The organism is Anaerocolumna xylanovorans DSM 12503 (assembly GCF_900143645.1).
GTDB lineage: Bacteria > Bacillota > Clostridia > Lachnospirales > Lachnospiraceae > Anaerocolumna > Anaerocolumna xylanovorans.
In genome coordinates this window covers 288,358-503,283 of record NZ_FRFD01000004.1, presented here as the reverse complement: position 1 = coordinate 503,283, position 214,926 = coordinate 288,358, and the positions used below count along the sequence as shown (strand labels likewise).

Sequence of the window (214,926 nt, the reverse complement as noted above, 5' to 3'; positions counted from 1 at the left end):
AGTTCGGTCCCTATCCGGCGCGGGCGTAGGATATTTGAGAGGAGCTGACCTTAGTACGAGAGGACCGGGTTGGACTGACCTCTGGTGTACCGGTTGCACTGCCAAGTGCATGGCCGGGTAGCCAAGTCGGGAAGGGATAAACGCTGAAGGCATCTAAGCGTGAAGCCCCCCTCAAGATGAGATATCCCATAGCATAAGCTAGTAAGACCCCTGAAAGACGATCAGGTGGATAGGTTAGAGGTGGAAGTGCAGCAATGCATGCAGCTGACTAATACTAATAGGTCGAGGGCTTGACCTAGAATTAGATGAAATCAAGGAAATGTGTAGTTTTGAAAGTACAAGCAGGACTAAAGATAGAAATATAAAAGGCTTTAATTACCGAAATAAGGTAGTTAAAGCCTTTTATTATGACAATTATTTTGAATTGGATTTGCCATTACATTTGCTTATTCAGAAATGCCGCAGGCCTTAATAGAGAAGCTTCTTGAAATTTTCTATGTCTTCCTTGGTACAATCTGCTTTATTATATCTGGCTTTTTCGTAATAGTAGGCTAAAGCTTCTGTCTTTTTATCCGCTTCTATATCTGCAGAAGAATTATCTGAAAGAATATATCTGGATAATTCCCAAGGAGTGGCTGACACCTTAGGAGGCTTTCCCTTTTTGGAAAGAACCGCCTTGTAGAATGCTCTTCGGATTTTATCGCTATTCGTCTGATTCCAGAAACGAAAAAAGCTGTTTTTATTGACAATAGACTTATTCTTTATTGCTTTTTCTCTTCTATCGAAGGGGGAAATAAATTCGGTATTATCTTTAAAGAGGCTTCGTTTTTCCTTATAAAATGCCTGGTAAAGCTTATATATAGCATAGGAGATAAGTGCAATGGTACCTATGATTACTGCTGCAATTAAAAGGGTAGTTATGAGATTCTGAATAAATTCCCAAAGGGGAGAAGGAGTATTTTCGGGAACCTTAATATGTTTGGGAATGGGAACTTTTTTCGGAGCGTTCTCCTGTGTTTCCTCTATCTTGGAAGAAGCTTCCGGAAGGAGTGACAGCACCATTCTAATAAGCTTTAGCAACCCTTTTTGGATAGAGAGCAATAATTCCTTTAAAGGCAATTTGGTAAAGAAAAACATGTTGGCAAAAGACAAGCCTAAAAAGAAAATAATTATGGTATGGTTAACTGTTTTTATTTGTTTTAGGGGAACATTACTGGTTTCCTGCTGCAGGCTGAAATAATGCTCAAAGTTTATAAGGTAACTGTTAATGAAAAAAAGCAGTATAAATGTGACTGTCAGCCCAAAGAGAAGGTGAGTTAGCTCCGGGAATCGCAGCTGGTAGTTTATCACATACAAAAGGGCAAAAACCAGCAATAAGGATGGAGTTACATTTTTTCTTGCCATTTCTTCTTCCCTTAGTCTTTTTACCAGGCTGTAAATAGTAACAGCAAGCATAAAGAATGCGCATAGAAGTTTCCCTATAGTTGAAGGAACAAGAAAGATTAGTATAAGGATAAGAAGAAAATGAAAAAGTAAAAAGGCCCAAATATGCTTTGCATAGCGTTTAATATAATAAGAAAGCAGTGCACCTGAGAGAGAAAACAGAAAAAGAAGGAAGGGCGCAGCATTGCTTTTGGTTATCAGCAGTATGGTAAACATCATTGCATATATTGTGAGGAAACCGAGAATTAAATTAATAATGTCGATTGTTACCCGATAGATTCTATTATTCATATTTATACCCATTGTATATTGCAGGCAAGCCTGCGATACTGCCGCAAATAAAAAGGAGTGAAAAAATCATATTGTGGCAACCTTTCTTTTTCTAAATTTTCTTTCACTCTTGTACCCATTGCATACCGCAGGCCTGCCCGCAGACTAGTCTGCAGTATTGTAATCCCATCGCGGCATTCTTTCCATGCTTATATTTTTCTTTCAATCTTCACCTTATTTCTGCGCCGCTTTTGCGCATTTTAACGTGTCTAAGCTGTCATCCAGATAATAGTCTTTGATTTTAATTCCTCTTTGACGGTTACAATAACATCCTTGTTGATAGGAAGAATCCAGAAGAAATCTATTTTTCTTGACGTCATATCACATAAAAGCTTTTGAAAATCCTCTTTCTGATAGGTAGAAAGAAAAATAATGTATTCATTTTTTACTGTCATACATTCATCTCCAAGACAGGAGACAAAGGGCAGGGCTGAATTTGAAGTATCAAGCAGGCTTAATGATTTGTTAATGGAATCCAGATGATGGATACCGGAACCAGCCTGTATGACCTCATTGACCTCTCCGGAGATGTTCTTACAATTGGTCAGAAGTGATACCGGAATACCCTGTGCCAGGAATTTCTCGGATAAAGTGCTTGCCAGGCGTATGCTCTCTTCCTCTAGGTCTTCCTGTCTTAATGCGGTTTCCCGTTCAAGATTTAATAAAAGTTTTACCTGAAAAGAGGAGGTATAGTTATAGGCGTTTACTTTCAGTTCACCTGTTTTTGAGGAGGCTTTCCAGTTAACAGATTTTAGGGCATCATAGGGCTGGTATTCTCTTATACTTCTGAACTCAAAAGGGTCTTCATTTGTGAAACGCTTTGTAAGGACAGTACCAAGCATTGTTTTAAATACCTGTTCAAAGGGCAGTGCAGCAACGGTTTTAGGATATACATAAAGAGTCAGGTGTTGGGGATAGTCCATAACCATTTCTGATGAAAGAAAGAGGTTAGAACAGATAATGTCTGTTCTGTCGACAGTGAAATATCCCCTGTGTTTGCATTGAAAGGGAAGCTGTCTGGTAAACTTTTGATACATCATAAGGGATATAACATCGCTGCGGTAATAATTATCCGTAACGGTTGCATTTTCCATCCCTGGAAATTCAAGATATTTGGAAGTTCTAAATTTAACCTTCAATAAGGGAAGCGGCAGTAATTTACGATTTGTCACCGTTTCTACAAGTGTAAGAGAATTTCCTTCTACAGCTGTATCCTTATTGAAGGTTAACTCTATGGACAAGTTTTTAGCCCACCATTTTTGGTAAAGGTATTTTTGAAACAGGTATAGAAGAAAAGCGCCTAAAACAGCGGCAAGCAGACTCATGACAACTCCTTTCGTGAATATCGAACCGTTGATTTGATATTCCTGAATACGTAGTTGAAAAATGTATCACATTTTTCAAACTACTTCCCTGAAAAGTTTTCGGTAGGTACGGGGATATCCTCTAAAATACTTGAAAGAATATCTCTGGAAGCGTCAATTCTTTGGAAAGAGGTCTTTAGCATCAGGCGGTGAGAAAGAACGAAAGGAGCAATATAACGGATATGTTCCGGAATCACATATTGAAAGCCTTTTATAGCGCTGTAGGCTTGTGCAGTCCTTAAGAAGGAAAGACTTCCTCTGGGACTTACGCCCAGCGCGATGTCATTATGGTTTCTTGTTTTTTGCACAATTGATACCATATATTCCATTAAGGAGGGATGAACATAGATATCTTTAATATCCTCCTGCATTTTTAAGAGCTCTTCCCCGGTACAGACAGGCATAAGATTTTCAAGAGGGGAAGCTTTGATAAAACGGTTTAATAAAAATACCTCGTCTTCTAAGGTGGGGGATCCCATAGACAGCTGCATTAAGAATCTGTCCAGCTGAGCTTCCGGCAAAGGAAAAGTGCCGGCTGTTTCAATAGGATTCTGGGTAGCAATTACAAGGAAGGGCTTCTTTAATATATAGGTCTTTCCATCAATTGTAAGCTGCCTTTCCTCCATACATTCCAAAAGGCTTGACTGGGTTCTGGGTGTTGCCCTGTTGATTTCATCCGCTAATAGAATGTTTGTAAGCACCGGGCCTTCCCGGAAGATAAAATCTCCCTCTTTCTGATTATAGTAGTTAATCCCTGTGATGTCAGAAGGAAGGAGATCCGGTGTAAATTGAATACGTTTAAAGTCAGCCTTTAAAGATTTTGCCAGGGACTTTGCAAGCATTGTCTTTCCTGTACCGGGAACATCCTCAAGAAGTATATGGCCGTTTGCTAAGAGCGCCGTCACCACAAGGTCTATAATGTCTGATTTTCCTACAAGTACTTTTTCAATATTTTCTTTTATTGCATTTACCGTCTGTTGTAAATCCCGCATTTTTTTACTCCTTTTATATAGTTTTTTAACAAGCATTATTGATTACCGGCATAAAGCGGCATTTATTTTTGATACACCCTATTATTGATTGTAGCATAATGGAAATGAAATTCAATATTCAAGATTGTTCTTTTGTTTTCAATTATGCTATGCTATAATTGCAGGAAGGAATATTTTTGTTAAATTTGGAGCCGGTGTGTCAAAGAAGAGTGTTTTTTATCCGGCTGCCGGAAAAGGGCAGTTAATCTTGAGAGGAAGGTAAATGTTATGATATGTAAATCCTGCGGGAGAACGATAGAAAACGCAAATGCTAATTTTTGCGATTACTGCGGAGACTCTTTAAGAGAGCAAGGCTTCCAGAATATTCAGGCACTGAACGTACATCATGATGAGACGGAAGTGAAAGAAGGAGAAAAGCCGGTGACCTTTGGTAATTGGCTTGGCAGTATGCTGCTGTTCTTTATCCCCTTTATCGGTGCTGCCATATATATTACAATGCTGATATACTGGTCATTTTCAGAAAAGATTGCAAAAAGTAAACGGGATTGGGCAAGAGCAGCATTAGTTATTGTGTTTCTATTTATTTTTCTCGGGGCTATTTATCTTGATTTTGTAATACAGCAGCTTGGAGCCCGTGGAATTGATCTTAACAGCTATATTCGTCAGTTTTATGGAAACTATTAGACACAGGGCTGTGAGACCCTAAGTTTATAGCAATGAATCGCTGCCATGAAACTATATGGAAACCAGCCCTGTTGTTATAATAGTTAACCTTCTAGAATCTCATCAATCGTACGTAATTCATCTTCTGTAAAGGAAAGATTCTTAAGTGTTTCTACGTTTTCTGTAATCTGTGATGCCTTGCTTGCTCCAATTAAAGCAGAGGTGATTTTACCATTTCTTAATACCCATGCCAAAGCCATTTGAGCCATACTCTGTCCGCGTTCTTTTGCCAGTATATCTAATTTTTGGACCTTTCTTACGGCTTCCTCCGTGACGGAATCCGGACGAAGGAAAGGACTGTTTGGATCGGCTGCTCTGGAATCCTTTGGAATACCTCCCAGATATTTATTTGTCAAAAGTCCCTGGGCAAGGGGACAAAAGGCAATACTTCCGACACCGTATTTGTCCAGTACGGGTGTGAGCTCATTTTCTACCCAACGGTTAAACATATTGTAGTTTGGCTGATGGATCAGAAGGGGAGTTCCGAGCTCCTTTAATATCTTAATTGCTTTTTCTGCCTGCTCTCCGCTGTAGTTGGAGATTCCTGCATACAGCGCTTTACCGGAGCGGACAATCTGGTCAAGAGCCCCCATGGTTTCCTCTAAGGGAGTATCGGGATCTGGTCTATGGTGGTAGAATACATCTACGTAATCTACACCAAGACGCTTTAAGCTTTGGTCAAGGCTGGATACGAGGTACTTTTTGCTGCCCCATTCGCCGTAAGGGCCTGGCCACATATAATAACCTGCCTTGGAGGAGATGATAATCTCATCACGGTACGGCTTTAATTCGTTCTTTAGAATCTTTCCGAAGTTTTCTTCTGCAGAACCGGGAACCGGACCATAGTTATTTGCCAGGTCAAAGTGGGTAATTCCGTGGTCAAACGCGGTGGTGACCAGACTTACCATATTATCGTAAATATTTACGGAACCAAAATTGTGCCATAACCCGAGGGAAAGGGCAGAAAGCTTTAAGCCGCTGTTTCCGCAGCGGTTGTATATCATGGTTTCATAACGTTTCTCATTGGCTTGATACATATTCTTAGAACACCTCAATTCATTATAATTATTTAGAGGGAGTTTGTATTGTTTCTTAATGTCTGCATCTATATGATACATTTATTTTGTGCAAAGGGGATAAACTCCTCCTATTTTTTAATGATATAGTGTACAGGCAGTGAAAACAAGGTATTATATTATACTTTGCCTGTAATTTATTATGTTCATGGAGAACCGAAATGATGCATTTAAGAGGATTTTTGTCGGGATTCATATTGACAGAAAAAGTATCATGTTTTATATTTAACAGTACGATGTAACCTTTCATTGGATGCAAAAGCAGATGTATCCATAATTTACAAAAGGAAAGGTAAAGGAATCAGGTTGAAGAAACAAAAACTTTTTTTCAACTACCAATTATCAAATATCCAATCAAAAATTGGATATTCAGGAAAAAGGTTAGTGTGAAATAAAAAACATTTCACACACAACTTTGTGCCTGCGGCCCAAAGTTTGCAGGTACAGGAAAGGCATGGATATTAATATGAAAAAAGTAAGAACCAGATTTGCACCCAGCCCTACAGGAAGAATGCATGTAGGAAATTTAAGAACTGCTCTCTATGAGTATCTGATAGCAAAGCACGAAGGAGGGGATTTTCTTCTGCGTATTGAAGATACGGATCAGGAACGGTTTGTAGAAGGTGCTACGGAGATCATATATAACACCTTAAAGAAAACAGGGCTGGTTCATGACGAGGGACCGGATAAGGACGGAGGATATGGGCCTTATGTTCAAAGTGAGCGCCAGACAAGTGGAATTTATTCAAAATATGCCAAGGAGCTTATTGAGAAAGGGGAAGCTTATTATTGCTTTTGCACCAAGGAGCGCCTTGCTACCTTAAAGAGTGTGGTTTCCGAGGAAGAAGAGAAAGAAATTATTAAATATGATAAGCATTGCCTTCACCTTAGTAAGGAGGAAATCGAGGCTAACCTGGCAGCGGGAATTCCCTATGTTATCCGCCAGAACATCCCATTAGAGGGTACAACCACCTTTACGGATGCTATTTATGGGGAGATAACGGTAGAAAATGCGGAGCTTGATGATATGATTCTTATTAAGTCCGACGGCTATCCTACTTATAACTTTGCTAACGTAGTAGACGACCATTTGATGGATATTACACATGTAGTAAGAGGAAACGAATATCTGTCCTCTACTCCTAAATATACAAGGCTTTACCATGCCTTTGGATGGGAGGAGCCTGTTTATGTACACTGCCCGCTTATCACCAATGAGGAGCATAAGAAGCTTTCTAAAAGAAGCGGTCATTCTTCCTTTGAAGATTTACTGGAGCAGGGCTTTGTAACAGAAGCAATCGTGAATTTTATTGCCCTTCTTGGCTGGAGTTCCGGTACAAATGAAGAGCTCTTTACACTGGAAGAATTGATTAAGGAGTTTGATTATACCCATATCAATAAATCCCCGGCTGTATTTGATATGGCAAAATTAAGATGGATGAACGGTGAATACATCAAAAAGATGGATAATGACAAGTATTATGAGCTGGTGCTTCCCTATGTCAAGGAAGTTGTTCATAAGGATTATGACTTAAAGAAGATTGCAGATCTTGTAAAGAGCCGTATTGAAACCTTATTGGATGCAAAGGATATAATTGATTTCTTTGAGGAACTGCCGGAATATGACATCGCTATGTACACTCATAAGAAGATGAAGACCGATTCCGAAATCTCTTTACAGGTGTTAACGGAACAGCTTCCGCTCTTAGAAGCTCTTGAGGATTACTCTGTGGAGGGCATTGAAAAGACCGTGATGGGCTATATTGCAGACAAAGGCATTAAGAACGGTATGGGACTCTGGCCTCTTCGTACGGCGGTATCCGGAAAGCAGTCCACTCCGGGAGGAGCCTATGAGATTATGAATATTATTGGAAAGGCGGAGAGCCTTAGAAGAATACAGGTTGGCATTGAGAAATTAAGGCAGGGATAAGCCTATGGAAATAAATCAGCCGCAGCTTGCGGCAATCAGACATAACACCGGGCCCATGATGGTACTTGCCGGGCCCGGTTCCGGTAAGACGCTGGTAATTACCAGAAGGGTGCAGCACCTGATTGAAGAACATGGTGTTAACCCTTCTAATATACTGGTTATTACCTTTACGAAGGCAGCGGCGGAGGAGATGAAGGAAAGATTTTATAAACTCACCGGGCAGAAACACCCGGGAGTTTCCTTTGGAACCTTTCATTCGGTATTCTTTACCATATTAAAATTTGCCTATGGCTTTAATGCTTCTAATATTATCAGGGAAGAAAAACGCTATACCTTTATGAAGGAAATTATATATAAGCTTTCCTTAGAGGTAGAGGATGAAAAGGAATTCTCGGAGGAGGTTCTTTCGGAAATCAGCCTTGTAAAAGGGGAAAGACTGGATTTGGAGCACTATTATTCCGTTAACTGCGCGGATGATAACTTTAAGAAAATATACCGTGCTTATGAAAATAAGCTTGCGGAATCCCATCTCATAGACTTCGATGACATGCTGGTATTGTGCTTAGAGCTTTTAAGAGAAAGGCCGGACATTCTATCCCTGTGGCAGAACAAATTCAAGTATATCTTAATCGATGAATTCCAGGACATCAATAAAATTCAATATGATGTTATAAGGCTTTTAGCGAAACCACTGAATAATCTGTTTATTGTGGGGGATGACGACCAGGCCATATACCGGTTCAGAGGAGCAAAGCCTGAAATAATGCTGCATTTTACAGAGGATTACCCGGACAGCCAAAGGATTGAGCTTACCAACAACTACCGTTGTGCGGGGAAGATTATGCAATGCGCCTCGGCATTGATTAAGAATAATACCAGACGTTATGAGAAAGAGATAAAATCTGCCGTAAGGATAAGCGGAGAGGTTGCCATCCGTTCCTTTGAAAGCATGAAGGATCAGAATCTTTCCGTGGTTGGTGAGATATTAAAATACAACAGAGGGGGGATGGATTTTTCCCAGGTTGCTGTCTTATTCCGTACCAATATCCAGCCAAGGGCACTGGTGGAAAAGATGATGGAGTACAATATTCCCTTTCAGATGAAGGATCGAATCCCGAACCTGTATGAACATTGGATTGCCCAGGATATTATCGCCTATATCAGGCTTGCGGCAGGAGAGAGGGAGAGAAGATTCTTTTTGCAGGTTGCTAACAGGCCCAACCGCTATATTAACAGGGAAGCCATGAAGGACCCCTATATTGATTTTCTTACGTTAAGAAAATTCTACGGTGATAAGGACTGGATGCTTGACCGCATTGATAAGTTAGAGTATGACCTAAACCTTATTAAAAATATGAATCCTTACGGAGCGGTTACTTACATAAGAAGGGGTGTTGGCTACGAAGGTTTTATGGAAGAGTATGCAAGAATCCGGAACTTAAAAATAGAAGAACTGATAGAGGTTCTGGATGAACTATCGGAAAGTGCCAGGAATTATGAGACTTTTGCCGCATGGTTTTTACATATGGAGGAATACAAAGAGGAATTAAAGAGAAAGGCAAAGGAATCCAGGGAAAGGGGAGGAGACAGAGTGACCTTAGCCACTATGCACAGTTCTAAGGGATTAGAATACCAGGTGGTATTTATCATTGATGCCAATGAAGGAATTACCCCTTACCGAAAGGCAGTTCTGGATGCAGACATGGAAGAGGAGAGAAGACTTTTTTATGTTGCCGTAACCAGGGCAAAAGAATACCTGCATATATATTCTTCCAAGGAAAGATACAACAAAGAACTTCCTTTATCAAGATTTGTAGGTGAGATGCTCTTAGACCGGGATACCCTCTCTCCGGGGACTCTTGTAGAACATAAAACTTATGGAAGAGGACTGATTAAAACAAACCAGGACGGCAAGGTTACCATCTATTTTGAGGAGAAATCCGTATACAAGACTATGAATCTGGACTATTGCATCCAGAACAGACTGTTAACTATATGCCAATAGAGTGAAGATTAAAGAGCGAATTTCACTTAAAATTAAAAGAAGCCCTCTGGTTTTCACACAATAAGTGAAAACCAGGGAGCTTTTATGATCTACCTTATTTATGGGAAGAGATTTTATTCTTCGTCTTCGCCTTCGTCCTCATCTTCATCATCGAACATTTCGTCGAACTCTTCGCTGTCCATTAATTCATCAAATGCATCGGAAACAGCTTCGAATTCTTCGTCATTTTCAATGTTAAGCAGTTCGATTTCATCATTGTCATGCTCTATGAACTGATATAAGAAGATTTCGCCTTCTTCGTCTTCCTCGCTGTCAGCGGGTACGAGCGCGATATAATCCTTCTCTCCTACAGGGAATATGCAAAGAACTTCACATTCTAACTCACTGCCGTCATCCAGTGTTAAGGTTACATTCATATGCTCATGCTCATGTTCATGATCATGTCCGCAGCCGCAATCATGGCCGTGTACGTGTTCGCTCATTTAAATACCTCTCTTTCAGTATGCCTGTTGTTCTTTAAGGCATAAATATTTATACAGGGATTCACGAAAAAAAAAGCCTATCATAAACGCCCTTTATAGTACAATTTGACTTTACCAGATAACCTGTTAAAATGCAAGGCAAACTTGGTCAAAATACAGAGATATTTTTCATAAAACATATTGACAATAGATAAAATTTGAATAAAATAGACAATAGATTTGACTGGAATGGTAAAGCCCTCAAATCGGCTTATTATAGGCAGTTGCAGGACTTATGGCTATAGGGAGAGGAGAACATGGGTGTCTACAATTAATGCGAAGGATAGCAGCAGACCAACAGATAACCGCGGCTTAAACAGGTATAATCAGAATAGGACAGACACAGGCGGCAAATCAGATAAAACAGGTACCGGCAGACCTTATGTAGCAGGGAGTAATAAGAACAGGACCATGAATCAGACTGCATGGAGTAATAAAGAACAAAGAGATGTTAAGTTAAATGGTGTGAGAAATAATAAGAATACGAACTCTGTAAGTGGCGGCAACAGGGATAACAGAGGTACAAGGCCAAATGGCAATGGAAAGCCTTTTGGTTATGGCGGCGGATATGGGTTCCATAAGGATGATGATTATGAGGACGGTAACCGGAAAAATAAGTATTCTGCCGGCGGCCAGCGTAGTGAAGTAAAATCAAAGAGTGCCCCAGGCAAGGAGAAAGAGCCGCAGTCAGATAAGCTTGAAACTATCAAACGGCTGGAAAAGGAAAAAAAGGCACTGGAGCGTAGGAATCAGGAACTGGAGAAAGAAAAAGCAAAGCAGAATAAACCTCCTATGAAAAAGAAGAGAACCGGCAACATAGATTGGACAAAAGGCTATGCAAAAGGACTGTATGGAGATGACGATGAAGATGATTACACCGATTATTTTTAGAAAGAGGTCTTTTTAAATGCTTTTGCCACAAAGGAAATAAACAAAAGGAAAGCAAAAAGGAAAAGCATCTTTGGCGGAAAACAATAAAGATGCTTTTTCTTTTAGGATAAAGATGGCAGGAAGCCTGTGAAAAGAGGAATCAATGGGAGATACGGCAGAAATAATTAAAATATCGGTAAGAAATCTGGTAGAATTCATATTCCGCTCCGGTGACCTTGACAACAGGACGGGCGGAAGAAGAGAAGCAGAGGCTATGCAGGAGGGCAGCAGGATTCACAGAAAAATTCAAAAACAGATGGGCAGCAGTTATACCGCAGAGGTGCCCCTTAGCATCACTCTCCCCATATGCAAGGAAGAGATTGAATTCCTCTTAGTGGTAGAAGGCAGGGCGGATGGAATTATAAAGGAAGAAACGACGGTTACCATTGATGAAATCAAGGGAATGTACATGGATCTTGAATACCTTTTAGAGCCGGTGCCGGTGCACAGGGCACAGGCTATGTGTTATGCCTATATTTATGCATTGCAGAATGAACTTGAGAGAATCGGAATACAGATGACTTATTGTAATCTCGACACAGAGGAGAAAAAGTATTTTGAAGAAACGTTTGTTTTTTCGGATTTAAGCCGGTGGTTTGAAGACCTTACATCTGAATATGCCAAATGGGCACTCTGGCAGATAAAGTGGAGCCGGAAGCGAAATGAAAGCATAAAAGGGATGGAATTCCCTTTTTCCTACAGGGAAGGGCAGAAGAAGCTGGTATCGGATGTGTATCTTACGATTCTTCGGAATAAAAGGTTGTTTATTGAAGCACCGACCGGAGTGGGAAAGACCATATCTACGGTTTTTCCTGCAATTAAGGCTATGGGAGAGGGATTAGTACAAAAGCTGTTCTACCTGACAGCCAAGACCATCACAAGGACGGTAGCGGAAGAAACAAAGCAGCTTCTTACCGGGAAGGGTTTATTGCTTAAGTCAGTTACCATAACGGCGAAGGATAAAATCTGTATACTTGAAAAGGCCGACTGTAACCCGGATAGCTGCGAAAGGGCAAAGGGACATTATGACAGGGTAAATGAAGCTGTCTTTGATTTGCTGATATCAGAGGATGATATCTCCAGGGAGAAAATACTTATATTTGCTGATAAACACAAGGTATGTCCTTTTGAAATGTGTCTGGATACTGCCACCTGGGCTGATATGATAATCTGCGATTATAACTATGTATTTGACCCTAATGTTTATCTGAAACGCTTTTTTCAGAATGAGAAGAAGAACGACTATGTGATTTTAATAGATGAGGCTCATAACCTGGTGGACCGCGCCAGAGAGATGTACAGTGCGGTACTCGTAAAAGAAGAATTTTTGCAGGTGAAAAGACTGGTAAAGGGAAAGGATAAGACATTTGAGAAAGCCCTGGATACCGTAAACAGTGACCTGCTAAAGCTAAAAAGGGAATGTGATGAGACAAAAGAGCAGGAGAATATATCGGATTTCGTACTCCACCTTCTGCACCTTATGAGCAAATATGAGGATTTTCTTACAGAGCATAAGGATTTTGACGGGAAAGAAGAGGTTCTGCTAACCTATATGAATATCCGGCATTTCCTTGGAATTTATGATGTTTATAACGATAAATATATCACTTATACGGATTATACCGAACAGGGGGAATTCTTCCTAAAGCTTTTATGCATGGACCCTTCGGATAACTTAAAAAGCCGGCTGGATAAGGTAAGAAGCGCGGTATTCTTTTCAGCGACACTGCTGCCTATAAGGTATTACAAGGAACAGCTTGGCGGAAGGGAAGAGGATTATGCCGTCTATGCTCCCTCTCCTTTTGAGAAGGAAAACCGCTTTATTGCCGTTGGGAGGGATGTAAGTACCAGGTATGCAAAAAGAAGTGAAAAAGAATACAGAAAAATTATCGAATATATTAAGGTGTTCACAGAAAGCAGACAGGGGAACTATATGGTGTTTTTCCCTTCTTATCAGATGCTGAATCAGGTAGAGGAGCTTTCAAGAGGAATTCTTACAAATGTAATTGTACAGGGAAGTTCTATGACAGAGGAAGAAAAAGAAGGCTTTTTAAATGACTTTACTCTAAATCCGGACAGCACAAGAATTGCTTTTTGCGTTATGGGAGGGATTTTCAGTGAAGGAATTGATTTGAAATATGACCGCTTAATCGGAGCTGTTATAGTGGGAGCAGGGCTTCCTATGGTAAGCGGAGAGAAGGAACTGTTCCGGAAATATTACCAGGAGACTAAAAATAGCGGCTTTGAATATGCCTATTTGTACCAGGGGATGAATAAGGTACTGCAGTCTGCCGGAAGGGTAATAAGGACCACCGAGGATAAGGGGGCGATTCTCCTTTTGGAGGAAAGGTTTTTGGATAACCGCTATCAGGAGCTGTTTCCTATGGAATGGTTCCCTTATCAGGTGGTAAACAAAGAGGAACTTAAAGGTCTGATTGAACAATTCTGGCTATCTAAAAGTGAAGGGAACTTCTGTTAGAGTAAAAACGGCGTGAAGTTTCCAGAAAGTCCATTCCCTTAACATTTCGGAAAGTGCGGTTAAGAAGGTGATAGAGCAGAGCACCTATAAATCCGCCAAGCAAGCCATAGAGGATATCTTCAATATCACATCTGCCAAAGCTAAGCAAGGCCTGTAAGCCTTCTATTACAAGGGGGAATAAAAGGAGTAACAGAAAACGGACTAAGCGGGAACTTCTTTTCATAAGCAGAATAATAAAAAATCCATAGGGAAGATATACCAGTACCCTGTCTGCCAGATAGAAAAATATCTGGGACAGGGTTCTATTTTTATCCATAAAGTCTGTTATAAAGCCAGCCAGGGTGAAAAAGGGTACAAGATTAAGAGAGGAAAGCTCCTTGTTGTAGCTATAGTCGGTATTATGAAGGAACAGCCAAAGAACAAGAAAAACGGTGTAAAGCAGTAAAAATAAAATGGAACTGTTGCGGAAATACTTCTTAAAATTGGTATAACGGCTGCCTTCATCCCATAAATTTCTTAGGGTGCAGTATATAATACAGCATATCCAGTGAATCACAGGAAATAAAAAGAGTCTTGCGGAATAAGTGATAATATCCGAATCATTTCCTACATAAAGAAGAAAGAGAATAATACCCCACATCAGAAGGTGCAGGAGCTGGTAGCTAAAGCAGGCTTCAAAGTGCAGACCAAGCACCAGTACCGTATGACAGAAGAGCAGTGCCAGCAAGGCAGTAATGATAAAGGCTAATAGAGAAACCTTCAGGAAATAATATGCTGTAAACTCAAGAACAATGGTCAAAATACTAAACAGGATAACAGCTGTTGTGGTATAGGATGTACTTTTTTGCATAACAGGCACCTTCTTTCTTCATTTGTATGTATATTTGTATTTATTTTAAATTCACTGTAATAATTGCACTTTATTTTGGAGGCAGGTGAATGTGACCACAGAAAAATCTCCGGGACATTCGCCGTCCAAATGAATTACCTGGGGAGCCACAAGCTTTACCGTCAGTTCCTGGCAATCAAAAGTTTCTACTCCTTGAAAGCCGGTATGCTTTCCAATCAAAAGAAAAGGAAGTATTGCCAAAACCCGAAGCTTTGAAAGACCGTGCACAAAGCAGATGGAGAGCTTTCCGTCATTAGGGTCTGCGCCCGGAGCCATTTTCATACCGCCTCCTTCATATTTTTGTATCATGGAGGTAACTAAGAGAAGCTTTCGGTAACTCTTAAAAGTACTGCCGTCCGCAGAAATCATACCCTCCATAAAAGGTCTTGCAAAAAGCTGCTTTAAAGCAATCAGTATGTAGGTTAGCTTGCCCAGTTTTATGTGGTTTAAAAAAGTTTTTAAGGGAGTGCGTAAAGCTTCTTTGCATACGGAGGCATCATAGCCAAGTCCGCTGCTTACTAAAAAGCGGTTATACAGCTTCTTATCAGGGCTGGCAGCAAGACCCACATCCATCAAATGAATATGTGTACTGTTTAATATCCGGTTCAGGTTTTCAATCGGATCTTTTGACAGTCTAAGGCTTCTTCCCAAGTCATTGCTGGAACCTGCCGGTATATAACCTATGTGAATCCGTTCAACTTCAGGGATACCATTTACTACCTCATTAACAGTTCCGTCACCGCCTACAATAATAAGCTTTAAAATACCTTCATTTTCATAAAAAATATGCTTTGCAAGTTCGCTTCCATGACCTGCATGAGTAGTCAGATAGCTCTTGTACTCAACAGACCTCCTATCCAGCTCCTTTTGGACCTTATGCCAGATTTTAAGCCCTTTTCCGGTACAGGAGTGTGGATTTATAATAAAGTAATACATGCATTCCCCTATTCCTGCGCATACTTTGCGCATGTAACGTTAAATCTATGTAAATTTTATCGGATATTACAGGCAAAGTCAACACTGAACATATTACAGATGCCATGTAAAACATATGACAAATGTAACTTGAGTAAACAATGGAATTTCGGTATGATAAAAGCATAAAGCTAAGGAGGTAATTATTCATGAAATTAACACCATCTAATCTAATATGGGGGATTATTTTTATTATACTGGGAGTAGGGTTCGGAGGAGAAGCAATGGGATTGTGGGACTTTAACATTTTCTTTTCCGGCTGGTGGGCTTTAATTATTGTTATACTAAGTGTAGTGAGCATTATCCAGAACGGTCCGAAGACAGGAAATATCATCTGGCTTGCCATTGGCGGTATGCTATTTTTAGGGCAGCAGGATATCGTAGATTTTGATGTGATAGGCAAGCTTATTGTTCCCGTAATTTTTGTTTTAATCGGAATTAGCATTATATTCCGCAATTCCTTTCATTTAAAGAGAGACCAATTTAAAAATGTGAAGTTCCAGGGGGGCATGAACCAGCATTCAGCAATCTTTGCCGGAAATGAATATCATGTACACGGTGAGAAATTCATGGGTACAAATATGAATGCCATCTTTGGAGGAGTAGAGCTGGATTTAAGAGAAGCAATTATTGAAGAAGATATTGTTATTAACGCGACAGTTGCTTTTGGCGGTATTGACATTACAGTGCCTGGCAATGTAAATGTCAAGGTATCCAATATACCTATCTTTGGCGGGGTAAGTAATAAGGCCGGCAGAACCTATAATGAATCGCTGCCCACTATTTACGTTAACTCTACCTGTATGTTTGGGGGGATTGATATTAAATGAGTGAATTCCAAAGAATTATAAAATATGCAGCAATGGCCTTTGCTATCTTTTTAACGGTTGCGATTATTACAGGTATAGTCGGAGGAGTATTGGCTTTAACAGGAGCTATTTCCGCGGTATCGGATAAAAAGAATAAAACGGAAAGTACGGCAGGAAGTGATAGTGTGGATTTTGATAAGGAATTTGAGGGAATTGTGAATCTTCACATCATGAATGGAGTCGGTGAACTTACGATTGAGAAGGGGAGCAGCGATAAAGTAAGAGTAGAGGCATCCGATGTTACAAAGGATTTCCGTGCAACGGTTGTTTCCGGTGATGAATTAAAGATTAGTACCAAGAGCGATTTCTGGAATATATTCAGCTGGGGAATAAATGTACACAGAAAGCCGCGTATTACCGTGTACCTGCCCGAAGGCTTTGAAGGAAGAAACGTTGTAATTGATGCCGGTGCCGGAAATATAAAGTTAGAGGATTTAATTTGTGAAAAGCTTGATATCAATGCCGGTGTAGGAAATATTAATGGAAACAACATAAAGACCAGTACTCTTAACGTCGATGGCGGCGTAGGTGAAATAACACTGGATGAGGTAACGGCAGATGATTCTGATATCAATGCAGGAGTTGGAAATATCCATATCCAGGGAACGCTTAACGGAAAAAATACCGTAGATGCAGGAGTGGGAGATATCAGGCTGATTCTGAAGGGTTCAGCGGATGATTATAACATTAAAGTGGACCCGGGTGTAGGAAGTGTTTATGTAGATGGCAATAAATACGGAAAGATGTCGTGGAACAATAAAACAGCAGAAAACTCCATCGATATTGACGGTGGGGTAGGAAGTATACACATTGATTTCAAAAACAACTGATTGTAAGTTGTTGCAGAAATTAATAAAACACAAAAAGAAAAATGCATGAGAAACCGGATTATCAGCGGTTTTTCATGCATTTATTGTTTCATTCCGTATATGGAAGGGTACATATGGAAATAAATATAGGAAAAGGCAGATTCTTAATCTTTGCCCGTTCTAAAATTAGGTTATGCATGACATTGTTGATAAAATATGGTATACTATCCATTAGTTTCATAAGCAAAGATGTTATAAAATACGAGATAGCACGGGAAGAATGAGATTCCAATAAAATAAGATAGTAAGAGTGAAAGAAACTGCATAGAGGCTTCTTTCAGCAGATTTTGTGCCGCTATGAGCGGCGGAATTAGAAATTGGATTGAAAAATAGTTTTCAAATCAAAGATTTGATATTTACGAAAGGAGTTAATATGGCAAGAAACATAAAGAGCAGCAAAGAATTAGGTAGCTTTAATGATTACGAGCTTCTTTTCGAGGAGGAATTAAAAGACATAAACAGCGTTGGTATCTTGTTAAAGCACAAAAAAACAGGTGCCAGGATAGCAATTGTCTCCAATGATGATAACAATAAGGTATTTTCTGTCGGCTTTCGTACACCTCCCCTTGACAGCACCGGAGTAGCTCACATTATTGAGCATTCCGTATTGTGCGGTTCCAGGGAATTTCCGGCCAAAGATCCATTTATTGAGCTTGCCAAGGGTTCTTTAAATACCTTTCTAAATGCAATGACCTATCCGGATAAGACGATATATCCGATAGCCAGCTGCAATGAGCAGGATTTCCAGAATTTGATGCATGTATATATGGACGCGGTTTTCTATCCGAACATCTACCAAAAAGAGGAAATCTTTAAGCAGGAAGGCTGGCATTATGAGCTGGAGAACATGGAAAGTGAGCTGATCTATAACGGCGTAGTCTATAATGAGATGAAGGGGGCGTTTTCTTCACCGGAACAGTTCTTATTCCGTACAATTCAAAATGCTCTTTTTCCGGATACTGCTTATGGCGTGGAGTCTGGCGGAGATCCCGAGTTTATTCCGGATTTGACATACGAGGAGTTCCTGGATTTCCATAGGAGATATTATCATCCTTCCAACAGTTATATCTATCTGTACGGTGATATGGATGTAAATGAGAAGCTTACCTGGCTTCATGAAAAATATTTAAGCCAGTTTGAGTACCATTTTGTGGATTCTGAAATAAAATTCCAGGAGCCTTTTAAAGAAAGACGGGAACTGACTTGCTTTTATCCCTTAAGCGAACAGGACGATTTGGCTTCTAATACCTATCACAGTTATAATATGTCCATCGGCACCAGCCTTGACAGTGAATTATGCATGGCTTTTCAAGTGCTGGAATATGTTCTTTTGTCAGCACCGGGAGCCCCTCTTAAGCAGGCTTTATTGGATGCCGGTATTGGCAAGGATATTATCAGCAGTTTTGACGGGGATACCTACCAGCCCATATTCTCTGTGATTGCAAAGAATGCGGACATTAATCAAAAAGAAGATTTCTTAAAGGTTATAAAGGAAACACTGGAAAGAGTAGTAAGAGAGGGAGTGGATGAGAAATCTCTGCGTGCTGCTATTAATTACTATGAATTCAAATACAGAGAAGCAGATTTCGGACAGTTTCCCAAAGGGCTTATGTATGGGATCCAGATGTTAGGCAGTTGGCTGTATGACGATTCCAAGCCTTTTATCAAGCTGAATTCCAATGTTCTCTTCGAAAACCTTAAAGTTAAAATTCATACGGATTATTATGTAAGACTGATTGAAAATTATTTATTAAACAATCCCCATGTAGCCCTGGTAACTCTTGTGCCCAAGAAGGGACTCACTTCTGAAAAAGAGCAGAAGTTAAAAGAAAAATTGCAGGATTATAAGAATGACCTCTCGAAAGAAGAACTCGAAAAGCTGATTAAAGATACGGGCAGCTTGAAGGAATATCAGGATACTCCGTCTACCAAGGAGGAACTTGAAAGCATCCCGCTTCTTAGTGTGGAGGATATCGACAAGAAATCCCAGCCCTTTTACAACGAAGAAAAGGATGTGGATGGTATTACCATTGTACACCACAATGTCTTTACCAACGGAATTGCTTACATGCGGCTGATATTTGACCTGGAGGACATTCCGAAGGAATTAACTCCTTATATCGGGCTTCTTTCCTCTGTCCTGGGAGTGGTAGATACAGAGCATTACAGCTATCTGGAGCTGTCCAATGAAATCAACATTCATACCGGAGGTATCAACTGCGATTTGAGCTGTTACGGCAAAAAGAGCAGCCCAAATGAATACCTGCCCGCCCTGATACTGGACGTAAAAGCCCTGTATGAGGAAATGGATGATGCTTTTGATTTATTAAAGGAAATCATAAGCTTTACTAAGCTTGAGGATAAGAAGCGTCTGCTAGAAATTATATCCGAGACAAAATCAAGACTTCTTATGCATTTAACTTCAGCAGGACATTCGGCTGCCGTTGACAGGGCAATGTCATACTTTTCTGAAAGCTCCAGGTTCAGTGAAGAAGTTAAGGGCATCGCTTTTTATAAATTCATTGAAAAGCTGGAGGCAAACTTTAGTGAAGAAGCAGATGAGCTTATCAGTAAGTTAAAGCTTTTAATGGACTATATTTTCCGCAGAGAAAATCTTATTATCAGCTTTACTTCCGATGAAGAGGGGATTGATACCCTGAAAGGAAAACTGCTTCCCTTTGTGGAACAGTTGACGGAAGAGCCCGTTGAGAAGTCAGCTGAGCATTTTGAATTAAGAAAAGCTAACGAGGGCTTTAAGACCTCCGGACAGGTACAGTATGTAGCAAGAACAGGTAATTTCTTAAGAGCAGGATATGAGTACACCGGAGCTTTAGAGGTACTAAAGGTTATCTTAAGCTATGAATACCTTTGGACCAATATACGTGTAAAGGGCGGAGCTTATGGCTGCATGTGCGGCTTTTCCAGTATCAGCGGAAATGGCTATTTTACATCCTACCGTGATCCGAACTTAAAGGAAACCAATGAAATCTATGAGAAAACTGCTGATTATATAAGAAACTTTACGACAGACGACAGGGACATGACAAAGTATATCATTGGAACCATCAGCGGAATTGATACCCCCCGTACACCCCGTATGAAGGGAGATGTCTCCATGGGGGCTTATCTTACAGGTCTTACGGGAGAAGATGTACAAAAGCAAAGAGATGAAATCCTTCATGCAACCAAGGAGGATATCAGAAAACTTGCAGATATCGTAAAGGCTATTATGGACTGCAAAAATCTCTGTGTCATTGGCAGTGAGAGTAAGGTTGAGCAGGACAGGGATTTATTTATGGAAGTAAAGAACCTTTCCAATTAAATACAAAGACAAAAGAAAGTGTGAAGAATAATCAATGAAAAAACAAGAATTTAAATCGGGGTTTGTGACTTTAATCGGACGCCCCAATGTCGGAAAATCAACTTTAATGAACCATTTAATCGGGCAGAAAATAGCAATAACCTCCGATAAGCCCCAGACCACAAGAAACCGTATACAGACGGTGTATACAAAGGAAGACGGGCAGATAATCTTTCTGGATACCCCCGGAATCCATAAGGCGAAGAATAAGCTGGGAGAGTATATGGTATCTATCGCGGAACGGACCATGAAGGAAGTGGATGTAGTGCTGTGGCTGGTGGAGCCGACTACCTTTATCGGAGCCGGCGAGCGGCATATTGGCGAACAGCTCTTAAATGTGAAGACCCCGGTTATTCTTGTTATCAATAAGGTGGACACGGTAAAGAAAGAGGAAATCCTGAAATTCATTCAAGCCTATAAAGATCTTTATGCCTTTGCGGATATTGTACCGGTATCCGCATTAAAAGGGGAAAATACAGGGGAACTGTTAAACACTATTTTTAAATATCTGCCCCAGGGACCTATGTATTACGATGAGGATACCATTACGGACCAGCCGGAGAAGCAGATTGCGGCGGAGCTTATCAGGGAGAAAGCCCTAAGGCTTTTAAGCGATGAGATTCCTCACGGAATTGCAGTGGCAATTGACAGCATGAAAGAAAGAAAAGGCGGCAGCATGATGGATATTGATGCTACCATTGTATGCGAAAGAGACAGTCATAAAGGCATCATTATCGGAAAAAACGGCGAAAAGTTAAAGCAGATTGGCATACAGGCCAGAAGAGAAATCGAAAACCTACTGGACATGCAGGTGAATTTAAAGCTTTGGGTTAAGGTAAAAAAAGACTGGCGTGACAGTGATTTTCTAATAAAGAATTATGGTTACGACAGGAGAGAGATTTAATCTGTATAATCTGTTGTCTGGATAGTATTCCCGGTTTAAAACAGACTTAATGTGGGTATGCTTTTAGTGTAACCAAAAAGTATGTTTTAGAAGGGGGAAAACAAGATGAGAAACAATGAATACTGGGAAATATTTGCAAGGAGTGGAAACATATACGATTATTTAAGTTACATTGCTTGTACCGTAGAAAGAGGTATGGATAGCAGAAACGGTAACAAGAAAGAGGGTGGCAGCCATAATGACAGCATCGGCTGTGACGGGGATGGTTCTTTCAGCCATGCCCGTGGGTGAGTATGATAAAAGACTGGTCATACTTACAAAAGAAAAAGGAAAAATCACTGCATTTGCAAAAGGCGCTAGAAAACCCGGTAGTGCCTTTTTAGCATGCAGCAATCCTTTTTCCTTTGGAACCTTTGAACTGTTTGAGGGCAGAAATTCTTATACGGTTCTGTCCGTTAACATCACAAATTATTTCGAGGAATTAAGAATCAACGTAGAAGCAGCTTATTTTGGGATGTATTTTTGCGAGCTGGCAGATTATTATGGTCATGAATTCGAAGACGGAGGAGAGAGCCTTAAACTTCTTTACCAATCCTTAAAAGCTCTGACCCTTGAAAATATAGGGAAAACACTGGTAAGAAGAATATATGAGCTTCGCCTGTTTCAGATAAATGGTGTGGCACCCCAGGTATTTGCCTGTGTAAAATGCGGAAGAAAAGAGAATCTTTCCTCCTTTTCCGGAAATCTTTCCGGAGTTCTTTGCCAGACGTGTCATACGGATGATAAGTATTCCACGAAAATATCGGATGCAGCTCTTTATACCATGCAGTACATACTAAGCGCTTCATTAACAAAGCTCTATACTTTTACTGTATCGGAGGAAGTTCTAAAGGAGCTGGAAGACTGTGTGGACAATCATGCAAAGAGACAGATTGACAGAGAATTGAAATCCTTAAAAATCCTGAAAATGATTCTGCTGCCATAATTTTAGGTTGAAATTAACAGTTTTTAAGGTTACAATGATAAAGACTTTAACGATATCCAGATGGAGGAAAATTATGCGAAAAATATTTTTTAGTACGGCCCTCTTGCTGTGCCTTGTGATGCTTGTCGGCTGTAGTAAAAATAAAGAAATTGATACGAAAAATATCCAGAAAAATACCTTCCTTATAAAGAAGGACGGCAGTATCGAAGCCGGTACAGTGGAAAGCTTTGATAAGGCTTATTATAATCTTGAGGAACTTGAAAAATATGTCACTGATAAGATAGGCAAGTATAATGCCTCAAAAGGGGCAGAGACAATTGCCAAGAAGAACCTGGAGCTTAAGGATGCCAATGCAGTACTGGTTATTACCTATGAGACCATAGATGATTATAACGGGTTTAATCAAACTGATGATAAGCTTCTGACTACGGCTGAAGCTAAAAATGGAAATATAGAGCTTCCGGAGAGCTTTACGGCGGTAAAAAAACACAAGACGGTAACGCTTAATAAGGCTTTAGAGAATAAAAAATATAAGGTGTTAATCTTAAAAGAGAAGCTTGACGTATTGTTGCAGGGTACTATAAAATATTATTCTGGCGGAACACTGGTGGATAAGCATAACATAGAGACTGCTGAGAGCGGCAGTACCATTATCGTTTATAAGCCGTAATTCAATAAGGAATTAATACAGCCATAAGAGGTAGATTTGATATCCACGAAAGAAGATAGGTTGAAAAAACACAAGACTGTTTTTTCAACTACGTATTCAAGAATATCAAATCAAAGATTTGATATTCACGAAAGGAGATAAAATGGAAAAGACAATGGAGAAAATAGTAGCCTTGGCAAAGGCGAGAGGATTTGTATATCCGGGTTCTGAAATATACGGAGGGCTTGCAAATACCTGGGATTACGGAAATCTTGGAGTGGAACTGAAGAATAATGTGAAAAAAGCCTGGTGGTCAAAGTTCATACAGCAAAATCCTTATAACGTAGGTGTTGACTGTGCTATCTTAATGAATCCACAGACCTGGGTGGCTTCCGGACATTTAGGCGGCTTTTCTGATCCTTTGATGGACTGTAAGGAATGTCATGAGAGATTCCGTGCCGATAAGATTATAGAAGATTATGCAGCAGAACATGGAATTGCCTTTGAAAATGCGGTAGATGCCTGGTCACAGGAAGAGATGAAAGCATATATTGATGAACATAGTATAAATTGTCCCACATGCGGCAAACATAATTTCACTGACATCCGTCAGTTTAACCTGATGTTTAAGACTTTCCAGGGTGTAACAGAGGATGCTAAAAACGTTGTATACTTAAGACCTGAAACCGCACAGGGCATATTCGTAAATTTTAAAAACGTACAAAGAACTTCCAGAAAGAAGATACCCTTTGGTATCGGACAAGTCGGTAAATCCTTCCGTAATGAAATCACACCCGGAAACTTTACCTTCCGTACCAGAGAATTCGAACAGATGGAGCTGGAGTTTTTCTGTGAACCGGATACAGACCTTGAATGGTTTGCATATTGGAAGCAGTTCTGCATTGACTGGCTGTTGGCATTAGGCATGAAGAAAGAAGAAATGCGTATCAGAGACCATGAAGCAGCAGAACTTTCCTTCTATAGTAAAGCTACAACGGATATTGAATTCTTATTTCCTTTTGGCTGGGGGGAATTATGGGGCATTGCAGACAGAACAGACTATGACTTAACTCAGCATCAGAATGTATCGAAGGAAGATATGGGCTACTTTGACGATGAAAAGAAGATTAAGTATGTTCCTTATGTAATTGAGCCATCTCTTGGAGCAGACAGAGTTACCCTTGCTTTCCTTTGCGGAGCTTATGATGAAGAGGACTTGGGAGACGGGGATATCCGTACGGTGCTTCATTTCCATCCTGCATTGGCACCTGTTAAAATTGGCGTGTTTCCTCTTTCCAAGAAGCTTTCCGAAGGAGCAGAGAAAATCTTTACGGATTTAAGCAAGCTTTACAACTGTGAATTTGACGATAGAGGTAATATCGGTAAGAGATACAGAAGACAGGACGAAATCGGAACACCTTTCTGTATTACTTATGATTTTGAATCCGAAACAGACGGCTGCGTAACAGTCCGTGACAGAGACACCATGGAGCAGGAAAGAGTACGCATAGAAGAACTGAAAGTTTATTTTGAAAAAAAATTCGAATTCTAAGCTGTCTGGAATAAACTTCTTAAAAAGTATAATAAGTAAACCATATGGATAATATCGATGGTGGATTGTTGACAGACTATAGTTTTATTGATAATTCATGAAAATAATAAGAATAAATGATAATTTTAGCCTAATTTAAAGGAAAAAAAACTTTCCTTAAATAGCAAAGTTATGTTATAATGTTAAGTGGTGACTAGAAAGTCAAAATATTGAAATTTTATTAGGAGGTAATTACCAAAATGGCAAAATGGGTATATTTGTTCAAAGAAGGTAAAGCAGACATGAAAAACCTGCTTGGTGGTAAAGGTGCTAACTTAGCCGAAATGACTAATTTAGGGCTTCCCATTCCCCAGGGCTTTACTGTAACAACAGAAGCTTGTACCGACTATTATAACAGTGGAAAGAAAATTACTGATGAAATCAAAGGGCAAATCTTTGACGCACTCAAAATCTTAGAAGACCAACAAGGAAAGAAGTTTGGCGATACAGAGAATCCTTTATTAGTTTCAGTACGTTCCGGAGCCAGAGCTTCCATGCCTGGTATGATGGATACAATTCTTAACTTAGGCTTAACTGATGTTGCAGTAGAAGGTTTTGCAAAGAAAACCGGAAACCCAAGATTTGCATATGATTCCTACAGAAGATTTATCCAGATGTTCTCTGATGTAGTTATGGAAATCAGCAAAGCTAAATTCGAAAGAGTTTTAGATGAAATTAAAGCGAAGAAAGGTGTTAAATACGACACTGAACTTACTGCTGATGATTTAAAAGACGTTATTGTACAATTCAAAGCTTTATATAAGCAGGAAAAAGGCACCGATTTCCCTCAGGAGCCTACAGAACAGTTAATTGAAGCTGTTACTGCAGTATTCCGTTCATGGGACAACCCTCGTGCTATTTACTATAGAAGAATGAATGATATCCCTGGCGACTGGGGAACAGCTGTTAACGTACAGGCCATGGTATTTGGTAACATGGGTGATACTTCCGGTACTGGTGTTGCTTTCACACGTAATCCTTCCACTGGTGAAGCTAAGATTTACGGTGAGTATTTAATCAACGCTCAGGGCGAAGACGTAGTTGCCGGTATCAGAACTCCTCAGCCTATCAGCAAGCTTGAACAGGATATGCCGGAAGCTTATGAAGAATTCATGAGAATTGCTACTTTACTTGAGAATCACTACAAAGATATGCAGGATATGGAATTCACTATTGAAGATAAAAAACTTTTCTTCTTACAGACACGTAACGGTAAGAGAACAGCTCCTGCAGCTCTTCAGATTGCCTGCGATTTAGTAGACGAAGGAAAGATCACAAAGGAACAGGCTATCTCAAGAATTGAAGCTAAATCCTTAGATCAGTTATTACATCCTGGATTTGATGTAGCAGCCTTAAAGGCAGCAAAACCTGTTGGAAAAGCTCTTCCCGCTTCTCCTGGTGCAGCAGCTGGTAAAGTATACTTTACAGCAGAAGATGCTAAGAAGAATCACGAAAAAGGTGAAAGAGTAGTTCTTGTTCGTCTTGAGACATCACCTGAAGATATCGAAGGTATGCATGCAGCAGAAGGTATCTTAACTGTTCGCGGAGGTATGACCTCTCACGCAGCTGTTGTTGCCCGTGGTATGGGAACAGCTTGTGTATCCGGTTGCGGTGAAATTAATATTGATGAAGAAGCTAAGTTCTTTACAATCGCTGGACAGACTGTAAAAGAAGGAGATTATATCTCTCTTGACGGTTCTACAGGAAGTATTTACATTGGAGATATCCCTACTGTAGAAGCTGCTATCAGCGGTAATTTTGATAGAATTATGACATGGGCTGATGAAATCAGAACATTAAAGGTAAGAACAAATGCAGATACTCCTGCAGATGCAGCTAACGCTGTTAAGTTTGGAGCTGAAGGTATTGGCCTTTGCCGTACAGAGCATATGTTCTTTGACGCTGAAAGAATTCCTAAGATTAGAAAGATGATTCTTTCTAAGACTGTAGAAGCAAGAGAAGAAGCTCTTAACGAGTTAATTCCTTTCCAGAAAAGTGACTTCAAAGGCTTATACGAAGTTATGGAAGGAAGACCTGTTACTATCCGTTTCTTAGATCCTCCGTTACATGAATTCGTTCCTACAGAAGAGGAAGATATCGTTGCATTAGCAAAAGATATGGGTCTTTCCGTAGAAGAAGTAAAAGCAACCTGTGATTCTTTACACGAATTCAACCCTATGATGGGTCACAGAGGATGCCGTCTTGCCGTAACATATCCTGAAATCGCTAAGATGCAGACAAGAGCCGTTATGGAAGCTGCTATCGAAGTTAAGCAGGAAAAAGGCTTTGACATCATTCCTGAAATCATGATTCCTTTAGTAGGTGAGAAGAGAGAGTTAAAATTTGTTAAAGACATTGTAGTTGAAACAGCAGAAGCTGTTAAGAAGGAAAAAGGATCTGATATCGAATACCATATCGGTACTATGATCGAAATTCCTCGTGCTGCATTACTTGCAAACGAGATTGCTGAAGAAGCTGAATTCTTCTCCTTCGGTACAAACGACTTAACACAGATGACATTCGGTTTCTCCCGTGATGATGCTGGTAAGTTCTTAGACTCTTACTACACCAACAAGATTTATGAGTCTGATCCTTTCGCAAGACTTGATCAGGACGGTGTTGGCCAGTTAGTTAAGATGGCATCTGAAAAAGGACGTGCTACAAGACCTAACATCAAGCTTGGTATCTGCGGCGAGCACGGTGGAGATCCTTCAACCGTTGAATTCTGCCACAAGGTAGGATTAAACTATGTATCCTGCTCACCTTTCCGTGTGCCTATCGCAAGACTTGCAGCAGCACAAGCCGTACTCAATAATAAATAATTTCAATATACAGAAAAGCAGCCCTTTTAGGGCTGTTTTTCGTTATACGGCTTGTGCTGCAGAGCACCAGGCAGTCCTCTGTATTAAGTATTTAACGTTTCTCGAGGTCGGAATTAAGTTTGGCTATATTGAATAATGGCGAAAAATAATAGGGAGCTTTTGTTATTATAAGAGTAGTGTAGTAATGCCACCGAAAAAACAGATTAATAAGCAACAGATTATTGAAAAAGCATTTGAAATAGTTCAGAGTGAAGGTTATGAATCTCTTACAGCAAGAAAATTGGCAAAAGAGCTTAGCTATTCAACACAACCCATATATCAAACTTTTAGTGACATGAAGGAACTTAAAATTGAACTTATCAAAAAAGCACAGGAAAAAATGATAAGCTATATCATGGATACAAGTGATAGGACATTACCTTTAGTGTTGGCATCCATTCTTGCATATATACGATTCGCAGGAGATGAAAAGTATCTCTTTCAATTGATTTTTACATCCGGCGGTTTGAATTTAGATAAAATTAACGAACTTGGTACGGGAGATATTAAATTGGATATAAATATGATTGTATATGCAAATGGCATAATAATGATACTGGCATTCAATTCGTTGCAAATTTCAAATGAGAAGATAAAGGATATGCTTATACATGCATATAAAGTATTTGAGGGCGATAAGTAAATATGGGAGTGTTCTTTTATGGTGATATCAGATGAAGAAATATAATTAAAGTAGTTCTATTATGCTGCATATCTAGCGGTTTAGTTGTCCTTATAGGTATAATATTATGGATTTTGCTTCTTGTTGAAAATCACCAGGATAAGGTACTTAATGAACAAGCCATACAACAAAGGGGGAAAAATGGAGAAGACTAAAATTGACAAAGAAAGAACGTGGATATTTTCACCGGTCAATAATATAGTAATAAAAGTTGATATAAAAGGCAATATCTTAGAAGAACAGCTAAAAGAAGCTATTAAAGACGTTGTTTATCATTGTGATATGTTGCATCAAAAAATCGTAGTGGATAATGAAGGCAATGCTTATTATGGGAGAGGGGAGTTTTTTGAACCTGTTGTTAAACCTATGAAAATTGATTGGAAGGAGGTGGCTAAGGAGCAGGAAAAACTTCTTTTTGCAATTGATAAGGGTGAATTTATTCGTTTCTTTTATAGCAGGACGGAAACAGGAATAACTATTTTGATAATTGCACATCACATCGCAGGTGATGGCATTTCACTTACATATTTTGTACAGGATATTATGCGCTCCATATCTGGAGTGAAAATTGAACATAAGAAGTTAGAATTATTTAATATGGAGAATCTACCCAAGGAAGCGAGGTTACGAGCTCCTACAACATGGTTAATGAAATACATGAATAAAAAATGGGACAAAACTGGAAGGAAATTTGATTTTAATGACTATTATAATATGTATCATCAGTATTGGAATAACCGCGAAACGCTAATTGATACTTATTATCTGGAAGATGAAATTTATGACTCAATATGCAAGTATTCAAAAGAGAATAAAATAACAATAAATACTATGATAATGACAGCATTAATATGGGCAAGTGGCGAGTTATGTGATGTGGGAATGGCAGCAAGTATAAGGGAAAAGAGTTTTACCGGAATGGGAAATTATGCAACCGGAATTTCAGTGAAGTATCAGTATAATGAGAAGCGAAATTTTACCCAGAATGCAAGAAATGTACAAAAAATTATATATGATAAATTAAATGATGCATCGAAGAAATATTTTTTACTTCAATTTATGAGGAATATTAAACCGACACTCATTGATGCGGTTTACTTTAGTGCATGCAGTGGCTATAATAATAAAGTTGCAGTGACATTTAGTAAAATGTTTGGATATAATGGAAATCCTAAAGGAATTAGTGTAACCAACCTTACTAAATTACCCATAGAGACCAAATATGGAGCCTTAGAAATTAAAGATTTTGTTTTTGTACCACCGTTAGTATTGAATGCAAAGAGAATTATTGGTATAGCATCTATCGGAAAGAGAATGGTATTATCGCTACATTTAAATAATGATGCTGAAGCAGAAGAACATCGTAAATTCTTCTATAAGGGAATGGAATATTTAAAAAGTTTATAAGGTTTTGTGAAAATCATAAAATGCAAAAATAAGGCACTCTATCACGTGAAAATGATGGAGTGCTTCTTTTTTTCTTAAAATTGATAAAAGTGAAATGTTTAGTTTACATACCGCCTAATGTTTCTTGTATAATTTTAATACTACGTAGCAAAATATATTCTTCTGATTCGGTTAATGTTAGTTGTCCTCTTTGCCATTTTTGATATTGTAAATAAGAAGTTGCTATTATCATTGGCTTCATGAACTTACAGTAATCGCTGTTTTTCATGTAAATATTTCCGCTCTCAATATAATTTGAACCGCAACATGTTGGACATGCATCAGCTACTCTACATACACTGCATTCTTTACTTAACAAGTTTTTGGGTATTTCCTGTAAGAAAACTATTGTTTCCGCATCTCTTGCTTTTTCTTCACCTACAGCTAATGGTAAAAAGAATTGACATGGATAACATTTTCCATCAATATCATAAGTATGTATTCTTGTACCAACACCACACCATTTTTTTACGGTAGATTTATCTACATCATTAATTAGGTTAATTGGTAAAGATAACATACCACAAGGTTCAACATCTGGATTCTCTAAATAATAATTTACTAATATTAACAACTCTCTTTTAAGGACTTCTACCAAACTAGAATCTGACCAATCTATCCCAAATGCTAAATTGCAAGCAACACGAAATCCACTTGTGTGCAAGAATATTACCCCATCAGATAAGTTATTAAGTGACTTTTGTGATACTGTCATTTTTGCCTTTTGATTTTTCCAAGTCTGTGCAAAGAATTCTAAATCAATATCATCAAATGAGTTACACCGGTTATAATCATGCATTGACTTTGTACCATCTAAACTTATACCACAATTTATATTTTCTTTTCTATCATACAACCATTGTTTTATATCATCATGAACTAAGGTGCCGTTTGTAGATATGGAAATAGTAATGTTTTTCTTCCAATTGTTTCCGTAAATAAAATCATAAATTTTTCTGATTAAGTCAAAATTTAAAAATGCTTCACCGCCAAATAAATTTATAAATATATCATCAATCCCATCTTCAATTAAAAGTTCTTTTTCTAATATGTTTTTTGCTGTTAAAAAATCCATTGATTTTGCACTTTTATTATGTTCATAACAATAAATACAATTTAGATTGCATCTTTCTGTTATTATTAATGTAACAGAAGTAGCGATTTTCTTTGCCATAGTCTCTCCATCATTATCTATATTGCTTTTAATTTAGACAAAAAATAATCGTTTTCTAGTACTTAGCATTACATCCATCTTCACTTGTTCGCTCGCATGACCCTTCACAACTATTGTCGCAATCTGTTCCACACCATCCACAAGCAACTAATTCATCGTTTTGAGTGATTAAATACACATTCTTTTCAAGTTCTAAAATTCTCTTATTTAATTTTATAGACTCAGTATTATCTAGTAAAAAATTTTCCATGTATTTTTTCTCCTTTGTGTAGTTATAAAATAATAACATATTTATTAGTAATTATCAATGATGGATAGACAAAGCCTGTTTTTAGGAAGTTATTGTTGATTATTTTATAAGGCGGATTATAGTAACACAAAATCAAAGTTTTTTCGATTTGAGGAGTTTCTTATTAATTAAAAAAGTCAGTATTTTTCCGGTAGTAATTTACTGACTTTGGTTGGCAAATGCTAGCGGTTATGATAATCTTAAATATTATCAGGACAATGGATATAACGGATTAAACTTTGAGCGCCCCGCATATTTGCAGATGTGTGCGTTGCAATCATTCAACGCAACTGATAAATCAAGAATAATTCCGGTAATAAACAAAAATCCTGACAATCAGTGGTATGGTTCAAAAGGCGGAGCAGATACGAGGGACAGCATATTTTTATTAAGCGTTGAGGAAGTAGTGTGCCAACATTTTGGTGATAGCAGTTCAAAACTACAAAACCGAGGAAAAAATCAAAGATATTGGTTTGCAAGAAAAGATGAAAACAGCAGTAAGCGAATAGCAAGACTTGGGGCTAATAACCGAATTAAATTTAGTCTAAATTATAATTAAACTTTATTTGTACATAAAAAGTAAAGCAGTTGGGTAGCTAAACTGATACAATTACAATCGAAGGGGGAATATAATTGAACTGTTTTGAGGAAACGGAATTTATAATTGATTACATTGAGAACAGCATTTATGATGTTGATATATCTGATATTTCAAGACTAACAGGAATTCCGTGCGGATTGTATCAGAGAATATTCTCATATGTATGCGGTATTTCATTTACCGAGTATATTCGTAAACGCAGGCTTTCTATAGCAGGATTTGAGATATTAAATAACAGCGACTATGTAATTGATATAGCGATGAAATCCGGATATGATTCTCAGTCTTCATTTACCAGAGCATTCAAAGAGCATTTTGGTGTTCCGCCGACAAGGCTCACGAATGATATTTACCAAAGAAGAGCATACGGACGTTTCTCCTTTCACAGTAATGACGAAACTTATTATGTAATGAAAGGAAGAAGAATTATGGCTGATATCGTGAAAATTGAGTATTCAGAAATGGACGAAAGAATGCTTATCGGTATTTCAAAGACAGAAGCAGGAGTAAAAGCAGCACCTGAATTGTGGAAGGTGTATTTTGAAGGTGAATTTTCAGAGAAGCTTGGAAGGCTTGAGGAATATCAATGTGATGATATGACCGAAGATTATATAGGGATAGGATATGCTGCTGATTTTATAGATGATAAAAGTCTTGGCAGTGAGTATGTTGTTGGTAGATATTTTAAATGTGGAACCTTTGTCCCGGAAAATATGGTATGCAGGATAATACCGAAAGGTACTGTTGTAAAAGCGCAGATTAAAGGTAAAAACATAGATGATATTATCTATAATTCGTACGTTCTAATTAATGATATGGTTCAAAAAAATGGCTATAAACTTGATTATAATAATTTCTACTGGTCGGAGGTTTATACTTATGAAAGATACTGCAACCCTGCCAATAACGGCGCAGATGAGCTGATTCTTGACTGGTATATGCCATGTATAAAAGAGAGAAATCCAGATATAAAGGAAAAGGAGAAGAGGGATGTATTATGATAAATTGTTTAAGAACTTTCCAATAATTGAAGACGATGATATTTTAATGAAGCAGATCGAGAAACAGGACTTGAGTGATTATGTAGAAATAAATATGAATGAAGTACTTTATCGCTTTAAACCCGGCGAGCCTCGAAAAACCATTGCTGCTGTTGAAAATATTATAGGGCATCATGAAAGGGATTTTTATAAAAAGATAATTATCAATTTGGGGATATATTTAAAGAAAGATAATAATAAAATGGTAGGTGTTGCTGAACTTTTTGATTTTGATACAAAGGTCAGTGCTGCTACTATTGGATATACTTTGAACCAAAATTATTGGGGAAAAGGTATAGCAACGAAGACGACAGCATTGCTGCTCAATTATCTTTTTAATGAAATAGATGTAAATCGGGTTCAAGCTTTTGTAATGCCTCAAAATGAAAAGTCTAAGAAGGTACTTTTACGGAATGATTTTATAAAAGAAGGCACAATTAGGCAAGGCAACTATTGGAAAGGTAGAGGCATTGTAGATTTGGAATTATATTCAATATTAAAACCTGAATACTCTTATAAAAAGAGTTAAATAAAACAATACCAGTTAAATGAAAATATAAGCAGAATGATATTATTTCTGAAATAAAGAGAAAATACAATGGATTTTGATAGATAATGATTCTATACCTTTGCAGAACCACAGAAGTAGTATGCTGGAATTATCGGGCAAACACATCTGTGGTTTTTGCGCTAGTATACATAGAAAATGGAGGATTGAAATGGATTATAATCAAATTGTTAGATAATGGGAAGAAAACAGCAAGTGATAGAAATGCAGATTGGGAACGGTATATAACATGGAGTGGAAGAAGAGATTTGGCTAGACTAAAAAATAATCCGAGTCTGTGAAAGTTTTTCTGTAAATAAGGTTTTATAAGGTCTTCTATGGAAAATATTATATCATAGGAGGCCTTTTATTATGGCAAGAGAAAAGAAACCAGTACACAAGGTACAAATGACAGACGGAAAACGCAACATCATCCAACAGCTCCTACAGGAGTACGATATCCAGTCCGCAGAAGATATTCAAGACGCACTTAAGGATTTGCTAGGCGGCACCATCAAAGAAATGATGGAAACGGAAATGGATAACCATCTTGGCTATGAAAATAGAAGAAGTGAAAAATAAAGGAGAACATGCGTTAATAGTTCCACCATATTATTGGGGAATTAACCATTGTACCGGTGGATTTCCAGAAACTTTTTCTGTGAAGCAAATTATAGAATCATTAAAGGGTTGAGTATAGAACCTTTTTATAGTACTATAAAGTATAAGGTGACAATAGTTTACAGCATTGAATAAAGTTATTTATATTTAATTTACACTGGGGATAATAACTGATTAATGATGGTAAAAACATTATTACAAAATAGTACAAATAGCAATGATAAGCAATTATTTTTTGGCATAAAAAGCAATTTATATTTTGAACAACTTTATGTTAACTTATGTAAATAAAATTGGAGATAAAAAGTACAATAGTTGGATTAAAACAGTTAGAAGACGCCGAAAGAGACGGCGATAAAATATATGGTGTTATTAAGGGTATTGGTGCTTTTGGAAAACGCAGATATGCATGAGGTCGTACATACATGAAGAAGATATTACAATGCTTTTGGAAAGATAAAAAGGCTAATAGAGGAAGTCTTGCAGTCCTGATGATTACAGTCATCCTGTCAACCACCGCTGTATTTGGAGTGATTAACGCACTGCCGCTGCTTAAGATGGCCATAGGGAATGATATGAAGAATGCTTCCTACGGCAGAAGTGATTTCGTGGTAAATGGACTTGAGTATGAGCTTTTTTCATTGGGCAATATCAAAACAGAAGCAAAAGTTACCGGTATCCTGAATTGGTATGGTATTTTAAAGGATGGCGGAGAAAAAAAGTGTGAGATTGCCGCTGCCGATTATTCAGTATTGCCTGAAGTATTTGATATCAGGATGGCAGACGGAGAGTATCTGGAATCGGATACCAAGGGTGCAGTGATTACAAAATGGCTGGCGGATAAGTTGGCACTGAAACAGGGGGATGTACTTAAGATAAGCATCAATGACAAGCAATATTCTTTTACAGTTTCAGGTATTGCCTTAAACCGGGGATTATTTGCTGACAGCACATATCTTATACTGCTTCCAAAGAACAAATTGGACACTATCCTTGGAGTCGGTACAGATGATGTAAATATCGCTTATATTTATGACTGCGATGCTAAGACAGCATCATCTGATATTGGAGTACCCGATAATTTGCACCTGAAAAAGGTAGTGGATGAAGATATCATAAATTCCGAAATCAGTTTGTATGCCCTGCTTCTGGTATTTATCCTGATATTCGTTTTTCTGATTGCTTTTTATATCATATACAATGTGTACAATATCTTTGTTGTGGAGCGCGCAGGTTATATAGGTACTCTCCGCAGCTGTGGAGCCACAAGAAAATATATAAGAAAAGTTTTTATTACTGCCAATATCATAATCTCTGCTATATCGGGTATGATTGGTACTTTACTCGGAGGTACGGTCATATGCTTGTTTGCATGGAAGGTTATGTCAGTTAATTATTTGAAAGAAGAAGCGGGTTATATGCTGGTATCCTTTGCTGTTACGATGTTTTTCGCTATTGTGCTGGCAATGGTCTCTATTTCGATACCGCTTAATCATGTATTGAAATATTCAGAGCGTGCTCTTCTGAATAATGAAATTGAAAAGAATAAAACAAGAATTTCGGCTGTACCGGTCGTGGCTTTTGCCATTACCTTATTTCTATGGGGCCTGACATCCATTTGGAATACCGGGAATCTGCTTACGGAATGCATCATATTTATGCTTTTTATCGTAACATCTATTATTGGAATCAGATTTTTTGTATACTTTATGGATAGGATTGTTGGAAAGAGAATAGGAAAAGGACCGTTGCTGATTGCGGCCAAGAATGTGATTCATAATATATATGTCCAGAAGAATATTACACTAATTGCCGTCTTGTCCATTCTTCTGATACTGGTTGGAAGCCTGTCCTATAGTGTACTGAAAGGATTAACGAGTTTTTACAATAATTATAAATGCAATGCATATTTTGAGACTTACACTTATTTTGATAAAGATGATCTGCAAAAAATAAAGCAGATAGAGGGGCTTGACAGAAGTTACCCATGCATATCCAAAAGGATGATGATTCAAAAGAAGGAAAGTGTGTCTTGTTTCATTGAGGATAGTCCTGAAAAATTCAGTGATGAATTTTTAGAATTTAATATCAGATGGAAAGATTTTTCACAAGATGAATTTGCTAAGGGACGTTATTGTATTCTCTCGGATGTGTTATCGAAACGATATAATCTTAGCGCCGGTGATTATGTAGAAATCAGCAGAGAAAATATAGAGGAGAAATATCAGATAGCCGCGATATGCTATACCACAATAGAAAAAGGGAACTTCATTTTTCTGTCAACCTATGATATCCCGTTTGAGAACTGTACAAATCCCAATCTGATTCTTGCTGATTGTGACAATGTACCTGATTTCTTTGAAGGACTGGAGGCTGCATTTGCGGACAGGACGCTTTTTATGACCACAGTGGAGGATAAGATCAAGGAGGATGAAGAAAGCTCAAAGAGCCTGATTGCAATGTTTATGGCCTTTTCCTTATTTGTCGTTTTGATTGGTGTCCAGGGGATTTATAATAATTTTAAATTAAGTTACATAAACCGTAAAAAAGAATTTGCTGTGATGATATCAAACGGCTACAGAATGCAGAAGCTATTTCAGATTATATTCATTGAAACCATACTGTGCAGCCTGGCAGGCGGTATCATTGCACTTATATATATTCAGTTCTACCGGAATGCAATAGTGGATATTATGTTCCTGATGGACCTGGCATTACCTTTAATCAATAAAGCATGGATTATAGTGACGCCGGTTCTGCTCTGCATTGCAGCTTCGTTGGTCAGCATATTAGTTTCATGCCGGCAGATAAGCGGGATCAAAAAGAATATGATTAATATTCTGAAGATATAAGCATGATTTAATAACATGTATACGGGGAGGAAAAATGGATATCATCACTGCTGAAAATGTATATAAAGAATATGGTGTGGGACAGAATAAGGTGCCAATTATAAAAAACATCTCATTGTATATAAAAGAAGGCGAATTTGTTTCCGTTATCGGGCCTTCCGGATCAGGCAAGAGTACATTATTATATCTGCTAAGCGGGATGGAACCTATTACAGACGGGAATGTCAGAATATTGGGGCATGACTTAAGTAAGATAACGGACAAAGAAATAAGCAGAATGCGTCAGGAGAAAATTGGATTCATATTTCAGTTTTATAATTTGGTGGCTGAAATGACGGTAGATGACAATATCCTGCTTTCTAATTTGATCGGAAAGGCAGAGATTAATAAACAGAGGCTGGAAGAGCTTTTGGATTTAGTGGGTTTGAGGGAGCACAGAACAAAATTTCCTAATGAATTATCAGGAGGCCAGCAGCAGAGGGTTGCAATAGCACGGGCTGTTTATAATAATCCTGCAGTAATATTCGCAGATGAGCCGACGGGAAATCTGGATACTAAAAACAGTACGGAAGTCATGAAACTGCTGAAAAAGATTAATGAAAAATACAATACTACGATTATTCAGGTGACTCATGATGAACAGCAGGCGAAATATGCAAACAGGATTCTAAGAATAGAAGATGGTGAAATAGTATATGACAATACAGGCTTTTAGGATGGAGAATTAAGATATGCATCTTTATATAATGGAAATACAGGATTACAACTGGTGTGACCAGGATGAAAGATTCCTTCCATTTGTGTCTTGTGAAAGAAGAGATAGAATTAAAAGGTACATATTTGATATCGATAAAAAACTGTCCCTGTATGGAGCACTATTGATTCGGACAGGGATTATTAAAAAACTAAACTGTGAAAATAACAGTCTTAAATTTGCATTAGATGAATATGGGAAACCACATTTGTTAAACAACAGAGATTTATATTTTAATATGTCCCATACAAGAAATGCAGTGATATGCGGAGTAGCGGATGTTCCAATCGGTGTTGACATAGAAAGAATAGCAGAACCTTGTTATGATATTACCGAAAAATGCTTTCATAATGATGAAAGGGCATTGTTGGGAGCACAAGGCAATGAGCAAAAAGAACTGTTTTTTAAGTTATGGACACAAAAAGAAGCGTATACAAAATGCAGTGGAGTGGGAATCTGCCAGGATTTGACTAAAATCAATGTTCTGGATAAAGAAGTTCAAGAGAAAATTATTACAGGCTTTTATGCTGATTATGTATATTCTGTTTATTTGGAAAAGTCCATGGAAGAAGTGAATTTGGTAAAGATGACAGTCGATAGTTTAGCGGAGATTTTTATGCGGAAGCACATTGATGGCAGAAGCATTAAGAATGTTATGAGGTATTAGAATAAATATTAAGCCTGAATTATTCACCATAATTCAGGCTTAAATATTAATATAAGGTCAATTTATATGATTTACAGGAACGGTGAATGGAGGAGTATAGTTTGAGGCGGCATCTGCCTGGAGAACAGTTTAAAGATGAGCCTGTCTGGAAATGTAATGTAGTTGACAGAGAATCTGTCTTGTATTAATATATAGTTATCATATCTGTTTAATATGAATTGTGATGGAAATATTGTTTTGGGAACCTGAATTATCTATAATAAGGCATTTCACACTTTTCATTCCGGCAGTACTGCAGCTTGCGAGCAATCTGCTGGCAAGCTTGCGATATGCATGGGGATTAGGAGAAGGATATATGGTAAACGTATCACTTACATTTTCAAAGATTTGTGACAATATGGATGGTAAGATACTGGTGAAAAAGGTATGCAGGGAATGCCAGAAAATTGAACGGGTCAAGCTTTTTGACAGCAGTCAAACGCAATTTGAAAAAGATATTGTTTATATTGGGACCGTTGATGATTATACATTCATGAAAAATTCGGAGGTAAATGCCATCCTCTGCTCGGACCATGGTACCGTAACCGAAACAGAATATCAGCCAGGCTCGAATATTGTTATTATTGAAAGCAGTAACGTTGCAAAAACATTGAGTGATGCTTTGGATATTATTTTTAATTTCAATAAAGTTTTACCGGTTTATCAGGATCTTATGAAAACAATCCTTGAAAATGACCCCATTCAGACAGTAGTAAATAAATGCGAAAAAGTATTGCAAAATCCTATTGCAGTAATGGATTCCAGTTTTAAGCTCCTGGCCTGGACCAGGGATACGGAAGTGGAAGATGTTTATTGGAATGAAATTATCGAGAATGGATATCCGTCACTTACTACAATAACCTCGATCCAGAAAGCAAATGGCTACAAAAGCTTTATTCAGCCCAATATCATTGAACCTGTACAGGAAGCCGATGTACGGAAAATTTTGACGAGGCTTCAGGATGGAAAAAATAATTTGGGTTATTTTGCTGTTTTGGAAGTAAAGCACAAATTTAAAGACTTTGACTTGGAATTGGTGAATTTGATTTCGAAGATCATTGCAAAGATATTATCCTATCAAAATACAGAAAATAATAAGTGTGATAATGACAGGTATGAACAGATGATTATCGATATCCTGGATCACGGACAAATAAGTGAGAAACAGATAGAGAAACGGCTGCCCTATTTGAAATGGAATTTTTCAGACAGGTACTATTTGCTGACGATTGATATGACAGAACGGGATAATTTTGATACATTAAGCTGCTATTTCAAGAACGCTGTTAAGAAATTATATCCTTCCTGCAATTTGCTGATTTATAACCAGCAGATTTTAATCATTGATGGACTGGGACCGGTATTGTTAAAGCCGGAAGAAAGTTATCTTAAGCCCCTCAAAGACTTGCTGGTGAAATGCGGACTGCACTGCGGTATCAGTAATGGCTTTTATAATATCATACAGTTGGGGACATATTATAAACAATCCCTGTTGGCGATTGAGCTGGGAGAAGCGGTGGAAAAGCCCGGTACATCCATTTATTATTACAGCAATTATGCCCTGCTGTATATGATACGGGTTTGCAGCAGGCAGGAAGACTTAAGATACTTTTGCCATCCGGCGGTTATTCAGCTGCGTGAATATGATTTGTCAAAAGGGACACATTATATCGAAACGCTGGAGGCGTTTTTAAAATATAATAAAAATTCTTATCTGGCGGCGGACGCAATCTATATACATAGAAATACAATGGTCTATCGAATTAATAAAATTAAAGAAATTACCGGACTGAATCTGGAGGAACATGAGGTTCTGGACTTAATGGTATCCCTTGAGATATGTAAATATGAGAAACTATAATAAAACTTAAAGGGATGGGAAATAGAATAAAAAGAATATCAATAAAATCTCTGTGGGGTGTCACAGGGATTTTCTGCTAATACCGGATTGCCTTATACGAATATGGCTATAGGGTGATTTGTACTATTAGTACAAATAAGTAACGTAAAAACGTGAATAAGGTACATTGTATTATGAAGGGCATGCAGATACAATAGATAAAAGCTTATAAAACATATTTATCATATATGAATAAGAGGTATATGGAGGCGGGAGAAGTCATGATAATCCAGTTAAATAACAGTAATTTCAATGATTTTTTATGGAATTCCGAAGCGCTGCTGATGGTTATGTTTTATAAGGAAAACTGTATCCACTGTAATAAAATGAAAGCAGAATTGGAGGAGTTAGCAAAGGAAGCAGAGCACAAGGTCCTTTTTGGAAAAGTTGATGCGCAGGAGGAATATGAACTTTCAGACCGGTATGATATTAATTCCCTGCCCACGCTCCTGTATTTTTTTAAAGGTGAGAAAAAAGAATGCCTGGAAGGTTATTATTCCTCGCTGGTAATCCAGGCAAATATGAATAAATTGATACACTTACTGTCGTAAGAGAGCAGAAGGGAAAAGGAAGTCATATAAAGGAGAGAGTTTCGTATGGATATCAGATTAAAGAATATAAATAAAGTCTTTGGAAACTACAAAGCATTGGATGATGTGTCCTTTGAAATAGAAAAGGGAAAGCTGATTGGCTTGCTGGGACCCAGCGGCAGCGGGAAAACAACAATTTTAAGGATCCTGGCAGGACTGGAGTATCAGGATTCCGGCGACGTGTATCTGGATGGCGTGCTGGTAAATGAATTGTCTGCCAGCAGGAGGGGAATCGGTTTCGTATTTCAAAGTTATGGCTTATTTCCTTATATGACGGTTTACGACAACATAGCGTATGGCTTGAAGGTGCAGAAGAAAAGCAAGGACTATATTAAAAACAGAGTATCAGAACTGCTGGAGCTTGTTGAACTGCCGGGCCTTGAAAAACGGTACCCCTCCCAGCTTTCCGGAGGACAAATGCAGAGAATTGCATTTGCACGGGCACTGGCGCCGAATCCCCAGTTGCTGCTGTTAGATGAACCCTTTGCCGCAATTGATGCGAAAGTCCGTAAAGAACTAAGGAGCTGGCTGCGGGAAATGATAACAAAGATTGGAATTACAAGCATCTTTGTGACCCATGACCAGGATGAAGCGGTAGAAGTGGCCGATGAGATTATCATCACGAATAAAGGCAGAATTGAGCAGATCGGAACACCAATTGAACTATACAAAAATCCCAGAACCCCCTTTGTGGCCCAGTTTATCGGCCAATCCACGGTAATCGGGGAATACAGAAAATTAAAAGGCTTTGAAACACTGGAGGAAGGCTTTCGGGCAGTTATCCGTCCGGAGTTTATAAAAGTATATAAATACGGTGCCCAAAAGGAACATTTCAGTGTTTTGGAGGAGGGGATTGTAAGAAATGCTGTTTTTAGAGGGGATTGTACGGAGGTTACCATCGAAGTCAAGGGAAATTTACTGAAAACGATTCGTGCCCTGGATGATGAAGGAGTAGAGATTGGAGAAAAAGTACAATTACTCTTATCCAGATGCTATGTATTTGATGACGAAAAAGCATATTCGGTGACAAATAAGGGACTTGACGAGGCGGATACGTTTTACATATAAAGGGAGGACAGCATGAAGAGCAAAGAAAAACATACTGATGGGAATAAAAATGAACCCAAATTCTATTTGAAAGGAATACTGAAGTATTCTGCCAGAGGGGGATGGCTTTCCTGGCTGCTGATTCTTGTAATCTGGCAGTTGGTATCCCTTTCCTACTCGGATTATTTCCTTCCGGGACCAATATCGGTGGTCAGGAATTTTGGAGAGCTGATAAACAATGGTGTTCTATGGACGGATATTGTTTTCAGTGTGGAACGGGCAGGCAAAGGCTGGATTACCGGAATTGTCATGGCAGTGCCATTGGGGCTGTTAATCGGGAATTATGAGAAGGTAAGGTGGCTTGCCGAACCATTCCTGAACTTCTTCCGCTTTGTTCCGGTTCTGGCATTGACAAGTTTGTTTTTGATGTGGCTTGGAGTGGGAGAGGAATCAAAAATAGCACTGATTACATATGCAACCTTCTTTCCCATGCTGATTAATACAATTGCCGGGGTCGGGTCAACAAATAAAATTCTGGTAGAAGCGGCTCAGTGTATGGGGGCTTCAAAGTTAAGAGTGTTTTTGACCGTAGTGGTTCCGTCCTCCATTCCATTTGTTTTTACAGGGATACGCCTTGGTCTAAGCGGTTCCATCTTATGTGTAGTAGCGGCGGAGATGCTGGTAGCCAACAATGGTCTGGGTTACCTGATTTACAGCTCCCGTCTGTATTATAAAACAGAGTGGATGTTTGTAGGGATTCTGACGCTTGGGGTGCTGGGGTTTTCAGCAGACCGCCTCATTACATTTTTAGGGAGAAGATTTTTAAAGCAATACGGCGTAAAGTAAGAAAGCCAGCATCTGCTGTGGCATTTTGCAAACGCTTGGATAAAACTAAAAAAGAGAGGAAAAAGATATGATGAAAAATGGAAGAAAACGAATAGGCTTTATACTGACGGCATTCCTTGTTGCTTTTTCAGTCATCGGCTGCGGCAAGGCAGAAACCAAGACTACCAAAGATACGGACAGCAGTTCCGTACAGCAGACAGCTGCCGCTGATGGAAAGCTGCAGCCGCTGCGTGTGGCAGTAATGACAGGAATGTTCAACCACTACACGGCGCTGATTGGAAAAGAACAGGGAATATATAAAAAGCATGGCATTGATTTGCAGCTTACAGAATACCCGGCAGGTATCAATACAGTGGATGCCCTGGTAACCGGTCAGGCCGATCTTGGTTATGTGGCTGATTTTGCAATTGTAAACCGAATTGGCAATACGCTTGATTCAACGAATCTTGAGATTGTTTCAGAGGTTCAGGGCGGCCCTGTAAACGGAGGCTTATATGTGGATCCTAAGTATAAGGATAACCTGAAAGAGCTGGACGGAAAAGGTTTCATCAATACGGTCGGAACTGTTTCCGAATATTATAACAGTAAGATTTTTGAATATTTAGGTGTTGATGAGAGTAAGCAGAAGCTGCTAAACAGTGATAATCCCCAGACTTCCCTGGCTTTAGCACAACAGGGGGATGCCGCAGCGGTCTTCGCCTCAGGGGCCAACGCAAATCTTTATGAAGGCATCGGCTGGGTAAAGGGAGTTGACGCTTCTGAACTCAAGATTAATACCTATAGTTTTGATGTGGCAACGAAGGAATATAATAAAGATAATGCAGCGCTGATTGCACAGTATTTACAGGCAACACAGGAAAGCTATGAGTACATTGTCAGCCATTTGGATGAAGCGGCAGCCTATCTGGAAAAAACGCTGGGTGTGAAAGCTGATGTGGTGAAAGCAGACTGGTCTGTTGCAAAGTCCACCATTGGCTTTAGCGAGGAAGGAGCGCTTCAGCTGGAAACAATTGAGAAATGGGCATATCAGAAAGGTAAATTTAAACAGGATTATGCAATCCGGGACTATATTAATACAGACGCACTAAAAATTGCATTTCCTGATAAAATCACACTTGCCGGAAAATAATTTCGGAAGAAGAGGAAAAACAGAATAAAAGAAGGCGGGGGCAAGATGGTCTCACAAGTGACATATGAAAATTACAGAGATATCTTTTCAAAGAAGGAGAAGACACATGTAATAGAATTTTACCGAAAGACCTGCGGACATTGCAAAATGCTGGAACAGGAGCTGGAAGCTCTTTCGGGGGAAACGGATGCCGGTATTGAATTTGGCAGGGTGGATATTGAAGAACAGCCTTTTCTCTGGCAGCAGTTCGATATTATGTCCGTACCAACAGTAATGTTTTTTAGAAACGGAGAAATGAAGGAAAAGCTGATTGGGTACTGTCCTAAGAGCATAATTGCTGAAAATATCAAAAAAATAAGCAATCAAAATTAAAGGAGGATCTGTAATGGGATTACCGACAATATACCCTACCGGGGTTACATATTATGATAAAGATAAGACGTTTAACGGATATACGGTATATCCGTCATTAAAAGGAGCATTATTGATTGATATGAATGGAAATGAGGTTCAGTTATGGACCGGACTGGGAGGGTTTCCTAATAAAATTCTTCCGGGGGGCTATGTTTTTGGTACAACGGGAGAGCGCAATCCCAAATATGCCTACCAGGATCAGCTTGATTTAGTACAGGTTGACTGGGACGGCAAGATCGTCTGGAAGTTTGATCATACGGAACTGGTGGCAGATCCGGGCTCTGAACCCCGTTATGTGGCACGGCAGCATCATGATTTCCAGCGGGAAGGCTCCTCTACCGGATACTACGCTCCGGATTCGGCGCCCTATACCGATCATGGCAATACCTTAATCCTGACCCATGAAAACATCTATAATCATGCAATATCCGATAAGCGGCTGTTAGACGACAAGATTATTGAAGTGACCTGGGAGGGGGGAATTATCTGGACTTGGAGGGCCAACGAGCATTTTGATGAATTTGGCTTTGACGAAGCAGCTAAAAATGTCCTGTTCAGAGATCCGGGCGTAGCAAGGAATTTTGACGGTGACTGGCTGCATATCAACTCAATTTCTACCTTGGGGCCAAATAAATGGTACGATGCCGGTGATGAACGTTTTCATCCGGATAATATCATCTTTGATTCAAGAAATGCCAATATACTGGCGATCATTGAGAAGAAAACGGGAAAAATCGTCTGGAAACTTGGTCCTGATTTTAATGAGAATGAAGCAACAAAAAAGTTAGGCTGGATTATCGGGCAGCATCATTTTCATTTAATTCCCAAGGGCCTTCCGGGAGAGGGGGATTTTCTGGTATATGATAACGGCGGTGCAGGCGGTTACGGGGCACCCAACCCTTCCTCAAAATATGGCGTGAACAATGCTGTCCGTGATTATTCCCGTGTCTTGCAGTTTAATCCGCTGACCCTGGAGATTACCTGGCAGTATACACCTCTTGAAGCAGGGGCGATGCTATTTACGGATGCATCAAAGTTCTACAGCTCTTTTATCAGCTCTGCCCAGAGGCTTCCAAATGGGAATACCCTGATTACGGAAGGTTCGGACGGACGGATTTTTGAGGTAACGCCAGAGCATGAAATTGTATGGGAATACATCAATCCATATTTTAAGAAAATTCTTGGGAAATTCAACAGTAACATGGTATACCGTGCTTACCGCGTTCCCTATGAATGGATTCCGCAATTGGAGAAACCGGTTGAAACAGCCGTGGAGAAAATTGATATTTCTACCTTCCGTGTACCTGGGGCTTCTGCTTCCGAAGCCAGCGGAAAAGTTACTGTAACAGAAGGAATTGATTCCAATAAGAAAAGTCTGACCGGTATGGGTGATGAGGAAGAGGAACAGGTTAATTTCTGCGTTACAACAGTAACCAAGGATGATGCACTGTGAAACGGAAGATAGAGGTGAGGTAAATGGCAGTAGACTATGCCGCCCTGAAAAAGGGCGGTTTTATGAGGCAGATACAAAAAGGGTACTTTTCTTTGAGGCTTAAGGTGGTCGGAGGAAATCTGACCGGTGAGAATGTAAAGAAAATATATGAAGTGGCTGAAAAATACGGAGCAGGCTACATTCACCTGACCTCCAGACAGGGGGTTGAGATTCCCTTCGTTAAATTTGAGGATATCGAAGAAGTGAAAGAAGAGCTGCTTAAGGGAGGAGTCAAACCCGGGGTATGCGGACCGAGAGTCCGCACGGTAACTGCGTGCCAGGGCGTAAAAATCTGTCCCAGCGGATGTATTGATACCTATGACATTGCAGTAGAGATTGATAAACGATACTATGGAAAGGAACTCCCTCATAAATTTAAGTTCGGAGTTACCGGATGCCAGAATAACTGTCTGAAGGCAGAAGAAAATGATTTGGGAATCAAAGGCGGGCTTGATGTCAGCTGGGAGAAAGAAAGCTGTACCCTATGCGGAGTATGCGAAAAAGCCTGCCGTATCGGAGCAATTAAAATTGAGGGAGAAGAACTTCTTCTGGACAGAGAAAAGTGCAATAACTGCGGCCGGTGTGTGAAAGCCTGTCCCACAGACGCGTGGAAGGGAGAAGAAGGATATCTTGTATCCTTTGGAGGCCTTTTTGGAAACAGCATTCATAAAGGGGATCAATTTCTTCCGATTATAAAAGACAAAGAACAATTATACCGGATTACGGATGCGGCCATAGAATTTTTCAGGGAACATGGCAGACCGGGTGAGCGGTTTAAATATACGCTGGACCGTGTGGGTTTGGATGAATTCCGGGAGAGGATTGGGGAGGTGTATCATGGAACCATATCAGATTGATGAGACAGTGGATATTACGGACGTTGTCTGCCCTATTACTTTCGTAAAGGCAAAAGTTGCGCTGGAAGAGCTGGATGAAGGACAGATTATTTCCATTCGGATGAACGATGGTGAGCCGGTGCAGAACGTGCCCAGGAGTATAAAGGAAGAGGGGCATCAAATCTTAAAGCTGGTGAATAACAATGACGGGACATACAGTCTTATTGTGCGAAAGAGCGGGGAATAACTTATGGCTTTGCGGATCAGAGAAGAAAATTTTGATGAAGAAGTATTAAAATCAAAATTGCCTGTTATAGTAGATTTTTATTCGGACAGCTGTATGCCGTGCAGGCAATTGGGAGTAACTCTAAGCGAGCTGGAGGAAGATTACGGGGACAGAATTAAATTTGTAAAAGTCAATGTAAATTTTGATATTTCTCTGGCAGAAAGATATGGTGTCATGGCTTCGCCGACACTGCTATTTTTTAAAGAGGGAATAGAGCTCCACAGACTGAAAGGATTGACAAAAAAAGAGGTTTTAATAGAACATATCGAAAAAATAAAATAGCAGCCGGAGGGAAAAATTGAAATATGCTTATAACAATTTCAGGCGTAAGAAAAGAAGTAAAGGATGGAATCAGTGTCACAGAGCTGATTGTCAGCGAAAATGTGGAAAGCCCGGAGTATGTATCCGTTTCGGTAAATGATGATTTTGTGCTAAGAGAAGCTTTTGATACAACGGTTCTAAAAGAAGGCGATACCGTTGAGCTGCTATATTTCATGGGAGGGGGGAAGGGCTGTCAGTAGACAGCCTTATTGAGGTATGGCATTTACAAACGAGCAGTTGGAGCGTTATTCAAGGCATATTATATTAAAAGAAGTCGGAGCCAAGGGCCAGAAGAAGTTATTAAACAGTAAAGTTTTGATTATAGGTGCAGGTGGACTGGGAGCTCCCGCTGCCATGTATCTGGCGGCAGCAGGTATTGGTACAATCGGAATTGCGGATGCGGATGAAGTTGATTTATCGAATCTTCAAAGACAGATTATCCATGGAACGAAGGATGTCGGTAAAGCCAAGGTAAAGTCTGCAAAAGAAACTATGAATGAGATGAATCCGGATGTTACGGTGAATACCTACCGTACCTTTGTTACATCAGAAAATATTCTGGAATTAATAAAGGACTATGATTTTATTATTGATGGAACGGATAATTTTCCGGCAAAATTTTTGATTAATGATGCCTGTGTTATGGCGGGGAAACCATTTTCCCATGCCGGTATCATACGTTTTCAGGGGCAGCTGATGACCTATGTGCCGGGGAGAGGGCCCTGCTACCGCTGTGTATTCAAGAATCCTCCGCCAAAAGATGCAGTTCCCACCTGTAAACAGGCAGGAGTGATCGGAGCTATGGGAGGAGTGATCGGAAGCCTTCAGGCTATGGAAGCGATGAAGTATCTTTTAGGAATCGGTGATCTGCTGACAGGGTATTTGCTGACCTATGATGCCATTACGATGAACTTCCGTAAAATCAAGCTTCCGGCCGCAGATAAGAACTGCGGTATTTGTGGTGAACATCCGACGATAACAGAACTAATTGATTATGAACAGACAGTATGTGAAGGGTAGAGATTCCAGATTGCGATAGGCAGGGAAGAGGTTAGGATGCTTCGAATTTATAATAATGATTATCAAAAAATATTAAATCATGCTCTGAAGGAGCTTCCAAATGAAGCCTGCGGACTGATTGGAGGAACAATTGATCAGGAAGTTAAGGTGGTCAGGGAGGTTTATCTTCTTCGCAATGTGGATGAAAGCAGAGAGCATTTTTCCATGGATCCGCTGGAACAGCTTGCAGCGGTTAAAGACTTAAGAAAGAAGGGATATCAGCTCTTTGGCAATTTTCATTCCCATCCGGATACGCCGTCAAGGCCATCAGAGGAAGATAAGCGTCTGGCGTATGATTCCAATGCAAGTTACCTGATTTTGTCCCTCCAGGAGAGGGAAAGGCCGGTTCTGAAAGCCTTTTATATCGACGGTGAGATGGTAGGTGAAGAACCAATTGAATTCATATTACAAAAATAAGCTTGTTGACAATTGGCTGTAAGAATATAATAATCTAATAAGAGGAATGTTTTCTAACCAGTTAGGAAGCATATCTTCTTTTTCAAGGGGGATGGGGCTGCTGCAAGATTAGTCTAAAATGCAGCAGTTCCCTCTTTTGGTTTGTCAGGCAAGGTATATTTGATTAAACTGTTCAGAAAAGAGAATGAAAAATGTTTGTTATCAGTATAAGTCATAAAATAGCTCCCATCGAAATCAGGGAGATGTTTTCCTTTACAAAGGAGGAGCAGGAAGCATTTTTACATCAGGTTATGGAGCGGGGACACTTTGAGGAGTGTGTGCTGCTATCCACCTGCAACCGCTGTGAAGTGTATTTTACCGGAGTTCCGAAGGAACTCCAAGGTTCGAAGGAACTCCAAGGTTCGAAGGAACTCCAAGGTTCGAAGGAACTCCAAGGTTCGAAGGAACTCCAAGGTTCGAAGGAACTCCAGGCTGTTGCGGAGATGGAGAAGCTGCTGGTGGAGTTTAAAAAGACAAAGCTGGAGCTGTTGCTTAAGTACTTTTTGGTATATAATGGGGAAAAGGCGATGCAGCATCTGTTTTCTGTCACCTGTGGGATGGACTCAATGGTAATCGGAGAGGATGAGATACTGGGGCAGGTGAAAGAGGCGTATACCAATGCACTTAACCTGGGAGCTACAAAGTATCTGTTGAATACGTCATTTCAAGCAGCAATTACCTGTGCAAAAAGAATAAAAACAGATACCAGAATTTCAAAAACACCGGTGTCCATTGGAACCTTAGCGGCAAATGAAGTTTTTAATTTTGCGGGAAATAAAAAGTGTGTGCTCATTATCGGGCTAACCGGTAAAATGGGCACTATTATCATGAAGAACCTGTATGGAAGAGAGGATATACAAATCATAGGTACTTCCCGAAGCCACAATTCCATAGAGATAATAAACAGGGAATATCGGAATGTGAAAATGATTGATTTTAAAGCAAGATATGACTTCATGGATGAGGCTGATATTATTATCAGTGCGACAACCAGCCCTCATTATACGATCACCTTTCAGGAGCTTGCCGGGAATATCAGGACAGAGAAGGAACGTCTATTCATTGATCTGTCAGTACCTATGGATATTGACAAAGAAATTACCGGAGTAAGCGGCGTCACCATGCATGATATAGATTATTATAATCAGGTTTCCTTGCACAATACTCAGATTAAAGAGCAGGAAACAGTCAGGGCTGCGCAGATTATGGAGGAACACCTGGATATGGTAAAAAAGGAATTGACATTCCATTCCTTTCTGCCGGATATTCCTAAAATCAGCCAGGTGCTCGAAAAGCTGCCTTTAAAAAATGCTTTATATGAAATGAAGGACAGAGCAGACAGCCAGGAGCTGTCGGTCTTGGTGCAATTGCTTAGAAAGCTTATATAAATGGAGGTATGAATGGCTTATTTTCCTTTTTTTATAGATATAAAAAATAAAAAATGTATCATATACGGCGGTGGCAAGGTTGCCTACCGGAAAATCGAAGCTTTGCTTGATTTTGAAGCAGATATCACCGTGATTGCACCGGTTGTCAGTGAGGAAATCGCTGCTCTTGAAGGCAGGATTCATATAAACATCGGAGAATACGGGGAGAAGGAGCTGGAAGATGCTTTTTTCGTAATTGCTGCAACCAATAATTCAGCCATTAACGAGATGATAGCTAAGAATTGCAGGGACAGAAAAATACTGGTTAATGTGGTGGACGAACTTAGTAAATGTGATTTTCTGTTTCCGGCTTATATTAAAAAGGGAAGTATCTCTATCGGCGTTACTACTTCGGGACAGAGTCCTGTGATGGCAGGACATATCAGGAAAACAATAAGTGATAATTTGCCGGATACATATGAGGCTCTGGTTGAAACCCTTGGCGGTTACCGTGAATATGTCAAGAATAATGTTTCTTCTGAAAGTGAACGGGCTGATATCATGAAGGAGCTTGCCAGACTGGGTTTGAACAATAATGGGAAACTTAACGGCTTGGATGTCCAGAATGTTATCTCAAAATATATGAAGTAATCCAAAAGAATCAATTGCATAAAAAAGAAGCAGCAGAGAGCTGGAACGGAGTGATGTTTAGGTGAAAAATACGGTTCGGATTGGAACAAGGAAAAGTAAACTGGCAATGGTCCAGACGAATAGTATCATAAAGATGCTGGCACAGATTGCTCCAGAGCTTAATTTCGAAATTATCCCAATCAGTACGTTGGGGGATGAAATTCTGGATAAACCGCTAATTCAATTTGGCGGGAAAGGAGTGTTTGTGGATGCCTTTGAAGAGGCATTGCTAAGTGGTAAGATAGATCTTGCTGTTCATAGTGCTAAAGACATGACAATGCAGCTTCCTGAGGGACTTGGAATTATTGGGATACCAAAACGCGAAGACCCAAGGGACGTGCTGGTAACCTTTGATAAGGAACTCACTGACAGCATGAAAGCAGTGATTGGAACAAGCAGCCTTAGGAGGCAGTTCCAGATAGAACAGTATTATCAGGCGGAATGCAAAAACCTAAGGGGAAATGTCCCAACCAGACTGGAAAAGTTAAAAAACGGCGAATATGACGGAATTATTTTGGCAGCGGCAGGGTTAAAGCGGCTGGGTCTGATGGAGGAAAAACAATTGCATTACCGCATATTTTCCCCAGAGGAATTTGTTCCGGCTGCCGGTCAGGGAATACTTGCAGTGGAAGGACGCCTTCATGACGAATTGTCGGAAATTGTCGCAGGAATCAATGATAAAGAGACGGCAATCAGTCTGAAAGCAGAACGAAGAGTACTTGAAAGGCTGAATGCAGGATGCCATGAAGCAATTGGAGTCTATTCCGAAGTCAACAAGGATTTAATAAGAATTGATGCGGTTTATAAAAAAGGGGATAAAACTTTAAGGGTGAAGGAAGAGGCATTTACGGGAGATTATCTGAAAGCGGCTGACCGGACGGCAGATAAGCTGCTTGATTGTGTCTGCACTGCGCACACAGACTTAATATGCACAAAAAGCAGTGCAAAAATGAGGTGAAGTATGGAGAAAAGCGGTAAAGTATATCTTGTAGGCGCCGGACCGGGAGATCCAGCGCTGCTTACCCTTAAGGGACGAAGGCTTCTGCAGGCCTGCGATGCTGTAATCTATGATCGGTTGGTATCAGAAGAACTTCTGGACTATGCAAAGGAAGACTGCGAGCGAATTTTTGTCGGAAAAACGGTTGGGAATCATGCATTAAAGCAGGAAGAGATAAATCAAATTATAATTGAAAAAGCACTTACCCATCCGGTTGTTGTACGGTTAAAGGGGGGAGACCCCTTTGTATTTGGAAGGGGAGGAGAAGAAGTTCTTGCGTTAAAGGAACAGGGAATATCCTATGAGGTGGTTCCGGGTGTGACTTCTGCCATTGCTGCGGCAGCTTATGCAGGTATTCCGGTAACCCACAGGGGAAGCAGTCAGAGCTTTACGGTAATCACCGGACATACGGCAGAAGAGGAAGGTAATATCCCGGACAGTTTAACAAGTCTGGCCCAGACATCGGGCACTCTTATTATTTTAATGGGAATCAGTAATCTGGATAGAATCGCAGAGAAGCTGTTAGAAGGAGGAAAGCATCCGGATACGCCGGTTGCTGTCGTATCAAATGGTACAACCCCCTGGCAAAAGGAAGTACGGGGAAGCCTGGCAGACATATGTCAGAAAGTAAAGGAAGCTGGTATCAAAGCTCCTGCTGTTATCATAGTTGGCAGTGTGGCAGGTCTTGATATGAAAGCAACCATCAGATGTCCGTTATCGGGAGTTAACATAGGAATAACAGGAACAAGAGAAATAAGAGAAAAGCTGATACAGCAATTGCATGAACTTGGAGCAAACACTGTAACAGCCGGTTCTTTAGAGATAATAGATTATTCCGGGAAACCTGAATTTGACAGGGCATTAATGTCGCTGGAGCAATATCATTGGATTGTTTTTACAAGTTCCAATGCAGTTAACCTATTCTTTCAGAGGCTTGCTAAGCTTGGTATCGATCATAGAAAGCTTTCCCATATCCGGTTTGCGGTTGTTGGCAGCGGAACTTCGAAAATACTGATGCAATATGGCTATCATGCCGATTTGGTGCCGCAGCAGTATTCGGCCTTCCATCTGGCCCAGGAACTCTGCAACATAGTAACAGCAGAGGAAAAGCTTCTGATTCCAAGAGCAATGCAAGGATCAGAGGAGCTGATTACCGTATTAGATGATAATAATATTTCATATGAAGAGATAAAGATATATGATGTTGTAAGCAGTTATTATACGCCAGAGCCCGGGGAGAAGCAAATCGAGCGGTTGGATTACCTGGTTTTTGCCAGTTCTTCGGGAGTACATGGATTTTTCCAAGACAGCGACAGCAGTACAAGGGAATTGCTCGAGTGTACAAAGATAGTATGTATTGGTGAGGCTACCCAAAGAACATTATCAGAATATGGATATGCAAATACCCTGACTGCAAAAGAAGCAAGTGTTAAGGGAATTGTAGAATGTATCGTGGAAAACAACAGGAATGATGGAATAGAGTGAGGAAGAAACAGATGAAGCGCTTAAGAAGACTAAGAGTAAATGAAACAATGCGAAGTCTGGTCAGGGAGACGAAAATCCAGGTTTCAGAGCTGGTTTATCCGATATTTGTAATGGATGGAGAGAACATTAAAAACTTGATACCATCCATGCCGGGTATCCATCAATTCTCCATTGACCGTCTTAATGAGGAGCTGGAGAGAATTGTGCAAAGCGGTATATCGGGCATTTTAATATTTGGGATACCCCAGCATAAGGATGAGGAAGGAAGCGGTGCATACGACGATAACGGCATTACCCAGAGAGCTATCCGTTATATAAAGGAAAAGTATCCGAAGCTTCTTATAATAGCCGATGTCTGCCTCTGTGAGTATACCTCCCATGGGCACTGCGGTATCATAAAGAATGGCAGGGTCTTAAATGATGAAACACTGCCATTGCTGGCAAAAGCAGCGGTCAGTCTGGCGAAGGCAGGGGCTGATATCATTGCGCCTTCCGATATGATGGATGGACGGGTAAAAGCAATCAGGGAAGAATTAGATGGTAATGGATTCTTTGAAATAGCTATTATGGCATATAGTGCGAAATATTCTTCCGGTTATTACGCTCCTTTTCGGGAGGCAGCCCATTCGGCTCCCGGCTTCGGGGACCGGAAGACCTACCAGATGGATTATGCAAATGGCAGAGAAGCTATCCTTGAGGTAGAAGCGGATCTGGAGGAAGGTGCGGATATTGTAATGGTAAAACCTGCTCTGGCCTATCTGGATGTTATCAAAGGGGTAGCGGACAGCTTTGACTGCCCGGTGGCTGCTTATAATGTGAGCGGTGAATATTCCATGGTAAAAGCAGCTGCAGCCAACGGCTGGGTGGATGAGAAAAAAATTGTAATGGAAAATATTACGGCAATCAAAAGAGCCGGTGCCAGGATAATTATTACGTACCACGCTCTTGATATAGCCGGCTGGCTAAAGGAGGCATAGCGGTGAATACGGAAAAATCAGAGCTGCTCTATGAAAGAGCCATGGAATGTATACCGGGCGGTGTGAACAGTCCCGTAAGGGCATTCCGGTCAGTCGGAAGAACGCCATTATTCATTGATAGAGCCAAAGGCTCCAGAATCTATGATGCAGATGGAAACGAATTTATAGATTATGTGGGCTCCTGGGGACCGGCAATTCTTGGCCACGCGAGAGAAGAAGTGATAGAGGCAGTTACCAAGGCTTGTGAAAAGGGACTTACCTATGGAGCTCCCACAGAGAATGAAGTGATACTTGCAGAGCTAATCTCGGAGCTGATGCCGCCGATGGAAATGATTCGTCTTGTCAGTTCAGGGACAGAAGCGGTTATGAGTGCTATCAGAGTTGCCAGAGGCTATACCAAAAGGGATATGATTATCAAGTTCCGAGGTTGTTATCACGGACACAGTGACGGGCTTTTAGTGAAAGCCGGATCGGCTGCACTGACTACAGCTGTTCCGGATAGTGCGGGTGTTCCTGCCGCTTATACGCAGAACACGCTGGTGGCTGATTATAATGATACTGCTTCCGTAGAAAAACTATTTGAACAATATGGAAAGCAGATTGCAGCCATTATTGTGGAGCCGGTGGCGGCAAATATGGGAGTCGTACCTCCGAAAGAAGGATTTCTTTCATTTCTTCGAAGGATTACCGAAGAATATGAATCATTACTTATTTTTGATGAGGTAATCACAGGCTTTCGCCTTTCACTTGGCGGTGCCGCGCAGTATTTTCAGGTAAAACCTGACCTGATTACCCTGGGCAAGATTGTCGGAGGGGGAATGCCAATTGGCGCTTATGGAGGACGGCGGGAGCTTATGGAGAAAGTATCTCCTTTAGGCGATGTCTATCAGGCAGGCACGTTATCGGGAAATCCTATTGCTACAACAGCCGGAATAACTACTTTGAATATTTTGAAGAATACCCCCCGGATTTATGAGGAGCTGGAGAAAAAGGCGGACAAGCTTGCCAGGACTTTTCGTGAAGCGTCTAAGGGAAGAATATGGGTAAATCAGATTGCTTCCATTTTAAGTCCCTTTTTTACAAGCCTTCCGGCTGTTAATTATGAAAATGTAATTACTTCGGATGTTAAGAAGTATGCTTCTTATTTTAATTATCTCCTGGAAAAAGGCATTTATGTCGCGCCGGCACAGTTCGAGGCAATGTTTCTTTCGGATGCCCATAGCGAGGAAGACATTAAGGTGACCTGCGAAATTATACGGGAGTTTTTCAACCAATGTGAATAAAGGGCAGATAAAAGATGGATATGATTAGAAAGTATTGGATAATCAATAAAAGTCAGGCAAGAGGACATGATTGTCCTCTTGTTTTTTTATCTTATAGAATATTACGTCCTATAAGATAAAAAGCCCTACGGGCGGGATGCACATGATGCACCAGGGAAGGTGTCACTGCGTGACGGCACATCAGCGCCAGAGTCTGGCAAGCCAGACTCTTTCTTATCTTTTTAAATTGTCTATCTGATTGACAACAGGTAATTTATAATATATAATAAGTAACAATTGTTAGGTAACATATGATATATAAAGACAGAGTTAGGAGGGATTTTCGTGCCGCCCAAAATTAAGATCACAAAGGAAGAGATTCTTGATGTATCGATTCGCATGGTTCGGGAGAAGGGAATTGAAAGCTTGAATGCCCGTGATTTAGCAAAAGAAGTAGGCTGTTCAGTACATCCGATATTTCGTAATTTTTATTCCATGGATGGACTTAAAGCTGCAGTTTATAAGATGGCTGAGGGCATATATAATCAACGTATGATAAGTGCAAATGAACATTCAGAGGATGGGTTTCTTGGTATGGGCCTTGAATATATCAATTTTGCGAAGAATGAGAAAAATCTGTTTAAGCTGCTATTTATGACGGATGCATTCAAGGAGCAAAGTATAATGGATATTGTAGGAACTACAGAAGGAGACGAAGAAGTAATAGAAATGCTGTGTCAAAGAACCGGGTTAAGCGCAAAGGCAGCAAAAGAATTATACGCAGGTATTTGGATTACGACTCATGGCATAGCAGCTATGTTTGCAACGAATAACTGCCGGTTCAGTGATGAAGAAAATAAAAGATTATTAAATAATTCATTTATGGGATTAATACTAAAGTTGAAAAATGAGGAGGAACATAACATATGAAAAAATCTTATTCACAGAAACATCCGTACACTTCGGCCGTTCTTATTGGGCTGCTATGCACGTTTATGACAGCACTTGGAGCAGCAGTTCCGCAGATAATAGGACTGGATCCCGATGCACAGATAGCTGTAACTACATTTTTCCTCATGATTTCAATAGCTCTTGGTATCACTATTATGAAGAAATCCCGATTTTCGCTTTACGATTATGGATTCCGAAAAAGTGAAAAAGATACTACTCGGAAAATCTGGTGGTATATTCCGTTAATTGCCGTAGAGATAGTTCCCATTGCTATTGCCGGTTTCAGTACGAAGGTTACAGCACTGCAATATATTATTTTGTTGCTTTTTACAGTTGCGGTTGGCTTCAATGAGGAAATTTATTTTAGAGGACTGGCATTTAAAGTCATGGAAGAAAAAGGTAGAAAGAAAGCTATTATCTGGTCTTCTGCGGTATTTGGAGTCCTTCATCTTATAAATGTGTTGAATGGCAAAGATACATTATATCTTGTTTTACAGATGTTTTTTGCATTTCTGGTAGGATTTGTACTGGCAGAAATTGTGAGCATTACAAAAAGCCTCTGGGTAATTATTATATGGCATGCCGCCTATGATTATATTTCAAGTATTACAGGTGATGCCCTTGATAGAAAGGCTTTGATTATTCTTGCGATTCAGGTAGGAATTTTATTGGTATATGCCATATTCATTTGGAAAATGAGTAATGCAGAGGATGCGGTTATAGCTTAAGAAATATTTGAGCAAATATTTTCTGATTATGAAAATAAAATTAACAAGTAAAATATAATTTTTGCTGAAAGCACGTGAAATGTGATTTTTATATGAAGAATCTGTGAAATTCATACATTTATGTAAAAAAGCACTATAATATACTCAGAAGAAAAATAAACGTGCAAAGGAGAAAATGTAGTGAGCATTTCAATACAATCAACTGGGGCAAGCACCGGTACCAGCACCAGCAATCAATATGAAACAATAATTAATCAGTTAGAGGCTCAGCTGGAAACATATGAGGCAAAATTACAGACAGAAAATGATGAGAAGAAACAGGCGGAACTGAAGGAAAAAATACAAAGTCTTCAGACGCAGATTAAAAACTATCAGGCGAAGGAAACAAATAGGAGTACGCCTGATGAAGATACGGCCTCATCAGAGGAATCTGATATCTACAGCACCACCAGCACGAAATCCAATGCCACCGTGGAAATCAGCAGTGAAGGCAAAGCTTTGGCTGAAGCAATGCAGGCAATGGAAAAGAAGCAGGATCCACTAAAAGAAGAGAAAAGTGAAAACGAAGGAAATAATACAGATGAGAAAAACAAACAAGCAGCCGAAACCCTTGGAAGTAATATCTCTGTGTTAATTTAGTTTTCTCTGTATTGAATTAGGTAAGACTGTATTGAGTAAGAAAGAATAATATATACATACACCCTGCATGAATAACGGCAGGGTTTTTCTTTGGTTTAAGCTGATGGACTATTAATTGAGTCTTGTGGTGTTTTGCTGTATAATGGCAATATAATACTCTTGACTTGGCTCCAAAGACGAAGGTGTATAAGATGCAGCGACCTAAATTACGGGAGGATTTTGGATATGAAATATAATTGTGAACTCATTAGAGACTTATTGCTTCTCTGTCAGGATAATGTTGCAAGCACAGCAAGTCAAACCGCCGTGAATGAGCATTTATTGGAATGTGCTGAATGCCGCAGTTTTAAAAAGAATATGAAAATAGTCAATTTGCAGCAAAACACATCTAAGATGAAAGATGCAGAAACAATAAGCCATACAAAAGTTGCTAAACGCATAAGGAAGCGGAAGCCTCTTATAATTGTTTGTCTTGCTTTAGTAACCATTTTGGTTACATACTTTTCCTACTCTTATGCCACTGGGAAAAGGTTTGATGCTTACAACTGTTCTCAAAACAGTCGTTGGGTGGATGAAGAATCTATTTTATTAGGCGATGTAGACATGGCACCTTTTCATATTTATCTGTATGAAAATGAGGAAAAATACCGAACAATAGCCACAAAATACTCTTTTCCATTTTGGGAACTTGGAAGCAGTTCATGGGCAAATAAAACGGATGACCTGGTAAAATTAGTCGGGTGGTACAGTGTTAGAGATGACGGGCAAGGAATTACGGTAGTTCCCATAGAGTGTTTTGATGAAAATGTTGAATATATCGAAATGGGTGCAAATGATAGCCGTTTACGAAAAGAAATTAAAGGTGGAGAAGTCATTATATTTTCTTGGGCCAAGTCGCTGCGGTGGAATGACCTTGACGGAATTGCTTATTCAAAAGAGGGGGAGCCATTATATAAGTTGGGATATGACGTTAAAAACGCTACTATTAAAACAGATGAATTGAGATGGCTGCCAGTTTTGAAATAAGAACCAAAGCTGCTGCTCTTATTTTAAAAAATCCAGATTGCATGGGGGTTAGTGTGAAAATTAAAAGACAATCTTCACACACAAGTTTGTGCCTGCGAAATCCTTGGCACAAACTTGAGGTGTACAGAGGAAGGCATGGTTATTAAAATGAAAACGAAAAAAGGAAAAAAGAAACTTAGGTGGATTCTTCTAATTCTTTTCTTAATTGTCTGCGTGAGTTTAGGTACATTTTGGGCAGTTGTTTCTTACCGGATGAGTCTGGTGCCTAAGATGACTTTTGATGAAATGTTATCCTATACGACAAAAGATAATGACCGGGCCGTTATTACAGTAGGAATTATCAAAGACGGCAAAATGACCTATACCGTATATGGAAAGAATGCTTCTGTTTTACCGGAAGCAGAACATACATATGAAATCGGCTCCTTAACAAAAACATTTACGGCATCTTTGCTATGTAAGGCAATCAGTGAGGGTAAGATTGATTTGAATGATCAAATTGACAAATATATTAATTTACCGGAAAAGCAATACTATCCCACTTTGAAAAGACTTGTAACTCACACTTCCGGCTATAAAGGTTATTATTTTGAATGGCAGATGGCTTCTAATTTCCTCCATGGGCAGAAAAATGATTTTTATGGTATCGATGAAAATATGTTAGTGGAGAAGCTGGGAAAAGCAGAGCGAAAAGATAAAGATTATAAATTCCGGTATTCAAATTTTGGATTTGCTGCGGTTGGGGAAGTACTGTCAAGTGCTTATGGTACGGACTATACAAAGCTGATGAATAGCTTTATTACCGATAACCTGAAATTAAAAGATACAAAGGTTTCTGATGGAACCGGCGACCTTAATGGTTATTGGAACTGGAAACCGGGTGATGCCTATATACCTGCCGGAGCTATTACTTCTACAATAAGTGATATGATGAAATATCTTTCTCTGCAAATGTCTGATGATATTCCGTATCTATCTCTGGGGCATGAGGTGATTGCTAAAATTAATGCTGCTACAAAGCAATATGAGAAAATGAACATTAGGATGGACGGGGCAGGCATTGGCTGGATGATCGATATGAAAAATAATATCATATGGCACAATGGAGGCACGAGTAATTTTAACAGCTATGCGGCTTTTGATAAGGAAAAGCAAATCGGAGTTGTCATCCTTTCGAATTGTTCACCAAATTACAGAATACCTGCAACTGTAATGGGGGTAAAGCTTATGATGGATATGCAGAATGAAACGGGTAACAAATAAATGCTCATATTATAATGATTGATAGCAGAGAGATTCTGTTGTACAATGTTGAAGTACAAGGTTAATTGGGTAAAGGATTTTAAATACTTTCTATTTGGGCAGTATTGCAGATTGCGGGCAGTCTGCTGGTAAACCTGCGATATGCATGGGTGTTAGTGTGAAAAATAAAAAGTATTTTTCACTTTCTATTTAGGCAGTTTCGCAAGTAAACTTGCGAAATGCATGGGTGTTAGTGTGAAAAATAAAAAGTATTTTTCACTTTCTATTTAGGCAGTATCGCAAGTAAACTTGCGATATGCATGGGGGTTAGTGTGAAATGAAAAACATTTCACACCCTGATTTGAGGCAGTAAATCATCTGCAAGCAGACGATTTATGCAACGGGAGATAGTATAGTGAGAGAATTTGATACGGAAGTTTGCAATGTCAGATATATAGAAGAGGACAATGTGGTACTACTTACCTGGAAAAGGTTTGCGTGCGGGGACGATTATAGAAGACCGACAACCTTTGCCTGGGAGCTTTTGAAAGAGAAGGCCGGAAGCAGGTTTGTTGTGGATGCCAGGAATGGCTTTGAAGATGAAAAAGAAGATGCAGAGTGGGGATTTTCTGTATTATTACCTGGCATGGCACAGACAACCTGTAAAATGGTTTGTTTTATTATGAATGAAGTAAATGAAATTGAAGAAGAAATGGATATGTGGACAAAGGAATTCGGCAGGTATTTTGCAGTAGCAAAAGCCACTGATTATAAGAATGCTTTGGAAAGAATAAACCGGCTGCTGCTGGTAAATGCCCGCTATCATATCAGGAGCGGAAAAAGAGAGGAATTCTATAGTAAGATAGAAGAGCAGGGCATTATGAAAGCTTCAAGGGGAGAACCGGGGAATTATAAGTATGATTATTACCTGCCAAAGAATTCCTATGATGATTTGTGCCTGATGGAGATATGGACAAATGAACAGACCCAGAAGCTGCATGGCTTGACAGAACATTATCAGAAACTTACGGCATTAAAACAGGAGTATGTGGAGACTGTAGAGATACAAAAATACTGGATCACAGAGGCGTGATACTTTATGAAAATTAACCTCTGAATAAACAGGAGCAGAAAACTATGAATGAAAGATACGAGGTAAGGCGTTTTATACCAAAAGAAAAGGTAGAGATTGAAGTACCCGGCTCTAAAAGTATTACAAACAGGGCGTTAATGCTGGCAGCTTTATCAAATGGAGTATGTAAGCTTACAGGGGTACTTTTCAGTGATGATTCAAGAGCATTTTTAAGCTGTTTAATTGAGCTGGGTTTTGAAGTGAATATAGAAGAGGAACTTAAAACCGTAGCAATACGGGGCCTTGGCGGAGCTATTCCTAACCGGAACGCCGAAATTAATGTCAGAAGTGCCGGGACGGCAGCGCGTTTTTTGACGGCAATGCTGGCATTTGCAGGGGGAGATTACCTTCTGCAATCCTCTGACCAGATGAAAAAGCGCCCCATGGAACCGCTGATAACATTGCTTCGAAGGATTGGAGTTTCTGTAAACTGTATTGAGGAAGAAGGTCACTTTCCCTTTGAAATTCATTCCAAAGGAATTGATGTAAAGGAAATAACCATGGATACATCCTTAAGCAGCCAATTCGTCAGTGCATTATTAATGGCAGGAATAATGCTGCCCCAGGGCCTTAAGCTAAGACTGTCGGGCAGCAGAACAGCCGGTGCGTATATTAAGCTCACCCTTTCTTTGATGCAGCAGTTCGGTATAGAGGTCCGCAGGGAAGGTGATGTATGTTATGTACCCTATAATTTGTCCTATCAGGTACCATCTTATCAAATAGAGCCGGATGTATCAGGTGCCTGTTATTTTTATGCAGTGGCTTTGCTGCTTGGAACATCCGTTGTGGTTAAAGGAGTACATTTGGATTCAATGCAGGGTGACATCAAATTTCTTGAGGTGTTAAAACAGCTTGAATGTTCCATAGAGGATACCGAACAGGGAATATGTGTCACTGGAAGAAAGGATAGGGTATTTCCTGGTATAAGAGTGAATATGAATGATTTCTCTGACCAAACCATGACACTGGCAGTACTTGCACCCTTTGCAGCGTCACCGACCATGATTACAAATATATCCCACATTCAACTGCAGGAATCCAACCGGATAAGCGCTATTATTAAAGAGCTGACCCGCCTTGGAATCCGTTGTGAAGAAAAGAAGGAATATCAGGGGATCTGTATATATCCGGGAAAAGTCACACCTGCCATAGTGGAAACCTATGAGGATCACCGGATGGCAATGGCTTTTACGCTGATAGGCCTCCGGGTGGACGGAATCATAATTGACAATCCGGGCTGCTGTGCAAAAACCTTTGAAAATTATTTTGATATCATAGATGAACTGACTGCGAAAAGGCAGAATGGATAATCTCTCATTAAATGGCAGGAAAAGAGAGGTAATTTACTTTCAATAAGAGTATTTTATAGTCAGGAGATGAACAGATGGATTGGATAGAACGGTTAAATGGTGCGGTTAATTATATCGAAGAAAATTTAAATGGCAATATCGACATAGATGAAGCAGCTAAGATTGCATGCTGCTCGACTTATCATTTTCAAAGAATGTTTGCGTATATGGCAGATATGCCTTTATCGGAGTATGTACGGAGAAGACGCATGTCAGTGGCAGCGGTGGATCTGCAGAATGGTGACAGCAAAGTGATTGATGTTTCCCTTAAATACGGTTATGATTCACCAACAGCATTTAACAGAGCTTTTAAAGGTATCCATGGAATAGCACCGTCCCAGGCAAAAGAAGAGGGGATAACTTTAATGGCCTATCCGCCCATCAGTTTCCAAATTACGATAAAGGGAGTAAGCGCTATGAACTACAGAATTGAAAAGAAAGAAGCCTTTCGAATCGTGGGTGTTTCAGAACCATTGGAAGCCGAGATTGAGAAAAATTTTGAAATTGTACCCAGGATGTGGGGAAATGCAGTAATGAACGGAACGGTAGAGAAACTTTCCGGCATGATGGACGGCAGTATAATAGGGTTATTAGGCGTAAGTGCCTGCAATGAAGCTGATAATTGGAGATATTATATTGCAGTTGAAAGCAGTAAACACACAGAGGATGGATTCGATGAATTAATTATTCCGAAAACAACGTGGGCTGTTTTTGCCGGAGAAGGCAGCAATCTGACTATCCAGGAACTGGAGAAAAGAATTGTAACGGAGTGGCTTCCGACCTCGGGATACGAATATGGGAATGCGCCTGATATCGAAGTGTATTTAAGTCCGGACCCGGAGAATGCCAAGTATGAAGTGTGGATTCCGGTTGAGCGGCAAATCCTATTATAGTACAATGTAAAAATAGAACTGTGTATTCAGGAATATTAAATTGATGATTTGATATTCACAAAAGGAGTTAAATATGAAAATACTAATTACAGCGGGCGGTACAACGGAACCAATAGACAGTGTAAGAAGTATTACCAATACATCGACTGGTAAACTCGGCAGCTTAACTGCAGATGCATACGGCAAGCTTACCGATATAACAAAAATATACTATGTCTGTGGAAAAAGCTCCATTTTACCGCAAACGGAAAAAGCAGAGGTGATATTTGTTGATACCGTTGCCAGCCTGGAGCTTGCCGTCAGTAATATCTTAAGAACGGAAACGGTAGAAATAATAATCCACAGTATGGCGGTAAGCGACTACCGGGTCAAGGCAGTGACTTCAGCAGCAATGCTGGCAGATAACTTAGGTTTTCAATTGAATTCAACTATTTCAGGAGAAGAACAAATTTCGGAAGAATCTATCGTGTCATTATTTTCAGGGAGGGAAACTATCTTAAGCAGTGAAGGTAAGATACGTTCTAATATAAAAAATCTGATTATATGTATGGAGCAGACTCCTAAAATTATTTCACTATATCATACAATAGCACCTCAGGCACTCCTTGTAGGATTTAAATTATTGGATAACGTACCCCTTAAGGAACTTCTGGATACGGCTTTCAGGCTTTTGCAAGATAACCAATGCCGCTTTGTTTTGGCAAATGACCTGCAGGATATATCGGAAGAGCAGCATATCGGGTACTTGGTAGATGAAAGCAGGAATTACACGAAATGTGCAACCAAAAAAGAGATAGCAGAACAAATTGTCAGGAATACGATGATAAAGAAAGGGTATGGTTATTTATATGAGAGAGATATTACTGGGGATTACCGGAAGCATAGCGGCATATAAAGCTGCTGATATAGCAAATCAATTGACTAGAAGCAATATGGCCGTGCATACGATTATGACAAAGTCGGCAACCAGGTTTATAACACCTCTTACGATACAGACACTGACAAAGAACAGAGTTTACACGGATATGTTTGAAGAAGTCTATTATCCTGATGTCCGGCACATTTCACTGGCACAAAAAGTTGACTGCTGCGTGATAGCGCCTGCTACCGCCAATATTATCGGAAAGATTGCTTCGGGAATAGCTGATGATATGCTTTCAACCGTTGTAATGGCAATTAAAAATAAGCCTGTTATTATTTGCCCTGCGATGAATACGGCCATGTATGAAAACCCGGTTACGCAGAATAATATAAAAAAGCTGGAGTCATACGGATACCGGTTCGTTGAGCCGAAAGAATCCCTTTTGGCTTGCGGAGATATAGGAAAAGGCGCCCTTGCCGATGTTGATGTTATTATTACAGCAATAAAAGAAGCAATTGGAGAGATTTGAGTTGGAAACGATAAGCATAAATGATATAGACGGATTTAAAATAGGGCACGCTCAAAATACAAAAGGAGCTACAGGATGTACGGTTGTTATCAGTGAAAAAGGAGCCGTATGCGGCGTGGACGTACGGGGAGGCTCACCGGGAACCCGTGATACGGATGCGCTCAATCCGGTTAATAACAGAGAAAAAGTACATGCCGTTGTCCTTGCGGGAGGAAGTACCTTTGGACTTGATTCGGCGGGAGGAGTAATGCGGTTTCTGGAAGAAAGAAAAATCGGCCGGGATGTCGGTATGACCGTTGTTCCCAATGTCTGCGGTGCAATATTATTTGACCTGAAATGCGGTGATTACAGGAGCCGTCCGGATGCTGCAATGGGGTATAGTGCCTGCAGGGCTGCATTTGAAGGTGTCCCCTGGAAAAGCGGAAATTATGGTGCCGGAACGGGTGCAACCATCGGTACAACCTGTGGAATCGAAAGGGCTATGAAAGGCGGAATAGGCAGCTGTGCTTTTCGCTTTGGTAACCTCATGGCAGGGGCAGTGATTGCCGTAAACTGTGTTGGTGATATATATGATAATGAGACAGACAGAATCATAGCCGGTATGCGTACCGTTGATGGAAAACGACTATATGGCAGTGAAAAGGCCATCCTGGAAAGATACCAAAGACAGGAGGATTTATTCAGCGGGAATACAATTATAGGGACAATAATAACAAATGCAAAGCTAAATAAAGCCCAAGCCACGAAATTGGCAGCGGTTGCCCAAAACGGTATAGTAAGATGTGTCCGGCCGGCACATACGATTTATGACGGAGATACCATATTTACACTATGTACCGGGGAAATAGATGCTTCATTGGATTCAGTCGGTATTCTTGCCTGCAAAGCAGTAGAATATGCTATATTGGATGCTGTCAGAAGTGCAGATTCTTTTGATTGCTATACCGCATTAAAAGATTTCAGGCCCGGGACGGTATCACAGGAAGAATTGAAACAGGGAGGAAATAAGAATGAAGAAGAGAATAGGATTTCTGATGGCGGCGCTGTTTCTGTTTACAGCAGCCATAACAAGTCAAAATGAAGCAAAGGCAATAGCAGATTCGGATGCAGGCAATGCAACGGTTGTAATGGATAAGCCGTCCTTTGGTTACTACAAATCCGGTAAAGCAGTGGATAAGAATAATACTCCTCTTAAGTTAAAATTGAAATCTTCAAAGGCTAATCAGGTGATTGATGAAGATAAATGGTTTCAGAATAATAAGCTTTCTCTCAAAACGTATCAGGTTCCCAATCAAAACTGGGGAGTATCAGGAAACCTGCCTAAAGGAATAGATAAGGAATGGGATCAATTAATAGTTACCTCTGCATTTTATGATGCTTCCTATATTTATTGTACCTATGGTTCGGATTTTTCAGAGGGTTACATCTTAAATATATATAATGCTAAAACGAAAAAAATGGTATATTCCTTTGATTTTTCAAGTTACCGGTATTCTCCGAAATATGTGAAAGCAGATTATGATTTTATACAGCAAAGAATTAACTGGGCAGTAATAAAGGACAATGTACTGTATGTTTCGCACAGTCATAATACCTATGCGAAAAGCTCAAATAACCAGAATGCATATATTACGGCTATTGATTTATCGGATAGGAGCATCCTTTGGAGAACAAAGGCACTGGTCAGCAACGCCAGCAATTTTCTGATTGTTGATGGTGTAATTATCTGCGGTTATGGTTTTACAGGCGAATCTGACTATCTGTATCAGGTTGATTTAAGTACCGGGAAAGTTCTAAGTAAAACTCCGCTAAAGTCCGCTCCCTCCTATATTATTAAAAAGGGTAATTCTTTCTATGTCCGTACTTATAACACGGACTACAAATTCGACATTGCCCGGTAAGAAGTTTGAACAGAGTTTGAAATCCTTATAAATTCCTTATACTTATCCTCTAAACTTTAAACATAATAAAGTTTGGAGGATATTTTTATGAAATACATATTGGAAACAAAAGAACTTAGCAAGAAGTTCAAAAGCCAAAAAGCAAATGACAGCATATCCGTTAAGGTTGAGGAAAATTCAATCTATGGGTTGCTTGGGCCAAACGGTGCCGGCAAGTCTACATTCCTTAAAATGATAACGGGAATGATAAAGCCCACATCAGGAGATATCCTGTTGAATGGAAAAGTCCTTGAGAGAAAGGATCTTATTTCCATCGGTTCCCTCATTGAAAGTGCTCCGGTTTATGAGAACCTGACGGCAAGAGAAAACCTTAAGGTCAGAACTTTGATGTATGGGCTGCCGGAGGAGAGGATAGACGAAGTACTTGAGATTGTTCATCTTGAAAATACAGGCAAAAAACGTGCCGGAAACTTCTCCATGGGTATGAAGCAGCGTCTTGGGATTGCAATTGCACTTTTAAACAATCCCAGGCTATTGATATTAGACGAACCGACAAACGGCCTTGACCCTATTGGTATCAACGATTTGAGGGAAGTGATAAAAACATTTCCAGGGCAGGGAATTACCGTAATCATTTCAAGCCATATCCTTTCGGAAATTGAACAAACAGCAGATCACATCGGCATTATTGTAAATGGAAAACTTATGTACCAGGAAGAACTTTCTGCCGGGAAAAATCTGGAGACACTCTTTATGGACATCGTCAGAAAGGAAGGTACTATTAATGGCTGATTATTTTAAAGCAGAATTATTAAAACAAAAGCACAGTTTTAATAACATCATTATCTGGCTGATACCTGTTATTAATATTATAATTTCTATGATACTGATGGGTCCTCAATTTATTCAGACAGCTTCTTATAACTGGTGGTATGTTCTTTTTCTGCCTTTTACTTTTACCTACATTTCAGCTTCCATTATAAAAAAGGAACGGAAATATAACTTTCATGGGTTGTTTGGAATTACTCAGAATAAAATGCAGCTATGGCTTGTAAAGGTGGGTACGGCTACGGTATATTTATTCCTTTCCTGCCTGATCTTTTCGCTTTTCACATTGCTGTGCGGGGTTACTATCAATCAGCAGATTCCGGTTATAAATAACCTGGCGGCAAGTGCGGTGCTGTTTCTTACCTTTGCCTGGCAGATACCGTTTCTTATGTTTATAACCCTAAAGCTCAATATGTTTATATCCGTTATAGTAAGTATATTCTGCAGTTTGTTTCTAGCCTGTATCTATGGAGCAGGGAGCTGGTGGTGGATACCCTTTGCCATCCCGGTAAGGCTTATGTGTCCTATTATAAAGGTGCTGCCCAATGGATTACTTATGGAAGCGGATAGTCCGCTGGGACATAGTAATGTCATACTTCCCGGTATTATAATAACTGTAATTTTGTACCTGGCTGTTACTGCTGTTACTGCAAAATTATTTGAGAAGCAGGAGGTATAGTTTGAAAAATAAAAGACATTTTTCAAATTTCTATTTAAGCAGTATCGCAGGAAGACCTGCGAGATGCATGGAGGTATAAGTTGAAGAGTTTATTTAACAATATCAGGGCGGCTGTTTTTAAAATGCTCCATTCGAATATATTATTTTTGCATCTGCTGGTTCCTGTCCTTGGGATACTTGTTTTTTGCGGTTATTATTCCGTTTCATCCTGGAGTGAAAGGGATAAGGTGTATGGTTATATCCAGGCTGTTGCGATTGTATTTCCATTGATGATATCCATTGCAGTATCAATGTTATATGAGCTGGAATTAAAGGCAGGTAATTTTCAAACCATATTATCCGCACCCTATTCCAGGATAATTGCCCATGGAGGAAACTTTATTTCGTTGTGCCTCTTGGGGGTATTTGCGAGTATAGTCACCGTAATGGGCTTTGGGGTTGTTTTTCGGTTAATGGGTTTTGTTAAGTTTTCAATAGCATTCTATTTTAAGCTGTCACTCATAATGTTTCTGTCAAATGTTGCATTATATTTTATACAGTATATAATTTGCTTTATAGCAGGCAAAGGATTATCCCTTAGTTTCGGTATTGTCGGAACGCTTTTAAGCCCTCTTTTGTACTTGGGTCTGGGAGATATTATCTGGCGCTATATTCCCTACGGATACGGCATCCGGATAGCAGCCTATTACTGTGAGCGTTACACAGATTCCAACAGCTGCAAAGCTATCGCACATAATTTTGAGGCTGACACTGTAACAGCAGGGGTTATCACAATAATTTTAGCCGGAATTTTCATAATATGGAGCAATCTTTGGCAGGGGAAAAGTGTAAAAGCGGAATAAACGAGGCATGTAATGGGTGTTTGTGTAAAAATAGGATTGGTAATTGATAAGAGAGGAAGTTATGGCTAAAATTCTTGCAGTTGATGATGATATTCAGATTTTATCCATTGTGAAGAAGGCTCTTGAAAATGACGGGCACCATGTTGATACAGCGGATAGAACGAAAAGAATCAATAAAGGAAGTCTTTCTGTATATGACTTGATTTTACTTGATGTTATGATGCCGGATACGGATGGCTTCACCTTTTGTAAGGATATCCGTGACAGCGTTGACTGCCCCATTCTTTTTATAACGGCTAAGACGATGGACACTGATTTAACCGAAGGGTTTGCGGCGGGTGCAGATGATTATATCAGGAAACCTTTTAGTTTATCCGAATTAAGGGCCAGGGTAAATGCACATTTAAGACGTGAAAGAAGAGAATATCACAGCAGAATAGTAAGCGGAAGTTTTCGCTTTGATGTTTCGGCAAAACTATTATATTTTAATCAGGAACAAATCGAACTGACAAGAAGCGAATATGAAATATGTGAATTTCTCATAAGAAACAAAGGACAGGTATTCTCTCTGGAACAAATCCTTGAAAGGGTATATGGCTTTGAATGTGAAAGTGACAGCAGTGCCGTCAGAGAGCATATCAAAAATATCAGGGCAAAGTTAAAAAGATGCGGTGAAAATCCCATTGAAACGGTCTGGGGGATAGGATATAAATGGTGTTAAAAAAGTATGAGACGAATACGCTTTTTTTGCTGTTTTTAAAACAGCTTTTGCTGCTGGCTTTCAGTATCCTTCTTGAAATCTTTGTATTTTTAGCTCTGTTTGATATGGGACTTAACAGCGGCTATATTCTGCCTGCCAACTATTCTGAACATTATCTGGAGCAGAACAAAGAAAAAATTGCAAACAGCGAGCCTTTTAACGGCGCGCTGGTTCCACATACATGCCAGTATGGCCTGTTTGGCATTTCTGGCAAGTACTTATCAGGCAGCCTTAGTGATGCCGGGATAGAGGACGGGAAAGCGTTTATAAAAGGTGCCTATACCGGGAACGGCTATTATTTTTTAATCAAAAGAGCAGAGGGATATTGTGTGGTCAAGTATGATATATCGGCACACTTTGCAGCTCCCATATTGCATAAGATTTTCCCGAAACCGGAATTAATAGTTATTACTTTGTTTCTTATCATATTTGTAATGATTGCCGTAAACAATGCCTTGTTTTTTGGGAGAAGGCTGAAAAAGGAACTTGAGCCGGTACTTGAGGAAATCTCACAAATCCAGACCAGAGAGCTTAATATAGCGCCTAAAAAATCAAAAATCAAAGAAATTAACGATATCTTGTTATCGCTTTACGATATGGAAAGCGCTTTGGCACAATCGTTGAAAAAGGAGTGGGAGACAGAGCAGAAAAGGAAAAGCAATATTTCTGCCCTGGCTCATGACATCAAAACGCCCCTTACGATTATTAAGGGCAATTCAGAGCTTATTCTGGAAGAGAATAATATTAATGAAGTGTATACGCTGGCTGATATCATTAACAAGCATTCTGATAAAATCGAAAGATATGTAAAGCTTTTAATAGAGGAAACCAACCACAATTTTTCCGAAGATTATGAAGAAAGAATTGAAGTGACAGCCTTAATAGCGGATATTACAGCAGAGAGTGAGGCTTTTTTAAAAGCTACGGGGGTCGAGCTTATCATAAACAATCAGGCATCAGACGGAGAAGCGGTTGTTAACCGGGATTCCATTGTAAGGGCAGTATTAAATCTTATAAAAAATGCAGCAGAACATACCGCATTAAATAAAACGGTGAAATTGACTTTTGGCTATGCTGAAAACCGGTTTACCGTTGAGATAGAAGATTACGGAAGAGGATTTACCAGTGAAGCACTAAAATATGCTAAAAACCAGTTTTATACGGAGAAATCTGAACGGAGTGAAGAACATTACGGGCTGGGGATGTATTATGCCGGTACGGTGGCAGAAAAATACAATGGCAGCCTGCTGTATTATAATAAGCCGGCTCAAACGGGAGCGGTTGTTGTTTTTGAAATCAGTGCTGATGGAGTTAAAAGAGAGGCAATGTAAATTTGTATAGACACTTTCCAAAATATTTTATATAATAATAGAATGCGAAAAACTACGAGAGGAAGGTGCAGAATATATGTCGAATGATTTAACTTCAGGGAAACCAATGAAATTAATTATTGGCTTTACCATTCCAATCCTGATTGGGAATATTGTTCAGCAGCTCTATTATGTAATAGATTCCATTATCGTAGGACAATATCTGGGAATGAATGCACTTGCAGCTGTAGGCTCTACCGGTTCCCTCACCTTTTTGGTTATCGGGTGGATCATGGGAATGACCGGAGGATTTGCCATCATAATAGCACAGCATTTCGGAGCCGAGGACATGGAGGGCGTAAGGCATTATGTGGCGATGTCCTATTATCTGTGTGCGGTGATGGCAGTTATTATGACAGTTGGTCTGTTACTGACAAACCGCTGGATACTTACTATAATGAATACACCAAAGGAAATCTTTCAGGACACCTATCATTTTATTACAATTATATATATAGGGATAACAGCTACAATAGCTTATAACATATTAGCGGCAGTATTACGGGCATTGGGTGACAGTAAGACTCCGCTTTATTTTTTACTGCTTTCCTCTGTCTTAAATATTATACTGGACTACCTCTTCATTGCCGGATTATCCATGGGAGTGGAAGGTGCAGGCTATGCGACAGTGATATCACAGGCATTTGCTTCTTTTCTATGTCTGATATATATGCTGAAAAAGTATCCGGTTCTGCGGTTAAAGAAGAAAGATACCCGTTTCTCCTGGAAAAGTGTAACAAAATTAGTAGGAATGGGGGTGCCGATGGGCCTTCAATTTTCAATAACAGCAATAGGGGCCATGATTGTTCAGGTAGCGTTGAATGGATTGGGACCTAATTACATAGCTGCGTTTACAACTTCCAGTAAGATTCAAAATATTATTACCCAACCCCTGCCGTCTCTGGGAGCCAGCTTAGCCACTTATGTCGGACAGAATACAGGGGCCGGGAAGATGCATAGGGTAAAAGAGGGAGTCCGGTCAACCATTATATTGACTGTGATTTTCAGCTTAGTATCAATGGTGGCTGTACTTGCTTTTGGGGAGCCGTTAATAAAGTTGTTTGGTGCGGGAGATAATCAGATAGTGATTGAAAAAGCAAGAGTATCTTTCCAGGTAGTTGCAGGCTTTTATATCTTTTTAGGGCTTATCTTTGTATATAGAAATGCCCTGCAGGGCTTAGGAGACGGGCTGCTTCCGATGCTGGGAGGAATTTTTGAATTGTTTGCAAGATGGCTGGTTGTACTCCTGCTTGCAAAGCGCTTTGGCTATCTTGGAATCTGCTTTGCAAATCCGGTTGCCTGGATATCTGCTTTGATACCGATAATACCTGCTTATTACTACAGGATAAAGAAATTAAGCAAATCAAACAATAATCTGCCTTAGTATATGTGAGAAATCTAAAACGCTCTATCGTTCCCAAAAGATAGGGCGTTTTTTATAACCAAATAATTTTCGCTGACAAATGTCATTTTATACGTTGACATTTGTCAGCGAAAGTGTTATGGTAAGAATGTGGAATATGGAAGATGAAAGCACGCGTGGTATGGTAAGGATGCCATACCACGAATATTGGAGGTGAATAATGGGTCATAAGGAAAACTATGAAAGAATACCGGATTCGGAATTATTAATTATGCAGATTATATGGCAGTCAAAGAAAGCCATTGGGACAGGCAGAATCGTTGAACTGGTATGTGAACAAAAGGACTGGTCCCGTTCTACAGTACAGGTTCTGCTGACACGGCTTGAAGAGAGGGGATTTGTTGAAATTAAGAAAAGAGGCCGGCTTAACTATTATATTCCCCTGATTAAGGAAGAAGAGTATTTATCAAAGGAAACGAAAACATTTTTAGAACAGTTTTACGGCAATTCCTATAAGAAGCTGATTGCCTCTTTGGTTCAAAGCAAAGAAATCACGGAGGAAGATATTGAAGATATTATCCATATTATAAAGGATGCAAAAGGAGGTGAAGAGGTTGAGTAGCCTTTTTCTTACGGTATTAAGTTTATCCCTGGCATGTTCTTTGGCTATTTTATGCGTCATTTTATTAAATAAGATATTCCGGAAGAATTATTCAAGACAGTGGATATATATTATTTGGGCGGTGATAGCCCTTCGGCTTATAGTACCCGTTAATATCGGAGTCATTGATCTTCCAAAGATTTTAAATATTGATATAAACAGTCAGGAGGTTATTCCGGCCGCTGATAGTGCAGCGAATACGAACAGTATACAGTCAGGCGGTGATACAGCAGGGAAAACAGGACAGCCATCAGCTGACGTTGTTTCTAAGGAGGAAAATGCAGCTAAGCCGGATACAGTTACGAAAACGGAAGTAATGACCAATAAGGAAATGCCTGCACAAAAGGGGCTTTCATTTCCGAAAGCAGATACAATGGCTGTAATTTGGATAGCCGGTGTAATTCTTTTTCTATTCTACCATATGACAGCTTATCTTTATTATAGAAGAAAAGTTGCAAGGTGGAGCATAGCATTGCAAAACAAGGAAGTATTGGAACGATTTAACGGCCTTTGCCAGGAGATAGGCATAAAGCGGAAGATAAAACTTGTAACGAGTACGCAAGTCCCATCGCCGGTTCTTATTGGTTTCCTAAGGCCCTGTATTGTATTGCCGATGGCGGATTTTACAGGGGAGCAGTATTATTTTATTCTAAAGCATGAATTGATACATTATAAACATCACGACCTGGCTTACAAATTTATATTACTGCTGGCAAATTCCCTGCATTGGTTCAATCCGTTGGTTTATTATATGGTTTATCTGGCAAACAACGATATAGAGCTATATTGTGATGAGACATTAGTAGCGCAGAAGAATCTGGATTATCGGGAGAATTACAGCAAAATACTGCTTCAGGTCATGACAGGTACCGGAAAGAATAACATACTTCTCTCTACCGGATTTAGCGGTAAGAAGAAACAGATAAAGAATCGGTTCTTTCAGATAATGAATGCCAAGCCTACGAAAAAAGGACTTTGCTTTATTGTTGGAATGGTTTGCCTGATTGTTTTGGCAGGAAACTTGGCCAGCCAGCTTTTACCGGCCAAAGCCAGCAATGTCCCGGTAAATGACATGCAGACGAATCTGATAAATAAAGAAGCGGCGTCTGACCTTTTGCAAGTCACAGCAAAACCCGGTAATATCCTGGTGGTTGGGATAGATGGAATCGGCGGATTAGACCGTGCAGACAGTATATTAGTTGCCGGTGTGAATCCTGATACAAAAGGAATATACCTGACCTCATTTTTGCGTGATATGTATCTGGAAATACCGGATCATGGAAAAAATAAATTAATGGCGGCTTATGAGCTGGGAGATGCTAAACTCGTTAAGGAAACCCTTGAAGCAAATTTCGGGTTTACTATCGACTATACCGTAACCGTTAATATGAAAGCTTTTGAAAACATCATTGATTCTATAGGCGGCGTAAATGTAGAGTTATCAGAAGAGGAAGCAGAATATCTGAATAGGACAAATTATATATCCAACAAGAAATACCGTACTGTAAAGCAAGGAGAGCAAATATTAAACGGAAATCAGGCACTTGGTTATGCCAGGATCCGGAAGGTGCCAACACTGCAAGGTGAAAGGGATGATTTGGGCCGAACAGCCCGCTTGAGAAAAATGCTCTCGGGGATTGTTGAGGAATACAGCAAAAAGGATATCAATGAGTTAATACCTATATGGAATAACGCACTGTCCTATGTTGATACTGACCTGACCCTGGATCAGATAATGCCCTATCTTACTATTGTTTTACAGAAGGAAGTCAAGACAAATACACTGTCAATTCCGGCGGAAGGCTCCTATACGCCAGGTGTACAGGACGGGATGAGCGTTCTGGTGCCCGACCTGGAAGCAAATAAAGCAGCTTTAGCACAAATATATAACTGAAACTTTAAAAAGCTGGTAAAGGCGGTATAGGAACCGCACTTTATCAGCTTTTTAATGTTTACTATGAACTTTCATTAACTTGAACATTTATGCTTACAAAGCGTCCTGGTATATGAAAGATAAATTAATATCCTGCTCATAATCCCCAAATTTTTGACCAAATAAGTTAAAACCGCCTGTATATACGGCATCATCCTTGTTTCCGATACGTACGGTAATAAAACTGTTATCCTTTAAAGACAGATCTGATAAACTGGTACGGCTGCTTTCTTCATTATTAATGAAAGCGGCTTTTTCCGTAAGTGTCAGAGTTGTAAGTAAACCGTACTGTGTTACTCCGTTCTCCCACCAGGAAGGATTAAGACGCCCTCTTCGTGCTCCAAAGTCACCGGGACAGCGCCAGGTGCCGCATTCATGTCCGTTAATCCATATGGTGATATCGGATTTCCAGTTTTCACGGTAATTGGCAGCTTCCGAGCAGGCTTCAAATGTCAGAACCAGCTGCTTTAGCTTAACATCAGATTCGATACCATATGGAAACTTGTATTCCACAAAGCCGCCTGCCGACCAGAGAAGCTGTGCATTAAAACGGGCAGGTAAAAAGAAATCGCCCGGGCGGTCTTCATAACCTATATAACCATTGGTATCTGCAAGACCGCAGGTCGGTATGATTTTGCAGTCAGTATAAGCACCTACAGGCATAGAAACGGTAGAAATCTGGTCAACTCCCGTGGACAAGCCGTTCAGGCGGATGTTTACAAAATCATTTTTCCGGCTGCATAATTTCATGGAGCCCCGGCATCCGGGCTGTTGTTCGACATGTATTAAGCTGGCACCTTCTAAAATGCGGACATGTAAGGCTGCTGTAGAAGCGGGGATTTGCAGCAGATCAGCTATTTCACCGATATTATAGCTGTTATAGTATAGTAGTTTTATTATTTTTATTCGATCCGGAGATGAAAGGGCTTTTGCAACAGTACATAGCACTTCTTCGTTATCTGCATTCAGATTGAGAATCTTTGGCATACTATTCCTCCAATAATATTGTTATAAAAAATAATAGCACAATATTGGAAATATGTCCATGAAATAATTAAAATAACAATAGAACAAAAATTATATTGAAAATAGGGAATTAAATCTAAAAAAATAAAATATTAAATAAAAATATTGACTTAAATGTATAAAAGTGATAACATTTGAATGAAAAGAAACAGCAATATTGTTGTAAATAAGAAAAGGAGGAAAGAGAAAACAGGAAAGCAACTGTCAATTTCAACAATATTATTGTTTTAAATAATTAGGAGGATAAAAGATGAAAAAGAGAATTTTAGCAACATTTATGGCAATTGTTTTAGGGATTTCTTTAACAGCATGTGGTGGTACGAATGCACAAAAGGGGACTGATGACGGGACATCAAAGGAAAGTGCGGAGAAACAGGATACAGAGGGAAAAAGCAATAGCCAGGGAGAACAAAAACTTATTGTTTGGGCCTGGGATAAAAACTTTAATGTGTATGCTATGAATAAAGCCGCTGAAATTTATAGTAAAAATCATGAAGGGATTACGGTAGATGTTCAGGACATTATGCCTGGTGATATTGAGACTAAGATTACTACGGCATTAGCAGCTGGTGATACAAGTACACTGCCCGATATCTTTTTATTACAGGATGTGACATTCCCTAAAATGCTGGAGAACTACACGAATGTTTTTACTGACTTATCAGGTAGTGGTATAGATTTTTCTCAATTTGCAGGGGCTAAGGTATCAAACTCTGTGATGGATGGTAAGAATTATGGCGTACCCTTTGATAATGGTGCCGTTGTTAATTTTTTGAGGACGGATTATTTAGAGAAGGCCGGATTTACAGCAGCTGATTTTACAGATATCACATGGTCGGATTGGCTTGCGAAGGCTAAGGTTGTAAAGGAAAAGACAGGTCTTCCTATGCTGATGTCCCAGGCGGGATCACCTAATATTATATATTTTATGATGCAGTCCTGCGGAGCTTCTTTCTTTGACAAGAATGGTAATGTGAATATTGCGAATAATGATATACTAAAACAATGTATTGATATTTATCTACAGATGATAAAGGATAAAACATTGGTTGAAGTGGCTTCATGGGATGAATTAATCGGAGGAATCAATAACGGTACTGCCGCAAGTGTTATCCAGGGTTGCTGGATGATGGCAACCATAACATCTCAAGCAGATCAATCCGGTAAATGGGCATTCGCTAATATGCCTAAACTGCAAGGTGTAGAAGGTGCTACGAATTACGCTAATAGTGGTGGCGCTACTTGGGTTGTCGCAGGTGTTGGTAAGCAAAAGGAATTAGCTATTGATTTCCTGAAGGAAACCTTTGCTGGAAGCACGGAACTATATGATGATTTGATTACAGCAGGAACGGGAGCGGTAGGTACCTGGAGTCCCGCCAAGGAGTCTGCGGTCTATAATCAGGCATCTGATTTCTTCGGTGGTGAAGCTGTTAACGCTAAAATCCTAGAATATGCATCAAAGATCCCTACTGTTATTAATACACCGTATGATGGAGATGCTCAATCTGCCGTTGGTGTAGCGGTATCTAATATAGTTCAGCAAGGCGCGGATATAGAATCAGAACTAAAAAGTGCTGAAGATACTGTAAAATTTAATATGGGAAATTAGTTGGAATAGGTCTGGTGCAGTGCACAGTGCAGCAGACCTACTTCTTCTATCTGCAAGAGCTATAGTTACCTGTTAAGTAAAGTATTTAGAAAGGGGGAAACCAACATGCAAAACAATAAAAAGGGATTGACATTATCCAGAAAGCATAATCTCATAGGGTGGGGATTTTTGCTGCCGGCTACATTGTTGATTGTTTTCATGAGCTTTTATCCTGGTATACAAGGATTTCTTTTATCTTTGCAGGTAGGACATGGGATGCAGTTAACTTTTGGGGGCCTAAAAAATTATGTCAGGATTTTAAAAGATCCTGTATTTAAGGAAGTGTTCTTTAATACTTTTTTCTATTTAATCATCCAAGTACCTATTATGCTGGTGCTTGCATTAATCCTGGCTTCCATGCTTAATAATAAACATTTAAGATGTAAAGCAATATTTCGTACTGCAATTTTTTTGCCTTGTGCAACTTCTTTGGTATCTTATTCTATGATCTTTCGTTCCCTGTTCACAACGGATGGATTGGTGAATAATATCATAAGAAGCTTTGGCATGCCATCCGTGAACTGGTTTGGTAATGAGTGGACGGCGAGAGGTGTTATTATTATTGCATTGATATGGAGGTGGACGGGTTATAATATGGTGTTCTATCTGGCAGGTCTGCAAAATATTGAATACTCTGTATACGAAGCGGCCAAAATTGATGGTGCAAGTCCGGCTCAATCTTTATTTAGGATTACTATTCCGTTGTTAAAGCCGACAATTCTTTTAACCGCAATTATGTCTACGAATGGTACATTACAGTTGTTTGATGAGTCGGTTAATCTGACCAGCGGAGGGCCGGGAAGAGCTACCATGACACTGTCTCATTATATTTATAACACTTCATTTACAAATAACCCTAATTTTGGATATTCTGCGGCTATGTCCTTTGTAATAATGGTAATTGTTGCAATCTTAGCTTTTGTTCAGATGAAAGTAGGTGACAAGAGATGATAAGAAGAGGAAAAAGAGTTTTACAATATGTATTTTTAACAGTGGTATCCATCCTGTCGGTTTTTCCTATATACTATATGATCTGCGGAGCGACGAATAAAAGTGCTGATGTAGTTGGAGGGCGGTTATTACCTGGAAGCTATTTGGTGAGTAATTTCCAGAATCTTATTCTGCAGCAAAACTTAAGTGCTGCATTATGGAATTCGATAAGAAATGCAACGATCATGACGCTTCTTTCTTTGCTGATCTGTTCGATTGCCGGGTATGGATTTGAGATATATCATGATAAAGGAAAAGATTTGGTAATGGCAATCTTATTACTGGCTATGATGATTCCTTTTGCGGTTATTATGATACCCCTATTTCGCATGTTTTCCCACATGAAATTAATAAATACAATGACTGCTATTGTGCTGCCGGCGATATCAACGCCATTTCTTATTATGTTATTCCGACAAAGTGCTCGATCATTTCCTCATGATATTATTGAGGCGGCGAGAATTGATGGATTAAATGAGATGGGAATTTTCTTTAGAATGTTTATACCGACCATGCGATCTACTTATGCAGCGGCCATGACCATTACCTTTATGGGAGCTTGGAATAACTATCTCTGGCCTAAGATTGTTCTGCAAACGAATAATTCTATAACGATGCCGGTATTGGTGGCTAATTCTATGGGTGGACACTATGTGGATTATGGAATGCTTATGATTAGTGTTTTGATATGTACGATACCAACAGCTATTATATTCTTTGCCTTGCAGAAAAACTTTGCAGAAGGAATTACCGGTGCTGTTAAATAAGAGAAAAATACTGGAGGGTTGCTATGGAAAACCAGGTGACATTTAGCGGATTTATTCATGGAGGAGATTATAATCCAGAGCAATGGCTTGAACATCCTGAGATATTAAAGAAAGATATTGAATATTTCAAGAAGGCAAGTATTAACGAGGTATCTGTTGGCATCTTTTCATGGTCGGTATTGGAACCTGAAGAGGGCCGTTTTCATTTTGAATGGATGGAAAAAATAATTGATGATATGTATCAGCAGGGAATCTCAGTATTTCTTGCTACACCTTCAGGAGCAAGACCTAAATGGCTGGCGGATAAATATGAAGAAGTACTTAGGGTAAATGAAAACAGACAGAGAAATTTATTTGGATCAAGGCATAATCATTGTTATACCTCTCCTGTTTATAGAGAAAAAGTAAGAATAATCAATATGGAATTAGCTAAGAGATTTGGTAAGCATCCAGGGGTTAAATTATGGCATCTGTCAAACGAGTATAACGGAGAATGTCACTGTCCTCTCTGCCAGAAAGAATTTCGCAATTGGCTGAAGAAGAGATACGGGAGTATTGAGCATTTAAATGATTGCTGGTGCACAACATTTTGGAGCCATACTTATCAAAGCTTTGAACAGATTGAAAGCCCCTCGATGCGAGGGGAGACCCTGCTTCACGGACTGACTTTGGATTGGCGTAGATTTGTAACACAAAGAACTATTGATTTTATAAAATGGGAGATTCAGACTTTGCGGGATGGTGGTTCTGACAAGCCGGTAACTACTAATTTAATGTATGATTTTACGGGCTTTGATTGCCATCAATTAGCTAACGAACTGGATATTGTCTCCTGGGATTGCTATCCTGAGTGGCAAAAGGATCCTGAGTGGATTACTGCCTCACGGGCAGGGATGCAGCACGATATTATGAGAACATTGCTAAAAAAACCATTTTTGCTCATGGAATCCTGTCCATCTGCTACCAGCTGGCAGGCTGTTAATCATTTGAAAAAGCCGGGACTTTTAAAAGCATCATCTCTTCAGGCTGTTGCCCATGGTTCGGATAGTGTTCAGTACTTTCAACTTCGGCAAAGCAGAGGAGCTTCAGAGAAATTTCATGGAGCTGTGATTGACCATTATGGCGGTGATGATACAAGAGTTTTTCAAGATGTCAGTGAGATTGGCAGGGGGTTGGAGATGATCAAAGAAATATCCGGAAGCGGTACCATAGCTGAAGTTGCAATTGTACATGACTGGCAGAGCCGGTGGGCATTGGAAAATTCCATGGCTCCAAGAAATGAAAATATGTATTATTTGGCGACTGTAGAGAAGATTTACGGAGCTTTGAAACGATATGGAATAAATATCGATATAGTAGATATGTCGCAAGAGATAAAAGGCTATAAGTTAGTCATAGCACCAATGTTATATATGCTAAGGAATAAATTTGAGGAGAAAATTGAAGAGTTTACCAGAGAAGGAGGAGTGTTTTTAACAACCTACTGGACGGGAATCGTTGATGAATATGACCGTTGTTATTTAGGAGGAACTCCTTACGGACTTATGAAAGTTCTGGGTCTTAGAAGTACAGAAATAGATGCTTTATTTGACTGGGAAGAAAACCATATTGCGAAGAGCGGTAAAATAATTCCGGAATTAAAGGAAAGATATCACTGCAAGAATCTATGTGATTTAGTGAGTACCTCAACAGCTGAAGTTCTTATGGAATACGGTGAGGATTTCTATAAAGGAATGCCGGCTTTTACAGTAAATTCTTACGGTGGCGGAAAGGCATATTATGTATGTGCAGATATGGATGAAGACTTTTATCTGGATGTTTTTGGAAAGTTGATAAATGAGGCACAAATAGCTCAGGTGATAAAGGATTTGCCTGTAGGTGTGGAAGTAAATATAAGAGAACAGGAAGGTATTCGCTATGTATTCATTCAAAATTATCAGCAACATTCTGTTACGCTTCAGCTTCCGGAGGAAGAATATTCAATCATATACGGGGATTATAAAGGAGGGGAACTTGAAAGCTTTGGGACTCTTATTTTAAAAATGAACAATCCAAATAAGCATGAGTCTTGTAGCTTGTCTGGATTCTGAAAAAAAGAGTTTCTTGAAAGAAAGATATGATATTGAGACAATTACATTAAAAACCATCATGAATAGGATATTAAATATAGTAAGTGGTGGAAAGGCAGTAAAATAATTATAGAGGTTATAAAAACAGATGTATTATCTAGATGGGGCATGTACATCAATTGGATAAAAAGGATGCTACATTTATCAGGATGAAGCAATAAGAAGTTGGGAGAAAAAAATGAAAGAGATTTTAAGGACAGAATATCCGAGGCCACAATTTGTACGGACAGCTTGGATGACTCTAAACGGTATGTGGGATTTTTCCTTTGAGAAGGAGACATATGATCAGAAAATCTGTGTACCCTTTGCATATGAAGCGAAACTATCCGGTATAGAAAAAAGAGATTTGCATGAGATGGTCTGGTATCGCCGTACATTTGCAATTCCAGAAGGGTGGAGCAAAAAACACATAATATTGCATTTTGGAGCAGTAGATTACGAATGCAGAGTCTGGGTTAATCACCAGCTTGCCGTATACCATATTGGAGGGCAGACAGGCTTTTCAGTTGATATTACGGAATTACTTGTTGCCGGTGAAAATGAGCTGCGGGTGTGTGCAAAAGATTATCCTAAGGAATTGGATATACCAAGGGGCAAACAGTTCTGGAAAGAAAAGTCTGAAAGCATTTTTTACACAGCCACTACCGGGATATGGCAAAGTGTATGGCTGGAGCCAGTGCCTGAAAAACATATCAGACAGGTATTCATTACGCCGCTTTTTGATGAAAAGTCAGTAAAGTTTGAATATGAGACAGAAAAAGGTAAAGGATGTGTTCTGGAAACCCTTATTACTTATAACGGCAAGCTTGCCAGCCAAATTACAACTTCTCTGCAAAATGAGAAAGGCAGCTTTACAGTTACATTGGATGAGTCAGTACTTGGCTGCTGGAATATCGTAGAAGATCTGGCATGGACGCCGGAGAAACCAAGATTATTTAATGTCGAGTTTTGCTTAAGAGAAGAGGGAAGCCAGTCAGATAAGGTACAGTCTTATTTCGGAATGAGAAAAGTGTCTGTTGAGAATGGAAGATTTCTGCTAAATAACCGGCCTTATTATCAGAAATTACTGCTTGACCAGGGGTACTGGCCGGATGGTCTTCTGACGGCACCTTCAGATGATGCTTTTATTGAAGATATCATGCTTGCCAAGGAAATGGGATTTAATGGTGTCCGTAAGCATCAAAAAGTAGAAGACCCGAGATTTTTGTACCATGCGGACCGTTTAGGACTTCTGGTCTGGGGGGAGATTGGAGCAGGCTATGCTTATTCACGCCGTCTTGCGGCAGACACCATGCAGGAATGGGTAAATGCCGTAATAAGAGATTATAACCACCCTTGTATTGTAGTATGGACACCTTTGAATGAATCATGGGGAGTATTGGAAATAGCAGAGAGCACCAAGCAGCAGAATTTTTGCAAAGCGCTTTATGCTGCTACGAAAGCGATTGATACCACGAGACCGGTAAGCGATAATGACGGCTGGGAACATGTTGAAAGTGATTTGCTGACAATTCATGATTATGAGTCTGACAGCGGGATTCTGTCAAAAAGGTATAGTACGCTGGAACAAATATTAAAGGCGCAGCCAGGGGGAAGAGCTCTGTATACAGGCGGGGGGCAATACAATGGCGAGCCGATTATTATTAGTGAATTTGGCGGTATTTCTTTTGATAAAAACGGTACGAAAGGCTGGGGATATTCTGTTGCGGAGTCGGAGCAGGAATTCCTGGAAAGGTATTATGAGGTTGTGTCACCGCTGCTGCAATCAGAGAATGTTCAGGGCTTCTGCTATACACAGCTAACAGATGTTGAACAGGAAATTAATGGCCTGCTGACATATGACCGAAAGCCGAAAGCCGATATGGAGAAAATTCGGAAAATTACCGACGGTAATTTATTGACTGCCACCTTGGGGGATGGTTTATAATGGTCTTGGAGGTGAGGCATATGCTGATAAAACAGGCAGGCAAGGCAGCAGGGCTTACGAAAAAAGCCATAGAATACTATACGGAACAGGGACTGACAGCTCCGTCCGTTTTAGAAAACGGTTACAGGGATTACAGCGAAGAAGATATCAATAAACTAAAAAAGATTTCTGTTCTTCGCAAGCTGGGACTTGGTATGGAAGAAATAAAAGAAGTATTAGAGGATAAGACGGAAACTGCCTTAAAAAGACTGACGGTACAAAAAGAGCTGTTGGTTCAAAGGGAACAGGAGAAGAAGAAAATCCTTGATAGATTAAGCTGTGGCGGGGATTATTCTAAAATCAGTGAAGACTTAAAAGCAATGGAAGAAAATTGCAATATTGCAGAGAGACTTTTGGAAGCATTTCCGGGGTATTACGGAAGGTTTACCTGCCTGCATTTTGCACGTTTCTTAAAGGAACCTGCACTGACAAAAGAGCAGCAGGAGGCATATCAGGTAATCCTTTCCTTTCTCGATGATATCCCCTCCTTTGAATTCCCGGAGGATTTAAAGCAGTACTTTGAGAATGAGCTGTCGGAAATGGGTACGGAAGCTATTGACAAGATGTTAGGTGAAATGAAGAATTCCGTTGAAAACATCGAGGAATTTCTTACAGAGAAAAAAGATTTCATCGGAGAATACGTATCCTTTCGTAAGAGTGAGGCTTATCTGGAGTCTCCCGCCTATAAAATGACGGGGCTAATGAAAGATTTCAACAATACAAGCGGCTATTATACTGTGTTTATCCCTGCCATGGAGAAGCTAAGTCCCTCTTACAAACAATATCGTAAAGAGCTTGAGAAAGCTAATGAGAGGCTTCTGACGTTGTTCCCGGAGGCTGCCGATTTGAAATAAAAAATATCTTCCTTTGCAGTTTTGATATAGTCATGTGCGTTTGTCCATGTGATGACTTTATGTGACTTTGTCACAGAGAGAAAAAAGAAAAGGACTATAATAAAACTATAAATTGTATTGAGTCCAATTGAAATAGAAAACTGCAAAGGAGAGAAATAAAATGAGCGTACTGAAAATAACAAAGGATAATTTTAATCAGGAAGTAGTAGAATCGGACAAGCCTGTTTTGCTGGATTTTTGGGCTTCCTGGTGCGGACCCTGTAAAATGGTGGCACCTGTCGTGGAGCAGGTTGCAGAGGAAACTATAGATACCGTGAAAGTAGGTAAGGTGAATGTGGATGAGGAGCCGGAACTGGCACAGGCATTCCATGTAATGAGCATACCTACACTTGTAGTAATGAAGGATGGAAAAGTGGTACAAACCAGTGTTGGAGTAAAACCCAAGCAGGCTATTTTATCCATGCTCCCATAAGATAACATATCATAAAAGCCCCTGCCTTACCCTTAATGCACAGTCTTTATACGGACATGCAAGGGAAAGCAGGGGCTTCTTTTGTTTCTATACTTACTGTATTTTGGTCACAGGCCTTAATACTTCATATCCGATGACTTCCGGATAATGCCGCTGATAGACCGGACAATCCTTTTCATTCCAGGCATAGCCTTTTAAAGCGGGATCATAATTCCAGGCTAAAGTCTCTACCCGCTCCATTACCTCGCTGCAGTCAGAGAGATAATCAAAAGGCGGGTGAAAAAATACGAGGTAATAATTTCCCGGTACTTTTTTTACTTCAAAGCCCTTTGGAACCGGGCCGTTATAGTTATCTGCCACACCAAGCCCGTAAAAATATTTCTTATGATTATTTTGACAGGACCAGCCGGCAGTATGGACTGTCACAACAGGATGCATAATATTGCTTAAACTGTCAATGGTTCCGCAGATTTCCTCACAGTCATGATATTTCCAAAAGTCCATATAATTTGCGGCTCTTTCTTCCCATACACCCATATATTTGTGTTCGGGGATAAATTCTATTCTGACATTTGCTTTTGTTAAACAGGTTTCACTCATAATAACCTCCTTGGATTTGATAACATGTTCAGGGAAAAGGGCAGTACGTCTGATGGGCAGTATAATCGGAACAGGATTCCTGCGGTACCAATAGGGAGTATATCCGAATTTCTCTTTAAAAGCCCTTGTAAGAGCTTCCTGGGAGGAAAATCCATATTTGACTGCAATATCAAGGATCCGTTCTTTCGTATCACGTATTTCCAGAGCAGCTCTGCTTAAGCGTCTGCTTGCAACGTAGTTTTTCAGTGTGATACCAACAATTTCATGGAACTGGGTAGAGCAGTAATAAGGGGAGTAACCCACCTGTTTTGACATTTCTAAAAGTGTTGGATTTTCTGATAAATTATCTTCAATCCAGTCAATCATTTTTTGAACCGATTCATTCCATTGGTACATAACATATCCTCCCTGTGTTTACAGGATAGCAAATTGAGGGCAGAAAAAACTTGATATTTCTTGCAGTATTTTATATGGGTGATTTTTATAATATAACAAAGTCCTAATTTGAATGCAAGCGGTTAAGCTTACAGTATTTGGGGAATCTGTAAAATACAGTGGCAAGGTGTTAAGAATAGACTATAAAAATCAAAAATAGGCAATAAAAATAAAGAAAAGACGATGCCTGTTAGCGCAGCGTATGATAAAATCAAATCAGAGGGAGCTTGGACTTTGGAAAGGTGCGGGTGATATGTACAAAACTTTATTAGTGGATGATGAAATTAATATTTTAAACGGAATGGCAGCAGGTATCCCCTGGGAGAAGTGGGGATATGAAGTGATCGGAATGGCAAGGGACGGACTGGATGCAGCGGAGATGATTGAAGCTAACTGCCCGGATGTCGTTGTGTCTGATATCCGTATGCCGCATATGGATGGGGTGGAGCTGATGAAATACTTAAACAACAACCATCCCGAGGTGAAAATTATCATATTAAGCGGTTACAATGATGTAGAATACCTGAACATGGCAATCAAAAACGGGGTCGTGGAGTACCTTTTTAAGCCTACGGATATTGATGAATTTGAGGAATGTTTTGCAAGGCTTAAACGCAGGCTGGATGATGAAAAATTCAAGCGGGAAGAAAGAGACAGAATATATAAGCAGGCAGGAGACAATAAGCTGTACCGGCAGTCCCATTACCTAAGGCAGATGGTAAAGGGGTTAAAGGAAGAGGACGAGCAGTTAAACATTGATTTTTCCGATTATTTTATGATAACAGGAGAAGTGATGGAGGACAATGAAGAGGGAGGGAATGTTGAACTTCTTACGCTAAAGAACAGGATGGTACAATACTGTAATATGCGGGAGAGTTACTATCAGGTTCATTTCTTTCTGGACGACAGGGAAAGGATTACGGGTATTATGTCGGTACCCAAAGGCATTGAGGACTGGAAAAAATTCGCTTTCAAATATATACAAAGCCTCCATTCAGAGCTTTTAGACCTTTATCAGAAGAAATCCATAATGGGTATCAGCAGCTTATGCCATAACAAGGAAGAATTGCCCGCAGGCTATGAACAGGCCGTGATATGCCTTGAACAAAGAATGATGCTGCAAACAGAGCCTATCGGGATATATGATGATGCAAAAGAACCGGACAGGAAAGATCAGATACGCTTTCCGGCAGAGCTTATGTGGAGCTATATTGAAAATTATGAGACAGAAAAGCTAAGATTGAGTGTAGCCCAGGTCTTTGCACAGATTGGCAGCCAGATATCCAGTGACTATTCCTTTGTGGACAGGCTTTGCCTGGAGTTTCTATACGATGCCGCCGAGTATGCCAGAAACCGCAGAAATATCTCACTGGCCCAAATAATGGGGGAGGAAAAGAAGCAGTACAGGGATATCTATTTCCTGAAAAACCTTAAGAAGAAGCAGGAATTTATGGAAGAGGTTTTAATAAGCCTCTTAAAAGCCTGGAAAGGAAAAGAAGAGAACAAGGGGCATGTTGGAAACCTTGCGGATTATATAAGAAATATGGTGGATAAGGAGTACTCTGCCAATTACATGTCGTTAGATTATATCGGCGAGAAGATCAAAAAGAATCCTTCCTATATTTCTAAGATATTCAAGCTTGAAACCGGTAAGAATTTCAGCGATTATATCATGGATAAGCGGATGGATAAAGCGAAGGAAATGTTAAAGGATTTTTCTATTAAGATATATGAGATTGCGGAAGCCACCGGCTATGCAGATGTATCGAACTTTATAAGGGTGTTTAAGCGTTATACCGGCTTAAGCCCGAATGAATACCGTAATGTACTTATGAAACAGGCAGATAAACAGGAGAAGAATAGCGTTGAAAATTAAGAGCATAAAAAAAGTAGGAAAGACCTCTCTGGCAAGGCAGTTAATTCTGTTAATATTGATCGTTTGGCTGTTTGAGCTTGTCGTAACGGCAATTATCTTCGGTATGACCAAGTCAGAGATGAATAAGCAGGCAATTAAAAATGTAGAGAGCCGGACGGGTTCCATATCCAACCAGTTGGATGTTATGATGTCCCAGCTCTCTATTGTATCTGATAAATATTCTTATAGTTCCGGCATACAAAAGTACGGAGATAAGTTCTACAGTACCAATGTTGCGGAAAAGAAAAGGAGTATTGTTGAAATCAGGGAATTATTAAACTCAACGGATATGTTTAATGAGGGGAGCCGCATATCTGCCATTTATACCCGGTATGGTGAGCTTTTAAATCTGCTAAGCCCGGAGATAGACGGGGGAGTGGTGATTGATTATTTGCTGGATCTTGGAATAGCGGATGTTAAGAATCTTTCCCTGATGAAGTGGTATGTCCTGCCCCAGAACTGCCTGCAAACACCGGAAAATGAACTGGGAGTAAGCAAAGAAACGGATAACAGGGAGAAAACTCCCCTTGAGATGGAATTGTTCAGGCAGGAGAAGCGGATACTTGCTTCCCGTCGTATTATCAATCCCTTTACCGGTAACCTTCTCTACATCCACCTCTTCTTATTTAGTGAACAGGAAATTTACGATAAATATAAGGACATTGCAGAAGATGTTCAGGGAACGGTTGTAATTACGGGAGAAAATGGACAGATTATATCCTCCAATGATGTAGGGCTGCTGCAAAAAGGTACCCTGGACGAAAATATCTGGACGAAGATTGAGGATAAAGAGAATGCAAGCTTTTTCTTAAAGCATGGGGAAAATGAGCAGATTGTCTCAAAGCTGGTAAACAATAAATCCGGCTGGAGGGTGACCTGCATTGTACCCATGAAAAATATCACAAGAGAAATTGACGTATTGTTCCTGCGCTATTCCCTGGTATTTTTTGTGTTTGCCCTGTTTAGTGCCGTCTTTATTATTAAGATTACCGGGCGGTTTCTAAAGCCTATAGATACTCTGAATAAAGCCATGAAAGAGGTACGTGACGGCAAATTGGATGCCTATGTAGCGACCACAGGCAACAATGAAGTGGAGCAGATGTGTAAGATCTATAATTCCATGCTGTTCCAGATATCCCAGCATATCGAAGAGCGTGTGGAGGAGGAAAAGAAGAAGAAAAAGCTGGAGTTAGAGGTGTTAATGGGGCAGATTAATCCTCATTTCTTATACAATACTCTGGAAACCATTGTGTGGAAGTCTACGGAAATCGGGCATCCTGAAATCGGCAGGATAGCTGCTTCCCTTGGAAGGATGTACCGTCTGTCCATTGGCGGCGGGGCGACAATTGTACGTATACAGCAGGAGTTGGAATGTCTGATGGCATATGTCAGAATCCAGGAAATACGGTATGCGGATAAGGTGGATTTTGATATCAGGGTGAAATATGAGGAAATCAGGGATTACCAGACAATTAAGCTTACCCTGCAGCCGGCACTGGAAAACAGCTTCCTGTATGCAACAGATGAGGTTGACCACGTAGTAAAAATCCGTGTTAAGGTCAAAGTAATGGAAGAAGAGATACGATTTGTTATCGGAGATAACGGCTCCGGTATGTCAAGAGAGCGTCTGGCGGAAGTCAGAAATAGAATTATCTCCGGCAGGGCAGCAAAGGAACCCAATATAAAACAGAAGGGAAGCGGCATCGGGCTTCACAGTATCAGTGAAAGGATACGGATCTATTTTGGTAAATCAGAGGCTGTAAGGATATATTCCAAGGAAGGCTGCGGTACGATAATTACAATCACGATTCCAAAGATATCGGAAAAAGAAGTTGAAGAAAAGAATAAAAATAGTCAATAAAGTGCGAATATGGCTTATAGTAAGCAGGAGGAGAAGCCCCTATAATAAAGGTGTAAACAAAAATTATATATGGGAGGAAATTATGAAAAAGAATTTGCAGAAACTTATTGCTTGCGGTTTAGTAACTGCTATGTTTGCAGGAGTTTTGACGGGCTGCGGCTCATCGAACAAAAACAATACTGCAGAAACCAATAAGCAGGATAACAGTGCCACTGCTACTGCCACACCCGGGGAAAAAGACGGGGATACGGGCAGTGCCAAACCTTTTGAAGGTGTTAAGCTTAAATATGCGACAACACAGACTGCCAGCACAGGGGAAGAGAACCAGAAACTGATACAGTTAGTAAAAGATGAAACAGGTATTGACATTGAATTCTTTGTAATACCCAACTCCGATTCCGGCGAAGTGGATAAAACCCTTGTCAGCTTGATGAATGGAGATGAAATCGACATTATCTATAACACAAAGCCCGGCTTAAAGACATTTTACAATGCCGGTGTTCTTACGGATCTTTCAGAGCTTGCAAAGACAGAAAGCTATGATATGGCAAGTAAATTCGGAGATTATTTACCGGTATTTGATGACGCAGTATACGGTCTTCCGGCATTCTCTGATATCTGGATTACCTTATATAACAAGAAGATATTTGATGATGCAGGCGTAGCTTATCCCAGCGCAAAAGACTGGACCTGGGAAAAATATGTTGAGACAGCAAAGTCTTTGACCAACACAGACAAAGGCATCTACGGTTCCCTTATGTTAGATTATGACTGCTATAATTATATGTATGCATTACAAAAGGGCTGGAATCCTTATAAAGCTGACAACACTGCTAATTTTGATGATCCTTTATTCAAGGAAAGCCTTAACTTCTACTATGGACTTGGCAATAACGATAAAATACAGCCTTCCATTCTGGATTTTAAAGCAAGCGGTACAGCATGGAATGCTTTCTTTACCACCGGACAGTATGGTATGTTTGTATGCGGCGGCTGGACAACCAGTGTGTTAAATAACTTTGAAAAATATCCAAGAGATTGGAAAGTTGGTCTTTTACCGCTGCCTTATCCGGAAGGACAAGAGGCTTCCACTTTAACAGTTCCCGGCTGCTATGCAATACCTACTACCAGCAAGAACAAAGAAGCAGCTTTCGCAGCAGTTAAATGCATGGCAGAAAACCAGTATAAGTTAGGCTTTGGACGTGTTCCTGCCAGAGTGGACTTAAGCAATGACGAAGTAAATGAGTATATTGAAAACAGCTTGGCAAAACCCTTTGCCTTTGATGAATTAACCGTTGATGATTTCAAAACTGCATGGTTTGATCCTACCAGAAAAGCATTATCCGAAAAAATCATCGGACCAGGAAGCTCGGTTATTTCCCAGGTCGTAATCGAAGAAGGCCAGTTATACGGACAGGGTGGAGAAGACGTTGACGCAGCAATTAAGAATATACAGAATAAAGCAAACGCTGCCATTGAATCAGACAAATAGAAAGAAATAGTTTTCGTGCCGGTTCTCTTTGGGTACCGGCACTTTTTATAAGGATTTTGAGCCGTTTTAGGCGGCGGAATGCGAGGAACTATGAGAAATTACTTGTTAAAGCAGCAGAAGAACAGCTATAAAGCGAATTTACACTGCCATACCACATGGTCTGACGGGCAGTTAAGTGCAAGTGAAATAAAAGAAGCCTACAAAGCGAACGGTTACCAGATAGTAGCCTTTACCGACCACAGGATGTATTCCTGGCATCGGGAATTAGATGACGAGAACTTTCTTGCCTTAGCGGCGATGGAAGTGGATATTAACGATAAGTTCCGCGTTCCGGGAGACTTTTCACAAGTTAAGACCTGGCATATGAATGTATATGACAGAACTCCCTGGGTGAGAGCTATTAATAAAGAAAATTCAAAGGGTTTTGATGAATATAGAGAGTTTACAAAGGCACTGTTACCGGTACAGGATTACAAAAACATGGATGAAATCAACCGTTACATAAACGTTATGAACGAGAATGGCTTCCTGGTATGCTATAACCACCCCTACTGGTCTTTGCAGGATGTGACCGAGTACAGCAAATTAAAGGGAATATGGGGAATGGAAATCTATAACTATGGCTGTGAGCATGACGGCCTGTATGGTTATCATCCCCAGGCTTATGATGAAATGCTTCGGGCGGGAATTCTTTGTAAATGTGTTGCAACAGATGACAATCACAATTCATACCCTTTCGGACATCCTTTGTGTGACAGCTTTGGCGGCTGCATCCGGATCAATGCGGATGAGCTTTCCTACAATGCTGTCATGGAAGCCTTAATTTCCGGGAATTTCTACAGTGTAATAAACCACACAGAAGGCGGCAGCTTTGGCAGCCATGCCGGCCCTGAAATTAATGAAGTCTATATAGAAGACGGTACCTTATTTATTAAGACCAGCCCTGTGAAAAAGATTTACGTGATGACACAGGGAAGAAACTGCTTAAAATCAGTGGCAGGAAACGAAGAGACTATAACATGTGCAGCCTTTACCTTAAAAGGAAATGAAGGTTATATCCGCATCAGTATTATGGATGAAACCGGTTTGCGGGCAGATTCAAATGTTTATTGTATAAAGGAGAAAGATTATGCAGGCGGAGACTAAGACAAAAAAATATAACAGGCAAAAAAGAGAAAACCGTTACGGAGCAATGTTTGTTACTCCGTACATCTGCGGCTTTATACTGTTTCAGGGGCTTCCCTTTTTGATTGCAATCGGTCTGGCCTTTACCAATGTACGTTATATCAGTAAGATCCACGATGCGAAATTCATCGGTTTTGGGAATTTTATTAAAATGTTCCATGACCAGACCACAATGGATGCCCTGGGCAGAACAGCCCTGTATTCCCTGCTGTATGTTCCGCTTATTATGATTATCGGATTTACAATGGCATATCTGGTGAATAAAGGAATCCACTTTAAGAATCTGGTCCGTTCCATGTTCTTTCTGCCCTACGTGGCCAACATGGTAGCGGTATCGGTGGTATTTACCCTGTTATTAGGACCAAAGGGGCCATTCATAAAGGCTCTTTTAGCAATCGGCGTAGAGAACCCGCCCTTTTTTCTTTACGATATGAAGACTGCCCTGCCTACGGTAGTCTGTATTGCAGTATGGAAAGGTGTCGGATTAAACCTGATTACCTATCTGGCTGCCCTGCAGGGAGTTTCGGGAGATCTTTTAGAGGCCGCTGAAATCGACGGGGCAGGCAAAATAAAGCGAATCCTCCATGTAATTATACCTATGGTTTCACCTACTACCTTTTTCCTGTTAATCAGCTCTGTTATTACTTCCCTGCAGAATCTTACCATTATACAGGTTCTTACCCAGGGAGGTCCCGGCCAGTCCACGACTGTAATGTCAATTAACATTATCAGGACTGCCTTTACGAGATTTGAGACAGGTTATGCAAGTGCCCAGGCTGTAGTTATGTTCGTTATTGTAATGGTATTTACGATAATACAGTGGCAGGGACAGAAAAAATGGGTGAATTATTAGGAAAGGAGCTTTTATATGAGTTTGAAACTAAGAAAAAACTTAAGGTCATGGACAGTAACAATTATATTAATGGTAATAGGCCTATTGTGCATCTACCCTTTTATTTTTATGATATCCTCTTCTTTTAAGATATCAGCGGATGTACTGGGAAAGCCTCTGCAAATTATACCGGATAAATTTATTCTTTCGAATTACACTGATTTGTTTGGTGATCCTTATTACGATTTTGCACAGTGGTATAAGAATACCATCGTAATGGTAGTAACTACAATTGTTTTAAAGGTATTTATTATTACCTATACCGCTTATGGATTTGCAAAGATTAAGTTTAAGGGAAACGGCGTATTATTCCTGATATTAATGTCAGCTCTTATGATACCCGGTGATATTATGCTTATCCCCAGATATTCTATTTTTAAGAACCTTCATATTCTGGATAGTATGTGGTCTTTAGTATTGCCTTCCTGTTTTGATATTTATTTTGTCTTTATGTTAAGGCAGGCCTTTATAGCAATACCGGATTCCATCAGCGAAGCGGCTGAAATTGACGGCTGCCACCATTTTACCATCTATTCCAGAATCATATTGCCCTTAGCAAAGCCAAGTATCGTTACCATGGTATTATTTACCTTCGTATGGTCCTGGAATGATTACATGGGCCCCTATATCTATATCTCAACAATCAGCAAGCAGATGCTTTCCGTTGGTATTAAACTGTTTACGGAAGGGCAGGTAGCAGACCCGGCACTTCAGATGTCCTCTGCGACTCTGGTTTTGATACCGATATTAATCCTCTTTTTCTTTACCCAGAGATATTTTGTGGAAGGCTCCACCTCCTCAGCCGTAAAAGGGTAAGGAAGAAGCAATTTATTATCTTTAACTAGGAGGAAATTTTATGAGCAGCCATTTCGGCAGGGTAACGGTACCCACGGATGTGGATATGATAGAAGAAACAAAAGAGATTGTCAAAAGGTGGGGAGCGGACGCCCTTAGGGATTGTGACGGCACCGATATGCCGGAAGAGTTAAAGAGCCTTCCGGCAAAGATTTATTCTACTTACTACACAACTAGAAAAGATAACGAGTGGGCAAAGGCAAATCCCGGTGAAATTCAGCAGATGTATCTTATGACGGAATTTTACACGGCGATGGAAAGGGAAGAGCTTCGAATTCCTGTTATGAAGCACCTTTATAAAGAACAATTAAAGCCCAATACCATAGATGATATCAAAAGATGGTGGGAGGTTATTGACCGGACCACCGGAGAAGCTTTATCTACTGACTGCTGGAGTTACGAAGAAGAAACCATGGAAGCGGTTATTCATAAGCCTTTAAGATACCATGATTACACCGTAAGTTTTCTGGCATTTATCATGTGGGACCCGGTACATATGTACAACTTCCTCACAAACAGCTGGGAGAATGTAGAGCATCAGATAACCTATGATGTAAGACAGCCAAAGACAAAGGAATACGTAGCAGAGAAGCTGCGCCGTTATCTTAAGAATAATCCGTCTACAGATGTAGTGCGTTTTACAACCTTTTTCCATCAGTTCACTCTGGTGTTTGATGAGCATGCAAGAGAAAAATTCGTGGACTGGTTCGGTTACAGTGCCAGTGTAAGCCCCTATATACTGGAGCAGTTTGAAAAGGAGGTAGGATACCCTTTTAGGCCTGAATATATCATTGACCAGGGGTACCATAATAATACCTTCCGTGTGCCATCAAAGGAATTCAGGGATTTTCAGGCTTTCCAGCAGAGAGAGGTCGCAAAGCTGATGAAGGTGCTGATTGACATCTGCCATGAGGATGAAAAGGAAGCCATGATGTTTTTAGGGGACCACTGGATTGGGACAGAACCCTTTGGAGAGTACTTTAAAAACACCGGACTTGACGCCGTTGTAGGCTCTGTCGGAAACGGGACCACCCTAAGGCTGATATCTGACATTCCGGGAGTAAAATATACGGAAGGCCGCTTCTTACCCTATTTCTTCCCGGATGTATTCTATGAAGGGGGAAATCCCATCAAGGAAGCAAAGGAGAATTGGGTAACAGCCAGAAGAGCCATTCTTCGCAAGCCGGTGGACCGTATCGGGTACGGCGGTTATCTTAAGTTAGCGCTGCAGTTCCCGGATTTTGTACAGTATATCGAGGACGTATGCAATGAGTTCCGTATGCTCTATGACAATATGGGAGGACAGGTACCCTACAGCCATTTTAAGGTAGGAATCTTAAATGCCTGGGGAAAGGTTCGTTCCTGGGGAACCCATATGGTTGCACATGCGAAAGATTATAAGCAGACCTATTCCTATGCCGGTATTTTAGAAGGTTTAAGCGGAATGCCCTTTGAGGTGGAATTTTTAAGCTTTGAGGATGTGATAGCCGACCCTTCCGTTCTAAAGAAATGCAGTGTTATTATTAATGTGGGAGATGCCTACACGGCACCAAGCGGAGGTGCTTACTGGGAGAATGAGAAGCTGGTATGTGCCCTGAAAGAATATGTAGCAGAGGGAGGCGGCTTTATCGGAGTGGGAGAGCCTTCTGCTTTCCAGCGTGAAGGAAGGTATTTTACTCTGGCAAATGTTCTGGGAGTGGATAAAGAAATCGGCTTTGGCCTTTCCACGGATAAATATAACTGGGAGGAGCACGAGCACTTTATCACAGAGGAATGTAAGGGAGATATTTACTTCGGAGAAGGCATGAAGAATATCTATGCACTTGAGGAAGCAGAGATTTTATGCTGCAGGGAAGAGAATGTCCAGATGGCGGTTCATGCCTTTGGAAAGGGACGCAGTGTATATATCAGCGGCCTGCCTTACTCCTTTGAGAATTCCAGACTTCTCTACCGTGCCATTTTCTGGGCAGCAGGCAGGGAAAAGGAAATCCACAGATGGTATAGCAGCAATTATAACCTTGAAATCAATTATTATCCGGCTACAGGTAAGTATTGTCTTGTAAATAACACCTTCACAGAGCAGTCGGCAATTATCTATGACGGAAACGGAAACGACAGAGAAGTTACCTTAAAGGAAAATGAAATCATTTGGTACGACTTCTTATAGAAAGGGAGAGTACGAAAATGAGAGGCAATGAAAGACTTTCTTTATTTTGGTGCCAGAATACCGGTAAAGAACTGGCTGATTTGATGAAAAGGGAGTACGAAGAGGAAACCGGTGCACTTCTTGTACAGGCAGAAGAGTTATTAGGGAACAGCTTTACCTTCAGAGAACATTGGGAGATGGAGCGCACCCACAAGCCGGTTATCTTTGAGAAAGAAATAGATTGGAAACATGTTCCTGATGGAGATGCGGAATGGGTCTATGCCCTGAACCGGCATACTTTTCTCCTGATCCTGGCAAAGGCCTGGTATATCACAGGGGACTTGCGCTTTGGAGAAAAATATGCGGAGCTTATAGAAAGCTGGCTGGTGAAGGAGCCCTTAACAGAGGAAAATAAGAAAAGCACCTGGCGCAGTATTGAAGCGGGAATCCGCTGTGAATACTGGCTTAGGAGTTTGCAGCTGATGGCAGGCTGTCCGGTGGTAACTGATACCTTAAAAGGTAAGATGGAGGATAGCCTAAGGATACATGGAGACTATCTGGTAAAGACAAATGAAACCTTCCACCGTATCAGTAACTGGGGAGTGCTGCAAAACCATGGTCTGTTTCTTCTGGGATTGTATTTTAATGAAAAGGGCTGGATAGAAGAGGCGGTAAGCCGGCTGCAGCAGGAAATGCAGCAGCAGGTATTTCCTGACGGGACCCACTGGGAGCAGAGCCCTATGTATCATGGTGAGGTGCTTCATTGCTTTCTGGATACCTATCTGCATGCCAGACGTTTTCGTATAGCTATGGGAAAGGAATTTAGAGGCAGGTTAAAAAGCATGGTATATGCGCTGGCAGTTTTAAGGAGGCCAAAGGGGGAGATACCCTGCCAGTCAGACAGTGACGGAATAGAAGCCGGTGATTTAGTGGCAATGGGAAGCATACTTTTTAGGGACCGTAAGTTAAAGTATCTTGCCGGTAACCGGTTTTGCAGTGAAGTCTGGTGGCTTCTTGGCATCGGCTGCCGAAAAGAATACCAGGTTATGGCAGAAGAAAAACCAGGGTTTACTTCTTATGCCCTTACAGACAGCGGGAATTACGTACTAAGGGACAGTTTTACAGAAAACAGCGGCTATGTCCGTTTTCACTGCGGTACAATGGGCAGCGGTCACGGCCATGCAGATTTACTGCATGTTGACTTTGCGGCAGAAGGAGAGGATATTCTTATTGATTCCGGCCGTTATACTTATGTTGAGGGAGAGGAAAGGGCTTATTTAAAGTCCCCCAAAGCCCATAATACGGTAGTGGTGGATGGAATGGATTTTACGGAATGCCGGGGAAGCTGGAATTACGGCAGGATGGCTGCTCCTATTAAGGGAGAGCATTGCTTTTCCCAATATGCAGATTATGTCTGGGGAGCCCATCTTGGATATCTTGATATTGGCTTATACACGGAAAGAAGGGTAATTTACCTAAAGAATAACCTGCTTTGTATCATAGATTCCTTTCGCGGAAAAGGCTGGCATGATTATGTCCAGTATTGGCATATACAAAAAGACTGTTCCCTATTCCTAAATGAAGGGAAAGGAACTATAATAGGAAAGAATGTCGATGGAGAGCTTCTGTGCCTTAAGGGAGAAGGAAAGATAGCGGATGATATCTGTTCCACCGAGTATAACCGGTTAGAGAAGAATCAGACCCTTATACAAAACTGGAAGGCAGAAGGAAGCACTTCAATGATTACTATAATTACCGCTGATAAGAAAGACCAAGGGAAACCGCTTAAAGCAAAGCTTCTTCCTGTTACCTTACAGAGCAGCAAAAAAGAACTTACTTCCTCACAGGCAGAAGCAATTCAAATCTGCCATGGAGAGGAGGAATTCGTCCTTATCCTGTGCTATGAAGAGGTAATAAACGGTGTGGACTTAGTAAGTGCAGGCGGGTACAGTTCCTATGGAAAAGTCCTGGTGTTTTCAAAAGATAATCCGGCCGGGCAGTGCCTGCAATATTAAGCGGCAATAGCGGGTAAAAAGAAAGGACTTTATGGGAACAAAATGAATTGGAGAAAATATACGGATATTCTAATCGGCAATCTGCTTATCACCTTTTGCTATGCTTGTATCACGGTACCAAACCATATAATCAACGGAGGTGTAACAAGTTTTTCCATGGTAACGGCAAGGCTGTTAGATGTCCAGACGGTATATCTGGTGAATGTGGTGACCCTGCTGTTGTTAGGTTTATGCTACATAGGACTGGGGAAAGAATATTTTTTTGGAACCATATTTAGCTGTGTTTGCTATCTGGCTTTATTTAATGTGTTTAGTAAGATTGGATTTACGGTGCATCTTCCTAAAATTGCATCTGTTCTTCTTAGTGCGGCAGGAGTTGGTGCAGGGTATTTCATGTGCCTTCATGCCAAAGCAACAACAGTGGGCTTTGACGTACTTGCACTGATATTTCATAAGAAATGGGATAAGTTAAATGTTGCCTGGACCATGGGAGCTATTAATCTGGCCGTTATGTTATATGGAGGATTTACCTTTGGCATACTGGCAGTTATTTACGGAGCTGTTTTTGTCGGAGTACAGTCCATTGTATTAAATGAACTTCAAAAGTATGACAGTAAGAAAGAGAAGGGGGATTCATGGAAGGGATAAGCAAAGAAGAAGTAGGGCAGGCACTGGATTTTTGTGCAGAGCATATAAGAAGATATCTTCCGGATTTTACCTGTCAGTTTCAGAATGCCTTTAGTGTGAATAATTTCTATGAACCGGCCGAAAACGACGATTGGACTAACGGTTTCTGGACGGGAGAAATCTGGCTGTCCTATGAGCATACGAAGGATGGAGCCTTCCGGCAGGCGGCAGAGATTCAGATAGAGAGCTTCTTGGACAGAATCAACCGGAAAATAGTAGTAGACCATCATGACATGGGCTTTTTATATACTCCCTCCTGTGTGGCAGGTTATAAGCTGGTACACAGCGAAAAGGGAAGAGAAGCGGCAATTAAGGCCGCAGACCAGCTAATCAGCCGCTACCAGCCAAAGGGAGAATTTATTCAGGCCTGGGGAAAGTTAGGAGAGAAGGGCAACTACCGCCTGATAATCGACTGCCTTCTAAACCTCCCCCTGCTTTACTGGGCAAGCGGGGAAACAAAAGATTCAAAATACAGTGAGATTGCCGAAAAGCACCTTCATACGGCTCTAAGAAATGTTATCAGGGAGGATTACTCCACCTGGCATACCTTTTATTTTGACACAGAGACGGGAGAGCCGGATCACGGGGCTACCTGTCAGGGCTACCGGGACGGTTCCGCCTGGGCAAGAGGACAGGCATGGGGAATCTATGGCAGTGCACTGGCATACCGTTACACAAAAAAAGAAGAGTATAAGGAAGCCTTTTATAAGGTGACCGAATACTTTTTAAACCATCTTCCGAAGGACATGGTACCTTATTGGGACCTGGAATTTACGGAAGGGTCAGAGGAGCCAAGGGATTCCTCCTCTGCTTCCATTGCTGCCTGCGGGATACTGGAAATGGCAAAATACCTCACAGAGCAGGAAGCAGAAAATTACAGGCTGTTAGCACGAAAGTTCATGAAATCCTTATATGACAACTATGCCGTTAAGGAACATAGCAGTTCTAACGGGCTGGTGTTACACAGTACCTATGCAAAGAGTTCTCCTTATAATACCTGTAATAACCATGGGGTAGATGAATGCAACCTGTGGGGAGATTATTTTTATATGGAAGCCCTGACAAGACTTCATAAGGACTGGGAGCAGTATTGGTAGTGTAAAGCTGCCGCAGACGGAATACCAACTTAACTTCGTAATAGCAAAAGCCTTATAGCCTTCCTTTGATACACTTGGGAAGTTATAAGGCTTTTTTAGAAAATATGGGAAACTGCGGCTTCGCTTCTTGGCGGGATTCTTTACTTGGTCAGGGCTTAAAGAGTGAACTTATAGTAGAATTTTAGAATATTTCAGGTATAATGAAAGTTAATTATAGGGCTTTGAAACAGTTAGGGAAAAGAAAATAGGAGATAAACAGATGAAAATATTAGTCACAGGCTTTGAAGCCTTTAACGGAGAACAGATAAATCCTTCAGAAGAAATCATAAAAGCACTGGCAGAAACCTTTGGTGAGGAGCTCTATACCTTAAAACTTCCGGTAGAATTCAGGGAAGCAGAGAAGAAGCTTGTGGAAGCCATAGCACGCCTTACGCCGGATATTACCCTCTCCCTTGGGCAGGCAGCCGGCAGGGAATGTATTACCATTGAAAGGGTGGCAATTAATGTAGATGATGCCAAATACCCGGATAACTTCGGATACCAGCCGGAGGATATCACTATTTGTGAAGAAGGAGCGACAGCGTATTTTACAACGCTGCCTCTTAGGGGAATCCTTGCATGCCTTGCTGAAAATGGGATAGAAGCACGTATATCCAATACCGCCGGTACCTATGTCTGCAATCATGTAATGTATCAGGCCCTGCACCTGGCAAGTACCGGATATCCGGACATGAAGGCAGGCTTTATTCATGTGCCTTACATGAAGGAACAGACAGAGGGCAAGGAGAATGCTCCGTATATGGAATTAAGTGAAATGATTCGGGCAGCAGAAATAATTATCCGGTATCTCAAAGTCTCTTAAAATCAAATTCGTTATTCATTTGGTTAACTGCGCCAATTGACGGCGGCGGAATAGAAATCTTCTTTATTTATTAAAAACTGTCTGATATAATATATATCAAATATGTTAGACAATGCCAAAAGAATGAGGTATAAAACTTGTGCAAGTAAAAATAAGTGATACAAAAACAGATCGTGTAAAGCGTGAGCTGCTGAAAATGCTTATAGAAAAGAAGTACAGCCCTCATGAGATGCTCCCCAGCGAAGGAATGATTGCAGAATTATTTGGTGTCAGCAGGATGACAAGTAAGCTGGCATTAAATGCTCTGGCGGAAGAAGGGATAATATACCGTGTGCCAAGGAAGGGCAGCTTCTTAAAGGACATTGATATGACAATTATCAATTCACTGCTGGGAGAATCGGCAGTGAAGGAAGAAGGGGGAATGCAATTCATTGCTCTGGTATTACCCGGAATCGATTTATATACCGGACAGATTATTACGGAACTGTCTCAAGTTGCAGGGAAAGACGGATATGAAATCATTATAAAGGTCTCGGAAGGAATCCCGGAAAGAGAAGAAAAGATACTTCAGGAGATTGCAGCAATCCCCGATATTAAAGGGGTTGTATTTTTTCCCGGTGATAAAAATGTCTGCGGCAATGAATTGCTGTATTATAAGCTGCGTGGTTATCCGATTGTGATGGTAGACCGGGTCTATAAGGAAATCGAATTTGACAGTGTCTATCATGACCATTACCAGGGGGCCAGGAAGATGGTAAATCATCTGATATCCAAAGGACATAAAAAAATCGGATTCATTTCCTGTGATGTCTTAGAAGTTTCGAGCAGGAATGAAAGATATAAGGGCTATGTCGATGCAATGTCAGAGAATAAGCTGAATATAGAAAATGACTATGTGATGACAAAAAATTCCCGGGCAGCTGATATTAATTTTGTGGATTATCTGAAAAAAAACACAGAACTGACAGCAGTGTTCTGCGGAGATGATTATCTGGCTATTCGGCTGTATTCAGCTGCGAAAGAACTGGGAATTACTATTCCGGACAGGCTTTCCGTAGCGGGCTTTACAGACAATGCTATACTGGAATATTCCGAAATAGAGTTGACCACAATGCGCCAGCCGGTGAGACCTCTGATGGAGGAGGCTTTTAATATTATAACGGAAAAGATCAGGATGAGTGGAGAACCGGTAAAGCACATTAAGATACCTACCGAGTTGATTGAAAGGAAAAGCGTGAGAGACTTACGTGAAAGGAAAACGGATGAAAAAAGACCTTAGGGTCTTTTTTATTTTGTTGAAAGGGTAATATAATTCTCATATTTTTTAAGATATTATTGACAAAAGACATTGAGTTCTATAATATGATTATATCACGTGATATTAAAAATATCACAAAATAATAAAATATATCAAAGTACAGGATCTAAGCGATAATGAGATGAGTTTCAGGTAGTGAAGGCAAGATTACAGAAAGAAAAAGAAGGAGAGGAAATATGCCATATCTAAAAGAAAAACAAGTACGTACCATTGAACAGACACTAGGGCAGCTGCAGGAGAAAATTTATAAAAAGACAGGGGAATTGACCATTACCTGCTATAAAACAAAAGAGCCTGTAAGCTTTCAGGAGAAAGAAAAAGGTGAAAAGCAAACTCTGAAGAAAGGAGAAAAGTGGGGGGATTTATTTGACTGCGCCTGGTTTCATTTTAACGGAATAATACCGGAGGAGTGTAAAAACCAGAAAACGGTCCTGTTAATTGATATCAGCGGTGAAGGGTTAATTGTGGATAAGCTCGGCAATCCGGTAAGAGGCATTACCAATGTTGCTACGGAATTCAGTTTTGCCGGAGGCGGAAAACGCGTATACAGCTTGTATGATAATGCACAGGGCGGAGAAACAGTGGATATCTGGATGGATGCCGGCTGCAATGATCTGTTTGGCAGTTTGAAGAATGACGGCAAGATATTGGAAGCGGATATTGCCATTCAGTGTGTGGATATCAGAAAGCTTTATTATGATTACCTGGTTCTGTATGAACTTCTCATGTGCCTTGCAAAGGACAGTGCCAGATATAACCAGATATTATTTAAGCTTTATGAGGCATCCCTGCACCTTAAAAATTATGATGAAGCTGAAATCAGGGAAGCCCTTGGCGTAACGGGGAAATTGCTTGAAAAAACAGGAGGGGACTGCGGCCTGTCCTTTACCGCTATCGGCCATTCTCATCTTGACCTTGCCTGGTTATGGCCAATCAGGGAGACAATTCGAAAAGGTGCCAGAACCTTTTCCAACACGCTGCATTATATGGAGCAGTATCCGGATTATAAATTCGGAGCAAGCCAGGCCCAGCTATATGCCTGGATGAAGGAATATTATCCGGCTCTGTATGAACGGGTAAAAGAAAAGATAAAGGAAGGCAAATGGGAAGTACAGGGGTGTATGTGGGTGGAAGCAGACACCAACTTAAGCGGAGGAGAAGCCCTGGTCCGCCAGATATTATACGGAAAACGCTTCTTTAAGGAAGAATTCGGGATTGAAGTAAAGAATCTTTGGCTCCCGGATGTATTCGGTTATACCGGTGCCCTGCCCCAGCTTCTAAAGAAAAGCGGCTGCGATTATTTCATGACACAAAAGCTTTCCTGGAGCGAACACAATAAATTTCCTCATCAGACATTCCTGTGGCAGGGAATTGACGGTACGGAAATTTTTACCCACATGCTGCCGGAGGAAACCTATAACAGCAGCTTAAGCCCCAGACAGGTAAAATATGCGGAGACCAATTACATTGACAGCGGAATCTGTGACGAAGCATTGATATTGTTTGGCGTTGGGGACGGAGGCGGCGGCCCGGGATCTTTGCATCTGGAGTCTGCAAGCCGTATGAAGAACCTGAATGGACTCTGCCCCGTAACAATTGATTTTGCACAGCCTCTTTTTGAACGGCTGGAAGAAAGTACGAGAGGGAAGCTTAAGAAATGGGCGGGAGAACTTTATCTGGAAAAGCACCAGGGAACCTATACCACCCAGGCCAAGAATAAATGGTATAACAGAAAGATGGAGTTTGCCTTAAGGGAATTGGAATTTGCACTGGTATTAAGCGGCCATCTTAAGGATTATCCGAAGCAGCAGTTAGATGAGATATGGAAAGAAGTATTGCTGTATCAATTTCACGATATTATACCGGGCTCTTCCATAAAGAGGGTATATGACGAGTCTCTGGCCCGTTATGAAATCCTTTTGAACAAAGTCTGCGGGATGACAGAGTCATGTTACAAGGAAATCGCAGCCAATGCTGCCCTGACAGCCTTTAATTCCCTTTCCTGGGAGAGAACAGAGATTGTAGAGGAAGATGGCAGTTTTTATCAAATGAATATCCCTGCCCTGGGATATACCGAGAGGAAAGAACCTGTCCAAAAGATAATGACCGGTGTTGGAGAAAACTGCCTTGAAAATAATTACCTGCGTGCGGTGTTTGATAAAGACGGGGTGCTGATTTCATTGTATGATAAAGCAGCGGAACGGGAAAGCTTAAGCGGGCCGTCCAATCTTTATTCTGTTTACGATGACCTGAATGCGGACTGCTGGGATATAGCAATAGAATATACGGACAGAAGACCGGAATATTTTGTATTGGAAGGCCAGAAGTTCTATGTAAAAGGAGCTAATGCAATCTGCGAACAATGCTACACTTATGGAAACTCGCAGATAATTGTCAGGATACAGCTGGGACACGAAAGCAAACGATTGGAATTTGATTTGAAAGTCGATTGGAAAGAGAATCTGAAAATGCTTCGGACTTCCTTTGAAACCGATGTGCTTTCCAAGGAGGCAAGCTATGAAATACAGTTTGGACAGATTAAGCGTCCCAATAACGATAATACACTCTGGCAAAAGGCACAATTTGAGGTGTGCGCCCATAAGTGGGTGGATCTATCGGAAGCAGACTATGGCATAGCACTTATTAATGACTGTAAATACGGATATCGGGTTCAGGATAAAATCATGGATATGAACCTTCTTCGCAGTCAGAACTATCCAGGAGAAAATGCCGACAGAGGAACCCATCATGTACGCTATGCCCTGTATCCCCATTCCGGCAATGAAAGAACCGGTCAGGTCCACAAACAGGCATATGAATTCAATGTACCTGTCATTCTGCAAAAGGGTGAGGGGAACAGCATAGCAGAGGGACAAATACTTTGCGGTGCAGAAAATATCGTAATAGAAACGGTAAAGAAAGCAGAAGATAATAATAGTTGTATTCTTCGTCTTTATGAGCCCTATGGTGCTACGGTAAATACATTGCTGCAATTCGGTAAACAATATGCAGCTATTTATAAATGCAGTTTGATGGAAGAAGAGGAAGAGGTTATCGGAAAAGGCGATTCTGTATCTTTAAAAGTAAAACCGTTTGAAATAGTAACACTGAAATTAGAGAAATAATAAAGAGAGCAAGGAATTATTAGAGACTATTGCACTTTAGCTTTTCGCAGAAGGAGTAATTGGTTTCCCTTTTACATATCGTTTAAAGGGAATCCAAATTACTCCTTCTGCTATTCTGGTTATACTGGCTGTCTTTCATGTGATGGTATATATCCAAATACTTTTTTGTAGCATTTGGTAAAATAAGCGGCATCATGAAAACCGCATAAGTATGAAATTTCTTTGATGGGTGAATTTGAATTGTTCAGTAATATCTTCGCTTTCTGACATCTGAAGTCGACAATATAATTGTTTATGGTTTGACCTGTAACACTTTTAAAAGTTCTGCATAAATAATATTTACTGATACATACTACCGAACACATAGAATCAATGTTTATAGGTTGACTGTAATTTTTTTTAATATAATCAATAATAGATTTTACCAGTGAAATTTTTGACGACTCTTTTAAGAAATTCGTGTCATCATCAACTTTATTATAACGAAATAAGTTCCTGATAAGCAGCAAAGTTAAATCTTTTAAATTGTCAGTTCTGTAGGTATCGGGTTTTCCTAAGAATTCATAAATTACTTCTTGCATAATGTTTTGACATTGGTCACTTCTTATCATAGGTCTGAATAGTGATTCTGTATAATCCAAAAAAAATTGTGAGCAAAAGTTATTGTCAATAATTAAGCAATGATATTTTGTTGGTGCTTCCTTGGAGATGAGTTTATGGATAAAGTTTGAATTAATGATAATGAAATCACCAGCATGCACAGCGTAATAAGTAGAATTTATTAAAACATCTGCCGACCCTTCTATAAAGTAAAGTAATTCTATATTGGGATGCCAATGAGCACCAAACCCGTTATTTAGAGACGAGACTACTTCAAAACGGTAAATCAATGGAATCTTATTGAATTTTGATAGATGCTCTTCAAAAAAGCCATAGTCTCTTTCCATAAAGTCATTCTCCAATCTATCAAATTGTCTGATTTAATAACACCCATTTTAATATATAAGATTATATTTATTTGTTAATATACATCTGAATTACAACTTTGTCTAGTACATTTCAATATTTTTCTTCTATTCATAGATAAAAACATATGCCTTTTTAAGAAGCTTAAAAAATTTCCTGAAAATAATTTGGATAAATTGTACAGTGATAAGAGCATTTTGATAGTATTTTTAATGAAATGAGCAATATTCTACTATTTCAGGGCAAGTATCCTACTTTGAAAAGCACTTAATATTTTTTATAATCTAAGCTAAGTTCACAAGGAAGGAGCTCATTATGAAAAAATTTTTGGTTGGAGTTATTTTGGAATCATTTAAAAAAGATTATATTACAGCATTAAATATTGCTCATGAATTAGGCGTAAATGGAGTTCAAATGTATGCAACAGATGGAGAGTTATCCCCGGATAATTTAAAGGGTGCCAGGCGCAATAACTTTCTGAAAGAAATTAAATCCAGAGATTTATGTGTAAGTGCCATAGTAGGTGATTTTGGATTGCCGTTTACGGATACTGACAGAAATAAAATAATTATTGAAAAGTCAAAAAGAATTCTCGATTTGGCAAAGGACCTTGATACGAATATTGTTACGACACATATTGGAACAATACCGGAAGACGAAAGGTCAGATACTTATAAGATAATGCAGGAAGCATGCTTCGAGCTGAGCGAATATGCCAATAGACTGGATGCGCATTTTGCAATTGAGACAGGCCCGGAGCCGGCAAAGAGACTAAAAAAATTCCTGGACAAACTGCCATCGAATGGAGTTGCTGTCAATTATGATCCGGCTAATCTGGTTATGGTTACAAAAGATGATCCGGTACAGGGTGTCTATACACTAAAGGATTATATCGTCCATACACATGCGAAAGACGGAAAGCCGCTTGGCCTGTCCGAAGCTGCTGATTCCAAGGAGCCGTGGATTGAACTGCCGCTGGGCCAGGGAAATGTGGACTTTCCGCAATACATAAAGGCACTTGAAGAGGTGGGATACAGGGGCTTTTTAACCATTGAACGGGAAGTCGGAATGAAACCGGCAGAGGACATTGCTCATGCAGTTTCATACTTAAATAAGTTAATAGAGGAGAATTAGGGCTTTATGAAAAAGAAAATTAAGATTGGAATTATTGGTGTCGGATCAATTTCAAATGTTCATATTCAAAGTTACCAGAAAATAGATTCCGTTGAAATTGCTGCGTTTTGTGATATTAACGAAAAACAATTAAAACACATGATGGATAAATATCACGTAAAAAATGGGTATACTTCCGTTGAGGAAATGCTTGATCAGGAGGAATTAGATGCTGTCAGCGTATGTACATGGAACTCGGGCCATGCAGAGTGCTCAATTGCTGCATTAAACCACGGTGTCAATGTATTGTGCGAAAAACCAATGGCAATGAATGCAGAAGAAGCACTAAGAATGAAACAAGCGGCCGAAAAGAATGGCAAATTATTAATGGTAGGTTTAGTTAGAAGATTTGGAGACGACATCCAAATCCTGCGTGATTTAAATCAAAATAAATTCTTTGGTGATATCTATTATGTTAAATCTAAATATTTAAGGAGAAGCGGTTCTCCCGGAGGATGGTTCAGTGATAAAAAACGCTCAGGCGGCGGACCATTAATTGATTTAGGAGTCCATATCCTGGATATGATGAATTATCTGTTGGATTGTGAGGAACCGGTGTCGGTTTATGGATATACATTTGATCAGATCGGGGACCAGGTTCAAATTAAAAAGAATGCAGGATATGTTTCGTCTACTGCTTCCAGTAATATTTATGATGTGGAAGATTTCGCCGGGGCTGTTATCCGGTTTTCCAATAATAAAATAGCCGTTTTAGAAACCAGCTATAATTTGTTCATAGAACATGACTCTGAAGGGCTGGAATTGTATGGCAGTGAGGGCGGAGCTAAAATTGATGACGGGATTACACTGACAAATAATGTATGCGATTATATGGCAAATAACCGGTTACTCATTGATTCTAAGTTTGATTTTCATAAAGCGTTTTTAAAGGAAATCCAGCACTATATTAATTGTATAACTGACAAGACGGAGTGCAATGCCAATGCTGATGATGGCATTAGAAATATGAAAATTCTGGATGCCGTTTATCAATCAGCCAAAGTTGGTCATGAAGTAATTATTTAGCCGGAAAAACGGGGTTCTTGTTATTATATAGCATATAATCAGAATTTAAGACCAGGGGAAGAGAGGTATTTTATGAGTAAGGATAATAAAAGAAAAAATAAACGATATTATGCTTATGCGATAAAAAAGAGTGTTCCTTTATATATAATGATATTGCCGGCGGTGGTTATTCTATTTTGCTTCACGTATATTCCAATGAGTGGAATCATTATTGCTTTTAAAGAGTATTCTCCGGCAAAGGGGATATTGGACAGTCCCTGGGTTGGCTTTAAGCATTTTATTCGTTTTTTCAAATCCTATCAATTTGGGAATACCTTGAAAAATACATTGAGTATCAGCATTTATTCAATCTTAGTTGGTTTTCCTTTGCCAATCGTGCTAGCTCTATTGTGCACACAAATAAAGCAGGGCTTTTTTAAGAAATTTTTTCAGGTAACAACCTATTTACCGCATTTTATTTCCACAATGATTATGTGTGGAATGATCCTCCTGTTCTTATCTCCCAGTAATGGGGTGATTTCACATATTTTAAGCTTTTTTCATATGCAAATGCCAAATATTATAGGGGAACCCGGTAAGTTCAGCAGTATTTATGTGTGGTCGGATGTTTGGCAGAATGTTGGATGGGATAGTATTATCTATCTGGCGGCACTATCAGCAATTGACCCGACATACTATGAGGCTGCTATTATGGATGGAGCATCCAAATGGCAGAGAATTAAAAATATAGACATTCCCTTAATACTGCCAACGGCTATGATATTACTGATTCTTAGATCAGGAAGCGTTTTGAGCGTTGGTTTCGAAAAAGTTTTTTTGCTGCAGAACCAGTTAAATATGACTGCCAGTGAAGTAATATCCACATATGTATATAAGCTGGGTCTTTTAAATGCTCAATATAGTTTGTCTACGGCAATCAATTTGTTTAATACAGTAATAAATCTCGTTGTTTTGCTGTCGGTTAATCAGATTTCAAAAAAATTGACTGATAACAGTCTGTTATAAGGAAAGAGATAGGTTGAAAAAATAAAAACTGTTTTTTTAACTACGTATTCAGGAATATCAAATCAAAGATTTGATATTCGCGAAAGGAGTTAAATTGAAGACAAAAGTTGGAAATGATAAGATGTTCAATTTTTTTGTTTACTTTTTTGCAATACTGATGATTTTTATTATTGTGTATCCCTTATGGTTCATTATTATTGCCTCTTTTAGTGATTCTACAGCGGTTGCGAATGGGGAAATCTGGCTATTGCCTAAAAAGATACAATTTGATGCTTACCGGGAATTATTCAAACAATCATTGATATGGAGCGGCTATAAAAATACAATTATTTATACCGCAGCAGGTACCTTATTTCAGCTGATCGTAAATGTTACTGCCGGTTATGCAATGTCCAGAAAGGATTTCCTTGGCAAAAAATTTTGGACTATCTATTTTACAATACCGATGTTTATTTCAGGGGGGCTAATTCCGACCTACCTGACAGTTAAACAATTTGGGCTTGTAGATAATAGATTGGCCATGGTACTGCCTTTTGCAGTATCCTGCTATAACATTATTGTAATAAGGACATTTTTTAAAAGTAACATACCCGATAGCTTGTGGGAAGCGGCACAAATGGATGGATGTTCGACTTTCCGATATTTTATTCAAATTGTATTGCCTTTATCAAAAGCAATATTGGCTGTTATAGGTTTGTGGTCTGCCGTAGGAATATGGAACTCCTGGTTTGATGCTATGATTTACTTAACCAGAGAAGAATTACAGCCGTTACAGCTTGTACTTAGAAGATTATTAATAATAAATGAGTCCCTGATCAAACAGGGAAGTGGGGATTTAGCAGCGCGATTACAGAATTTATCGGATAAAATGAAATATGCGGCAATTTTGGTATCAACATTACCAATTATGTGCTTGTATCCATTTCTACAAAAATATTTCAATCAAGGCGTAATGGTTGGGTCGATTAAAGAATAATCCCAGGTGTAAATTTTCTTTTTGTTTGTGTGTAAGTGGCTGATGCACTACTTATGCTTTGCATAAATGAAGAGAGAATTTATATAGAGCAGCAAAAAGCCTAGAAAACTTTGGGCGTTGGCACTTAGCAAATACAAAAATAAAAGGAGAGGTATTATGAAAAAGACGGTTTTACTTTTTACGGCAGTACTGGCGCTATCGCTTATTTTTACAGGGTGCGGCAATGAAAAAAAAGAAGTCAAGAAGACTGACAGTAACAGCAATGAGTTCAGTGTTCTTGCAGTAAGAGGTGTTAAAAGCGGGGATGAGTACTTGCAGGGATTTGTAAAGGAATCCCAAGCAAAAGTCGGAATTACTGTTGATTGGAATATTCAAAATGGTTCTGACTGGGGTGATAAAAAGAGTGTATTTTTAACTGGAAGTGACCTGCCGGATGCCTTTTTTGGGGGGAATGTATTACAGGATTCAGACATAGCTCAAAATATTGATTTATTTATCCCATTAGAGAAATATATTGATGAAAATATGCCTAATTTGAAAAAAATTATGGAGGCGGACCCTAAAGTTAAGGCTATGATTACTTCGGAGGATGGTCATATTTATAGTCTTCCTAAAAGAATGCCGGGGCGGCCTGTTGTGGGAAATCAGCTCTTTATTAATAAAACGTGGTTGGATAATTTAGGACTGGAAATGCCAACAACTTATAAAGAATTAGAAAATGTGCTGGAAAAATTCAAAACAGAAGATCCGAATCAAAATGGTAAGAACGATGAGGTACCAATGACAGGAACAATATATCGGATTATGACGTTATTTGGTGTTCAATATACATCCAGTTCAGTTAATTATATGAATTGGGATCCGGAAAATAATACTGTACTTTATAATCCGGTAACAGATAACTATAAAGAGGCTATTAATCAGCTAAATTATTTATATAAAAATCAGCTGCTTGACCAGGAGATATTTACCACAGATAATTCTCAAATTGGTGCTAAACGTATGAATAGTGAAATCGCACTTGTAGGTGTTTCGGATGGCTGGCTGCCTACAGCTTTTGGTCCGAATGCTGATCAATACGTGCCATTACCGGCAATTGAAGCACCGGATGGTAAAAAGTATGTTATGATGGATCAGGATCCCTATGGAAGAAATCAATTTCTGGTTACTAAAAATTGCGATAATCCGGCAAAGCTTTTAGAATGGGTTGATCAATTTTATACCGATGATGCAACAGTTGAAACATATTACGGAGACTTTGGGGTTGCAACTGAAAAGAATGATGATGGAACTTACACCATTTTACCGGGAAAGGATATGGCACAAAGCTCATATTCTGAAATTATGGCATTTAGAGACGAAGGTCCCAAATATGTAGATGATAACTTTACCAGCAAATTAATATTTAAAACGTTAGATGGTGACGGAGGCAAGCTGGAAATCACGAAAGACTTGGAACCATATGCTGTTGAAAATTATCCGCAGGTTATGTATACCGTAGATGAACAGAAACAGTTGAGTTCCCTGAATACTGATATTCAAGGTTATGTAGATGCTACGATGGCTCAATGGATTACAAAAGGTGGTGCTGATAAGGAATGGGAGAGTTATAAATCACAGCTTAAAAATATGGGGCTGGAAGAATTCTTAAAAATTCAGCAGGATGCGTTAGACAGATTTACAAAAAATACGAAGTAAAAGAACCTATAAGTTTGAAGAGAGCGCAGCGAGAAACAGGTTCTGAAAAAAGACGAAAAGCGGGGTGATGGTGGTACCCTAAGGCTTTATGAGCCTTAGGGCACCAAGGTCAAAGCGTCCCTGCAGTTTGACAAGTCTTTATAAATTCTTAAAATAATCCCAAACATGGGCCGTGAATTCTCGGGCAGCTAAAACAGCGTAATCCTTTTGCAGAAAAGAAAGATAAATTTCACGGCTGCATTTAAAATCAACTACTTCCCTCAATATAAGCTGGGGGAAGTCTTTTTTTATATCCCAGGTCTTTTCAGGCACAAAAGAATACGTAAGATTAAGCTTTAAAAAGTCCCTTATCATATGAGGATTGTCGCTTTCAAATATGATATTGGGATGAAAGTGGGCTGCTTCTAACTTGGAGTGCAAAAGCTTTCCTAAAGAATAGCTTTCGTTTAGTAAAGAGCAGGGGTAACCGGTCAGGTCAGAAAGAACAATTTCTTCTTTTCCTGCCAGCGGATGAGAGGCAGGGAGTGCTAATAATATCTTTTCTTCCAGCAGCTTGACACATTCCCAAGCGGAAAAGCCGCTGCTTGGCGAGGAATCTATCACAACATCAAAGGGAGGCAGGGAAGAAGGATTCTGTTCAAGCTGGTATACTCTTAGATTATAATCCGGATACTTTATATAGAAGGTGTTTAAGATATCCGGCAGGAGCTTTGAAGCAACCCGTATGGAGATGTTGGCTGAATGGGGAACTTTTGTGTTGGCTTCCGAAAGCTCATGCTCTAACTGTAACAGGTCATTTTGTATGAGCTGGACATGCTTGTGGAGAATTCTTCCGTTCTGATTCAGGGATATTTTTTTCCCGTTCCGGTCAAATAACGGAAAGCCAAGCTCCTCCTCCAGATCCTTGATAGCCTTACTAAGAGCAGGCTGCGCTACAAAGAGTTCCTTTGCTGCCTTGGAGATATTCTCAAGCTCTGCGGTCTTGCGGAAAAATTGAAGTTGCTTAAAAGTCATGGTACCCTCCTTTTCCGCAGAAAAATTGAAGTTGTTTAAAGGTCATAGAATCCTCCTTTTCCGCAGAAAAATTGAAGTTGTTTAAAAGTCATAGCACCCTCCCTTTCCGCAGAAAAATTGAAGTTGTTTAAAGGTCATAGAATCCTTCCTTTCCCTGGCGATTTTTAAAGAATATAAAAAGTCTATATAACACAAAAAGTATATCTTATATAATATTTATATTATATTATTTTCAATAAATTTGCTATACTTAGTTTGAAAAATATAGTGCATTTTTCAAGATTTCTATTTAAACAGTATCGCAGGCTTAGTTTAAAAATACGATGGGAGACTTTTTATGGTGTTGGGATTGGTTTTACTTCGGCAGATTCTGATTATGTTTTTGCTGATGGGTGTTGGATTTTTACTATATAAAAATAAAAAAATAAGCATGCAGGGAAATAAGGAGCTTGGAACACTGCTGCTTTATATTATTCTTCCGGCATCTATTATAAAATCCTATATAACGGATTTCACAAGGGAAAAACTGATTGGGCTGCTGTTATCCCTGCTGATGGCTGTCATAGCACTGGCGATATCCATACTGCTATCGAAGGCAGTCTTTGGGAATAAGTATAGGGTAGAGCATTTTGGTGCGGCTTTTTCCAATGCAGGCTTTATTGGCATACCCTTAGTAAAGGCAGCAGTAGGAGAACAGGGAATATTTTATCTGGCGGCCTTTGTGGCACTGGTAAACATACTGCAATGGACCTATGGGGTAGCAGTAATGAGCGGAAGCAGAGAAGCCATATCCCTTAAAAAGCTTGTGACAAATCCCATTGTAATCGCATTGGGAATTGGGCTTGTGTTCTTTTTTCTTCCGATAAAAGTACCGGCAATCCTTTCGGATACCCTTTCTATGGTTGCCGCTATGACAGCGCCCGTTGCCATGATAACCTTGGGTGTTTATTTGGGACAGATGGAAGGAAAAGAACTGTTTCAGGGAAGAGAGGCATATCTTTGCACCCTGTTTCGGCTGGTGGCAATTCCTCTTGTAACCTTTGCGGTATTGAGCCTGTTCCCGAAAGAGTTTTTTGATATTAAGCTGGCTGTTTTAACGGCAGCAGCTGCACCGGTAGGCTCCAATGTAGCCATATTTGCTCAGTTAAATGGGTTAAAATATACGGATGCAGTAAAAAGTGTAGCATTAAGTACCATATTTAGCATTGTGACCATACCTGTAATCTTAGGCATGGCGGCTATGGTTTGGACATAAGGATAAGGAGAGGTAAGCATATGGTATTAAAAGAAAAGCAGTTAAATGAAGAAAAAGCGGATAAGATTAAGCATTACAGCATTTTAAACCAGTATGTGAAGAAAGGGGAAATTCTCTTTACAGGATCTTCCTTAATGGAGCAGTTTCCTATTTATGAATTCATGCAGGATTATGATATCAGGGAAACCATCTATAACAGAGGGGCCAGTGGTTTTACTTCTTCGGAAATGATACTGGCACTTGATACCCTGATATTTGAGCTGGAGCCCCGTAAGATATTTATCAATATCGGAACGAATGACTTAAGTGCCGTGGATTATACCCTGGAGGAATTAACCGGGCGCTATGAATATATTCTTAATGAGATAAAGGAACATCTTCCAAAGACAAAGATATATGTAATGGCGTATTATCCCTGCAACTGCGAACATGATTTTGGAAATGAAGAGGCAAGGGAATGGATTAAACAAAGGTCCAATGAGAAAGTGGCAGAAGCCAATGAAGCCTTAAAGGCTATGGCAGAACGTTATCAGGTAAAGTATATTGATATTAGCCGGAATTTATATGACAGGGACAAAAACCTGAAAAGTGAATATTCCGTAGAAGGGGTCCATATGTATGCAAATGGCTACCGGGCAATTCTGGACGAATTAATGGAATATGTAAGAGAATAATAAATAATACGGGGCTGTGGCAAAAGAGCATAAATTGTGATAAGATGAATTCGGATAAGAGCATGGGCTCCGGAGGTTGATTGAGAAGATGAATAATAAGGTTGAGATAAGAAGAAAAGAAATCACTAAGCTTATCAGAGATGAGGGTGAAGTTACCGTAACAGATATGGCAAACCGTTTTGGGGTGACGATGGAGACCATCCGGGGAGATTTCGATTACCTGGCAGAGCAGGAAGGCTTTGTAAGAGGACACGGAAACTTGTCCAGACAGGAAAAGAAAAAGTATAAAGAGCATTATCTGTTTCATGAACGCCAGCTTTTGCAAAAAGAAGAAAAGAAGCAGATATGCAAAAGAGCGGCGGAGATGATTGCAGACGGGGACAGCATCTACCTGGACTCCGGATCCACGGTAACCTATCTTCTTCCAGGCCTTACAGACAAAAAGGGGCTTACTGTAGTCACCAATTCCATCGCATGCCTCTTTTGCTATATTATGGAGGGCTATCATGAAGCCTTTAGGGAACAGGGACATCGGTTTCTTTTCTTAGGAGGCGAGGTTGAGCCTAATATCCGTATGACCTATGGAACCTTTTTTGAGCAGTGTGTAGAAGAGATATCCTATGACTATTTATTTTTTTCCGCAGATGCTCTGGATATGGAGTTTGGCTGCAGTAATGTAGACTATCAGGCTTATTCGGCAATCAAGCCTGTATTCAGACAGGTAAGAAATAAAATTCTGCTGGCAGACAGCAGTAAATTCAATTTAAAGGCAGCATACCGGGTGGCAGGCTGGAAGGAGATTGATTGCCTCATTATGGCAGGAGAGCTAAAGGAAGACTGGAGGCTTTTCCTGGAGAGCAGACATATCACTTATTATCAAGTGTAAAATTTGACTTTTTGGAATAAAACAAACTTTTATAGAGCGAAAACCAAGTAAAAGAAAAGAATTATCAATTCTTTTACATTGTTTTCACTCTATTTTTTTGTTTTGTTGATAAAATGCCAACATGGAATAAAGAGTATCAAGTATTCAGGAAAGGCATGGCTATTAAAATGAAAAAAGACACCTTGGCAAGAATAGGATTTACATTACCTTTTTTAATTCCGCTGCTGCTATTTTGGATTGTCCCGCTGTTTCTTGCATTTGGCATCAGCTTTACAGACTGGGACTATATATCGGCAAATATAGGATTTGTAGGATTGGATAATTATAAGGATATTTTTACGGATTCAGATTTTCTAAAAGCCTTGTTTAATACGTTCTATTTTGCGGTGGGGACTATTCCCCCGACACTGCTCATCAGCTTCGGGCTGGCCCTGCTTTTTGAAAATCAGTTCCGCGGCAGCAAGCTGTTCCGCAGTGTTATCTTCAGCCCCTGGATAACTCCTACGGTAGCAGTTTCCATGGTGTGGTCCTGGATATATGAGCCGGAGAGAGGCTTTGCCAATCATTTGCTGGGGTTCTTTGGAATCGCCCCTCTTTCCTGGCTGCAGGACAGTACGACGGCTATGCTGTCTGTAATCATTTTTACTATATGGAAGTCTCTGGGCTGGACCTTTCTGTTTTATATAGGAGCCCTGGCAGCGGTACCAAAGAGTACCTATGAAGCCGCTGAAATTGACGGAGCTTCCCGCAGCCGCAAGTTGTTGCATATAACGATTCCTCTGATTTCACCAACGACCTTTTTCCTGTTTGTTGTCAATCTGATTCAATCCATTCAGGTCTATGATCAGATTCAGATTATGACGCAGGGCGGTCCCGGCGGAAGTACCACTACCTTGCTTTATATGTATTATGACAAATCTTTTCAGAACTTTAAGATGGGGCCTGCCAACAGCATAGCCATGATAATCCTGGCTATTATCGTTGTATTGTCATTGATTAGCAACCGTATCAGCAGCCGGTTCGTTCATTATGAATAAGCCTTAAAAGACAGCCGCCTGTAATTCTTTCAGTCTGTTCTATTAATGGAAAAGCCGCAGACAACTTTGAAGGCGGTGAAGGGAGTAGTATGAAAAATAAAAAGCATTTTTCACTTTCTATTTGGGCAGTATTGCAAGTAAACTTGCGATATACATGGGGGTTAGCATGAAGAGGGTAAAAGTTTTAACAAAATATATCTTTTTAGCGGGCATATCGATAGTTTTCCTGTTTCCATTTGCCTGGATGTTTCTGGGAGCTTTTAAGTCCAACAACGAAATTTGGCAGACACCGTATAAGCTCCTGCCAACCCATATTAATCTGAGTGAATTTATTGAAAATTTAAAAGCCATAAAGCTCTATGGTTATCTTCTTAACAGCTTTATCGTAGGAATTGCCGGTACCGCATTGATTCTTATCGTAAGCAGTATGTTTGCCTATGGGGTGGTATTCTTAAATAATCGCAATATGGACCGGATTTTTGTAATTGTAATAGTTACTTATATGCTGCCCGGCGCCGTTACCTATGTGCCTTCTTATGTTATATTGGCACACATGGGACTTTTGAATACCTTGTCCGGGCTGGTATTTTCAAATCTTGCCAATGTTTTTGCCGTATTCTATTTCCGTCAGGCTTTTAAAAAGACAAGCATGGACTTTGTGGAAGCGGCTAAGATTGACGGAGCGAACCATAGGCTGATATTACGGCATGTAATACTGCCTTTAAATAAATCGGCATTTTCCTCGGTAGGGTTACTAACCTTCATTCAGTTGTACAACAGTTATATGTGGCCGAGTATTATGCTTACCAGCCAGGATAAATATCTGATTTCCCAGGGACTCAGACAGTTTTTTATTCAGGAGGGAGCTTATGGAATGAATTGGGCACAGGTGATGTTAGCCAGTACAATCACTACACTGCCCATTCTGGTAATCTTATTTGCTGCCCAGAAATGGCTTATGTCTGCCATATCTCAGGACAGCGGAATTAAGTTCTGACAACAAAGCGGAAAGAAAAGATTGGAGGAAAGCGATGAAACAAGTGAAAAAAATTGCACTGCTGGTGATATTAAGTTTAAGCCTTATCTTTACAGGCTGCGGGAAAACGGATAATGCAGCGGGGAAAAACGACAGTAAGGAAACAAATGCGCAGTCTTCAGAGGGTACCGGCACAGCTGTTCCTGCAGATACGTTAGAAACAACAAAAGCAGCAGAGGAGACAGAAACGCCGAAGGAACCGGTGGAAATCGAATTCTGGCACGCTCTGGGAGGCACCCTGGGAGATACCCTGACAGGTATTATCAATGAATATAATGCTTCCCAGAGTAAATATATCATCAAACCCGTTGTCATCGGAAGCTATTCCGAAATCGACCAGAAGCTTCAGGCAGCCTTTGCCGGAAAAAATGCGCCGGCCTTGGTAGCAGGCGGTTCCCATGATACCTTTTATAAAAAAGGACTGGTAGAAGCCTTTGAAGATTATATGCCTGAGGATTATAATAAGGATGATATCGTAGGCGGCTTTATGGATGCTGCGTTAAGGGACGGCAAGATGGTATTCGCACCGGCTTACGGTACTTCCCAGGTACTTTACTATAACAAAGCCGTTCTTACGGAAGCCGGATACACAGAAGACAATTTGACCTCCTGGCAGAAATTAGAGGCTATGAAGGACAAAACCCTGGGAATTTCAACCAATAAGAACAAAATTGAATACGTCTGGGAGCCTATGTGGGGAGAATACAATATGATGGATGCTGTCTCCAGCGCTGGCGGGAAAGTAGTATCCGATGACGGCAAAACGGTTTTGATCAATGATTCTACCTGGGTAGAGGTATTGGACCAGTTCCGCAAATGGATTCATGAGGATAAATCCATGAAAATCTATTCCGGCGGACAGGGCTGGGAATACTGGTATAAGACCATGGATGACTGGGTATATGGTAAAGCTTTGGGCTATACCGGTTCCCCCGGAGATTATGCCATCGCTTTGGATGCCGTAAATAAAGCCATAACGGAAGGTTATAAGAACGAATTTGCCGTTGCCGTACAGCCCGGCTGGAACGGAAATGAGCCTAAGCCGTATTTTAGCAGTCTAATGTATTACATACCCAAGAGCAGTAACTTAAGCGAAGACCAGAAGAAGGGTGCGGCCGATTTCGTTAACTATGCAACCAATACCGGAAATACCGCAAAATTCTCCATGGGCACCGGATATGTGGCAGTACGCAAGTCCGTTCTGGATTTACCGGAATACCAGGAATATTTAAAATCCAATCCCGACGCCGATGCAGCCTTAAAGCAGATAGACCAGTATGCCGTACCGGAATTCATTGACCCGACCGGCGGGGCTATTCTGGATGCTCTAAAAGAAGCTGTAGATAAGATTCAGATAGAAAATGTACCGGCTAAAAAAGCATTGGATGAAGCAGCGAAAAAAGCACAAAAAGAATTAGATAAAATAAACAAATAATCTTCACTTACCTTATAATGGGGCGGCTTATATGGCTGCCCCGGATTGATATCCAGAAAAGGGCGTGGTTATTTATATGCAGAAAGAAATTATAATAAATAAGAATATAGTATCCGCTTTCTTTGAAATTGATAAACCGGAAGAAAGCCTTTGGATTAAGATAGAAACAGATGAAAAGGTACCTATGACAGTATTATTGTTTAATCCCGAAAAGGTATTCTGCGGAAATGTTATCCCCGGAATCGGCAGCTTTATCAGGGAAATCTATATTTCCAAAGAGGTATGCACTCTGACTGGATTAAAGCATGAGCTTTCAGGAGGAAAATATGCCTTAATCTTTCTTTATGGCGGCAGCTTTGAAAAGGGAGCTTATACCGTAAAATTATCCGTTGAAACAGACAGCAGGAAAAGTTACGCTTCTTATTACTGCCAAAACGAGACCAGCAGCGGTTATTCCTTTGACAGTCTATACAGCAGGGAAACCAGGTATTATAAAGGTGATTTCCATGGACATACCATCTTTTCCGACGGTCATAACAACATAGAAGAAGCGGCCGGAATCCTGGAAGACAGGAAGCTGGACTTTATGGCTTTTACCGAGCACAATGGAATTGCCTTTGGAGAAAGTATTCCTTCCTGTTTGCTGATTCCTTCCATGGAGCTGACACTTCCCATAGGACACATGAATATCCATGGCATCCAATCCGGCAATATGCTTTCTGGGTTGCTTGACCTGGCGGTAAAAGCAGCAACGGAAGAGACAGAAGCGGAGATTGGGTTTGATGAAATCTGGCGGGGAGCCGTAAGCTTTCTGTCAGAAGAGGCCAACTTATCTTTAAACCATATGTTCCTTACTCCCTGGCAATTTTGTAAGGAAGACTATGATTTATCCGGGCTGCATACACTGGAGGTTATTTGCGACCCAACCTATAAGGATTCTCCGGAGGCTAATGACAAGGCTGCCGCCTTTCTGGACTTCTTATGGAATAAAGGCAGACACTTATATGGAATCGGGGGCAGTGACAGTCATAATCGCCCGGAAGAGTTATATGAGAATTCAGAAGAACCTTCTTTATACGGTGACCCGGCTACTTATGTCTATTGTGAAGGACTTTCGGTAAATAATCTGATAAAAGGAATTAAGAAGGGGCATTGCTATGCAGCCAGGTATGTAAACCTGGATATCTCCATCTGTCAGGGTAAATACCTGCCGGGGGATGAGATAACGGAGCAGGAAGAAATTGAATACAGGGTAACTGTCCGCAATGTGGCAAAGCCTATGTATGGTGTATTTCTTTTAAATGGCGGAAAATTAAAGGAACAAGCCCTCTCGGAAGGGTCACAAATGACCTGTAAGATATGTCCCAATGGGGACTGGTGGTTCCGTTTCGGAATATATGATGAAGAGAGCCATGTAATCTGTTATGTCAATCCCATTTATAAAGAGAGCGGAGCGCCGAAAGTGCAGCCGGATTTTAAAATACTATGGGAGGAATTTCATGAGCAATATGATAAAAGGAATTCTGTTTGACAAGGACGGAACCCTGATTGAATTCAGAGAATACTGGCATATGGTCATATCCAGGCTGTTTGAGCTTTTGGAAAGGGAATATGGAGTAAGTACAAAAACCCTGGGGGTATTAAAAGAGCGCTCCGGCTATCTGCCGGAGGGGTTTCAAAAGGAAAGTATTATACAGTATGCAACGACTTCCCAGATTATAGATATTTGGGAAGAAATTATAAAGCAGGAAGAGGGAAGTTCTCTCGGGAAAGAGAAGCTATTTTTCCTTTTTGAAGAAATTGCCCTTACCAAGAATATTGCTGTCCGCAGTTTGCCGGGAGTGGACAGACTTATACCCTATCTGAAGGAAAAGGGCTATTTGCTTGGTATAGCAACCGCTGACAGCAGAAGATCCGCAGTCCATTCTCTTAAAAAGACCGGCCTGCTGGGATATTTTGATTATATTGGCTGTAATGAAGAAAATACAGAGGCAAAACCGTCTCCTCAGATGGTATATTCCTTCTGCCGCCAGACGGATTTAAAGCCGGAGGAAGTGCTTGTCGTGGGGGATAGTGTAACAGATATGGAATTTGCAGAAAATGCAGGCACTTCTTTTGCCGGTTTACTGACAGAATACAATGACCGTGCCCGTATGGAAGCCTTGGCAGCCATAACGGTGGTGGCAATTGATGAAATCATTGAAAAATATCATTTATAAAGAGAGGCCACTGACAGAAAGCCATATTTATGTGTTACTTAGCGTATTATTATGGGGAACTGCCCAATATTTGTCTGATGCCCTGCTGCATTAAAAACCCTGTGGCTTTCCTGGCCTGTTGTCTAACAGATTATAATTCTGTGTTTTATGACGGCAGGCAGAGAAAGTCATAGGGTTTTTCTGTCTGCGGCAGATAATTTTCAGTTATGTAAAAACGCACAAAAAAAGTCATAAACTTAGTTTATAAATTATGTTTACAAACTAAGTTGTTTATTGTATACTCAGGCTAAAGAAATAAACAGCGCTGGGAGAAGCAGATTTTATGTCAAGTCGAAAAGAGATTCTAAAGCTATTAGCAGTCAACACAGTGTTATGGTCGGTTATGGCATTGTATTCCCCTTTTATGGGTGCTTTTTATGCAAAGCAGGGAATAACGAATGCACAGATAGGCATGCTGTCCGCCATTGGCCCTCTTGCAGCTCTTTTTATCCAGCCCTTCTGGGGGATTATCAGCGATAAGATCGGAAAGAGGAGGAATGTTCTTATCTTTGTTGTGTTCGGAAGCAGCCTTGCTATTCTTACCTACCGGATACATTCAGGATTTGTATTCTTTCTGGTATCCACGGTGCTTTTAACTTCCTTTAGTACGGCAATTATACCCCTGTGTGATGCAATTGTTACGAATCTCACGAAAAAGAACAATGTTAACTTTGCCTTTATCAGAATCGGAGGTACGGTAGGATATGCTATTACAGTTTTCATAATAGGAATTCTGGTGAAGCAGAATATTGAGCGTATTTTTTTGTTTGGATGTTCCGGTTTCCTGCTGCTGATGTTCTTTCTTCTCCTGCTTCCCAATGACCAGATACCAAAGAAAGAGAGGGCAAAGTTTCATACAAAAGAAAAGATATTTAAAAACTATCAGATACGCTTTGTTTTATTGTTTGCTTTCCTGCTCCAGTTAGGACTTACCTTCTGTGGGACCTATTATGGAGTTTATGTTATAAAGCTGGGTTACGGTGCTTCCATTCTGGGAATATCAAGCTGTATTTCCGCACTTAGTGAGATACCGGTATTGTTATTGATTAATAAACTAATGAAGAAGTTTGGGGCTGTAAATATTCTGGCATTTTCCGTTGCAATGGTTTCCTTAAGATTAATCTTAGCTGCCAGCGGAGTGTTACCCCTGATGTTAATGTCACAGCTATTGCAAAGTGTTACCTACATGACCTGTTATTATAGCTGCGTTATGTTTATCAGTGAAAATGCAGCAGAAGGGAAGCTTTCCCAGGGGCAGAGTATGTTGGCAATGGTGCAGACAGGCCTTGGTTCCACTCTTGGAAGCCTTCTTGGAGGCACCATGACAGAGCATTTTGGAATAAGACCGTCTTTCTTTGTTTTAGCGGCGGTAATAGCGGTAATTTCCGTTCTCAATTTTTTTATGCTGCGCATAGACGGCAAGAGAAGAAGAACACAAAAAGCAGATATCCTGCAGGTTTGAAAATTTCCGGTTAAAACTGCTGCATTTGGAAAAGTTATAATATTTCAATAAATATTATCAGATAGATAAAGGAGAGGTATTTTATGTCAAGTATCAGTGTAAAAGAGCTATTGGAGCATGCGACGGTGCACAAATACGGTGTACCGGCAATCAATGTATTTAACTATGAATCGGTAAAATGGGCAATTGGAGCAGCGGAGGGAGAAAGGCTTCCTGTTATTATTCAGGTGTATCCGGGCTTCAGAGAGCATATTGACTTAAAGTATATTGCTGATTTTACCAGGGACATGGCAGCAAAAGCCTCTGTTCCTGTAGCAGTCCATCTGGACCATTCCAACACCTTTGAGATTGCCGTTGCCGGTATCCGTGATGGTTTCCCTTCTGTGATGTTAGATGGTTCCACGCTTCCTTTTGAAGAGAATGTTCAGATGACAAAGGATGTAATCAGGGTAGCGAGAGTTTTCGGAGTTGATGTAGAAGCAGAATTGGGGCACGTAGGAACAGGCTCGAAGCTGGAGGATATTGTGGACGCTGCCAATTATACCTCTGTAGAGCAGGCAGTGGAATTCGTAGAAAGAACAGGCTGTGATTCCTTAGCGGTTGCCGTAGGAAATGCCCATGGCGTATATATCAAGGAGCCTAAGCTGGACTTTGACAGGATTGCGCAGATTCGCTACAGCCTGTCCATCCCTATCGTACTTCACGGATGTTCGGATATCCCGGATGACCAGATACAAAAGAGCGTAAATCTTGGTATCAGCAAGTTTAATATTGCAACAGAATATGACAGAGCTATCTATCAGGCAATCTGTTCCAATGTTAAACCGGAGGAAAATAAAGGGTCCTTTTTCAGACTGCAAAGCACAGCGGCAGATGAGGTTAAGAGTTTTGTGGTTCGTAAGCTAAGGCTTCTTAATCCCAATAACTATTCCCTGTAGAATAGGCGGTGAATATGGTGAAATTCGATCTGGTAGGAATGGACAGTCCCTGTGTGGACCTGGCTGTTAATGTGGATAAGATTCCGGAACCCAATCATGGGGAGCTTGTGAAAAATGTAAGCTGGCAAGGGGGCGGAAAGGTGGCAACGGGACTGATAGCAGCCGCAAGGCTCGGAGCGAGGGCAGCGGCAATCGGTAACATCGGTACAGATATATACGGCACTTTTATCCGAACGGACTTCATACGGCACGGGATAGATACAAAATATCTGTTACAAAGAGAAGACAAAAGCACTCATTTTGATATTGTTATCAGTGATAAGAAGACAGGGGGAAGAAATATCCTCTACTATCCCGGGACTTCCGAAAGCATAACAGAAGAAGAACTTCCGCTTTCTTATCTGCAAAGTACCAAATATTTTTATATAGCAAGATTGGATGAAATAACCATAAAGGCAGCAAGGCTTGCAAAACAAGCCGGAGCTAAGATTATTATGGATGCCGATTCGGGGCTTCCTAATCTTAAAGAGGAGCTGCCACTGATTGATGTTTTCATCGGCTCGGAATTTATCTATCACAGTTTGTTTTCAGACTCCGATTATGAAAAGAACTGCCGGGCTATGATGGAGAAAGGACCTGAAATTGTAGTATTTACCTTTGGAGAAAAGGGAGCAGCAGGTGTTTCACGGGAAGGATATTTTCAGATACCGGCCTATAAAGTAGAGACGGTCGATACCGTAGGAGCCGGAGATGTCTTTCACGGAGCCTTTGCGGCAGGACTTTTAAAGAACCTGTCGGTATGTGAAACAGCCAGATTTGCCGCAGCCGCAGCCGCTATCAAATGCACCCGCATCGGCGGAAGAGCAGGTATACCGGATATGGATACGGTAAAGAAATTTATGGAGACAGGTATGATTGACTATAAGGAAATCGACCATAGAGTGGAATTTTATCAAAGGGGGATTGAGCATGTATAAGCAATCGGTTGTATTGGGAGTGGTTCCTGTTAAAAGAAGCTTCTTAAGTATGGAGGAAGCGCTAAGGCAAAAAGAAAAATTCATGAAGGTTATCCGCAGCATAAAAACAGAAGCAGTAGAAATTATTGATGTGGATGACATGTGTGAAAATGGAATTATGTGGGAGCTAAAAGCCGTACCGTCTGTTATTGGTAAATTAAAGGAAAAACGTATTGATGCCTTATTTATTCCCTTCTGTGATTTTGGAGAAGAGCAGGTGGTTGCAGAAATTGCAAGAGCCTTTGATATACCTGTTTTAATCTGGGGGGCCAGGGATGAAAAACCGAACACCTTAGAGTCAAGAGGAAGGGATACCCAATGCGGTATGTTTGCAGCTACCAAGGTACTAAGCCGTTATGGGGTAAAATACAGCTATATCTTTAATTGTGAGACGGAAGGCAGGGAATTTAAAACAGGCTATGAGAACTTTATCCGTGTGGCAGCTGTTGTTAAGGCTATGAAGAACTTACGGGTTGCCAAGATTGGAGAGCGCCCCGGACCTTTTATGAGCGTTATGACAAATGATGCCAACCTGATGAACCGCTTTGGAATAACCGTAGTCCCCATTTCACCTTTTAAGATATCAGAGACAGCAATGAGAATCATGAAAGAGGAAACAGAAGAATTCCAGGCTTATTATAAGGAATTGACCGCACGAATGGATTGCAGCGCTATGAAAGAAGAGGAAGTTAAGAAGGCAGCAGCCGTAAAGCTGGCGGTAAAAAAACATCTGGAGGAGAATAATTGCAGTGTCGGTGCCTTTGAATGCTGGTCAGCATTTCCTGGATTAATGGGAGTCTGTCCCTGTGTTGCCTTAGGTGAACTGGCAGACGAGGGCCTGCCCTTAGCCTGCGAAACAGATGTAAATGGAGCAATTACCATGGCAATCCTAAGAGCTTGTGACCTATATGAAAATGCAGAATTTTTAGCAGACCTTACAATACGTCATCCGGAAAATGACAATGGTGAGCTTTTGTGGCACTGCGGTCCCTTCCCTTATTCTTTAAAGGCAGAAAGCAGCGAGGCTGGTTTGATTAACGCCCAGGAGCAGTTTGAATTAAAGCAGGGAGACCTTACAATCTGCCGCTTTGATGAACTTGACGGCAAATATTCTCTGTTTGCCGGGGAAGCTAAAACAACAACAGGTCCTAAGACCAGCGGGACCTATGTATGGATGGAGGTGGATAACTGGAAGCGCTGGGAAGAAAAACTGATATTTGGGCCTTACATTCACCATGTGGGCGGAGTATATGGTAAATACCTTCCCGTATTAAAGGAAGCAGCCCGCTATTTAAGAATAGACTTTGACGACGCCCATCAGGAAGGAGGCAGCCCATGCGCACTATAAAAGTACAGGAATTAACCCCGGAAGCTTTCCGTAAATACGGAGTATACCAGAATCTGCTTGACGAGAAATCCATGAGAGAAGGGTCCGTATTTCCCGCTAACTTTTTCGCAGACCTGATAACTCTGGATTTTGGCACCAGTACACTGCCGACAGTATCTGTCTGTCATGTAAAGAAGCAGGAGAGGAATATCATATCCTTTTTAGAGGCCCACCAGTATACCTGTGAAGGACTGCTTCCCATTGATAAAGACGTGATTATCTTTGCGGGACTGCCAACTAAGACTTTTTCAGCTGAAAATCTCGAAGCTTTCCTTATTCCCCGAGGGACCTTCGTGAAGCTAAACCCCCTTATTGTCCATGGAACGCAGTACCTTACCGAAGAAGGAGAGGCACATATTCTGTGCCTGCTTCCGGGAAGAACTTTTCGGAATGATATTATCTCCCAGGTTTTAGAGGGAGATGACAGGGCAGAGATCTTTTTATAGCATTAAAGGCAGGCAGCTTCTTTCTATTAGTTGACACTTCTTATAAAATCAAGGATAATGAGAAAAAACAAATAGGTATGGTGTTAATACAATGAGCATTGATAAAAGAATGGCTTCTTCTCCATTAAGCAGAAAACCGAAAAATATTAAACATTATAACCAGAGGCTGGTATTGTCGCTTTTGAGAAACTTAGAGACGATGACGGCCAGTGAAATATCCGAAAGGATTAACCTAAGTGTGACCTCAGTTACCAAGATTTTAGCCCTCTTGCAAAAGCACGAACTTGTAAAGGCCATGGGAAAAGGAAGCTCCACGGAAGAAGGCGGTAAAAAGCCGGAACTGTATGCTTTGAATGATACGCATAAATATCTTATAGCCGTTCATTCCGGAATCGGCTATATTGACTGTGTTTTGTATGACCTAAAATGCGTGCTGATAAACAAGCTTTCAAATAAATACAGGAATCAGGCCAGCTATGAGAATTGTATGGAAGACATTGCTTTGGCGGTAAAAGAATTGGTTCGTTCTTCGGGGCTTGTACCGGAGGATATTTATGGAGTGGTGGCAGGCTTTGACGGAATCGTTGACTCGGATAACGGGCTTCTTCTCTTTCCGATACACAATACGGCATGGGGAAGAAATCTGGCGGTTGTAGAAAAGTTAAAGGAGCTGATGCCTGAATATTATAAGATATCGATAAATAACGGAAGCCGTCTGTCGGGGTATGCGGAATTTCTGAAACATCCTGACTATAAGGAAGAAAATGTCATGGTGATTATATCAGGCTCCTTTACCGGAGGGTGCGTTTTGGACCATGGGAAGCTGGTAGAGGGTGCAAATGGCCTTGTCGGTGAATTCGGGCATATAACGGTAGTGCCTGATAAAGCAACGGAAAAATGCGCCTGCGGCAATTACGGCTGCTTTGAAACCATGGTATCGCCAAAGGCAATGATAAGGTATGCCGGTGAAATAAAGGACGAGTATCAGGACTCCCAGTTGTTAAAGAATGGGGATAAGCTTAATTATTCCGGTATATTTAAAGCCTCTAATGAAGGAGATGCTTTTGCCTGCAAAATAATGGACAGAATGATATCTTATTTCGTTATGCTTATACGCAATATGATATTAATTTATAATCCCCGGGTGATAGTGCTTCAGGGAATTTATAATCAGGCAGGAGATTATTTTTTGAATAAGCTCCAAAGAGAAATCCATTCGCTTCCGTTTTTTAAGATTGAAAAGGAATTTACCCTGGTTTATTCCGATATTAGTTTAAACCATGGCTGCTTTACGGGAGGAGCCTTATATCTGGCAGACCAGTATTTTAATGAAGCAGAATTATTTATCAATCAGGACCAGCAGTAAACGTACAAGCGACAGGAAACTTTATGGATCAAATAAAGGAAGTGAGGAACTGATATGAGGTATAAACAGTTTAAGAATGCAGATGTATTAGTGTCTTCCTTGGCTGTAGGTACATGGGCAATCGGCGTAGATAATTATGGACAGGTTGACAGGCAGGAAGCAGTAAAAGGTATCCGGGCCATGATCGATGGCGGTGTGAATCTGATAGATACGGCACCATGCTATGGAAACGGTGCTTCTGAAATGATAGTAGGAGAAGCCATCAGGGAAGTTCCAAGGGATAAGATATTGGTATCCACAAAATTCGGACTGGTACCTGATCTGTATAAAGGCGGCTATACCCGCAATGCCAGCTATAAGAATGTTATGAGGGAAATTGAAAGTTCATTGTTAAATCTCAAAACAGATTATCTGGACTTCTATTTTGTGCATTGGCCGGATCTTGATACCCCTATTGATGAGACTATGGCAGCACTGTCTACTCTAAAGAAGCAGGGTAAGATAAGATTTGTCGGAGTGTCCAATTTTTCCGAAGAGCAGATTACAGAAGCAGAAAAGTATCTTAAAATTGATGTTCAGCAGCCTCCGTTTTCCATGGTTAACCAAAAATTCACAGAGCTTTTAAAATGGGGAGCAGAAAGAAACATCGATTCCTTAACTTATGGATCTTTGGGAGCAGGCATTTTATCCGGAGCCGTCAGAAAGCTTCCGGAATATGAAAAAGGTGATTTAAGAATAACCTTTTATGATTTTTACAAAGAACCAAAATTTTCATTAATAATGGAACTTTTAAAAACAATGGATAAAATAGCAGAAGCACATAACAAACCGGTAGCACAGGTCGCCATAAACTGGAGTACGCAAAAGAGTTTTGTAGGAACGGCACTTATCGGTGTAAGAAATGAACAGGAAGCAAAAGAAAATTGTGCTGCTTTTGACTGGAGCCTTTCAGAGAAAGAGATGGAATTACTGGATAAGGAACTTACGCGGCTTCAAATTGGCTGAAAGTTTTGCAATATATACAAAATAAAAGTATAAAACCCAGGTAGAAATGGAATTATATGTTGTGATTACATGAAACATATAATGTCTGTTTCTACCTTTTTGTGTATAAAAGTCAAATCTTGATACTTGAAATATAAATTTGCGAATCCAAAATTAGTATTTTTATAACCTAAAGTACGATTTTGCCCATGTTGTTTTAGCTATTCTGCTTATATAATGACCTTGTTGTATACGACATCATAGTTTTTGCAAAATTTTTTGGTACATTTTAATAATATGAATATTAGTTAAAGGCGGGAATATCACATGAAAAGTAAAGAAAATCGAAAACCGGAACCTGGTCTGTCAGCTATATTTGAAAAAGAGTATCATGGTAAAAAGCTTGGACTACTTGCCGGTATAGTGGCATCAGTGATTACATTGCTTTTATCAATTCCTTTTGTAAAATGGATCTACATTATTAATCCGGATTCACTCTTTCAAAGTATTGGAGTTAAAGAGGATGTAATCGGTAAATTAATGTCCAGTTATAACTTATATGACATGTTATCATTTGTTAAGTATACGAAACAAGGTAATATAGGACTATTTACAATGATTCTGCTGATACTTGCAGTGGCATCCGTTTACTTTAATATTATATTTGTTATAAGAGTCTTTATGAAAAAGAAGGAGTCAAAAGGCAATCTGCATTTGTATTTTACAGCGAAATCGGCAATGATATTTAACATTGCGCTTTCAGTGGTTGCTATCGTTTATATGCCTTTTGCCAATAAGAAAATCGGCACAGATGCTATTTTTATCTCTCCAATTGTATATGTAGTCTTAATATTATCGATTATAGCTTATGCAGCAGTAAAGATAGTTGAAAAAACGGAAAGAGAGATTTATAAAGAACATGGTTTCCTATATGAATTAAGAAAAAACTGGGTTCTCTTCGCAATGTTAGTTCCTGCCGCAGTTTATCTGTTAATAAACAATTATCTTCCTATGATAGGTGTGTATTATGCTTTTACTTCCTTCAATTTCCGTGACGGATTATGGGGAAGTCCTTACGTAGGAATGAAGAACTTCGAGTATCTATTAAAAGCAGATTTATTCAAACTTACGAAAAATACGGTTCTTTACAATTTTGTATTTATCGCATTAGGTAACATATTACAGATTGTATTTGCTATCTTTGTCAGCCAGGCAGGTGTGAAATGGTTTAAGAAGACATCACAGACCTTGATGTTCATGCCTTACTTCGTATCCTTCGTTATTCTTAAGGTTTTGGTTTATAACTTATTTGAATATGACTCCGGTGTAGTAAATACTATGGTTGCTGCTATGGGCGGCCAAAAGATTGACTTCTATAACACACCTCATTACTGGCCCATCCTGATAACGGTATTCTATATCTGGAAAAATATCGGTTACGGTATGGTTGTATATCTGGCAACGATTGTCGGAATCAGTGATGAATATTATGACGCGGCAAAAGTTGACGGTGCAAGCCTTGTACAGCAGATACGCTATATTACCTTACCGTTAATTAAACCTACCTTTATTATCCTGTTCTTATTCTCATTAGGAAGCATTATGAAAGGGCAGTTCGAATTGTTCTACCAGATGGTCGGAACAAACGGCGTATTATACAATGCAACGGATATCTTTGATACCTATGTATACCGTATCACTACGACCCAGCCGTTAAGCATCGGTATTGGTACAGCAGCAGGTCTTTATCAGTCCTTATTCGGATTCGTCTTAATTATGGTAACGAACTTTATCGTAAAGAGAAAGAATTCGGATTATGCATTATTCTAAAGGAGAGTGAATGGAATGAAGATAAAGCAATCAGGTTCAACAATCGTTTTTAAAGTAATTATATATATTCTGCTGACTTTTATGGCAGCTGTATGTGTGTTTCCGTTTATTATAATTATTTCCGGTTCCTTTACGGATAACTATACCATCATTACAGAAGGTTATGGTTTATTGCCGAAGAACTTTACAATATCGGCATATAAAACAATTTTTAAGGCTCCGCAGGATATTTTACAGGCGTATAAGATGAACTTCTACTATACCATAGTTGGTACAGGCATTGGACTTTTTATAATAACAATGACAGCTTATGTTATATCCAGACCCGAGTTCAAATACCGCAATAATATATCCTTTATCATTTACTTTACCAGTATTTTCGGCGGCGGTATGATTCCCTGGTACTTAATGTACGCCAGTGTACTTGGCCTGAAGGGTTCTACCTTTGCAATATGGTTCCCGGCTTTAATGAGTCCGTTCTTAGTAATCTTAATGAGAACCTTCATTAAAGAATCTGTTCCGGATGCAATTGCAGAGTCGGCAAAAATAGATGGTGCAGGGCATGTAACAATCTTTCTTAAAATTGTAATGCCGGTGCTTGGACCCGGACTTGCTACCATTGGATTGTTCCTTGCAATTGGTTATTGGAATGACTGGTACCGTTCCTCTATGTTCAGTACCAGCAGTAAGACATGGGAATTACAGTTCTACTTATATGATTTACTGAATGCTACTCAGGCATTAAGGCAGATGGCACAGAATACCAGTGTTTCAACAGCGGACCTTCCTACAGAATCCATTAAGCTTGCCATGGCAGTTGTTGCTACCGGTCCGGTATTACTATTCTATCCCTTTGTACAGAAGTATTTTGTATCCGGTATTACGGTAGGTGCTGTAAAGGGTTGATATTAAGGCGCCAGACGGCGTTTTTAATATAAATAATATTATATTTAGGAGGATGAATATGAAAAAAATCAAGAAGCTTTTTAGTTTACTTCTCATTGCTTCCTTAGTGATTTCTTTGGCCGCTTGCGGTAAGAAAGATAACACTTCCGGAAACAAAAATGAAAACACACCAACTCCCACAAAGACTGCAGAAACAACAGACACTCCTGCAGAAGCCACCCCTGATATTTCTAAAAAAGTAGATTTGGTATTCTATGTAATGGGTGATGCTCCTAAGGATGAGCAGGTAGTTGAAGATGCTCTCAACAAGCTTTTATTAGAAAAAGCAAATGCTACAGTAGACTTCCAGTTCTCCACATGGACTGACTGGACCCAGAAGTATAACTTAGAGCTTACATCCGGTGCAGCAGACCTTATCTATACTGCAAACTGGATAAACTATGCAACCTTAGCCAACTCCGGCGCTTTTGCAGAACTTGATGACCTGATTGCAAAAGATGCTCCTAATATTGCCAAGTCCATGGATACCAGCTTATTAGATCAGTGTAAGGTTGGCGGAAAGCTGTATGCTATTCCGAATACATGGCCTGAATACACAGTATCCGGCGTTTCCTACAGAGAGGATTTAAGGGCAAAATACGATCTTCCTGTTCCGAACTCCGTTGAGAACTTAGAAGCTTACCTTCTTGGAATTAAGAAAAATGATCCGAAGCAGGGCTTATTATCTGTAACAACAGGTGAAAGTTCAGGCTTACAGGTTGCTTTTGATGCTGCTAACATTCTTAACTATAAGTATCCCTGGGTTACACCCAATGGTTTACCTTATGGTCTTGCAGCTAACTATGATACTCCTTCAACAGTTTATGATTACTGGAATTCCGATGACTTTGTAAATGATATGAAGCTTATGAAGAAATTCGCTGATGAAGGACTCTGGTCAAGAAGTGCATTATCTGATACAAACGATGCTGATGCATACAAAAATGGTACTTGTGCAGCAGTTGTTGCCGGACAGAATCCTAATAAGGACATTGCAGCTATTACAGAGTATGAGAAGAACCATCCCGATTGGAAATCTGCCTATATTGCTTATGGCGAAACAACCGGCGTTATCTTCCCTGCACATGCAACACAGAATGCTACTTCTATCTTAGCAAGCTCCAAGAATCAGGACAGAGCATTAATGGTACTTGATTTATTACTGTATGATAAGGAAGTAAATGACCTTGTTGAGTATGGTATTTTAGGTACTCACTATGAGGTTGATGCTAACGGTAACTATAAGAACCTGTCTGAAGACTACAAGTATGAAAATATGAATACATGGGATTTAAGAAACGGCGATTTCAAACTTCCTCAGGAAAGCGATGCTATCTTAAACCAGATGTTTACAAAATACGGCGAACTTGCAGCTAAGACAAAATTCCCTAACGTAAATATTTTTGGTGGTTTTGCAGAAGATTACACTGCATATGAAGTTGAAAGAAGTGCAGTATCAGATGTTATGAGACAGTATTTGGCTCCTCTTCAGGCTGGTCTTGTAGCAGATGTTGATAAAGCTGTAGCTGAATTCAGAAATAAAGTAAAAGACGCAGGTATTGAAACTTGTCAGGAACAGTTTAAGACACAGTGGGCTGCTTATTGCGACGAACACGGATATAAATAGAATAATATAAGGAATTTACAAATAAACGTTAAGCCAGCTGCCGGTTTTGTGGGAAGTAATTACACAGAACCGGCAACTGGCTTTTAGCAGGTTATTTTAGACATTCCATGCCATAGGAATCATCATAAAAGCACATGGAAAGCGGAGCTTCTTTCGAATAAGGCGTCCAGGATTTGAGGAAGGGGGCCCTTGGTGAGCCGTATTTTGCAAAGGCACTCCAATAATCCAGCATGATACCTGACAATGTCAGATCCTTCTCTGTCATAGGCCTCCAACATCTTTTTATGGTGCCGAACATATACCATAATTCCGCAGAATGAAAAGCACCTTCCCTATCACCGGGCAGCTTATGGGCAAAGTAGTAATGAAAGAAGGGCTTCCTTTTTGCGGCTATATGGATATCTGCCCAGTTCAAATTACCGTCGAGGAGTTGCTTTGTTCCAAGAAATTCATCGGAATTGGAACCTGTCATATAATCAATATCATGAGTAAGGCCCTTTAAGATACAATCCTCTACGGAAGAGGGAAGGACATATCCGTCTGTGCAGATATGAAAGCCGGTCTTTTCAAACCTGGGATTATTCTTATAATCTTTCGTATAGTGATTTAATAATTCCAAGCCGCTCATTTTCTTAAATTCTTCAAAGGAACCGGCATTTGTGCATGCCACAAAATCCAGACCACGCTGTTCCATTTCCTTTAAGGAGGCAGTGGAAAAGGGGTTTGTAAGTCCGGAACCGCTTTGGCATATGGCACGCTCAAATAGCCCTTTTGTTAAAGGAGAGCAGGCAAGGGCATTGACCGAGCGGCTTCCGGCTGATTGCCCGCAAACAGTAATATTGTCGGGATTTCCGCCAAAAGCTTTAATATTTTCTTTGACCCAGTTTAGGGCGGCTATCTGGTCCATAAGGCCATAGTTGCCGCTGGAACCATTGCTTTCTTTTGAAAGCTCGGGATGGGCAAAAAATCCGAAAACACCCAAACGGTAGTTAATTGTCACCAGTATGATGCCTCTTTTACAATATTCATCACCATCAAATTCAATTTCATGACCATATCCGCACTCATAAGCTCCTCCATGAATCCACAGCATGACGGGCAGTTTATCATTCACATATTTGGCAGGAGTCCATACATTCAGGTAAAGACAGTCTTCCGCCAGAGAAGGGGGATAATCGCCGCTTGCATAAAACTCTTTGCCGTAGAAGGTATCAGGTGTGTGCGGCGTTGGCTGCAGACAGGCGTTGCCGAAATGGTCACATACACGTACGCCATCCCAGCTTACGGGTTTCACAGGCGGATGAAAACGCAACTCACCGACAGGCGGTGCTGCGTAGGGAATACCCTTGTAAAGGGCAAAGCCCATAGGAGATAAAACACCGTCAACCTTTCCGTAATTTGTAACTGTTTGAAGAATCATAAAAATAACCATGTCCTTTCCTATACCTGCAAACATTGGGCCGCAGGTACAAAGTCGCGTTTGATATTTATATATATAAAAACGTTTATAGAAATATATAAAAAATATTATATGCTGTATAAATTATATACTATCTATTAAAAGGAATAATTGGAAAAAACGATGATGAATTGAGATAATACAATGATTACGCAGTATATTATACATTAAATTCGACATTATAACAAATATATTCTGCTTATTGCATAAAGTAAAAGTGGAGTATAAATGATGAGAAATATAGTGAAGTTATACAAATGGAAAAAATAACTTGGTTAAAATATGTTATTTGCATAAAATACTTGTGCTGTTATTGTACATATGTTATAATAATAAAAACGTTTTATGAAAAGAGTGGTGTGATAATAGTGAAAAAAGCGACAATCAAAGATGTGGCAAAGGAAGCAGGAGTGTCTATATCAACAGTATCCAATGCTTTAAACAATTCTCCTCTTGTCAGCGAGGATACGAAGAATAGAATTATAAAAGTTGCAGAGAGCATTAAATATGTTCCTGATATGAACGGAAAGATGCTTAAAGCCAGAAAGAGTATGACCATTGGGCTTTTCTCCTCCAGTGTGAGCGGGCATTATTTCTATGTGTTAGTAGACTCCATATTCAAGGAGCTAAGGAGAAGGGGTTTTGGGCTAAATATTGTTATCAGCAGGGACAAGCGGATGCTCTTAAGCAATGTCTTAAGCAAGAATTTTGACGGAATTATTGTATTTGACATTGAGCGCGTGGGAGAACATGAGATAGAGCTGATTACACAAAACCAGATAAAGACGGTATTTTTAGACAGAGATATGCACGGAACCGATATTTCCAGTGTTTTATTTGATTCTTATAAATCCGGATATGATTTGACAAAGTATCTGATTCATTTAGGGCATAAGCGTATTTATTTCATAGAAGGAGAAGAATATACTTACGATAATCAGGAACGAAAGAGAGGGTATATGGCAGCCCTTGAGGAGATTGGGATTGAAGTGAATGACGAGTATTTCTTCAAAGGAATGTTTGAAGAAAGCTATGCTTACAATGACGTCATCTCAAGATTCCGGCTGGGGAACCATCCGATTCCGGATGCCATTGTAGCAGCCAATGATTACAGCGCTATTGGCTGTATTAAGGCCTTTAACAGATTGGGTTACAGAGTGCCGGAGGATATCAGCGTAGTCGGATTTGATGATATCGAAGTTGCAAGATATTTTACTCCTGCACTTACTACCGTAAGAAATCCCATTGCAAGACAGGGAATAAGGTCGGTAGAGATTTTAATGGATATGGTTGAAAATGATGAAAAGGGAATCTCGGAACATTTAATGGGGGAGATTATATACAGGGATTCTGCTAAAGCCAGAGTAATGTAAACATATAAAAGAAAAGACTGACGATTTATAAAAATATGTGCCATGGCTTAGAAACGTTTCTAATTGATAATATTTTGGGGTGCCGGTGTTTAAACGTCATATGTAAATGGTTATGGAGGGAGAATATGATGAAGAAATTAGTTGGTTTCAAAACACGAGATAAGATATTTTATTCTTATTTATTTTCATATTTGGTAATAGGAACGCTCCCTATTTTGATTTCTTTATTCGTGTACATAAATTACGGAAAGGTTGTATTAGAGGATATTCGTGCCTCACAATCCTCTACGTTGTCACAGTTAAAGAACGGTTTTGATGATAATCTGGAGACAGTGGTTAAGACAAGTAATCTGCTGGCAGAGAATGATAAACTGAGTGAATTGATAAACCTAAGGGACTTTTCCAACAGTGATTTGCTGGAGGCCTGGAAGCTGAAAGATGAAATTAATACGATTAAGAGCAGTATTAACTTTTGCAGTGAGATATTTATTTATTTTTATGAGAGTGACAGCATTGTAACGAATACAAAGCTGTATTCATCTGAAATAAATTATATTTTTGCTGACAGCTATCAATTGACGAAAGAAGAAATGCTTAATGATATTAATACTCCGAATTATAACGGGTATAAGATTATAAAGGATAAGGACGGAAACAGTACCATATTGTTTTTGCAGAATGTCTACAATTACAATTATAAGGATAAGCTGGCTACTGTTGTAACAGTGGTTCCCTGGAAGAACATCTCAGAGAATATTGTTTCTATGAAAGAGGGTAAGATTTATTGGGTTAACCCCAAAAATCAGATTTTAAGTGACAACAAGGCAAGTATAGCCGAAGATGTCATATCCTATAACGATTATGGCAATGAAAACAAATTGATAGAAAGAAAAATCGGAAATATAAAATATGTGAATTCCTATATGCCTTCCCAATATTTTGATTTCAAATACTGCATTACCATACCAAAGAGTCATTATATGAAGGAAATGAATAATCTGGTACTTGGAATAGGATTGCAGCTTACTGTGATGATAGCGCTGGCTTTTATGCTGGCATGGTATTATTCCGTTAAGAATTATAAGCCGATATCCAGATTATTTGCAGCACTTAAGAAAAATAAGAAAATTGTCAAAGATATCAATTTTGATAACGTTGAGAATTATATAGAGAACCTGTATACGGAGAATAAGACTTTGAGTAATTCCTGTTATCAGGCAAAGGACGCATTGTTTAACCAGATGGTTACGGGCTATGTGAAAGGTTGGAATTATGATGAAAGCATTCTGGAGGAGACCATTGCCTCTAATACGGAATTCGATCTGAACAGGCCGTTTATTGCCATGGCTGTCACCTATGTGGATATTATGGAGTGCAATTTATTTAAAGGAATTACCGAGTCGGAAAAAGAAAATACATTCAAGCTGTTAAAGTTTGTAATAAAAAATATTTTTGAAGAAACCATTTTATCCAAATATACCGGCTTTTTAAGCGATGTTGACGGAATGCACCTGTGTGTAATCAATATCAGTGAAGAAGCGCTGGCAGATGGTTCTTTGGCTTTTGATATCAGGAAGTGCCTAAACATCTACAAAAAGCTTTTGAATCTAAAAGTAAATATTGGGGCAAGCAAGGTGCATAAGGGTTGTGAAATGTTTTCAAAGGCCTATAATGAGGCGACTTTGGTTCTGTCATTTCAATCTTTCTGGGGGAAAGATTATGAAGCCTTTGCCTTTTATGAAGAGACAAGCACAGCTTATGATACCATATATAGTTACGACAGCCAGCTTATGGAAAGGCAGAAAAAGCTATATAACCTTATTGCATCCAAGGAATATGAACAGGCTGCGGAACTGTTGAACCAGATACTGGATGAAATGTTCATTAAGGATATCCATTGCATGGATATTAACAAATGCAGGATGTTTGCCTTGATTAATACGGTCTATAGCTGCTTAAGCGACATTATCGGAAGAAGCGACGGAGAGTTCTTTCGGAAGCTCAATCCTATGGAGCGGATGTTAAAGGCGAAATCCATAGAATCTGCAAGACATATTATGAATGATATCTTTAAAGAGATTACGGAACATTTACAAAAGTGCCTGACGAATGAATATCCCTGTTGGGTGCAGGAAATTATAAATTTTGTTGAAGATAATTATATGGATCCGAATCTGAATGTTTCTGTTCTGGCAGACAAGCTTGACATGAATCTGTCCTATGTTGGACGTACTTTTAAGAGCTATACCGGCTATGGTATTACAGATATGATACATATCAGGCGGATTGAAGAATGTAAGAGAAGACTTTTAATTGGTGAAAGCGTAAGAGAGGCGGCCGAAGCAATCGGTTACCTGGATTCAAAATCGCTGATCCGTACATTCAAAAAATACGAAGGAATCACTCCAGGACAATACAAGAGTAATTTTGAGAAGCAATTAGTCGAATTGGCTTGATAGAAGTATAATTTTCATAACGAATATCAAAAGTTGCCCCTATGTATTCGAAGGGAAAGTTATTTATAATAATATTGTCCAAGGTGCCAGGGAGGAAGTATGAAGGAAATAAAGAGGATTATCAGCATACTGTTAATCCTGACCATGACAGCATCTGTTCTTTTTGGCTGTTCAGCTAAGAATAAAACAGGAGATATAAAAGGAACCGGAACAGAGGACACCTCCAATCAGAGTATGAAACTTCCCTTAACTGACAAGCCGGTTACACTAACGGTATTTGCAGGGCTTGACAGCAATCTGGAAGGAATCATAAAAGATTATAATGATAATATGTTCTTTAAGGAGCTGGAAAAGCGTACAGGAGTTCGCCTGGAATTTGTAATACCTGAAATCGGTTCAGAAAATGATGCTTATTACTCTATGATTGCCTCGGATAATTTTACGGATATTATATCCCACTATGGCTACGGATATCCGGAAGGGCTGGATGCCGCTATTGACGACGGCTATTATATGGACCTGACACCTTATTTGAATACTTATCTGAAGGATTACAATGCCTTACGGGACCAGGATCCTTATGCGTTAAAATGCACCACGACCGCTTCGGGAAGAGTTGCCGGATGCTACAATATTTACACAAAGAAACAGGGCCCCTGGATGGGTTTACAGGTAAGGAAAGATTGGCTTGACGAGCTTGGTCTTGACGTTCCGGTAACCTATGATGATTGGGAAAATATGCTGACCTTGTTCAAAGAAAAAAAGAAAGCATATGCACCTCTGTGCATTGGTGCAAATGGCTATCTTGAATATTCCCATGCCTTAAGTGCCGGTTTTGGGGTCTATGAAAATTTCATGCAGGTAAATGGCAGGGTGGTATACGGACCTGCTATGGAAGGCTGGAAGGAATATCTGACACTGTTAAATGATTGGTACCAGAAAGGCTTAATTGACCACGATTTCATGATAAACGGTGAGTGGCAGGTGGATAAGTCCATGGTGGAGAGCGGTCAGACGGGAGCATGGAATGCTATGTATATTATGATGTCCCAGTATGAACAGGCTGTTCCGGGGATGGATGTTATACCTGTTGCATCTCCTGTAAAAAAGGAAGGTGACGTACTGCATATCCGAAGAGAGGACAGTAGAATCGGCAATCCGGTTACGATATCTGCAAAATGCAAATATCCTGAAATCGCCATGGAATTGCTGGACTATCTTTATACGGAGGAAGGTTCGCTTCTTGCTAATTATGGCATTGAAAAAGACACCTTTACTTATAATTCCAAAGGAAAACCCCAGGTAACGGATAAAATTTCAAAGAATTCCAAATACAGTATGGGACAGGCGCAGGCATTGTATTTGCTGCCTCCTAACAGGCTTGGAGGTTTATATGACTGGACAAGGGAATTAAATGCTGTTCCTAAGCAGGATCTGGAAGGCTATAAAGTCTGGAATACAGGAGATGATTCTTATATTTTGTCTAATTCTCTGACCTACACCAGTGCGGAATCAAAGGAGCGGAGTAAGATTGTAGCGGATGTCACAAAGTATATGAACAGCATGGCAGTTAATTTTATTACCGGTGTTATGAATATTAATACCGAATGGGACAATTATATAAGTGAATTGAAAAGAATGGATTTAGACCGAGCAGTTGAGATAACACAGCAGGCTCTCGACCGGTTTAACAGTGAGCCGTAGAAAGGGGATTTGGCATGAAAATATATACAACGAATGCTGATGTAAAGTTTGAAGAAAGAGATGGAGAGTTTACCTATACTCCAACAAAAGAATTTAAGCTGTTAAAGGTTTATCCCAGGGAAATGAGACAGGAAATTCTGGGCTTTGGCGGTGCATTTACAGAAGCGTCCGCTTATACCTGGAGTAAAATGAGTGAGGAAAACAAAGATAAACTTCTTACGTTATATTTCGGAGAAGATGGCAATAAATATAATTTTTGCAGGACACATATCCAAAGCTGTGATTTCTCCTTGGGAAACCGTGCTTATGTGGAAGAAAACGATACGAAGCTTGAGACTTTCTCTATTGAAGGAGATTTTGAATATCAGATTCCCTTTATCAAGGAAGCCCTAAAGCGTAATAAGGATATTGAGCTGCTGGCTTCTCCCTGGAGTCCGCCCGGCTTTATGAAAACCAATAATGAGATGAACAATGGCGGAAAATTAAAAGAAGAATATTATGATGCATGGGCAGAAATCTTTGTAAAATACCTTAAAGCCTATGAAAAAGAAGGGATCGTAATCAAACGTGTTACCATCCAGAATGAGCCCAATGCGGTACAAACATGGGATTCCTGCCAGTTTACGGGGGAAGATGAAAGACGTTTTGCCTGTGAACACTTAAAGGGAAAACTTGAAGCGGCAGGGCTTTTGGATGTAAAGATCAGTTGCTGGGATCATAACAAGGATTTGATCGTAGAGCGCTGTGAGGAAGTATTTGCAGATGAGAAAGCCTTAAAGGACATATCAGGTGTTGCCTTCCATTGGTATACGGGAGATCACTTTGAAGCGCTGCAGTGTATCAGGGATAAATATCCCGGTAAAGAGCTTATTTTTACGGAAGGCTGTGTGGAATATTCCAGATTTGCCACAGCGAACCAGACACAGAATGCGGAAATGTATGCACATGATATAATCGGAAACTTAAATTCCGGAATGAATGGCTATATAGACTGGAATCTTATTCTGGATGAAAAAGGCGGACCCAACCATGTAGGTAATTTCTGCGATGCACCTGTTATGTGTGATACCACACAGGATACGGTTGATGTAAAATTATCTTATTATTATATAGGACATTTCAGCCGTTTTATTAAGGCTGGAGCAAAGAGAGTTCTGGTTTCCAGATATACCGATAAATTAGATTGCTGCGGATTTCTGAATCCGGATGGCGGGATGGTGCTTGTTGCTCTTAACAAGACAAACGAGGAACAGAATTTTGAAATCATGATGGATGGAAAGAGCTGTCCGGTAGAAATCGGAGCACATTCCATTATTACAGCTTGCTGGAAAGATTGATATTCCTTCTTTATTTGGATATGAATACCCCCTGAAATAATAAAAATTCCCGCCGGAAGTTTTCGGGCGGGAATTTTTATTGCTTTCTTCAAATTTCTATTTGGGCAGTTTCGCAGGCGGGCCTGCGAAATCCTCGGCACAAACTTGAGGTGTACTGAGGAAAGAAATGGAGCTGGGATGGAATATTTTGGTTGACAGTAGTTCTATATAGTACTATACTATATAGCATGGAGGTGGAAGAGATTAAAACATACGGAGGATTTCTTATTTCACAGATCAAACAGCTTCAGGGCAGGGCTTTTGAGAAAATGCTAAAGGAGAGCGGAATAGATGCCTTTAACGGTGCCCAGGGTAGGATTCTTTATGTATTGTGGGAAAGGGAAAGTCTCACAATCAGTGAGATAGGGCATCTGACTTCCCTGGCAAAAACGACTTTGACCGGCATGCTCGACAGAATGGAAGAGAGCGGACTGGTAGAGCGGACTGCCGATAAGAAAAACCGAAGGCAGGTCATCATATCCATAACGGACAAGGCCAGGAGATATAAGGAAGAATATGACAGTGTATCGGAGCGGATGAATGAGTTGTTTTATAAAGGGTTTAAAAAGGAAGAGGTTGACGTCTTTGAAGATATGCTAAGGCATATTATTGGAAATTTGGAGGAGTAAAGGTTAAAAAATAAAATAAATGAAAGGATGCTATTTATGGCAGTACCGTAAAATGCGGTACGAATGGGTGTGAAGATGGAAAGAGAAGCAAGAGAAAACATTATGAGACTGGTAGAAACCAGCAGAGATGCTATTGTATGTTCAATAGATGAGGAAGGTTACCCCAATGGGAAAGCAATGTTCCGGTTAAGAAATGACGGTCTTTCTACTTTCTGGTTTTCAACTAATACCTCATCCATACGTATAGGGCAGTGGCTTCGTAACCCGAAAGCAGCAATTTATTTCCTGGATGCACAGGATTTTCATGGGTTAATGCTTACCGGTGAAATGAAGATTCATATGGATGAAGAAACAAAGAAAGCTTTCTGGAAGCAGGGGGATGAAATGTATTATCCTCTTGGACCTACGGATCCGGATTACAGCATACTTGAATTTACGGCGATCAAGGGGAATTACTATCATGGCCTTAAGAAGCATTTGTTTTTAGCAGAAGAAGCAAAGGGGTGGTCTTAATGCCTTACTGTCAGGTGAAAGACTGCAATATTTTCTATGAGGATATCGGGCTTGGAGAAACCATCCTTTTTTTACATAGCGGTTACAGCAGAGGAATTATAGCCTTTTCCGGACAGATTCAACCGTTCTTCAATCAGTACCGGCTTTTATTGCCGGATTTCAGAGGACATGGAAGAACCACAGCAAAAGGAAAGGATTGGGATACTTCCGTTATTGCAGAAGATATGGCGGGATTTATAAGAAGTATGGGACTTCACAAGGTGCATTTGATTGGTTACAGTCTGGGTGGAGGTGTGGCCCTTCATCTGGCGGCAAAGTATCCTGACCTGGTGAGGAGTATTGTAACAATCGGCTGCGGCGGAGTGCCTGACGGAACAGGATCCGAAGATTATGAACCGGAGGCTCTGCTAAAAAGAAATGAGACAGCCTTTATAGAGAAAATAAGAATCCAGAACATGGAGGCTACCGGCGGGGACTGGAAGCACCATATGCAGCAGAGTATAAGAGATTGGAGGCTGTATCCCTGCCTTACGGATAAGGACTGGGAACAGCTTACAATGCCTATGTTCTTAATTGGCGGTGAGCTTGATACCTATGCCACAGAGGAGAGACTGCTTGACATGCAAAAGAAATGTCCGAAAGCCGGGGTATGGATTGTCCCCGGCTGCGGACACAGGCCCCACATGCCAACGGAAAATGCAAAGGAAGTCAATATGCGTATCAGAGACTTCCTGGATTCCATCACGGTATAGCCTTATAATAAGCCCTCGGGATTGTCACAGGAGCCAGTTGGTTCAATGAGTTTTCCGTCAATGTAAGTCCGAAGTACATTGGTCTGGGAATATAGGATGTCTCCGTCGGTCAATACGATATCGGCATCCTTGCCGACAGCCAGGGAACCTACCCTGTCTTCGATACCGATATGTCTGGCAGGATTAATGGTAATTGCCTTTAAAGCCTCAAAGGGCTCCATGCCGGACTTTACAGCAAGGCCTGCACAAAGGGAAAGATACTGCTGCGGAGTTACCGGGTTGTCGGTAATGATGGAAACAGGAACTCCGGCCTTTGCCAGGATTCCGGGAGTAGTGAAGGATTTATTTTTTAATTCAAACTTAGTAGCATGGCTAAAGGAAGGTCCTACTGCAACGGGATAGCCTTCCTTTGCCAGTTCGCCGGCAATGAGATGACCTTCCGTACAGTGCTCTATAGTAAGCTTTAGATCAAATTCCTTAGCAATGCGGATGGCGGTAAAGATATCATCTGCCCTGTGGGCATGGGCCTTTAGCGGTATCTCGCGGTTTAATACCGGAAGCAGGGCTTCTAATTTCATGTTAAAGGCGGGCTTTTTACTTTTATCATCACCGGCACTTATAAGTTTCTCCTGGTATTCCCTTGCCTGGTAAAGGATTTCCCTAAGCTTGGCTGCAGTTGACATACGGGAGAAGTTATTCTTATCCTTATATATCCGTTTAGGATTCTCACCGAAGGCGCATTTCATTGCTGCCTTTTCTTTTATTATCATATTGTCGATCCGCGTGCCATACAGCTTAATGGCGGCAAAGGTACCTCCTAATACATTAGAGCTTCCCGGGCCCGTTGCCACACTGGTTACGCCGCCCTGTGCCGCCTGCAATAAAGCAGGGTCCATAGGGTTAATGGCATCAATGGCACGAAGATGGGGAGTTAAGATATCGTTCATTTCGTTGTAATCCTTACCCTCAAAGCCGATGCCATAGCCGGAAAGACCGATGTGGGAATGGGCCTCTACAAGACCGGGATATATCCATGAATCCCTGGCATCTATAACATTCATACCATCTTCCGGGGGAATATCCGGCTGTATCTTAGTAATTTTCCCGTCTATGGCTAAGATGTCCGCTATGTAGGGGATTTCGCTGACGGCATCATGTATCAGTCCGCCCTTAATTAACAAAGCTTCCATAATAATTCTCCTTATGCTGTATTTTTAGTCTGCTGAAATCGGAAGGATAGTCTATTTATAGACTACATATTCCTTGGGCGGTTTTCTGTAGCCTCTGACACGAAAACTGGTCGTATCCATTTTTCCCATGGTTATCATAAGAACGGGGACCTCATTTTCGGGAATATCAAATATTTCCCTTGCTTTTTCACTATCGAAGTAAATCATAGGACAGGTATCCCATTCCAGGTCTTTGGCAAGAAGCATGAAAAGCATGGCAGAAAGGGAAGCGTTACGGATTGCTTCATCGCTCTGGAAGGCGGCTCCTCCGCTTTCGTACAGAGCGAAAATAGCTGCAAGCATGTCATCATATTCTTTTTCATCGATAATATTTAAGAATTTGGAACTTTCATATATTTCAGAAGCCTTTTTATAAGCATCCAAATCACCGGTTACAATAATAACCGCTGAAGCAGTTGTTACTTTATACTGTCTGTAAGATGCCTGATACATCTTTTCTATAATTTCATCACTTTCCCCAACATAGTAATGGGCATGCTGCAAATTAAAGCAGGAAGGAGCCTGTGAAAGATTTTCAAAAATCGCTTCGAAATCCTTTCTGGGTATTTTTCCTCCCTTAATAAATTTGTTTGCAGATCTTCTTTCAGTTACTACCTTTAGAAATTCACTCATCTTTTGTTCCTTTCCGGCTGTGTTAAGAATAAAGAGCCTTTTGATATGGAAATCATAACGCTTTTAGAATGCTGTGTCAATCACACTGCCTTTATACAGTAAAGACAGAGATCGTTTTGTCCAGGCTGTCCGCCATATCATGCAGTCTGGTGATGCTGTCAGAAATAGTATTCATTACCTGCGTATGCTGTTCGGAGGAAGAGGTTATTTCTTCAATAGAACTGGATACCTCTTCGGTCTGCCTGGAAAGTTCTTTTAATAATATGGACAGGGTATCTTTCTTTGTGTTAATAGAATTATTATTCACAGCTATATATTGAATGTCCAGAACCAGCTTTTGCAATTCCTCTGCTATAAGGTGAAAAGAAGTTTCAGTCTGAGAAACGGTAGCATTGATATTTTCTGCACTTAAGGCATTTTTTCTAACAAAAGTTTCGGCATTTTCCGACTGGCTTTGAACCTCAAAGACCATTTTGCTGATAGTGTCTACAGCGCCTGCAGTTTCATTGGCAAGACTGCGTATTTCGCTTGCCACTACGGCAAATCCTTTACCCTGTTCACCTACTCTGGCGGCTTCAATGCTTGCGTTAAGTGCTAAAAGGTTGGTCTGCTCTGCTATCTGGGCAATAACAGTTACAATAGAGCCGATTTCCTGGGACTGCTTATGCATATTCTCTATTACTGACTCAAGCTGTCTGGAAGTGGTAGTATTTTCAAGGCTTGCTTCTTTTAAGGCACCTACGGATGCAAGACCGTTTTCCTTTAAGTGTAAGGTCTGGTCTGCAGTAAGCCTTGCATTTTCACTTTTACCTGCTGTTTCAAGGATATGTTCGCCAAGAGCATTCATTTCCGTGACACCTTCATAAATATCCTTAACCTGGTCATCACCGGCAGAAGCTATCTGGACAATAGAAGCCGCAATTGCCGCATTTGCTTCAGCCGCCAGATTATAGGAGTCTTTCAGATCGGATGAAAAACTGCTTAAGCTGTTACTGGATACGAGTATGGATTTAACCATATCATGAAAACGGTCAATTAAAAGATTGACGGAATCATTTAACAGCCGGGTCTCATCCTGTGCCTTGACATGGATTTTCTCAACGGTAAGATCGCCTTCTGAAACACGCTGCAGGGATTTGGCAATTTTTATTATGGGAGAGGTTATCCTTCTGGAAAATATCACAATAACCGACAGTGACAGAACCAGAATAATACCAAGAGAGGCTATATTGGTATAAAGGATACGGGTAGGACCTCTAAGAAGGTCGGAATCATAAATAACAGCAGTTACTACCCAATCCCAGGTCGGAAAGTACTCGGTATAAACAGTCCTGCTCTCAGATACGGTGCTGTTTTCGCTTGTCAGTGAATAATGCAGAGAGCCGCCACCGCTTTGGGCTGTTTTTATGATGTCCTGGATGATATGGCGTCCGTCCCTGGACTTCATGTCATAGATGTTATCCTTTAGAAAAGGGTGGTATAGGATATTGCCTTTGGAGTCGGTAATAAAGAAATAGCCATTTTTTCCAAGGCTGATAACAGGCTCTGAGTCTAGTGCAGAAGCAGTGGCACTGGAGGTGGCATCGGTATCGGACTTCGTATCTGCTGTACCTGCCATACCTGTGATGAACTCATTTATGGTATCCAGAGCGGCCTGCTTTGCCTGTTCCTCTGTCATCCAGGCGGAAGCTCCTGTGGTATAAGTATAATTCTTTTTTATCTCATATAAAGAAGTTTCGATGGCATTTTTTAACAGGATATCATTGGAGCGGTTAATTTCATTCCTGGAGATAATGTAGTCGATGAAAGAAATAACTAAGAGAGAAATAATAAGTGTCAAAGAAATTCTTAAAATCAGTTTTTTGGTTATACTCATTTTATTCATTTTCATATGTGCTCCCTTTATATAGTTTTTTAATAACAATAACTATTATATTATAAATTCGTAAGGGGATTTTGTCAGCATATTTTTTGAGTTTAATCAAAAAAATATTTAATAATGCATATTTCGACAAAATATCTGTAAATTATCTGGAAAAATAGTTGCTATTTCATGTGTTATTGTGAAAACAGGATACTATCTTACCGATGATTCTGGTATAATTAGGGTATTATATGATAGGTATCACAATACAGTTTAAAGGAGGAACAAGACTTTGTCTTTTGAGTCTCTGTCTGTTTTTCATCCGCTTACTGCCAGATGGTTTTTACAAAATCTCGGAGCGCCCACAAAAGTTCAGGAAGGTTCCTGGCCAGCTATTGCGGCGGGAGAGAATACCCTTGTATCTGCGCCCACAGGCACAGGTAAAACTCTGTCGGCCTTTCTTGTCTTTCTTGACAGGTTAAAAGAACAGGCAAGAGAGGGAACCTTAAAGCATGAGCTTCAGGTAATTTATATCTCTCCCTTAAAATCCCTTGCGGGGGATATCAGGGAGAACTTAAAAAAGCCTCTTAATGGTATTCTTAAGGAAGAGCGGGAGGCAGGCTGTGAGGAAAGTACCCCCTTTGATTTAAAGATTGCCATCCGCACCGGTGATACTACCCAGAGCGAGCGCAGGACTATGATTAAGACGCCGCCCCACATTCTCATTACAACACCGGAATCCCTCTATCTTCTTTTAACAAGCAAGTCAGGGCAGGGTATATTAAAGACGGCAAAGGCAGTAATTATTGATGAGCTTCATGCCTTGATTGATTCCAAAAGGGGAGCACATCTGATGCTTTCTCTTGCAAGGCTTGATATATTGTGCAAGGTGCCTTTGCAGCGTATCGGTCTTTCAGCTACCATTGAACCATTAGAGCTGGCAGCAGCCTACCTTTCTCCCGAACCGGTTACGGTTGTTGCGCCAAAGATGGAAAAGGCGGTAAAGATAGAAGTTACAAATCCGCTGCCCTATGGGAAGAAGGGTTCGAAAGACCCGATCTGGGAAGAAATCGCAGCGGCTATTTTTGATTACTGCCTTGGTACCAAGAGTGTTATTGCATTTGTGGAAGGGCGAAGGTATGCAGAGAAGCTTGCTTTTTATATCAATCAGTTAGGCGGGGAAGGCTTTGCCAGGACCCATCACGGAAGCCTGTCAAAGGAGCAGCGTCTTGAAGTAGAAACCTCTTTAAGAAATGGGGATTTAAGGCTTCTATGCGCTACTTCTTCTATGGAATTAGGAATTGATGTGGGGGAAATTGATGAAGTGTTCCAGATTGGATGTCCCCGTTCTATCTCCAGTACCCTGCAAAGACTGGGCAGAGCAGGGCATAATCCGGGGCGTGTCAGTGTGATGCACATATTCCCAAGAGCCTCATCGGAAGGCCTGTACTGCGGACTGACAGCAGAGGTGGCAAGGCAGGGAGGGGTGGAATATGCAGCTCCCCCAAGGCTTTGCTTTGATGTACTGGCACAGCATTTGGTATCTATGGCAACCGGAGATGGTTATAGTGTGGATGAGGTAATGGAAATAACAAAAAGGGCATATCCTTTTAGTGGGGTAAGCAAAGAAGATGTAAAAGACATTCTTTCCATGCTGGCGGGTGATTATGAGCATGAGAGGGATTTACCCGTACGCCCGAGACTTCTCTATGACAGGATTCATGAGAGAGTGGAAGGAGATGCCTACAGCCGGATGCTTGCCATATCGGCAGGAGGTACTATTCCGGACAGGGGACTTTACACCGTCAGAACGGAGGGCGGTGTGAAGCTTGGGGAGCTGGATGAGGAATTTATCTTTGAATCGAGAGTGGGAGAGCGTTTTCTTCTTGGCACCTTTGCCTGGAAGATTGTAAAGATTGATAAGGATACGGTGGTCGTGTCAGAGGCAGACACAGGTGGTGCTAAGCTGCCCTTTTGGAAAGGCGAGATAAAGGGAAGAGGACTTCGGACAGGACTTGCCTTCGGAAAGCTATTTAAGCGCCTGATGGAACGTTATGAAGAGGGGAAGCTTTATGAAGAGCTTTTGGGACTTGGACTGAATGAGCCTGCAGCAAAGGGAGCGGAAGACTTTCTAAAACATCAGATTGAAATAACCGGAATATTACCCGATGATACGACCATTCTTGTGGAGCATTTCAGGGATTCCAATGGAAGTAACCAGCTTATGGTTCATTCGGTTTTCGGGCGAAAGGTAAATGCGCCTCTTGCAATTCTGGCCCAGCATGCTGCCGTTAAGATGACAGGAATGAATATCGGCTATTGTGAGGATGATGACGGTTTTCTGTTGTTTCCTTATGGAACGGATGAAATGCCGGAAGGGGTGCTTAAGAATATCCATACCGAATCGGCAAGGGCAGTTTTGGAAGCAGCCCTTATGGCAACGCCTCTCTTTCATATCAATTTTCGCTACAATACTGCCAGAGCCCTTATGATGGGAGTAAAGAAAAGCGGAAGGACGCCTCTATGGCTGCAAAGGATGAGAAGTGCTGATATGCTGGATTCCCTGGTAAAAAAGGAGAACCACCCCCTTATCAGGGAAACGAAGCGGGAGTGCCTGGAAGATTACTGGGACATGGACGGAGTAGAGTATCTGCTCTCTAACATCCGCTCGGGGCAGATCAAAGTGGTGGAATTACAGCTTGATATGCCTTCTCCCATGTCACTTCCTTTCAGGCAGCAGACTGAAGCTGCCATGATGTATGATTATGCGCCTACCACTAAGGGAATTTATTCGGCGGTAGAGGATGCCCTAAAGCAGGCAGAAATGATATCTCCCTCCAAAGAAGAGCTAAGAAAGGTGTCCGAGAGAAATAAATTACCGGAGGATGAGAAGCAGCTTCATTCCCTTCTTATGATAGAAGGGGATTTAATAGCCGGGGAACTGGATATACCCATAGAATGGCTGGAAACCCTAATTGGGAAGGAACAGGTACTCTATATTGAGCCGGGACTTTGGATAGCAAAAGAGCAGGAAGAGAATTATAAAAAGGCTATTGAGGAAGCAGAGGAGGAAGAAAGGCTTGCGGTTATCAGGCGGCTGCTTCGTTACAGAGGGCCTTTATCAGCAGAGGAAATTGCAGAACGGTATTTGTTCACCGGGGAAGATGTTTTCTCTTTACTTACAAAGCTTTGCGGGAAGGAAGAAGCGGTAGAAGACGATGGATTGTATTATCACGCCGCACTTTATGATAAAGCCCGCAAAGAGACCATTAAGAAAAGAAGAGAGCAGGTAAAGACCCAGACAGAAGACAGGTATACGGCCCTCCTGACAGAGAAGGCTTTTACTGCCGGCACCAAAGAGGTGCAGTTGGAATATGCCGTCAAGCAGCTAAAGGATATAAGGTTTGCCCCTGCTCTTTGGGAGGGCGTCCTTTTTCCTGCAAGAGTGCCTGATTACCGGGAAGAGCAGTTAGACAAGCTGTTATCCCAGGGTAACTATTTCTGGAGGTTTCAGGAAAAAGAAGGACTTTCCTTTCATTCCTATGAGGATATCGACTGGGAGGCTCCCCTTGAAGAAAATCTTCAGGAGCTTTCAGGGAAAGAAAAGATTGTTTACGAGGCTCTTTTAAAGAGAGGAGCCAGCTTCATGCAAAGATTCAGAGAGCTTCTTAACGGGGAGTCTCCCTTTGAGGTCCTTCTTAGCATGGCAGAAAAAGGCCTTGTGTGTGCGGACAGCTTTCAGCCAATACGCTGGTGGCAGAATAGAGAGAAGCTGTTAAAGGTACCTGTAAGACAGCGGGTCGGCGTATATGCAAAAGCTATGACCACGGGGCGCTGGGAACTTGTAAGGCCTCTTAAAAGTCTTACAAGAGAGGAAGAACTGAAACGTTTATTTGACCGCAGCTTTATTCTAAGCAGGGAAACGGTTTCGGGAATGTCATGGGGAGAAGCGCTGGAACATTTAAGAATAGGTGAGTATACCGGACAGTTTAGAAGGGGATATTTTATAAAGGGCTTATCCGGTGTTCAGTTTATAAGGAAAGAAGACTTTGAAGGAATTTTGTATGCCATGGAGCATCCGAAGGAAGGGTTGATATGGCTTCCTGCTATTGATCCAGCCCAGCCCTATGGAAAGTGCTTGGCACATCAAAAGGAAAAAGCTTTTTTAAATGTGCCGGGAACCTTGGCGGCCCTAAAGACAGGAGTACCCGTCGCGGTAATGGAGCGTCAGGGCAAAGTCTTTAAGGTTTTTGACAGGAAGGAGACGGATTCTGTTCTGGAAACTTTTGTCCGGGGGTTTCATAAGAAGAGGCTGTTTCCAGGCATGAACAGGCTTTTAGTAAAAGAATATCCGAAAGAGCTGGAGGAAACTTTTAAGGAGTACGGTTTTAAAAAGGAAATGCAGGACTTGGTATTATACCGGGAATAAATGAGAATAACTTTATAGGAAAGAGATTGAACTAATGAACATTGTTATAGAGACAGGAAGAACAGAAGACATTGATGAGCTGGAAGAACTTTATAACGGATTAAATGAGGCCCTGGCGGCTGGAATAAATTATCCGGGGTGGAAAAAGGGCGTCTATCCGGTAAGGGAAAATGCAGAAGAGGGCATACAGGCAGGTTGTCTTTATGTGACAAGATGTGAAGGGAGAATTGCCGGAACGGTGATTCTAAATCATGAGCCGGAAGAAGGTTACCATACCGCCCCTTGGAAAGCGGAGGCAGGGTATGATAAGATTACAGTAATTCATACTCTGGCAGTACATCCTGCATTTACCGGGAGCGGAATCGGAAAAGCTTTGATGGAGTTTTCTGTAAGCCACAGCAGGCAAATGGGGATGAAGGCTATACGCCTGGATGTCTATGAGAATAATGCTCCGGCAATCCGGCTTTATGAGAGCTGTGGCTTTGAATATATTGGGACTGTGGACCTGGGTTATGGAGAGCATGGACTTCATTGGTTTAAGCTGTACGAAAAGCTGCTCTAATAGTATTGATAAATAAATCTTATAAATTATATTGTCGGGAAAGCGTAAATAAGGTAAAATAGTTAGGGGAAAATAATGTAATACACAGTTAATACGAAATATTCAGATATAATAGGAAAGGAGAAGAAAATGAACGATTACAGAAAAGAATATGAAAAATGGCTTGCAGCATCCTCACTGGATGCGGATTTAAAGAAAGAGCTGGAGGAAATAAAGGATAGGGAGGATGAGATAAAGGACAGGTTTTATTGTGATTTATCTTTTGGTACTGCCGGGCTTAGAGGAATCCTTGGAGCCGGAACAAACCGCATGAATAAAAATGTGGTAGGAAGAGCAACCAAAGCCTTAGGTATGGTCATTAAGAGCCAGGGAGAAGACTTTGCAAAAAAAGGTGTAGCAATAGCCCATGACTGCCGTATTATGTCCCCGGAATTTGCCGAGATGTGTGCCCTTATCTTTAACAGCATGGGTATCAAGGTATATTTATTTGATTCTTTAAGACCTACACCGGAATTATCCTATGCAGTACGTTACTATAAGTGTGCGGCAGGAATTAACATAACAGCCAGCCATAATCCTAAAATTTATAATGGATATAAGGTATACTGGGAGGAAGGTTCTCAGATAAAGTCCGGTATTGCTAACCAGATATTAGAGGAAATCGGTAAGCTCGACCTTTTTGAAGAAGCTGTACTTCCAACAAGGGAAGAAGCAATAGAAAAGGGACTTCTTGTTATTATCAATAAAGAAGTAGATGAAAGCTTCTATGAAAAGACCATGTCCATCTCCCTTAGGGACAGTGAAGTAGATAAAAACATCGGAGTTGTGTATACACCTTTAAACGGAGCCGGAAACATTCCTGTCCGTACAGTTCTTGAAAGAATGGGTTATACCAATGTTCATATAGTAAAAGAACAGGAATTGCCGGATGGAACCTTCCCCACCATAGCTTATCCCAATCCGGAAGACCATGCTGCCTTTGCTTTAAGTGAGAAGCTTGCTTTGGAAGTTGGCGCAGATGTACTGATTGCCACAGACCCGGATTGTGACAGACTTGCTGTTGAGGTGGTTCAGAACGGTAAAATTGAAGCTTTAAACGGTAATCAGGTAGGAGTTTTAATTATCAACTATCTGCTGACCTCCATGGCAGAAAAGGGAACTCTTCCGAAAAATGCAGCTATGGTAAAATCCATTGTTACAGGAGAAATGGGAAGTGCCATTGCAAAGGCTTACGGGGTTAAGATGTTTAACGTGCTTACCGGATTTAAGAATATCTGTGCTCTTTCCAATGAATGGGACAGTACAAAGGAATATACTTACGTATTCGGATATGAGGAGAGTATCGGTTACAATGTCGGCAGCTATTTAAGAGATAAAGATGGTGTAGGAGCAACTCTTATCCTGACAGAAATGGCAGGTTACTATAAGAAACAAGGCAAGACTCTCATTGATGTCTTAAACGGGCTGTATGAGAAGTACGGCTATTACCGTGAAAATACCATTTCCATCGTGTTAGAAGGTATTGAAGGACAGGAGAGAATAGGAAGAATGATGGTGGAATACCGTAAGAACAACGCAGGCTCCATCGGAAGCTCCAAGCTTGTTACGGTCACCGATTATCTGACTTCCGAAGCTGCGGACGTACTTACAGGAGAGAAGAGTACCGTTGATATAGAAAAGACCGACGCCGTACAATTCACTTTTGATGACGGCTGCTGGTATACCTTAAGACCCTCCGGTACGGAACCTAAAATCAAGTTATACATTTATACAAAGGCAGATACCGCTGCAAAGGCAGAGGATAAGCTAAAGGAAATCGAGACAAAGGTACTTGAAGTATTACATGGTATCCAGTAATTAAGAAAAGAAGTGATCCGGGCTGTCGGGAAGAAAATCCGGCAGCCCGGTTTTTTGATGAATTATTATTATTTAGTATAAAACAAAAAGGAAATACTTGAAAAAATACATGATAATTACTATAATGGAATTACATGGTAAATTCTTACTATGCACGAAACTATAAATCAAAATGAAAAGACAAAATGAAAAAGGCAAACCTGCCGAAAGACAGGGACGCAAAGCTACGGGCCTAAGACGAAAGTTACGGCAGCCGGGTTGCCATGATACATACCAGGTCCATGGCTTAGCTGTGGACCTTTTTTTGTTTTATTATGGCAAAAAAAGCCTTTTCATCAACTCAAAAGAAAAGGAGAGAGTGTATGGAAAAATTTAGTATTAGTGTTTCGGGAAATGCATTGAAAATCGTGTTGGACGGAAAGTTTGGAGACGAGGATATCGCAAGCTTTGGAGTAGCCTATCAGAAGGCTGTCAGTAAAATCAATCCGGCACAGGTGAGCCTTGAGCTGGATGCCAGAAACATGGGAGTTATTACGCAGGATAAGCAGGACAAATTAAAAGGATTTTTTATTCTCTACAAACAGACAGGCTTTAAAAAAGTAACACTTCGTATGACGGATAGTGCAATCTTAGCAATGCAGGTCAGAAGACTTGCAAAGGAAGCCGGTATAGAGGATTTCGAAATTAAATAATCATACGTACCGGAGGGGAAAATTGGCATGATACAGGTAAAGATAAGAGACATTGCAGTAAGCCATGGGAAACGTATAGTGGATAATGAGCCATATTTGGAACATTTTCGTAAGAGAGGAAAGGATGTTGAGCATTTTCTAAGAGATGTAATCGGAAGAGAGAAGAGGTTTCTCTTTGAGGATGAAGGAGGAAATACCTTGACCCTTTCCCTGGAGGCAGTTAACAATTTATTGGACAAGACAGGACTTACCGGTTCGGATATGGATATGATAATTTTATCAAGCCAGCTTCCGGAATATACAGCCCCTCCCACCTCAATTAAGATACACAGTGCAATCGGCGGTAAAAATGAATGTATATGCTATGATGTTAATTCCAATTGCTGCGGAATGGCACTGGCCCTTGAGCAGGCTGCAAAATATATGGCACTTACTCCGCATGTGGAAAGAGTGCTGCTCGTTGGCTGTGATTACATCAATATGATGATTGATGAAGAGGAAGAAAATCTTTACGGTCATTACGGAGACGCCGCTTGTGCTCTGATTATGGAAAGGACAGAGGAAGATGCCGGTATCGTGGATTCAGTGTGTACAGTCAAATCAGAAGGAGTAGACGTAGCCCTTTTTCCGGGCTGCGGTTTTTCCAACATCCTTCGTGTGAAGAACAAAAAAGATATGCTGATCAAGTTCGTTCCGCCTACCGAGGATGTTCCGGCTTCCGCAGGAGAAGCAATAAACACCCTGTTAAAGAGAAATGGGATGACAAAGGATAATATCAGCATGTTCTGCTTTTCCCAGTATGCGCTTATTAATATCCGTAAAATCAGGGAGAATTTCGGGATTGATGAGGCACACAGCCTTTATATCGGAGATGAATATGGCTATACGGGGACCAGCAGCCCCTTTATTACTTTGTACGAATCCATTAACAGAGGGTTTGTAAAGAGAGGGGATTATATTTTAATATGGACCATTGGCTGCGGCTCCCAGAACATCGGACTGTTGTGTAAGTATTAAAGAATGACACAAATTAGGGGGAGAAATTATGTTTAATACAAAAACTCTGGCAGAGGTCATGGAGGAAGTATGCCTTAAGTACAAGGACCGGGAAGCGTTGGTGTTCCCTAAGAAAAAAGAAACTTACACATTCACCCGGTTAATAGAGGAAAGCAATGCCTATGCGAAAGGATTGCTTGCCCTGGGTGTAAAAAAAGGGGATCACATGGCTATTCTTGCCTTAAATTCACCGGAATGGGTTATTCTTGAATTAGCGGCGGCCAGAATAGGAGCGGTACTGGTGTGCCTTAACACTGCCAGTACCAAAAGTGAGTTATTCTATGTGCTAAAGCAGTCGGAGTGCTCGCTTATATTTCTTACCAAAGGGTTTAAAGATATTAGTTTTTTAGATAACCTGACAGAACTTTGCCCTATGCTTAACATCTGTGAGCCGGGAAAACTTCAGTCGGCAGAACTGCCCTGCCTTAAAACAGTGGTGTTAATGGACGATTCCGAATTAAAGGGAGCATATAATCTGAATGAGGTTAAGGAACTGGGCAAAAGCATAGGGAAGTCTTACTTCATTGAGGCTGGCAGGAAGGTTACGGCAAAGGAACCTTTGAATATCTTTTATACCTCCGGCACCACAGGGAATCCTAAGGGAGTTGTATTAAGCCATTTTGCGGCTGTGAATAATGCACTTGTATCGGGAGAGCGCATGGAATATGACGAAGATGACAGGATACTTTTATGCCTGCCTCTGTTTCATGTAATCGGATTTATACTTAGTACCTTTGCGGGACTTTTCTTTGGAGCTTCCATTGTGGTGGAAGAGCGGTTTGAGACGAAAAAGGCACTGTCGCTCATTACAAAGGAGAACTGTACGGTATTTAACGGTGTTCCTTCCATGTTCCAGTTTATGTTAAGCAGTGACTTAAGCGGTCATGACTTATCCAGTCTGTCCAAAGGTTTTATCGCAGGCGCCTGCTGCAGCAATGAGTTAATGGGAAGAATCATCGAAGAATTAGGCATCGGGACCATAGCAAATCTGTATGGGCAGACAGAAGCCATCGGTATTACACAGATTTCTTCTTATGATGAGGCGGAATACCGCCTGCATAGCATAGGAAGGCCTTTGCCCGGTGTGGAAATCAAGGTGATAGATATTGCAAGCGGTGAAGAGGTTTCCATAGGGGAAAAAGGGGAGCTTCTTGTAAAATCCACTTACATCATGAGCGGTTACTACCGCAATCAGGAAGCTACCGATAGGACGCTTGATCAGGAAGGATGGCTTCATACAGGTGACCTTGTAAGCGTTAACAGCGAAGGATTTATTTATATCGAGGGACGTATTAAGGATATCATCATCCGCGGAGGGGAAAATATTTCTCCGGCAGAAATTGAAAATGTTCTGAAGCGCCATGAAGGAATATTTGATGCTGCGGTAATATCAGTGCCTGATGAACTGCTGGGAGAGGAAATCTGCGCCTTTGTCATATCTGCGGCCGGTTATATATCAAACGCAGAAGAAATAAGGGAGTATGCTTCCCATCACCTTGCCAGGTTTAAAATACCGAAATACATCAAATTCGTCAAAGAATTTCCGGTGACTTCAAGCGGAAAGATCAAGAAAGCAGTTTTAAGAGAACAGATAAAAAATGAATTTGCCCAGGTTTTAAACAGAGAACCTGCGGTTATGGTAAAACTATAAGATATCCGGAAAAATACCCGGAAAAGTACCCTGTAAGCCAGACACAAACGAATTGTGTTTGATCTGCAGGGTACTTTTTTGTTTAGCTGATTAAAAATATATGAAAAAAACGTTGACAAAAAGGCTTACATTTTATAAAATAAGTTCATTAATAATTCATATTATTCATATAAAGATAATAGGAATTATACAAAAGATAAAGTATTGGAATTGCTTGGGCATATGCATAATAAAATAATTAAGAGCAGGCAATAAGAGGGGGGTTACAACATGAATATTGATGTGCTGAAGGAATATGCACCAGCGTACTTTAGCGCAGCGGGACTTACGGTGAGAATTGCCCTGATTGGCATTGCAGGTTCTTTTCTTGTGGGGCTTTTATGCAGTCTTATCCGGTATTATAAGATACCCGGCTTACGGCAGATTGCCGGTGTATATATTGAATTATCCAGAAACACCCCACTGCTTATACAGTTGTTCTTTCTTTATTTCGGATTACCGAAAATCGGAATCCTTCTTAGTTCAGAGACCTGTGCCATAACAGGCTTAATCTTTCTTGGAGGAAGCTATATGGCAGAAGCCTTTCGCAGCGGACTGGAAGCGGTACCGAATATACAGATAGAATCGGCATTAAGCTTAGGACTTACAAAGGGTCAGGTAATAGGGTATATTTTGCTGCCCCAGGCGGTTTCCGTGTCCATACCGGCCTTTGCAGCAAATGTCATATTCCTGATAAAAGAAACTTCGGTATTTAGTGCCGTTGCACTGGCTGATTTAATGTATACGGCAAAGTCGTTCATCGGAATGTCCTATAATACGGATGAAGCACTTTTTATGCTGGTACTGTCCTATCTTGGCATACTGCTTCCCATTTCCGTGATATTTACAATAATAGAAAGGAAATTAAGGTATGCAGGATTTGGGAATTAGGGTGTTGTTTGAAGGAAAAAATCTGATAAGGCTCTTAGAGGGCTTATGGGTAACCATTGAGATATCCCTTCTGTCCGTATTAATCTCTATGATTCTTGGCATTGTTCTTGGAATGATTATGACAGTAAAAAACCCGCTGGTTAAGGCAGTTACAAGATTGTATCTGGAATTTGTACGCATCATGCCGCAGCTGGTATTGCTGTTTCTGGTCTATTTTGGAATGACAAGGGCATTTCATGTTAATTTATCCGGTGAAGTGTCGGCAGTTATTGTATTTTCCATTTGGGGAACAGCGGAAATGGGGGATTTGGTCAGAAGTGCCCTCATCTCGATTCCGGCACACCAGTATGAGAGCGGAAGAGCATTAGGGCTTACGGAAGGCCAGATATACCGTTATATCGTAATACCCCAGACAATCAGGAGACTGGTTCCCCTTGCCATTAACCTGGCAACCAGAATGATAAAGACTACCTCTTTAATTGCACTGATTGGAGTGATTGAGGTGGTAAAGGTAGGGCAGCAGATAATTGAAGCTTCCCGTCTGTCAGTTCCGTCAGCAGCACTTTGGATATATGGTGTTATCTTCTTTTTGTATTTTATTATCTGTTATCCGGTTGCAAAGCTGGCAGCAAGACTTGAGAAGGCCTGGAATACCGTATAACGGGAAAAAGGTAAAAGGGAAATCGTAAAATGATAGAAACGGCAGCAAAATACTGCCGGAGAATGAGGACAGGATGAGTAAAAAAGAAGAAATTCTAACAATAAATCATATAAAGAAAGACTATGGCAGCCTTGAAGTTATAAAGGATATTTCTCTTACAGTGGGGAAAGGGGAAGTTGTAGTTGTAGTGGGGCCTTCGGGCTGTGGTAAGAGTACGCTGCTTCGATGTATCAACGGGCTTGAGACAATACAGGGCGGCGAGATTTCACTGAAAGGGGAAATCATAAGCGGCAGACAAAAGGATATGCATCTGGTACGGCAAAAAATAGGAATGGTATTCCAAAGCTATGATTTGTTCCCTCATAAGAATATCCTGGATAACATTACCCTGGGGCCTGTGAAAGCACAGCACAGGAAGAAAGAAGAGGCAGAGGAAGAGGCGGAGAAACTCCTGGTAAGAGTGGGACTTCTTGATAAGAAGGATGCCTATCCAAGGCAGCTTTCCGGCGGACAAAAGCAAAGGGTCGCCATTGTAAGAGCCCTTTGTATGCATCCGGAGGTAATGCTCTTTGATGAAGTGACCGCAGCACTGGATCCGGAGATGGTAAGGGAAGTGCTGGATGTTATGTTAGAGCTTGCCAGGGAAGGAAGCACTATGATAATTGTAACCCATGAGATGCAGTTTGCCAGAGCTATCGCAGACAGGATTATTTTTCTCGATAAGGGCGAAGTTGTGGAAGAAGGAACACCGGAGGAATTCTTTGAAAATCCTAAAACAGAAAGAGCAAGGAAGTTCCTGAATGTATTCGAATTTGATACCGTAAAAGGTGTTGAAGATAAAAAATGAGGAGGAGTACGTGGGAAGTATTTATAATAAATCAAATCCATGTACCGGAAAGGAAAATTTATGAAAAAAATATTATCTTTATTACTATTACTGGTTTTAACGACAACTCTGTTAGCAGGCTGCAAGAATGACGCTGACAAAAAAGAAACAGACACAGCCAAGACTACCGGAACTGCAAGAACCCTGGATGAAATCAAAAAAGACAAAAAGCTTGTAATTGGTGTATTCAGCGATAAGAAACCCTTTGGTTATGTAGATGAAAATGGCAAGTACCAGGGCTATGACGTATATTTTGGAGACCGTATCGCAAAGGACTTAGGTGTGGATGTGGAATATGTATCCGTAGAAGCAGCCAGCCGTGTAGAATATCTGGTAACTGCCAAAGTGGATATTATTCTTGCGAACTTCACCGTTACACCTGACCGTGCCGAGAAGGTAGATTTTGCATTGCCTTACATGAAGGTTGCTCTTGGTGTGGTATCACCGGACAGTGCGCTGATTATCTCTGCTGACCAGTTAAAGGGAAAGACTCTTATTGTAAATAAGGGAACTACTGCTGAAACCTACTTTACGGAGAACTATCCCGATGTAAAGCTGTTAAAGTTTGACCAGTACAGTGAAGCCTACAGCGCCCTGCTTGACGGCAGAGGAGATGCTTTTTCAACAGATAACACGGAAGTGCTTGCATGGGCTCTTGAGAACAAGGGTTATACGGTAGGTATCGACTCCCTTGGAAATCTTGATACCATAGCACCGGCTGTACAAAAAGGAAATACCGAGCTGTTAAACTGGCTGAATGAAGAAATTAAGACACTTGGAAAAGAGAATTTCTTCCATAAGGATTATGATGAAACGCTGGCACCCGTATATGGAGATGCTGCTAACCCGGATAATCTCGTGGTAGAAGGCGGAGAAGTGAAATAAACAGTTGATAAGATTTGCAAAAACTGCCTAAGAGGTCCAAAGACCTTGAAGGGCAGTTTTTTTGCGTATATTTTATGGCTTGATAAGCAGCTGTAAATTATTCTATAATAAATTTTGAAGGTAATGAAACAGGCCAAAAATCTTCTGGCAAAATGAAAAGAAATAGTATACAATATATGTAGTTATAATAATTATTACTATTACTATATATTGTGAATAGATGCGTTGGAGGAACAAACCTATGGATATTATGATTAAGAAGCGTAACGGCAATTATGAACCACTGTATGTGGAAAAAACAAAAAAAATGGTAGCCTATGCCTGCGAGGGACTGGCAGGATGTGATCCTGCAGAGCTTGAGATGGATTCCAATATCCAGTTTCGGGATGGCATGAGCACCAAGGAAATACAAAAGATTCTGATTCAGACAGCCATTGAGAAGACTATCCAGACTACCAGGGATACCTTCGGCAATGAAGTAAAGAAAACCAATATCGACTGGCAGTATGCTGCCGCAAGGCTTTTGATGTCCGACTTATACAAGGAAGCAGCCATTAACAGAGGGTACGAATACTTTGGTTATGGAGATTTCTACGGGCTGATGGTAAAGCTTACGGGACTTCACTATTATGGTGACTATCTTCTAAAGGAATATACGGAAGATGAAATCAAGGAGCTTGGAGTATACATAAGAGCGGAAAGGGACCTTTTATTTAACTATGAGGGGCTTAAATTATTAGCGGACCGGTATTTGATACAGGGATTTGACAAAGAGGTATATGAGCTTCCCCAGGAGCGCTTTATGATAATTGCCATGCATCTTGCCATACCGGAGGAAAGCGGCAGGATAGAATATGTAAAGAAGTTTTATGATATCCTAAGTGAACTTAAGATGACTGTGGCAACCCCTACCCTTGCTGCCGCAGGCACTCCTTTTCACCAGTTAAGCAGCTGCTTTATTTCTACAGTTGGGGACAATCTCTGGTCCATCTATGATGTGAACTCCAAATTTGCCAGTGTGTCAAAGCACGGCGGGGCTTTGGGAATCTATATGGGAAAGGTCAGGGCCTTAAACAGTGAAATCAGGGGCTATAAGAATACCTCCGGCGGAGTGGTACCCTGGGTAAGACTTTACAATGACACAGCAGTGGCAGTGGACCAGCTGGGAAGAAGAAAAGGGGGGGCCTCTGTTACCTTAGATATATGGCACCAGGACCTTTATGAATTTCTGGACTTAAAGACTAACAATGGAGACGACAGAAGAAAAGCTCATGATATTTTCCCTTCCTTAAGCATCCCGGATCTTTTTATGAAAAGGCTTCTGGAAAGAGCAGAGTGGTCATTATTTGATCCTTATGAGGTGAAAAAGCAAATGGGCTTTTACTTGGAGGACTGCTATGACGAAGAGGAGGGCGGGGAATTCACCAGAAGGTACCTTGCCTGCGAGAATAACCAGAATTTAAAGCGTATTACTGTTTCAACGCTGGACATTATGAAGAAGGTAATGAAGTCAGCGGTGGAAACGGGAACCCCTTTTATTTTCTTTCGGGATACGGTAAACAGGGCTAATCCCAATAAACATGCAGGTATGATTTACGCCTCCAACCTCTGCCATGAGATAGCCCAGAATATGAGTGAATCCCTCCTCTTAGAGGAGACCATAGAGGACGGGAACGGACAAAAGGAAGTACTAATAAGGATAAAATCAGGGGATATGGTTACCTGTAATTTGAATTCCATTAATTTGGGACGGGTGGACATAGAAGACCTAAAGGACATCATCCCCTTGCAGATACGTATGCTTGACAATGTAATTACCCTGAACCAGTCACCCGTACAGGAGGCCAGGATTACCAGTGACAAATACCGTGCCATTGGACTTGGAACCAGCGGCTACCATCATTATCTGGTTAACCATGGGATTGCCTGGGAAAGCGAAGAGCATCTGAAAGAAGCAGATGTTTTGTTTGAAGAGATTGCTTATCAGGCAATCAAGTCATCCTGTGAGCTGGCCAGGGAAAAAGGGGCCTATCCTGCCTTTTCCGGTTCTCAGTGGCAGACAGGAGAATATTTTGAAAGCCGGGGATATACGTCCGATAGGTGGCAGGAGTTAAAAGAAACAGTAAAGGAATATGGCCTTCGAAACGGTTATCTTCTTGCTGTGGCACCCACAGGAAGCACCTCCAATATTGCGGGAACCACAGCAGGAATCGACCCGATCTTTAAGAAGTTCTTTATTGAAGAGAAGAAGGGAAGTTTTACGCCAAAAGCCGCACCGGACCTGTCAGAAGAGAATTTCTGGCTGTATAAGGAAGCGCACCACATCGACCAGCTCTACAGCATTAAAGCATGCGGAATAAGGCAGAAGCATATTGATCAGGCCCAATCCTTTAACCTTTATATCACACCGGAAGTTAAGGCAAAGGATATCCTGAATCTTTATATAGAAACCTGGAAAAACGGCGTTAAGACCATTTATTATATACGGAACCAGTCTATCGAGATGGATGAATGCACAAGCTGCTCCAGCTAAAATTATAAAAAACCCGCGGAATACGGAAAGAATGGTATAATAATAGGATGAATGAGAAAGGACAGGATAAAGATTGCCATGAATAAGAAGAAAATCTTTAACGAATATGGAGTAAGAGGTACAGAAGCGCTGATTGAAGGAAATACCACCAATTTAAGGGAGTGGAACCGTATCAAGTACAATTGGGCGAAGACCTTTTACCGTACGATGCTGAATAATTTTTGGATACCGGAAGAGATTTCTTTAAATGAAGATGTTAAGCAGTTCCCTCTTTTGACCAATGGTGAGAGAAATGCTTTTGATAAAATCATATCTTTTTTGAATTTCCTGGATTCCATCCAGAGCGAGAACCTGCCGAATCTCTCCCGCTATGTGACGGCACCGGAGATTTCCTCCCTGCTTAATATTCAGGCTTTTCAGGAGGAAATCCATGCCCAGAGTTATTCTTATATACTGGATACTGTGACCAATCCGGTCACCAGGGATAAGATTTATGACGAATGGAGAGAAGACAAGCATCTTTTAGAGAGAAACCGCTATATTGCAAACATTTATCAGGAATTTAATGAAAATCCCAATACACAGAACTTTATCCGCACCATTACCGCTAATTACATTTTGGAGGGAATCTACTTTTATTCGGGGTTTAGTTTCTTTTATACTCTGGCAAGACAGGGGAAGATGACTGCAACCAGCACTATTTTTAAGTATATTAACCGGGATGAAATAACCCATCTGGTGCTTTTCCAGAATATTATCAAGGAGCTTAAGAATGAAAGGCCGGAGATTTTTACAAAAGATGTGCTGGAACAAATCAGGGAGATGATGAAAACCGGTGTAGAACATGAAATCCGTTGGGGACAATATGTTACAAATAATGAAATTTTGGGGATAAATAATACTCTCATTGAAAAATACATTAAATATCTTGGAAACCAAAGATTGAAAGCCATCGGTCTGGAAGAATTATATCCGGAAATTACAGAGAACCCCATGGCCTGGATTGAAGGCTTCTCCAGCCTTAACCAGACCAAAACGGATTTCTTTGAAGCAAAGGTTACCAACTATACCAAAGCGGCAGCCTTTGATTTTGATGATTTGGAATAATTAATTCCTGGAAAAGTATGACAAGCATTTACCGCATCTGTCAGCTCCTTTGTGGCCAGAAGTTCCGGCAGCTAAAGGGCTACAAAGGGGCTGTCTGCGGGGAATAAGAGGTCATAGGCTTTTCGTGTTCAGATTTCTTATTGCAGATTTGATTGATATATCATTTTTTAATGAATCAATTTATCTTTTTACATATCTATAAATATTTTCATATATACTAAAACCTGATTTAACATAAGATTTTATAGCAGGTATATTATCTGACCAAGTTTGAATAAAAGTGTATCCGCTATGGATATTAATATATTCATTTAAGAAATTTGTTCCATATCCTTTATTGCGATATCTATCAAAAATCTCTAAGTCGTATACTCCTTTAATATTATTATATGTAACGATATTAACTTTTCCTACAATGAGGTTATTGAACAAAATAAAATAATATAAACTCTCACTAATCAAAATTCTATTTTCATTATTGCATTTCCAATCATTATAATCAACTTCCTTAAGTGTAAATTGTCTTGGTTTTTTATTTGAGTTCGATGATTTAGCTAATAAATTCAAATCGAAAGATGCCTCACATTCAAAGTCACTACAAAGCAGTTTTTTTTCACAATTATAGAATTGACTATAATTTGATGATATTCTTACACAATTTCCTTTGAAGTTATCAGAAAATGGAATAAAGAAATTAAAATCATTAGTCTTCATATCTTCTCTTTCTACAGATATTCCTACACTTGTTTTATTAATATTACAGCCAATACTTTTCAGCCATAATAATTCATTTTGTAAAATATTCTCGTATTTATCCATTGTTATGACCCTATTCCTTATAAATTATTCCTAATACAATATTTTACTTCCTCAATTATTAATTTTTGTCTTTTTTTACACTCATCTTTACTAAAATCAATGTATTTACATCCGCCCATACATACAGGAAAAAATGTGCAAATAAAACAATTTTTAGATTTGAGTTTTAAATTTGTATCACACATTTTTTCTACTATTTCTAATGCGTTATTATTTATATTGTCGAATGCTTTTTCTTTTTTTTCAGTTGCTGCCCAACATTTATATAGCAACGCATTACTAGAAACAACTAAGCTCCCTGGAAAATCTACATTACAAAAAGCTCTTATAAAACGTGGCTTATCTAAGGATTTAGTATAAATCAAGAGTTTAATGTATTCTGTATATAACTTTTCATCTTGAGCTATTTTACTCAAATAACACTCAGATTCTCCACCATAATTCTCAACTAACATTGGCTGAAAATATAGTTTGACATTTCTATCTAAATTAAGCTTTTTTATAAAATGATATAATTCGTAAATAGTACTAATATTTTTGCTATCTACATTAGCTCTAACAACTAAATCAATTTTTTCATGAATTAGTTGAATGTTCTCTATAATTGTATCAAAACTACCACTACCATCAATATTTTTTCGCCGTGAATCATGTATCGCTTTTGGTCCGTCAAATGTAATTTGGATATCAGTTAAATTTAACTCTGAAATATAAGGTATAATTTTATTTAGTAAGAAACCATTAGTAATAATACGGCTAGAATAGACAACATCCATATCGCTAGATATATCTTTTAACATACTATTAGCCATAAGAATATAATCTATATACATTGTGGGTTCACCGCCAAACCATATTACAACAATACGATTAACTTGTTTATTTTGTGTAAGGTAATTTCTAATAATACTATTAAGATTATCAATTGAATCCAAATTAAGTTTTTTACTTTCGTGTTCTTCAAAACAATAAGTACATCTAAAATTGCATTCCTTTGTTATCGCCAATGTTATACACATAAAATTACTATTATTACGTAAATTTTTATTATAATCTATTAATTTTTGGAATTCATTAGTACCATTTTCTACATAAAATATTCCATTTGGTTCTATTTTGTTTTCTTCAACATAATATCCATTAACTAAATCATAATAATATAATGTCCCATCTACATTAATTTTAATTACATATTTAGATAAAACCATTTCACACCTTCATTCATCTTTTTTCACTATAATATGCTTTAATTCTTTGCTATAATTCACTATTATTAATGCTATACTAAAGATAATAGCTAATGCAACATATCCTATATAAATATTAATATTCATTATTTTTGTGATAAAATACATCCCAATACTTGGCGACAATAAAATAATTGCATCTATTCCTCCAAGAATTTTACCTCTATTATTTTCATCAAGAATTGTTATAGTATAGCTAAATAAAGGCTGTGTAATAGAATCTAAAGCTCCATATAATGCAAAAAGTAATATTATAATATAATAATTTTTACTCACCATTAAAATCAACATGCATATAGCATTTCCCAGCATACTAATTTTAAATAAAGAACTAACATATTCTCCGAATTTTGATACAAGCAACAAGCCAATTATTTCACCAATCGCCACTGCAGATTTTATAAAACCTAAAAGTACTGAACTTGTTGCATTATTTGCTATCATTACTGGCAGGATATAGGGTATGTACCCATATGCAAAATTGAGAATAAACATTATGAGAATAAATTTTAAGATGAAAGAAGTTTTAAACATAACAGAAAATACATATTTTAAATCAGATACTATATTTTTAATAATGTTTTTCGCTTGGTTGTCACTTTCCTTCATTTCCCTTCTTTTGAAATTATAATTAACAGTCGAAATAAGCAACGCACAAATAAGGAAAGTTACTATATCTATGCCGAAAATTATATTTTCTGATATGTATGCTACTAAAAAACCGACAATACTGGAGCCTGCAATAGTAATTATTCTATTCACAATAGTGTACTTTGCCTGAAATTTAATAAATGTTTCTTTACCAAACAATTCAGCAGTCATAGTAATATAAGATCTGCTAAATATTTCGTTATTTATATCGTTTATTAAAATAAATACTACACCTAGCCATATATTGTTAAGAACAAAATTATATGATAATGCAAATATTAGAATTATTAGGGCTGAACTTATATTAGAAAATACGATCATGGATTTCTTATTATTTTTATCTATTAATACTCCAATAAAAAGAGCCAGGATTGCTCTGAATATAATTGAACTTCCTATTAAATATACGGCATTTAAAATATTCCCTGACTTTTCTGTTATTTTCCATACAATGAATAAATCAAATAGGACATCACCAAAATTATTTATAATTATTGATAATAAAATTGCTATATAATTTTTTTTTATATTCATCATACTATCCCTTCACATACTTTTTTACAAAAATATTCAAGTGCTAATTTGAAATATGTACAATTATATTCACAAGGTATTTTATTGGATTCTTCAGCCCTACAACCTCCGCCACAAAAAAACTTTATTGTACAATTATTGCAAAACTCTTTTTGCATTACTAACTCTTTTTCTAAAATATGTAATCTATTTATCTTTATCTTTTCAATTGCCTCTTCATTAAAAATATTTGTTATCAAATCATCATGTTGTGATTTTTTTACACAAGGGAAAGTATCACCATTAGGATTAACGCTTAAGGCATTTATTCCTGCGCCGCAATGAGTTATTGGAAATCCATTTTTATCAAACATCATATTGTCAGCAAATTTGACAATATCAAAAACTCTATCAATATTTTTATCTTCGTTGATATATATGTAATCGAGTAAAGATACTATTTGTTCATTAGTAGGTTTTAAATTTTCAGGAACTTGCTTAACCATAAAGAATCCAGTTTCTATTCCATGCTTTTTATAATAAGAATAAAATTCTTGTGAAAAGTCAATATTCTCACGAGTTATTACTTTCATAATTTTAAATTTTATTTTATTTTCTTTAAGTATGGCAAAATTATTTGCTACTTTTTCAAAAGTCCCTATCCCTCTTGTTAAAGCATTTGTTTCTTCATTAATTCCATCTAAACTTATTTGCATAAAAATACGTTTATCCTTAAATGCTTCTATTCTTTTATTATCTATTAATGTTCCATTTGTAACTATACAAATCTCACTAATACTCTCTTTCTTTTTTATACTTTCTAATAAATCATAGAAGTATGGATGACAAAAAGGTTCTCCCCCAATTAGAGTGATGGTTTTTGTATTTAATTCTCCTAATTTATTTAAAATTATTTTATTCTGATCTAAGGATACATAAGATTCATTATGTTCTGAATAGCAGTATGAACATTTAAGATTACATCTTTTGGTAATGTTATAATAGACATTATTAAAGCTATTAATTTTTTTTGCATATTCAATATAGGAATTAATATCATTGATTTCTATTGTATTAATTGATTGTTTTAATAAATGTCGGTTTTCTTTATTGATAACTTTATAGTCACGAGTAAAATCATTTAATTGAATTAATTTATTTTTATATTCGAATTCCATTTTTTTCTCCTATATTAAGTGGTTAAATTGATTAAATGTCATCATAAATGAAATAAATCAATTTAACCACTATATTATAACGCTAGCATTTATGACCATCATATTAATTGATTATGCACTTTTGTCAAGTAAAATTGTTGTACTCTTCTTGGCCATACTACAAGCAAAAATATCTTCATTTGCCTCATTAATCACTATGCTCTTTTTAGCCATGCTACAAGCAAAAATATCTTCATTTGCTTCATTAATTACTATGCTTTTTTTAGCCATGCTGCATGCAAATATATCCATAATATTTACCTCCAAATATAGTTCATTTGTTTTTGTAAGCTATGTTAGATTAGAAATTTTTAATTAATAAGATATATGGTTTTATTATACATATTTTGCTAGCGTCAACCAATTATAACAAATTATAACAAATTATTCAATACTATATACATTTTATTACAGGATAAAATTTACTATAATTCCTTTTAGCATTATTTGATAACTTGTTGGAGTTTAAGAGATAGTATTAATATTTTATGTGTGGACATGCAAAAATTAATAGGATAAAATATCTTAAAGAAATTTGTTGACAGGAGGAACATATGATCAGAGTTTTGTTTGTGTGCCTTGGGAATATATGCCGTTCACCTATGGCAGAGTATGTGTTTAAGGATATGGTTAAGAAAAGAAATCTTTCGGATAAGTTCTATATAGCTTCTGCCGGAACCAGTGATGAAGAGGCTGGAAATGGAGTGCATAGGGGGACTAAAAGTAAGTTAAAAGAGGTTGGAATTGACACTTCTGAAAAAAGGGCAGTACAGCTGAAAAAAGAAGATTACAGCCGTTTTGATTACATTATCGGTATGGAAAAAAGCAATCTTTTTTCTATGGAGAGGATTTTTGGGGGAGACCCCGAACATAAGGTAATGAGACTTTTAGACCTTGCTTCTCATCCAAGGGATATTGCAGACCCCTGGTATACAGGGAACTTTGATAAGACCTATGAGGATGTATATGAGGGCTGTCAGATTTTACTTGAACATATCTGCGAAAGGGAAGGAATATCCTGCTAAACAGGAATCATCAAAAAAGTCGAGAAGGAAGAATCGGGCTATGCTAAACTGGAATCACTTCATGAAGAATAAAAACAAGGTGATGATGTGAAAATTTGAAAAGTAATTTTCACTTTCTATTTAGGCAGTTTCGCAAGTAAATCTGCGAAATGCATAGGAGTCAGGATGGATTATTTTCTTACCATAGGTGCTGTGATCATTTTTGTTGAAAGCAGGGTGCAGTCAGAAATCAATTACAATGAATTAGAGGAGGCCACAGGCTTTTCGCTGTCACATTTAAGGTCGACGTTTGCAAAGACAACCGGAAAATCCCTGTCCCGCTATATTGTGGGACGGAGAGTTGCCAATGCAGCCTTTGACATCATTCACAGCCATATGAATATTCTTGACATCGCCGAAAAATATCAATTTTCAAATCCGGATACTTTTACAAGAGCATTTAACCGCGTCACCGGCTTTACTCCTTTGGAATTTAGAAAAAGGAGAATAGAAGTGGGACGTATGAAATTATGCGCCGGTGTTTATGGTGTGTCAGAAAGGATGGAAAGAATGAAGTCAGAACAGTTAAAAGCGACAGAGGACAGCACGGTTCTATACGGGGTACCAAGAGTTGGCTATGGCAGCTATCAGGGATGCACACCCTATCCGATTTGCTTAAAGGCTTGTGCGAATTATTTAGGAGAAGATATAGATTATGATTATGTTATGGCAGTCTGCGGGGCGGCCTTTCGGCTTACCTGGGATGTAACATGCTGGAATGCCGGCAATGTGGATGCATGCTTTACTTTCGATGAGTGGGAAAAGGTGTACAGGCTGGGAATAGAAGGTTTGGGATACGGATATGAGGCCATCCGCCGGACGGAAGATACAAAAAAAGAAGATTTTATCCGTTTCATTAAGGAAAAGATAGACAAAGGAATTCCCTGTATTGCAGCAGGAATCATAGGACCGCCGGAAGCCTGTATCATAACCGGGTACAGAGATAACGGAGATACTCTTCTTGGCTGGAACTTCTTTCAGGATAATCCTGAATTCGGAGGAAACGTTGAAACCCACGAGTCAGGATACTTCATCAGCAAAGACTGGTGGGAGAATCCGGATACGGTTTCGGTTATCGGTATGGGAGAGAAAACAGGGGAGAAGATGTCTATTGATGGCATTGTAAAAAATGCGGTCGAAGTACTCTCCGGAAGGCAGACAGGTAACTATGCCAAGGGAATACAGGCTTATGATGCATGGAAAAAAGCGGTGACAGATGACGGGCAGTTTAAAGATAATGCGATAATGCCTATTATGGCTGAGAGACTTATGTGTCAGGGAGATGCCATGGACTGCCTGATGGACGGAAGATGGCACGCAAGTGAATTCTTTAAAAAACAGGCAGAGGAGCAGCCCGGGAATCCATTTTTTATAAAACTGGCAGAGAAGTTTGGAGAAGCCGCTGCTGTGGTTATAAAGATATCAGAAGTATTAGGCGGATGGGAACGTACGGAGCTGCAGATGAGAAATCTTTATAAGCCTGAAAACAGAAAGAAAATCGGAGAACTGATAGATACCTGTAAAGCAGCGGATGAAGAAGCGCTTTCTCTGCTGGGAAGACTTCAGGATTTTAACCGAATGTAAAGAAAATATGCTGTGTTTTCTATCCCATGTAATATACATTTAATGAAAACGTAATTAAAATGCCAAGTATTTAACACCATTCTATGTTAATATGGTTATGTATGAATGAGTAATAGGGTTATTAAATACAATATATAAACTAGAAGGTGTAAAAACATGAATGAGCTAGCAAATAAAAATGCAAATAATGGTACGAATAAAGGCAGTATTGCGAAAAAGGCACTCCTCTACGGAGGAGTTGCCATAGCGGTGCCGCTCTTATTAATATACCTTTTTATGGCCTTTTACTATAAAAGCCATTTTTATCAGAACACTGCAATTAATGGTGTAAGTGTGTCCAATATGACAGAGCAGCAGGCAGAGGCTGCAATAAATGAAAAAGTAGAGTCTTATGTGCTTACCATTAAAGAACGGAATGACTTAACAGAAAAAATATATGGTGAGGACATCGGTTTAAACACCGTATACGATGAGAAATTATCGGATTTGCTGGAGGTCCAGAATCCCTATGCCTGGCCCGTGGCATTATTAAAGTCCCATGACATTACAATGCGGGCGGCACTTTTGTATGATGATGGATTACTAAAAGAATATTTTGAAGGACTTAAGTGCTTTGCACCGGACTATAATATTGCACCAACGGATGCGCATATATCCGATTACGGGGAAAATGGATATGTAATCGTGCCGGAGGATAACGGGGCAAAGGCTAATCCGGAAAAGATGTATGAAGCGGTAAAAAAAGCGGTTCTTTCTTTGGAATCGGAATTAAGTCTGGAAAAAGCAGGGGTTTATGAAAAGCCTCTGGTATTTTCTGATAACGCTGACCTTGTCAAAGCTTTAAGCAAGATGAACAAGCTGGCGGGAAGTAAGATAACCTATCATTTTGGGGATGTAACGGAAGTACTTGACGGGAATAAAATCAGTAAATGGCTGTCCGTGGACGACAAGATGAAGGTTCAGTTGGATGAAAACGGGGTCAAGGAATTTGTAGATTACATAGGAAAAACGTATAATTCTTTTGGAAAAGTCCGCACCTTTAAGACCTCTTATGGGGATGTGATAGAGATTAAGGGCGGCGATTATGGCTGGTGGCTTGACAGGACAACAGAAAAAGCAGACCTTATAAAGCTGATTAATAAAGGCCAGCAGATAGAAAGGCAGCCGATTTATTTCCAGACAGCCCAGCAATATGGAGCGGATGATATCGGAAATACCTACGTGGAAGTAAATCTGACAGCTCAGCACCTGTTCTTTTACAAGGAAGGAGAGCTGATAATGGAATCGAATTTTGTGTCCGGCAATCTGTCAAGGAATTTTGGAACACCGGTAGGAACCTATCCCATCCAGTATAAGGAGAATGATGCGACCTTAACGGGAGAGGATTATTCCACACCGGTAAAATACTGGATGCCCTTTAACCGCAATATCGGATTTCACGATGCTTCCTGGCGCTCCAGCTTTGGCGGAAAGATTTACATGACAAGCGGTTCCCATGGCTGCATCAATATGCCTCCCAGCAAAGCAAAGATTATGTTTGAGAACATCAAGCGCGGAGTTGCCGTTGTGGTATACGAACTGCCGGGAACGGAAAGCTATAACAAAGATGATAAGGACAGTCTGGTAAATAATTAAACTTTATCTTATAACGGTTCTTTTATAGTAAAGGTATCCCAGGAAGCAGACCAGCCCGCAAGACAGGATAAAGCAGATTACGTAAAAGGGATTGGATATCAGTCCGCCAATCAGGATAATCAAAGAGCCTGCTATTCCTAATACCGGGCAGAGGATACCTTTAAAGAAACCTTTCACTACGCTTTGCCGGTGCAGGGAGAGCACTTTGATGTAGAGCACCATATAGCAGATATAGCTGAATACAATAGCGATTTCACTGATATCGCTTCCTTTCAGAATACCGCTTTTCATAGTAATATAATGAAAGAACATCCAAAGTGCTGCTGTAATATAAGAGATAAGGGCAGAGGGAAGAGAAAGCTCATACTTCGGATGAAGCTTTGCAATTCTTTGGGAATTCGGGATCATATTCTTAGAGGCCAGATTCCAGGGCATACGAAGGCTTCCCAGAGTCATTCCGTTTACGACGCCGAGTACGGAAATAATGATAAAGAACAGTAAAATTTTAGTGCCGCTGCTGCCGAATATTATCTCGCCTGCCTTGTTAACGGCTTCATTTTCCATTGTCATGATATATTCAGAGCCTAACAAATTATTCAAACCGAAAAAATATAAAACATATACCATTAACACAGTCAAAGGACCGATAATAAGAGCCAGAGGCATGTTTTTCTTTGGATTCTTAACCTCATTTGTAATATTGACAGATACTACCCAGCCATCATAGGAGAAGGCAATGGGGGCCAGTGCTGCCAGCCAGGATAACCCTACCTGGCTTTTTTCTATTATTTCCTTACCCGCCGGAATTGCTGCACTTTGCCCATGATAGAAGATACCGGCTATTGCAATGGCAATAAGGGGGAACAGTTTTATAATGGATGCTGCATTTTGAATATATCCGCCTAATTTGTAGGAAAGAATATTTACTCCATAGAAAAAGGTGAAAATGATAAAGCCTAAGCCAATCTGCGCTTCCAGGGAAGCCTCTTTTCCAAGATAGGAAAAGATATAAATTGCTGCGACCCAGGATATAACCGCATTAATTGTTGGGAAATAGATAAAGGTCTGAAACCATCCGAATCCACTTGCTGCTTTAGGGGATATGAACTGTTCAAAATAGCTGATTACGCCTCCGGGCCCTTCTGTACGTACGGACAGTTCCGTAAGGGTAAGACTGCCGAAGATAATGCTTAAGGCTCCGATAACAAAGACGAGAATACCAAGTCCTACGCTGCCTCCTGTCAATTTTAATACATCATCTACCTTAAAAAAGATGCCGGAACCGATTACAATACCAATAATCATGGCAGTGGCTGTAAAAAGGCCGTAATGTTCAATTTGTTTATTTCTATTCTCCATCGTATTCTAACCCCTTGAATGTTTCTTAATATCCATATATACCGGATTATTTTAATATTAATTGTCTGAATTGTCAAAAGAATATTTTTATTTTCTTTAATTTTGAATATTATTGACAATTCAGGTAATTTTATGCCCTTTTTAGTAAGGGTCTGCTTTATTAATATCTGCCGGAAAATATCAGCGGTTTTAACTAAAATTTAATGTATTTATAAATAAAATGTAATTGCATATTGGAAAGGTTATTGATATGATTAACAAGAAATATTATCCAGCTCCTGGGGAAAAGTTACGTTGAAGGCTTGGAAGGCTGGGAGAAAAAAAGGCAAGGAGAGAAAAAGAATGTCGTTGATCGTCAAAAACATAACAAAGAAGTATGGGGATAAAGTAGTTGTTGAGGATTTGAGCTTTTCCATTGAAAAACCGGGAGTTTATGCGCTGCTTGGAACCAATGGTGCAGGTAAGACAACCTCATTGCGAATTATTCTTGGAATGCTTTCAAAGGACAAAGGAGAAGTTTTATGGAAAGGCAATCCTCTGGATACGGTAAATGCCAATGTGGGATATCTTGCGGAAGAAAGAGGGCTTTATCCAAAATATTCTTTATTAGACCAGCTTTTATATTTTGCCAAGCTTCGCAATGTACCGAAAAAAACTGCCATGAGCCGTATTGAATACTGGTCAGAGCGTTTATCCGTCAATGAATACCTTTTCCCTCCTAAAGTGAAGGGAAAGACGGTTAAGGCAAATAAAGCAGACCAGCTTTCAAAGGGTAACCAGCAGAAGCTGCAGTTGATGGCAGCCTTAATATCAGACCCTGAACTGATAATCTTAGACGAACCCTTAAGCGGTCTGGATCCTGTTAATACAGAGCTGTTTAAAGGAATTATCAGAGAAGAAATCGCAAAAGATAAGTACCTTATTATGTCCAGTCACCAGATGCCGGTCATTGAGGAGTTCTGTTCGGATATTACTATATTAGACAAAGGGAAGGTTGTGCTTTCCGGAAACTTAAATGAGGTTAAGAAAAGCTATGGCAGAGTCAATCTTTTCGTTAAGAGTGATGTGGAGATAGCTTCCTATATCGATAGCTTCGGCATTGAAATCACGAATAAAACTCCCGGTGAATACCAGCTAAAGGTATTGGGAGAAGAGCAGGCAATGGCATTTTTAACAAAGCTTATTCAGGATAAGATACCCATTGTCAAGTTTGAATTAAGAGAGCCTTCACTTCATGAAATATTTATAGAAAAGGTCGGTGATGTCCATGAAGAAAAGTAATATAAGCGGCTGGAAGGATGTATTTACTTTTACTCTGACACAGACCTTAAAGAACAAAGCTTACAGGGTATCCTTTCTTATCATGGCCCTGATTGCAGTTGTATCGATGCCGCTGATCCAATACCTCACAAAGGGAGAGGAAGCAGGAAGCGATAAACTTAGTCCGGTGGAAAAAGTTTATATCCAAAATGAGACCTCCCTGCAAAATCTTGATTTTTCCTCTCTAAAGCAGGATAGTACCTTAAAGAATGTTGAATTTACGAATTTGACAGAGGATTATGATGCTGTCTCAAAAAGAATAGAAGAATCGGAAAAGGCCTCTGTATTAGTAACCATAAAAGAACAGAGCGGTGCTTTTATGCTTGAGTTCTCAAAGGCTTCAAAAGGCCCCGTAAAGGACGCCGGTATTTCGGCGTTGGCAGAAAAGATGACAGAGAGCTTTCATTCCCTCCGGCTGCTGACACAGGGAATAACCAAAGAGCAGAATGAGCTGATCAGTGCCAAGGTGGATACGAAAACAATAAACCTGGATGCACAGGGAAATCCCGTAGAAACAAAGGATGATACGATATCCTTTAATGAATACTGGTTCATCTATGGTATTTTGTTCTTTCTGATGATGGTTACTTTAATGGCAAGCACTCAGGTGGCTTCTTCTGTTGTAATGGAAAAATCCAGCCGTATTGTGGAATACCTGCTGATATCTGTCAGGCCGCTGGCACTTATGGTAGGCAAGATACTTGCCATGCTGTGTGCGGTTTTATTACAGATTATATCCTTGATGGTGCTTGTATTCATATCCAATAAGGTTTCCGCTGCTATGGGTTCCGGCAGTCAGGCAGGGATAATGAATCAGTATGTGCCGGCTAATATCTTTCAGAACCTGAATATAGTGAATATTCTTCTTTGCCTTGTATTAATAGCCCTCGGCATGATCTTTTATGCAGTACTTGCCGGAATGGCAGGAGCAACTGTCAGCAAAATCGAGGAGCTTAACGAAGGTATGACTTTGTTGACCCTTACAACACTGGTAGGAGTTTATATCGGTTTTGGCGCAGCGAATGTGTTAATGGGAAGCGGAAGCAATGCTTTTGTAACATTTGCCTTTTTATTCCCGCTCTCCTCGCCGTTTCTTCTTCCGGGAGCCATTCTGGTGGGTAAGGCAAGTTTATTCATTGCAGCGGCAGCTATTATACTTCAGATGTTATTAAATGTCCTGTTGTTTAATTTTGTGGCAAGTATCTATGAAACACTGATACTCCACAATGGCAACCGCATCAGGTTAAAGGATCTGTTTAAGCTGAACAAGGGAGGTATAAAGGCATGAAAGAAAGATTAAGAGGTTTTCGTGCGGTATATGACTTTACCTTTAAGCAGTCAGCCAGCACCAAAAGCTTTAAGATAATAACAACACTGGTTGCTCTCCTTTTAGCGGGCGGACTGATATTAGTAAATATATTCGGAGCTGGTTCCAATAAGCCGGATACGGACATTAAAGGGGAAGGTGATGCCCAGGTAACCGAAATATCTCGTGTGGACAATGTTCTGGTAATAGATGAAAGCGGACTAAGTCCGCTGGATTTCACACAGTTTTTAAAGGAAAACAAGTACTTTGAGCATACCAAGTTTGAAACTTTTAGCGGAACGGATATGAAAGAGGCCATAAAAGATGAGAGTGTTTCAAACAGAACCGTTATTCTTAAGATTACAAAAGAAAATTCAGAATATGTATTAACAGGTGCTTTGACAGAAGGAAGTCTTCTAAAGGGAAAGGATACAAAAGCACTTCTAGGTGCCCTTTCAGCAGCTTTTGAACAAATCAAGCTAAGCAAAGCCGGACTTACGGCAGACCAGCTTAATGCGGCAGTTCAGACAGTGAACTATACCTACTCGGACATTGGGGACGATAACAGGATTGCTACACTTATTGTTAAAATGATCGCACCCATGATATTCAGTTTTATGCTGTATTTTATGCTGCTTTTCTATGGCCAGACAGTAAGTAAGTCTGTTTCAGGCGAGAAAACATCCAAATTGGTTGAGACGCTGCTGGTTTCAGTACGCCCGGATGCGCTGATAGCCGGAAAAGTAATGGCGGTTGCCGTGCAGGGGCTTATACAGTTTGTTATATGGATAGGTGCCTTATTTGCCGGGCTTTATGGCGGAAATGCTATTGCAAAGATGCTTCATCCGGATTACACCAATCCGGTAATATCACTTATAGATACCATTAAGAATAGCATCGGTCAGTCGGCACTTTCTTTACCGGCAGTTATACTGGCAATTGTATTCTTCTTTGTCGGCTTTTTGTTCTACAGCGTTTTGGCTGCTCTTGCCGGCAGTATGGTATCAAAGCCCGAAGACGCCGCCGCAACCCAGAGTATTTTACAGCTTCCGATAGTAATCAGCTGGCTTATATGCTATTTTGTACCCTTAAGCGGAAATGACAGCTTTATGCCCATTGCAAGATACATTCCTTTTACAGCTCCCTTCTGCGTACCGGTAGATACGTTAACTGGTGTTGTAAGCCTGTGGGAGAGCGGTCTGATGTTACTTGTAATGCTAATATTTACAATTGCTCTTGTTGTATTGTCAGCAAGGATATTTAAGGGGCTTATTCTGTATAACGGTCAGAAGATCAACCTTAAAACCATTCAGGGAATACTAAAGGGAGTTCAATAAGTTATAAAGAAAAATAAAATCAGGGCTGAAACCTATTCCGGGAATTTCAGCCCTGATTTTTTGCATCCTAATGGGCGTACAACAAATATAACATACCAAATAGCACCTCTTTTTTACCAAATAGCACTTCCATATTGTATGTGCTCTTAAGATTTGATATGCTTTTCCCATAAACAATATACCAAATAAAGTCATTTTAATTTTCTTTGGGTGTTTAGACATCTTATGGCAGGGTGCACACTGCAAAGAGGTGTTATAACATAAATAAAAAGATTTTTAGGAGGTACTACGATGAAATCAAGAGAATTATTATTAGCAACAATCGACGAGTTGACAGTGGAAGAGAGCAGGGCTATTGATGGCGGCGGTAATCCAATAACGAATTTGATTCAAGCCATTATATCTGCCCCGGCAGGACCTACGATGGGTAATTGCGTAACTATAGCAAAAAGCTTCTGGGGTCCGGGAGTAACAGAAACACCTACCACCGGTGTCGGATGCACGAAACGCTAAAGAATAAACCAATATTTGTATCTAAAACTAAGTAGGTATGTTTAACTAGAGGCATATTCCGATTGTATCCATAACATATCCAGGGGAGGATGGATTCTGGTCCTCCCCTAAACAATATTGTACGTCTTAAAAGTGATATCCAAAATAAATTTTACAAAAATATAAATGGAATTTTGAGAAGGTGGATTATGGAAAAGTTATCTTATATTCAGCAGTATTTTATCTGCGTTGTAAACGAAAAAGGGAATATCTCCAAATTAAAAGGAGTGAGTGTTGCCGCTTGCCTGGTCGTGGGTGAGATTACGGAACTTATCAGTCGTGGTTACGTTATTTGGGATGAAAAAGATAGGCTTTCGGTGGCTAAACCTTTCGATGATAATTTGACGTACTTAAAACCAATCTATGAGGCAATAGCTTATTTCAAAAAATCTGAGGATGTAATGTGTATTGTGGATATGTATGCATCTAATATACGTCTGATGGGAAATTACCGCAAGGCGTCGCTAAATGATTTGCTTTCTCCAATTGGAAATTCTCTCGTAACAGCCAGGTGTGTAAGTGAACTTCCTAAAAAGGGGCTGCTTCGCAAAGAAACCAAGTACGCACCAAAGCCGGAAATTGTGACGCACATCATTGAAGAAATCCGCAGGGCATTTTTGGAGAACAACGTTATAACTGATGAAATGCTTTGTCTGGCGGCTTTGCTGGACAAAAGCGGTATTATTCGCAATTATTTCAGCAGGAATGAAACAACATTCCTGGAAAAACGCATGAAAGAGGCGCGAAAAAGTGCGGCACACGCTTCCATAAAGAAGATACTTGATTATATAGATGACGTTCCAAAGATTGTATCCGGCCTCGACTGGAGTGGGGGATGAATATGTCGGAGAGAGTGATACCTTTCTGATGATTCAAGCGGTAAATTCAAAATAGATCACAGGAGACTAATATATTATGAAGAAAAAGCTTGCCATTTCTACTTTTGTAATAATCTTTTTGATATCTGTGGTTACATATGTGTTACAAGACCAGAAGTACCGTGCTGCCATCAAGCCGGCGGAGATTGCAGATATTCCGGTCACCGGCCAGCTTTTAGAAACGCAATTTTATTATCAACAATTGACAGAGGAAGAAAAAAAGATTTATGAGGAAATAAAGGAACTGCTGAATCAGCACAAAGGCGGGGAAATTGTGTTGGAACAACCAATCAACGCAAAGAGCTATTTCCATATCGAAAGTTCTTTGCGATATGATGGTATAAGTTACTGGTACTTAGCTTATCTTTTTCCGTTTAGCTCGGACAATACGCACGTGATTCCCGCTAACGAACAATATTCAGAAGAAAAAAAGATTGATAAAATACTCTTAATCATTGATTCGGATAAATTTCAAAGGGAAATGCCCGTCATCAGTGAAGAAGATGTAACGAACAGCAAAGAGGAAAGCACAGACATTTACCAAAACATGAAAGATGCCATAGATTATCTGATGGATAATGAGGATTCTTATTATGATGGGATAAATGAGAAAATTGAAAAAAATTTACAGCAAATTATTGATGACATGTCAAAGGGGCTGAATCAGGAGGAAGCCGTACAATATTTTAGTCAGTGGCTGGTTGATCATATGGTTTATGATCCGGCAATCGCAAAATATATCATGACAGGTGATCTCGTTGGGTATGATTTCAGAAAACAGATTTCTGCCGGAAGCATAACCAGCATTAACGATAGAATAGGTACGTGTACCGGTTTTTCGTTGATTTTGACGAATTTATGCAATCGGGTTGGAATGGAAGCTTATGTCGTATTGGGAGATACACCGGGGGGACGGCATGGATGGGCAGCAATTAAAATAGGTGATGAAACCTATTATAAGGATCCCACATCAGAAATAGAAAACCAGAAAGTAAAGCCCTTGCAGACAGAAGTTCAGTTCTATCAATATTTCCATAAAACATATAAACCATTTTCAGATTTGTTTCAATATTAGAAGAGGGGAATAAGTCAAATGTACGATCGATATGCTTTATTTAACAAGAAATCCTTACATAACTTATTAGAGTTTTTGGATGGGCGTTTCGCTTCGAATGCGGATTTTGTAAAACTCGAAACATGGATAGGTCTGCTGGACTTAATCGTGGAGTTTGATAGCAGTTTTCAATTGGAAAATCACGATTCCGTTTCTCTTGCTGAAAATCTGAATTCAAAAGAAGATGCGGAGCAATTTGTGGAAGAATGTTTCTCTCTGAAAATCCCAACAGTTTCCGCCGCTATCATTGTAAAAGACGAGGAACGATGCATAAAAAGATGCTTGGATAGTATACGGCCCATATTTGATGAGATTGTTGTCGTTGATACTGGTTCGACAGATAAAACAATTGCCATTTTGGAGAGTATTCAAGATTCCAAAGTGAAGATTTATAAAATTAAATGGGAAGATGATTTCGCCAAAGCAAGGAATTTTGCGTTGGACAAAGTAACTTCCGAATGGGTGTTTTTTATAGACGCAGATGAGTATTTTGCATCATGGGGAGAAAGTTCCTTAAAAAGCTTATTGGCTTTGTTAAATGAATTCCCGGATATAAATTCTACGGTACTTTGCCCTAAGATACAGGATGCTTCAAAAGATTGCGCTATTGAGGTAAAACGGATTTTCAAAAAAGATACGAAAATCCAATATTTTGGAATGATTCATGAAGAAGCGCGAATGTGGGAGAATGACAGTTGGAAAACAACAAATTATATTTCGCTGGATATTGCCTTGTCCCACGATGGATATCAAAAAAACGTATATGATCAGAAAAATAAAGCGCAACGAAATCTTGCATTAAATGCACAGATGCTGAAACAAGAACCGGACAATCTTCGATGGGTTTATTTTTATGTGAGGGATGGAAAAGATACGCTCCCCGCAGATGATTTGAAAAAATTAATAGAGAGCGCTGTATTAATAGAACCCGGCAGAGGAATTGAAGAGGAAAATTTATTACTTTCTGAGTGGACATTTGCATTTATGAATATCTGGGCGCAAATAGCATTGCGGGACTTGGAAGAAGATACATTAATGAAAGTCACAAAATGCTTAGAGGTCTTGGATCCGGGAAACAGCAACGCTGTCTACTATAAATCGTTTATGGAATTGTTGTCAATCAAACAAAAAACATGGGAATTATTAGTGGAATTAATGAATTACCGAAAAGACCACTTCGAGCCACAGTATGGGATGCTGCATAGTGAGGGATGCCATATTGATTTTTTAATTGGAACGCTATTGTTTGAAAATGGAAAATATAATAAGGCATTTTCTTATTTTAAATTTATAAAAGATCAATTTATGCCCCAGGAGTGCAGGAATCATTATAAAGATCTGGTGGCAATTTGTAAAAACATTGAAACGGACGAACTATAATTTGAAGTAAACCCCTTAGGTTAGACAAAAAATCTAACAGGGGTTTTTCTGCCTTTTAAAGGGTTATTGCATTTTAATTTAATCCTATTTTGCAAAAGTATTCCGGTCCAATACGGATTCTCTTTTAATAAGTTCTACATCCAGAATGATATTTTGTGTGGGCAGGGCAGGGTCATTTAGATGCTGGAACAAAATATCAATAGCATAATGAGCTTTCTTCATAATATCCTGAGAGATTGTAGTCAGCTGGGGAGAAACATACCGGCTCATTGGCAGATTATCAAAACCGATAATAGAAAAATCTTCAGGTATCCGGTAGCCTTTTTTCTTTAACTGGTCCATTAATTCGATAGCGGTATTGTCTGCGGCTGCAAAAATAGCAGTAACAGGTTTTTTCAGGGTAGTTAATCTCTGTATCGTTTCTTCCATTTGAAATGGTTCTAATATATGCTCTTCACTTAAGCTTAAGCCGGCATTTTCAATGGTATCCTTAAAACCTCTTAATCTCTGCTGTATGAGTTGGCTTACACTGGTATGAAGAGTGACAAAAGCAAATTCCCGGTGTCCATTCTCGATAAAGTGCCTGGCGGCCAGAACTCCTCCCTTATAGTCATCGATTCCAATATTGATCAGCTGTCTGACACTGCTGTAGCTGTCGGTAAAGACGAGAGGAATTTTATTGTTTTCCTGTATCTGCAGTATGTTTTTATCGAAGGTGCCTAAGAAAATGGCGCCTTCGGCATTCCAGGACTGCAAATGCTTTGTTACATCGGAATATTCGTTAATGAAATGCACCATGGCATTAAACCCGCATTCCTGCACATGCTGTACGATATAACCCAGCATAGTGGCATTATAAGGAGTCTCCAAAACATTATTCTCGCCCTGTATAATGATGGATATAATCTTTGAAGATTTGGAGGAGAGACTTCTGGCGGAGGAATTGGGAACGTAGCCTAAACGGTTAATAATTGAATTTATCTTTTCTATATTTTCTTCAGAAACTTCAGAATACCGCATGTTTACAACGCGTGATACAGTCATAACACTTACACCGGCTTCTTTTGCTATATCTTTTAAAGTTATCATAAATACTCCCTCTTTTGAGAACGGTAACACTACCTTTTTCTTATAATATTTATATTATATAGGGTAAAAGAGAAGAAAGCAATAGCATTCATGCATATTTTTTACAGATTAATACTACCAAACAGTGGATTTAAATATACTGCTTGGTATAAAAATGGTATCGCTAACATAATATTTCAAAGCTTGTATCTGTTTTCCTTACTTATAGTTGTGCATTAAGTATATATTTAGCATTAATATATTAGAAAAATGAGAAAAATATAATATAATCATATTGACATCAACCGCTAAAAATGTTAATATGTCATTGGTAACGTTAACAGTAAATCGTTTTGCAAAGGAATGGCAAAAGAATATGGAGATGGAAAAGAAATACTGGTGGCAGAGTTCTGTTATCTATCAGATATATCCGAGAAGTTTTATGGATAGCAACAACGATGGTATTGGGGATTTAAGAGGTATTATATCGAAACTGGACTATTTGAAAACACTTGGGATAGATGCAATTTGGCTGTCGCCGGTTTATAAATCCCCCCAGGATGATAATGGATATGATATATCGGATTATACAGATATTGATCCTATGTTCGGCAACCTGGAGGATATGACTTTGCTGATTTCAAAAGCAAAAGAATATGGGATACAGATAATTATGGATTTAGTGCTTAATCATACCTCAGATGAGCATCCATGGTTTATAGAAGCGAAAAAAAGCAGGGATAACCTGTATCATGATTATTATGTATGGGTGGACGGAGAAGAAGGGATTTTGCCCAATGATCTAAAGGCCTGTTTTGGCGGTTCTGCCTGGGAGTGGGTACCCGAACGAAAGCAATATTATTTACATCAGTTTTCCGTGCGTCAGCCTGATCTGAACTGGGAGAATCCAAAGCTTAGAGCAGAAATTTATAAGATGATATGCTGGTGGATTAATAAAGGGGTAGGAGGTTTCAGGCTGGATGTTATTGACTTGATCGGCAAGGAGCCGCTGCTTGGGATAACAAGTGACGGGCCTCATCTGCATGAGTATATCAAAGAATTAAACTTAAATACCTGGCATAACAAGGATTTATTAACGGTTGGTGAAACCTGGAGTGCAACCCCAAAAACGGCGGAAATCTACAGTAATCCGGACGGAAGTGAATTCTCCATGGTGTTTCAATTTGAACATATCCTCCTTGACCAGCAGGAAGGAAAATCGAAGTGGGATTTAGCTCCCCTTGATTTTATGAAACTAAAACAGGTCTTATCGAAGTGGCAGACAGAGCTTTCTGACGGCGGCTGGAACAGCCTGTTCTGGAATAATCATGACCTGCCCCGTATTGTCTCAAGATGGGGAAATGACGGGCAGTACCGGGAAGAATCCGCCAAAATGCTGGCTACGATTATTCACGGCATGAAGGGTACGCCCTATATTTATCAGGGGGAAGAGCTGGGAATGACCAATGTACGGTATGACATAAGTGAGTACCGTGATATTGAAACCCTTAACCTGTACAAAGAGCGCTTGGAAGAAGGGTATGAAAAGGAAGATATTATGGCATCCATTTATGCCAAGGGCCGTGATAATGCCAGAACACCCATGCAGTGGGAGCTTTCCGCAAATGCAGGCTTTTCACAGATGGCCCCATGGATTAAGGTGAATCCAAATTATCTTCAGATAAATGCTGGCGAGCAGCTGTTACGGGAAGATTCGGTTTTTCACTATTACAGGCAGTTGATAGCCCTTAGGAAAAAGTATGAGGTAATACGGTCGGGCAATTATGAACTGCTATATGCAGAAAACCCTCAGATTTTTGCTTATCAAAGAACCTATGGTAATGAAAAATTAAAAGTTATCTGCAACTTTACGGATAGTACGGCGAATATTTGCAGTGAAGATTTCAAAAACTATGAATTGCTGCTATGCAATTATCCGGCAACAGAAGAGGAGCATCAGTTAAGGCCCTATGAAGCAAGAATGTATATCAATGCAGTGAGAAGAAGTTAGGATGGAGGTAAGGAAATGAGGACTTCAAAGCTTCGAAAAAACAGTACGAGGAATTTGTGGCTGCGGATACGCAGAAACTGGGAATTATATCTGCTATTGCTGCCGGCGGTAGTTCTTTTGATTTGTTTTACATATAAACCGATGTACGGCGTTCTGATTGCCTTTAAGGAATACCGTCCGGTAAAGGGGATATGGGGAAGCGAATGGGTTCTGCCATGGTTTAAGTATTTTAAGAAATACTTCGATTCTTACCAATTCGTGGCCACTATTAAGAATACCCTGACAATAACGCTGTACAGCCTGATTGTTTTCCCGGTACCCGTTGTGCTGGCCTTAAGCGTGAACCAGATGAGAGGCGGAAGATTTAAGAAAGTTTTTCAGACGGTTACCTATATGCCGCATTTTATTTCAACGGTAGTTATGATTGGCCTGCTTACCCTGCTTTTATCACCGGGCAGTGGTATCTTTGGAACTATCTGTAATCTATTGGGAGTGGAAGCACCTAATCTGCTTGGAAAGGCAGGAGCCTTTAAGCATCTTTATGTCTGGAGTGATATCTGGCAGCATGCAGGATGGGACAGTATTATCTACATTGCCGCACTCTCGGGGGTCGATCCGAGCCTCTATGAAGCGGCCACGGTAGATGGCGCTTCTAAAATGCAGAAAGTCAGGTTTATTGATATTCCCATGTTGATTCCTACGGCAGTAATAATGCTGATTATGAGAGTGGGCGGGCTGATGAGCCTTGGCTTTGAGAAGGTATATTTAATGCAGAATGACTTAAATATTGCCAGCAGTGAGGTTATTTCAACCTACGTATATAAGATTGGTGTAGTGAATACGCAATACAGCTATTCCGCGGCAATCAATCTGTTTAGTACCATAGTAAACTTTATTCTGCTGATAATGGTGAATAAGATAGCCAAGAGTATCAGTGAAAACAGTTTATGGTAGAAGGAGGGAATGGCTGATGTTAAAAGAACAGAATGAGAAAAAGAGGAAAATTCCCCAGGGTACTTCGGATAAAGTCTTTCAAACCGTATTATATGTAATGGCGGTCCTGATATTAATTATTATTTTATACCCGCTTTATTTTGTCATTATTGCATCCTTTAGTGATCCTTCGGCGGTATCCGGAGGGCAGGTATGGCTTCTTCCTAAGGGATTAACCATGGATGGCTATAAGGAACTGTTCCGCCACCAGGAGATTTGGACCGGGTATGCCAATACCATTTTGTATACTTTGGCAGGGACTTTCGTCGGATTAGTTGTAAACTTATTCGCAGCCTATGCATTGTCCAGGAGGGACCTGGTCGGACGTAAATTTTTCAATTTGATGTTTATCTTTACCATGTTTTTTAACGGAGGGTTGATACCGACCTTTCTGACAATTAAGGATTTTCATATGTATAATACCTTTGCGGTTATGGTGATTCCTTTTTCCGTATCCGTCTACAATATCATTGTTGCAAGAACATTTTTTCAGGCAAATATACCGGAGGATTTAAACGATGCCGCCAAAATAGACGGCTGCGGGAACCTGTATTATTTTTTTAAGATAGTACTTCCGCTATCCAAAGCGATTATAGCAGTTATAGCCTTATGGACGGCCGTCGGTATGTGGAATTCCTATTTTAATGCTCTGATATATATAAAGGATACTGCAAAATATCCGTTGCAGCTGGTTCTTAGAAATATATTAATTACGAACAATTTACAGATGTCCTTTGGAAGCGGGGAAGCAATGCAGATAGCGCTTAGGCTGTCAAATCTCATGAGGTATTCAGTTATTATTGTGTCTACGGTACCGATTATGTGTTTCTATCCCTTTGTTCAAAAACATTTTAATCAAGGTGTTATGATTGGCGCAGTAAAAGGTTAAGTGCCGGTCTCACAAATAAAAAGGAGGAAGGTTAATGAAAAAAGAGGTAAAAGCAAAAGGTAAAAAGCTGGTAAGTATGTTACTGGTATTTGTACTGGCCTTTGCACTGGTCGGATGTGGAAAGGAGAAGCCTGCTGATAATGCAGGAAAGAATAATGCAGGAACGAAAGAAAACGCTGCGGAAAGTCCTGACAGCGGCTCTGCAGACAGCAACTTTAATCAGACCGGCATGCCCATTGCAAAGGAACCGGTAACCCTTAAGGTACTTACTACCCGCTGGGGCAATATGGGAGACAGTTTTGCAAAAAATGAATTTTTAACAGACCTTGAGGCAAAATCCAATGTCAAGATTGAATGGCAGGTGAAGTCCTTAAACGATTGGAATGAGCAAAAGGGAATTATGCTTGCCAGCGGTGAGCTGCCGGATATTATTTTCGGTTTCCAGACCTTTAACGATTCCGATATCATGAATAATCTGGATTTGTTCCTGCCCTTAAATGAGCTTATATCAAAGTATATGCCCAATTACTCCAAGGCTCTGGAAGAAATGCCGGATTTAAAGAAGCTTACAACTTTCCCGGATGGAAATATGTATTCCATGGGCAAGAATCTGCCTCTGCGTCCGACAGCCTGCAATCAGCCGATTATTAATAAAAAATGGCTTGATAATTTAGGACTTCAGGTTCCCACTACCTTAGATGAATTGTACAATGTCTTAAAAGCATTTAAAGATAAGGATGCAAACGGCAACGGAGATCCGAATGATGAGATACCCATCTCCGGTGCAAAGGGTCTTAGTATGGACTTGTTAAATTCTTTTGGCATTACAGATATCAATGGATATAAAGTAATGGTAAATTCGGATAATTCACTTACCTATTATCCGGCTTCCGAGGCATATAAGGAAGGTATCAAGTGGTTAAATAAACTGTATTCCGAGGGAATTATCGATAAGGAAGCTTTTACACAGGATGATTCCATGCTGTCTGCTAAGAGACAGGATCCAGATGTGGCAAGAGTCGGCTTTGAATATGCCTGGACACCGGATTCCAACTTTGGAAAATGGTCTTCCGAGTACGAGGTAATAGCACCGATTAAAGGTTATGACGGAAAGCAGTATACAGGCGGAGATCCCAATGGAGTATCCAGTATTATGCGTAATGAAGTACTGATAACGAAGTACTGCCAGAATCCGGAGGTTGCCGCAAGATGGGTGGATGAGTTCTACACAGGAGAAGCCAGTATTCAGAACTTCTGGGGCGGAATAGGCACTGTTATTGCAAAACATGATGACGGCACTTATACCTTAAATGATCCCCCGGCAGGCACCAGCGCAGATGCCTGGTATTGGGATTCCAGCTTGCGTGATTTCGGACCCAAATATGTAAGCAAAGAATTTGAAAAGAAAATTATATTGTCTTCTAACAGCGGTGACGGATTAAAGGTAACCCTTAGCAAGATAGCTGAAGGCACGATAACTACACCGTATCCTAATGTCATGTTTACCAATGAAGAGAATGAAGAACGTCCTACCATAACCACGGATATTGACAAATATGTGGAAAGCACCCGCGCACATTGGATTACCGAAGGCGGCATTGATAAGGGCTGGGATGAATATGTGAAGCAGTTAAATACGATGGGTCTTGAAGAGTTAATGAAGATTTACCAAGAGGCTTATGACAGATATTCCAAGCAATAATATGTAATTATAATGGGAACCGGTTAATCTAAAATCTATTCTGGGATTTAATTTCCGGTTCCCTTTTGCGTTTAGTTTAGGAGGTTTTATGGAGCAGATATATCAATATGATCTAAATGAAAAACCAGAGCAGGTAACAGCAAATCTTCTAAAGGACAAAGATGTGCTGAAACTGGATTCTGCTGTAATCATAGAAGAGGAATTCCATTGTACCGTGGCTCTGGCACACAGGTACAATGCGGTATATGGACTGGGCGAGAGATTTGACGGCGTTAATCAAAAGGGGCACAGGGTTACAACGGAGGTTATGGAGCAATTCTGCAATCAGGGCAATATCAGCTATTGTCCCATTCCGTTCTTTTTTACAGATCAAAAAATAGGAGTATATGTTGATACCTATACGGTAACAGAGTTTATCTTTGAGGATGAGATACAGATTAAGATTAAGAAAGACAGCAGCGGACGGCTGCCGGTTATTACTTTTTTTATGGGAAGCCCTGCCTCTATTATCTCCTGTTATTCTGAATTAACAGGAAGACCGCAGATGGTACCCAAGTGGAGTTTTGGCCCATGGATGTCGGCCAACAGATGGAATAATGAAAAAGAAATAAGACAGCAATTGGAAAATGTGAAAAAATATAATTTTCCACACAGCGTTATGGTAATTGAAGCCTGGAGCGATGAAGCAACCTTTTACCGGTTTAATGACAAAGAAGAATGGACAGACCCCAGGGATTTAGTACAAACGCTCTTAGAAAATGGTATCCGCCTTATTCTTTGGCAGATACCGGTAATTAAGAAAATGGAAGATGATCAGATAAATGATATCTTAGAAGAGGATTGGAAATATGCAGTTGAAAACAATCTTTGTATAAAAAATCCGGACGGTACACCTTATACCATACCAAAAAATCATTGGTTCGCAGGCTCTCTTATCCCGGATTTTACCAGGGAAGAAGCAGTAAACTGGTGGTTTGAGAAGAGAAAGTACCTTCTTGAGATGGGAGTCTCCGGTTTTAAGACCGATGGAGGTGAATTCGTTCTGACAGATGACGTAAAAGCGGCAAACGGCTGCACCGGACTGGAGCTTAGAAATCTCTATGCCGCCTCCTATGTGGAAGCCTACAGCCGTTTTATAGGAAAAGACAGGGTATTATTCAGCAGAGCAGGTTATACAAGGCAGCAGCATTTTCCCATGCAGTGGGCAGGAGATCAGATGTCGACCTGGGAGGAGTTTAAGCATGTAGTTTCTGCGGGTCTTAGCATCGGACTAAGCGGTGTGCCCTTCTGGGGATTTGATATTGCCGGCTTTGCAGGGCCCATGCCAAGCCTTGATCTGTACATCAGAGCGACCCAGCTGGCCGTATTTGCACCGGTTATGCAGTGGCATTCCGAACCGGACGGAGGACAGTTTGCCGATATTCTATCCACGAATCAGGGAATCAATGAGAGAAGCCCATGGAATATAAGCCGGTTTTACGGAGATGAGACTATTTTAGAAAGACTTAGGTTTCATTATTTTTTAAGGATGAATCTGCTTCCGTACTTGTATAACCTTGCATTGGATTCTTCCAAAACAGGACTTCCTATGATGAAGCATTTGATACTGGAGTATCCGGAGGATGAGAGGGTATTTAAGATAGAGGATTGTTTTATGCTGGGAGATATTCTGGCAGCGCCCATCTTAGAGGAAGGAAAGGAAGAGAGAATGGTCTATCTTCCGGAGGGAACCTGGATATCTTTGTGGCAGGAGGATTACCTGAAATTAGAAGGCGGTAAAAGTTACCGTATCCAATCCGGAAAAGACCGCATTCCCGTATTTTTAAGGGAGGGCGGCTGTATTGCATTAAATCTTGGCAATACCTTGGAACCGGGTACGGATGTAGGAAACCAACTTTTAGGATACAGCAATTTATGTTTTTATGTAACTGGAGAGAAAGGAGAATATCATTTCCGTGATGATGAAAACAACGAGATTCTCCTTAGCTGGAAGAACAAAGAGTACCGGGCCGAACGGGTATCGGGAAATGCAGAGTTTAAGGTGATTTTTGTGTGAAAATACATTGCATTTTTCACACCCCCTTATTTATGCAGTATCGTGTAGATTGCAAGCAATCTACTGGCAAGCTTGCGGTATGCATGGGAGCCAGGAGTGAAAGAAAATCCAGATATGAAAGAATGCCACGCACAGATTCTTTCACTCCTTTTATTTGTGGCAGTACCGCAGAGGTCTGCGATATGCATGGAGATTAAGGTGAAAAATAAAAAGCATTTTTCACTTTCTATTTAGGCAGTATCGAAAGTAAACTTGCGATATGCATGGAGATTAGCATGAATAAATTATATCAGTTAGAATCAAATCCTGTGGCGGATAAGAACTGCCTTGTACAGGGTAAAAACTACCGGATTAGTATTTTGACGGAAAGACTGATTCGCCTTGAATACAGCGGGCAGGGAATTTTTGAAGACAGGGCTACCCAAAGGGTGGTTAACCGTGATTTTCCGGTTCCGAGGTTTACGATAACAGAAAAGAAAGATCAGATCGACATCATTACCGGATATCTGCAGATAAGCTACGACAAAAAGGAATTTACCTGCAACGGTCTAAACATCCGTCTAAGCCGGCAGACCTTTTCCAACAATTCTATCTGGCACTATGGCGATACCGGAAATAATCTGAAAGGAACTGCCAGAACACTGGATGCTGCCAATGGACCCATTGATTTGGAGGACGGATTGCTTTCCAGAACCGGCTATTCTGTTTTGGATGACAGCAGTTCTATGGTTCTGGAAGATAACGGATGGGTGGCACCGCCTAACCCAGGGCATAAAGATATCTATTTCTGGGGGTATGGTCATGATTACAGGGAATGCCTGAATGATTTTTTCCGCCTGTGCGGTAAGACCCCTCTGTTACCGCGTTATGCCCTGGGCAACTGGTGGAGCCGCTATCATGCCTACACCCAGGAGGAATATCTGGCGTTAATAGAGCGATTTCAAAAGGAAAACCTGCCTTTTTCCGTAGCAGTGCTTGATATGGACTGGCATTATGTAGAGCTTGAGGAAAAGTACGGGAGCGGGTGGACCGGATATACCTGGAATGAGGAGTTGTTTCCCGACCATGAGGGGATGCTGAAGGAATTGCATGAAAAGGGTTATCATATAACCTTAAATGTACATCCCGCAGATGGAGTAAGAGGACATGAAGCAGCCTATCTGCCCATGGCAAAGGAATTGGGAGTTGATTATGAAAAGGAGGTTCCGATTTCTTTTGATATTGCAAGTCCTGAATTTCTAAAGGCATACTTTGAGTATCTGCATCACCCTCTGGAGGCGGAAGGAGTGGATTTCTGGTGGATTGACTGGCAGCAGGGAAGCACCACGAAAATCCCCGGACTGGATCCCTTATGGATGTTAAATCACTATCATTATCTGGATAACAGGCGGGATAATAAAAGAGCAATGGTATTTTCCAGATATGCCGGTATCGGCAGCCACCGCTATCCGGTAGGATTTTCCGGAGACAGTATCATTACCTGGGAGAGCCTTAGGTTTCAGCCCTATTTTACAGCAACAGCTTCCAATGCCGGATACGGCTGGTGGAGCCATGATATCGGAGGTCATATGGATGGCTGCCGTGATGATGAATTAATCACCCGTTGGATTCAATTTGGCGTCTTTTCTCCAATTATGCGCCTTCACAGTTCCAATAGCCATTTTACCGGCAAGGAGCCCTGGAATTACGGTGAGGAGGAAAGGCTGGTAATAAGCGATTTCCTGCGGTTAAGACATAAGCTCCTGCCTTACCTGTATACTATGAATGTCCGTTTTTACAGAGAAAACCAGCCTCTGGTTCAGCCGATGTATTATGGGAATCCGGAAGCAAGTGAAGCCTATGAGGTTACTAACCAGTATTACTTTGGAAACGAACTGATTGTCCACCCTATTACGGCAAAAATGAATCCGGTACTAAAGGCAGGCAAGGTAACTGCCTGGCTGCCGGAAGGGATATGGTTCGATATTTTTACAGGCCTTATGTACCGTGGAGACAGAAAAATCAATATGTACCGGACTTTAAAGACAATCCCGGTATTGGCAAGGGCCGGTGCAATTATTCCAATGGCACAGGAAGGGGAGGCTGTACTTGGAACGGCTAATCCGGACAGCCTGGAATTGTGCGTATTTGCGGGCGGAGACGGAGAACATATGATGTATGAAGATGACGGTACCAGCAGGGAGTTTGAAAGGGGACAGATAGTTAAGACAAGATACCGTCTTTTATGGAGTGATAAGAAACATCTGACCATCTATCCGGCAGAAGGAGAGCTTTCTTTGATTCCCCAGGTAAGAAACTACCGGATAAAAATCTATGGTGTTACGGCAGATGACCTGGAACTAATCTCTGTAAATGGGGAAAGCATAAGCTGTAATTGCTCTTCTGATGAGAAGGGGGGTATTCTTACAATCGAATTAGGAGATATAGATGTAAGGCATGAGGCCTCGGTATGGTTTAAGGCGGATGCAGGCATTTCACCCAATCAAATAGAGTGGAGAGTATTTGAAGTCCTTAACAGGGCCCAGATTGAATACCATATAAAGGAGAAAATCTACGGCCTTGTGAAGAATTACAGATCTCTGGAAACTTTCATCAGCAGTCTCGATGCCATTGATACTTCCAAAGAGTTAAAGGAAATGATTCAGGAAATTATAGTTGCTTAAAGTCAGATATGCATGGAGGGTTAGTTTGAAAAATAAAAGATATTTTTCAAATTTCTATTTAAGCAGTATCGCAGGAAGACCTGCGATATACATGGAGGGTAGGTTGAAAAATGAAGATTAAAATAGGCTGTGTCGGGCTTGGAACGATTGCATGCTGTGTTCATCTGCCGCAGATAAAGGAATGCGGGGATTTTGAACTGACTGCAATCTGTGATATCGATAAGGAACGTCTGGCGAGTGTCGGTGACGAGTACGGAATAGACCCGTCCAGGAGATATACGGATTACCATGAACTTATTGCATGTAAAGATATCGAGGCTGTTGATATTTGCACTCCCAACGACTGTCATTTTGAGATTGCCATGGAGGCTGCACAGGCGGGAAAAGCAATTTCGCTTGAAAAGCCGGTTACTTTAAATGCAGAAGAAGCAAAGCTTCTGGCTGATACGGTTATAAAAGCAGGGGTTGCCAATATGATATGTTTTTCATACCGTTATAAGGCGGCTGCCAGATATGCCAGAGCGTTAGTCAGAAAAGGGGAAATAGGGAATATCCATCATGTGGATTTTCAATATTTTCAGGGCTGGGGGCTGGAACAGGAAAGAGTACCGTTAGTGTGGCGGTTCCAAAAAAGCCGTTCGGGTTCCGGGGCATTGGGGGATTTGGGTTCCCATGGTTTGGATCTGGTACGTTTTGTGACCGGAAAAGAATATAAGAGTGTGGTCAGCCTGGGTAAGACGATCGTAAAGGAAAGGGAGCTAATGGATGGAAGCGGTAATATGGGAAGCGTAGATGTGGACGATTACTGCAACTATATGGCAGAGATGGAAGAAGATATTGCAGCCAATTTCCTTATTACAAGACTCGCCTATGGAAGAGGAAATTATCAGAGGATGGAACTATACGGAAGCAAGGGCGCTATTGTATACAAATTAGATGAGGTGCCTGGCGTTGATGAACTGGAAATATGTATCAGGGATGAAAGCGGTGAAAAAATATACAAATCCGTATCCATACCGGAAGAATATAAAAAGACCCAGATGCAGGATTTTGCCGATATAGTAAACAAGAAATCAGACGGGCTGGCAGCCGGTATAGCAGACGGGTTAATCAATCAGACAGTGATAGACAAAATAATACAATCCCAGGAAAAGAAGGTCTGGATAGAATTGTGAAAGAGGTTAATATGCATAAAACTCGGGTAACTGTATGGAATGAATATATACATGAAATTGAAATGGAAGAGATTGCCAAGATATATCCTAAGGGTATACACAATTGCATTGCCGATTTCCTAAGGGATGCCGGTTATGATACAAAGACCGCGGTGTTAAGGCAGCCGGAGCACGGACTTACCAAAGAGGTGCTGGATGAAACCGATGTTCTTATATGGTGGGGGCATATGGCACACCATGAAGTAGCGGAAGAAATTGTTGAGCGTGTACATGAATATATTACAATGAAGGGAATGGGTTTGATTGTATTGCATTCAGGACATGGCTCCAAAATCTTTCAGAAGATTTGCGGGACGAATTCCGGATATTTAAAATGGAGAGAAGATGGAGAAAAAGAAGTCTTATGGGTTGTAAATCCTTCTCATCCGATTGCCAGAGGCTTGGAAGAGAAAATCATTATACCGCAGGAAGAGATGTATGGAGAATATTTCAATATTCCTGCTCCTGATGAACAGGTATTTATCAGTTGGTTCCAGGGTGGAGAAGTATTCAGAAGCGGATGCTGCTTTCATAGAGGAAAAGGAAAAATCTTCTACTTTAGGCCAGGGCATGAAGCCTTCCCGGTTTATCACATGCCTGAAATACAAAAGGTCCTTATCAATGCGGTGGAGTGGGCTGACAGCTTTTCGATGCCGGAACTTATTTACGGTAATACACAGCCGGTAATAGCCTTTGAACCGGAGAAGAAATTTACTGGAATCCAGGGGATGCATGATGCCTTTGGAAGTCAAAAATAAATCTATGCCATATTTTTTTCGTTTGTAAAATCTGCTATTCTCTGTTAATGAAATTGCGGCTTAAACTTTACTTTGCACGGAATATATAATATAATAAAGACATAATATCTGAATTATTGGAAAGTATGAAAATTTATACTATTTATTCTGACACTACGTTTACAGTAACAAGATAAGTCAATAATAAGATTGTAATGATACGACCCCTGGAAAATAAACTCAATAGAAAGGAAGGGATTACAATGAAACTGATTTATGTAATAGTACGGAATGTAGACAGCACAAGAGTAACGGAAGGCCTGAACAGTAAAGGATTTTATGTTACGAAGCTTGCATCAACTGGAGGATTCCTAAGAGAAGGCAATACCACTTTGTTAATTGGTACAGAAGAAGAAAAGGTGGATGAAGTGATAGAACTGGTGAAGAAAGAGTGCGGACCAAGGCAGCAGATAATATCCAATCCTGTGGGTTCGGCAGAATTTTACTCCACTCAGGTCATGGTGAATGTAGGCGGTGCCATTATTTTTGTTACAGATGTTGACAGATTCGAAAGAATATAAGCTGTTTGTGCCAAAATCAGTTGCCTGTACAGAATAAATTTAGTACAATTATATGTTGGGTTATTTTATAAGTTATATTGTCCAAAGGAAAGGTACTTAAGATGAGCAAGACAGACAGCAATGCAGAAGACTACATAGATTATCATGAAATAATAGAGTGTATAACCGGAGCTTTAGATGCCAAAGACCAATATACTGCCAACCATTCCTGGAGGGTAAGTGAGCTGACTAAGAAGATATGCGAAATTATTGGACTGAGCAACAGTGATACAAATGAGCTGCACATAGCAGCCCACCTTCATGACATCGGAAAGATTGGAATTCCGGATTCTGTATTAAACAAAGAAGGAGCATTGACTCCCTCTGAATGGGATATGATGAAGAAGCATCCGGCAATCGGATACGAGATATTAAATAGGTCCAACCGGATGAAACAAATTAGCGGTATTGTTCTGCACCACCATGAACGTTATGACGGAAGAGGCTATCCGGAAGGAATCAGGGGAAATGATATCCCATTAGGTTCAAGAATCATTGCTATTTGTGATTCCATTGATGCTATGACGACCCAGAGAAGTTACCGGTCTATCTTATCATCGGAAGAATGTTACATAGAGATAGAGAAGAATTTAGGCTTCATGTATGATCCCTTTATTGGCAAATATATTCTTGAACATTGGGAAGAAGTAATTAAACCGCTGATCGGTTTGAAAAAATGCATATAGTATTTATTCTGACAAGGGGGATTCGTCCGGTATCATACCGCATTGAATCCCCCTGTGTTCTACTGCAGTTGAGAATACAATCTGGGTGCTGGTGCGGCCGAATTTTTGAATCTGTCCTATGAAAGAATCAAGTTCCATGGTACTTGGAAAGCCTACCTTGATTAGCATTGCATAATGTCCGGTAACACAGTCACATTCAATTACGTTGGGGCAGGATTTGATAAAGGGATAAAATTCTGATTTTTGATAGGGTTCCACTTCCAGATTAATAAAGGCTGTTATATGATAGCCTAACTTAAGCCAGTTGACCTCTGCGTGATAACCCTTGATGATACCGTCCTTTTCTAATTTGGCAATTCTGGCCGCTACGGCAGGAGAAGATAGAAATACCTGGTCTGCGATTACCTTAAGCGGTGTTCTTGCATTTTTCTGTAGAATCTCCAGTATATGTTCGTCAACATGATCCATATGTGTACCTGCTTTCATTATTTTGGTGTGGGGGACTTTTCTTAATATTATAAAATATTGATGGTCAGTTTGCAAGGAGGATTCCCGCCTAAACATAATATTATTAAGAATAATCGAAACTATTCCCTTGAAAAATTTTATTTTATTTTGTAAAGCATGGGGATTATTTTTTTATATTCGAAGCTTTCCGTCAGCTATTTACGGACCGGAATAAAGGTGGTATCCTCATCTGCATAAAGAAGCCGTAAAAATGGTTTCAAATAAAAAGGAAGGTTGCAGAAAAATGAGGATAGAAGCCGATTCAATGGGGAGTATGGTGATACCGGAAGAAGTATATTATGGGATACAGAGTCTTAGAGCCAGGAGTAATTTTAATATGACGGGAAGACCTCTGCATCCTGTTTTCATAACGAATCTTGCAAGAATAAAGAGGGCGGCCGCCCTTACGAATTTTGAAGCAGGGCTGCTGACAAAGGAACAGGCATTTAGCATTATGAAAGTCTGTGAAGAGATAGCGGCAGGGAGTTTTAGGGAACAATTTATTGTGGATGCCATACAGGGGGGAGCAGGAACCTCCGCGAACATGAATGCCAATGAGGTAATTGCAAACCGTGCAATAGAGCTTTTAGGCGGCAGCAAGGGAAATTATTCTGTTATTCATCCCAATGACCATGTAAATATGGCCCAGTCTACCAATGATGTAATTCCCAGTGCAGGCAAGATGACGGTTACAGAGCTTTTAAAAGCAGCAGTGGCTGAACTGAAAAAATTATGCCAGGCACTAAATCAAAAATCATCTGAATTCGACAATATTCTAAAGATAGGAAGGACACAGCTTCAGGATGCCGTTCCTATGCGTTTAGGCCAGAGCTTCGGGGCATATCTAAGTGCCATAAAACGTGATGTAAGGAGACTGACTCTGGCAGGAGAAGAAATGCTTAACCTCAATCTTGGAGGAACTGCAATCGGAAGCGGAATCAATGTAAGTTCTTATTATTATTCCAATATTATTCCTAATCTTAATAAGTTATTTAATTATGAATATAAGCAGGCCGGGGATATGTTTGATGCGACCCAGAATCTGGATGGCTTTGTCCAGGTGTCGGGATGCTTAAAATCCTGTGCTGTTAATCTGTCTAAGATTTGCAATGACCTAAGGTTGTTATCTTCAGGGCCCAGAACGGGTTTGGGAGAAATTAATCTTCCTCCTCTTCAAAATGGCTCTTCGATTATGCCGGGAAAGGTCAATCCTGTAATACCGGAAGTGGTTAATCAGGCTGCCTTTCAGATAATCGGCAATGATGCTGCCATAACATGGGCCGGAGCAGCAGGACAGCTCGAATTAAATGCTTTTGAACCGGTACTGTTTTATAATCTTTTTGAATCCCTTGATTTGCTGCGGCAGGCCTCCCAGGCTCTTACCAGTCTTTGTATAACAGGCATTACTGCCAATAAGGACAGGTGTCAAAGTCTTCTGGAAAAGAGTGTCTGCGTTGCGACGGCCCTTTGTCCGGTCATAGGCTATGAAAAGTCGGCAGCAGTGGCAAAGACTGCTTTAAGAGAAGGTACCACTGTAAAGGAGATAATTCATAGAGAGAATATTCTTCCGGAAGAAGAAACGGAGAGGCTCCTTAACTTATTTCCTATGACGACAAGAGTATGAAGGAACTTTTTGAAAGGGCAGGTATTTTGTATTGAAGAAGTAAAAAGGCTGTGATACAGTAGTAAGGAAAGGGACTGCTGTAAAGTTCCATAGAAAATCAGAGCAGGAATGGTGAAAACATGGCTGACAGGAAACGGATTATAGAAGAATTTAAAGAACTGGTATCAATCGATGCGCCTTCCTTTGAGGAAAGAAAGATGGCGGATGTATTAACAAAAAAGCTTAGGGACTTAGGCTTTACGGTAACGGAGGATGGAGCCGGCAAGGTATATGAGGGCAATGCAGGGAATTTGTACGCATTCCTACCGGGAGAATTAGAAGGAACGCCGATACTTCTTTCTGCCCATATGGATACGGTCGAACCTTCTAGAAATAAGACGGCAGTTGTAAGAGAAGACGGGACGATTACCAGTGACGGCACAACGGTACTGGGGGCAGATGACTTATCGGGAGTTACGGCAATATTGGAAGCGGTACGAAGCATAAAGGAGAAAAAAATCCCTCACAGAAGTATAGAGGTGCTTTTTGCCATAGCAGAAGAGGTGTATATTAGAGGAAGTGAGGTATTTGACTATTCTCTGATAAAAGCGAAGGAAGCCTATGTGCTGGATTTGAGCGGAAAAGTCGGAACGGCAGCTTTAAAGGCCCCCACTCTGCTATCCTTTGAGGCAGTCTTTACCGGAAAGGCAGCTCATGCGGGCTTTGCGCCGGAAGAAGGTATCCATGCGATAAAGGCAGCAGCAAAAGCGGTTACAGCTATTCAGATGGGACGCATTGACAGGGAAACTACGGTAAACGTGGGCCTGATAGAGGGCGGTTTAGCCAGAAATATAGTGCCGGAGAACTGTATTCTGAAAGGGGAAGTAAGAAGTATCGGTCATGAGAAGGCTTTGGAGGAAACGGAAAAAATCCGGAGAGTCTTTACGCAAACGGCGGAAGAAGCGAAGGCTGTCTTAAAATTTACGACTTCCTATGGCTGCCTTGCTTATGCCATAGAAAAAGAAGCGCCGGTAGTACAGCGCTTTGAAAGAGCCTGCCGTGAACTATCCATACCCACCAGCTATGTAGAAACCTTTGGCGGAAGTGATAATAACAATTTTGTGCGGAACAATATCGAAGGAATTGTAATGGCCTGCGGAATGAATGATGTCCATTCTGCAAAGGAGTGGACCCATATTGATGAACTGGAAAGGTGCACGGAAATTGTAATAAAGCTTTTAACCTTTAAAGATTAAGATAGGCCTTACAGGTGTTATGACGGACATATGAACTTTTTCATGTGTCCGTCATATTTTATTTGCCAATACTACTTGACAATACATAGTAGCCAGGATATACTTGATTTAATCTACTATGCAATACACAGTAGCAGGAGCAGAACCAACTGTTCAGAAATATCAAAACAAAGATTTGATAGTCACGAAAGGTGTTACGATGGAGGATTCACAATTATTAAAAGGAATTCTGGAAGGATGTGTCCTTGCAATTATCGCTAAAGGTGAGACTTATGGATATGATATTTTGTCGGTACTGGAGCGGCATGGGTTTAAGGAGCTGCAGGAGGGAACCCTGTATCCGGTATTAGTGCGCCTTGAAAAAAAGAAGGACATACAATGCAGAATCGGAAGCTCCCCTTATGGACCTAAGAGAAAATACTATTCCATAACCCCCGGAGGAGAAGAACATTTAAAGCAGTTTCTTACATCCTATGAGAACTTAATCGATATAACCAATTCCATATTATATCCTGCGAATTAATAGGATAATTGTAAAGGCAAGGAAAGGAGAGCCATGGGCTATTATTATAAAAAAGAAGAATATTTGGAGGTCAAGAAGCAGTTAGAAGGAGAATATGCTGTTGCGTACAAAAAAGCCGCTGCCTATATTCATGCTTCTAATCTGTACGGATTGGAAAACGAAGAAAGCTGCCTGCTGCAGATTATGGATGACTTTCTGACTGCCCAAAAAGAAGGAAAACCTTTATATAAAATAATAGGACCTGATCTGCGAAGGTTCTGCGATAAAATGATGAAAGCGGAGTCCGAGCGTCTGGCTTTTGGATTAGTGTACTGGTTGCATACCATACCGGTAGCATATCTTTTAATCTCAGTGATGGCGGTTCTGGAGACTTTTCTGTTCTCAAAAGAGAAAGCATCCTGGGATACCTTACAATTCATAAAGATTAACGGAAATATCATATTATTCTTTGGAATAATCTTTCTTTTTTATGTGGTAAAGAAACTTTTAGCAGTTGCATTTTTTCACTATACGAAAATATTAAATATGGTCTCGATAGCAGTATTTGCATTGACAATGGGGATTGCATCCATAGCCCTGGAAACAGGAAAGAACCTTATCCCGGTGACTATTTCGGTTCCGGTTTCGTTATTTCTGATTTTAAATATTGTATCAATTATCGCTGCAGGTGTAAGTATCTATTATAATAGTAAGCATAAAATCAGATATAAAGTGGTACATAAGGAAGAGGAATTGGACGAAATCGAAAAACGGACATGTCCGGTATGCAAAAAGCTGCATGACTGTGATTATCCTGCCTGCCCTTACTGCAGGCATAAATATACGGATGAAGAACCTTATTGAAAAAACAGATGATTTTACTTACCTTTCCAAAGACATCCTCATGCGTTTATCTTGACTTTTGCTGCGAAAAATGTTAACTTGTCCATTGACTGGCAAAAGACCGATTACTATTCGTTAGGAGACAGATATGAGCATTTTACAAGAGAAACAGGAAAAGAAGGCCTTTTATAAGCTGGTGTTTTCATTGGTATTTCCCATGGCACTCCAGAACCTGATTAACGTAGGGGTTACCTCTACGGATGTTATCCTGCTTGGAAAAGTGGGGGAAACTTCGCTGTCTGCCGCATCTCTTGCAGGCCAGGTACAGTTTATTATGACCCTTATCTTTTTTGGACTTACCTCAGGTGCCGCAGTCCTGACTGCCCAGTACTGGGGAAAGAAGGATACCGTAACGATTGAAAAGATAATGGCTATAACCATGCGTTTTGCATTGGTAGTGGGAGTGTTATTCACCCTGGCAGTACTTTTGTTTCCGGAACATATTATGAGGATATTTACCTCAGAGCAGAACGTGATAGATCAGGGAGTGCGGTATTTAAAAATAATTGCATTTTCCTATATTTTTATAGCCTTTACTATGATTTATCTGAATATTATGCGGAGCGTGGAGAGAGTTGTTGTTTCTACGGTGGTTTACATGATATCCTTTGTGATAAACCTGGTACTGAATTTAATCTTCATCTTCGGACTTTTCGGCCTGGAGCCCATGGGCATCAGGGGAGCAGCTCTTGGTACACTGATTGCAAGAGCTTGTGAAGTCCTTATGGTTACATTTTATGCGTTAAAAGTTAATAAGACGATACATTTCCATTTAAAAGCACTTTTTATCAGGGATAAGATTCTAAGCCGGGATTTTCTGCATTATTCGGTTCCGGTTATGCTAAATGAGCTGCTATGGGGGGCTGGTGTAGCTGCCAATGCTGCAATTATCGGGCATTTAGGACAGTCCGTGGTAGCTGCCAATTCCGTGACCCAGGTAGTAAGGCAGTTAGCGACAGTAATAACTTTCGGCGTATCCAATGCGACGGCAATTATACTTGGCAAGGCGATTGGGGAAGGAAAAGAAGAGCTGGCTAAGCTTTATGCAAAGCGGCTTGTCAGAATAACCATTTTTCTGGGCTTGTTTGGAAGTGTAGTTATCTTGTTTGTGGGAAATGTTGCGGGACATTATATGAATTTAAGCGGCGAGGCTCACTCCTATCTGAAATTCATGATGTTCGTCATGTCCTATTTTGTAATTGCACAGGCCTTTAATACCACTATGATAGTGGGAGTCTTCAGGGCAGGAGGGGACACCAGATTTGGGCTTATTTTAGATGCCTCTACTCTATGGGGTGTGGCAATACTCTTTGGTGCCCTGGCAGCTTTCGTATTGAAACTGCCGATTCCAATTGTATATGTAATTATCATGAGTGATGAGATTATCAAGGTTCCCTTATCTGCCTGGCGGTACCGTTCCATGAAGTGGGTAAGGAATGTAACGAGATAATAAGAGATAAGATAGAAATGAAGGTGCAGGTTCTCCTGCACCTTTTTTGGATAGAAATTAAAAGACGGAAACTTTAAAAGCCTCTTTTTCAGAAACATTGGAAGGTTAAAATGTTGTTAAGAGAAATCCTTTGATAAATCCATCCAAAGCCTCTCCAGCGAAATCCAATAGCCGTCTGACGGCCTATATATGTCGGAAAATACCAATAACTGATTCCGTTTACCAGCCAGACATAAGTGTTGCTGTTAAGACAACCGCGCATACCCCTGGCACCGTTTTGAAAAGCGGGCATGGGAGGGGTAAAGGATGGCGGTGTGATCAAGGGTACAGGGGGAGGTGTTTGGTAGCCCTGACTATTGTTACGCTGCATGGCTATAAGTTTTTTCTGGCAGTATGGCCTTTGTATACTGCATTTATCCGAAGGGCTGTTATTTGTGTGCTCCAACTGCAAGTGCATTCCCCTTTCTTATTTATAATATAATTTATGCTATAGATGTCTTTTGGTGTTAGGTATAGCAAGGAATTTTGAGCAGGCTGGGTTTTTGTTTTCTGTGTTTGCCCATAGATGGATATTTTGGATAAAAATGATAGATTGCAGGTGAAATCAAAGGATATATTAGGATTTGTGCATATGATTCGGGGGTGTAAAAATTTGGCTTTCTAATTTGGATAGTTATTTTTTATATTTTTTTAAAAAATGTATTGACTTATTTAAGCTTTATTGATAGACTATATCCATCAGATGAATAGTTATGGATTGTTACTGGAGAGCAGGCAAGACCAAATTTTATGAAATAGTATATTTCATAAGGTTTGGTCTTTTTTATTAGTTTTATAGAATTATTTTTGGGGTGATGAAGATGCAGGTAGAACGGATCATTAATAACAATGTAGTCAGTGCATTTGATTCCAAGGGCAAAGAAGTTCTGGTCATGGGAAAAGGAATTGGATTTCAGGCAAAAAGAAATAAAGAGATCGATCAGGAGCTGATCGAGAAGATATTTTACCTGGATACCCAGACAGAAGTTGATAAATTCAAAAAACTGCTTGCTAATCTTCCTTTGGAACACATTCAGGTATCAAATGAAATTATTACCTATGCTGATGAAACTCTGGGCCGTAAATTGAATCCGAACATTTATATCACATTAACGGATCACATCAATTTTGCGATTGAAAGATTTCAGCAGGGAATGCTATTTGATAACCCGCTGTTATGGGATGTACAAAGATTGTACCGTCGGGAATATCTAATCGGAGAATATGCCGTGGCGCTAATTGGGAAACAAATCGGAATACGGCTTCCGGTAGATGAAGCAGCATCAATCGCTCTTCATATTGTAAATGCGGAATATAGCAGCATAATGAGTGAAACAATGAGTATTACAAAGATTATCCCACAATTGGTTGAGATAGTAGAAAAGGATTTTGAGATAACATTGGAAGAGCAGTCGCTTCGGTATGACAGCTTTATAACCTATCTGAGGACGCTAATGCAGAGAATTGTGAGCAGGGAACAGTTAGACGGCATTGACCAGGAATTCAATGACATGGTGAAAAAACTGTACCCGAAAGAATATGGCTGTAGCAGAAAAATTGCAGATTTTCTCACTGAGCATTATCCGGACATTGTTTTAGCTGAGGAATTGGCAATGTTGTCAATTCATATACGCCGGTTGATTTTAGGAACCAGGGGGAAAGAATAGGAGGAAAATGACATGGGTTTCATGGAAAAATTAGGCCTGAATAACAGGGAAAAAGAATTGATAATTGGTTCTCCGATGAAAGGAGAGGTATGTCCCTTAACTGAAGTCAATGATCCGGTATTTGGTGAAAAAATATTAGGTGATGGACTTGCAATTAAGCCTTTAGCGGGAAGACTGGTTGCCCCGGTGAATGGAACGGTGGGAATGCTCTTTGATACAAAGCATGCAATCAGCCTTATATCAGAGCAGGGAACTGAAATACTGATACATGTTGGTTTGGATACGGTGAATTTGAAAGGAAAATTTTATAAGTCCTTTGTCAAGACAGGAGATAAAATCAAAGAAGGTGATTTGCTGCTGGAATTTGATATGGAACAGATAAAGGCAGCCGGATATGATGTCATCACTCCTGTGATTATCTGCAATACAGCAGCTTATTCTGAAATCAATCCTATTACAGGTAAGAGAGTGGAAGAATTGGAAAAAATCCTTATAATCAAGAAATAACGGCACCCAGGACAGACATATTTATGAAGGAGATGGAAGAATGAAGGAAATAAAGTATGTAATTAAAGATGAAGTTGGTATTCATGCAAGACCCGCCGGTTTATTTGTGAAAGCTGCCGGCAAGTTCAACTGTATGATAAAGATGAAGAAGGATACAGCAGATGTCGATGCCAAGAGTATTTTGGGAATAATGAGTTTGGGTGTAAAGAAGGGGGATGAGATTACAATAACCTTTGATGGCTCCGATGAGGCGGAAGCTTCTGACACAATTACGGCTTTTTTAGTAGAAAATCTATAAAAGTAAATTAGCTGTATCAATACAGCATAATAAAAAAGGAGGAGTTATTTTTATGATGAAGTTCTTACAAAGACTGGGTAAATCGTTAATGCTTCCAGTAGCATGTTTACCGGCAGCTGGTATCATGCTTGGAATCGGGTATATGATTGACCACAATGGATGGGGTGCAAATAATATTATTGCAGCGTTCCTGATACAGGGAGGCAAAGCAATCCTCGATCACATGGCATTGCTGTTCGCAATTGGCGTTTCTATCGGTATGTCCGATGATAACGATGGTACCGCCGCACTTTCAGGACTTGTTTCCTGGTTACTGTTTACGACGCTTCTATCCAGCACCTCAGTTGCTTTGTATACCGGAGCAGAGGCTAATGCTGCATTTGGAAGTATTGAGAATGTATTTGTTGGTATTTTTGCCGGTCTTATTGGTGCCTACAGTTACAATAAGTTCAAGAACACAAAGCTGCCGGATTATCTTGGATTCTTCAGCGGTAAGCGGTGTGTGGCAATTGTAAGTGCCGGAATTACTGTTGTGGCAACTATCCCGCTATACTTTATATGGCCATTCCTTTACGGAGCTTTGGTTTCCTTTGGTAAGGCTATCGTTGACACCGGTGCAGTCGGCGCAGGTCTTTATGGTTTCTTCAACAGGTTATTAATACCTACGGGACTTCACCATGCCTTAAACAATGTATTCTGGTTTGACCTTGCCAATATTAATGATTTGGGCAATTTCTGGAGCGGTAAGGGTACTTATGGTACGACAGGTATGTATATGTCCGGTTTCTTCCCGGTAATGATGTTTGGTTTACCCGGTGCAGCACTGGCTATGTATCATACAGCAAAAACCAATAAGAGAAAGATTGCAGCTTCCTTGCTTGGAGCAGCAGCATTCTGTGCTTTCTTAACAGGTGTTACGGAACCTCTGGAATTCTCATTTATGTTCCTGGCTCCCGGATTATACTTAGTACACGCAATTTTAACAGGTATTTCCTGCTTCATTGTGGCATTATTACCTATGAGATTAGGCTTTAACTTCAGTGCCGGCTTATTTGACTACATATTAAGCTTCGGTACTCCTATGGCACAGAATCCCTGGTTATTAATTCCGATTGGTCTTGCAGCTTTTGTAATTTACTATGTAGTATTCCGTTTCGTAATTACAAAGTTTAACTTAAAGACACCCGGCAGGGAAGATGATGACACTGAAATAGATACGAAGGCTACTTTGTCAAATAACAATTTTACCGAGGTTGCAGCTGTTATCTTAGAAGGTCTTGGCGGAAAAGGAAACATTTCCAACATTGATAACTGCATTACAAGGCTTCGCGTTGAGATTAAAGATTATACAGCAGTTGATGAGAAGAAGATCAAATCTGCCGGTATTGCCGGAGTTATCCGTCCAGGTAAGACCAGTGTTCAGGTTATTGTAGGAACCCAGGTTCAATTTGTTGCCGATGAAATCAAAAAAATGATTTAACATGGGTATAATAAGTGAGGGGACTTAATATAGCAAAACAAATAAAGGGGGTTGCGATACTGCTAAGCGGCAGTATTGCAACGCCTTTTTACAATAAAAGGAGTTAAGTTAGTATGGAGATTATAACAGGAACAGGTGTTAACGGAGGAATTGCAATCGGGCCGCTTACTATTCACAGAAGAGCATGGTCAGAAATCAAGGCCAGCAGTGTGGGTGACATCGAAAGCGAAATACTGCGTTTTGAAACGGCACTGGGAAAAACCGTGGAAGAATTGCAGGTTTTATATGATAAGGCAGTGGAAGATGTGGGCGATGCAGTTGCAATGATATTCGAGGTCCATAAACTGATGCTTGAGGATATTGAATTTACTGAATCAGTAAAAGATATCATTCATACGCAGAAAGTAAATGCCGAATACGCAGTGGATGCAACTGCATCAAAGCTTAGCAGTATCTTTGCAGCCATGGATAATGAATATATGAGGGAAAGAGCAGCCGATGTAAAGGATGCATCGAAAAGGCTGTTGGGCAGGCTGCAGGGAAAAGTTTCAGAGAAAATTGGAGTAAGTGAACCCAGTATCTTGCTGGCAGATGACCTTGCTCCCAGTGAAACGGTACAGTTGGACCGATCTATGATACTGGGATTTGTGACCAGGCTGGGATCAAGTAATTCCCACACGGCAATTCTTGCACGTACTATGGATATCCCCGCCATTGTCGGAGCTGTAATAGAGCTTAAGGATGAATACGAAGGCAAGCTTACTGTGATTGACGGATTTGAGGGCAAAATATATATTGACCCGGAAGAAGAAACCTTAAATATGCTAAAAAAGAAGCAGGCAGAGTATCTGCAAAGAAAAATGCTGCTAAAGGAATTAAAGGGAAGAGAAAGTATTACCCTGGACGGACATAAAATCAATATTTATGCCAATATCGGCAACTGCAATGATGTTGAGAATGTTATTAATAATGATGCGGAAGGAATAGGATTATTCCGAAGCGAATTCCTTTATCTTGAGAACAGCCATTATCCAACGGAGGAAGAACAGTTCCTTGCCTATAAAACGGTAGTGGAGAAGATGGAAGGGAAGAAAGTAATCATACGGACCCTGGATATCGGGGCGGATAAGAAAGTGGATTATTTTGAATTGGAAGAAGAAGAAAACCCTGCTTTGGGTTACCGTGCCATCCGCATCTGCCTGGATAGGATACCCCTGTTTAAGACTCAGTTAAGAGCAATTTACAGATCATCTGCCTTTGGTAAGGTCTCCATTATGTTTCCTATGGTTATTTCTCTGGAAGAGGTATTGGAATTAAAGGAAATCGTTAATGAAGTGAAGAAGGAATTAAAGGACGAGGAGATTCTTTTTTCCGACGCAGAACTGGGAATTATGATTGAAACACCGGCAGCAGCACTTATCAGTGATTTACTGGCGAAGGAGGTTGATTTCTTCAGCCTTGGAACCAATGACCTTACGCAATATACCCTGGCCATTGACAGGCAGAACCGCAAGCTTAACAGATTTTATAACTCCCATCATACGGCAGTGCTGCGCCTGATTGATATGGTTGTTAAAAATGGGCATGAAAACGGTATCTGGGTGGGTATTTGCGGTGAGCTGGCATCTGACCTAAGTCTGACAGACACTTTCTTAAAGATGGGGATTGATGAGCTTTCCGTATCCCCGGGCAAGGTACTGGAACTTAGAAACAAGGTAGTGAATTTTAACATGGACAATAAAAATAATTGATAATTTTTGTTTACTAACGAACAAAGCAGTAGTATAATGTATAGAGATACAAAAAGATAAGTATGTACTGATTAAAAGGGTCCGCCCCGATTGAAAAGGCAGAAGAATCATAATAACTCTATGGAAGGCATTATTTACAGGCCTGCTGCAGAGCGGCGGTTATAACAGCGAATTATGAATCCTTATGTCGAGGGGTAATCCCAGGGCTTTTGCCCCGACATAAGGATTTTTTTGTTTCATAGGAAATTTCTCAAATTTTCTATGAATAGATAACAGGAGGATGCCATGAAAGAATTGATAGACATCTTAAAGCGGGACAGGAATCTTTTACCAAAAGAGTTTGCCGCTCTTATAAATGGAATGACCAACGAGGATGCATTGTACCTAAAGGAGCAGGCGTACAAAGTAAAGGAGCAATTCTTTGGTAATAAGGTATTTACCAGAGGGCTTATTGAATTTACTAATTACTGTAAGAATGACTGCTATTACTGCGGTATCAGAAGGAGTAATGTGAATGCGGTAAGATACCGTCTGACTTTAGAAGATATTTTGTCCTGCTGTGAGGAAGGCTATAAGCTAGGCTTTCGTACCTTCGTTCTTCAGGGTGGAGAGGATTTAAGATACACAGATGAAGATATTGAAGAGATTTGCTGCAGCATAAAGAATAAATATCCCGATTGTGCTATTACCCTTTCCATTGGAGAAAAAAGCTATGATTCTTATAAAAGATATAAGGAAGCAGGGGCTGACAGATACCTGTTGCGTCATGAAACAGCTGATGAGGAGCATTACAGGCTTTTGCATCCTGATAGCCTAAGCTTAAAGGAAAGAAAGCAATGCCTTTGGAATCTAAAGGAATTGGGATATCAGGTGGGAACAGGCTTTATGGTGGGTTCCCCCTATCAGACGCCCCAATGTATTGCGAAGGATTTGGCCTTTATCAAGGAATTAGAGCCTGCCATGGTGGGAATAGGTCCATTTCTTCCTCACCATGACACACCCTTTAAGGATTATCCCAAGGGTTCCTATGAGCTGACTTTAAGGCTGATTTCCATCATAAGGCTTATGATACCAAACGGACTGATACCGGCTACCACAGCTCTTGGCACCATTCATCCAAAGGGCAGGGAAGAGGGGATATCCTGGGGGGCTAATGTAGTAATGCCCAACTTATCCCCGGTAAGGGTAAGAAAACAGTATGAGCTCTACGATAATAAAATCTGTACAGGGGATGAAGCTGCAGAATGTCGATTCTGCCTGGAAAGAAGGATGTTAAGCGTAGGACATGAGATAGTAACCGCCAGAGGCGATTTTATCCCCTATACATTTGAAGCAGAAGGGAAGGAAAACATATGTACGATGTAAAATCAAAAAAGGCAGAAGAATTTATTGATGATGAAGAAATTAACGATACCCTTAAGTTTGCCGCAGAAAATAAGAGCAACAAGGAGTTAATTGACAGTATTATCGAAAAGGCAAAAGAAATGAAGGGTATCAGCCACAGGGAGGCTGCGGTCCTTTTGGAATGTGACCTGGAGGAAGAAAATGAAAGGATGTACCAGCTTGCTAAAGAAATCAAGAATAAATTCTACGGTAACCGCATCGTTATGTTTGCGCCCCTTTACCTGTCCAACTATTGCGTAAATGGTTGTGTGTACTGTCCTTACCACCATCAGAACAAGCATATTGCAAGAAAGAAACTTACCCAGGAGGAAATTAAGAAAGAGGTTATCGCGTTGCAGGATATGGGACATAAGCGTCTTGCACTGGAAGCAGGAGAAGACCCGGTTAATAACCCCATTGAATATATACTGGAATGTATTAATACCATCTATTCCATCAAGCATAAGAACGGAGCAATCCGCAGGGTGAATGTCAACATTGCCGCTACTACCCATGAAAATTACCATAAGCTTAAGGAAGCGGGCATCGGAACCTATATCCTTTTCCAGGAGACTTATAATAAGGAAAGTTATGAAAAGCTTCATCCTACGGGACCGAAGCATGACTATGCTTATCACACAGAGGCTATGGACAGAGCTATGGAGGCAGGGATTGATGATGTGGGGCTTGGTGTGCTGTTTGGATTAAATCTTTACCGCTATGATTTTGTCGGAATCTTAATGCATGCAGAGCATTTAGAGGCATCCATCGGAGTTGGTCCGCATACCATCAGTGTTCCAAGAATCCGTCCGGCAGATGATATCGATCCGGAGGATTTCAGCAATTCCATATCCGATGAAATGTTTGAAAAGATTGTTACAGTGCTTCGTATTGCAGTTCCTTATACCGGTATGATTGTTTCTACCAGAGAATCCAAAAAGACCAGGGAAAAGGTGCTCCAGCTTGGTATCAGCCAGATAAGCGGAGGTTCCAGAACCAGTGTCGGCGGATATGCAGAGGAAGAGGAGGAAGAAGATAACTCCAAACAATTTGATGTAGATGATAAGAGAACCCTCGACCAGGTGGTCAACTGGCTTTTAGATATGGGCTTTATTCCAAGCTTTTGTACTGCCTGTTACAGGGAAGGCAGAACCGGTGACCGCTTTATGAAGCTTGTAAAGTCCGGCCAGATTGCAAACTGCTGCCAGCCCAATGCTTTAATGACCTTAAAGGAATATCTGGAGGACTATGCTTCCGAGGATACCAAAGCAAAGGGAGAATCACTGATAGAGAAAGAGATTGAAAAAGTAACCAATGAAAAGGTTAAAAATATCGCGAAGGATTACTTAGTGCAGGTACATGAAGGGAAGAGGGATTTTAGATTCTAATAAATTGCCGCACTTTGTATTAATCCCGGAAGTGTTTTAATAACAGAAAGGCCCAATGGCTTTCCTTCATATATTGCTATTAATACGGCGTGTGAAGGAAAGTTCCGGGGCTTTTTCTGTATATAGCTATTTAAGAAACTGGCATTTAATTCAAGAAAAATTATCAAAAGAAAAAATAATGCTTGCCTAATGCATATGAGTTATGGTAATCTTTTTACATAGACAATGAGAATGAATATCAATTGCATAATTAAAAATATCAATACACCAGAATAGACCTATTCTTAGGAATAAAAGAGCACAGAGACCAAACAGTAAGAGAGGTGACTGTATGAGCGTTGTTATCGTAGGAGGCCATGACAGAATGGTCTGTACCTATAAGGAAATATGTAAACAGCATAATTGTAAAGCAAAGGTATTTACCCAGATGCCCGCCAATTTTAAAACCCAGGTTGGCAGTCCGGATTTATTGATTCTCTTTACCAATACCGTATCCCACAAGATGGTGGTATCGGCGTTAAAGGCAGTAGATGGAGACTCCACGATCGTGGAAAGGTGTCACAGCAGCAGTGCCTGCGCCTTAAAGGACATCCTGTGTGAATACTGTAAAAACAAAAATAAGGAGGCTTGTCTATGAGTAAGATTTATGTCGTATATTGGAGCGGTACAGGAAATACGAAAGCAATGGCAGAAAAGCTGGGAGAAGGGATTACAGCAGGCGGAAAAGACCCGGAAATAACGGAGGTTGACAGAATAAAGGCAGAAGGCTTAAAGGATGAACCGGTATTTGCACTTGGCTGCCCATCCATGGGAGCAGAAGTTCTGGAAGAAGAGAGTATGGAACCTTTTGTTGCCGACCTGGAGCAATTTGTACAAGGAAAGAAGATAGCCCTGTTTGGCTCCTACGGTTGGGGGAATTGTGAATGGATGCGTGATTGGGAAGAACGCTTAAGAAATTCCGGTGCCGAAATTGTAGGAGGAGAAGGTATTACCTGCTTAAATGAGCCCGAGGAAGACACTCTTTCTGCTCTTTATGATTTGGGAAAGAAGCTGGCAGAATTATAAAAAAGATCTGGAACCTAACTATTTGGCGATTGCCAGACAGTTAGGTTTTTTATTTACGCCATGTCGGCATATAGCCCCCTTGTAGAAAATAGAGCAGCATGCTAATATTTAACAATAAAGGAGGCGTGTATCATGAATGAGAATTTAAAAGAGCAGGCACTTAGAACTTTCATACAGGGAGGGAAAACCTACACCTACTACAGTATCTATTCGCTAAAAGAAAAAGGCTTTTCCATTGAAAAGCTGCCTGTAACCATAAAGATTCTTTTAGAAGGAGCCATACGGCAGCTTGATCATAAGAGGATAAAGGAGGAGCATATTTATAATCTTGCAGGCTGGAAGAAAGATAACGAAAAGGCAAAAGAGGTTCCCTATAAGCCTTCCAGAGTGCTTCTTCAGGACTTTACAGGAGTTCCGGTTTTGGTGGACTTAGCCTCCATGGGGCTTGCCCTGAAGGAGGAAGGCAAAAGGAGCGGTAAAGAGAGAGGTATCAATCCGGAAATTCCTGTGGAGCTTGTTATTGACCATTCTGTCCAGGTGGACTCCTATGGAAGAACTTCTTCTCTTTCTGAAAATATGGAGTTAGAGTATACACGTAATAAAGAGCGGTATGAATTCTTAAAATGGGCACAGAAGTCCTTTCGGAATCTCCGTGTAGTGCCGCCGGGAATGGGAATTATCCATCAGGTGAACTTAGAATACTTAGCCTCCGTGGTTACAATGAAAGAAGAAGACGGAAAGCTTCTGTTATTTCCTGACACCTTGGTAGGAACCGATTCCCATACTACCATGGTTAACGGACTTGGTGTTCTGGGCTGGGGCGTAGGGGGCATTGAAGCGGAAGCAATTATGCTTGGAGAACCCTCCTATATGATGCTGCCGGAGGTAGTAGGAGTCAGGCTTACGGGAGAGCTTAAGGAAGGAGCTACTGCTACGGATCTTGCCCTGACCGTTACTGCCATGCTAAGAAAGCTGGGAGTGGTAGGATGTTTTGTGGAATTTTACGGAGAAGGGCTTAACCATTTAACTCTTGCAGACAGGGCTACTGTTGCCAATATGGCCCCGGAGTATGGTGCTACCTGCGGTTATTTTCCCTTTGATGAGGAAACCTATCACTATCTTTTACTGACCGGAAGACCAAAAGAGGAAGCAGATAGAATCAAGGCGTACTTAACAGAAAACGGAATGATAAGAAGAG

Annotated in this window: 184 protein-coding genes, 1 rRNA gene, 1 pseudogene and 1 riboswitch (1 of these 187 only partly in view); of the genes and pseudogenes, 160 read left to right on the top strand and 26 right to left on the bottom strand. The window is 40.2% G+C overall.

Features of this window, described 5'->3' with window-relative positions; translation table 11 throughout:
• Window positions 1–298 (top strand): 23S ribosomal RNA (locus BUF11_RS08375); the annotation flags it as partial.
• A gap of 170 nt (window positions 299–468) precedes the next feature.
• Here BUF11_RS08375 and BUF11_RS08370 read toward each other — a convergent pair.
• From BUF11_RS08370 to BUF11_RS08360, 3 genes are all read right to left on the bottom strand, one after another.
• Complete coding sequence (locus BUF11_RS08370) at window positions 469–1,734, bottom strand: hypothetical protein (protein ID WP_175562015.1); 1,266 nt, start codon at window positions 1,732–1,734, stop codon at window positions 469–471.
• Between the two features lie 248 nt (window positions 1,735–1,982).
• Window positions 1,983–3,098, bottom strand: coding sequence for a DUF58 domain-containing protein (locus BUF11_RS08365; protein WP_073588367.1), 1,116 nt, complete (start codon window positions 3,096–3,098; stop codon window positions 1,983–1,985).
• Between the two features lie 80 nt (window positions 3,099–3,178).
• On the bottom strand, window positions 3,179–4,129 hold the full coding sequence (locus BUF11_RS08360; protein ID WP_073588366.1) for an AAA family ATPase: 951 nt from the start codon (window positions 4,127–4,129) through the stop codon (window positions 3,179–3,181).
• A 267-nt stretch (window positions 4,130–4,396) separates the two neighbouring features.
• Between BUF11_RS08360 and BUF11_RS08355 the strand changes: the two genes are divergently transcribed.
• The gene (locus BUF11_RS08355) at window positions 4,397–4,813 is read left to right on the top strand and encodes a zinc-ribbon domain-containing protein (RefSeq protein ID WP_073588365.1); all 417 of its coding nucleotides are present in this window, start codon (window positions 4,397–4,399) and stop codon (window positions 4,811–4,813) included.
• 83 nt (window positions 4,814–4,896) lie between these two features.
• On the opposite strand, the gene mgrA is transcribed toward BUF11_RS08355, so the two are convergent.
• On the bottom strand, window positions 4,897–5,889 hold the full coding sequence (gene mgrA, locus BUF11_RS08350) for an L-glyceraldehyde 3-phosphate reductase (protein ID WP_073588406.1): 993 nt from the start codon (window positions 5,887–5,889) through the stop codon (window positions 4,897–4,899).
• Window positions 5,890–6,394: 505 nt separating this feature from the next.
• Between mgrA and gltX the strand changes: the two genes are divergently transcribed.
• Window positions 6,395–7,858 (top strand): glutamate--tRNA ligase, encoded by a 1,464-nt coding sequence (gltX, locus tag BUF11_RS08345; protein WP_073588405.1) that lies wholly within the window; start codon window positions 6,395–6,397, stop codon window positions 7,856–7,858.
• A 4-nt stretch (window positions 7,859–7,862) separates the two neighbouring features.
• A complete protein-coding gene (locus BUF11_RS08340) occupies window positions 7,863–9,863 on the top strand; it encodes an ATP-dependent helicase (protein ID WP_073588364.1) in 2,001 nt (666 codons plus the stop codon).
• 113 nt (window positions 9,864–9,976) lie between these two features.
• On the opposite strand, the gene BUF11_RS08335 is transcribed toward BUF11_RS08340, so the two are convergent.
• Window positions 9,977–10,345, bottom strand: coding sequence for a DUF1292 domain-containing protein (locus tag BUF11_RS08335; protein ID WP_073588363.1), 369 nt, complete (start codon window positions 10,343–10,345; stop codon window positions 9,977–9,979).
• A 300-nt stretch (window positions 10,346–10,645) separates the two neighbouring features.
• On the opposite strand from BUF11_RS08335, the gene BUF11_RS08330 reads away from it, so the two are divergent.
• Both BUF11_RS08330 and BUF11_RS08325 read left to right on the top strand, forming a co-directional pair.
• Complete coding sequence (locus BUF11_RS08330) at window positions 10,646–11,275, top strand: hypothetical protein (RefSeq protein WP_073588362.1); 630 nt, start codon at window positions 10,646–10,648, stop codon at window positions 11,273–11,275.
• A gap of 142 nt (window positions 11,276–11,417) precedes the next feature.
• On the top strand, window positions 11,418–13,793 hold the full coding sequence (locus tag BUF11_RS08325) for an ATP-dependent DNA helicase (RefSeq protein WP_073588361.1): 2,376 nt from the start codon (window positions 11,418–11,420) through the stop codon (window positions 13,791–13,793).
• Here BUF11_RS08325 and BUF11_RS08320 read toward each other — a convergent pair.
• Together BUF11_RS08320 and BUF11_RS08315 are read right to left on the bottom strand one after the other, a co-directional pair.
• Window positions 13,768–14,643, bottom strand: coding sequence for a VanZ family protein (locus tag BUF11_RS08320; RefSeq protein WP_073588360.1), 876 nt, complete (start codon window positions 14,641–14,643; stop codon window positions 13,768–13,770). The two genes, BUF11_RS08325 and BUF11_RS08320, sit on opposite strands and share 26 nt — an antisense overlap.
• A gap of 51 nt (window positions 14,644–14,694) precedes the next feature.
• Window positions 14,695–15,618, bottom strand: a complete 924-nt coding sequence (locus tag BUF11_RS08315; protein ID WP_073588359.1) for a diacylglycerol/lipid kinase family protein — start codon at window positions 15,616–15,618, stop codon at window positions 14,695–14,697.
• A 188-nt stretch (window positions 15,619–15,806) separates the two neighbouring features.
• Between BUF11_RS08315 and BUF11_RS08310 the strand changes: the two genes are divergently transcribed.
• The 11 genes from BUF11_RS08310 to BUF11_RS08265 all read left to right on the top strand — a co-directional run bounded on the left by BUF11_RS08310 (window position 15,807) and on the right by BUF11_RS08265 (window position 29,835).
• Window positions 15,807–16,487, top strand: coding sequence for a LiaF transmembrane domain-containing protein (locus BUF11_RS08310; RefSeq protein ID WP_073588358.1), 681 nt, complete (start codon window positions 15,807–15,809; stop codon window positions 16,485–16,487).
• Entirely contained in the window at window positions 16,484–17,356 is an 873-nt protein-coding gene (locus tag BUF11_RS08305; protein ID WP_073588357.1) for a DUF4097 family beta strand repeat-containing protein, read from the top strand. Before BUF11_RS08310 ends, BUF11_RS08305 begins: the two co-directional genes overlap by 4 nt.
• A gap of 412 nt (window positions 17,357–17,768) precedes the next feature.
• Window positions 17,769–20,717 carry an insulinase family protein gene (locus BUF11_RS08300; protein WP_073588356.1) on the top strand — a complete coding sequence of 983 codons (2,949 nt, stop codon included), beginning with the start codon at window positions 17,769–17,771 and terminating at the stop codon, window positions 20,715–20,717.
• Window positions 20,718–20,751: 34 nt separating this feature from the next.
• Complete coding sequence (gene era, locus BUF11_RS08295) at window positions 20,752–21,660, top strand: GTPase Era (RefSeq protein WP_073588355.1); 909 nt, start codon at window positions 20,752–20,754, stop codon at window positions 21,658–21,660.
• Between the two features lie 105 nt (window positions 21,661–21,765).
• Complete coding sequence (locus BUF11_RS24010) at window positions 21,766–21,951, top strand: hypothetical protein (protein WP_139243336.1); 186 nt, start codon at window positions 21,766–21,768, stop codon at window positions 21,949–21,951.
• Window positions 21,899–22,645 carry a DNA repair protein RecO gene (gene recO, locus BUF11_RS08290; protein ID WP_073588354.1) on the top strand — a complete coding sequence of 249 codons (747 nt, stop codon included), beginning with the start codon at window positions 21,899–21,901 and terminating at the stop codon, window positions 22,643–22,645. Before BUF11_RS24010 ends, recO begins: the two co-directional genes overlap by 53 nt.
• Window positions 22,646–22,718: 73 nt before the next feature.
• Window positions 22,719–23,315, top strand: coding sequence for a hypothetical protein (locus BUF11_RS08285; protein WP_073588353.1), 597 nt, complete (start codon window positions 22,719–22,721; stop codon window positions 23,313–23,315).
• 142 nt (window positions 23,316–23,457) lie between these two features.
• Window positions 23,458–24,846 (top strand): glycine--tRNA ligase, encoded by a 1,389-nt coding sequence (locus BUF11_RS08280; RefSeq protein ID WP_073588352.1) that lies wholly within the window; start codon window positions 23,458–23,460, stop codon window positions 24,844–24,846.
• Between the two features lie 239 nt (window positions 24,847–25,085).
• A complete protein-coding gene (gene ppdK, locus BUF11_RS08275) occupies window positions 25,086–27,707 on the top strand; it encodes a pyruvate, phosphate dikinase (RefSeq protein ID WP_073588351.1) in 2,622 nt (873 codons plus the stop codon).
• A 184-nt stretch (window positions 27,708–27,891) separates the two neighbouring features.
• A complete protein-coding gene (locus BUF11_RS08270; protein ID WP_073588350.1) occupies window positions 27,892–28,389 on the top strand; it encodes a TetR/AcrR family transcriptional regulator in 498 nt (165 codons plus the stop codon).
• 180 nt (window positions 28,390–28,569) lie between these two features.
• On the top strand, window positions 28,570–29,835 hold the full coding sequence (locus BUF11_RS08265) for a condensation domain-containing protein (RefSeq protein WP_073588349.1): 1,266 nt from the start codon (window positions 28,570–28,572) through the stop codon (window positions 29,833–29,835).
• Between the two features lie 103 nt (window positions 29,836–29,938).
• Here the strand turns inward: BUF11_RS08265 and BUF11_RS08260 are convergent, their stop codons facing one another.
• Window positions 29,939–31,048, bottom strand: a complete 1,110-nt coding sequence (locus BUF11_RS08260) for a radical SAM protein (RefSeq protein WP_073588348.1) — start codon at window positions 31,046–31,048, stop codon at window positions 29,939–29,941.
• Window positions 31,049–31,103: 55 nt separating this feature from the next.
• On the bottom strand, window positions 31,104–31,298 hold the full coding sequence (locus tag BUF11_RS08255) for a hypothetical protein (protein WP_073588347.1): 195 nt from the start codon (window positions 31,296–31,298) through the stop codon (window positions 31,104–31,106).
• Window positions 31,299–31,509: 211 nt separating this feature from the next.
• Between BUF11_RS08255 and BUF11_RS25040 the strand changes: the two genes are divergently transcribed.
• The 46 genes and pseudogenes from BUF11_RS25040 to BUF11_RS08015 all read left to right on the top strand — a co-directional run bounded on the left by BUF11_RS25040 (window position 31,510) and on the right by BUF11_RS08015 (window position 75,261).
• A complete protein-coding gene (locus tag BUF11_RS25040; RefSeq protein WP_330393865.1) occupies window positions 31,510–31,896 on the top strand; it encodes a DUF6273 domain-containing protein in 387 nt (128 codons plus the stop codon).
• Between the two features lie 74 nt (window positions 31,897–31,970).
• A complete protein-coding gene (locus BUF11_RS08245; protein WP_073588346.1) occupies window positions 31,971–32,939 on the top strand; it encodes a helix-turn-helix transcriptional regulator in 969 nt (322 codons plus the stop codon).
• On the top strand, window positions 32,929–33,507 hold the full coding sequence (locus tag BUF11_RS08240) for a GNAT family N-acetyltransferase (RefSeq protein WP_073588345.1): 579 nt from the start codon (window positions 32,929–32,931) through the stop codon (window positions 33,505–33,507). The genes BUF11_RS08245 and BUF11_RS08240 overlap by 11 nt, the downstream gene beginning before the upstream one ends.
• A gap of 390 nt (window positions 33,508–33,897) precedes the next feature.
• Window positions 33,898–34,086, top strand: a pseudogene (locus BUF11_RS08230) (IS256 family transposase); the annotation flags it as partial.
• Window positions 34,087–34,571: 485 nt separating this feature from the next.
• On the top strand, window positions 34,572–36,998 hold the full coding sequence (locus BUF11_RS08225; RefSeq protein WP_073588342.1) for an ABC transporter permease: 2,427 nt from the start codon (window positions 34,572–34,574) through the stop codon (window positions 36,996–36,998).
• Between the two features lie 34 nt (window positions 36,999–37,032).
• Entirely contained in the window at window positions 37,033–37,713 is a 681-nt protein-coding gene (locus BUF11_RS08220) for an ABC transporter ATP-binding protein (RefSeq protein ID WP_073588341.1), read from the top strand.
• Between the two features lie 16 nt (window positions 37,714–37,729).
• On the top strand, window positions 37,730–38,419 hold the full coding sequence (locus BUF11_RS08215; protein ID WP_073588340.1) for a 4'-phosphopantetheinyl transferase family protein: 690 nt from the start codon (window positions 37,730–37,732) through the stop codon (window positions 38,417–38,419).
• 355 nt (window positions 38,420–38,774) lie between these two features.
• Complete coding sequence (locus BUF11_RS08210) at window positions 38,775–40,319, top strand: PucR family transcriptional regulator (RefSeq protein WP_175562014.1); 1,545 nt, start codon at window positions 38,775–38,777, stop codon at window positions 40,317–40,319.
• 260 nt (window positions 40,320–40,579) lie between these two features.
• Window positions 40,580–40,909, top strand: coding sequence for a thioredoxin family protein (locus BUF11_RS08205; RefSeq protein WP_207665471.1), 330 nt, complete (start codon window positions 40,580–40,582; stop codon window positions 40,907–40,909).
• Between the two features lie 45 nt (window positions 40,910–40,954).
• Window positions 40,955–42,016 carry a sulfate/molybdate ABC transporter ATP-binding protein gene (locus tag BUF11_RS08200; protein WP_073588337.1) on the top strand — a complete coding sequence of 354 codons (1,062 nt, stop codon included), beginning with the start codon at window positions 40,955–40,957 and terminating at the stop codon, window positions 42,014–42,016.
• 12 nt (window positions 42,017–42,028) lie between these two features.
• Window positions 42,029–42,841: an ABC transporter permease gene (locus BUF11_RS08195; RefSeq protein WP_139243333.1), complete on the top strand. Its 813-nt coding sequence runs from the start codon at window positions 42,029–42,031 to the stop codon at window positions 42,839–42,841.
• Between the two features lie 67 nt (window positions 42,842–42,908).
• A complete protein-coding gene (locus BUF11_RS08190; protein WP_073588336.1) occupies window positions 42,909–43,970 on the top strand; it encodes an ABC transporter substrate-binding protein in 1,062 nt (353 codons plus the stop codon).
• 45 nt (window positions 43,971–44,015) lie between these two features.
• On the top strand, window positions 44,016–44,342 hold the full coding sequence (locus BUF11_RS08185; protein WP_073588335.1) for a thioredoxin family protein: 327 nt from the start codon (window positions 44,016–44,018) through the stop codon (window positions 44,340–44,342).
• 13 nt (window positions 44,343–44,355) lie between these two features.
• On the top strand, window positions 44,356–45,837 hold the full coding sequence (locus BUF11_RS08180; protein ID WP_073588334.1) for an aryl-sulfate sulfotransferase: 1,482 nt from the start codon (window positions 44,356–44,358) through the stop codon (window positions 45,835–45,837).
• Window positions 45,838–45,860: 23 nt separating this feature from the next.
• On the top strand, window positions 45,861–46,733 hold the full coding sequence (locus tag BUF11_RS08175) for a 4Fe-4S binding protein (protein WP_073588333.1): 873 nt from the start codon (window positions 45,861–45,863) through the stop codon (window positions 46,731–46,733).
• Complete coding sequence (locus BUF11_RS08170) at window positions 46,714–46,959, top strand: sulfurtransferase TusA family protein (protein WP_084558552.1); 246 nt, start codon at window positions 46,714–46,716, stop codon at window positions 46,957–46,959. Before BUF11_RS08175 ends, BUF11_RS08170 begins: the two co-directional genes overlap by 20 nt.
• A 3-nt stretch (window positions 46,960–46,962) precedes the next feature.
• Window positions 46,963–47,280, top strand: coding sequence for a thioredoxin family protein (locus BUF11_RS08165; RefSeq protein ID WP_073588331.1), 318 nt, complete (start codon window positions 46,963–46,965; stop codon window positions 47,278–47,280).
• Between the two features lie 23 nt (window positions 47,281–47,303).
• The gene (thiS, locus tag BUF11_RS08160; RefSeq protein ID WP_073588330.1) at window positions 47,304–47,519 is read left to right on the top strand and encodes a sulfur carrier protein ThiS; all 216 of its coding nucleotides are present in this window, start codon (window positions 47,304–47,306) and stop codon (window positions 47,517–47,519) included.
• Window positions 47,520–47,535: 16 nt separating this feature from the next.
• Window positions 47,536–48,339, top strand: coding sequence for a HesA/MoeB/ThiF family protein (locus tag BUF11_RS08155; RefSeq protein ID WP_073588329.1), 804 nt, complete (start codon window positions 47,536–47,538; stop codon window positions 48,337–48,339).
• A gap of 36 nt (window positions 48,340–48,375) precedes the next feature.
• Window positions 48,376–48,795 (top strand): M67 family metallopeptidase, encoded by a 420-nt coding sequence (locus BUF11_RS08150; RefSeq protein ID WP_073588328.1) that lies wholly within the window; start codon window positions 48,376–48,378, stop codon window positions 48,793–48,795.
• 191 nt (window positions 48,796–48,986) lie between these two features.
• Window positions 48,987–50,222, top strand: coding sequence for a glutamyl-tRNA reductase (hemA, locus tag BUF11_RS08145; protein WP_073588327.1), 1,236 nt, complete (start codon window positions 48,987–48,989; stop codon window positions 50,220–50,222).
• Window positions 50,223–50,234: 12 nt separating this feature from the next.
• On the top strand, window positions 50,235–50,852 hold the full coding sequence (locus BUF11_RS08140; RefSeq protein ID WP_073588326.1) for a precorrin-2 dehydrogenase/sirohydrochlorin ferrochelatase family protein: 618 nt from the start codon (window positions 50,235–50,237) through the stop codon (window positions 50,850–50,852).
• A 61-nt stretch (window positions 50,853–50,913) separates the two neighbouring features.
• On the top strand, window positions 50,914–51,849 hold the full coding sequence (hemC, locus tag BUF11_RS08135) for a hydroxymethylbilane synthase (protein ID WP_073588325.1): 936 nt from the start codon (window positions 50,914–50,916) through the stop codon (window positions 51,847–51,849).
• A 3-nt stretch (window positions 51,850–51,852) separates the two neighbouring features.
• Window positions 51,853–53,373, top strand: coding sequence for a uroporphyrinogen-III C-methyltransferase (gene cobA / locus BUF11_RS08130; RefSeq protein ID WP_073588324.1), 1,521 nt, complete (start codon window positions 51,853–51,855; stop codon window positions 53,371–53,373).
• An 11-nt stretch (window positions 53,374–53,384) separates the two neighbouring features.
• The gene (gene hemB / locus BUF11_RS08125; RefSeq protein ID WP_073588323.1) at window positions 53,385–54,350 is read left to right on the top strand and encodes a porphobilinogen synthase; all 966 of its coding nucleotides are present in this window, start codon (window positions 53,385–53,387) and stop codon (window positions 54,348–54,350) included.
• A 2-nt stretch (window positions 54,351–54,352) separates the two neighbouring features.
• The gene (gene hemL / locus BUF11_RS08120; protein ID WP_073588322.1) at window positions 54,353–55,633 is read left to right on the top strand and encodes a glutamate-1-semialdehyde 2,1-aminomutase; all 1,281 of its coding nucleotides are present in this window, start codon (window positions 54,353–54,355) and stop codon (window positions 55,631–55,633) included.
• Between the two features lie 324 nt (window positions 55,634–55,957).
• Window positions 55,958–56,542 (top strand): TetR/AcrR family transcriptional regulator, encoded by a 585-nt coding sequence (locus BUF11_RS08115; protein WP_073588321.1) that lies wholly within the window; start codon window positions 55,958–55,960, stop codon window positions 56,540–56,542.
• The gene (locus tag BUF11_RS08110; protein WP_073588320.1) at window positions 56,539–57,291 is read left to right on the top strand and encodes a CPBP family intramembrane glutamic endopeptidase; all 753 of its coding nucleotides are present in this window, start codon (window positions 56,539–56,541) and stop codon (window positions 57,289–57,291) included. The genes BUF11_RS08115 and BUF11_RS08110 overlap by 4 nt, the downstream gene beginning before the upstream one ends.
• Window positions 57,292–57,471: 180 nt before the next feature.
• Window positions 57,472–57,930: a hypothetical protein gene (locus BUF11_RS08105; protein WP_073588319.1), complete on the top strand. Its 459-nt coding sequence runs from the start codon at window positions 57,472–57,474 to the stop codon at window positions 57,928–57,930.
• Window positions 57,931–58,155: 225 nt separating this feature from the next.
• Complete coding sequence (locus tag BUF11_RS08100) at window positions 58,156–58,956, top strand: zf-HC2 domain-containing protein (protein ID WP_073588318.1); 801 nt, start codon at window positions 58,156–58,158, stop codon at window positions 58,954–58,956.
• 135 nt (window positions 58,957–59,091) lie between these two features.
• The gene (locus BUF11_RS08095; RefSeq protein WP_073588317.1) at window positions 59,092–60,219 is read left to right on the top strand and encodes a serine hydrolase domain-containing protein; all 1,128 of its coding nucleotides are present in this window, start codon (window positions 59,092–59,094) and stop codon (window positions 60,217–60,219) included.
• 394 nt (window positions 60,220–60,613) lie between these two features.
• Entirely contained in the window at window positions 60,614–61,291 is a 678-nt protein-coding gene (locus BUF11_RS25035) for a putative quinol monooxygenase (RefSeq protein WP_084558551.1), read from the top strand.
• Window positions 61,292–61,335: 44 nt separating this feature from the next.
• The gene (gene aroA, locus BUF11_RS08080; RefSeq protein ID WP_073588316.1) at window positions 61,336–62,640 is read left to right on the top strand and encodes a 3-phosphoshikimate 1-carboxyvinyltransferase; all 1,305 of its coding nucleotides are present in this window, start codon (window positions 61,336–61,338) and stop codon (window positions 62,638–62,640) included.
• Window positions 62,641–62,714: 74 nt separating this feature from the next.
• On the top strand, window positions 62,715–63,572 hold the full coding sequence (locus BUF11_RS08075; protein ID WP_073588315.1) for an AraC family transcriptional regulator: 858 nt from the start codon (window positions 62,715–62,717) through the stop codon (window positions 63,570–63,572).
• Between the two features lie 73 nt (window positions 63,573–63,645).
• Window positions 63,646–64,467, top strand: a complete 822-nt coding sequence (locus tag BUF11_RS08070) for a phosphopantothenoylcysteine decarboxylase domain-containing protein (protein WP_073588314.1) — start codon at window positions 63,646–63,648, stop codon at window positions 64,465–64,467.
• Window positions 64,421–64,963 carry a flavoprotein gene (locus tag BUF11_RS08065; RefSeq protein ID WP_073588403.1) on the top strand — a complete coding sequence of 181 codons (543 nt, stop codon included), beginning with the start codon at window positions 64,421–64,423 and terminating at the stop codon, window positions 64,961–64,963. Before BUF11_RS08070 ends, BUF11_RS08065 begins: the two co-directional genes overlap by 47 nt.
• Before the next feature lies 1 nt (window position 64,964).
• Window positions 64,965–66,044, top strand: a complete 1,080-nt coding sequence (locus BUF11_RS08060; RefSeq protein ID WP_073588313.1) for a P1 family peptidase — start codon at window positions 64,965–64,967, stop codon at window positions 66,042–66,044.
• The gene (locus BUF11_RS08055) at window positions 65,974–66,864 is read left to right on the top strand and encodes a PQQ-binding-like beta-propeller repeat protein (RefSeq protein WP_073588312.1); all 891 of its coding nucleotides are present in this window, start codon (window positions 65,974–65,976) and stop codon (window positions 66,862–66,864) included. The genes BUF11_RS08060 and BUF11_RS08055 overlap by 71 nt, the downstream gene beginning before the upstream one ends.
• Window positions 66,865–66,951: 87 nt before the next feature.
• Window positions 66,952–67,656 (top strand): lantibiotic protection ABC transporter ATP-binding protein, encoded by a 705-nt coding sequence (locus BUF11_RS08050; protein WP_073588311.1) that lies wholly within the window; start codon window positions 66,952–66,954, stop codon window positions 67,654–67,656.
• A complete protein-coding gene (locus BUF11_RS08045) occupies window positions 67,649–68,371 on the top strand; it encodes a lantibiotic immunity ABC transporter MutE/EpiE family permease subunit (RefSeq protein ID WP_073588310.1) in 723 nt (240 codons plus the stop codon). The genes BUF11_RS08050 and BUF11_RS08045 overlap by 8 nt, the downstream gene beginning before the upstream one ends.
• Window positions 68,372–68,451: 80 nt before the next feature.
• Complete coding sequence (locus tag BUF11_RS08040; RefSeq protein WP_073588309.1) at window positions 68,452–69,213, top strand: lantibiotic immunity ABC transporter MutG family permease subunit; 762 nt, start codon at window positions 68,452–68,454, stop codon at window positions 69,211–69,213.
• A 61-nt stretch (window positions 69,214–69,274) separates the two neighbouring features.
• Window positions 69,275–69,934 carry a response regulator transcription factor gene (locus tag BUF11_RS08035; RefSeq protein WP_073588308.1) on the top strand — a complete coding sequence of 220 codons (660 nt, stop codon included), beginning with the start codon at window positions 69,275–69,277 and terminating at the stop codon, window positions 69,932–69,934.
• Window positions 69,925–71,304, top strand: coding sequence for a sensor histidine kinase (locus tag BUF11_RS08030; RefSeq protein WP_073588307.1), 1,380 nt, complete (start codon window positions 69,925–69,927; stop codon window positions 71,302–71,304). The genes BUF11_RS08035 and BUF11_RS08030 overlap by 10 nt, the downstream gene beginning before the upstream one ends.
• A 76-nt stretch (window positions 71,305–71,380) precedes the next feature.
• Window positions 71,381–72,727: an MATE family efflux transporter gene (locus tag BUF11_RS08025; RefSeq protein ID WP_073588306.1), complete on the top strand. Its 1,347-nt coding sequence runs from the start codon at window positions 71,381–71,383 to the stop codon at window positions 72,725–72,727.
• A 199-nt stretch (window positions 72,728–72,926) separates the two neighbouring features.
• Window positions 72,927–73,328, top strand: coding sequence for a BlaI/MecI/CopY family transcriptional regulator (locus BUF11_RS08020; RefSeq protein WP_073588305.1), 402 nt, complete (start codon window positions 72,927–72,929; stop codon window positions 73,326–73,328).
• Window positions 73,321–75,261, top strand: coding sequence for a M56 family metallopeptidase (locus tag BUF11_RS08015; protein ID WP_073588304.1), 1,941 nt, complete (start codon window positions 73,321–73,323; stop codon window positions 75,259–75,261). The genes BUF11_RS08020 and BUF11_RS08015 overlap by 8 nt, the downstream gene beginning before the upstream one ends.
• Window positions 75,262–75,354: 93 nt before the next feature.
• Here the strand turns inward: BUF11_RS08015 and BUF11_RS08010 are convergent, their stop codons facing one another.
• A complete protein-coding gene (locus BUF11_RS08010; protein ID WP_084558548.1) occupies window positions 75,355–76,287 on the bottom strand; it encodes an ArsR/SmtB family transcription factor in 933 nt (310 codons plus the stop codon).
• Between the two features lie 289 nt (window positions 76,288–76,576).
• On the opposite strand from BUF11_RS08010, the gene BUF11_RS08005 reads away from it, so the two are divergent.
• The 7 genes from BUF11_RS08005 to trxA all read left to right on the top strand — a co-directional run bounded on the left by BUF11_RS08005 (window position 76,577) and on the right by trxA (window position 85,152).
• Entirely contained in the window at window positions 76,577–77,935 is a 1,359-nt protein-coding gene (locus BUF11_RS08005; RefSeq protein WP_073588303.1) for an ABC transporter substrate-binding protein, read from the top strand.
• Window positions 77,936–78,040: 105 nt separating this feature from the next.
• Window positions 78,041–78,925, top strand: coding sequence for a carbohydrate ABC transporter permease (locus BUF11_RS08000; protein ID WP_073588302.1), 885 nt, complete (start codon window positions 78,041–78,043; stop codon window positions 78,923–78,925).
• Entirely contained in the window at window positions 78,922–79,731 is an 810-nt protein-coding gene (locus BUF11_RS07995; protein WP_073588301.1) for a carbohydrate ABC transporter permease, read from the top strand. Before BUF11_RS08000 ends, BUF11_RS07995 begins: the two co-directional genes overlap by 4 nt.
• A gap of 23 nt (window positions 79,732–79,754) precedes the next feature.
• On the top strand, window positions 79,755–81,821 hold the full coding sequence (locus BUF11_RS07990; RefSeq protein WP_073588300.1) for a beta-galactosidase: 2,067 nt from the start codon (window positions 79,755–79,757) through the stop codon (window positions 81,819–81,821).
• 217 nt (window positions 81,822–82,038) lie between these two features.
• On the top strand, window positions 82,039–83,787 hold the full coding sequence (locus BUF11_RS07985) for a glycoside hydrolase family 2 protein (protein ID WP_073588299.1): 1,749 nt from the start codon (window positions 82,039–82,041) through the stop codon (window positions 83,785–83,787).
• Between the two features lie 20 nt (window positions 83,788–83,807).
• Window positions 83,808–84,680 (top strand): MerR family transcriptional regulator, encoded by an 873-nt coding sequence (locus BUF11_RS07980; protein WP_073588298.1) that lies wholly within the window; start codon window positions 83,808–83,810, stop codon window positions 84,678–84,680.
• A 160-nt stretch (window positions 84,681–84,840) separates the two neighbouring features.
• Window positions 84,841–85,152, top strand: a complete 312-nt coding sequence (gene trxA, locus BUF11_RS07975; protein ID WP_073588297.1) for a thioredoxin — start codon at window positions 84,841–84,843, stop codon at window positions 85,150–85,152.
• A 93-nt stretch (window positions 85,153–85,245) separates the two neighbouring features.
• Here the strand turns inward: trxA and BUF11_RS07970 are convergent, their stop codons facing one another.
• Complete coding sequence (locus BUF11_RS07970; RefSeq protein ID WP_073588296.1) at window positions 85,246–86,148, bottom strand: helix-turn-helix transcriptional regulator; 903 nt, start codon at window positions 86,146–86,148, stop codon at window positions 85,246–85,248.
• A gap of 292 nt (window positions 86,149–86,440) precedes the next feature.
• On the opposite strand from BUF11_RS07970, the gene BUF11_RS07965 reads away from it, so the two are divergent.
• From BUF11_RS07965 to BUF11_RS07905, 13 genes are all read left to right on the top strand, one after another.
• Window positions 86,441–88,063, top strand: a complete 1,623-nt coding sequence (locus BUF11_RS07965) for a response regulator transcription factor (protein WP_175562013.1) — start codon at window positions 86,441–86,443, stop codon at window positions 88,061–88,063.
• Window positions 88,053–89,963 (top strand): sensor histidine kinase, encoded by a 1,911-nt coding sequence (locus BUF11_RS23765; protein ID WP_084558547.1) that lies wholly within the window; start codon window positions 88,053–88,055, stop codon window positions 89,961–89,963. The genes BUF11_RS07965 and BUF11_RS23765 overlap by 11 nt, the downstream gene beginning before the upstream one ends.
• Before the next feature lie 82 nt (window positions 89,964–90,045).
• Window positions 90,046–91,455 (top strand): type 2 periplasmic-binding domain-containing protein, encoded by a 1,410-nt coding sequence (locus tag BUF11_RS07955; RefSeq protein WP_073588400.1) that lies wholly within the window; start codon window positions 90,046–90,048, stop codon window positions 91,453–91,455.
• A gap of 90 nt (window positions 91,456–91,545) precedes the next feature.
• The gene (locus BUF11_RS07950; protein WP_073588399.1) at window positions 91,546–92,601 is read left to right on the top strand and encodes a PHP domain-containing protein; all 1,056 of its coding nucleotides are present in this window, start codon (window positions 91,546–91,548) and stop codon (window positions 92,599–92,601) included.
• Window positions 92,585–93,493 carry a carbohydrate ABC transporter permease gene (locus BUF11_RS07945; protein WP_073588294.1) on the top strand — a complete coding sequence of 303 codons (909 nt, stop codon included), beginning with the start codon at window positions 92,585–92,587 and terminating at the stop codon, window positions 93,491–93,493. Before BUF11_RS07950 ends, BUF11_RS07945 begins: the two co-directional genes overlap by 17 nt.
• Before the next feature lie 15 nt (window positions 93,494–93,508).
• Window positions 93,509–94,348, top strand: a complete 840-nt coding sequence (locus BUF11_RS07940) for a carbohydrate ABC transporter permease (RefSeq protein ID WP_073588293.1) — start codon at window positions 93,509–93,511, stop codon at window positions 94,346–94,348.
• Between the two features lie 40 nt (window positions 94,349–94,388).
• A complete protein-coding gene (gene gnpA, locus BUF11_RS07935; RefSeq protein ID WP_073588292.1) occupies window positions 94,389–96,554 on the top strand; it encodes a 1,3-beta-galactosyl-N-acetylhexosamine phosphorylase in 2,166 nt (721 codons plus the stop codon).
• A 17-nt stretch (window positions 96,555–96,571) separates the two neighbouring features.
• Entirely contained in the window at window positions 96,572–98,548 is a 1,977-nt protein-coding gene (locus BUF11_RS07930; RefSeq protein WP_073588291.1) for an alginate lyase family protein, read from the top strand.
• A 42-nt stretch (window positions 98,549–98,590) separates the two neighbouring features.
• A complete protein-coding gene (locus BUF11_RS07925) occupies window positions 98,591–99,196 on the top strand; it encodes a YitT family protein (RefSeq protein ID WP_073588290.1) in 606 nt (201 codons plus the stop codon).
• A complete protein-coding gene (locus BUF11_RS07920; RefSeq protein ID WP_073588289.1) occupies window positions 99,184–100,332 on the top strand; it encodes a glycoside hydrolase family 88 protein in 1,149 nt (382 codons plus the stop codon). The genes BUF11_RS07925 and BUF11_RS07920 overlap by 13 nt, the downstream gene beginning before the upstream one ends.
• Window positions 100,333–100,591: 259 nt before the next feature.
• Window positions 100,592–101,194 carry a pyroglutamyl-peptidase I gene (pcp, locus tag BUF11_RS07915; protein ID WP_073588288.1) on the top strand — a complete coding sequence of 201 codons (603 nt, stop codon included), beginning with the start codon at window positions 100,592–100,594 and terminating at the stop codon, window positions 101,192–101,194.
• 139 nt (window positions 101,195–101,333) lie between these two features.
• The gene (locus BUF11_RS07910; protein WP_073588287.1) at window positions 101,334–102,473 is read left to right on the top strand and encodes a GntR family transcriptional regulator; all 1,140 of its coding nucleotides are present in this window, start codon (window positions 101,334–101,336) and stop codon (window positions 102,471–102,473) included.
• A gap of 215 nt (window positions 102,474–102,688) precedes the next feature.
• Window positions 102,689–105,637 carry an alpha-mannosidase gene (locus BUF11_RS07905; protein WP_073588286.1) on the top strand — a complete coding sequence of 983 codons (2,949 nt, stop codon included), beginning with the start codon at window positions 102,689–102,691 and terminating at the stop codon, window positions 105,635–105,637.
• A 119-nt stretch (window positions 105,638–105,756) separates the two neighbouring features.
• On the opposite strand, the gene BUF11_RS07900 is transcribed toward BUF11_RS07905, so the two are convergent.
• A complete protein-coding gene (locus tag BUF11_RS07900) occupies window positions 105,757–106,584 on the bottom strand; it encodes a helix-turn-helix domain-containing protein (protein WP_073588285.1) in 828 nt (275 codons plus the stop codon).
• A 334-nt stretch (window positions 106,585–106,918) separates the two neighbouring features.
• Here BUF11_RS07900 and BUF11_RS07895 point away from each other — a divergent pair, with 334 nt between their 5' ends.
• The 5 genes from BUF11_RS07895 (at window position 106,919) to BUF11_RS07875 (ending at window position 112,481) form a co-directional block, all read left to right on the top strand.
• A complete protein-coding gene (locus BUF11_RS07895) occupies window positions 106,919–107,737 on the top strand; it encodes a sugar phosphate isomerase/epimerase family protein (RefSeq protein WP_073588284.1) in 819 nt (272 codons plus the stop codon).
• A 6-nt stretch (window positions 107,738–107,743) separates the two neighbouring features.
• Window positions 107,744–108,802 carry a Gfo/Idh/MocA family protein gene (locus BUF11_RS07890; protein WP_073588283.1) on the top strand — a complete coding sequence of 353 codons (1,059 nt, stop codon included), beginning with the start codon at window positions 107,744–107,746 and terminating at the stop codon, window positions 108,800–108,802.
• Between the two features lie 72 nt (window positions 108,803–108,874).
• Window positions 108,875–109,807 (top strand): ABC transporter permease, encoded by a 933-nt coding sequence (locus BUF11_RS07885; RefSeq protein ID WP_073588282.1) that lies wholly within the window; start codon window positions 108,875–108,877, stop codon window positions 109,805–109,807.
• A gap of 94 nt (window positions 109,808–109,901) precedes the next feature.
• A complete protein-coding gene (locus BUF11_RS07880; protein WP_242952344.1) occupies window positions 109,902–110,783 on the top strand; it encodes a carbohydrate ABC transporter permease in 882 nt (293 codons plus the stop codon).
• 156 nt (window positions 110,784–110,939) lie between these two features.
• Window positions 110,940–112,481 (top strand): type 2 periplasmic-binding domain-containing protein, encoded by a 1,542-nt coding sequence (locus BUF11_RS07875; protein ID WP_073588281.1) that lies wholly within the window; start codon window positions 110,940–110,942, stop codon window positions 112,479–112,481.
• 138 nt (window positions 112,482–112,619) lie between these two features.
• On the opposite strand, the gene BUF11_RS07870 is transcribed toward BUF11_RS07875, so the two are convergent.
• On the bottom strand, window positions 112,620–113,495 hold the full coding sequence (locus BUF11_RS07870; RefSeq protein WP_073588280.1) for a LysR family transcriptional regulator: 876 nt from the start codon (window positions 113,493–113,495) through the stop codon (window positions 112,620–112,622).
• Between the two features lie 337 nt (window positions 113,496–113,832).
• Between BUF11_RS07870 and BUF11_RS07865 the strand changes: the two genes are divergently transcribed.
• The 18 genes from BUF11_RS07865 to BUF11_RS07780 all read left to right on the top strand — a co-directional run bounded on the left by BUF11_RS07865 (window position 113,833) and on the right by BUF11_RS07780 (window position 134,077).
• Window positions 113,833–114,750: an AEC family transporter gene (locus BUF11_RS07865; RefSeq protein WP_073588279.1), complete on the top strand. Its 918-nt coding sequence runs from the start codon at window positions 113,833–113,835 to the stop codon at window positions 114,748–114,750.
• Window positions 114,751–114,770: 20 nt separating this feature from the next.
• On the top strand, window positions 114,771–115,424 hold the full coding sequence (locus tag BUF11_RS07860) for a GDSL-type esterase/lipase family protein (RefSeq protein ID WP_073588278.1): 654 nt from the start codon (window positions 114,771–114,773) through the stop codon (window positions 115,422–115,424).
• An 88-nt stretch (window positions 115,425–115,512) separates the two neighbouring features.
• On the top strand, window positions 115,513–116,310 hold the full coding sequence (locus BUF11_RS07855) for a DeoR/GlpR family DNA-binding transcription regulator (protein ID WP_073588277.1): 798 nt from the start codon (window positions 115,513–115,515) through the stop codon (window positions 116,308–116,310).
• Between the two features lie 155 nt (window positions 116,311–116,465).
• The gene (locus BUF11_RS07850; protein ID WP_073588276.1) at window positions 116,466–117,347 is read left to right on the top strand and encodes a carbohydrate ABC transporter permease; all 882 of its coding nucleotides are present in this window, start codon (window positions 116,466–116,468) and stop codon (window positions 117,345–117,347) included.
• Window positions 117,348–117,513: 166 nt separating this feature from the next.
• Complete coding sequence (locus BUF11_RS07845) at window positions 117,514–118,344, top strand: carbohydrate ABC transporter permease (RefSeq protein ID WP_073588275.1); 831 nt, start codon at window positions 117,514–117,516, stop codon at window positions 118,342–118,344.
• 34 nt (window positions 118,345–118,378) lie between these two features.
• Window positions 118,379–119,818: an extracellular solute-binding protein gene (locus BUF11_RS07840; RefSeq protein WP_073588274.1), complete on the top strand. Its 1,440-nt coding sequence runs from the start codon at window positions 118,379–118,381 to the stop codon at window positions 119,816–119,818.
• 76 nt (window positions 119,819–119,894) lie between these two features.
• Window positions 119,895–121,349, top strand: coding sequence for a CehA/McbA family metallohydrolase (locus tag BUF11_RS07835; RefSeq protein ID WP_073588273.1), 1,455 nt, complete (start codon window positions 119,895–119,897; stop codon window positions 121,347–121,349).
• Window positions 121,318–122,037, top strand: coding sequence for an HAD family hydrolase (locus BUF11_RS07830; RefSeq protein ID WP_073588272.1), 720 nt, complete (start codon window positions 121,318–121,320; stop codon window positions 122,035–122,037). Before BUF11_RS07835 ends, BUF11_RS07830 begins: the two co-directional genes overlap by 32 nt.
• Before the next feature lie 322 nt (window positions 122,038–122,359).
• Window positions 122,360–123,538 carry an MFS transporter gene (locus BUF11_RS07825; RefSeq protein WP_073588271.1) on the top strand — a complete coding sequence of 393 codons (1,179 nt, stop codon included), beginning with the start codon at window positions 122,360–122,362 and terminating at the stop codon, window positions 123,536–123,538.
• A gap of 83 nt (window positions 123,539–123,621) precedes the next feature.
• Window positions 123,622–124,476 carry a class II fructose-bisphosphate aldolase gene (locus BUF11_RS07820; protein ID WP_073588270.1) on the top strand — a complete coding sequence of 285 codons (855 nt, stop codon included), beginning with the start codon at window positions 123,622–123,624 and terminating at the stop codon, window positions 124,474–124,476.
• A gap of 14 nt (window positions 124,477–124,490) precedes the next feature.
• A complete protein-coding gene (locus tag BUF11_RS07815) occupies window positions 124,491–125,453 on the top strand; it encodes a carbohydrate kinase family protein (protein WP_242952343.1) in 963 nt (320 codons plus the stop codon).
• The gene (locus BUF11_RS07810; protein WP_073588269.1) at window positions 125,446–126,840 is read left to right on the top strand and encodes an L-fucose/L-arabinose isomerase family protein; all 1,395 of its coding nucleotides are present in this window, start codon (window positions 125,446–125,448) and stop codon (window positions 126,838–126,840) included. Before BUF11_RS07815 ends, BUF11_RS07810 begins: the two co-directional genes overlap by 8 nt.
• The gene (locus BUF11_RS07805) at window positions 126,828–127,325 is read left to right on the top strand and encodes a hypothetical protein (RefSeq protein WP_073588268.1); all 498 of its coding nucleotides are present in this window, start codon (window positions 126,828–126,830) and stop codon (window positions 127,323–127,325) included. Before BUF11_RS07810 ends, BUF11_RS07805 begins: the two co-directional genes overlap by 13 nt.
• 91 nt (window positions 127,326–127,416) lie before the next feature.
• On the top strand, window positions 127,417–128,691 hold the full coding sequence (locus BUF11_RS07800; RefSeq protein ID WP_073588267.1) for an ROK family transcriptional regulator: 1,275 nt from the start codon (window positions 127,417–127,419) through the stop codon (window positions 128,689–128,691).
• A gap of 54 nt (window positions 128,692–128,745) precedes the next feature.
• Window positions 128,746–129,696 carry an aldo/keto reductase gene (locus BUF11_RS07795; RefSeq protein WP_073588266.1) on the top strand — a complete coding sequence of 317 codons (951 nt, stop codon included), beginning with the start codon at window positions 128,746–128,748 and terminating at the stop codon, window positions 129,694–129,696.
• Window positions 129,697–130,002: 306 nt separating this feature from the next.
• Window positions 130,003–131,505 carry an ABC transporter permease gene (locus BUF11_RS07790; protein WP_242952342.1) on the top strand — a complete coding sequence of 501 codons (1,503 nt, stop codon included), beginning with the start codon at window positions 130,003–130,005 and terminating at the stop codon, window positions 131,503–131,505.
• Between the two features lie 15 nt (window positions 131,506–131,520).
• Entirely contained in the window at window positions 131,521–132,411 is an 891-nt protein-coding gene (locus BUF11_RS07785; RefSeq protein WP_073588265.1) for a carbohydrate ABC transporter permease, read from the top strand.
• Between the two features lie 58 nt (window positions 132,412–132,469).
• Complete coding sequence (locus BUF11_RS07780; protein WP_073588264.1) at window positions 132,470–134,077, top strand: DUF3502 domain-containing protein; 1,608 nt, start codon at window positions 132,470–132,472, stop codon at window positions 134,075–134,077.
• A 91-nt stretch (window positions 134,078–134,168) separates the two neighbouring features.
• Here BUF11_RS07780 and BUF11_RS07775 read toward each other — a convergent pair whose 3' ends face one another.
• The gene (locus BUF11_RS07775) at window positions 134,169–135,509 is read right to left on the bottom strand and encodes a carboxylesterase/lipase family protein (RefSeq protein WP_175562012.1); all 1,341 of its coding nucleotides are present in this window, start codon (window positions 135,507–135,509) and stop codon (window positions 134,169–134,171) included.
• A 395-nt stretch (window positions 135,510–135,904) separates the two neighbouring features.
• Here BUF11_RS07775 and BUF11_RS07770 point away from each other — a divergent pair, with 395 nt between their 5' ends.
• From BUF11_RS07770 to BUF11_RS07740, 7 genes are all read left to right on the top strand, one after another.
• Window positions 135,905–136,909 (top strand): LacI family DNA-binding transcriptional regulator, encoded by a 1,005-nt coding sequence (locus BUF11_RS07770; protein WP_175562011.1) that lies wholly within the window; start codon window positions 135,905–135,907, stop codon window positions 136,907–136,909.
• A gap of 125 nt (window positions 136,910–137,034) precedes the next feature.
• Window positions 137,035–139,365, top strand: a complete 2,331-nt coding sequence (locus BUF11_RS07765; protein WP_073588263.1) for a helix-turn-helix domain-containing protein — start codon at window positions 137,035–137,037, stop codon at window positions 139,363–139,365.
• A gap of 99 nt (window positions 139,366–139,464) precedes the next feature.
• Window positions 139,465–141,069: an extracellular solute-binding protein gene (locus tag BUF11_RS07760; protein WP_073588262.1), complete on the top strand. Its 1,605-nt coding sequence runs from the start codon at window positions 139,465–139,467 to the stop codon at window positions 141,067–141,069.
• Between the two features lie 14 nt (window positions 141,070–141,083).
• Window positions 141,084–142,406, top strand: a complete 1,323-nt coding sequence (locus tag BUF11_RS07755; RefSeq protein ID WP_073588261.1) for a glycoside hydrolase family 30 protein — start codon at window positions 141,084–141,086, stop codon at window positions 142,404–142,406.
• A gap of 242 nt (window positions 142,407–142,648) precedes the next feature.
• A complete protein-coding gene (locus BUF11_RS07750) occupies window positions 142,649–143,074 on the top strand; it encodes a MarR family transcriptional regulator (protein ID WP_073588394.1) in 426 nt (141 codons plus the stop codon).
• Between the two features lie 63 nt (window positions 143,075–143,137).
• Window positions 143,138–143,587 (top strand): pyridoxamine 5'-phosphate oxidase family protein, encoded by a 450-nt coding sequence (locus BUF11_RS07745; protein WP_242952341.1) that lies wholly within the window; start codon window positions 143,138–143,140, stop codon window positions 143,585–143,587.
• Complete coding sequence (locus BUF11_RS07740) at window positions 143,587–144,339, top strand: alpha/beta fold hydrolase (protein WP_073588260.1); 753 nt, start codon at window positions 143,587–143,589, stop codon at window positions 144,337–144,339. Before BUF11_RS07745 ends, BUF11_RS07740 begins: the two co-directional genes overlap by 1 nt.
• A gap of 2 nt (window positions 144,340–144,341) precedes the next feature.
• Here BUF11_RS07740 and BUF11_RS07735 read toward each other — a convergent pair whose 3' ends face one another.
• The 3 genes from BUF11_RS07735 to BUF11_RS07725 form a co-directional block, all read right to left on the bottom strand.
• Complete coding sequence (locus tag BUF11_RS07735; protein ID WP_073588259.1) at window positions 144,342–145,529, bottom strand: amidohydrolase; 1,188 nt, start codon at window positions 145,527–145,529, stop codon at window positions 144,342–144,344.
• 51 nt (window positions 145,530–145,580) lie between these two features.
• Window positions 145,581–146,201, bottom strand: coding sequence for a nitroreductase family protein (locus BUF11_RS07730; protein WP_073588258.1), 621 nt, complete (start codon window positions 146,199–146,201; stop codon window positions 145,581–145,583).
• 91 nt (window positions 146,202–146,292) lie between these two features.
• Entirely contained in the window at window positions 146,293–148,092 is a 1,800-nt protein-coding gene (locus BUF11_RS07725) for a methyl-accepting chemotaxis protein (protein WP_073588257.1), read from the bottom strand.
• A gap of 265 nt (window positions 148,093–148,357) precedes the next feature.
• On the opposite strand from BUF11_RS07725, the gene BUF11_RS07720 reads away from it, so the two are divergent.
• From BUF11_RS07720 to BUF11_RS07665, 12 genes are all read left to right on the top strand, one after another.
• Window positions 148,358–152,494, top strand: coding sequence for a DEAD/DEAH box helicase (locus BUF11_RS07720; RefSeq protein ID WP_073588256.1), 4,137 nt, complete (start codon window positions 148,358–148,360; stop codon window positions 152,492–152,494).
• 34 nt (window positions 152,495–152,528) lie between these two features.
• Window positions 152,529–153,056, top strand: coding sequence for a GNAT family N-acetyltransferase (locus BUF11_RS07715; protein WP_073588255.1), 528 nt, complete (start codon window positions 152,529–152,531; stop codon window positions 153,054–153,056).
• A 129-nt stretch (window positions 153,057–153,185) separates the two neighbouring features.
• Window positions 153,186–154,913, top strand: coding sequence for a phospho-sugar mutase (locus tag BUF11_RS07710; protein ID WP_073588254.1), 1,728 nt, complete (start codon window positions 153,186–153,188; stop codon window positions 154,911–154,913).
• A 183-nt stretch (window positions 154,914–155,096) separates the two neighbouring features.
• A riboswitch (cyclic di-GMP riboswitch) is annotated at window positions 155,097–155,179 on the top strand.
• A 96-nt stretch (window positions 155,180–155,275) separates the two neighbouring features.
• Window positions 155,276–155,605, top strand: coding sequence for a hypothetical protein (locus BUF11_RS07705; RefSeq protein ID WP_073588253.1), 330 nt, complete (start codon window positions 155,276–155,278; stop codon window positions 155,603–155,605).
• A gap of 27 nt (window positions 155,606–155,632) precedes the next feature.
• Entirely contained in the window at window positions 155,633–156,622 is a 990-nt protein-coding gene (locus tag BUF11_RS07700) for a 3-oxoacyl-[acyl-carrier-protein] synthase III C-terminal domain-containing protein (protein ID WP_073588252.1), read from the top strand.
• Window positions 156,623–156,650: 28 nt separating this feature from the next.
• Window positions 156,651–158,312, top strand: a complete 1,662-nt coding sequence (locus tag BUF11_RS07695; RefSeq protein WP_073588251.1) for an AMP-binding protein — start codon at window positions 156,651–156,653, stop codon at window positions 158,310–158,312.
• Window positions 158,313–158,582: 270 nt separating this feature from the next.
• A complete protein-coding gene (locus tag BUF11_RS07690; RefSeq protein ID WP_073588250.1) occupies window positions 158,583–159,242 on the top strand; it encodes an amino acid ABC transporter permease in 660 nt (219 codons plus the stop codon).
• A complete protein-coding gene (locus tag BUF11_RS07685; protein WP_073588249.1) occupies window positions 159,223–159,903 on the top strand; it encodes an amino acid ABC transporter permease in 681 nt (226 codons plus the stop codon). The genes BUF11_RS07690 and BUF11_RS07685 overlap by 20 nt, the downstream gene beginning before the upstream one ends.
• A 73-nt stretch (window positions 159,904–159,976) precedes the next feature.
• Window positions 159,977–160,750: an amino acid ABC transporter ATP-binding protein gene (locus BUF11_RS07680; RefSeq protein WP_073588248.1), complete on the top strand. Its 774-nt coding sequence runs from the start codon at window positions 159,977–159,979 to the stop codon at window positions 160,748–160,750.
• A gap of 60 nt (window positions 160,751–160,810) precedes the next feature.
• Window positions 160,811–161,674: a cysteine ABC transporter substrate-binding protein gene (locus tag BUF11_RS07675; protein WP_073588392.1), complete on the top strand. Its 864-nt coding sequence runs from the start codon at window positions 160,811–160,813 to the stop codon at window positions 161,672–161,674.
• A gap of 241 nt (window positions 161,675–161,915) precedes the next feature.
• Window positions 161,916–164,207, top strand: a complete 2,292-nt coding sequence (locus BUF11_RS07670) for a ribonucleoside-diphosphate reductase subunit alpha (RefSeq protein WP_073588247.1) — start codon at window positions 161,916–161,918, stop codon at window positions 164,205–164,207.
• 78 nt (window positions 164,208–164,285) lie between these two features.
• Window positions 164,286–165,314, top strand: a complete 1,029-nt coding sequence (locus BUF11_RS07665) for a ribonucleotide-diphosphate reductase subunit beta (protein WP_073588391.1) — start codon at window positions 164,286–164,288, stop codon at window positions 165,312–165,314.
• Window positions 165,315–165,494: 180 nt separating this feature from the next.
• On the opposite strand, the gene BUF11_RS07660 is transcribed toward BUF11_RS07665, so the two are convergent.
• The 5 genes from BUF11_RS07660 to BUF11_RS07640 form a co-directional block, all read right to left on the bottom strand.
• On the bottom strand, window positions 165,495–166,133 hold the full coding sequence (locus tag BUF11_RS07660) for a GNAT family N-acetyltransferase (RefSeq protein ID WP_073588246.1): 639 nt from the start codon (window positions 166,131–166,133) through the stop codon (window positions 165,495–165,497).
• A gap of 17 nt (window positions 166,134–166,150) precedes the next feature.
• Window positions 166,151–167,341 carry a radical SAM/SPASM domain-containing protein gene (locus BUF11_RS07655; protein WP_073588245.1) on the bottom strand — a complete coding sequence of 397 codons (1,191 nt, stop codon included), beginning with the start codon at window positions 167,339–167,341 and terminating at the stop codon, window positions 166,151–166,153.
• A gap of 9 nt (window positions 167,342–167,350) precedes the next feature.
• On the bottom strand, window positions 167,351–168,568 hold the full coding sequence (locus tag BUF11_RS07650; RefSeq protein WP_073588244.1) for an MFS transporter: 1,218 nt from the start codon (window positions 168,566–168,568) through the stop codon (window positions 167,351–167,353).
• Window positions 168,565–169,722 (bottom strand): radical SAM/SPASM domain-containing protein, encoded by a 1,158-nt coding sequence (locus BUF11_RS07645; RefSeq protein ID WP_073588243.1) that lies wholly within the window; start codon window positions 169,720–169,722, stop codon window positions 168,565–168,567. Before BUF11_RS07645 ends, BUF11_RS07650 begins: the two co-directional genes overlap by 4 nt.
• Before the next feature lie 111 nt (window positions 169,723–169,833).
• Window positions 169,834–170,013: a hypothetical protein gene (locus BUF11_RS07640; protein ID WP_073588242.1), complete on the bottom strand. Its 180-nt coding sequence runs from the start codon at window positions 170,011–170,013 to the stop codon at window positions 169,834–169,836.
• A gap of 302 nt (window positions 170,014–170,315) precedes the next feature.
• Here BUF11_RS07640 and BUF11_RS07635 point away from each other — a divergent pair, with 302 nt between their 5' ends.
• The 3 genes from BUF11_RS07635 (at window position 170,316) to BUF11_RS07620 (ending at window position 174,044) form a co-directional block, all read left to right on the top strand.
• On the top strand, window positions 170,316–170,786 hold the full coding sequence (locus BUF11_RS07635; protein WP_073588241.1) for a low molecular weight protein-tyrosine-phosphatase: 471 nt from the start codon (window positions 170,316–170,318) through the stop codon (window positions 170,784–170,786).
• A gap of 165 nt (window positions 170,787–170,951) precedes the next feature.
• Window positions 170,952–172,409, top strand: a complete 1,458-nt coding sequence (locus tag BUF11_RS07625) for a helix-turn-helix transcriptional regulator (protein WP_084558540.1) — start codon at window positions 170,952–170,954, stop codon at window positions 172,407–172,409.
• Between the two features lie 156 nt (window positions 172,410–172,565).
• Window positions 172,566–174,044: a L,D-transpeptidase family protein gene (locus BUF11_RS07620; RefSeq protein WP_073588240.1), complete on the top strand. Its 1,479-nt coding sequence runs from the start codon at window positions 172,566–172,568 to the stop codon at window positions 174,042–174,044.
• A 3-nt stretch (window positions 174,045–174,047) separates the two neighbouring features.
• Here the strand turns inward: BUF11_RS07620 and BUF11_RS07615 are convergent, their stop codons facing one another.
• The gene (locus tag BUF11_RS07615; RefSeq protein ID WP_073588239.1) at window positions 174,048–175,403 is read right to left on the bottom strand and encodes an APC family permease; all 1,356 of its coding nucleotides are present in this window, start codon (window positions 175,401–175,403) and stop codon (window positions 174,048–174,050) included.
• Between the two features lie 342 nt (window positions 175,404–175,745).
• Here BUF11_RS07615 and BUF11_RS07610 point away from each other — a divergent pair, with 342 nt between their 5' ends.
• The 7 genes from BUF11_RS07610 to BUF11_RS07580 all read left to right on the top strand — a co-directional run bounded on the left by BUF11_RS07610 (window position 175,746) and on the right by BUF11_RS07580 (window position 183,290).
• Window positions 175,746–176,684 carry an ABC transporter ATP-binding protein gene (locus tag BUF11_RS07610; RefSeq protein WP_073588238.1) on the top strand — a complete coding sequence of 313 codons (939 nt, stop codon included), beginning with the start codon at window positions 175,746–175,748 and terminating at the stop codon, window positions 176,682–176,684.
• Complete coding sequence (locus BUF11_RS07605; RefSeq protein WP_084558559.1) at window positions 176,671–178,011, top strand: ABC transporter permease; 1,341 nt, start codon at window positions 176,671–176,673, stop codon at window positions 178,009–178,011. The genes BUF11_RS07610 and BUF11_RS07605 overlap by 14 nt, the downstream gene beginning before the upstream one ends.
• Window positions 178,008–179,366 carry an ABC transporter permease gene (locus tag BUF11_RS07600; RefSeq protein WP_073588236.1) on the top strand — a complete coding sequence of 453 codons (1,359 nt, stop codon included), beginning with the start codon at window positions 178,008–178,010 and terminating at the stop codon, window positions 179,364–179,366. Before BUF11_RS07605 ends, BUF11_RS07600 begins: the two co-directional genes overlap by 4 nt.
• 291 nt (window positions 179,367–179,657) lie before the next feature.
• Window positions 179,658–179,879 carry a hypothetical protein gene (locus tag BUF11_RS07595; RefSeq protein WP_073588235.1) on the top strand — a complete coding sequence of 74 codons (222 nt, stop codon included), beginning with the start codon at window positions 179,658–179,660 and terminating at the stop codon, window positions 179,877–179,879.
• A 188-nt stretch (window positions 179,880–180,067) separates the two neighbouring features.
• Window positions 180,068–180,757 (top strand): GPP34 family phosphoprotein, encoded by a 690-nt coding sequence (locus tag BUF11_RS07590; protein WP_175562010.1) that lies wholly within the window; start codon window positions 180,068–180,070, stop codon window positions 180,755–180,757.
• A gap of 76 nt (window positions 180,758–180,833) precedes the next feature.
• On the top strand, window positions 180,834–181,871 hold the full coding sequence (locus BUF11_RS07585; protein ID WP_073588233.1) for a transglutaminase-like domain-containing protein: 1,038 nt from the start codon (window positions 180,834–180,836) through the stop codon (window positions 181,869–181,871).
• Window positions 181,872–181,889: 18 nt separating this feature from the next.
• Window positions 181,890–183,290 (top strand): glycosyltransferase family 2 protein, encoded by a 1,401-nt coding sequence (locus BUF11_RS07580; RefSeq protein ID WP_073588232.1) that lies wholly within the window; start codon window positions 181,890–181,892, stop codon window positions 183,288–183,290.
• A gap of 84 nt (window positions 183,291–183,374) precedes the next feature.
• Here the strand turns inward: BUF11_RS07580 and BUF11_RS07575 are convergent, their stop codons facing one another.
• A complete protein-coding gene (locus BUF11_RS07575; RefSeq protein WP_073588231.1) occupies window positions 183,375–184,379 on the bottom strand; it encodes a LacI family DNA-binding transcriptional regulator in 1,005 nt (334 codons plus the stop codon).
• A 355-nt stretch (window positions 184,380–184,734) separates the two neighbouring features.
• Here BUF11_RS07575 and BUF11_RS07570 point away from each other — a divergent pair, with 355 nt between their 5' ends.
• From BUF11_RS07570 to BUF11_RS07525, 10 genes are all read left to right on the top strand, one after another.
• Window positions 184,735–186,369 carry a glycoside hydrolase family 13 protein gene (locus BUF11_RS07570; RefSeq protein ID WP_073588230.1) on the top strand — a complete coding sequence of 545 codons (1,635 nt, stop codon included), beginning with the start codon at window positions 184,735–184,737 and terminating at the stop codon, window positions 186,367–186,369.
• Between the two features lie 15 nt (window positions 186,370–186,384).
• A complete protein-coding gene (locus tag BUF11_RS07565) occupies window positions 186,385–187,323 on the top strand; it encodes an ABC transporter permease (RefSeq protein ID WP_073588229.1) in 939 nt (312 codons plus the stop codon).
• A 16-nt stretch (window positions 187,324–187,339) separates the two neighbouring features.
• A complete protein-coding gene (locus tag BUF11_RS07560) occupies window positions 187,340–188,251 on the top strand; it encodes a carbohydrate ABC transporter permease (RefSeq protein WP_073588228.1) in 912 nt (303 codons plus the stop codon).
• Window positions 188,252–188,285: 34 nt separating this feature from the next.
• The gene (locus tag BUF11_RS07555; protein WP_073588227.1) at window positions 188,286–189,953 is read left to right on the top strand and encodes a type 2 periplasmic-binding domain-containing protein; all 1,668 of its coding nucleotides are present in this window, start codon (window positions 188,286–188,288) and stop codon (window positions 189,951–189,953) included.
• An 88-nt stretch (window positions 189,954–190,041) separates the two neighbouring features.
• A complete protein-coding gene (locus tag BUF11_RS07550) occupies window positions 190,042–192,009 on the top strand; it encodes a glycoside hydrolase family 31 protein (RefSeq protein WP_073588226.1) in 1,968 nt (655 codons plus the stop codon).
• 275 nt (window positions 192,010–192,284) lie between these two features.
• Window positions 192,285–194,672, top strand: coding sequence for a glycoside hydrolase family 31 protein (locus tag BUF11_RS07545; RefSeq protein WP_073588225.1), 2,388 nt, complete (start codon window positions 192,285–192,287; stop codon window positions 194,670–194,672).
• Window positions 194,673–194,782: 110 nt separating this feature from the next.
• The gene (locus BUF11_RS07540) at window positions 194,783–195,847 is read left to right on the top strand and encodes a Gfo/Idh/MocA family protein (protein WP_073588224.1); all 1,065 of its coding nucleotides are present in this window, start codon (window positions 194,783–194,785) and stop codon (window positions 195,845–195,847) included.
• Window positions 195,848–195,858: 11 nt separating this feature from the next.
• Window positions 195,859–196,644 carry a ThuA domain-containing protein gene (locus BUF11_RS07535; RefSeq protein ID WP_084558539.1) on the top strand — a complete coding sequence of 262 codons (786 nt, stop codon included), beginning with the start codon at window positions 195,859–195,861 and terminating at the stop codon, window positions 196,642–196,644.
• Window positions 196,645–196,886: 242 nt separating this feature from the next.
• Window positions 196,887–197,204: a cyclic-di-AMP receptor gene (locus tag BUF11_RS07530; RefSeq protein WP_073588222.1), complete on the top strand. Its 318-nt coding sequence runs from the start codon at window positions 196,887–196,889 to the stop codon at window positions 197,202–197,204.
• A gap of 101 nt (window positions 197,205–197,305) precedes the next feature.
• Window positions 197,306–197,929 (top strand): HD-GYP domain-containing protein, encoded by a 624-nt coding sequence (locus tag BUF11_RS07525; protein ID WP_073588221.1) that lies wholly within the window; start codon window positions 197,306–197,308, stop codon window positions 197,927–197,929.
• Between the two features lie 3 nt (window positions 197,930–197,932).
• On the opposite strand, the gene BUF11_RS07520 is transcribed toward BUF11_RS07525, so the two are convergent.
• Complete coding sequence (locus tag BUF11_RS07520) at window positions 197,933–198,397, bottom strand: Lrp/AsnC family transcriptional regulator (protein ID WP_073588220.1); 465 nt, start codon at window positions 198,395–198,397, stop codon at window positions 197,933–197,935.
• A gap of 250 nt (window positions 198,398–198,647) precedes the next feature.
• Between BUF11_RS07520 and BUF11_RS07515 the strand changes: the two genes are divergently transcribed.
• The 5 genes from BUF11_RS07515 (at window position 198,648) to BUF11_RS07495 (ending at window position 204,150) form a co-directional block, all read left to right on the top strand.
• Window positions 198,648–200,060: an aspartate ammonia-lyase gene (locus tag BUF11_RS07515; protein WP_073588219.1), complete on the top strand. Its 1,413-nt coding sequence runs from the start codon at window positions 198,648–198,650 to the stop codon at window positions 200,058–200,060.
• 119 nt (window positions 200,061–200,179) lie between these two features.
• Window positions 200,180–201,295 carry a M20/M25/M40 family metallo-hydrolase gene (locus tag BUF11_RS07510; RefSeq protein ID WP_073588218.1) on the top strand — a complete coding sequence of 372 codons (1,116 nt, stop codon included), beginning with the start codon at window positions 200,180–200,182 and terminating at the stop codon, window positions 201,293–201,295.
• A gap of 118 nt (window positions 201,296–201,413) precedes the next feature.
• Window positions 201,414–201,818, top strand: a complete 405-nt coding sequence (locus BUF11_RS07505) for a PadR family transcriptional regulator (RefSeq protein ID WP_330393862.1) — start codon at window positions 201,414–201,416, stop codon at window positions 201,816–201,818.
• Between the two features lie 33 nt (window positions 201,819–201,851).
• Window positions 201,852–202,661, top strand: coding sequence for a DUF1048 domain-containing protein (locus tag BUF11_RS07500; RefSeq protein ID WP_073588216.1), 810 nt, complete (start codon window positions 201,852–201,854; stop codon window positions 202,659–202,661).
• A gap of 127 nt (window positions 202,662–202,788) precedes the next feature.
• Window positions 202,789–204,150 carry an MATE family efflux transporter gene (locus BUF11_RS07495; protein WP_073588215.1) on the top strand — a complete coding sequence of 454 codons (1,362 nt, stop codon included), beginning with the start codon at window positions 202,789–202,791 and terminating at the stop codon, window positions 204,148–204,150.
• An 88-nt stretch (window positions 204,151–204,238) separates the two neighbouring features.
• On the opposite strand, the gene BUF11_RS07490 is transcribed toward BUF11_RS07495, so the two are convergent.
• A complete protein-coding gene (locus tag BUF11_RS07490; RefSeq protein ID WP_175562009.1) occupies window positions 204,239–204,601 on the bottom strand; it encodes a transporter in 363 nt (120 codons plus the stop codon).
• Window positions 204,602–205,010: 409 nt separating this feature from the next.
• Between BUF11_RS07490 and licT the strand changes: the two genes are divergently transcribed.
• The 10 genes from licT to acnA form a co-directional block, all read left to right on the top strand.
• Window positions 205,011–205,856, top strand: a complete 846-nt coding sequence (gene licT, locus BUF11_RS07485; protein ID WP_073588214.1) for a BglG family transcription antiterminator LicT — start codon at window positions 205,011–205,013, stop codon at window positions 205,854–205,856.
• 12 nt (window positions 205,857–205,868) lie between these two features.
• Entirely contained in the window at window positions 205,869–206,363 is a 495-nt protein-coding gene (locus tag BUF11_RS07480; RefSeq protein ID WP_073588213.1) for a PTS sugar transporter subunit IIA, read from the top strand.
• A 40-nt stretch (window positions 206,364–206,403) separates the two neighbouring features.
• The gene (locus tag BUF11_RS07475; protein WP_073588212.1) at window positions 206,404–206,661 is read left to right on the top strand and encodes an HPr family phosphocarrier protein; all 258 of its coding nucleotides are present in this window, start codon (window positions 206,404–206,406) and stop codon (window positions 206,659–206,661) included.
• A 52-nt stretch (window positions 206,662–206,713) separates the two neighbouring features.
• Window positions 206,714–208,141, top strand: a complete 1,428-nt coding sequence (gene nagE, locus BUF11_RS07470; protein ID WP_073588211.1) for an N-acetylglucosamine-specific PTS transporter subunit IIBC — start codon at window positions 206,714–206,716, stop codon at window positions 208,139–208,141.
• Window positions 208,142–208,254: 113 nt separating this feature from the next.
• On the top strand, window positions 208,255–209,892 hold the full coding sequence (gene ptsP / locus BUF11_RS07465; protein ID WP_073588210.1) for a phosphoenolpyruvate--protein phosphotransferase: 1,638 nt from the start codon (window positions 208,255–208,257) through the stop codon (window positions 209,890–209,892).
• A gap of 285 nt (window positions 209,893–210,177) precedes the next feature.
• Window positions 210,178–211,257 carry a [FeFe] hydrogenase H-cluster radical SAM maturase HydE gene (gene hydE, locus BUF11_RS07460; protein WP_073588209.1) on the top strand — a complete coding sequence of 360 codons (1,080 nt, stop codon included), beginning with the start codon at window positions 210,178–210,180 and terminating at the stop codon, window positions 211,255–211,257.
• Complete coding sequence (gene hydG, locus BUF11_RS07455) at window positions 211,245–212,663, top strand: [FeFe] hydrogenase H-cluster radical SAM maturase HydG (protein ID WP_073588208.1); 1,419 nt, start codon at window positions 211,245–211,247, stop codon at window positions 212,661–212,663. The genes hydE and hydG overlap by 13 nt, the downstream gene beginning before the upstream one ends.
• Before the next feature lie 331 nt (window positions 212,664–212,994).
• Window positions 212,995–213,300, top strand: coding sequence for a DUF2325 domain-containing protein (locus tag BUF11_RS07450; RefSeq protein ID WP_073588207.1), 306 nt, complete (start codon window positions 212,995–212,997; stop codon window positions 213,298–213,300).
• Entirely contained in the window at window positions 213,297–213,728 is a 432-nt protein-coding gene (locus tag BUF11_RS07445; RefSeq protein WP_073588206.1) for a flavodoxin, read from the top strand. Before BUF11_RS07450 ends, BUF11_RS07445 begins: the two co-directional genes overlap by 4 nt.
• Before the next feature lie 132 nt (window positions 213,729–213,860).
• Window positions 213,861–214,926 carry the beginning of an aconitate hydratase AcnA gene (gene acnA / locus BUF11_RS07440; protein WP_073588205.1) on the top strand. The gene runs 1,637 nt beyond the window's last position, so the window shows 1,066 of its 2,703 coding nt (coding positions 1–1,066); it begins with the start codon at window positions 213,861–213,863; its stop codon lies beyond the right edge, outside the window.

Coding starts and splice junctions, on each gene's coding strand:
- BUF11_RS08370 (WP_175562015.1), bottom strand. CDS start 1,734: ATGAATAATAGAATCTATCGGGTAACAATCGACATTATTAATTTAATT.
- BUF11_RS08365 (WP_073588367.1), bottom strand. CDS start 3,098: ATGAGTCTGCTTGCCGCTGTTTTAGGCGCTTTTCTTCTATACCTGTTT.
- BUF11_RS08360 (WP_073588366.1), bottom strand. CDS start 4,129: ATGCGGGATTTACAACAGACGGTAAATGCAATAAAAGAAAATATTGAA.
- BUF11_RS08355 (WP_073588365.1), top strand. CDS start 4,397: ATGATATGTAAATCCTGCGGGAGAACGATAGAAAACGCAAATGCTAAT.
- mgrA (WP_073588406.1), bottom strand. CDS start 5,889: ATGTATCAAGCCAATGAGAAACGTTATGAAACCATGATATACAACCGC.
- gltX (WP_073588405.1), top strand. CDS start 6,395: ATGAAAAAAGTAAGAACCAGATTTGCACCCAGCCCTACAGGAAGAATG.
- BUF11_RS08340 (WP_073588364.1), top strand. CDS start 7,863: ATGGAAATAAATCAGCCGCAGCTTGCGGCAATCAGACATAACACCGGG.
- BUF11_RS08335 (WP_073588363.1), bottom strand. CDS start 10,345: ATGAGCGAACACGTACACGGCCATGATTGCGGCTGCGGACATGATCAT.
- BUF11_RS08325 (WP_073588361.1), top strand. CDS start 11,418: ATGGGAGATACGGCAGAAATAATTAAAATATCGGTAAGAAATCTGGTA.
- BUF11_RS08320 (WP_073588360.1), bottom strand. CDS start 14,643: ATGCAAAAAAGTACATCCTATACCACAACAGCTGTTATCCTGTTTAGT.
- BUF11_RS08315 (WP_073588359.1), bottom strand. CDS start 15,618: ATGTATTACTTTATTATAAATCCACACTCCTGTACCGGAAAAGGGCTT.
- BUF11_RS08310 (WP_073588358.1), top strand. CDS start 15,807: ATGAAATTAACACCATCTAATCTAATATGGGGGATTATTTTTATTATA.
- BUF11_RS08305 (WP_073588357.1), top strand. CDS start 16,484: ATGAGTGAATTCCAAAGAATTATAAAATATGCAGCAATGGCCTTTGCT.
- BUF11_RS08300 (WP_073588356.1), top strand. CDS start 17,769: ATGGCAAGAAACATAAAGAGCAGCAAAGAATTAGGTAGCTTTAATGAT.
- era (WP_073588355.1), top strand. CDS start 20,752: ATGAAAAAACAAGAATTTAAATCGGGGTTTGTGACTTTAATCGGACGC.
- BUF11_RS24010 (WP_139243336.1), top strand. CDS start 21,766: ATGAGAAACAATGAATACTGGGAAATATTTGCAAGGAGTGGAAACATA.
- recO (WP_073588354.1), top strand. CDS start 21,899: ATGACAGCATCGGCTGTGACGGGGATGGTTCTTTCAGCCATGCCCGTG.
- BUF11_RS08285 (WP_073588353.1), top strand. CDS start 22,719: ATGCGAAAAATATTTTTTAGTACGGCCCTCTTGCTGTGCCTTGTGATG.
- BUF11_RS08280 (WP_073588352.1), top strand. CDS start 23,458: ATGGAAAAGACAATGGAGAAAATAGTAGCCTTGGCAAAGGCGAGAGGA.
- ppdK (WP_073588351.1), top strand. CDS start 25,086: ATGGCAAAATGGGTATATTTGTTCAAAGAAGGTAAAGCAGACATGAAA.
- BUF11_RS08270 (WP_073588350.1), top strand. CDS start 27,892: ATGCCACCGAAAAAACAGATTAATAAGCAACAGATTATTGAAAAAGCA.
- BUF11_RS08265 (WP_073588349.1), top strand. CDS start 28,570: ATGGAGAAGACTAAAATTGACAAAGAAAGAACGTGGATATTTTCACCG.
- BUF11_RS08260 (WP_073588348.1), bottom strand. CDS start 31,048: ATGGCAAAGAAAATCGCTACTTCTGTTACATTAATAATAACAGAAAGA.
- BUF11_RS08255 (WP_073588347.1), bottom strand. CDS start 31,298: ATGGAAAATTTTTTACTAGATAATACTGAGTCTATAAAATTAAATAAG.
- BUF11_RS08240 (WP_073588345.1), top strand. CDS start 32,929: ATGTATTATGATAAATTGTTTAAGAACTTTCCAATAATTGAAGACGAT.
- BUF11_RS08225 (WP_073588342.1), top strand. CDS start 34,572: ATGAAGAAGATATTACAATGCTTTTGGAAAGATAAAAAGGCTAATAGA.
- BUF11_RS08220 (WP_073588341.1), top strand. CDS start 37,033: ATGGATATCATCACTGCTGAAAATGTATATAAAGAATATGGTGTGGGA.
- BUF11_RS08215 (WP_073588340.1), top strand. CDS start 37,730: ATGCATCTTTATATAATGGAAATACAGGATTACAACTGGTGTGACCAG.
- BUF11_RS08210 (WP_175562014.1), top strand. CDS start 38,775: ATGGTAAACGTATCACTTACATTTTCAAAGATTTGTGACAATATGGAT.
- BUF11_RS08205 (WP_207665471.1), top strand. CDS start 40,580: ATGATAATCCAGTTAAATAACAGTAATTTCAATGATTTTTTATGGAAT.
- BUF11_RS08200 (WP_073588337.1), top strand. CDS start 40,955: ATGGATATCAGATTAAAGAATATAAATAAAGTCTTTGGAAACTACAAA.
- BUF11_RS08195 (WP_139243333.1), top strand. CDS start 42,029: ATGAAGAGCAAAGAAAAACATACTGATGGGAATAAAAATGAACCCAAA.
- BUF11_RS08190 (WP_073588336.1), top strand. CDS start 42,909: ATGATGAAAAATGGAAGAAAACGAATAGGCTTTATACTGACGGCATTC.
- BUF11_RS08185 (WP_073588335.1), top strand. CDS start 44,016: ATGGTCTCACAAGTGACATATGAAAATTACAGAGATATCTTTTCAAAG.
- BUF11_RS08180 (WP_073588334.1), top strand. CDS start 44,356: ATGGGATTACCGACAATATACCCTACCGGGGTTACATATTATGATAAA.
- BUF11_RS08175 (WP_073588333.1), top strand. CDS start 45,861: ATGGCAGTAGACTATGCCGCCCTGAAAAAGGGCGGTTTTATGAGGCAG.
- BUF11_RS08170 (WP_084558552.1), top strand. CDS start 46,714: ATGGAACCATATCAGATTGATGAGACAGTGGATATTACGGACGTTGTC.
- BUF11_RS08165 (WP_073588331.1), top strand. CDS start 46,963: ATGGCTTTGCGGATCAGAGAAGAAAATTTTGATGAAGAAGTATTAAAA.
- thiS (WP_073588330.1), top strand. CDS start 47,304: ATGCTTATAACAATTTCAGGCGTAAGAAAAGAAGTAAAGGATGGAATC.
- BUF11_RS08155 (WP_073588329.1), top strand. CDS start 47,536: ATGGCATTTACAAACGAGCAGTTGGAGCGTTATTCAAGGCATATTATA.
- BUF11_RS08150 (WP_073588328.1), top strand. CDS start 48,376: ATGCTTCGAATTTATAATAATGATTATCAAAAAATATTAAATCATGCT.
- hemA (WP_073588327.1), top strand. CDS start 48,987: ATGTTTGTTATCAGTATAAGTCATAAAATAGCTCCCATCGAAATCAGG.
- BUF11_RS08140 (WP_073588326.1), top strand. CDS start 50,235: ATGGCTTATTTTCCTTTTTTTATAGATATAAAAAATAAAAAATGTATC.
- cobA (WP_073588324.1), top strand. CDS start 51,853: ATGGAGAAAAGCGGTAAAGTATATCTTGTAGGCGCCGGACCGGGAGAT.
- hemB (WP_073588323.1), top strand. CDS start 53,385: ATGAAGCGCTTAAGAAGACTAAGAGTAAATGAAACAATGCGAAGTCTG.
- BUF11_RS08110 (WP_073588320.1), top strand. CDS start 56,539: ATGAAAAAATCTTATTCACAGAAACATCCGTACACTTCGGCCGTTCTT.
- BUF11_RS08100 (WP_073588318.1), top strand. CDS start 58,156: ATGAAATATAATTGTGAACTCATTAGAGACTTATTGCTTCTCTGTCAG.
- BUF11_RS08095 (WP_073588317.1), top strand. CDS start 59,092: ATGGTTATTAAAATGAAAACGAAAAAAGGAAAAAAGAAACTTAGGTGG.
- aroA (WP_073588316.1), top strand. CDS start 61,336: ATGAATGAAAGATACGAGGTAAGGCGTTTTATACCAAAAGAAAAGGTA.
- BUF11_RS08075 (WP_073588315.1), top strand. CDS start 62,715: ATGGATTGGATAGAACGGTTAAATGGTGCGGTTAATTATATCGAAGAA.
- BUF11_RS08070 (WP_073588314.1), top strand. CDS start 63,646: ATGAAAATACTAATTACAGCGGGCGGTACAACGGAACCAATAGACAGT.
- BUF11_RS08065 (WP_073588403.1), top strand. CDS start 64,421: ATGAGAGAGATATTACTGGGGATTACCGGAAGCATAGCGGCATATAAA.
- BUF11_RS08055 (WP_073588312.1), top strand. CDS start 65,974: ATGAAGAAGAGAATAGGATTTCTGATGGCGGCGCTGTTTCTGTTTACA.
- BUF11_RS08050 (WP_073588311.1), top strand. CDS start 66,952: ATGAAATACATATTGGAAACAAAAGAACTTAGCAAGAAGTTCAAAAGC.
- BUF11_RS08045 (WP_073588310.1), top strand. CDS start 67,649: ATGGCTGATTATTTTAAAGCAGAATTATTAAAACAAAAGCACAGTTTT.
- BUF11_RS08035 (WP_073588308.1), top strand. CDS start 69,275: ATGGCTAAAATTCTTGCAGTTGATGATGATATTCAGATTTTATCCATT.
- BUF11_RS08030 (WP_073588307.1), top strand. CDS start 69,925: ATGGTGTTAAAAAAGTATGAGACGAATACGCTTTTTTTGCTGTTTTTA.
- BUF11_RS08025 (WP_073588306.1), top strand. CDS start 71,381: ATGTCGAATGATTTAACTTCAGGGAAACCAATGAAATTAATTATTGGC.
- BUF11_RS08020 (WP_073588305.1), top strand. CDS start 72,927: ATGGGTCATAAGGAAAACTATGAAAGAATACCGGATTCGGAATTATTA.
- BUF11_RS08010 (WP_084558548.1), bottom strand. CDS start 76,287: ATGCCAAAGATTCTCAATCTGAATGCAGATAACGAAGAAGTGCTATGT.
- BUF11_RS08005 (WP_073588303.1), top strand. CDS start 76,577: ATGAAAAAGAGAATTTTAGCAACATTTATGGCAATTGTTTTAGGGATT.
- BUF11_RS08000 (WP_073588302.1), top strand. CDS start 78,041: ATGCAAAACAATAAAAAGGGATTGACATTATCCAGAAAGCATAATCTC.
- BUF11_RS07995 (WP_073588301.1), top strand. CDS start 78,922: ATGATAAGAAGAGGAAAAAGAGTTTTACAATATGTATTTTTAACAGTG.
- BUF11_RS07990 (WP_073588300.1), top strand. CDS start 79,755: ATGGAAAACCAGGTGACATTTAGCGGATTTATTCATGGAGGAGATTAT.
- BUF11_RS07985 (WP_073588299.1), top strand. CDS start 82,039: ATGAAAGAGATTTTAAGGACAGAATATCCGAGGCCACAATTTGTACGG.
- BUF11_RS07980 (WP_073588298.1), top strand. CDS start 83,808: ATGCTGATAAAACAGGCAGGCAAGGCAGCAGGGCTTACGAAAAAAGCC.
- trxA (WP_073588297.1), top strand. CDS start 84,841: ATGAGCGTACTGAAAATAACAAAGGATAATTTTAATCAGGAAGTAGTA.
- BUF11_RS07970 (WP_073588296.1), bottom strand. CDS start 86,148: ATGTACCAATGGAATGAATCGGTTCAAAAAATGATTGACTGGATTGAA.
- BUF11_RS07965 (WP_175562013.1), top strand. CDS start 86,441: ATGTACAAAACTTTATTAGTGGATGATGAAATTAATATTTTAAACGGA.
- BUF11_RS07955 (WP_073588400.1), top strand. CDS start 90,046: ATGAAAAAGAATTTGCAGAAACTTATTGCTTGCGGTTTAGTAACTGCT.
- BUF11_RS07950 (WP_073588399.1), top strand. CDS start 91,546: ATGAGAAATTACTTGTTAAAGCAGCAGAAGAACAGCTATAAAGCGAAT.
- BUF11_RS07945 (WP_073588294.1), top strand. CDS start 92,585: ATGCAGGCGGAGACTAAGACAAAAAAATATAACAGGCAAAAAAGAGAA.
- BUF11_RS07940 (WP_073588293.1), top strand. CDS start 93,509: ATGAGTTTGAAACTAAGAAAAAACTTAAGGTCATGGACAGTAACAATT.
- gnpA (WP_073588292.1), top strand. CDS start 94,389: ATGAGCAGCCATTTCGGCAGGGTAACGGTACCCACGGATGTGGATATG.
- BUF11_RS07930 (WP_073588291.1), top strand. CDS start 96,572: ATGAGAGGCAATGAAAGACTTTCTTTATTTTGGTGCCAGAATACCGGT.
- BUF11_RS07925 (WP_073588290.1), top strand. CDS start 98,591: ATGAATTGGAGAAAATATACGGATATTCTAATCGGCAATCTGCTTATC.
- BUF11_RS07920 (WP_073588289.1), top strand. CDS start 99,184: ATGGAAGGGATAAGCAAAGAAGAAGTAGGGCAGGCACTGGATTTTTGT.
- pcp (WP_073588288.1), top strand. CDS start 100,592: ATGAAAATATTAGTCACAGGCTTTGAAGCCTTTAACGGAGAACAGATA.
- BUF11_RS07905 (WP_073588286.1), top strand. CDS start 102,689: ATGCCATATCTAAAAGAAAAACAAGTACGTACCATTGAACAGACACTA.
- BUF11_RS07900 (WP_073588285.1), bottom strand. CDS start 106,584: ATGGAAAGAGACTATGGCTTTTTTGAAGAGCATCTATCAAAATTCAAT.
- BUF11_RS07895 (WP_073588284.1), top strand. CDS start 106,919: ATGAAAAAATTTTTGGTTGGAGTTATTTTGGAATCATTTAAAAAAGAT.
- BUF11_RS07890 (WP_073588283.1), top strand. CDS start 107,744: ATGAAAAAGAAAATTAAGATTGGAATTATTGGTGTCGGATCAATTTCA.
- BUF11_RS07885 (WP_073588282.1), top strand. CDS start 108,875: ATGAGTAAGGATAATAAAAGAAAAAATAAACGATATTATGCTTATGCG.
- BUF11_RS07875 (WP_073588281.1), top strand. CDS start 110,940: ATGAAAAAGACGGTTTTACTTTTTACGGCAGTACTGGCGCTATCGCTT.
- BUF11_RS07870 (WP_073588280.1), bottom strand. CDS start 113,495: ATGACTTTTAAGCAACTTCAATTTTTCCGCAAGACCGCAGAGCTTGAG.
- BUF11_RS07865 (WP_073588279.1), top strand. CDS start 113,833: ATGGTGTTGGGATTGGTTTTACTTCGGCAGATTCTGATTATGTTTTTG.
- BUF11_RS07860 (WP_073588278.1), top strand. CDS start 114,771: ATGGTATTAAAAGAAAAGCAGTTAAATGAAGAAAAAGCGGATAAGATT.
- BUF11_RS07855 (WP_073588277.1), top strand. CDS start 115,513: ATGAATAATAAGGTTGAGATAAGAAGAAAAGAAATCACTAAGCTTATC.
- BUF11_RS07850 (WP_073588276.1), top strand. CDS start 116,466: ATGGCTATTAAAATGAAAAAAGACACCTTGGCAAGAATAGGATTTACA.
- BUF11_RS07845 (WP_073588275.1), top strand. CDS start 117,514: ATGAAGAGGGTAAAAGTTTTAACAAAATATATCTTTTTAGCGGGCATA.
- BUF11_RS07840 (WP_073588274.1), top strand. CDS start 118,379: ATGAAACAAGTGAAAAAAATTGCACTGCTGGTGATATTAAGTTTAAGC.
- BUF11_RS07835 (WP_073588273.1), top strand. CDS start 119,895: ATGCAGAAAGAAATTATAATAAATAAGAATATAGTATCCGCTTTCTTT.
- BUF11_RS07830 (WP_073588272.1), top strand. CDS start 121,318: ATGAGCAATATGATAAAAGGAATTCTGTTTGACAAGGACGGAACCCTG.
- BUF11_RS07825 (WP_073588271.1), top strand. CDS start 122,360: ATGTCAAGTCGAAAAGAGATTCTAAAGCTATTAGCAGTCAACACAGTG.
- BUF11_RS07820 (WP_073588270.1), top strand. CDS start 123,622: ATGTCAAGTATCAGTGTAAAAGAGCTATTGGAGCATGCGACGGTGCAC.
- BUF11_RS07815 (WP_242952343.1), top strand. CDS start 124,491: ATGGTGAAATTCGATCTGGTAGGAATGGACAGTCCCTGTGTGGACCTG.
- BUF11_RS07810 (WP_073588269.1), top strand. CDS start 125,446: ATGTATAAGCAATCGGTTGTATTGGGAGTGGTTCCTGTTAAAAGAAGC.
- BUF11_RS07805 (WP_073588268.1), top strand. CDS start 126,828: ATGCGCACTATAAAAGTACAGGAATTAACCCCGGAAGCTTTCCGTAAA.
- BUF11_RS07800 (WP_073588267.1), top strand. CDS start 127,417: ATGAGCATTGATAAAAGAATGGCTTCTTCTCCATTAAGCAGAAAACCG.
- BUF11_RS07795 (WP_073588266.1), top strand. CDS start 128,746: ATGAGGTATAAACAGTTTAAGAATGCAGATGTATTAGTGTCTTCCTTG.
- BUF11_RS07790 (WP_242952342.1), top strand. CDS start 130,003: ATGAAAAGTAAAGAAAATCGAAAACCGGAACCTGGTCTGTCAGCTATA.
- BUF11_RS07785 (WP_073588265.1), top strand. CDS start 131,521: ATGAAGATAAAGCAATCAGGTTCAACAATCGTTTTTAAAGTAATTATA.
- BUF11_RS07780 (WP_073588264.1), top strand. CDS start 132,470: ATGAAAAAAATCAAGAAGCTTTTTAGTTTACTTCTCATTGCTTCCTTA.
- BUF11_RS07775 (WP_175562012.1), bottom strand. CDS start 135,509: ATGGTTATTTTTATGATTCTTCAAACAGTTACAAATTACGGAAAGGTT.
- BUF11_RS07765 (WP_073588263.1), top strand. CDS start 137,035: ATGATGAAGAAATTAGTTGGTTTCAAAACACGAGATAAGATATTTTAT.
- BUF11_RS07760 (WP_073588262.1), top strand. CDS start 139,465: ATGAAGGAAATAAAGAGGATTATCAGCATACTGTTAATCCTGACCATG.
- BUF11_RS07755 (WP_073588261.1), top strand. CDS start 141,084: ATGAAAATATATACAACGAATGCTGATGTAAAGTTTGAAGAAAGAGAT.
- BUF11_RS07745 (WP_242952341.1), top strand. CDS start 143,138: ATGGGTGTGAAGATGGAAAGAGAAGCAAGAGAAAACATTATGAGACTG.
- BUF11_RS07740 (WP_073588260.1), top strand. CDS start 143,587: ATGCCTTACTGTCAGGTGAAAGACTGCAATATTTTCTATGAGGATATC.
- BUF11_RS07735 (WP_073588259.1), bottom strand. CDS start 145,529: ATGGAAGCTTTGTTAATTAAGGGCGGACTGATACATGATGCCGTCAGC.
- BUF11_RS07730 (WP_073588258.1), bottom strand. CDS start 146,201: ATGAGTGAATTTCTAAAGGTAGTAACTGAAAGAAGATCTGCAAACAAA.
- BUF11_RS07725 (WP_073588257.1), bottom strand. CDS start 148,092: ATGAAAATGAATAAAATGAGTATAACCAAAAAACTGATTTTAAGAATT.
- BUF11_RS07715 (WP_073588255.1), top strand. CDS start 152,529: ATGAACATTGTTATAGAGACAGGAAGAACAGAAGACATTGATGAGCTG.
- BUF11_RS07710 (WP_073588254.1), top strand. CDS start 153,186: ATGAACGATTACAGAAAAGAATATGAAAAATGGCTTGCAGCATCCTCA.
- BUF11_RS07705 (WP_073588253.1), top strand. CDS start 155,276: ATGGAAAAATTTAGTATTAGTGTTTCGGGAAATGCATTGAAAATCGTG.
- BUF11_RS07700 (WP_073588252.1), top strand. CDS start 155,633: ATGATACAGGTAAAGATAAGAGACATTGCAGTAAGCCATGGGAAACGT.
- BUF11_RS07695 (WP_073588251.1), top strand. CDS start 156,651: ATGTTTAATACAAAAACTCTGGCAGAGGTCATGGAGGAAGTATGCCTT.
- BUF11_RS07690 (WP_073588250.1), top strand. CDS start 158,583: ATGAATATTGATGTGCTGAAGGAATATGCACCAGCGTACTTTAGCGCA.
- BUF11_RS07685 (WP_073588249.1), top strand. CDS start 159,223: ATGCAGGATTTGGGAATTAGGGTGTTGTTTGAAGGAAAAAATCTGATA.
- BUF11_RS07680 (WP_073588248.1), top strand. CDS start 159,977: ATGAGTAAAAAAGAAGAAATTCTAACAATAAATCATATAAAGAAAGAC.
- BUF11_RS07675 (WP_073588392.1), top strand. CDS start 160,811: ATGAAAAAAATATTATCTTTATTACTATTACTGGTTTTAACGACAACT.
- BUF11_RS07670 (WP_073588247.1), top strand. CDS start 161,916: ATGGATATTATGATTAAGAAGCGTAACGGCAATTATGAACCACTGTAT.
- BUF11_RS07665 (WP_073588391.1), top strand. CDS start 164,286: ATGAATAAGAAGAAAATCTTTAACGAATATGGAGTAAGAGGTACAGAA.
- BUF11_RS07660 (WP_073588246.1), bottom strand. CDS start 166,133: ATGGATAAATACGAGAATATTTTACAAAATGAATTATTATGGCTGAAA.
- BUF11_RS07655 (WP_073588245.1), bottom strand. CDS start 167,341: ATGGTTTTATCTAAATATGTAATTAAAATTAATGTAGATGGGACATTA.
- BUF11_RS07650 (WP_073588244.1), bottom strand. CDS start 168,568: ATGATGAATATAAAAAAAAATTATATAGCAATTTTATTATCAATAATT.
- BUF11_RS07645 (WP_073588243.1), bottom strand. CDS start 169,722: ATGGAATTCGAATATAAAAATAAATTAATTCAATTAAATGATTTTACT.
- BUF11_RS07640 (WP_073588242.1), bottom strand. CDS start 170,013: ATGGATATATTTGCATGCAGCATGGCTAAAAAAAGCATAGTAATTAAT.
- BUF11_RS07635 (WP_073588241.1), top strand. CDS start 170,316: ATGATCAGAGTTTTGTTTGTGTGCCTTGGGAATATATGCCGTTCACCT.
- BUF11_RS07625 (WP_084558540.1), top strand. CDS start 170,952: ATGGATTATTTTCTTACCATAGGTGCTGTGATCATTTTTGTTGAAAGC.
- BUF11_RS07620 (WP_073588240.1), top strand. CDS start 172,566: ATGAATGAGCTAGCAAATAAAAATGCAAATAATGGTACGAATAAAGGC.
- BUF11_RS07615 (WP_073588239.1), bottom strand. CDS start 175,403: ATGGAGAATAGAAATAAACAAATTGAACATTACGGCCTTTTTACAGCC.
- BUF11_RS07610 (WP_073588238.1), top strand. CDS start 175,746: ATGTCGTTGATCGTCAAAAACATAACAAAGAAGTATGGGGATAAAGTA.
- BUF11_RS07605 (WP_084558559.1), top strand. CDS start 176,671: ATGAAGAAAAGTAATATAAGCGGCTGGAAGGATGTATTTACTTTTACT.
- BUF11_RS07600 (WP_073588236.1), top strand. CDS start 178,008: ATGAAAGAAAGATTAAGAGGTTTTCGTGCGGTATATGACTTTACCTTT.
- BUF11_RS07595 (WP_073588235.1), top strand. CDS start 179,658: ATGAAATCAAGAGAATTATTATTAGCAACAATCGACGAGTTGACAGTG.
- BUF11_RS07590 (WP_175562010.1), top strand. CDS start 180,068: ATGGAAAAGTTATCTTATATTCAGCAGTATTTTATCTGCGTTGTAAAC.
- BUF11_RS07585 (WP_073588233.1), top strand. CDS start 180,834: ATGAAGAAAAAGCTTGCCATTTCTACTTTTGTAATAATCTTTTTGATA.
- BUF11_RS07580 (WP_073588232.1), top strand. CDS start 181,890: ATGTACGATCGATATGCTTTATTTAACAAGAAATCCTTACATAACTTA.
- BUF11_RS07575 (WP_073588231.1), bottom strand. CDS start 184,379: ATGATAACTTTAAAAGATATAGCAAAAGAAGCCGGTGTAAGTGTTATG.
- BUF11_RS07570 (WP_073588230.1), top strand. CDS start 184,735: ATGGAGATGGAAAAGAAATACTGGTGGCAGAGTTCTGTTATCTATCAG.
- BUF11_RS07565 (WP_073588229.1), top strand. CDS start 186,385: ATGAGGACTTCAAAGCTTCGAAAAAACAGTACGAGGAATTTGTGGCTG.
- BUF11_RS07560 (WP_073588228.1), top strand. CDS start 187,340: ATGTTAAAAGAACAGAATGAGAAAAAGAGGAAAATTCCCCAGGGTACT.
- BUF11_RS07555 (WP_073588227.1), top strand. CDS start 188,286: ATGAAAAAAGAGGTAAAAGCAAAAGGTAAAAAGCTGGTAAGTATGTTA.
- BUF11_RS07550 (WP_073588226.1), top strand. CDS start 190,042: ATGGAGCAGATATATCAATATGATCTAAATGAAAAACCAGAGCAGGTA.
- BUF11_RS07545 (WP_073588225.1), top strand. CDS start 192,285: ATGAATAAATTATATCAGTTAGAATCAAATCCTGTGGCGGATAAGAAC.
- BUF11_RS07540 (WP_073588224.1), top strand. CDS start 194,783: ATGAAGATTAAAATAGGCTGTGTCGGGCTTGGAACGATTGCATGCTGT.
- BUF11_RS07535 (WP_084558539.1), top strand. CDS start 195,859: ATGCATAAAACTCGGGTAACTGTATGGAATGAATATATACATGAAATT.
- BUF11_RS07530 (WP_073588222.1), top strand. CDS start 196,887: ATGAAACTGATTTATGTAATAGTACGGAATGTAGACAGCACAAGAGTA.
- BUF11_RS07525 (WP_073588221.1), top strand. CDS start 197,306: ATGAGCAAGACAGACAGCAATGCAGAAGACTACATAGATTATCATGAA.
- BUF11_RS07520 (WP_073588220.1), bottom strand. CDS start 198,397: ATGGATCATGTTGACGAACATATACTGGAGATTCTACAGAAAAATGCA.
- BUF11_RS07515 (WP_073588219.1), top strand. CDS start 198,648: ATGGTTTCAAATAAAAAGGAAGGTTGCAGAAAAATGAGGATAGAAGCC.
- BUF11_RS07510 (WP_073588218.1), top strand. CDS start 200,180: ATGGCTGACAGGAAACGGATTATAGAAGAATTTAAAGAACTGGTATCA.
- BUF11_RS07505 (WP_330393862.1), top strand. CDS start 201,414: ATGCAATACACAGTAGCAGGAGCAGAACCAACTGTTCAGAAATATCAA.
- BUF11_RS07500 (WP_073588216.1), top strand. CDS start 201,852: ATGGGCTATTATTATAAAAAAGAAGAATATTTGGAGGTCAAGAAGCAG.
- BUF11_RS07495 (WP_073588215.1), top strand. CDS start 202,789: ATGAGCATTTTACAAGAGAAACAGGAAAAGAAGGCCTTTTATAAGCTG.
- licT (WP_073588214.1), top strand. CDS start 205,011: ATGCAGGTAGAACGGATCATTAATAACAATGTAGTCAGTGCATTTGAT.
- BUF11_RS07480 (WP_073588213.1), top strand. CDS start 205,869: ATGGGTTTCATGGAAAAATTAGGCCTGAATAACAGGGAAAAAGAATTG.
- BUF11_RS07475 (WP_073588212.1), top strand. CDS start 206,404: ATGAAGGAAATAAAGTATGTAATTAAAGATGAAGTTGGTATTCATGCA.
- nagE (WP_073588211.1), top strand. CDS start 206,714: ATGATGAAGTTCTTACAAAGACTGGGTAAATCGTTAATGCTTCCAGTA.
- ptsP (WP_073588210.1), top strand. CDS start 208,255: ATGGAGATTATAACAGGAACAGGTGTTAACGGAGGAATTGCAATCGGG.
- hydE (WP_073588209.1), top strand. CDS start 210,178: ATGAAAGAATTGATAGACATCTTAAAGCGGGACAGGAATCTTTTACCA.
- hydG (WP_073588208.1), top strand. CDS start 211,245: ATGTACGATGTAAAATCAAAAAAGGCAGAAGAATTTATTGATGATGAA.
- BUF11_RS07450 (WP_073588207.1), top strand. CDS start 212,995: ATGAGCGTTGTTATCGTAGGAGGCCATGACAGAATGGTCTGTACCTAT.
- BUF11_RS07445 (WP_073588206.1), top strand. CDS start 213,297: ATGAGTAAGATTTATGTCGTATATTGGAGCGGTACAGGAAATACGAAA.